The organism is Jiella marina, assembly GCF_024359545.1.
Classification (GTDB): Bacteria; Pseudomonadota; Alphaproteobacteria; order Rhizobiales; family Rhizobiaceae; genus Jiella.
This window is the reverse complement of record NZ_JAKQZG010000008.1, coordinates 1-230,686: the sequence shown is the minus strand read 5'-3', so window position 1 is coordinate 230,686 and position 230,686 is coordinate 1. Positions and strand designations below refer to the sequence as shown.

Annotated in this window: 182 protein-coding genes, 1 other RNA gene, 3 pseudogenes and 1 riboswitch (1 of these 187 cut by a window edge); of the genes and pseudogenes, 90 read left to right on the top strand and 96 right to left on the bottom strand. The window is 64.6% G+C overall.

Annotated features, from left to right (window positions below; translation table 11 throughout):
* The 8 genes and pseudogenes from prfA to MF134_RS24210 all read right to left on the bottom strand — a co-directional run.
* On the bottom strand, nucleotides 1–120 hold the beginning of the coding sequence (gene prfA, locus MF134_RS15270) for a peptide chain release factor 1 (RefSeq protein WP_255340319.1). Its footprint begins 960 nt before the window's first position; only the first 120 of its 1,080 coding nucleotides appear in the window; the start codon lies at nucleotides 118–120; the stop codon falls past the left edge of the window.
* A gap of 94 nt (nucleotides 121–214) precedes the next feature.
* Nucleotides 215–2,488 carry a phosphoenolpyruvate--protein phosphotransferase gene (ptsP, locus tag MF134_RS15265; protein WP_369695429.1) on the bottom strand — a complete coding sequence of 758 codons (2,274 nt, stop codon included), beginning with the start codon at nucleotides 2,486–2,488 and terminating at the stop codon, nucleotides 215–217.
* 282 nt (nucleotides 2,489–2,770) lie between these two features.
* The gene (locus tag MF134_RS15260; protein WP_255340318.1) at nucleotides 2,771–4,027 is read right to left on the bottom strand and encodes an aspartate kinase; all 1,257 of its coding nucleotides are present in this window, start codon (nucleotides 4,025–4,027) and stop codon (nucleotides 2,771–2,773) included.
* 207 nt (nucleotides 4,028–4,234) lie between these two features.
* A complete protein-coding gene (locus MF134_RS15255; RefSeq protein ID WP_255340317.1) occupies nucleotides 4,235–4,843 on the bottom strand; it encodes a class I SAM-dependent methyltransferase in 609 nt (202 codons plus the stop codon).
* Nucleotides 4,831–5,556, bottom strand: a complete 726-nt coding sequence (locus MF134_RS15250; RefSeq protein ID WP_255340316.1) for a PIG-L deacetylase family protein — start codon at nucleotides 5,554–5,556, stop codon at nucleotides 4,831–4,833. Before MF134_RS15250 ends, MF134_RS15255 begins: the two co-directional genes overlap by 13 nt.
* Nucleotides 5,553–6,647: an acyl-CoA dehydrogenase family protein gene (locus MF134_RS15245; RefSeq protein WP_255340315.1), complete on the bottom strand. Its 1,095-nt coding sequence runs from the start codon at nucleotides 6,645–6,647 to the stop codon at nucleotides 5,553–5,555. The genes MF134_RS15250 and MF134_RS15245 overlap by 4 nt, the downstream gene beginning before the upstream one ends.
* Nucleotides 6,637–6,828 (bottom strand): hypothetical protein, encoded by a 192-nt coding sequence (locus tag MF134_RS15240; RefSeq protein ID WP_255340314.1) that lies wholly within the window; start codon nucleotides 6,826–6,828, stop codon nucleotides 6,637–6,639. The genes MF134_RS15245 and MF134_RS15240 overlap by 11 nt, the downstream gene beginning before the upstream one ends.
* Nucleotides 6,829–7,326: 498 nt before the next feature.
* A pseudogene (locus tag MF134_RS24210) lies at nucleotides 7,327–7,683 on the bottom strand (glycosyltransferase); the annotation flags it as partial.
* A 333-nt stretch (nucleotides 7,684–8,016) separates the two neighbouring features.
* Here MF134_RS24210 and ubiG point away from each other — a divergent pair.
* Both ubiG and MF134_RS15225 read left to right on the top strand, forming a co-directional pair.
* On the top strand, nucleotides 8,017–8,787 hold the full coding sequence (gene ubiG / locus MF134_RS15230) for a bifunctional 2-polyprenyl-6-hydroxyphenol methylase/3-demethylubiquinol 3-O-methyltransferase UbiG (protein WP_457590004.1): 771 nt from the start codon (nucleotides 8,017–8,019) through the stop codon (nucleotides 8,785–8,787).
* Between the two features lie 181 nt (nucleotides 8,788–8,968).
* Complete coding sequence (locus MF134_RS15225) at nucleotides 8,969–9,271, top strand: hypothetical protein (RefSeq protein WP_255340312.1); 303 nt, start codon at nucleotides 8,969–8,971, stop codon at nucleotides 9,269–9,271.
* An 84-nt stretch (nucleotides 9,272–9,355) separates the two neighbouring features.
* Here MF134_RS15225 and MF134_RS15220 read toward each other — a convergent pair whose 3' ends face one another.
* The 6 genes from MF134_RS15220 to MF134_RS15195 all read right to left on the bottom strand — a co-directional run bounded on the left by MF134_RS15220 (nucleotide 9,356) and on the right by MF134_RS15195 (nucleotide 14,994).
* Nucleotides 9,356–11,704, bottom strand: a complete 2,349-nt coding sequence (locus MF134_RS15220) for a putative bifunctional diguanylate cyclase/phosphodiesterase (protein ID WP_255340311.1) — start codon at nucleotides 11,702–11,704, stop codon at nucleotides 9,356–9,358.
* A gap of 74 nt (nucleotides 11,705–11,778) precedes the next feature.
* Nucleotides 11,779–12,285 (bottom strand): oxidoreductase, encoded by a 507-nt coding sequence (locus tag MF134_RS15215; protein ID WP_255340310.1) that lies wholly within the window; start codon nucleotides 12,283–12,285, stop codon nucleotides 11,779–11,781.
* 274 nt (nucleotides 12,286–12,559) lie between these two features.
* A complete protein-coding gene (locus MF134_RS15210) occupies nucleotides 12,560–13,096 on the bottom strand; it encodes a DUF1178 family protein (RefSeq protein WP_255340309.1) in 537 nt (178 codons plus the stop codon).
* On the bottom strand, nucleotides 13,093–13,980 hold the full coding sequence (locus MF134_RS15205) for a carbon-nitrogen hydrolase family protein (protein WP_255340308.1): 888 nt from the start codon (nucleotides 13,978–13,980) through the stop codon (nucleotides 13,093–13,095). The genes MF134_RS15210 and MF134_RS15205 overlap by 4 nt, the downstream gene beginning before the upstream one ends.
* Before the next feature lie 12 nt (nucleotides 13,981–13,992).
* Entirely contained in the window at nucleotides 13,993–14,250 is a 258-nt protein-coding gene (grxC, locus tag MF134_RS15200; protein ID WP_255340307.1) for a glutaredoxin 3, read from the bottom strand.
* A 45-nt stretch (nucleotides 14,251–14,295) separates the two neighbouring features.
* A complete protein-coding gene (locus MF134_RS15195; protein ID WP_255340347.1) occupies nucleotides 14,296–14,994 on the bottom strand; it encodes a ComF family protein in 699 nt (232 codons plus the stop codon).
* 237 nt (nucleotides 14,995–15,231) lie between these two features.
* Between MF134_RS15195 and MF134_RS15190 the strand changes: the two genes are divergently transcribed.
* Nucleotides 15,232–16,125, top strand: a complete 894-nt coding sequence (locus MF134_RS15190; protein WP_255340306.1) for a methyltransferase domain-containing protein — start codon at nucleotides 15,232–15,234, stop codon at nucleotides 16,123–16,125.
* A gap of 32 nt (nucleotides 16,126–16,157) precedes the next feature.
* Here the strand turns inward: MF134_RS15190 and MF134_RS15185 are convergent, their stop codons facing one another.
* The 6 genes from MF134_RS15185 to MF134_RS15160 all read right to left on the bottom strand — a co-directional run bounded on the left by MF134_RS15185 (nucleotide 16,158) and on the right by MF134_RS15160 (nucleotide 20,200).
* Entirely contained in the window at nucleotides 16,158–16,364 is a 207-nt protein-coding gene (locus tag MF134_RS15185) for a Flp family type IVb pilin (RefSeq protein ID WP_255340305.1), read from the bottom strand.
* Nucleotides 16,364–16,684 carry a hypothetical protein gene (locus MF134_RS15180; RefSeq protein WP_255340304.1) on the bottom strand — a complete coding sequence of 107 codons (321 nt, stop codon included), beginning with the start codon at nucleotides 16,682–16,684 and terminating at the stop codon, nucleotides 16,364–16,366. Before MF134_RS15180 ends, MF134_RS15185 begins: the two co-directional genes overlap by 1 nt.
* A gap of 137 nt (nucleotides 16,685–16,821) precedes the next feature.
* Nucleotides 16,822–17,235, bottom strand: a complete 414-nt coding sequence (gene mutT, locus MF134_RS15175) for an 8-oxo-dGTP diphosphatase MutT (protein WP_255340303.1) — start codon at nucleotides 17,233–17,235, stop codon at nucleotides 16,822–16,824.
* Nucleotides 17,232–18,032, bottom strand: a complete 801-nt coding sequence (locus MF134_RS15170; protein ID WP_457590003.1) for a GNAT family N-acetyltransferase — start codon at nucleotides 18,030–18,032, stop codon at nucleotides 17,232–17,234. The genes mutT and MF134_RS15170 overlap by 4 nt, the downstream gene beginning before the upstream one ends.
* Nucleotides 18,001–19,242 carry a bifunctional glutamate N-acetyltransferase/amino-acid acetyltransferase ArgJ gene (gene argJ / locus MF134_RS15165; RefSeq protein ID WP_255340301.1) on the bottom strand — a complete coding sequence of 414 codons (1,242 nt, stop codon included), beginning with the start codon at nucleotides 19,240–19,242 and terminating at the stop codon, nucleotides 18,001–18,003. Before argJ ends, MF134_RS15170 begins: the two co-directional genes overlap by 32 nt.
* A 70-nt stretch (nucleotides 19,243–19,312) precedes the next feature.
* Nucleotides 19,313–20,200 carry a peptidylprolyl isomerase gene (locus tag MF134_RS15160; RefSeq protein ID WP_255340300.1) on the bottom strand — a complete coding sequence of 296 codons (888 nt, stop codon included), beginning with the start codon at nucleotides 20,198–20,200 and terminating at the stop codon, nucleotides 19,313–19,315.
* Between the two features lie 340 nt (nucleotides 20,201–20,540).
* On the opposite strand from MF134_RS15160, the gene secA reads away from it, so the two are divergent.
* Nucleotides 20,541–23,267: a preprotein translocase subunit SecA gene (gene secA, locus MF134_RS15155; RefSeq protein WP_255340299.1), complete on the top strand. Its 2,727-nt coding sequence runs from the start codon at nucleotides 20,541–20,543 to the stop codon at nucleotides 23,265–23,267.
* Nucleotides 23,268–23,553: 286 nt separating this feature from the next.
* On the opposite strand, the gene cobJ is transcribed toward secA, so the two are convergent.
* The 6 genes from cobJ to MF134_RS15125 form a co-directional block, all read right to left on the bottom strand.
* A complete protein-coding gene (gene cobJ / locus MF134_RS15150) occupies nucleotides 23,554–25,380 on the bottom strand; it encodes a precorrin-3B C(17)-methyltransferase (protein WP_255340298.1) in 1,827 nt (608 codons plus the stop codon).
* Complete coding sequence (gene cobI / locus MF134_RS15145; protein ID WP_255340297.1) at nucleotides 25,377–26,138, bottom strand: precorrin-2 C(20)-methyltransferase; 762 nt, start codon at nucleotides 26,136–26,138, stop codon at nucleotides 25,377–25,379. Before cobI ends, cobJ begins: the two co-directional genes overlap by 4 nt.
* Entirely contained in the window at nucleotides 26,135–27,436 is a 1,302-nt protein-coding gene (cbiE, locus tag MF134_RS15140; protein WP_255340296.1) for a precorrin-6y C5,15-methyltransferase (decarboxylating) subunit CbiE, read from the bottom strand. Before cbiE ends, cobI begins: the two co-directional genes overlap by 4 nt.
* The gene (locus MF134_RS15135; protein WP_255340346.1) at nucleotides 27,433–28,119 is read right to left on the bottom strand and encodes a precorrin-8X methylmutase; all 687 of its coding nucleotides are present in this window, start codon (nucleotides 28,117–28,119) and stop codon (nucleotides 27,433–27,435) included. Before MF134_RS15135 ends, cbiE begins: the two co-directional genes overlap by 4 nt.
* A 1,033-nt stretch (nucleotides 28,120–29,152) precedes the next feature.
* A complete protein-coding gene (locus tag MF134_RS15130; RefSeq protein WP_255340295.1) occupies nucleotides 29,153–30,283 on the bottom strand; it encodes a sirohydrochlorin chelatase in 1,131 nt (376 codons plus the stop codon).
* A 234-nt stretch (nucleotides 30,284–30,517) separates the two neighbouring features.
* Nucleotides 30,518–32,452: a putative bifunctional diguanylate cyclase/phosphodiesterase gene (locus MF134_RS15125; protein WP_255340294.1), complete on the bottom strand. Its 1,935-nt coding sequence runs from the start codon at nucleotides 32,450–32,452 to the stop codon at nucleotides 30,518–30,520.
* 316 nt (nucleotides 32,453–32,768) lie between these two features.
* On the opposite strand from MF134_RS15125, the gene MF134_RS15120 reads away from it, so the two are divergent.
* From MF134_RS15120 to MF134_RS15105, 4 genes are all read left to right on the top strand, one after another.
* Entirely contained in the window at nucleotides 32,769–33,905 is a 1,137-nt protein-coding gene (locus MF134_RS15120) for a metallophosphoesterase family protein (protein WP_255340293.1), read from the top strand.
* A gap of 6 nt (nucleotides 33,906–33,911) precedes the next feature.
* Entirely contained in the window at nucleotides 33,912–36,557 is a 2,646-nt protein-coding gene (locus MF134_RS15115) for an AAA family ATPase (protein WP_255340292.1), read from the top strand.
* A gap of 245 nt (nucleotides 36,558–36,802) precedes the next feature.
* On the top strand, nucleotides 36,803–39,169 hold the full coding sequence (locus MF134_RS24055; RefSeq protein WP_255340291.1) for a sensor histidine kinase: 2,367 nt from the start codon (nucleotides 36,803–36,805) through the stop codon (nucleotides 39,167–39,169).
* A 45-nt stretch (nucleotides 39,170–39,214) separates the two neighbouring features.
* Nucleotides 39,215–40,819, top strand: a complete 1,605-nt coding sequence (locus tag MF134_RS15105) for an ABC transporter substrate-binding protein (RefSeq protein ID WP_255340290.1) — start codon at nucleotides 39,215–39,217, stop codon at nucleotides 40,817–40,819.
* Here MF134_RS15105 and MF134_RS15100 read toward each other — a convergent pair.
* Together MF134_RS15100 and pcaD are read right to left on the bottom strand one after the other, a co-directional pair.
* A complete protein-coding gene (locus MF134_RS15100) occupies nucleotides 40,809–41,888 on the bottom strand; it encodes a 3-carboxy-cis,cis-muconate cycloisomerase (RefSeq protein WP_255340289.1) in 1,080 nt (359 codons plus the stop codon). The genes MF134_RS15105 and MF134_RS15100 overlap by 11 nt on opposite strands.
* Entirely contained in the window at nucleotides 41,885–42,691 is an 807-nt protein-coding gene (gene pcaD, locus MF134_RS15095; RefSeq protein ID WP_255340288.1) for a 3-oxoadipate enol-lactonase, read from the bottom strand. Before pcaD ends, MF134_RS15100 begins: the two co-directional genes overlap by 4 nt.
* A gap of 165 nt (nucleotides 42,692–42,856) precedes the next feature.
* Here pcaD and MF134_RS15090 point away from each other — a divergent pair, with 165 nt between their 5' ends.
* Nucleotides 42,857–43,807, top strand: coding sequence for a carbohydrate kinase family protein (locus MF134_RS15090; RefSeq protein ID WP_255340287.1), 951 nt, complete (start codon nucleotides 42,857–42,859; stop codon nucleotides 43,805–43,807).
* Between the two features lie 42 nt (nucleotides 43,808–43,849).
* Here MF134_RS15090 and MF134_RS15085 read toward each other — a convergent pair whose 3' ends face one another.
* From MF134_RS15085 to rbfA, 4 genes are all read right to left on the bottom strand, one after another.
* On the bottom strand, nucleotides 43,850–44,782 hold the full coding sequence (locus MF134_RS15085) for an alpha/beta hydrolase (RefSeq protein WP_255340286.1): 933 nt from the start codon (nucleotides 44,780–44,782) through the stop codon (nucleotides 43,850–43,852).
* Nucleotides 44,783–44,784: 2 nt separating this feature from the next.
* A complete protein-coding gene (corA, locus tag MF134_RS15080; RefSeq protein ID WP_255340285.1) occupies nucleotides 44,785–45,873 on the bottom strand; it encodes a magnesium/cobalt transporter CorA in 1,089 nt (362 codons plus the stop codon).
* Nucleotides 45,874–45,966: 93 nt separating this feature from the next.
* On the bottom strand, nucleotides 45,967–46,950 hold the full coding sequence (truB, locus tag MF134_RS15075) for a tRNA pseudouridine(55) synthase TruB (protein WP_255340284.1): 984 nt from the start codon (nucleotides 46,948–46,950) through the stop codon (nucleotides 45,967–45,969).
* Nucleotides 46,950–47,408: a 30S ribosome-binding factor RbfA gene (gene rbfA, locus MF134_RS15070; protein WP_255340283.1), complete on the bottom strand. Its 459-nt coding sequence runs from the start codon at nucleotides 47,406–47,408 to the stop codon at nucleotides 46,950–46,952. The genes truB and rbfA overlap by 1 nt, the downstream gene beginning before the upstream one ends.
* A gap of 669 nt (nucleotides 47,409–48,077) precedes the next feature.
* Here rbfA and MF134_RS15065 point away from each other — a divergent pair.
* A complete protein-coding gene (locus tag MF134_RS15065) occupies nucleotides 48,078–48,962 on the top strand; it encodes a DMT family transporter (protein WP_255340282.1) in 885 nt (294 codons plus the stop codon).
* A gap of 57 nt (nucleotides 48,963–49,019) precedes the next feature.
* Here the strand turns inward: MF134_RS15065 and MF134_RS15060 are convergent, their stop codons facing one another.
* Together MF134_RS15060 and MF134_RS15055 are read right to left on the bottom strand one after the other, a co-directional pair.
* Nucleotides 49,020–49,304 carry a type II toxin-antitoxin system RelE/ParE family toxin gene (locus MF134_RS15060; RefSeq protein ID WP_255340281.1) on the bottom strand — a complete coding sequence of 95 codons (285 nt, stop codon included), beginning with the start codon at nucleotides 49,302–49,304 and terminating at the stop codon, nucleotides 49,020–49,022.
* A complete protein-coding gene (locus MF134_RS15055) occupies nucleotides 49,301–49,552 on the bottom strand; it encodes a type II toxin-antitoxin system ParD family antitoxin (RefSeq protein ID WP_255340280.1) in 252 nt (83 codons plus the stop codon). Before MF134_RS15055 ends, MF134_RS15060 begins: the two co-directional genes overlap by 4 nt.
* Before the next feature lie 191 nt (nucleotides 49,553–49,743).
* Here MF134_RS15055 and pyc point away from each other — a divergent pair, with 191 nt between their 5' ends.
* Nucleotides 49,744–53,205, top strand: coding sequence for a pyruvate carboxylase (gene pyc / locus MF134_RS15050; protein ID WP_255340279.1), 3,462 nt, complete (start codon nucleotides 49,744–49,746; stop codon nucleotides 53,203–53,205).
* A 400-nt stretch (nucleotides 53,206–53,605) separates the two neighbouring features.
* Here the strand turns inward: pyc and MF134_RS15045 are convergent, their stop codons facing one another.
* From MF134_RS15045 to MF134_RS15035, 3 genes are all read right to left on the bottom strand, one after another.
* Nucleotides 53,606–54,517, bottom strand: a complete 912-nt coding sequence (locus MF134_RS15045; RefSeq protein WP_255340278.1) for an alpha/beta hydrolase — start codon at nucleotides 54,515–54,517, stop codon at nucleotides 53,606–53,608.
* Nucleotides 54,514–54,876 carry a cell division protein ZapA gene (locus MF134_RS15040; RefSeq protein ID WP_255340277.1) on the bottom strand — a complete coding sequence of 121 codons (363 nt, stop codon included), beginning with the start codon at nucleotides 54,874–54,876 and terminating at the stop codon, nucleotides 54,514–54,516. The genes MF134_RS15045 and MF134_RS15040 overlap by 4 nt, the downstream gene beginning before the upstream one ends.
* An 81-nt stretch (nucleotides 54,877–54,957) precedes the next feature.
* A complete protein-coding gene (locus tag MF134_RS15035; RefSeq protein WP_255340276.1) occupies nucleotides 54,958–55,236 on the bottom strand; it encodes a DUF4164 family protein in 279 nt (92 codons plus the stop codon).
* Nucleotides 55,237–55,523: 287 nt separating this feature from the next.
* On the opposite strand from MF134_RS15035, the gene tkt reads away from it, so the two are divergent.
* Complete coding sequence (tkt, locus tag MF134_RS15030; RefSeq protein WP_255340275.1) at nucleotides 55,524–57,533, top strand: transketolase; 2,010 nt, start codon at nucleotides 55,524–55,526, stop codon at nucleotides 57,531–57,533.
* Between the two features lie 152 nt (nucleotides 57,534–57,685).
* Nucleotides 57,686–58,699, top strand: a complete 1,014-nt coding sequence (gap, locus tag MF134_RS15025; protein ID WP_255340274.1) for a type I glyceraldehyde-3-phosphate dehydrogenase — start codon at nucleotides 57,686–57,688, stop codon at nucleotides 58,697–58,699.
* Nucleotides 58,700–58,934: 235 nt separating this feature from the next.
* Here gap and MF134_RS15020 read toward each other — a convergent pair whose 3' ends face one another.
* Nucleotides 58,935–60,446, bottom strand: coding sequence for a cobyric acid synthase (locus MF134_RS15020; RefSeq protein WP_255340273.1), 1,512 nt, complete (start codon nucleotides 60,444–60,446; stop codon nucleotides 58,935–58,937).
* An 8-nt stretch (nucleotides 60,447–60,454) separates the two neighbouring features.
* Nucleotides 60,455–61,198 (bottom strand): TSUP family transporter, encoded by a 744-nt coding sequence (locus tag MF134_RS15015; RefSeq protein ID WP_255340272.1) that lies wholly within the window; start codon nucleotides 61,196–61,198, stop codon nucleotides 60,455–60,457.
* Nucleotides 61,199–61,397: 199 nt separating this feature from the next.
* On the opposite strand from MF134_RS15015, the gene MF134_RS15010 reads away from it, so the two are divergent.
* Nucleotides 61,398–61,925: a gamma carbonic anhydrase family protein gene (locus MF134_RS15010; protein WP_255340271.1), complete on the top strand. Its 528-nt coding sequence runs from the start codon at nucleotides 61,398–61,400 to the stop codon at nucleotides 61,923–61,925.
* Between the two features lie 103 nt (nucleotides 61,926–62,028).
* Nucleotides 62,029–63,150 carry a pyridoxal phosphate-dependent aminotransferase gene (locus MF134_RS15005; RefSeq protein ID WP_304363778.1) on the top strand — a complete coding sequence of 374 codons (1,122 nt, stop codon included), beginning with the start codon at nucleotides 62,029–62,031 and terminating at the stop codon, nucleotides 63,148–63,150.
* Nucleotides 63,151–63,168: 18 nt separating this feature from the next.
* Here MF134_RS15005 and MF134_RS15000 read toward each other — a convergent pair whose 3' ends face one another.
* Nucleotides 63,169–63,441 carry a hypothetical protein gene (locus tag MF134_RS15000; protein ID WP_255340270.1) on the bottom strand — a complete coding sequence of 91 codons (273 nt, stop codon included), beginning with the start codon at nucleotides 63,439–63,441 and terminating at the stop codon, nucleotides 63,169–63,171.
* Nucleotides 63,442–63,782: 341 nt separating this feature from the next.
* On the opposite strand from MF134_RS15000, the gene MF134_RS14995 reads away from it, so the two are divergent.
* Nucleotides 63,783–64,778 (top strand): TerC family protein, encoded by a 996-nt coding sequence (locus MF134_RS14995; protein ID WP_255340269.1) that lies wholly within the window; start codon nucleotides 63,783–63,785, stop codon nucleotides 64,776–64,778.
* A 174-nt stretch (nucleotides 64,779–64,952) separates the two neighbouring features.
* On the opposite strand, the gene MF134_RS14990 is transcribed toward MF134_RS14995, so the two are convergent.
* On the bottom strand, nucleotides 64,953–66,122 hold the full coding sequence (locus tag MF134_RS14990) for a zinc-dependent alcohol dehydrogenase (RefSeq protein ID WP_255340268.1): 1,170 nt from the start codon (nucleotides 66,120–66,122) through the stop codon (nucleotides 64,953–64,955).
* A 232-nt stretch (nucleotides 66,123–66,354) separates the two neighbouring features.
* Nucleotides 66,355–67,098, bottom strand: coding sequence for a DUF3750 domain-containing protein (locus MF134_RS14985; protein WP_457590002.1), 744 nt, complete (start codon nucleotides 67,096–67,098; stop codon nucleotides 66,355–66,357).
* A gap of 140 nt (nucleotides 67,099–67,238) precedes the next feature.
* Here MF134_RS14985 and MF134_RS14980 point away from each other — a divergent pair, with 140 nt between their 5' ends.
* Together MF134_RS14980 and MF134_RS14975 are read left to right on the top strand one after the other, a co-directional pair.
* A complete protein-coding gene (locus tag MF134_RS14980) occupies nucleotides 67,239–68,246 on the top strand; it encodes an asparaginase (protein WP_255340267.1) in 1,008 nt (335 codons plus the stop codon).
* Between the two features lie 804 nt (nucleotides 68,247–69,050).
* Nucleotides 69,051–69,764, top strand: coding sequence for an OmpA family protein (locus tag MF134_RS14975; protein ID WP_255340266.1), 714 nt, complete (start codon nucleotides 69,051–69,053; stop codon nucleotides 69,762–69,764).
* Here the strand turns inward: MF134_RS14975 and MF134_RS14970 are convergent.
* Nucleotides 69,700–70,152 (bottom strand): hypothetical protein, encoded by a 453-nt coding sequence (locus MF134_RS14970; RefSeq protein WP_255340265.1) that lies wholly within the window; start codon nucleotides 70,150–70,152, stop codon nucleotides 69,700–69,702. The genes MF134_RS14975 and MF134_RS14970 overlap by 65 nt on opposite strands.
* On the opposite strand from MF134_RS14970, the pseudogene MF134_RS24050 reads away from it, so the two are divergent.
* From MF134_RS24050 to MF134_RS14950, 5 genes and pseudogenes are all read left to right on the top strand, one after another.
* A pseudogene (locus tag MF134_RS24050) lies at nucleotides 70,045–70,368 on the top strand (peptidoglycan-binding domain-containing protein); the annotation flags it as partial. The gene MF134_RS14970 and the pseudogene MF134_RS24050 sit on opposite strands and share 108 nt — an antisense overlap.
* 39 nt (nucleotides 70,369–70,407) lie before the next feature.
* Nucleotides 70,408–73,872, top strand: coding sequence for a caspase family protein (locus MF134_RS14965; RefSeq protein WP_255340264.1), 3,465 nt, complete (start codon nucleotides 70,408–70,410; stop codon nucleotides 73,870–73,872).
* Between the two features lie 198 nt (nucleotides 73,873–74,070).
* Nucleotides 74,071–75,531: a cryptochrome/photolyase family protein gene (locus MF134_RS14960; RefSeq protein WP_457590001.1), complete on the top strand. Its 1,461-nt coding sequence runs from the start codon at nucleotides 74,071–74,073 to the stop codon at nucleotides 75,529–75,531.
* 239 nt (nucleotides 75,532–75,770) lie between these two features.
* Nucleotides 75,771–77,762, top strand: coding sequence for a putative bifunctional diguanylate cyclase/phosphodiesterase (locus MF134_RS14955; protein ID WP_255340263.1), 1,992 nt, complete (start codon nucleotides 75,771–75,773; stop codon nucleotides 77,760–77,762).
* 133 nt (nucleotides 77,763–77,895) lie between these two features.
* The gene (locus MF134_RS14950) at nucleotides 77,896–78,243 is read left to right on the top strand and encodes a response regulator (RefSeq protein WP_255340262.1); all 348 of its coding nucleotides are present in this window, start codon (nucleotides 77,896–77,898) and stop codon (nucleotides 78,241–78,243) included.
* Nucleotides 78,244–78,303: 60 nt separating this feature from the next.
* On the opposite strand, the gene tesB is transcribed toward MF134_RS14950, so the two are convergent.
* The gene (gene tesB / locus MF134_RS14945) at nucleotides 78,304–79,164 is read right to left on the bottom strand and encodes an acyl-CoA thioesterase II (protein ID WP_255340261.1); all 861 of its coding nucleotides are present in this window, start codon (nucleotides 79,162–79,164) and stop codon (nucleotides 78,304–78,306) included.
* A gap of 98 nt (nucleotides 79,165–79,262) precedes the next feature.
* Here tesB and MF134_RS14940 point away from each other — a divergent pair, with 98 nt between their 5' ends.
* The 12 genes from MF134_RS14940 to MF134_RS14885 all read left to right on the top strand — a co-directional run bounded on the left by MF134_RS14940 (nucleotide 79,263) and on the right by MF134_RS14885 (nucleotide 93,802).
* On the top strand, nucleotides 79,263–80,510 hold the full coding sequence (locus tag MF134_RS14940) for a ubiquinone biosynthesis hydroxylase (RefSeq protein ID WP_255340260.1): 1,248 nt from the start codon (nucleotides 79,263–79,265) through the stop codon (nucleotides 80,508–80,510).
* Nucleotides 80,511–80,784: 274 nt separating this feature from the next.
* Nucleotides 80,785–82,794, top strand: a complete 2,010-nt coding sequence (locus MF134_RS14935) for a TonB-dependent siderophore receptor (RefSeq protein ID WP_457590000.1) — start codon at nucleotides 80,785–80,787, stop codon at nucleotides 82,792–82,794.
* Nucleotides 82,794–84,080, top strand: coding sequence for an MFS transporter (locus tag MF134_RS14930; RefSeq protein WP_255340258.1), 1,287 nt, complete (start codon nucleotides 82,794–82,796; stop codon nucleotides 84,078–84,080). The genes MF134_RS14935 and MF134_RS14930 overlap by 1 nt, the downstream gene beginning before the upstream one ends.
* A gap of 352 nt (nucleotides 84,081–84,432) precedes the next feature.
* Complete coding sequence (locus MF134_RS14925) at nucleotides 84,433–84,783, top strand: DUF2849 domain-containing protein (RefSeq protein WP_255340257.1); 351 nt, start codon at nucleotides 84,433–84,435, stop codon at nucleotides 84,781–84,783.
* 91 nt (nucleotides 84,784–84,874) lie between these two features.
* On the top strand, nucleotides 84,875–86,566 hold the full coding sequence (locus MF134_RS14920) for a nitrite/sulfite reductase (protein ID WP_255340256.1): 1,692 nt from the start codon (nucleotides 84,875–84,877) through the stop codon (nucleotides 86,564–86,566).
* Nucleotides 86,563–87,078, top strand: coding sequence for a DUF934 domain-containing protein (locus tag MF134_RS14915; protein WP_255340255.1), 516 nt, complete (start codon nucleotides 86,563–86,565; stop codon nucleotides 87,076–87,078). The genes MF134_RS14920 and MF134_RS14915 overlap by 4 nt, the downstream gene beginning before the upstream one ends.
* The gene (locus tag MF134_RS14910; protein ID WP_457589999.1) at nucleotides 87,075–87,821 is read left to right on the top strand and encodes a phosphoadenylyl-sulfate reductase; all 747 of its coding nucleotides are present in this window, start codon (nucleotides 87,075–87,077) and stop codon (nucleotides 87,819–87,821) included. Before MF134_RS14915 ends, MF134_RS14910 begins: the two co-directional genes overlap by 4 nt.
* 213 nt (nucleotides 87,822–88,034) lie before the next feature.
* Entirely contained in the window at nucleotides 88,035–89,627 is a 1,593-nt protein-coding gene (locus tag MF134_RS14905) for a peptide ABC transporter substrate-binding protein (protein WP_457590006.1), read from the top strand.
* A gap of 300 nt (nucleotides 89,628–89,927) precedes the next feature.
* Nucleotides 89,928–90,851 carry an ABC transporter permease subunit gene (locus MF134_RS14900; RefSeq protein WP_255340253.1) on the top strand — a complete coding sequence of 308 codons (924 nt, stop codon included), beginning with the start codon at nucleotides 89,928–89,930 and terminating at the stop codon, nucleotides 90,849–90,851.
* A complete protein-coding gene (locus MF134_RS14895) occupies nucleotides 90,848–91,765 on the top strand; it encodes an ABC transporter permease (RefSeq protein WP_457589998.1) in 918 nt (305 codons plus the stop codon). Before MF134_RS14900 ends, MF134_RS14895 begins: the two co-directional genes overlap by 4 nt.
* Nucleotides 91,765–92,778: an ABC transporter ATP-binding protein gene (locus MF134_RS14890; RefSeq protein ID WP_255340252.1), complete on the top strand. Its 1,014-nt coding sequence runs from the start codon at nucleotides 91,765–91,767 to the stop codon at nucleotides 92,776–92,778. The genes MF134_RS14895 and MF134_RS14890 overlap by 1 nt, the downstream gene beginning before the upstream one ends.
* Nucleotides 92,771–93,802, top strand: a complete 1,032-nt coding sequence (locus MF134_RS14885) for an ABC transporter ATP-binding protein (protein WP_255340251.1) — start codon at nucleotides 92,771–92,773, stop codon at nucleotides 93,800–93,802. Before MF134_RS14890 ends, MF134_RS14885 begins: the two co-directional genes overlap by 8 nt.
* Here MF134_RS14885 and MF134_RS14880 read toward each other — a convergent pair.
* The 6 genes from MF134_RS14880 to MF134_RS14855 all read right to left on the bottom strand — a co-directional run bounded on the left by MF134_RS14880 (nucleotide 93,787) and on the right by MF134_RS14855 (nucleotide 100,880).
* Nucleotides 93,787–94,806, bottom strand: coding sequence for a 1-aminocyclopropane-1-carboxylate deaminase (locus MF134_RS14880; RefSeq protein ID WP_255340340.1), 1,020 nt, complete (start codon nucleotides 94,804–94,806; stop codon nucleotides 93,787–93,789). The genes MF134_RS14885 and MF134_RS14880 overlap by 16 nt on opposite strands.
* Nucleotides 94,807–94,849: 43 nt before the next feature.
* The gene (locus MF134_RS14875) at nucleotides 94,850–96,079 is read right to left on the bottom strand and encodes an NAD(P)/FAD-dependent oxidoreductase (RefSeq protein ID WP_255340250.1); all 1,230 of its coding nucleotides are present in this window, start codon (nucleotides 96,077–96,079) and stop codon (nucleotides 94,850–94,852) included.
* A 235-nt stretch (nucleotides 96,080–96,314) separates the two neighbouring features.
* Entirely contained in the window at nucleotides 96,315–97,355 is a 1,041-nt protein-coding gene (locus MF134_RS14870; protein ID WP_255340249.1) for a class I SAM-dependent methyltransferase, read from the bottom strand.
* 244 nt (nucleotides 97,356–97,599) lie between these two features.
* Nucleotides 97,600–98,013, bottom strand: coding sequence for a hypothetical protein (locus MF134_RS14865; protein WP_255340248.1), 414 nt, complete (start codon nucleotides 98,011–98,013; stop codon nucleotides 97,600–97,602).
* A gap of 100 nt (nucleotides 98,014–98,113) precedes the next feature.
* Complete coding sequence (locus MF134_RS14860; protein ID WP_255340247.1) at nucleotides 98,114–99,865, bottom strand: putative bifunctional diguanylate cyclase/phosphodiesterase; 1,752 nt, start codon at nucleotides 99,863–99,865, stop codon at nucleotides 98,114–98,116.
* A 286-nt stretch (nucleotides 99,866–100,151) separates the two neighbouring features.
* Complete coding sequence (locus MF134_RS14855) at nucleotides 100,152–100,880, bottom strand: GntR family transcriptional regulator (RefSeq protein ID WP_255340246.1); 729 nt, start codon at nucleotides 100,878–100,880, stop codon at nucleotides 100,152–100,154.
* Between the two features lie 186 nt (nucleotides 100,881–101,066).
* On the opposite strand from MF134_RS14855, the gene MF134_RS14850 reads away from it, so the two are divergent.
* From MF134_RS14850 to MF134_RS14835, 4 genes are read left to right on the top strand one after another with little or no spacing between them, the layout of a single operon-like run.
* Entirely contained in the window at nucleotides 101,067–102,068 is a 1,002-nt protein-coding gene (locus tag MF134_RS14850) for a sialic acid TRAP transporter substrate-binding protein SiaP (RefSeq protein WP_255340245.1), read from the top strand.
* A 16-nt stretch (nucleotides 102,069–102,084) separates the two neighbouring features.
* Entirely contained in the window at nucleotides 102,085–102,633 is a 549-nt protein-coding gene (locus MF134_RS14845; RefSeq protein WP_255340244.1) for a TRAP transporter small permease, read from the top strand.
* On the top strand, nucleotides 102,630–103,925 hold the full coding sequence (locus MF134_RS14840; protein ID WP_255340243.1) for a TRAP transporter large permease: 1,296 nt from the start codon (nucleotides 102,630–102,632) through the stop codon (nucleotides 103,923–103,925). The genes MF134_RS14845 and MF134_RS14840 overlap by 4 nt, the downstream gene beginning before the upstream one ends.
* Nucleotides 103,926–103,955: 30 nt before the next feature.
* Nucleotides 103,956–104,837: a shikimate dehydrogenase gene (locus tag MF134_RS14835; RefSeq protein WP_255340242.1), complete on the top strand. Its 882-nt coding sequence runs from the start codon at nucleotides 103,956–103,958 to the stop codon at nucleotides 104,835–104,837.
* A gap of 2 nt (nucleotides 104,838–104,839) precedes the next feature.
* On the opposite strand, the gene MF134_RS14830 is transcribed toward MF134_RS14835, so the two are convergent.
* Entirely contained in the window at nucleotides 104,840–106,792 is a 1,953-nt protein-coding gene (locus tag MF134_RS14830; protein ID WP_255340241.1) for an acetoacetate--CoA ligase, read from the bottom strand.
* Nucleotides 106,793–106,971: 179 nt separating this feature from the next.
* On the opposite strand from MF134_RS14830, the gene MF134_RS24045 reads away from it, so the two are divergent.
* Together MF134_RS24045 and MF134_RS14820 are read left to right on the top strand one after the other, a co-directional pair.
* The gene (locus tag MF134_RS24045) at nucleotides 106,972–108,831 is read left to right on the top strand and encodes an AsmA family protein (protein ID WP_255340240.1); all 1,860 of its coding nucleotides are present in this window, start codon (nucleotides 106,972–106,974) and stop codon (nucleotides 108,829–108,831) included.
* A gap of 141 nt (nucleotides 108,832–108,972) precedes the next feature.
* A complete protein-coding gene (locus MF134_RS14820) occupies nucleotides 108,973–110,151 on the top strand; it encodes a hypothetical protein (protein WP_255340239.1) in 1,179 nt (392 codons plus the stop codon).
* A 10-nt stretch (nucleotides 110,152–110,161) separates the two neighbouring features.
* Here the strand turns inward: MF134_RS14820 and MF134_RS14815 are convergent, their stop codons facing one another.
* The 9 genes from MF134_RS14815 to MF134_RS14775 form a co-directional block, all read right to left on the bottom strand.
* Entirely contained in the window at nucleotides 110,162–110,980 is an 819-nt protein-coding gene (locus tag MF134_RS14815) for an ABC transporter permease (protein ID WP_255340238.1), read from the bottom strand.
* The gene (locus MF134_RS14810) at nucleotides 110,977–111,855 is read right to left on the bottom strand and encodes an ABC transporter permease (protein ID WP_255340339.1); all 879 of its coding nucleotides are present in this window, start codon (nucleotides 111,853–111,855) and stop codon (nucleotides 110,977–110,979) included. Before MF134_RS14810 ends, MF134_RS14815 begins: the two co-directional genes overlap by 4 nt.
* 149 nt (nucleotides 111,856–112,004) lie before the next feature.
* Nucleotides 112,005–113,141, bottom strand: coding sequence for an ABC transporter ATP-binding protein (locus MF134_RS14805; protein WP_255340338.1), 1,137 nt, complete (start codon nucleotides 113,139–113,141; stop codon nucleotides 112,005–112,007).
* An 86-nt stretch (nucleotides 113,142–113,227) separates the two neighbouring features.
* On the bottom strand, nucleotides 113,228–114,328 hold the full coding sequence (locus MF134_RS14800; RefSeq protein WP_457590005.1) for a polyamine ABC transporter substrate-binding protein: 1,101 nt from the start codon (nucleotides 114,326–114,328) through the stop codon (nucleotides 113,228–113,230).
* A gap of 131 nt (nucleotides 114,329–114,459) precedes the next feature.
* A complete protein-coding gene (locus MF134_RS14795; RefSeq protein ID WP_255340236.1) occupies nucleotides 114,460–114,984 on the bottom strand; it encodes a GNAT family N-acetyltransferase in 525 nt (174 codons plus the stop codon).
* A 72-nt stretch (nucleotides 114,985–115,056) separates the two neighbouring features.
* Entirely contained in the window at nucleotides 115,057–115,281 is a 225-nt protein-coding gene (locus MF134_RS14790; protein WP_255340235.1) for a hypothetical protein, read from the bottom strand.
* 12 nt (nucleotides 115,282–115,293) lie between these two features.
* On the bottom strand, nucleotides 115,294–116,094 hold the full coding sequence (locus MF134_RS14785) for an aspartyl/asparaginyl beta-hydroxylase domain-containing protein (RefSeq protein ID WP_255340234.1): 801 nt from the start codon (nucleotides 116,092–116,094) through the stop codon (nucleotides 115,294–115,296).
* A 139-nt stretch (nucleotides 116,095–116,233) separates the two neighbouring features.
* The gene (locus MF134_RS14780) at nucleotides 116,234–117,655 is read right to left on the bottom strand and encodes a helix-turn-helix domain-containing protein (protein ID WP_255340233.1); all 1,422 of its coding nucleotides are present in this window, start codon (nucleotides 117,653–117,655) and stop codon (nucleotides 116,234–116,236) included.
* Between the two features lie 85 nt (nucleotides 117,656–117,740).
* On the bottom strand, nucleotides 117,741–117,878 hold the full coding sequence (locus tag MF134_RS14775) for a hypothetical protein (RefSeq protein ID WP_255340232.1): 138 nt from the start codon (nucleotides 117,876–117,878) through the stop codon (nucleotides 117,741–117,743).
* A 440-nt stretch (nucleotides 117,879–118,318) separates the two neighbouring features.
* On the opposite strand from MF134_RS14775, the gene aceA reads away from it, so the two are divergent.
* The 7 genes from aceA to MF134_RS14740 all read left to right on the top strand — a co-directional run bounded on the left by aceA (nucleotide 118,319) and on the right by MF134_RS14740 (nucleotide 124,167).
* Nucleotides 118,319–119,626 carry an isocitrate lyase gene (aceA, locus tag MF134_RS14770; protein WP_255340231.1) on the top strand — a complete coding sequence of 436 codons (1,308 nt, stop codon included), beginning with the start codon at nucleotides 118,319–118,321 and terminating at the stop codon, nucleotides 119,624–119,626.
* A 175-nt stretch (nucleotides 119,627–119,801) separates the two neighbouring features.
* Entirely contained in the window at nucleotides 119,802–120,062 is a 261-nt protein-coding gene (locus MF134_RS14765; protein WP_255340230.1) for an SMc00767 family acetate metabolism repressor, read from the top strand.
* A gap of 242 nt (nucleotides 120,063–120,304) precedes the next feature.
* Entirely contained in the window at nucleotides 120,305–120,820 is a 516-nt protein-coding gene (locus MF134_RS14760) for a cupin domain-containing protein (protein ID WP_255340229.1), read from the top strand.
* Nucleotides 120,817–122,325, top strand: a complete 1,509-nt coding sequence (locus tag MF134_RS14755; protein WP_255340228.1) for an SH3 domain-containing protein — start codon at nucleotides 120,817–120,819, stop codon at nucleotides 122,323–122,325. The genes MF134_RS14760 and MF134_RS14755 overlap by 4 nt, the downstream gene beginning before the upstream one ends.
* A gap of 140 nt (nucleotides 122,326–122,465) precedes the next feature.
* Nucleotides 122,466–122,897 carry a GlcG/HbpS family heme-binding protein gene (locus tag MF134_RS14750; protein ID WP_255340337.1) on the top strand — a complete coding sequence of 144 codons (432 nt, stop codon included), beginning with the start codon at nucleotides 122,466–122,468 and terminating at the stop codon, nucleotides 122,895–122,897.
* Nucleotides 122,898–123,055: 158 nt separating this feature from the next.
* Complete coding sequence (msrA, locus tag MF134_RS14745; protein WP_255340227.1) at nucleotides 123,056–123,676, top strand: peptide-methionine (S)-S-oxide reductase MsrA; 621 nt, start codon at nucleotides 123,056–123,058, stop codon at nucleotides 123,674–123,676.
* 41 nt (nucleotides 123,677–123,717) lie between these two features.
* Entirely contained in the window at nucleotides 123,718–124,167 is a 450-nt protein-coding gene (locus tag MF134_RS14740; protein ID WP_255340226.1) for a DUF302 domain-containing protein, read from the top strand.
* 63 nt (nucleotides 124,168–124,230) lie between these two features.
* On the opposite strand, the gene MF134_RS14735 is transcribed toward MF134_RS14740, so the two are convergent.
* On the bottom strand, nucleotides 124,231–124,905 hold the full coding sequence (locus MF134_RS14735; protein WP_255340225.1) for an SDR family oxidoreductase: 675 nt from the start codon (nucleotides 124,903–124,905) through the stop codon (nucleotides 124,231–124,233).
* 320 nt (nucleotides 124,906–125,225) lie between these two features.
* On the opposite strand from MF134_RS14735, the gene dps reads away from it, so the two are divergent.
* The 3 genes from dps to MF134_RS24040 all read left to right on the top strand — a co-directional run bounded on the left by dps (nucleotide 125,226) and on the right by MF134_RS24040 (nucleotide 127,168).
* Nucleotides 125,226–125,726, top strand: a complete 501-nt coding sequence (dps, locus tag MF134_RS14730) for a DNA starvation/stationary phase protection protein Dps (RefSeq protein WP_255340224.1) — start codon at nucleotides 125,226–125,228, stop codon at nucleotides 125,724–125,726.
* A 111-nt stretch (nucleotides 125,727–125,837) separates the two neighbouring features.
* Nucleotides 125,838–126,923, top strand: coding sequence for a cation:proton antiporter (locus tag MF134_RS14725; RefSeq protein WP_369695428.1), 1,086 nt, complete (start codon nucleotides 125,838–125,840; stop codon nucleotides 126,921–126,923).
* Nucleotides 126,924–126,952: 29 nt separating this feature from the next.
* Complete coding sequence (locus MF134_RS24040; RefSeq protein ID WP_369695427.1) at nucleotides 126,953–127,168, top strand: hypothetical protein; 216 nt, start codon at nucleotides 126,953–126,955, stop codon at nucleotides 127,166–127,168.
* Between the two features lie 436 nt (nucleotides 127,169–127,604).
* On the opposite strand, the gene fsa is transcribed toward MF134_RS24040, so the two are convergent.
* From fsa to MF134_RS14710, 3 genes are all read right to left on the bottom strand, one after another.
* A complete protein-coding gene (gene fsa / locus MF134_RS14720; RefSeq protein WP_255340223.1) occupies nucleotides 127,605–128,258 on the bottom strand; it encodes a fructose-6-phosphate aldolase in 654 nt (217 codons plus the stop codon).
* Nucleotides 128,259–128,334: 76 nt separating this feature from the next.
* On the bottom strand, nucleotides 128,335–128,757 hold the full coding sequence (locus tag MF134_RS14715) for a type II toxin-antitoxin system VapC family toxin (RefSeq protein WP_255340222.1): 423 nt from the start codon (nucleotides 128,755–128,757) through the stop codon (nucleotides 128,335–128,337).
* Entirely contained in the window at nucleotides 128,754–129,017 is a 264-nt protein-coding gene (locus MF134_RS14710) for an antitoxin (RefSeq protein WP_255340221.1), read from the bottom strand. The genes MF134_RS14715 and MF134_RS14710 overlap by 4 nt, the downstream gene beginning before the upstream one ends.
* Nucleotides 129,018–129,164: 147 nt before the next feature.
* On the opposite strand from MF134_RS14710, the gene MF134_RS14705 reads away from it, so the two are divergent.
* The 6 genes from MF134_RS14705 (at nucleotide 129,165) to MF134_RS14680 (ending at nucleotide 135,622) form a co-directional block, all read left to right on the top strand.
* Entirely contained in the window at nucleotides 129,165–131,354 is a 2,190-nt protein-coding gene (locus MF134_RS14705) for a primosomal protein N' (RefSeq protein WP_255340220.1), read from the top strand.
* 39 nt (nucleotides 131,355–131,393) lie between these two features.
* On the top strand, nucleotides 131,394–132,002 hold the full coding sequence (locus tag MF134_RS14700; RefSeq protein WP_255340219.1) for a hypothetical protein: 609 nt from the start codon (nucleotides 131,394–131,396) through the stop codon (nucleotides 132,000–132,002).
* A 190-nt stretch (nucleotides 132,003–132,192) separates the two neighbouring features.
* Nucleotides 132,193–133,053, top strand: a complete 861-nt coding sequence (gene sseA, locus MF134_RS14695; protein ID WP_255340218.1) for a 3-mercaptopyruvate sulfurtransferase — start codon at nucleotides 132,193–132,195, stop codon at nucleotides 133,051–133,053.
* Nucleotides 133,050–133,610, top strand: coding sequence for a GNAT family N-acetyltransferase (locus MF134_RS14690; protein ID WP_255340217.1), 561 nt, complete (start codon nucleotides 133,050–133,052; stop codon nucleotides 133,608–133,610). The genes sseA and MF134_RS14690 overlap by 4 nt, the downstream gene beginning before the upstream one ends.
* The gene (locus MF134_RS14685) at nucleotides 133,607–134,545 is read left to right on the top strand and encodes an ornithine cyclodeaminase family protein (RefSeq protein WP_255340216.1); all 939 of its coding nucleotides are present in this window, start codon (nucleotides 133,607–133,609) and stop codon (nucleotides 134,543–134,545) included. The genes MF134_RS14690 and MF134_RS14685 overlap by 4 nt, the downstream gene beginning before the upstream one ends.
* 90 nt (nucleotides 134,546–134,635) lie before the next feature.
* Entirely contained in the window at nucleotides 134,636–135,622 is a 987-nt protein-coding gene (locus MF134_RS14680; protein WP_255340215.1) for an alpha/beta hydrolase, read from the top strand.
* A gap of 13 nt (nucleotides 135,623–135,635) precedes the next feature.
* Here MF134_RS14680 and MF134_RS14675 read toward each other — a convergent pair whose 3' ends face one another.
* From MF134_RS14675 to MF134_RS14665, 3 genes are all read right to left on the bottom strand, one after another.
* Nucleotides 135,636–136,469, bottom strand: coding sequence for a hypothetical protein (locus tag MF134_RS14675; RefSeq protein ID WP_255340214.1), 834 nt, complete (start codon nucleotides 136,467–136,469; stop codon nucleotides 135,636–135,638).
* 206 nt (nucleotides 136,470–136,675) lie between these two features.
* Nucleotides 136,676–137,938: an SEL1-like repeat protein gene (locus MF134_RS14670; RefSeq protein ID WP_255340213.1), complete on the bottom strand. Its 1,263-nt coding sequence runs from the start codon at nucleotides 137,936–137,938 to the stop codon at nucleotides 136,676–136,678.
* A 112-nt stretch (nucleotides 137,939–138,050) separates the two neighbouring features.
* A complete protein-coding gene (locus MF134_RS14665) occupies nucleotides 138,051–139,097 on the bottom strand; it encodes an MBL fold metallo-hydrolase (RefSeq protein ID WP_255340212.1) in 1,047 nt (348 codons plus the stop codon).
* Nucleotides 139,098–139,406: 309 nt separating this feature from the next.
* Here MF134_RS14665 and MF134_RS14660 point away from each other — a divergent pair, with 309 nt between their 5' ends.
* The gene (locus tag MF134_RS14660) at nucleotides 139,407–140,795 is read left to right on the top strand and encodes an MFS transporter (protein ID WP_255340211.1); all 1,389 of its coding nucleotides are present in this window, start codon (nucleotides 139,407–139,409) and stop codon (nucleotides 140,793–140,795) included.
* A 22-nt stretch (nucleotides 140,796–140,817) separates the two neighbouring features.
* On the opposite strand, the gene MF134_RS14655 is transcribed toward MF134_RS14660, so the two are convergent.
* The 4 genes from MF134_RS14655 to MF134_RS14640 form a co-directional block, all read right to left on the bottom strand.
* Nucleotides 140,818–141,546 carry an RlmE family RNA methyltransferase gene (locus MF134_RS14655; protein WP_255340210.1) on the bottom strand — a complete coding sequence of 243 codons (729 nt, stop codon included), beginning with the start codon at nucleotides 141,544–141,546 and terminating at the stop codon, nucleotides 140,818–140,820.
* On the bottom strand, nucleotides 141,546–142,877 hold the full coding sequence (locus MF134_RS14650) for a Ppx/GppA phosphatase family protein (protein WP_255340209.1): 1,332 nt from the start codon (nucleotides 142,875–142,877) through the stop codon (nucleotides 141,546–141,548). Before MF134_RS14650 ends, MF134_RS14655 begins: the two co-directional genes overlap by 1 nt.
* A 367-nt stretch (nucleotides 142,878–143,244) precedes the next feature.
* Entirely contained in the window at nucleotides 143,245–144,615 is a 1,371-nt protein-coding gene (locus MF134_RS14645; protein WP_255340208.1) for an ammonium transporter family protein, read from the bottom strand.
* An 18-nt stretch (nucleotides 144,616–144,633) separates the two neighbouring features.
* Complete coding sequence (locus MF134_RS14640; RefSeq protein ID WP_255340207.1) at nucleotides 144,634–144,972, bottom strand: P-II family nitrogen regulator; 339 nt, start codon at nucleotides 144,970–144,972, stop codon at nucleotides 144,634–144,636.
* Between the two features lie 411 nt (nucleotides 144,973–145,383).
* Here MF134_RS14640 and MF134_RS14635 point away from each other — a divergent pair, with 411 nt between their 5' ends.
* Nucleotides 145,384–146,523, top strand: a complete 1,140-nt coding sequence (locus MF134_RS14635) for a transporter substrate-binding domain-containing protein (protein ID WP_255340206.1) — start codon at nucleotides 145,384–145,386, stop codon at nucleotides 146,521–146,523.
* A gap of 50 nt (nucleotides 146,524–146,573) precedes the next feature.
* Here MF134_RS14635 and ffs read toward each other — a convergent pair.
* Nucleotides 146,574–146,671: signal recognition particle sRNA small type (gene ffs, locus MF134_RS14630), an RNA gene on the bottom strand.
* Between the two features lie 63 nt (nucleotides 146,672–146,734).
* Between ffs and MF134_RS14625 the strand changes: the two genes are divergently transcribed.
* Entirely contained in the window at nucleotides 146,735–147,148 is a 414-nt protein-coding gene (locus tag MF134_RS14625; RefSeq protein ID WP_255340205.1) for an HIT domain-containing protein, read from the top strand.
* A 69-nt stretch (nucleotides 147,149–147,217) separates the two neighbouring features.
* Entirely contained in the window at nucleotides 147,218–148,138 is a 921-nt protein-coding gene (gene nudC, locus MF134_RS14620; RefSeq protein WP_255340204.1) for an NAD(+) diphosphatase, read from the top strand.
* A gap of 9 nt (nucleotides 148,139–148,147) precedes the next feature.
* On the opposite strand, the gene MF134_RS14615 is transcribed toward nudC, so the two are convergent.
* Nucleotides 148,148–149,299, bottom strand: coding sequence for a CaiB/BaiF CoA transferase family protein (locus MF134_RS14615; RefSeq protein WP_255340203.1), 1,152 nt, complete (start codon nucleotides 149,297–149,299; stop codon nucleotides 148,148–148,150).
* A 2-nt stretch (nucleotides 149,300–149,301) separates the two neighbouring features.
* The gene (locus MF134_RS14610; RefSeq protein WP_255340202.1) at nucleotides 149,302–150,501 is read right to left on the bottom strand and encodes an acyl-CoA dehydrogenase; all 1,200 of its coding nucleotides are present in this window, start codon (nucleotides 150,499–150,501) and stop codon (nucleotides 149,302–149,304) included.
* A gap of 290 nt (nucleotides 150,502–150,791) precedes the next feature.
* On the opposite strand from MF134_RS14610, the gene MF134_RS14605 reads away from it, so the two are divergent.
* Nucleotides 150,792–151,274, top strand: coding sequence for a Dps family protein (locus tag MF134_RS14605; RefSeq protein ID WP_255340201.1), 483 nt, complete (start codon nucleotides 150,792–150,794; stop codon nucleotides 151,272–151,274).
* Between the two features lie 101 nt (nucleotides 151,275–151,375).
* On the opposite strand, the gene MF134_RS14600 is transcribed toward MF134_RS14605, so the two are convergent.
* Nucleotides 151,376–152,203, bottom strand: a complete 828-nt coding sequence (locus tag MF134_RS14600) for a universal stress protein (protein WP_255340200.1) — start codon at nucleotides 152,201–152,203, stop codon at nucleotides 151,376–151,378.
* A 184-nt stretch (nucleotides 152,204–152,387) separates the two neighbouring features.
* Nucleotides 152,388–157,007 (bottom strand): annotated as a pseudogene (gltB, locus tag MF134_RS14595) (glutamate synthase large subunit); the annotation flags it as partial.
* A 582-nt stretch (nucleotides 157,008–157,589) separates the two neighbouring features.
* Here gltB and MF134_RS14590 point away from each other — a divergent pair.
* From MF134_RS14590 to MF134_RS23860, 21 genes are all read left to right on the top strand, one after another.
* Nucleotides 157,590–158,639 (top strand): threonine aldolase family protein, encoded by a 1,050-nt coding sequence (locus MF134_RS14590; RefSeq protein ID WP_255340199.1) that lies wholly within the window; start codon nucleotides 157,590–157,592, stop codon nucleotides 158,637–158,639.
* Between the two features lie 201 nt (nucleotides 158,640–158,840).
* Nucleotides 158,841–159,065 carry a ribosome modulation factor gene (locus tag MF134_RS14585; RefSeq protein WP_255340198.1) on the top strand — a complete coding sequence of 75 codons (225 nt, stop codon included), beginning with the start codon at nucleotides 158,841–158,843 and terminating at the stop codon, nucleotides 159,063–159,065.
* 253 nt (nucleotides 159,066–159,318) lie between these two features.
* A complete protein-coding gene (locus MF134_RS14580) occupies nucleotides 159,319–160,749 on the top strand; it encodes a glutamine synthetase family protein (protein ID WP_255340335.1) in 1,431 nt (476 codons plus the stop codon).
* Nucleotides 160,750–160,751: 2 nt separating this feature from the next.
* Complete coding sequence (locus MF134_RS14575) at nucleotides 160,752–162,038, top strand: NAD(P)/FAD-dependent oxidoreductase (RefSeq protein WP_255340197.1); 1,287 nt, start codon at nucleotides 160,752–160,754, stop codon at nucleotides 162,036–162,038.
* Between the two features lie 329 nt (nucleotides 162,039–162,367).
* Nucleotides 162,368–163,024 (top strand): biliverdin-producing heme oxygenase, encoded by a 657-nt coding sequence (locus tag MF134_RS14570; RefSeq protein WP_255340196.1) that lies wholly within the window; start codon nucleotides 162,368–162,370, stop codon nucleotides 163,022–163,024.
* Entirely contained in the window at nucleotides 163,021–165,651 is a 2,631-nt protein-coding gene (locus MF134_RS14565; RefSeq protein WP_255340195.1) for an HWE histidine kinase domain-containing protein, read from the top strand. The genes MF134_RS14570 and MF134_RS14565 overlap by 4 nt, the downstream gene beginning before the upstream one ends.
* A 182-nt stretch (nucleotides 165,652–165,833) precedes the next feature.
* Entirely contained in the window at nucleotides 165,834–167,318 is a 1,485-nt protein-coding gene (gene zwf, locus MF134_RS14560) for a glucose-6-phosphate dehydrogenase (protein ID WP_255340194.1), read from the top strand.
* 49 nt (nucleotides 167,319–167,367) lie between these two features.
* Nucleotides 167,368–168,072, top strand: a complete 705-nt coding sequence (pgl, locus tag MF134_RS14555; RefSeq protein WP_255340193.1) for a 6-phosphogluconolactonase — start codon at nucleotides 167,368–167,370, stop codon at nucleotides 168,070–168,072.
* A gap of 32 nt (nucleotides 168,073–168,104) precedes the next feature.
* Nucleotides 168,105–169,922: a phosphogluconate dehydratase gene (gene edd / locus MF134_RS14550; protein WP_255340192.1), complete on the top strand. Its 1,818-nt coding sequence runs from the start codon at nucleotides 168,105–168,107 to the stop codon at nucleotides 169,920–169,922.
* Nucleotides 169,923–170,238: 316 nt separating this feature from the next.
* Nucleotides 170,239–170,340, top strand: a riboswitch (TPP riboswitch).
* 53 nt (nucleotides 170,341–170,393) lie between these two features.
* Entirely contained in the window at nucleotides 170,394–171,461 is a 1,068-nt protein-coding gene (thiB, locus tag MF134_RS14545; RefSeq protein ID WP_255340191.1) for a thiamine ABC transporter substrate binding subunit, read from the top strand.
* Nucleotides 171,462–171,804: 343 nt separating this feature from the next.
* The gene (gene thiP, locus MF134_RS14540; RefSeq protein ID WP_255340190.1) at nucleotides 171,805–173,424 is read left to right on the top strand and encodes a thiamine/thiamine pyrophosphate ABC transporter permease; all 1,620 of its coding nucleotides are present in this window, start codon (nucleotides 171,805–171,807) and stop codon (nucleotides 173,422–173,424) included.
* Entirely contained in the window at nucleotides 173,421–174,197 is a 777-nt protein-coding gene (gene thiQ, locus MF134_RS14535; protein ID WP_255340189.1) for a thiamine ABC transporter ATP-binding protein, read from the top strand. Before thiP ends, thiQ begins: the two co-directional genes overlap by 4 nt.
* A 379-nt stretch (nucleotides 174,198–174,576) precedes the next feature.
* Entirely contained in the window at nucleotides 174,577–176,115 is a 1,539-nt protein-coding gene (locus MF134_RS14530) for a M48 family metalloprotease (protein ID WP_255340188.1), read from the top strand.
* A 163-nt stretch (nucleotides 176,116–176,278) separates the two neighbouring features.
* On the top strand, nucleotides 176,279–176,560 hold the full coding sequence (locus tag MF134_RS14525; RefSeq protein WP_255340187.1) for a DUF5818 domain-containing protein: 282 nt from the start codon (nucleotides 176,279–176,281) through the stop codon (nucleotides 176,558–176,560).
* Nucleotides 176,561–176,679: 119 nt separating this feature from the next.
* Nucleotides 176,680–180,015, top strand: a complete 3,336-nt coding sequence (locus MF134_RS14520; RefSeq protein ID WP_255340186.1) for a S8 family serine peptidase — start codon at nucleotides 176,680–176,682, stop codon at nucleotides 180,013–180,015.
* Between the two features lie 194 nt (nucleotides 180,016–180,209).
* On the top strand, nucleotides 180,210–182,174 hold the full coding sequence (locus tag MF134_RS23875; RefSeq protein ID WP_304363775.1) for a CAP domain-containing protein: 1,965 nt from the start codon (nucleotides 180,210–180,212) through the stop codon (nucleotides 182,172–182,174).
* Between the two features lie 522 nt (nucleotides 182,175–182,696).
* Nucleotides 182,697–185,147, top strand: coding sequence for a beta strand repeat-containing protein (locus tag MF134_RS23870; RefSeq protein WP_304363774.1), 2,451 nt, complete (start codon nucleotides 182,697–182,699; stop codon nucleotides 185,145–185,147).
* A gap of 470 nt (nucleotides 185,148–185,617) precedes the next feature.
* On the top strand, nucleotides 185,618–187,486 hold the full coding sequence (locus tag MF134_RS14490) for a calcium-binding protein (RefSeq protein ID WP_255340185.1): 1,869 nt from the start codon (nucleotides 185,618–185,620) through the stop codon (nucleotides 187,484–187,486).
* Between the two features lie 331 nt (nucleotides 187,487–187,817).
* Nucleotides 187,818–189,578, top strand: a complete 1,761-nt coding sequence (locus MF134_RS24035; protein ID WP_255340184.1) for a calcium-binding protein — start codon at nucleotides 187,818–187,820, stop codon at nucleotides 189,576–189,578.
* A 464-nt stretch (nucleotides 189,579–190,042) separates the two neighbouring features.
* Complete coding sequence (locus MF134_RS14480) at nucleotides 190,043–191,914, top strand: calcium-binding protein (RefSeq protein WP_255340183.1); 1,872 nt, start codon at nucleotides 190,043–190,045, stop codon at nucleotides 191,912–191,914.
* 450 nt (nucleotides 191,915–192,364) lie between these two features.
* Nucleotides 192,365–194,230 carry a calcium-binding protein gene (locus tag MF134_RS23860; RefSeq protein ID WP_304363773.1) on the top strand — a complete coding sequence of 622 codons (1,866 nt, stop codon included), beginning with the start codon at nucleotides 192,365–192,367 and terminating at the stop codon, nucleotides 194,228–194,230.
* Between the two features lie 105 nt (nucleotides 194,231–194,335).
* On the opposite strand, the gene MF134_RS14465 is transcribed toward MF134_RS23860, so the two are convergent.
* Nucleotides 194,336–195,790 (bottom strand): glutamate synthase subunit beta, encoded by a 1,455-nt coding sequence (locus MF134_RS14465; protein WP_255340182.1) that lies wholly within the window; start codon nucleotides 195,788–195,790, stop codon nucleotides 194,336–194,338.
* 367 nt (nucleotides 195,791–196,157) lie between these two features.
* On the opposite strand from MF134_RS14465, the gene MF134_RS14460 reads away from it, so the two are divergent.
* On the top strand, nucleotides 196,158–196,505 hold the full coding sequence (locus tag MF134_RS14460; protein WP_255340331.1) for a DUF2794 domain-containing protein: 348 nt from the start codon (nucleotides 196,158–196,160) through the stop codon (nucleotides 196,503–196,505).
* 194 nt (nucleotides 196,506–196,699) lie between these two features.
* Here MF134_RS14460 and MF134_RS14455 read toward each other — a convergent pair whose 3' ends face one another.
* The 5 genes from MF134_RS14455 to mutS form a co-directional block, all read right to left on the bottom strand.
* Entirely contained in the window at nucleotides 196,700–197,938 is a 1,239-nt protein-coding gene (locus tag MF134_RS14455; RefSeq protein ID WP_255340181.1) for a porin, read from the bottom strand.
* A gap of 484 nt (nucleotides 197,939–198,422) precedes the next feature.
* Nucleotides 198,423–200,066 (bottom strand): murein biosynthesis integral membrane protein MurJ, encoded by a 1,644-nt coding sequence (gene murJ, locus MF134_RS14450; protein ID WP_255340180.1) that lies wholly within the window; start codon nucleotides 200,064–200,066, stop codon nucleotides 198,423–198,425.
* Entirely contained in the window at nucleotides 200,063–202,930 is a 2,868-nt protein-coding gene (locus tag MF134_RS14445) for a [protein-PII] uridylyltransferase (RefSeq protein WP_457589997.1), read from the bottom strand. The genes murJ and MF134_RS14445 overlap by 4 nt, the downstream gene beginning before the upstream one ends.
* Nucleotides 202,931–203,130: 200 nt before the next feature.
* Nucleotides 203,131–203,523: a hypothetical protein gene (locus MF134_RS14440; protein ID WP_255340178.1), complete on the bottom strand. Its 393-nt coding sequence runs from the start codon at nucleotides 203,521–203,523 to the stop codon at nucleotides 203,131–203,133.
* Between the two features lie 171 nt (nucleotides 203,524–203,694).
* Nucleotides 203,695–206,400 carry a DNA mismatch repair protein MutS gene (mutS, locus tag MF134_RS14435; RefSeq protein WP_255340177.1) on the bottom strand — a complete coding sequence of 902 codons (2,706 nt, stop codon included), beginning with the start codon at nucleotides 206,398–206,400 and terminating at the stop codon, nucleotides 203,695–203,697.
* 311 nt (nucleotides 206,401–206,711) lie between these two features.
* Between mutS and MF134_RS14430 the strand changes: the two genes are divergently transcribed.
* Nucleotides 206,712–207,002 (top strand): hypothetical protein, encoded by a 291-nt coding sequence (locus tag MF134_RS14430; protein ID WP_255340176.1) that lies wholly within the window; start codon nucleotides 206,712–206,714, stop codon nucleotides 207,000–207,002.
* Nucleotides 207,003–207,060: 58 nt separating this feature from the next.
* Here the strand turns inward: MF134_RS14430 and MF134_RS14425 are convergent, their stop codons facing one another.
* Genes MF134_RS14425 through MF134_RS14415 form a run of 3 tightly spaced genes read right to left on the bottom strand, consistent with a single transcriptional unit; the run spans nucleotide 207,061 to nucleotide 209,846 of the window.
* Nucleotides 207,061–207,393 (bottom strand): DUF1491 family protein, encoded by a 333-nt coding sequence (locus tag MF134_RS14425; protein ID WP_255340175.1) that lies wholly within the window; start codon nucleotides 207,391–207,393, stop codon nucleotides 207,061–207,063.
* Nucleotides 207,394–207,403: 10 nt separating this feature from the next.
* Nucleotides 207,404–208,024 carry a peptidoglycan-binding domain-containing protein gene (locus tag MF134_RS14420; RefSeq protein WP_255340174.1) on the bottom strand — a complete coding sequence of 207 codons (621 nt, stop codon included), beginning with the start codon at nucleotides 208,022–208,024 and terminating at the stop codon, nucleotides 207,404–207,406.
* Complete coding sequence (locus MF134_RS14415; RefSeq protein ID WP_255340173.1) at nucleotides 207,993–209,846, bottom strand: sensor histidine kinase; 1,854 nt, start codon at nucleotides 209,844–209,846, stop codon at nucleotides 207,993–207,995. Before MF134_RS14415 ends, MF134_RS14420 begins: the two co-directional genes overlap by 32 nt.
* Nucleotides 209,847–210,209: 363 nt before the next feature.
* On the opposite strand from MF134_RS14415, the gene MF134_RS14410 reads away from it, so the two are divergent.
* Together MF134_RS14410 and MF134_RS14405 are read left to right on the top strand one after the other, a co-directional pair.
* A complete protein-coding gene (locus MF134_RS14410; RefSeq protein WP_255340172.1) occupies nucleotides 210,210–210,755 on the top strand; it encodes a DUF5330 domain-containing protein in 546 nt (181 codons plus the stop codon).
* A gap of 83 nt (nucleotides 210,756–210,838) precedes the next feature.
* A complete protein-coding gene (locus MF134_RS14405; protein ID WP_255340171.1) occupies nucleotides 210,839–211,258 on the top strand; it encodes a SufE family protein in 420 nt (139 codons plus the stop codon).
* Nucleotides 211,259–211,298: 40 nt separating this feature from the next.
* Here the strand turns inward: MF134_RS14405 and MF134_RS14400 are convergent, their stop codons facing one another.
* From MF134_RS14400 to MF134_RS14360, 9 genes are all read right to left on the bottom strand, one after another.
* Nucleotides 211,299–211,808, bottom strand: a complete 510-nt coding sequence (locus MF134_RS14400; protein WP_255340170.1) for a DUF6456 domain-containing protein — start codon at nucleotides 211,806–211,808, stop codon at nucleotides 211,299–211,301.
* Entirely contained in the window at nucleotides 211,805–212,275 is a 471-nt protein-coding gene (locus MF134_RS14395) for a helix-turn-helix domain-containing protein (protein WP_255340169.1), read from the bottom strand. The genes MF134_RS14400 and MF134_RS14395 overlap by 4 nt, the downstream gene beginning before the upstream one ends.
* A gap of 195 nt (nucleotides 212,276–212,470) precedes the next feature.
* Entirely contained in the window at nucleotides 212,471–212,788 is a 318-nt protein-coding gene (locus MF134_RS14390; RefSeq protein ID WP_255340168.1) for a hypothetical protein, read from the bottom strand.
* 258 nt (nucleotides 212,789–213,046) lie between these two features.
* Entirely contained in the window at nucleotides 213,047–214,066 is a 1,020-nt protein-coding gene (locus MF134_RS14385) for a sensor histidine kinase (protein WP_255340167.1), read from the bottom strand.
* A 160-nt stretch (nucleotides 214,067–214,226) separates the two neighbouring features.
* A complete protein-coding gene (locus tag MF134_RS14380) occupies nucleotides 214,227–214,649 on the bottom strand; it encodes a response regulator (protein WP_304363779.1) in 423 nt (140 codons plus the stop codon).
* A 26-nt stretch (nucleotides 214,650–214,675) separates the two neighbouring features.
* Nucleotides 214,676–216,163: a sensor histidine kinase gene (locus tag MF134_RS14375; protein WP_255340165.1), complete on the bottom strand. Its 1,488-nt coding sequence runs from the start codon at nucleotides 216,161–216,163 to the stop codon at nucleotides 214,676–214,678.
* A 175-nt stretch (nucleotides 216,164–216,338) separates the two neighbouring features.
* A complete protein-coding gene (pbpC, locus tag MF134_RS14370; protein WP_255340164.1) occupies nucleotides 216,339–218,417 on the bottom strand; it encodes a penicillin-binding protein 1C in 2,079 nt (692 codons plus the stop codon).
* A 379-nt stretch (nucleotides 218,418–218,796) separates the two neighbouring features.
* Nucleotides 218,797–224,277, bottom strand: coding sequence for an MG2 domain-containing protein (locus MF134_RS14365; RefSeq protein ID WP_255340163.1), 5,481 nt, complete (start codon nucleotides 224,275–224,277; stop codon nucleotides 218,797–218,799).
* Between the two features lie 174 nt (nucleotides 224,278–224,451).
* Complete coding sequence (locus MF134_RS14360; RefSeq protein ID WP_255340162.1) at nucleotides 224,452–225,516, bottom strand: NAD(P)H-dependent flavin oxidoreductase; 1,065 nt, start codon at nucleotides 225,514–225,516, stop codon at nucleotides 224,452–224,454.
* Nucleotides 225,517–225,677: 161 nt separating this feature from the next.
* Here MF134_RS14360 and MF134_RS14355 point away from each other — a divergent pair, with 161 nt between their 5' ends.
* From MF134_RS14355 to MF134_RS14345, 3 genes are all read left to right on the top strand, one after another.
* Nucleotides 225,678–225,881, top strand: a complete 204-nt coding sequence (locus MF134_RS14355) for a hypothetical protein (RefSeq protein ID WP_255340161.1) — start codon at nucleotides 225,678–225,680, stop codon at nucleotides 225,879–225,881.
* A 167-nt stretch (nucleotides 225,882–226,048) separates the two neighbouring features.
* Nucleotides 226,049–227,068, top strand: coding sequence for a LacI family DNA-binding transcriptional regulator (locus MF134_RS14350; RefSeq protein ID WP_255340160.1), 1,020 nt, complete (start codon nucleotides 226,049–226,051; stop codon nucleotides 227,066–227,068).
* 168 nt (nucleotides 227,069–227,236) lie between these two features.
* Complete coding sequence (locus MF134_RS14345; RefSeq protein ID WP_255340159.1) at nucleotides 227,237–227,671, top strand: hypothetical protein; 435 nt, start codon at nucleotides 227,237–227,239, stop codon at nucleotides 227,669–227,671.
* A 94-nt stretch (nucleotides 227,672–227,765) separates the two neighbouring features.
* Here the strand turns inward: MF134_RS14345 and MF134_RS14340 are convergent, their stop codons facing one another.
* The gene (locus MF134_RS14340; RefSeq protein WP_255340158.1) at nucleotides 227,766–228,764 is read right to left on the bottom strand and encodes an adenosine kinase; all 999 of its coding nucleotides are present in this window, start codon (nucleotides 228,762–228,764) and stop codon (nucleotides 227,766–227,768) included.
* A 110-nt stretch (nucleotides 228,765–228,874) separates the two neighbouring features.
* Nucleotides 228,875–230,491, bottom strand: coding sequence for a bifunctional phosphoribosylaminoimidazolecarboxamide formyltransferase/IMP cyclohydrolase (gene purH / locus MF134_RS14335; protein WP_255340155.1), 1,617 nt, complete (start codon nucleotides 230,489–230,491; stop codon nucleotides 228,875–228,877).
* Nucleotides 230,492–230,686: the final 195 nt, after the last annotated feature.

The following is a 230,686-nucleotide window of genomic DNA, read 5'->3' as shown; positions in this document are numbered from 1 at the left end:
GGAATACTCGGCCGCGAGCTTGGCATAGACTTCATGATCCGGCCCTTTCGCCATCTCGCTTTCGAGATAGGCGTAGCGTCCGAGAATTTCGTTCAATGTCGTGTTCGGCAGAGTCGCCATGTGTTCCGGTTCGAAAAGCGATTGGGATCATTGCGGCAGGAATCGGCCATCCCGGGCGACGAGTCGCGACGGTCGGAAGGCAGCCATGCCGGCACTAATATGGGATCGCGTGGCGCGTCGCAAAATCTCTCAGGAACGGTCCCACCGATCCGGCCCCCTCGCCGGAATCGAGAAGCGCCGTCAATTCCTCAGAAAGAGCCCCGACATCAAGGGCGACCAGCATGGCCTTGATCGGTCCGATCGAAGGCGGCGCCATCGAGATCCGGCGAAACCCGAGCCCGATCAGTGCCATGGCAGCCAGTGGCCGGCCGGCCATCTCGCCGCAGAGTGCAACCGGCACGTTGTGCCGTTCCCCGGCTCGCACCACGTCGCGCAGCGCCTTCAGGAAGGGCACGGAGAGGTCGTCGTAGCGATTTGCCACATTGGCGTTCCCGCGATCGACGGCGAAGAAGAACTGAAAGAGATCGTTGGAGCCGATCGAGACGAAGTCCAGCATCTCCATCAACGGATCGAGCTGATAGAGCAGCGCCGGGACCTCGATCATCGCTCCGATCTTGAGTCGGCTCGGCGTCTCGTAGCCGAAACGCGACAGCCGTTCGAGCTCACGCTGGATCAGATCTTTCGCCTGCCGGACCTCGGAAAGATCAGTGATCATCGGAAACATGATGCGGGTTTCGCGGCCTGCCGCCGCCTTGAGAAGTGCGCGAAGCTGGGTCCGCAAGAGGCCCGGCCGGTCGAGCGCCAACCGCATGGCGCGGTAGCCGAGCGCCGGATTCTCCTCCACCGTGTGGCCCAGATAGGGAAGGATCTTGTCGCCCCCGACATCGAGCGTGCGGAAGGTGACCGGCTTCTCGCCGGCAGCATCGAGCACCGCCGTGTAGAGCCGTTCCTGATCCCGGGCGCGCGGCATGGTGGAGGCCACCATGAACTGCAGTTCGGTGCGGAACAGGCCGATCCCCTCCGCGCCGGATTCGACAAGCTGTGGCAGATCGACGAGCAGGCCCGCATTCATCTGCAGGCTGATCGCCACATTGTCCCGCGATAGGCTCGGCACGTCGCGCAGCGAGCGATAGCGCTCCTTGCGCTCGGCGCGGAAGCGGAGCTTGTCGGCAAAGAGGTCGCGCACCTCCTGCGCCGGGCGCAGATGGACGTCGCCGCTCTCGCCGTCGACGATGATCGCGTCGCCGTTCTCGGCCATGGAAACGACGCCCTTGGCCTGGCCAGCGACGGGGATGCCCAGCGCGCGGGCGACAATCACCACATGGCTGGTCGCCGCGCCTTCCTCCAGAACAAGACCGCAGATCTGGCCACGGTGATAGTCGAGGAGCTCCGCCGCGCCCATATTGCGCGCGACGACCACCGCGTCTTCCACGTCCTGACCGATGCCCTCCTGACCAATGAGCTGGCGCAGGAGCCGATTGGCGAGGTCGTCGAAATCGTGCAGCCGCTCGCGGATATAGGGATCGGACAGGTGCATCATGCGCGCGCGCATGTCCGACTGCACCTTTTCCACGGCTGCCTCGGCGGTCAGGCCGTTGCGCACCGCCTCTTCGAGCCGGCGCACCCAGCCGCGATCCTGGGCGAACTTTCGGTAGGTCTCGAGCACGGCGCGATGCTCGCCCTCGTCGGCGACTTCGCGGCGCGCGAGCATATCCTCGATCGAGGCCCGCAGGATGGTCAGGGCCTGGCCGAGACGGGAGACCTCGGTCTCGGGGTCCTCGTTGAACAGGCTGGAGACGACGACCCGCGGCTCGTGCAGGATGACCCGGCCGATGCCGATGCCGTCCGAAAGCGGCGTGCCATTGTAGCTGACGGGACGGGTCAGATCGAGAGTGACCCCCGGCCGAGACGACCCTTCGAGCCCGCCGGCGGCGATCATTTCGGCGATCACCATGGCGACGGTCTCGAGCGCCTCCGATTCCTCCTCGGGATAGATGCGACCCGCGGCCTTGTTCTGCACGACGAGGACGCCGAGTGTCCGTCCGGCCCGCAGCACCGGCACGCCAAGGAAGGTGTTGTAGACCTCCTCGCCGGTCTCCGGGAGATAGGTGAAGGCCGGATGATTGCGCGCCTCGGAAAGATTGAGGGAGCGCGCGGTCGCGGCGATCGTGCCGACCAGACCCTCGCCCAGCCGCAGTTGCGCCAGGTGCACCGAACCCGGGTTCAGACCCTCAGTGGCATAGAGCTCAAGCACCCCGTCGGCGCGCAGCACATAAAGTGAGCAGACCTCGGTCTCCATGTGCTTGGCGATCAGCTTGACGATCTGGTCGAGACGCGCCTGCGCCTCCAGGGGCTCGATCATGAGCTCCCGGATACGGCGCATCAGAACGCGCGGACCTGAGGTATCGCTCCTGTTCAACGCTGCCATCCGTCTTCCGCCGAAAGCCCCGATCGCGTCGAGCCCCATCACCATTTGATCACAAAAATCGCATGAGACCCAACCCATATCCCTGGCCGGGCATGCGATTTCGACTTGCGGTTGATCGACAGACCTCGTGTCGACTGCGCCGTTTCATGTCTTGCCGGAAGAGCCAAGCAAGTTTCCTGCCGATCGGCCGAGCGCCCGCCAGCCGGCCGGGTCTGGCTGCCAGACCCTTGATCGAACGGACGACATTTTCGCCCGGTGCATGCTGGTGTGCCGCGCCCGAAATCAGGCCTTGTCGAGACCGTAGACCGAATGGAGCGCGCGCACGGCGAGCTCGGTGTAATCGCCGTCGATCAGGATCGAGATCTTGATCTCGGAGGTGGTGATCGCGCGAATGTTGATGCCGCGGGCCGCCAGCGCCTTGAAGGCCGTCGCGGCGACACCGGTGTGGCTGCGCATGCCGATGCCGATCACCGAGACCTTGGTGAGACCCTGCGAGCTCTGGAGCGCGTCGTAGCGCATCTCGCCCTTGGCCTTTTCCAAGAGCGCCGTCGCCTTGCCGAGGTCACCGGACGGCACGGTGAAGGTCATGTCGGTGGCATCGCCCGATTCGGAAATGTTCTGCACGATCATGTCGACATTGACGCCCGCATCGGCGAGCGGCCCGAAGATCGCTCCGGCGACGCCCGGCCGATCCTCTACCCGGCGCAGGGAAATCTGCGCCTCGTCGCGGGAATAGGCGATACCTGTGACGACCTGCTGTTCCACGATTTCGTCCTCGTCGCAAATGAGCGTGCCCGGCGGATTTTCGAAATCGCCCATGCCGGGGGCATCCGGATCTTCGAAAGAGGAGCGCACGAAGGTGCGCACCTTGTGCACCATGGCGAGTTCCACCGAGCGCACCTGCAGCACCTTGGCGCCGAGCGACGCCATTTCCAGCATCTCCTCGAAGGAGATCTTGGACATGCGCCGCGCCTTGGGTTCGATGCGCGGATCGGTCGTGTAGACGCCGTCGACATCGGTATAGATGTCGCAGCGGTCAGCGCCGATCGCCGCCGCCATCGCCACGGCCGATGTGTCGGAGCCGCCGCGCCCGAGCGTCGCGATGCGGTTGTCCGGCGCTATGCCCTGGAAGCCGGCGACGACCGCGACCTGCTTCTCCTCGTCGAAGCGGCGGACGATATCGTCGGCCTCGATCGCCTGGATGCGGGCGGCGCCGTGGGAACCGTCGGTGCGGATCGGGATCTGCCAGCCCTGCCAGGAGCGGGCGTTGACGCCCATGGCCTGCAGGGTGATCGCCAGAAGGCCGGCCGTCACCTGTTCGCCGGAGGCGACGACGGCGTCGTATTCGCGAGCGTCGTGGATCGGCGAAGCGTTCCGGCACCAGCCGACCAGTTCGTTGGTCTTGCCGGCCATGGCGGAGACGACGACGGCAACGTCGTGGCCGGCATCGACCTCGCGTTTCACGTGCCGGGCGACATTGCGGATGCGGTCAATGTCGCCGACGGACGTTCCGCCGAATTTCAGGACGAGACGGGCCATGGGATACGGTCGTTCAACTCGGGCTCACGCGCCTTGCCGGCACGTCGTGACGTCGATTCGGGATGTGGTAAGGCGGAGACCGCCTGCCATTGGCGCGCGTTCCCTAGCCGATGCGGCGACAAGGCGCAATCTCCGGCCGTGGCGCCGGTGCACCAACCGCCCGTCCTTCCGGACGTATGCCGTGCCGGTTGCGGTCCGGATGGCAACTCATCGGCGCGACGCTCGTCCTTGTGCAAGGCTCGGCTTGACGTGAGCACTCATCACGTAGCGGGCCGCGCGATGACGGGCGACGCGCCGCCAGCGTCCTGCGAAATGCCGCTCGACCCGACAGGCGGCCTCTACGGGCCGGGTCGCGGCATCGTCGAAATCCACGACATGATGCAGGCAGACAAGACGGCCGCCGGGCGCAAGCGCGGCTTCGATGGCGCCAAGACACAGATCGAGGTCGCGCGGCGGGAGATAGTAGAGGATCTCCGAGGCGACGATCATGTCAAACGGCCCACGCGGCATGTCGCCCGGCAGGATGCCGTCCCGAAAACGGATTCGTGCTTGGCCGGCATTCCGTTTTCGCGCGAGCGCGAGAGCGGTGGGCGAAGCGTCCTGCGCGACGAGCCGAAGGGCCAATCGGGAAAGGGCCGCGGTCGTCTCGCCATTGGCGCAGGCGAGTTCCAGGACGCGGCCGTGAATCCTGCCGCCGCATCCGCGCAGGAGCACGCCGCGTTTATGGCGCTCGAAGGGCGAATCCCTGTATCCCCAAGGATCGGGGGCCGCGCGAAACAGGGCTTCGAACCCGTCGACACCGATCACCTGCCGCATGGGCGCAGGAACTTCTCGGTTGGCCCGGTGAGCCTTGCAATCGTCTCGTCGGTCAATCGGAAACCGGCCGGGTCGTCGTCGATCAGCCCGGTGGTCTGCGATCGATGCGCCGCGATGGCGTGCCGTTTGGCTGCAATGCCGGCGGAGATGTCGAAGGTGACCGGTGCCATCTCTCCCGGCTGCGGCTGGTCTTCCTCCGACCCGAGTTCGTCGAGCCAGATCGCATATTCGAGCGAGTCGACCCGCAAGCTTTCCGCCTCGCAGGCCGCGCTGACCAGAAGCCAGGAATCGCGATGGTCGCGATGGGGATCGCGGCGCCAGGGCAGCAGCACCAAATCCGGCTGGAAATCGGCGAGCAGGCGCCGCACACGTGCCATCGATTGCTCCCAGCCAACCGACCCAGCCGGCGGCATGCCGGCATCCGGCAACCCCAGGAAAGTGCGCGGATGGTCGGCGAGACCGAGCCGGGCAAGCGCCTCCGTCGCCTCCGCCTGCCTTTGGGCGGCCAGACGCGCACGCGGCCAGCTTGGCGACGCCCGGTGCGACGCCCCGCCATCGGTGACGAAGAGCGTGTGAAACCACCGCCCCTTCGCTGCGAGCGCCGCCATCAATCCGCCGCAGCCCAACGTTTCGTCGTCAGGATGCGGCGCCACGACGAGGATGCGGCTCGCGGCAATGCTTTCGGGATCGACAGCCTTTGGCGCATGACTCATCGGCCGACCTCGAAATCGCCTTGCAACACGGCCTGCGCAAAAGCCGATAGGGCGCCGTCGGGATTGGGCTGCCTGAGATAGGTCCTGAGATCGGGGATGAGCCGTTCCAGCCGGTGGGGTGCGTTGAAGCCGGCCGCTCCCACTGCCCGTTCGGCTTCCTCGAGAACGGCCATCGCGGATTGCTCGACGACGCTGCGAAAGCCGTTGGCGACCGCGCGCAGAGGGGCCGCTTCGGCGGGCGCACCGCCCGTCGCTTCCGCCGCATCCCAGGCCTCGGCTGCGCGGTCGAGCCAGAGCCTGCAGGACCGCACGGCAAGTCCCATGCGCCCGATCCGGTGAAGCTGATAGGGATTGTCCGCGCGGCCCGTCCGGCGCAGATGATCGACCGTCGCCTGCATCACCGCCTCCATGCCGCCGACGTGAACGGCCGCAAAGCGGATGGCACCGCCGCTGAACCAGGGTTCGCGGATATAGTCGTCGGGCTTGCCGAGGAGAGCAAGCTCGTCGGGAGCGACGTTCGAAAAGCCGACTACATGACTGCCGGATGACTTCATCCCCAAGGGCTTCCACCAGGATCGGTCGATCTCGGCCTTGTCGAGCGGCGCGAGAACCATCTGGCGGCCCGCCGCCAGCGGAACCGTCACGATCGCATAGGACAGCCCGTCGACCCCCGAAGCGAAGTTCTTCCTCCCTTTCAGCCAGCCGGCCTCCAGCAGCAAAGGATCACCCGGCTCGTCGGTATTCCAGACGCCGAAGAGAGCCCCCTCTCCCGCCTCCGTCTCCACCTTTCGCCGGACTTCGGAGGACCCGAAGCGCCTGACGAGATCGAGCGCGTTCACATGCCCTTCGAACAGGCGTCCGACCCCGAGATCACCCCGCCCCACGGCAGCGAGCAGGCGGAGAAGCGAAAGCCCCTGCCCCGTTCCGATGGGCGGTGCCGCGCAGACGCCGGTCTCGCGCAGAAAATCGAAGGCAGCCTGGGGGAAGTCCTCACGGGCTCCGAGAGCTGCCCGTGTTTCGACCTGGCTGGACAGGTTCGCCAGCCACCATGTCTCGTCCGAACGTTCCATGCGGATGCGATCATGCAGCATGGCCGAGACCTTCGTAGAGCGAGAGATGGGCCGTCATTTCACCAATCGCCTCTGCGACGGGCATGGTAGCGGGGGCATCCGGCTCCTCCGGAGCGTAGCGCTCGATCAGCCAGTGGCGGAAACTGCCATCCTGCCTGCGTCGGCACCATTCGGCCGCCGGAAGGCCGAGAAGACTTGCCAAGGCTTGCCCGTCCGCCATCCCTGCGAAATTCGCACTTCGCAGCCAGGACCGCAGCCGCGCGCGAGCGATAACGAGCTTCGGCGACTCGACGAGATGCGGCAGATCCGCATTGGCCATATCGACCCATTGTTTCAGGCAATCGGCCATACCGCCGAGGGCCCGCCCAGCCGTCCGCGCCGAAACCGTCACCTTGACGTCCGGATCATGGCGCAAGCGAAAGCCCGCCGCGCGCAGCTTCGACACGAAAGCGATATCCTCGCGCGTCGGCAAAGCCTCCATGCCGCCGACACGATCGTAGGCGACGGCGCGAAAGGCGAGACTGGCGCCCGTGTGATGACGATGATGGGGCCACGGATCATGAACGATCGGATCGATCAAGGCCGTCAGGCGATCGCAGAGGCGGGCATAGCGTTCATGGTCGCCAGCCCGTGCGACGAAGCGTGGTCCGAGCAGCGCTTCTTCCGCATCGTCCCCGAAAATCGCCCCGCCGACGACGTCCGCACCGGCCTCGATCGCCGCCAGATTGGCCCCAACCCAGTGCTCGTCCGGCCGGGCATCGGCGTCGGTGATCATCATGACGCCCTGTCCGGAAGCCGGCAGCAAGGCGCGCGCGACCTGAAGGCTGAGACGACGCGCCGAACCGACATGCGCGCGATGAGCCGGAAACTCGACCACCACCGCATGAAGCGACAATCCGGGCTGGTCCGCCGCCGCAGCCGCAGCGACCTCGGCGGAACGATCGGTGCAATTGTTGAAGACGAGTACGACGGGGAGCGCACGATCGGCCCCCGCGAGATACCTCTGGCGGCCGAGCGCGCGGAGCAATTCAGCGATGCGCTCCGCTTCGTTTCTCACCGGAATCGCAACGACGGGCAGGAGCTGGCTGCGGCCAAAGGGTGTTGACACCGCCCGTCCACTAAGCGGGAGAGAGCGGACGCTGTCGAAAACTTGAGAAGACACGAGCAGCCCGAAAAGAGTGGAGCAGGAGAGTCCTGGAACGCCGTTTACAAGCAAGCAACGTGCGCGCCCGTTCCCCCGTCTTGCGGACTTTATACTTGGCTGGCTGTCGAAGCGGCCCGATCACCCTCCCGACGCGGCGCACTCCGAGATGCGCGACGCCCGGCCGCGCTTGACTTTGCGGCCGCGCGGCAAACATCCCGCGCGAGATCGCCCAAGACTTATTCCCAGATGAAGACATGGACCGCGATGACCCATCCGCAAGGCAACACGACGATTGACGACGGCGAGATCGAGCGCTTTTCGCGCCTCGCGACGGAATGGTGGAACCCGGCCGGCAAGTTCAAGCCGCTGCACAAGTTCAACCCCGTCCGGCTCGACTATATCCGCAGCGAGATCGCGACGAATTTCGGCCGCGACACGATGCAGCCGAAGCCCTTGGCCGGTCTGTCGATCCTCGACATCGGTTGTGGCGGCGGGCTGATCGCCGAACCGCTCGCCCGCCTCGGTGCGAATGTCGTGGGGGCCGACGCGTCCGAGACCAATATCGAGGTGGCCAAGCTGCATGCCGCCGAGTCGGAGCTCGAAATCGACTATCGCGCCACCACGGCGGAGGACATCGCCGCCGGCGGCGAACGTTTCGACGTGGTTCTGGCGCTCGAGATCGTCGAGCATGTCGCCGATGTCGACCTGTTCCTCACCTCCTGCGCCGAGATGGTGAAGCCGGGCGGGCTTCTCTTCGTCGCCACGATCAACCGCACCTTCAAGGCCCTGAGCTTCGCCATTGTCGGCGCCGAATACGTGCTTGGCTGGCTGCCCAAGGGGACCCATCAGTATTCCAAGCTGGTCCGGCCGGGCGAGATCGAGGCGCCGCTCAAGCGCGCCGGCCTCGCCATGCTCGACGAGACCGGCGTCGTCTACCACCCGCTCGCCGACGAATGGCGTCTCTCGCGCGATCGGGACGTGAACTACATGATGCTCGCGCGCCGACCGGAATATTGAGCTCCGGTCGAATGCTCCCCTCTTCACTCGCCCGTGATCAAGCCCAGCGCAAGCCGGCTCGGCTAGTCTGCTCACGTCGGCGGAAATGGGTGTGAGTGTGCGATAGGGCAGGACCCGGAAAGCGAGGATTTCAATGGTTGCGGCGAACCGAGACAGCATTCCCAATGAGACGACCTGTCCGGTGCCACTTGACCTCCTGGCACGGCTTCTGCGGTCGGAAGAGACCCTGCGCGAGGCGCTGATCAAGGAGATCCCGGGCTACGATCGCGCCCGTCTCGCCTTCTTCTGCTACAATCGCGTGCACTTGCGTGCGCTGGCCTTCCGTATCACGCTTCTCTGCGAATTGAAGGATCTGCGCCTTCTCGCCGGCGTGAAGGGCGACATGCTCTATCAGCAGGCAACGGAATACGGCATCTTCGAAGACCGGGAACTCGAGACACCGCGGCGCCGGGGCGTCACGCTCGCCCGCACGGCACACGGCTGATCACTTTCCCTTGCGCCGGCAGCGGCCCGCGCACATGCGATACGGGCATCGTCGCAAAGCTTCAGACGTCGGTCATGCGCGTACTTACGCGGCGCCAACAAGACGGCGCAAGAGCAGAGCTTGCTCCTCAGGCCCTTCAAGCCCGGCGTCAGCGGATTCGATCGCTCTTTCCGTCAGTTGGGGAGCGCGGCGCCGAAGCAGGTCTCGGGCCGGCATCGGTCGGGCGAAGAGGAAGCCCTGAACCTGGGTGCAGCCCAGGGTCCGAAGGCACGCCAGCTGCTCTTCGGTTTCGACCCCTTCGGCGGTCGTCGCCATGCCGAGATCCCGACCGAGACCAACGATCAGGCGGACGACGGCGAGCGCTTCCGGCCGCACCGCCAGTTCCTGGACGAAGGACTTGTCGATCTTGATCTTGTCGAACGGAAAGCTCCGCAGGCTGGCGAGCGAGGAATAGCCCGTCCCGAAATCGTCCATCGCGATCGCCACGCCCAGCGCCTTGATCTGATGGAGAGTCGCGGTGGTTCTCTCGTCGGGATCCAGAAGAACCGACTCGGTGATCTCCAGTTCCAGGCGCTCGGCCGGCAGACCCGATGCGGCGAGCGCTCCGACGATCGTATTGATCAGGGCCGGATTGCGGAACTGAACGGGCGACAGGTTGATCGAGACCGAAAGGTGGGCCGGCCAGTTCATCGCCTCGGCGCAGGCCTGGCGCAACACCCATTCGCCCAGCGTGCCGATCAGCCCGATGTCCTCGGCGATGGGGATGAATTCGGCGGGCGAGACGGGGCCGCGATCACGATGGGTCCACCTCAGCAAGGCCTCGTAGCCGCAGATTTCGCGGCTCGCCGTGTCCAGGAGCGGCTGGAAGTGGACCTCCATCTCGCCATGCTGAAGAGCCTTGCGCAGGTCGGTTTCGAGCGCCTTTCGGGACTGCAGGCGCTCGTCCATCTCTTCCTCAAAGAAGCGGAAACGACCCTTACCCTCGCCCTTGGCCTGATAGAGCGCAAGATCCGCGTATTTCAGCAACTCGTCAGGGCTCGAAGCCAGCCCTGGATAGTCGGCGATCCCGATGCTGGCGCCGATCGTGATCTCCTGTTCACCCATGAAGTAGGGCCTGCTCAGTTCCGCCACCAATTGTCTGGCGAAGCTTCGCACCTGATCACTCGGACCGGTACACAAGACGGCAAACTCGTCGCCGCCCAACCGAGCGACATGCTCGGTGCTGCCGATGTGGGCCTTCAGCCTTTCGGCGACCATGGTCAGGAGTTCGTCGCCGACCTGGTGGCCCAGGGTATCGTTGACGTCCTTGAACCCGTCCAGATCGACACAACAGACGACCAGATTGGCCGCATGAACGCCAACGGCTTCGAACCTGCGACCGAGCTCTTCCTGGAAGAGGACCCGGTTGGCCAGACCCGTCAGGGCGTCGTGGTGCGCCATATGGGCGATCTGGGCCTCGCTTCGCCGGCGTTCGCTCACATCCTCATAGGTTGCGAGCCAACCTCCATCAGCCAGTGGTTCGTGAGCGACGGCGATCCACTTTTCCGGGCCGGCCGCCTCCACGAAGGCCGCTTTGCGCCGTTCATGCACATAGGTGGCCTGGTGACTGTAGATCTCCTGGAAGGCCGATGGCTGCTGCGCTTTGCCCGAACGGGCGAGAAGCTGTGCCAGCGGCATTCCGGGACGCAGGTCCTCCGACATCCCGGCCAGATCGGCGAAGCGGTGATTGCAGACGACCAGCCGCTCGTCCTTGTCGAAGGTGCAGAGCGCTTGAGACATATTGTCGAGGGCAGCGCCGAAGCGGTCGTTCTGGGCTTGCAGGGCATTCGAGGTCCCCTGCAGATCCGCGGCAAGGCCCCGCAATCTCTGATGAGTGCGACCCAAAAGGCGATTGTGGTGAAGGAGGAGAGCGACGAGAACAAGGCCGCAAACGATCAGACCACCGGCCATTCCGCTGAAGGTCAGATGCAAGCCCTGGAGTTCATCCTTGTACTTCGCCGCATTGCTCGCTGCGACCTGATCGGCGACGGAGGCAAGAGCAGTCAGCTTGCTCCCGAGCGGCGCAAGCGTGGCGAGGATTTTTCCCAGGCTTTGCGGACTGGCATCGCCCTGACTGAGGAAGTCCTCGACCCGGTCGAGGGAGTTTTTCAACTCGCCGAAAATTGCCCGGCGTTGCGCATTCTTGCGAATGAAGTCCCGCGTCGCGCCATTCTCCAGCGTGTCCAGCCGGCCGAACATGATGTCGAGCCGAAGCCGGGCGTCATCCCTACTGACTCCGCTTTCGGGAAGGGCGAGCGCGCTAAGCGTGCTCTCTATCCGCATGAACTCTGAGACGCCCTGACTCAGGGCCCAGGACATGTTGTACCCGGAAAGCTCGTTCAACGTGTTCTGTCGTTCCATGATGAGAAACGACATGTACACGCTGGCAAACATCAATCCGCCAACAATGGACGCAAGCAGCCATTGAACCTTGCGCAGCGATGTTAGAGGCTTCCGGTCCATCTCTACTATTCAACGACAAGCCGGGAAAGCTGCCACGCCGAGCGGGCATAGTAGGTCTGGGTCTGCAGGTCTGCATCGCTGTCGAAGGGGTAGATGATGCACAAGGGCCCTTTGTCCCGGACAGTCATGTAGCGACCATCCCGCTTCAGGGCGATAATCGGGTCGTGACCCGCGTCATCCTTGAGCGGCAGGGTCGTGACGTAGTCGTTCAGGGCCTTGGCGGTCACGTTATCGCCCTTCGCCCCGACCGCTGCCATCAGATCGCTGAACCGAACGCCCTCGAAGACGACCAGATCTTGATACCAAGGCGTATGGGTTTCGATGGTGACGAGGCCGAGCGCCTCCAGCATCGGGCGATCGAACTGGGCCGTCTCGCCGACATTGGTCGATTGAATATTCCCGGAGATCACTAGGATCGGTTCTTCCTGCGGTCCCTGGAGCGGTGCTGCAAGACTGGCGACGACACTGAAAAGCAGGGCGACGATCGCTCCGATCCAGATCCGAAGGTCCATGATACAACTCTTGCTTCGAGACGAAATTCCATGCAGGTGCAAGAGTTGCAGATTCGATCTAACGAGCCGTAAACTCGCAGCGATCAGCTGAACCGCAGTCCGATGCGGCTAATGAAACCTTTCACGTGAGGGCGCTTGGCGCTCGACTGCCGGAGCCAAGTCCGGCAGTCAGCCGTTCGCGTACGACGCCAGCAACACGACGTGGCACCGCCTTGCAGGGGCAAGAATCGGGACTTGGAAATCGACAGGCCGATCGGCGTCAGTTCACGTGCGCCTACTGCTTGTCTTCCGGCAGCGGCACCAGAGGCAGAGCCGCGATCCCCTCCTCGCGCAGGCTTTCGACATCCTTCTTCGAGGCCTCGCCATAGATTTGCCGTGCCTCGGTCTCGCCGTAGTGGATCTTGCGTGCCTCCTCGGCGAAGCTCGAGCCCACGTAATCGGCTTCGGTGCGCACCTTGCGCGACAACTCCTGCAGAACCTTGAAAGCCTGGGCGACAGCGGCGCTGGGCTCCGGCAGGTTGGTGAGAGTCGGCGGCCGCTGCGCCGCCTGAGCCGGAGGGCCGGCGGGGGATGGCACTGTCGGCGGATTATCCTGCGAAGCGGCCGGAGCCACCACCTCATCGATGGCGTCGCGGGCAGAGCCGCCCCTGGCAAGCGCCGGGCGCATCAACGCCTTTTCGATCTGGTGGGAACCGCAGGCAGGGCACTCCACGAGTCCGCGCTCCGACTGTGCCTCGAAATCCGAATTCGAGCGGAACCAGCCATCGAAGCGGTGCCCGGCCTCGCGGCAACGCAGCGCGAAGTGGATCACGAGCCGGCCCCTTCGAGCGCGCCACGAACGCGCACGATCTCCTGTCCATCGCCCACGGCGAAGGGACGCGCATTGCCGAGATTCGGGATCTTGCCTCTCGCTGCCGCCACGGCGGCCGTGTCGATCTCGGCGATGGCGATGCCCGGCTCGTCGCCCTCGACTTCGGCTACGACGCGCCCCCAGGGATCGACGATCAATGAATGCCCGTAGGTCTCGCGCCCGTCCTCGTGCTGCCCGCCCTGAGCCGCGGCAATCACATAGGCGCCGTTCTCGATGGCCCGCGCCCTGAGTAGCACATGCCAGTGCGCCTCGCCGGTCTGGCGTGTGAATGCTGCCGGCACGGTCAGCACCTCGGCCCCGGAGAGCGCCTCTTCCCGGTAGAGATGGGGAAAGCGCACGTCGTAGCAGACCGAAAAGCCGAACCGGGCCGGCCCGCCTGGAAACTGCAGATCGGCGAGACCCGCCGCCTCGCCCGGCCGGTAGGTCCTCGATTCCCGCCAGCTCTCGCCATTGTCGAGATCGACGTCGAACATGTGGATCTTGTCATAGGTCGCGACACGCCGGCCGTCAGGACCAAACAGAAATGCCCGGTTTGCAACCCGTCCGTCGTCCAGCGGCACCGCCGTCGAGCCGATATGGACATGGACATGATCGCGCGCCGCCAGCCGCGAGGCGGCCTTCAACAGCGGATCCGTGTCTTCCGGTACGAGACGCGCCATCAGTTCGGCCCGCTCGCGCTGGACCATGCCGGTCATCTCGGGCGTCTGAACATAGGACGCACCGGCGCCGACGGCCTGTTCCGCCAAGGCCTCGAACGCCGCGACATTCGCCTCCGGCTCGACACCGGAGCGCATCTGCAGGACGGCTGCGCGAAATTTCGTCACGATCGGGTCCCTTCAGGCGGCCAGAAGCGGATCGAGCTTGCCGGCCCGATCGAGAGCGAAGAGTTCGTCGCAGCCGCCGACATGCGTCTCGCCGATGAAGATCTGCGGGAATGTCGAACCACCATTCGCCCGCTCGCGCATTTCCTTGCGCAGATCCGGCGACGAGGTCGCATCCTTCTCGTCATAGGCGACGCCCTTTTGTTCGAGAAGCTGCTTGGCGCGGCTGCAGAAGCCGCAGAACTGTCGCGTATAGATGGTCACGTCGGCCATGGATGATCCCTGGATGCCGTTCTTGGTTAGCAGAGCGATATGGCCTCAAGGACCGCCACCCGCAACCCTGGCAAAGACCAGGACATCGACGTCGCTCGCCCCGGCGCGCTTCAGGGCACGGGTCGCGCTCGCCACCGTGGCGCCGGTCGTGTAGACGTCGTCGACGAGGAGAACGCGCCTGCCCTCGACTTCGCTGCGGCGCTGTTCGCTGACGCGGAAGGCGCCGCGGACGTTGTCCTGGCGCTGCCTCTGGCCGAGCCCGACCTGCGTCTGCGTCGCCTTGATCCGCTCCAGCGCGAGCGGCCGGAACATGACTCCGGACTTCCGTGCGATCGCCCGGCTCAGCTCGGCCGACTGGTTGAACTTGCGCCGCCAGAGACGGCGCGCATGGAGGGGTACGGGCACGATCACGTCCGCATCCGCCAGAAGCTCGGCCCCCGCCCGTTCCATCCAGCCGGCCATGAGCGGCACGAGATCGGTGCGGTCGCCGTATTTCAGCGCGGTCACCAGCCGGGTGGCGAGTTCCTGATAGATCACCGCCGCACGCAGCCGCGCGAAAGGCGGCGGCTCGGCGATCGCTTGCGCCGACAGAAAGCCCTTTCCGAGATCGTAGGAGAAGGGAATCCCCAACACCTCGCAATAGGGCCGTTCGATGAAACGCAGATTGGCCCAGCAATCCGGGCAGACGCTGCCGGCACGCGTCACCGCCGTCTGGCAGCCGGGACAGACGGCCGGGAAGAGCATTCGCCCCAGGGAATTGGCGATCGCCGACGTACCTCGCTTGAACAGGTGCACCCTACCAGCCCGTAACGCAACGACCGGCCGAACCGGTCGGCTCGGGCTCCGGGCCCGAGCGGCCTCTCCGCAACCGCGTGGCGGAAATTCGAAGTTCCAACCACCGGCTCCGGCTTGACAGTAGCCGAGTTCTCGACAGCTACAAGCACCAAAACATTGCGTGACGAAATACGGGAATCGATCCTATTGGCAGACCCTTCGGCCCCATTCGACCGTCGCCTTCTTGACAGGCGCAGAGCCCGCTGGCTGCTGCCCCAGCCGGAACGTGGCGCCGATTTCCTGATTGAGGCCGCGACCAGCGAATTGATCGACCGGCTGTCCATCGTCGAAAGGCATTTCGACGTGGCGGTCGATCTCGCCGGGCATGGCGGCGGGATGGCCACACGGCTCGAGGCGAGCGGTCAGTGCGGCCATGTTCTGCGACTGGAACGCCTGGCTGGCCTCCTGGGTGAGGGCGCGCTCGGCGTCGTTGGTGACGACGAGTTCCTCCCGCTGGCGCCGGGAAGCGCCGATCTCGTGGTCTCGACGATGTCGCTCCAGTTCGTCAACGACGTGCCGGGAGTGCTGGCGCAGATCCGCCGCACGCTGAAACCGGACGGCCTGTTCCTCGCCGCCTTTCTCGGTGGCGATACGTTGCACGAACTGCGCGCCGCCCTGATCCAGGCGGAAGCCGAGTCCACTGGCGGCGCCTCGCCCCGTGTTCTTCCGTTTATCGACGTGCGCGAGGCCGGAGCACTGCTGCAACGCGCCGGCTTCGCCCTGCCCGTGACTGATCTCGACCGGCTGACCGTGCGATACGACAATCTCTTCGCGCTCGCCCGCGACCTGCGTCAGATGGGCGCGGCCAACATGCTCCATCAGCGTTCACGACGTCCCGCGAGCCGGGCGATGTTCCTGCGGGCGGCGGAAGTCTACGCGGAGCGCTTCGCCGATCCCGACGGGCGTATCCGCGCGACTTTCGACATCATCTATCTGTCAGGCTGGTGTCCGCATGAGAGCCAGCAGAAGCCGCTGCGCCCCGGCAGCGCGAAACACAGCCTCGCCGAAGCGCTCAAGGATCGATCCGGCTCGCTGTCCTGAAAATGCCGGACGCAAGCAGGCCAGCACCTCGCCTATGATTTGGGCTTCAAAGAAGGCGCGAGGTCGCTGAAACTCGATGAAAGCCCCGGACCGATCAACTGTACCGACCCCACGAGAGCGATCCCGATCAGCATTGCGATGACCGCGTACTCGATCGCCGTGGCGCCGGACCGGGACTGATGGAATCGTTCAAATTCGCCCAGAGCGGCGCTACGAAGCCGTCTTGCCGCTGGCGTCATCAACATGCCCCTCGCTTGGAACCGTCGGGAAAGAGGATGCAGGGTTCGCTGCCCATGGGCTGGAGCACGCTACGCCGGATCGTGTATTGGCGCGGCGCGTCGATCGAACCCGTCGCCATCATGTCGAGTTCCGGCACCTGCGAGGCGACGAGAGCGTCGGAGCCGCGATCGGCAAGCGGCACGGCGAGAAGGGCAAGCCCGGCGACCGCGATGGTGGCGAGCAGGGCCACACGCAAAGGACCGCGCCCGAAGCCCCTCAGGCGGGGCGGCAGGTCGCCGTCATAACCGGCATCCTCGTCGGTGCTGTGTGCCTCGCCCATGGTTCTTCGCCTCGAACTTACCTCACGGCATGATCCCAGCAAAGTTTGAAGAACTCATTAAGCGCGAGACGGGGATGCCGATCATCCGCCTCCCTGAACATGCGACATCTTGTCGGAAATGGACCGCGTATCGCGGCCTACAGCAGGTCGATCAGATGCGCGATCAGGGGCGCGTCGGCGGGCGGCATGGGATAGTCGCGCAGAGCCTTGGCCCGCACCCATTTCAGCGCCTGGCCTTCCTTCGCCTGCGGCACGCCGCTGAAGCGTCGGCAGACGAAGAGCGGCATCAGAAGGTGGAAGTCGTCATAGGCATGGCTGGCGAAGGTCAGCGGCGCCAGGCAGGGCGCCTGGGTGGTGACGCCCAACTCTTCGGCGAGTTCGCGGATGAGCGCGTCCTCCGGCGTTTCGCCGGCTTCGATCTTGCCGCCGGGAAACTCCCACAGACCCGCCATGGCCTTGCCTTCAGGACGCTGGGCGATCAGAACGCGGCCGTCGGCATCGACGAGCGCACAGGCCACCACCAGTAGGAGGCGTTTTTCGGAGCCGCTCATTGCGCCTCCCCGGGCGGCGCACGGTAGACGTAGCGATAGGCTTCCCGAAATCCGATCCGCTCGTAGAGCGACAGGCCGGCTTCATTATCGGCCTCCACCTGCACCCATCCGGACTTGGCGCCCTTGTGCATGGAATAGCGCAAGGCGGTGGAGACGAGATCGCGCCCGATGCCCTGTCGCTGATGATCCGGCGCCACCGCCACGTCGAGGAGACCGGCAAGGTCATTGTCCTGAATCGCGAGGGCCACCGCGATCGGAACGCAATCATCGTTCTCGCGCACGAACATGCCGCAAGGCGGGCGGATGGACTGCATGATCTCGGCAAGGCCCGAGCGCATGCTGGCCGGCCGCTGGTGCACGGCGAGGCTTGCCGTGACATAGCGAGCGGGATCGCGGATCGGGATCCGCTCGAGCGCGCCCGAGAGATCGACCTTGCCGAGATCGCAGGTCATGACAATGGATTCGGCAAAGCGCGACCAACCCTCGCCGTCGAGATGCTCGACGAGGGCGGGCGGCGCCAGCGGCGATTGCCGCACGATGACCGACCGGCCGTTCTCGGCGAAGGTGCGCCGCGCGCGGCGCAGCCGCTCGGGAATGTCGGCCGTATCCGATGGATCGAGCGGGTTGATGGAATTCAGCCGCTTGGCCGGAAAGGACCGCGTCAGCCGCACCGCCCAGGTGCCGTCAAAGAAGGTCTGGGTCGCAGGCCAGGCGCGAAAGCCCGCCGCTTCGAGGCGGCGGACGACGGCGAACTGCTTCAGTTTCTCAGCTTCGGTAATCGCCATTGATCGCGACATACTCCTTGGTGAGATCGCAGCTGTAGACGGTCCAGCGGCCGTCGCCGAGGCCGAGATCGACCCGGATCGGGATTTCGGGCCGGCGCATCACCGTCGAAGCCGCCTCTTCGGAATAGGCCGGGTCACGCTCGCCCTCGACCGCGACCCGGACGTCACCGAAATGGATGGCGAGCCGGTCCCGGTCGGCCTCCTCGCCGGCCTTGCCGACCGCCATGACGACGCGGCCCCAATTGGCATCCTCGCCGGCGACGGCCGTCTTCACCAGCGGCGAATTGGCGATCGACAGCGCGATACGCTTGGCACTCAGATCGCTGACCGCCCCCTCCACCGTGACCTGGATCTCCTTGCGCGCGCCCTCTCCGTCGCGCGCCACCTGCCGGGCGAGATCGAGAAGAAGCGCCGACAGGGCGGCCTTGAAAGCGTCAAGCCGCGGATCCTGCGCGTCGGAAATCTCCGGACAGCCACGTTCGACCGCCGCTCCCGTCGCAAAGAAAAGCAGCGTGTCGGAGGTGGAGGTGTCGCTGTCCACCGTCACCGAATTGAAGCTCGGCTCGACAGCATCACGGAGCATCGCCTGCAGCGCGGGGGCTGCGATCGGCGCATCCGTCGCCAGGAAGGAAAGCATCGTCGCCATGTCCGGCGCGATCATGCCGGCGCCCTTGGCGATGCCGTTGATCGTGACCTCGACACCGTCGATCGAGACCGTGCGGGTCGAGAGCTTCGGATAGGTGTCGGTGGTCATGATCGCATCGGCGGCCTCGCGCCAGCGATCGGCTCCGGCTTCACCCGCCAGTGCATCGAGGAGATGGGCAAAGCGCCCCGCATCGAGGGGCTCACCGATAACGCCGGTGGAGGCGAGAAACACCTCTTCCGAGGCGCAGCCGACGGCCTTCGCCGTTGCTTGCGCGGTCATGGCCGTCGCCTCGCGGCCCCGCCGGCCGGTAAAGGCATTGGCGTTGCCGGAATTGACGACGAGCGCCCGGGCGCTCCCGCCGCCAAGATTCGCCCGGCAGAAATCCACCGGTGCCGAGGGACATTTCGACCGGGTGAAGACACCGGCGACCGCCGCCGGCCGATCGAAGACCATCATCAGGAGATCGGTGCGGTTCTTGTACTTTATCCCCGCCGCAGCCGTCGCGATGCGAAGGCCGGCAATGGCGGGGAGAGTTGCCAACTCGGCCGGCGCGAGGGGCGAGACGGCATGCGACATCGCAGTGATCTCCGAGATTGGGGCCGCAGTCAGAAGCGTGTCCGCAACATGGCGGACACCTTCGCCATGCTCAGTTGTTCGACTCGCCGCTCGCGGGGTTGCCCGCCTCCAGCGCCTTTTCGATGTCTTCCACCTGCTGCTTGATGGCGGTGTCGACATATTCGACGCCGAGTTCGCCGCGCGCCTTGCCGACCATGTCCATATAGCGTTCGCGCAGGACGAGCTGGCGCAGCTGATCCTTCACCTGATCGAAGCTCGGCGGCGTCGCGTCACGCTTTTCCTCGACCTTGATCACGTGCCAGCCGAACTGGGTCTGGACCGGCTCCTGGCTGACCTCGCCAGGTTCGAGGGCAAAGGCGGCCTTTTCGAACTCAGGCACCATCTGGCCTTGGCCGAAGAAGCCGAGATCGCCGCCCTCGGGTCCGGAGGGACCCGTCGACTTCTCCTTGGCGACCGCCTCGAAATCAGCGCCACCATTCAGCTCTTCGATGACCGCCTTGGCCTCTTCCTCGGTCTTGACCAGGATGTGGCGGGCATGGACCTCCTGCCGGGCCGGCATCGCCGCGATTTCCTTGTCGTAGCGTGCCTGCAAGTCCTCGTCCGTGACGGCGCCGGCACCATTCTCGGCGAAGTAGGCGTTGTGCAGGGCGCGATCGCGCTCGAAGTCCAGACGCGCAGCGACCTCCGGCTGTTCAGCGAGGCCCGAATTCTTGGCCTCCTGCGCAAGCGCCTTGATGTCGATCAGGGCCGAGAGAACGGCAAAGCGCCGGCGCTCTTCGGGCAGGTTCTGGAACTGGGCGCCGAGTTCGCTTTGGGCGGCATCCAGCTCGGCTTCGGTGACCTCGGCGTCGCCGATCTTGGCGATGACGTCGTCGGGGGCGGCAAAGGCGCTGCCTGCCATCAGACATGTGGCCGTAAGGACGCCCGCCGTCAGGACGGCGTGAAGCTTTCTGATCATCAAGACGCTTCCTTCCAATGAGTTCTTGCGCGGCGGCTCTGCCGCCTCCGGGGCCCCTGCCCCTTTTCGATGCGAGGTCAGGCCATTCGACGCCAAACGTGCCGAAATTAAGGGGAATGCCGCCGCCGTTGACATCGGTTTCCCCCCCTCTTATCTCTCGCGCCAACTGAAAGTCCAGCCGCCTTCCATCGAGATCGGAGGCTCCCGACATCACCCGGATCGATCATGCCTTGGGTCGGCTGGGGCAAGATCGACCGGGCCATGATCGAGGGGAACCGCGGCCGCGGTCGGCAGCCCGCCGGGTGCCGCCTCTGTTTAAGCGATTTGGAAGGACCTTTTCATGGTCAGTTTTGGCGGGCTCGCCCGGAAGTTGCTCGGTTCGTCGAACGATCGCGTCGTCAAGCGCTTTCAATCCCGCATCCAGGCGATCGCAGCGCTCGAAGACGAGATGGCGCGCCTGTCCGACGACGAGCTGCGTGGCAAGACCGAAGCCTTCAAGGCGGAGCTTCAGAACGGCAAGAAGGTCGACGATCTTCTGGTTCCGGCCTTTGCCGTCGTGCGTGAAGCCGGCAAGCGCGTGCTCGGCATGCGCCACTTCGACGTCCAGATGATCGGCGGCATGGTCCTCAACCAGGGCTCCATCGCCGAGATGAAGACGGGCGAAGGCAAGACGCTGGTCGCGACCCTCGCCGTCTATCTCAATGCGCTCGAAGGCAAGGGCGTCCATGTCGTCACCGTCAACGACTATCTGGCCTCGCGCGACGCCGAGTGGATGGGCCGGATCTACCGCTTCCTCGGCCTCACCGTCGGCATCATCGTTCACGGCATGTCCGACGAGCAGCGCCGCGCCGCCTATCACTGCGACGTCACCTACGCGACGAACAACGAGCTCGGCTTCGACTATCTGCGCGACAACATGAAGTATGAGCGCGGCCAGATGGTCCAGCGCGGGCACCATTATGCCATCGTCGACGAGGTGGACTCGATCCTGATCGATGAGGCGCGCACGCCGCTGATCATCTCCGGGCCGCTCGACGATCGCTCCGACCTCTACAAGACGATCGACGGCTTCATCCCGCAGCTCGAACCCGCCGACTACGACATCGACGAGAAGCAGCGCACGGTGACGTTCACCGAGGACGGCACGGAGAAGCTGGAGCGGCTCCTGGAAGCCGCCGGCCACCTGCAGGGTGCCTCGCTCTACGACATCGAGAACGTCGCGGTCGTCCACCACGTCAACAACGCGCTGAAGGCCCACACGCTGTTCCAGCGCGACAAGGACTACATCGTGCGCGGCGACGAGATCGTCCTGATCGACGAGTTCACCGGCCGCATGATGCCGGGCCGCCGCTTCTCGGAAGGCCTGCACCAGGCGCTCGAGGCCAAGGAAGGCGTGACGGTCCAGCCGGAAAACCAGACCTTCGCCTCGATCACCTTCCAGAACTACTTCCGCATGTACAAGAAGCTGTCCGGCATGACCGGCACGGCACAGACGGAAGCCGCCGAGTTCGGCGACATCTACGGTCTCGACGTCATCGAGATCCCGACCAACCTGCCGATCCAGCGCCTCGACGAGGACGACGAGGTCTACCGGACCTTCGAGGAGAAGTTCCGGGCGATCGCCAAGGAGATCCAGGAGGCGGCCTCGCGCGGCCAGCCGATCCTCGTGGGAACGACCTCGATCGAGAAATCCGAACTTCTGGCCGACCGGCTGCGCCGCGAGGGCATGAAGGACTTCCAGGTCCTCAACGCCCGCTATCACGAGCAGGAAGCCTATATCGTCTCCCAGGCCGGCGTTCCCGGTGCGGTGACGATCGCGACCAACATGGCCGGCCGCGGCACCGACATCCAGCTCGGCGGCAATGCCGACATGCGCATCGCCCGCGAACTCGGCGACATGCCCGAAGGGCCGGAACGCGAGGCCAAGGAAGAGGCGATCAAGGCCGACATCAAGCGGCTGAAGGCCCAGGCTCTCGAAGCCGGCGGGCTCTACGTTCTCGCCACCGAGCGCCACGAAAGCCGCCGAATCGACAATCAGCTCCGCGGCCGCTCCGGCCGCCAGGGCGACCCAGGCCGCTCGAAGTTCTATCTGTCGCTTCAGGACGACCTGATGCGCATCTTCGGGTCCGAGCGCATGGATTCCATGCTCACCAAGCTCGGCCTCAAGGAGGACGAGGCGATCGTCCATCCCTGGATCAACAAGGCGCTGGAAAAGGCCCAGAAGAAGGTCGAGGCTCGCAACTTCGACATCCGCAAGAACCTTCTGAAATACGACGACGTGATGAACGACCAGCGTCGCGTCATCTTCGACCAGCGTCTCGAAATGATGGACGCCTCGGCCACCGAACTGAGCGAGACCATCTCGGACATGCGCCACGAGACAATCGAGGCGCTGGTCTCCCGGCACATTCCGGAAAAGGCCTATCCCGAGCAGTGGTCGACGGCCGAGCTTCAGGCCGAAGTCGCCGAAACACTCAATCTCGACTTGCCGATCGCCGAATGGGCCGCCGAGGAGGGCATCGCCGAGGACGACGTCCTGCAGCGGATCGAAGCCGCCGCAGATGCGGCTGCGCAGGAAAAGACCGAGCGCTTCGGCGCCGACGTGATGACCTATGTGCAGCGTTCGGTGGTCCTGCAGACGCTGGACGGGCTGTGGCGCGAGCACCTCGTCAATCTCGACCATCTGCGCTCGGTTATCGGTTTCCGCGGCTACGCCCAGCGCGACCCGCTGAACGAGTACAAGTCGGAAGCCTTCGAGCTCTTCCAGGCGATGCTCGGCAATCTGCGCCAGCGCACGACGCGGCAGCTCGCCTTTGTCGAACTCGTCAGCGCCGAAGATCAGGCGATGCCGGAGGCGCCGGACGTCGAGGCGCATCACCTCGACCCCGACACCGGCCTCGACGAAATGGGCAGCGGCTACTTTCCGACGAGTGCCATGGGCGATCCGGCCGACCGCTCGGCCTTCGACCCCAACGCCCCGGAAACCTGGGGCCGCGTCGGCCGCAACGAGCCGTGCCCCTGCGGCTCCGGCAAGAAGTTCAAGCACTGCCACGGCGCGTTTGTTTGAGCGTCGCGAACGGCTGCTCGTCCGGCCACTGCTGTCACGCGTCCGATTATAGTTAGCCGCGTCCCGCCAAAGCTTCGTCATCCCGGCCTTGAGCCGGGATCCATGCCTCAGCATGGAAGACGCCGGGACGGTGCCGAAGGAGCATGGTCCGAGACGGCGCGGCAACTGAAGAGGCTTGGCATGGATCCCGGCTCAAGGCCGGGATGACGCGGTTCCCATGTCGCAAAGACAAAGGCATACGGCCCGTGGAAACAGCGCCGAGAGCCTCCTGCCATCAAAGACCAGGCTACTCCGCCGCCTCGCTCCCGCCCATAATTCCCGTCCCCGCCTTCCTCGCATAGCCGCGCGGCGTGTAGGCCCAGCGCTTTCCGTCCCCCGTGGCAACCACCCGAGTGTTGGTCGAGCCGACGATGACGACGGTCAGCATGTCGACATCGTCCACATCGAGTCCCGACAGGGGAACGATGCGGATGGTCTCGCCGGGACGGCCGAGATTGGTCGCGAGCACGACGGGCGTGTCTGCCGGCCGGACCTTCAGGAGCGCATCCCGGGCGAAGGCAAGCTGGGTGCGGCGCTTCTTCGAGACTGGATTGTAGAAGGCGATGACGAAGTCGCCTTCCGCCGCCACCTTCACGCGCCGTTCGATATCCTCCCAAGGCGTGAGCAGGTCCGAAAGCGAAATCGTACAGAAGTCGTGCCCCAGTGGCGCGCCGACCCGTGCCGCCGCAGCCTGAAGCGCGGAGATGCCGGGGGCGCACTGGACGGCGATGCGCCGCGCCGCGTCGGAGAGATCGCCGCGTTCCAAGAGCTCGAAGACGAGCGTCGCCATGGCGTAAATGCCGGCATCCCCGGAACAGATAAGCGCCACCGTCCTGCCCTCGCCCGCCAGTTCCATGGCGTGGCAGACCCGCGCCTCTTCCCGGCCGAGATCGAAATCGTGACGGGTCTTCTTTTCGGCCAGGTGCCCCAGCAAGTCGAGATAGAGCGAATAGCCGACGAGGTCGGTCGCGGCCTGAACCATGCGGCTCGCTTCCGGCGAGCGCCAGGCTTCGTCTCCAGGCCCGATGCCGACGACGAAGAGCGTGCCCCGGGCCCGGCCGACCGTTGACGGGTCGATCGGACTCGGCGCTTGTCCGAGGGCAGCCGTGACGCGCTGCGACTTGCGTTTGGGTAACTGCAAGGCACCGTCCGATCCGACAGCGGCGAGCGCAGACCCTTCCGCGACGCCATGACACCCGACCTCGCGAAAGACGATGTCGGAGGGGTTTTCGAGCCGCGGCGTCTCCGCTTCAAGCGTTGCGGCTGAGAAGAATCGGGCGGGCACGCCGAAATGGTCGGCCACCGCATGAACCGCCGTCTCGTCGGCTTTCACGTCGAGGCTTGCCACGGCGGCGAGCGAAAGCGGGCTGACGCCGGCTTCGGCCACAACCGCTTCGGCGAGCGCGATCGCCTCCTGCGGGGGCGCACCTCGCTCGGCGCCCAGCCCCAGAACGAGGCTCTTCGGGCGATAGAGTAGTTCTTCGGCTTCAGGAGCGCGAGCGTCGCTCGATAGGGTCAGGCGCACCTCGCCTCTGTCCGAGAAGCCTATGCGAGAGGCCTCCAGCCAGGGTGCCCTGCCCGTGAGCTGCGCTTCGGCACCGGCCAGAAGCGCCGCCATGAGACGCTTGGCATCCTGCGGGTTTTCCAGCGCATAGCCCTGTGGCGGCTGATCTAGCGCGACGCCGAGCTTCAGATCGCCGGCGGTGGTGATCGCGGCAAAGCCGTCGACGGCCTCGGCGATCTTGCGCGCAAGATCGTTGGCGCCGTGATGCCCGCCGAGCAGTGGCACGACCGCCGATCCATCCTCGGCGACGGCAATCACGGGCGGCTCGCTCCGCTTGTCGGCCAGAACCGGCGCCAGAATGCGGATCAGCGCGCCGGAGGCCATGATCCCGATGATTGGCCGCCCGTCGGCGAACAGCCGGCGCAGGAGGTCGGCCGCTGTCTCGTCGGTCTCCGACCGTATGGCGGCTTCGATCGTGCCGCCGATGGCCGCGGCGATGGTCTCGGCCAGCGGCCGGGCTGTCTCCGAGAGAATGACGACTGCCGGATTGGTCGAGGCAAGAGACTTCACGCGCGCATTCCCTGCTTTCGGTTCGCCCGCGCTTCGGCGGAAAAGCTCTCGACGATCACCCGCTCGGCTCCGCGGTAGCCGAGGATCATCGAGAAATACGGCGCTTCGCCCGAAACCTCGCGAAGCGGCATGACCCGCTCCTCGGCGAGCGTCACCCGCTCGCAGTAGAGGCAGCAATCGGTGAGGCCGAGATCTTCGAGCAGGGCCCGCACGCGGTCGAAATGCCGGCCGAGCTTCATGATGACGAAGGCTTCCGCCGCTTCGATGCGGGCGGCGAGCGCGGTGTCGTCAAGCGGCCCCGGCAGCACCGTCAGGGCATCGTTGCGCGCGGCGAGCGGCGCAAAGGCCCGGGCCGCGGCTGCCATGGGCGAGGCAACGCCCGGCACGATCTCGCCGGGGTAGCCGCCGGACAGCCGCTCGAAGAGATACATGAAGGAGCCGTAGAAGAACGGGTCGCCCTCGCAGAGCACCGCGACGTCGCGCCCGGCATCGAGATGACCGGCAATCGCCCGCGCGGCCTCGTCATAGACCTCGGCAGCGGGAAAGCGCGCGACCTGCATCGGAACCACGATCGGGATTTCCACCTGTTCGGGCCGCAGGAAGTCCGCCACGATCGAGCGGGCGAAGCTCGTGCCGTGGTCGGGCGCGGGATAGGCCACAACCGGGGCAGCCTTCAGGAGACGCAGGGCCTTCAGCGTCAGGAGCTCGGGATCGCCCGGTCCGACGCCGAGGCCGTAAAGCCGGCCGGTCTGGTTCATGCAGGCCGCTCCGCTGGGGCCGCAAAAGGCTTCTCGACATGCCAGTGAACCACCGGCATGGACGGCTTGAAGCCGCGATAGGGCCCGACCGGTTCGGCACGGTCGACGGCGACCCGCATCAGTTCGCCGCCAAAGCGGGCGTGGAGATCGATCAGCACCGCCTCGGATTCGAGCGTCACCGCATGGGCGACCAGCCGCCCGCCGGGACGCAAAGCCTCAAAGGCCGCGTCAAAGACGCCGTCGGACAGCCCGCCGCCGATGAAGATCGCATCCGGCGCGGTGAGCCCCGCAAGGGCCTGCGGCGCCTCTCCCTCGATGATCTGCAATTCCGGCACGCCGAGCGTGGCGGCATTCTCGGCAATCATCCGGCAGCGCTCGGGCTTCGGCTCGATGGCCACGGCCTGAGTGCGGGGCGCGGCGCGCAGCCATTCGATGGCGATGGAACCGGCGCCGGCGCCAATGTCCCAGAGCCTCGCCCCGGGAAGCGGGCACAGCGTCGCGACGGCGAGGGCCCGGAGCACGCGCTTGGTCATCTTGCCATCGTGGACGAAAGCGTCGTCCGGAAGGCCCGCAGTCGTCGGGCGCGGCGTCGCCGCACGCCCCGCGACGCATTCGATGCCGACGAGGTTGAGGTCGGCTTCGTCGGCAAGGTCGTAGCCGGCGGCGACCGTTTCACGAATGCGCTCGTCGGCTCCCCCGAGATGCTCCATCACGGTCAGGCGGCTTTGACCGAAGCCGCGGCTGGTGAGGAGCCGGGCGATCGAACGAGGCGAATCCTTGTCGGCGGACAGCACAAGCAGCCGCTCGCCCGGCGCCAGATGGCGCGCGAGCTGGTCGACGGGGCGTCCATGGACGGTCAGGCATCCTGTCGACTGAAGGGGCCAGCGCAGCTTCGCCGCAGCCAGGGAGAAGGCCGATTGCGCTGGCAGAATCCGCATGTCCTGCGGCTCGAGATGCCGCGCCAGCGTCGCGCCAACGCCGAACCACATGGGATCGCCCGTCGCCAGCACGACGGTCGGCTGTCCTGCATAGCCCATCAGCCTTCGAAGGGCGTCGGCGAAGGGCGTCGACCAGACGATGGTCTCGGCGCGCGTCTCGCCGAGAAGCCTCAGGTGCCGTTCACCGCCGAAGATGACGCTTGCGCGATCAAGCGCGGTCAGGGCCTCCTGCGAGAGAGAGGCAAGCCCGTCATCGCCCATGCCGACGATCGTCAGCCAGGGCGCCGTGCGGGCCTCCGGCGCAGGCTCATCGGCCGATGGAGAGCGGCCGGCGAGCCAGGGGCGAACGGGGTCGCTCATGTCTTGTCCGCCCCGATGGCAAGCGCGTTCACGGCGGCCGCGGCCAAGGCGCTGCCGCCGCGCCGGCCGGTGATTGTGACGAAGGGCACGCCATGGGAATCTTCCGCCAGTGCCGCCTTGGATTCCACCGCACCGACGAAGCCGACCGGCACGCCGATGATCAGCGCCGGCTTGGCCGCGCCGGCCTCCAGCCGCTCCAGAAGACGGAAGAGCGCCGTGGGTGCATTGCCGATCGCGACGATCGCTCCCTCCAGGAGATCGTCTGTCCACAGATCGACCTGGGCGGCCGAGCGGGTCGTGCCCTCGCGCTCGGCGATGCGCTTGGTTCGCGGATCGGTGAGCCGGCAGACGATCTTGTTCTGCTGCTTCAGATTGGCGGAGATGATGCCATGGGCCACCATTTCGGTGTCGCAGAGGATCGGGGCGCCAGCAGTCAGCGCTGCATGGCCGGCCGCGACGGCACTGTCCGAGATTTGAAGATCAGCGGTAATATCCGGCATGCCGCAGGCGTGGATCATGCGGATGACCAGGGACTCGGCCTCGGCCGGAAGCGCGGTCAGGTCAGCCTCTTCGCGGATGATGCGGAAGCTCTCCTCGTAAATCGCCGCCGGATCGCGAAGATAGCTCGCGCCGGATCCGCCGATGGCGTCGAAATTCGGCTCGCCGCCCGTGGCGGCGGCCATATTGGCTTCCTTGAGCTGGTCGAGCCCGACGATCCAGCCCTCCTCCGCCAAAGCTGACGCCTGCTCGGCCTCCGAAAGGTTCGGCGGTGTCGCCAGGAGATGCTCGAAGCGGCCGGCGACGTCGAGGCGCGCGAAGAGCTCGACCATCGTCTCGACCTGCGCCTCGTCGAGACAGGACTTTTCGCCGCGATCGATGTCGAGAAGACCCGGATAGACTTCGCCGAGAACGATCGGCGCGGACAGATCCTGCGCAAACCTCGTCTCGAAGGGCCAGACGGCGATCTTGCCGGCGAATTCGGGATCGCGGCGCAGATGTTCGAGCCGGGCCATGCCGGTGATCGCCTGGCTGCCGACCGAGCCGGTGAAGTTCAGCTTCCAGACCGGCTGCGCCTTGGCGGTGCGGGCTTCCGCCATCCGCTTTTCGGGCAACTCGGTCGGATAGGGATCGGGCTTCGTCACCGACAGGTCGGGGATCACCTGATGCATCGGGCGGCCCCAATACATCGGCGCGAAGGCGAGCCGCTCGCGGTTGAGCCGGCCCGTCACCTCGAAACGATTGGAGAAATTGTCGTCGCGGTCGGTCAGCGTCTCGGCGAAATAGGCCCAGAGCGCGCGCCAGTCCGCCTCGCGGGCGATGGCCGCCGCGGCCCCGGCCGGATAGCCGAAGGGAAAGTCGAAGCCGGCAAAGACCCTCGCATCCTCGGCGAGCGCGTCGCGGAAGAACTGCCGGAGCCGCGCCATGGCTGCCGAGCGGGTCGGCGGATTGACGGTCTCGACCAGTTCGACATCGCTGCCGGACCGGGTAGCGAAGGCGATCCAGATGGAATCCTTGCCGGTGGTCGGCGTGTTCGCAGCCGACCAGTCGATGATCGCATAGCGGTCGAAGAGAGCCATCGCGTCGGTCGTCTCGCCTTTCGAAACCAGGAAGCGCCGGGATCGCCCCGTCGCTTCGAAGTTCTGGTTGTTTGCACGACTTTCATCAAGTCATGCACCGTTTTCCCTGTGGGCTCCAGCCCTGCCGGTGCGGCTTGTCTTACCGCATCGATTGCGGGCCCAGCGGGTGGTCGGCATGGGGATAGGGATGGTGGTGATGCCCATGGTCGTGCCCGTGACCCTGTCCATGCCCGTGATGATGGGCATGATGATGGCCGTTGCCGTCGTGGGCGTGGTGATGGTCGTCGCCGCCATGGACGTGATCATGACCATGGTCGTGGCCGTGATCATGCGTGTGCTTGGCAGGCGCCGTGCGGCAGGCGCCGGTGCAGCTCTGGTCGCAGAGGTCGCAGTCTTCCGACGAGCCGATGCCCTCCACATGGTGGTGGTGGCTCTCCTGGGCGAGGCCTACCTCCGTCTCGAAGCCCAGAACCTGCTCGCGATATTTGCACATCTGGCAGTTCATGGTGTTGGTGCCTTCGAGGATCTCGTTGAGACGATCGACGAAGGTCTCGACCACGAGATCGTGGGCGCCGAGATAGGAGGCCTTGAGGAAGCGGATGTCGGGGTGGCGGGCGGCGACATTGTCGGTCTGGTCGTAGATGCGGCGCACCAGAACGCCGGTGAACAGGAAATAGGGAAACACCACGATCCGCTTGTAGCCGAGGCGTGCGGCATGTTCGAGGCCGGGCTCGACCAGCGGGAAGGTCACGCCCGAATAGGCGGTCTCGCCCCAGCCGAAGCCGAAGCCCTCCCACAACATGCGCATGACCTTGGACACGTTGGAATTGGCGTCCGGGTCCGAGGCACCGCGCCCGACGACGACCAGCATCGTGTCGTGCAGCGGCTCGCCCTCCTGCCAGCCGTCGGCCACCAGACATTCCTTGATGCGGGCCCCTGCGGCGCGCAGCATCTTCGGGTCGATGCCGAGTTCGCGGCCATAGGTGATCTTCGCACCGGTCTCGGCGGCGTAGGTATTGAGAACCGAGGGAATGTCGTTCTTGGCGTGGCCGGCGGCGAACAACATGCCGGGCAGCGCCATGATCTCGGAAGCGCCGCTCTCGCGCAGCCGGTCGAGGCCGTCGCGGATGACCGGACGGGCGAACTCTAGATAGCCGTAATCGGTGTTCCAGTCCGGCAGCCGGTGCTTCAGCTTCTCGGCAAGCCCGGCAAATTCCCGGACCGCGCCCGCGTCGCGGCTGCCATGGCCGCAAAGCATCAATGCCTTCATCGTCGATGATCCTCCTTGTTCGTCGATGACGCCGGAGGTCCGTTCAGCCACCATGGCCGAAGCAGATCGTTCCGACAGCTCCGGCCTGGTCCCCTGTTTGGGTCGACCGCCCCGGAATCGCTTTCAGCCCGTGGAGGGCCTGTCGTCATGTCGTGTTGGGGGTAGATGGCTTTTGCGGCGCGGTCAAACGCCGAATTGCTGCCGGCGGTCGGCGGTCGGCGACGAGCCGAAGCGCTAGGCGGCGCTTCCCGCCGCGACCGAGCCTTCGCCGGCCACCAGCGCCTTGAGCGCGTCGGCCGGCATCGGCCGGGCGAAGTAATAGCCCTGGAAATAGCGGTAGCCGAGTTCCTTGAGGACGGCGACCTGTTCGGCGCACTCGACGCCTTCGGCGGTACATTTGAGTTCCATGGCACTGCAAAGCACACGGATCGACTGCAGGAGGTTGCGGCCTGAAGGCGAAGCGTAGTCGCTCATGAAACTGCGATCGATCTTGACGCGATCGATCGGCAGACGGTGGAGATGGCTGAGGCTGGAATAGCCCGTGCCGAAATCGTCGAGAGCGACTTCGGCACCGAGCGAGCGCAGAAGCTGAATCGCGGCTTCCGCCGCCTTGAAGTCCCGGATCACCGCGGTCTCCGTCAGTTCGAAGATCAGCCGGGACGGGTCGATGTCGGCCTTTCGCACGAGGGTGACGAGGGCGAGGATCGTGCCCGAATTCGTCACGTCATGGGCCGAGAGATTGAACGAGAGCTTGATGTCCTGTGGCAGGGTCGTCGCGACGCTGAGAGCCTTGCGGAACAGGACGAGGGTCAGGTCGTGGATCAGCCCGGCACGCTCGGCCACCGTGACGAAGACGTCCGGCCGAACGTCTCCGAGAACTGGGCTGGCCCACCGACCGAGCGCCTCGACCGACACAATGCGATCGCTCGCACCATCCAGTATCGGCTGAAAGACGACAGACATCTCCGCGTCCAGATCGATCGTGCGCATCGTCGCTTCGACCGCGCGGTCCGACTGGATCCGGGTTTCGTGGTCGGCGGAATAGATCGTCACCCCGCCGCGATTGCTCGCCTTGGAGGTATAGAGCACATAGTCGGCGCGGTCGTAGAGTTCGTGAGCGCCCTGCCCCGCATCCGGATAGGCGGCGATACCGCACGACGCCCCGATGGTCACGGACAGGCTGCCCATCTCGAACGGCTCTTCGATCATGGCACAGATCCGCATCGCGATTGCTTTCGCTTCAAGCGCATCCACACCGGCGAGAAAGGCGAACTCGTCGCCGCCGAGCCGAGCGACCGTCATGTCGGCACCGGCGGCACTGGAAAGGCGCTCGCCGATCGCCTCGAGCAACCGGTCGCCCACCACATGGCCGTAGGTGTCGTTGATCGGCTTGAAGCGATCGAGATCGATCAGGCCCACCGACAGTACCGCGCCGGCGTCCGCAGCTTGTTCGATGCGGCGTTCGAGTTCGTTGAAGAACTGGCGTCGATTGGGAAGGTTGGTGAGCGGGTCGGTATGCGCCATGCGCAGATTTTCCCGGCTGAGCCGCTCTGTCTCGCCCTTCGAGAGGATGAGTTGCTTGAAGCCGGCGAAATTGTTGAACACGACCTGAAGCATCACGCCGGTCACCAGCAGAATGTTCAGCCCGACCGCGACGAAGACGGTCTCGCCCATGCTCAGATAGACCGCGAGATAGGGGACGGTGACGATGACCGTCACGATGACGGCCGCCTGCGGCAGATTGGCAAGGCACAGAATGCAGCCGATGACCGTGATGGCGATGAAGATCGCCACATGGGCGTGTTCATAGGGGCCACCGAACTGATTGAGGTTCAGCGCCCAGGCGACGTATCCTGCCGCGAGGACGGCGGCTAGCGTGACCGTCATGCCAAGCTGCTTGCGGGCATCCTTTGCTTCGATGGTCCTGCCGCGGCGGGCGACCCAGACGAACAGCCGGATCACCGAGGCCAGCACCAGGGCGCCCGGCACCAACACCGTCGACCAGAATGGTGCAAGACCGTGATGGGTATAGGCGACCGCAACGGCATTGACCGCCAGAAGCGCGTAAAGCAGCGGAACCTGCCGCTGCAATTCGGCGAACTGAGCCAGGACCAGGCCGCGCGATACGTTGCGCAACCCGAACCAGGCAACAAGCTCGGTGAGTCTCATGACGACGTCCCCAAGTGATCTGGGGACTATCCTCGGGGAAAGGCCTTAAATTCGTGTAGACGAGTGAGGTCCCCTGACTTCGATCGTTGTGTTTCCGACATGGGGCGTTGCGTCATGCCGGGTGGTGTCGCATCTCGGCCACGGTCCATTCAGCAGATTGCGACAGGTCTTGGACGCCGCTGCGGCAGTGGCGGGTTCCTGTCGAAAAGTCGTTGAAAAGGTTAAAGACCAAGCGCCACGGTGCTTGTCTGCAGATCGTGCGCGAGGCAGGGTCCGCCCGTTCCTTCCTCTCAGCGGCCCCGAGGCAAACGGCGCGATGATCCGGTTACTTCACACGGCGGACTGGCAGATCGGCAAACCCTTCGGCGGGTTCGAGCCGGAACTCAGCGGCGTATTGCGAGCCGAACGCGTTGCCGCGGTGGGCCGGATCGCCCTCCTTGCCGAAGAACGGCGCTGCGATGCCGTGCTCGTGGCCGGCGACGTCTTCGACGACAATTTCGTGCCCAACCGGGACGTCAACAGAACGATCGACGCCATGCGCGGCTTTTCCGGCCCGTGGGTTCTTCTGCCCGGCAATCACGACGCCGCTCTTTCAGTCAGCGTCTGGACGCAGTTTCGCCGGCTGGCGGATCAGGTGGGACTTCGCACGGCAGTCATTGCGGACAAACCAGAGATTCTGACACTTTGCGACGGTCGGCTCGCCATGCTTCCCGCCCCCCTCACCCGCCGCCACGAGGCAGCCGACGTCACCGAATGGTTTGACGATGCACGAACTCCGCCCAAGGCCATCCGGGTCGGCCTTGCCCACGGCTCTCTCGCCAACCGCCTGCCGGAAGCGGCCGAGGCGCATAATGTGATCGCCGAGGACCGGGCCTTGCTGGCCCGGCTCGACTATCTGGCACTCGGAGACTGGCACGGCTTCGTCGAAATCGCGCCGAAAACCGTATATGCTGGCACGCCGGAACCCGACCGCTATCCGGCCAACGCACCGGGTCACGTCGCGATCGTCGAGATCGATGCGCCGGGCGCTGCGCCGCGTATCGAGAAGGTGCGGGTGGCCCGCTTCGACTGGCGCCGCCTGTCCCTGCGTCTCGACGGCGACATCACGGCCCTCGAAGAGGCCCTGAGTGTTCTCCCGGCGCCGGGCGATACGCTGATCCATTTGACCCTTTCGGGAAGTCTGCCACTGCGCGACCGCGTCGCGCTGGAAGCCTCCCTGTCGGCATGGCGCGATCGGCTCTTCCATCTCGAAATCGAGGATGCGGACCTCTTCGACGAGCCGGACGAGGACGATCTCGACGCGATCGACCTCAGCGGCTTCGTGCGCACCGCCGTGGAGCGGTTGCGCGCCAAGGCGCAGGATGCGGCCGATCCGGAGCGCGCCGCTGCCGCGCGAGCGCTGCGCATGATCTATGTCGAGCACCGGCGCCTTGCCGGCGCGGCGGAGCGCTGAGCCGCCATGTATCTGAAATCACTCAAGGTCGAGGACTTCGCCTCCATCGCCCATGCCGAACTCAGCCAGTTCTCGGCCGGGCTCAACATCGTCGTCGGCGACAATGAAGCCGGCAAGTCGACGCTTCTGAAGGCATTGCGCGCGGCCTTTTTTCAGAAGCACCGCGCCGGCGGCGAGGCGGTAAAGGAGTTTCAGCCCTATCAGGGCGGCAACCGCCCGCTGGTCGCCGTCGAATTCACGCTGGACGGTGTCGACTATCATCTGGAAAAAGCCTTCCTGCAACGCCAGTCGGCCGCCTTGTCCTGGCCGGGCGGCGCGCTGTCCGGCGATGCGGTGGAAGATCGTCTGGCCGAACTCCTGCGCTTCCAGCACACGACGGCTCGCAAACAACGCGAGGACGACTTTCGTGGCGCCTTCGGTCTTCTGTGGGTTGACCAGGGCCGCTCGGTGCGGGGTCTCGACATCGGCGCCGGCAGGGACGCCCTCACCGCCTCGCTGGAGGGCGAGGTCGGGCAGATGCTGGGCGGCGAGCGCGGCCGCGGCCTGATCGCCGCCGCCAAGGAGCTGGAAGGACGCTTCTTCACGGCGACGGGCAAGGACAAGATCGACTCGCCCCTGAAGGTCGCCCGCGAGGAATATCGCCGGATCGAGGAAAGTCTCACCCTCAAGCGCGAAGCCTATCGGGAGCTCGCCCAGAAGATCGACCGCCTCGCAGATCGCCGCAAGCGGCTGAAGGATTACGAAGACGCAGGCACTCTCTCCAAGGCAGAGAGCGCGCTCGCCGAAGCCGAAGCGGCGGCGCACAAAGCGGGCGAGCGCGACCGGGAATGGCAGACGGCGGCCTCCGCGCTGAAGCACGCCGAGGCGATCCGCCAGGCGGCAGAGGCGAGACTCAGGCAGCGTGACGCGCTCGCCAGGAATGTCGATACGACGCAACACTCTCTCGACGACGCCCTCCGCCTGTTCGCCGAAGCGGACGGCCAGCTGCGCGAGGCAAACGCCGAGCTCACCGAAAGGACGAAAGAGCGTCAGGCCCTCACGGAGGCCGAACGCCAGGCCGCTCAGCGCCACGAAGCGTTCCGCCTCGCAGGAGAGATCGAGCGGGAGACCGATCGATTGGCCGAGCTGACTCGCGCCATCGCCGTCGCCGAAGCCCTTGGCCAGGAGATGGTCGAAAAGCGCCGGGCGGTCAGCGCGATCGGCCTCGACGAGGCCGCTGTCGCGGCGATCGACAAGGCCGAGCAGCGACGGCGCGACTGTGAGGTGAAACTCACTGTCGCGGCCCCGACGATCAGCTTCGCGCCAAGCGGCGACGGCAAGGTCGTCGCGCCGTCCGGGGAGAGATTGGCGGCGGAAACCGCAATCGCGGTCACCGAGCCGACTTCGTTCAAGCTGGAAGGCTTCGGTTGCGTCACCGTCGCGCCGGGCGGCAACGCTGCGAGCCTTGCCGAGGAGGAACGCGCGGCGAAGGACGCCCTGACGCGATTGCTGGCGCGCCATGGCGCCGCCTCCCCCGAAGAGGCACGGGCGAAGCTCGCCGAGGCAAAGACGCTGAATGGCGAACTCGCCGCGGCAAAGGCGCAGATCCGCGCGCTGCTTCCCGACGGACTCGACGAGGCGCGGGCCAGGCGCGAGGCGGTGGAGGCCGGGCTGACGCGCCTGAAGGCGCAGAAGGCGGAGCTTGCGATATCATCGGATCAGTCGATGCCGGGCGAGGCCGAGCTTCGCGCGACGCTCGAAACCGCCCGCAGGAATCGGGTCGAAGCCGAGAGCAGGGAACATGCGGCGCGGCGGCTCATCGAAGGCTTGGCGATCCGGCGCGGCACCGCCGAGAGCGAAGTCGCCAGACTGACTGCCGAGCGGGATCGGCTCGGCGCCGAGCTCTCTGCTGCGGAAGCCGAAACGCCGCGAGCCGGCCTGAGTGCGGCGCTCGGACGGGCCGAGGCCGATCGTGAAGCCAAACAGGCGCAGGTTGACCTGCGCGATCGCGAACGCGCCGAAAGCAATGTCGAGGCGGCCCGACGCGAGGTGGAGGATCGCCGCGAAGCCTTGCGCCGGATCACCCAGAATCTTCAGGCGCTGCGCGACGAAACCCTCTCGCTCGAAGGCGAATTGCGCGCCGAGGGTGGCAATGCGATCGGCGAGGACATCGCGCGCATGGAGGAGGAACTCGTCCCGCTCTCCAAGAAAATCGAGCGGCTCACGCTCGAAGCCGAGGCATCGAAACTCCTGAGCGCGACCCTCGCCACAGCCCAGCGCGAGGCCCGCGAACTCTGGCTGGGGCCTATCAAGGCGCGCGTCGCGCCGTATCTGCGGCTGCTGCATCCCGAAAGCGAGATCGATCTCGACGAAGAGACGCTGGAGATCAGGGCGCTGCGGCGACGCGGGGTGGAGGAGCGCTTCGAGCGGCTTTCCGCCGGGGCCCGTGAACAGGTCGCCGTCGTGGCGCGGCTGTCGCTCGCCCATGTTCTGAAGGAAGGCGGCCACCCCGCCGCGGTGATCCTCGACGATGCGCTGGTCAATACCGACGAGATGCGGCTGGAGCGCATGCACCGGGTGCTGCGCGAGGCCGCGCGTGAGCTCCAGGTGATCGTGCTGACCTGCCGGGAGCGGGATTTCCGCGATCTCGGCGCGCCGATGTTCCGGCTTTGAGACCGGAAGGGATGAAGCGGCCTCCCCGACTGTGACGCAGCCGACGCGGGACGTCTTTCGCTTGGCACGAAATGTTCGTGAAACATCGTGGAAATATGTAGCTGCTAGGCACCGGGCGTCGTGCAGGCGCCATGCCCTCGGGTTTACGGTTACGGCATATTCGCTAAGATGACGGAGATTTTGGTTCTCGCGGCACGGTCGGATGCGGCGCGTGTGGTGATGGCGCTCGCCAGGCAGCGACGGTCGTGAAGCACGACCTGACGCTCATGCGCCAATTGCCACCTGCATCGCCGGTGATTGCGACGTCTGATGAGGATGGGAGCATCTTCCGGCTGTCGATCGCGCGCAGGGTGTTTCTTGTCGGCGCGATTCCCATCGTGCTCGCGGTTCTGCTCGGAATCGCCTCGATCATCCTGCTCGACCGTGCTGACGACGCCCGGCGCGGAGCGCTCACCGTGGCCTCCGTGTTTCGCAACGTGGTCTCCGCGATCAGCGCCCGGGACGATTTCGTCGACGCCGTGCCGAGCGACCGCGCGACCCATCTCGGCGCCTTCATGGCGAGCATCGGCGCGGCAACGGCCGGCCTCAGCGAAATCGCCGAAGAGGTCACCGACCCCGACAACGCCGACGCGATTCTCGCCACGATCGGGTCGCTCGAGCGCTTCAAGGGCGCGATGGGCGAACTCGAGCTGGCTATCGACAAGAATGACGAGTTGCTGGCCTCGATGGATACCCGGTTGGGCCGGTTGATCTCGCTCACCGACGAGGCCCGGGGACGCCAGCACGAATCCAATGCCGACGTCGTTTCCACACTGCGCGATCGCGACGCCACACTTCGCAGCGCCCTGGATCTGACATCAGCGACCACCGGCATGCGAAGGGCCGTCGTCGAGGCCTGGACTGACCGTCTTGCAGACCGCTCGTCACAGACCGACGATCCCTTCTCCGACGCGAGAGTGGCCAATGCTGCCGATTCCTTCCGTGCGGCGTTCGACGCTGCCGGCGACTCCGCCGCCATCGACGAATTCGACGCGGCTCTTCGAACGTTTACCCGGGGCGGCTCGCCGGAAGCATTGCTGCGTTTTCTCGACCGGCGACTGAAGATCGACGGCACGGCGGCGAGAGCCTCGCACGAAGAGGTCTCGGAACTCCTCACCTACACGGTCAACGCCCAGGAGACCGAGCAGGCGACCCAGAACATCGCGGTCGAAACGCTCAAGCTCGGCGAACGCACCCGTGACGCGGTCCGTCGCCGCGACATCGTCGCAATCTCGTCCATCATCGGCGAAAGCCGCATGCTCGGCGAAACCATCGCCTCGCTGCCGATCTCACCGCTCATCCAGACCGAGATGCTGAACGCCCTCGACCTGTGGCGCAACGGTCTGGCCGAAGCCCGCAGCGGGCTGGCAACCCAGAACGCCATTTTACGGCGCATGGCGGTGGCGTCCTCCGGCATGGTGTTCGAGGTTTCCAATCTCAATGCGGCGCTGTCGAGCAACGCCGATGCCACAGGCACGGCGGCACGGCGCATTCTTTTGTTTAGCGCCGGTTTCGGACTTTTCGTCGCCGTCTTCTTCGGTCTCAGCGTCGCGCGATCGATCACCCGCCCGATCAAGGGGTTGGAGCAGGGCATGCTGCAACGGGCGGCGAACCCGACGCTCGGCCCCCTCGCGGAATCCAGGCGGCACGACGAAATCGGCCACATGACCCGGGCCACGAACCATTTCCTAGCCGAACTGGGCAAGCGCGAGACCGCCTTGCGGCTCGCCAAGGACGATACGGAAAAGGCGCTGGATCAGCTCAAACGGACGCAGCGGGAACTGATCCAGAGCGAGAAGCTCGCCTCTCTCGGCCAGCTCGTCGCCGGCGTCGCCCATGAGATCAACACGCCGCTCGGCGTCGCCCTGACCACCGCGACGGTCATGCGCGACGAGACCGCACGGTTCAAGACCGCCACCACCGAAGGCAAGGTGACACGCCAGGCCTTCGACGATTTCATCGGGCGCACCGGCGAAGGCGCACGGCTCCTGACAACCAATCTCGATCGCGCCGCCGAACTGGTCGCCAGTTTCAAGCAGGTGGCCGCCGATCAGGCGAGCGGCGAACGCCGCGCCTTCCAGATGGACAGTTTCGTCGCCGATCTCTTCACCAGCCTCGGCCCGATGCAGCGCCGGGCCGGACATCCGGTGAAGATCGACTGCGAAGACGACATCGAGATGCTCTCCTATCCCGGCGCCCTGTCGCAGGTTCTCACCAATCTTCTGACCAACGCCTACATCCATGCCTTCGAGCCCGGGAAGACCGGCACCGTGACCGTGACGATCCGCAAGCGCGACGCGAACAGTGTTCGGATCGAATTCGCCGATGACGGCCGCGGCATTTCGCCGGAAAATCGCGGCCGGATCTTCGACCCCTTTTTCACCACCGGCCGCTCGAGCGGGTCGACCGGGCTCGGGCTGCATATCGTCTACAATCTCGTCACCGCGACCCTGGGCGGCACGATCACCGCCGAAAGCGAAATCGGAAACGGAACGACATTCGTCATCGACATTCCCCGCGAACGACAGGAAGCGCCACCTGCCAGCGCGGGGGCGCCCGCCGAGGCCTCCTGAAGGATGCGTGCCTCGGCCTCAGCCACCAGGGAGTCTTATCGCGTCATGCTCCTGTCGCGTTTTCTCTGCCTCGCCATTCTCCTCACCTGTACGGTTTCCGCGGCGCCCTCGCCGGCCTCGGCCAAGACCCTTGTCTTCTGCTCGGAAGGCAGCCCCGAAACGATCTCGCCACCGCTGGCCATCACCGGAACGGCGATGGACGCCGCCCGGCCGATGTTCAACACCCTGGTGGCCTTCGCGCCCGGCACCACGGATCTCGTTCCCGCTCTCGCGGAAAGCTGGACCATCTCGCCGGACGGCCGCGAGTATGTCTTCAAGCTCCGCCCGAACGTGCCCTTCCACGCCAATGACGAGTTTACGCCAAGCCGGACGCTGAACGCCGAGGACGTGCTCTTCACCCTCATGCGCCAGTGGAAGGAGGATCATCCCTATCACGAGGTCGGCGGCGGCCGTTTCGACTACTTCCTCGACATGGGCATGCCGACGCTTCTCGAAGAGATCGAAGCGGTCGATCCGATGACCGTGCGGATCCGCCTGACGCGCCCGGAAGCACCCTTCCTCGCTGACCTCGCCTTGCCGTTCAATGCCATCCTCTCGGCCGAATATGCCGACCGCATGATGGAGGCGGGCACGCCGGAAAAGCTCGATACGGCTCCGATCGGCACGGGCCCCTACCAGTTCGTCGATTTTCGCAAGGATGTCGCCATCCGCTACGAGGCCTTCGATCGGTACTGGCGCGGCCGACCGAAGATCGACACGCTGGTGTTCTCGATCACCCCCACCCCGGCGGCGCGCCTGACCAAGCTCAAGGCCGGCGAATGTCACGTCATGGCGTTTCCAAGCCCCAACGATCTCGCGTCGATCGCCAACGACCCGCGGCTGGAACTTCTGGAGTTGCGCGGGTTCAATGTCGGTTATCTGGCGATCAACACCTCACGGCCGCCCTTCGACGACGTGCGCGTGCGCCGGGCGCTCAATCTGGCGATCGACAAGAAGGCGATCCTCTCGGCAATTTATCCAGGCACCGGGGCGGAGGCCAAAAACCCGCTGCCGCCGACGCTCTGGGCCTATAACGACGCCATAACCCCCTACCCCTACGATCCCGATGCGGCCCGCGAACTGCTCGTGGAGGCCGGCGTCACCGACGGGATGACCATCGATCTCTGGTACATGCCGGTCAGCCGCCCCTACAATCCGGACGCCAAGCGCATGGCCCAGATGATCGCCGCCGATCTCGAACCCCTCGGCATCCGCGTCAACATCGTGACAGCGCCCTGGGAGGAATACCGCAACAAGCTGCAGGCGGGCGAGACGACTCTGGCGCTCTACGGCTGGACCGGAGACAATGGCGATCCGGACAATTTCATGCACACGCTCTTGAGCTGCACGGCCGCCCGGCCGGGCGGCAACAACATCGCCCGCTGGTGCAACCCGCGCTTCGACGATCTCGTCGTCAGGGCCAAGGAAAACGCCGATCGCGACGTGCGCAAGACGCTCTATGACGCTGCCCAGGAAGTCTTCCACGAGGACGCGCCCTGGGTGCCCATCGCCCATTCCGTTTTCCTGGTGGCGACGCGGGCCAATGTCGTCAACTTCACCATGGACCCGCTCGGCTATCACGTCTTCGAGCGTGTCGACCTCAAGGAGTAGGCGGCACGGCCGGTTCCTCGGCGAGCGACAAGTGCGCGACAAGGTCTTGTGCAGTGCGCGTCGCGGCGCCGGCCGCGATCGCCATTTGCGGCAGGATCATCCATTCGAGCGACCAGGCAGCGCCGGATCGCTCGTTCTCGTGGACGAGCGCATGATGGAGGCCCGAAACCAGCGTGGCGTTGAAGCGGGCGAGCGTGACCAGGGTCTCGGCGCCCACGGGGTTGTTCTTGTGCGGCATGGCCGACGAGCCGCCGCCTCCTTCAAGCACCAGCTCGCCCACTTCGTTCTGCAGCGACAGCGCGGCATCCTGGCCGAACTTGCCGAGGGCTCCGGTGATCATCGAGAACCAGCCGCCGAGTTCGGCGATCCCGTCGCGCTCGGAATGGAGCGAGCCAGGAGCCGGATAAAGGCCGAGACGGGCCGCGACCTCCGATGCAAATCGCTCCGCCTCATCGCCGAAACCGCGCCGATCGCCCACCGGTCCGCCGAGCCGCAGTGCGAAGGCGCGGGGCGCGATCTCCTCGCGCCGCAACCGGCAGCGCGTCAGCGGGTCGGACCAGGCGGCGATCTTGCAGGAAAAGCGGACCGGCTTTGCCGCCTGCATGCGCGTGTGGGCCATCACTTCGCGATCGCCGGCTTCCAGCCCCCACTCGGCAAAGGCGTTGCCGAGCGCGGCCAGCCGCTGGTCGAGGACGAGCGACACGCCCTGCATGCGCATGGCGAGCGAGGCGTCGATGACGTCCTGGCTGGTCGCGCCCCTGTGCAGCGCCGCCGCAGCCTCTGCGGACAGGCCGGAACGGATCTGCCTGAGGAGGCTCGGCACGACGACGCCGTCGCGGCCGGTGCCGGCGGCGAGATCGGCAAGGTCCGGCGCGAAATCGCCGAGACGGGAGCGGATTTCCTCGGCTGCGGCCGAAGTGATCAGCCCGAAGCGCGCTTCGACCTCGGCCAGCGCCGCCTCGAAGACCAGCATGGCCTCGATGTCGGAGGCGGCGGTGAAATAGCTCTGAAGCTCCTCGTCCCCGAGGAGCGAGCCCAGAAAGGGATGATCGAAGGGCGAAGCGCTCACGCGGGGCTCGCCTTGCCGAAGATGCCCTCGGCGAAACGCGCGATATGCCCGGCGGTCACCTCGGCCTGCTCGATGCAGGGCAGATGCCCCGCACCTTCGATGATTTCGAAACGCGCACCGGGGATCGTCTCGGCGGTCTGGCGGACGAGATCCGGTGGGGTGGAACCGTCCTGATCGCCAACGAGGCAGAGGGTCGGCACCGTGACTGCCCGCGCGGCCTCCGTCAGATCGGAATCGCGCAGCGCTGCGCAACTGCCGAGATAACCGGCCACCGGCGAGTTCAGGAGCATGTTGGAATAGCCGATGAAGGCCGGATTGCCGGCGTTGCGATAGGCCGGGGTGAACCAGCGGGCGAGGATGCCGTCGGCGATGGCGGCGATCCCGTCCTCCTCGATCGCGGCGATCCTTTCGTTCCAGGCCTCGCTGGTGCCGATCTTCGGGGCCGTGTCCATCATCACCAGACCAGCCACCCGATCGGGGGCCTCGGCGACCACGCCGAGCGCGATCGGCCCGCCGATCGACAATCCCACCAGCAGCGCCTTCGACACGCCGTAGTGATCCAGAACTCCGGCGAGATCGGCCGAATGATCCTCCATGCCGTAGGGGGCCGGCGGCACCTCGGACAGGCCATGACCGCGCTTGTCGTAGCGGATGACGCGGTAGCGTTCGGCCAATCGAACGCTCACCGCTTCCCAGATCCGAAAATCCGACCCGAGCGAATTGACGAGTACGATCACCGGCGCATCCGCAGGCCCGTCGGCACGATGGTGGAGCACGATTCCATTGATCCGATCGAATGGCATGAAGGCCTCCGCATCGTCTTCGAGAACAACCGGGATCTCGGACACCCGGTCGGGCGGATCATAGGGGGCGGGACAGACGAAGGAAGGGTGCGTTCTCTTTTCTGGACGCGGCATTCCTGCTAGCGGCTGGGGCTAAGCGCCAAAAGCCATCCGAAAGGGTCGTCCATGTTTCTCAGTTGCGGAGATTGCCTGTTCGATCTCTTCGCCCAGCCCACCGACGACGTCGCGGCCGCTTCCCTGTCTGGCCGGGTCGGCGGCTCGCCGCTCAACGTCGCGCTGGGGCTTGCCCGGCTCGGGCATCACTCCGCCTTCTTCACCAAGATGTCGTGCGACCTGTTCGGCGAGAAGGTGCGCGGCTTCATGGAGCGCGAAAGGATCGACCAGCGCTTCCTGATCCCGACGGATCGGCAGACGACGCTCGCCATGGTCTCGCTGGGTCCGGACGGCTCGGCGGCTTACGCCTTCTATATCGAAGGAACCGCCGATCGCTCGATCGAGCCCGACGAAGTGCCCAACAGTTTTCCCGAGGAACTGGAGGCGGTCCACCTCGCCTCCTATTCCACGGTGACCGAGCCGACGGCCTCGGCGCTGGTGCGGCTGGTCAAGCAGGAGGCCCCGCGCCGCTTCATCTCCTACGACCCGAATGTCCGTGCCTCGATCGAGCCGGACCTCGACGTCTGGCGGGCCAAGGTCGACGAGATCGTGCCGCTCGCCAGCCTCGTGAAGGCGAGCGAGGAGGATTTGGCGCAGCTCTATCCCGGCCGGGCAGCCGAAAGCGTGATTGCCGACTGGATCGCCGCGGGCGCCCAGATGGCCGTCGTCACGCTCGGCGAACAGGGCGCCGTCGCGGGCACGGCGAACGGCGTCTCCGCCATGGCGCCGGGACAGCAGGTGAATGTCGTCGATACGGTCGGGGCGGGCGACACGTTCCAGGCCGCACTGCTCGCGGGCCTCAAGGAACGCAACGCGTTGCGCCGCGAGGCGATCGCGGGTTTTTCCACCGAGGATGTCGAGGAACTGCTGAAATTCGCCATCAGCGCCGCCGCCGTCACCTGCTCGCGCAAGGGGGCCGACCTTCCCCGCAGATCGGATCTCGGCCTGCCCGCGCTCGGCTGAGGCGGTCTCCTGGCCCTCATCGCTCGTTCGGCGACGCTTCCCTCAATGCGAGGACAGGAAGTGGGCAATGTCGGTCCGCAAATCCGCTGCAGTCTCGATCCAACCGTCCATCTGCAGGAAGCCGTGGATCATGCCCGGGTAGAGGCGCTGTTCCAGCCGGACCCCGGCCTCGGCCAGCCGACGGCCGAAGGCCTCGCCCTCGTCGCGCAGCGGGTCGTGCTCGCAGAGAACGAGCAGCGTCGACGGCAGCCGCGACAGATCGGGCGCCAGCAGCGGCGAGACGGACGGATCGGTGCGGTCCTCGACGCGCGGGACGAAGAGCGTGTTCTCATAGGCGAGGGATTCGCGTGTCATCACGTTTCCGGCCTCGCTGTCGAGCGAGGCGAAAGGGCGATCGGGCCTCAGATCGGTGTTCGGATAGAGCATGATCATGGCCGAGGGCATCGCTTCGCCGGCGTCGCGGAGCGCGATCGCCACCACGGCCGCGAACAGCCCGCCGATGGAATCGCCGCCGATCGCGACCCGATCCGGATCGCAGCCGAATTCCCTGGCACGGGCGAGTAGCGCCCGCGTCGCGGCAATGCAGTCCTGCTGCGGAGCCGGAGAAACATGCTCAGGGGCGAGACGATAATCCACCGACGCGATCACGCGCCCCGTGGCGGCAGAGAGCTGCCGAAGCGCCGTGTCGTGGCTGTCGAGGGAGCCGGCCATGGCGCCGCCACCATGATACCAGATGAGAAGACACTCGCCGCCCTCCCCCGGTCGATAGAGCCGGACGCGGATCGGGCCGGCCAGATCGTCCAGCTCGACTTCCTCCGCGGTCACCTCCGCCGGCGCCGTCCCGGAATAATCAGCCAGCGACCCGGTCAGAGCCCGCGCTTGCGCCAGCTTCTGCGCATCGTCGGCGGGGTCGATCTGGGCGCTACTCTTGCGGGCGAGATCGGCCAGCACGGCTTTGGCTTGGGTTGTCAGCATGATCAGATCCAGCGCCTTTTCTTGAAATAGACCAGCAAGCCGACCGCCAGAACGAGCATCAGGCCAAGCGCGAGCGGATAGCCGATCGGCGACTGGGTCAGCGGCATGTTCCAGTCGGAAAGCTCGGGATTGAAGTTCATGCCCCAAAGGCCGGCGAGAAAGCTCAAGGGGATGAAGATCGTCGAGACGATGGTGAGCAGATTGATCACCTCGTTGGTCTGGGCGGCCGAAAGCGTCATGTGCAGGTCGATGAGCCCGGCCGCCGTATCGCGATAGGTGTCGTTCAGATCGATCAGCTGGTCGCAGTGATCCTGGACGTCGCCGAAATAGACCTTGGTCTCGTCGTTCAGCCAAGGGCGATCCAGGCGCAGGATGACGCCCAGAGCGTCCCGCGTGGGGCGAAGGTAGCGACGCATGGTCAGCATCTCGCGGCGCATATGGTGGAGTTCGGGCACCTGCACCGCGTCGACATCCTCGAAGATCGCATCCTCGAGCCCGTCGATCCGGTCGGCCTGGGTATCGACCAGCGGGAAATAGGCGTCGACAACGGCGTCGATCAGCGCATAGGCGAGATAGTCCGCGCCGCCATTGTGAAGCCGCGGCGCGCCCTTGGCGATACGTGCGCGCACGGGATCGAAGACATCCGCTGGCCGCTCCTGAAAAGTCAGGACGAAGCCCTCGCCGAAGAACACGGAAAGCTGTTCGCTCTCCTCGCCCGACAGCATCCGCATGACCACGAAGGCATGCGCCTCATAGGCCTCGCATTTCGGCCGCTGGTCGGTGTTGACCACGTCTTCGAGGGATAGGGGATGAAGGCCGAAGGCTGCGCCGATCCGCTCGATCAGATCGATGTCGGCGAGCCCGGCGCAGTCGAGCCAGAGGAGCGGCCATTCGCTCCGAAGCGCGAGAGCTTCCTCCAGGCTGACCGCCTCGCGCTTCAGATTGCGGCCATTGCCGAGCCCGATTGCAGTGAGCCGGGATTGGGAGGCGTGCGGATCGGCGACGAGTTCGCCCGGAGGCGCCCCCACGGCCGAGCGCTTGGCCGCCTCGCGCTTCTTCTTTCGCCTCTTGTGCCCCGGCACCTTGATCATATGGCCGCGTCTCCGCCGTTTCCGGTCTTCACGAGCGGGAACAAGCGGGAAGTCGGCCATGAGGTTCCGACGGCCCCTCGCCGTCGGTGGCGATCAGCGCCCGGCAAAGACCCGTTTCGGCTTGAAGGAGCCCTGTTCGATGGCTCCCAACGCGATCAGTCGGCCGTGGCCCGTGGCGAAGGCCTCCTCGCAGAAGACCGGAGCGTCGCGGCCTCTCAGGATCACCGGATTGCCGGACAGGACGCGACTTGCCTGATCGTCCGAGAGCATCACCTCGTAAAGATCGGCGAGCGCCGCCGCCGGCTCGACCAGGTATTCGTCGAGCGGGGCGAAATCGACGACCCGCGCCTTGGCGCCGGACTCGATGGCTTCGGCATCGAGTTCCTCGCGGCCCTCTTCGGCGGCGGCCTCCAGCTCGTCCAGCGGCACCAGGTCGTCTTCGGAAAACGCACCGACGGCGACGCGGCGCAGATCCGTGACATGGCCGTAGCAGCCGAGTTCGCGGCCCATGTCGCGGGCGATTGCGCGCACATAGGTGCCCTTGCCGCATTCGGCCTCGAACACCGTCGTTTCGGCGTCGGGCATGTCGACGATCTCGAGCCGGTGGACGACGACGGTGCGGGGCTGGATCTCCACGGTCTCGCCCTCGCGGGCGAGATCATAGGCGCGCTCGCCGGCGATCTTCACCGCCGAAAAGGTTGGCGGAACCTGGGTGATTTCCCCGATATAGTGGGACATGGCCGCTTCGATCTCAGCGCGCGCGGGGCGTTCGTCGGCGGTCTTTGTCACCGGGCCTTCGGTGTCGTCGGTCGTCGTCTCCGCGCCCCAGCGCACGGTGAAGCGATAGACCTTGCGCCCGTCCATGACGAAGGGAACGGTCTTGGTCGCGTCACCCAGCGCGATCGGCAGCATGCCGGAGGCAAGCGGATCGAGCGTGCCGGCATGGCCCGCCTTCTGGGCGAAATAGAGCCATTTCAGCTTGGCCACCGCATCCGTCGAACCCATGCCCTTCGGCTTGTCGAGGATGATCCAGCCATTGATCGGCCGCCCCTTGGGCTTCTTGCCGCGCCGTGCCATCAGTTCTTCTCTCCGTGTTCGTGATCCGCCGGCGCCGCGCCGTCCTCATCGTCGCCATGGTCGAGGTCGCGTTGGACCTCGGGCGACTTCAGGAGCGCGTCGATCCTGGCAAAATTGTCGAAGGAGGTGTCGGTGCGGAACCGCACCTCCGGCATGTATTTCATTTCCTTCAACGCCGGCGTCAGACGTCCGCGAATGAACCGCGCGTTCTTGTTCAAGGCGTCGACGAAGGGCTTGGTCTCGTCCTGGCCGAGCACGGTCACGTAGGCGGTCGCGAGCTTCAGGTCGGGCGACATCCGCACTTCCGAGACCGAAACGACGGCCTTCTCGAGAAGCGGATCGCGGATCTCGCCGCGCTGGAAGATCTCGGTCAGCGCGTGGCGCACCTTCTCGCCCACGGACAGCATGCGCTGCGACGGAGCCGAGGACGATTTCCGGGTGGTGGATTTCCGGGCCAAATTCTACCTGTCGAATAAGTGCGGACGAAAGACGGGGCTCGAACCCGTGCGGTTGGACGGAATGACCGTTTCGTTCATTCGAATGATTGGCTTCGACATGATGCGGCGGGCCGGTAAGGCTACGCCGTTTCGACCCGGCCGGAACGCCGCACGAAACTGTCGAAGAACGGGCGCCCTGATACGCAAAATCACGGGCCGAGGCAAGGCGGGCGCGAAATCCCGGATCGGAACCGCACCACGGCCATTCTGGGCGAACAATAGGATCGGGTGGAACGAACCAGAGGAGACCGCGGTCGGAGCCGATCGTCAGGCCACGAAATGCATCCCGCAAGGACGTTCAAACGCCGGGAGAGCGGAGTTTCGAAAGAGGCTCGAAAAAATCTGAAAAAAATTCGTCTTCGCGGGAACCCCTATTCGGTTGGCGCATTATTCAGGCACCCCCAAGCGATCATCCCCCTCGATCGCACAATGCAAACGAAAAAGGGCAGCTCCCCCCTCGCTGCCCTTTTTCGTGTTTGCAATCTTTCATTCCCATTCTGTTGAGCGCGCCCATTCTGTTGCCCGCGAAGAACGGTCCCGCATTATATCGTGACGTCGCGAAACGTGCGCTTGCCTGGGGCGGATCATCGGCAGTATCGGGATGGAACCTCCTTCCGATCGAGCCTCTCCATGCAAATCGGCATTCTCCTCGCCTTCGCGGCGTATTTCTCGTTTGCATGCGGTGATGCCACGCTGAAAGCGATCGGTGATCGGCTGCCGGTCTTCGAGATCGGATTCTTCATCTCGCTCTTCGCGCTGATCCCGGCGCTCTTCACCAAGCGCCCCGAGGACAATTGGTCGAACGTCTTCGTGCCGAAACGACCGGGGCTTCTGGTGCTCCGCATGGCGAGCGGCACGATGGGCGGAATACTCGGCGTCGTCGCCTTCACGACGCTCCCGCTCGCCGAAGCCTACGCCCTGATCTTCCTCCTGCCGATCTTCGTCACGGTGTTTTCTTTCGTGGTGTTGAAGGAAGAGATCGGCTGGCGCCGCTGGCTCGCGGTGTTCGGGGGCCTGGCGGGCGTGCTTCTCGTCGTGCGGCCGGGCTTTCGCGAGATCCTGCCCGGCCATTTCGCCGCCATCGGCGTCGCGATCTGCGGGGCTGCCACCGTGCTGGTCCTGCGCGTGCTGGGGCCAAGCGAAAGACGCGTGACGCTGATCGGCGCGGTGCTCGTCGCCGCCATCGTCGTCAACGGCCTCCTCATGATTCCGAGTTTCGCCACGCCGAGCCTCGATCTCTGGCCGCTGCTGCTTTTCGGCGGCCTCGTCGTCGGCCTGGCGCATCTCCTCCTCGTCTTCGCCACCCGCCTCGCCCCGGCCTCCAGCGTCGCGCCCACCCAGTACAGCCAGATCATCTGGGCGGCGGTCCTCGGCGCGGCGTTCTTCGGAGAATATCCCGACGTCCTCGCGATGGTCGGGATGGCGCTGGTCGGCATCTCCGGTCTCTTCACCTTCGTGCGCGAGAAGGAAAAGACCGTCTGGCCGCAAAAGACGCCGCTGTTGCGCAATCGGTGAGGCGGAGACAGCAGAGTTACCGGCGTCCCCGGTGATTAGTTCACACGAAATCAGAGATCAGCTATCGAGCCAATCTTCGTGGCCATGGCGAACGCGAACGATCAGAACGCCTTCCTTGTCGATCTTGTAGATGATGATGTGTGTACCGCAGGGATGGATGCGAACCGAAGTGCTCAACTCGATTCGCTCGCGGGCGAGCTCTGGATGTCGCGCGAGTGTTTCGAAGCTTTGTCGGATGCGCGCATGATAGCGGACGGCTTGCTCCGCTCCGAAAAGACGTATCCCGTCCACGTAAATGCGCTCAATATCCTCCGCCGCCTTTACTGTCAGCCTGTAGATCATTCCGCTGGATCGAGACCGGCATTTCGGCGGGCTGCGAGTTCGATATCGTCCATGGAGAGGGGGCTGACGCCGCTCTCCAGACCTTCTGTCACCAAGGCTTGCATGTGAGCTATTTTTGCGGCGCGGTCCTGATCGCGGCGGATGAGGTCGCGCACATAGTCGCTGGCGTTACTGTAGCGTCCGGTCCCAGCCTGGGCTTCCACCCATTCTTTCATTGCGTCGGGCAGGGAAACATTCATCGTCGCCATGTCTCGCTCCGTTTGTACGACTCCCCAATTATGGCAATGATTGCCAATTCGATTGGCCGGCCGCAAGACGGTTCTTTGCATGACTTCCCATTCTTCGCACTTGCGAAATCGCCCGGTCCGCCGCAATCTTGTGCATCCTCGCTGAACGAATATAAGGCGAGCGCTGTCCAACACTTCGGGAGGTGTTCTCCGTGGCCATTCGCAAGATCCTCGTCGCCAACCGGTCCGAAATCGCCATTCGCGTCTTCCGGGCCGCCAACGAGTTGGGGCTGAGGACGGTCGCGATCTGGGCGGAGGAGGACAAGCTGGCGCTCCACCGCTTCAAGGCCGACGAGAGTTATCAGGTCGGCCGGGGCTCGCATCTCGACAAGGACATGGGCCCGATCGAAAGCTATCTCTCGATCGAGGAGGTGCTCCGCGTCGCCAAGCTGTCGGGCGCCGACGCGATCCATCCCGGCTACGGCCTTCTGTCGGAAAGCCCGGAATTCGTCGATGCCTGCCAGGAAGCAGGAATCACCTTCATCGGTCCCTCGGGCGATACGATGCGCCGGCTCGGCAACAAGGTGGCGGCCCGCAATCTGGCGCTGGAGGTCGGCGTTCCGGTCGTGCCCGCCACCGAGCCCCTGCCCGACGACATGGCCAAGGTGCGCGAGATGGCGGCCGAGGTCGGCTTCCCGGTCATGCTCAAGGCGTCCTGGGGCGGCGGCGGCCGCGGCATGCGTGTCATCCGCGAGGAGAAAGACCTCGAACGCGAGGTGATCGAGGCCAAGCGCGAGGCCAAGGCCGCCTTCGGCAAGGACGAGGTCTATCTCGAAAAGCTGGTCGAGCGCGCCCGCCATGTCGAGGTGCAGATCCTTGGCGACACCCATGGCAATGTGGTCGACCTCTTCGAGCGCGACTGCTCGATCCAGCGGCGCAACCAGAAAGTTGTCGAGCGCGCGCCGGCGCCGTATCTGAACCACGAGCAGCGCCGCGAACTCGCCGGCTATGCCCGCAAGCTTGCGGACGCGACGAACTATGTCGGCGCCGGCACGGTCGAGTTCCTGATGGACGCCGATACCGGCGCCTTCTACTTCATCGAGGTCAATCCGCGCATCCAGGTCGAGCACACGGTCACCGAGGAGGTAACCGGCATCGACATCGTCAAGGCGCAGATCCATATCCTCGACGGCCACGCCATCGGAACGCCGGAATCGGGCGTGCCGGTCCAGGCCGACATCAAGCTCAACGGCCACGCCCTGCAGTGCCGGATCACCACCGAGGATCCCGAGCAGAACTTCATTCCCGATTACGGCCGCATCACCGCCTATCGCGGCGCCACCGGCTTCGGCATCCGGCTCGATGGCGGCACGGCCTATTCCGGCGCGGTCATCACCCGCTTCTACGATCCGCTTCTCGAAAAGGTCACGGCCTGGGCGCCGACGCCGGACGAGGCGATCGCGCGCATGGATCGCGCATTGCGCGAGTTCCGCATCCGCGGTGTGGCGACGAACCTGACCTTCCTGGAAGCGATCATCGGCCACCCGAAATTCCAGGACAATTCCTACACCACCAAGTTCATCGACCAGACGCCGGAGCTGTTCCAGCAGGTCAAGCGTCGCGACCGCGCGACCAAGCTGCTGACCTATCTCGCCGACGTGACGGTGAACGGCCATCCCGAGACGAAGGACCGGCCGCGCCCTTCCGAGGATCACGCCGCGCCGGTGCCACCACTTTTCTCCGCGCCGATCGTCGACGGCACCCGCCAGAAGCTCGACGAGTTGGGTCCCGCGGGTTTTGCCCAGTGGCTGCGCGACAAGCCCGAGGTGATGCTCACCGACACGACGATGCGCGACGGTCACCAGTCGCTGCTCGCAACCCGCGCCCGCACCCATGACATCGTCGCCATCGCGGAGGCCTATGCCCGGGGCCTGCCGCAACTCCTCTCGCTCGAATGCTGGGGCGGAGCGACCTTCGACGTCTCGATGCGCTTCCTCACCGAAGACCCGTGGGAACGGCTGGCGCTGATCCGGGAAAAGGCGCCGAACATTCTCCTGCAGATGCTGCTGAGAGGCTCGAACGGCGTCGGATACACCAACTATCCCGACAATGTGGTGAAGTACTTCGTGGCGGAAGCCGCAAAGGGCGGCGTCGATCTCTTCCGCGTCTTCGACTGCCTGAACTGGGTCGAGAACATGCGCGTCTCGATGGACGCGGTGCAGGAGGCAGGCAAGCTCTGCGAGGGCACGCTCTGCTATACCGGCGATCTCTTCGATCCCGAGCGGTCGAAATACGATCTCAAATATTACGTCGCGCTCGCCAAGGAGCTGGAGGCCGCCGGCGCCCACATTCTCGGCGTCAAGGACATGGCGGGGCTCCTGAAGCCCGCCGCCGCACGGGTTCTGTTCAAGACGCTGAAGGAAGAAATCGGCCTGCCGATCCATTTCCACACGCACGACACCTCGGGCATCTCGGCCGCGACCGTGCTCGCTGCTGTGGATTCCGGCGTCGATGCGGTCGACGCGGCGATGGACGCCTTCTCCGGCAATACGTCCCAGCCCTGCCTCGGCTCGATCGTCGAGGCGCTCAAGGGCTCCGAGCGCGATCCCGGCCTGTCGGCGGAATCGATCCGGCGCATCTCCTTCTACTGGGAAGCGGTGCGCAACCAGTATGCCGCCTTCGAGAGCGATCTGAAGGGGCCGGCTTCGGAGGTCTATCTCCACGAAATGCCGGGCGGCCAGTTTACCAATCTGAAGGAACAGGCCCGCTCGCTCGGCCTCGAGACACGCTGGCATCAGGTGGCCCAGACCTATGCGGACGTCAACCAGATGTTCGGCGACATCGTGAAGGTCACCCCCTCCTCCAAGGTGGTGGGCGACATGGCGCTGATGATGGTCTCCCAGGACCTTTCCGTCGCAGAGGTGATGGATCCGAAGAAAGACCTCTCCTTCCCCGATTCCGTCGTGTCGATGATGCATGGCGATCTCGGCCAGCCGCCGGCCGGATGGCCGAAGGACATCCAGAAGAAGGTCTTGAAGGACAAGGAGCCGATCACTGTCCGCCCCGGTTCGCTCATTCCCGACGCCGACCTCGCCAAGGAGCGCGAGACGATCGAGGAGAAGCTCGAGCGCAAGGTGACGGATGCGGAATTCGCCTCCTATCTGATGTACCCGAAGGTCTTCACCGACTATGCGCTCGCAACGGAGAAATACGGCCCCGTCTCGATGCTGCCGACGCCGAGCTATTTCTACGGCATCGAGCAGGACGACGAGGTTCTGGTCGACATCGAGCGCGGCAAGACGCTGGTGATCCGCTGCCTGGGCTTCGGCGAGACCGACGAGAAGGGCATGCGCACGGTCTTCTTCGAGCTGAACGGCCAGCCCCGCCGCGTCAAGGTGCCGGACCGGGCCCATGGCGCCGCCGGCAACGGCGTCAAGCAGAAGGCCGACCCGTCCAACCCCAACCATGTCGGCGCGCCGATGCCGGGCGTCGTCTCGACGCTGGGCGTTGCGGCCGGTCAGGAGGTAAAGGCCGGCGACGTGCTCCTTTCGATCGAGGCGATGAAGATGGAAACCGCGATTCATGCCGAACGCGACGGCACGATCGAGGCGGTGCACGTTTCCGCCGGCGCGCAGATCGACGCGAAGGATCTGTTGGTCACGTACGCGGCGTAGGTCTTCTCTACGCCCCGCGCCTCCCTCACCCTGAGACCCTTGCCTTCGGTGCTGACGCTGGTCCGCGGGTGCGATCCACGCGCAACGCGGCGAACCGGCTGGAATAGTGGTGTCAGCGCCTCCGCTGCGTCATTCTCGGGCCTCGTCCCGGGAATCCAGAGAAGCGTTGCCGGATACACGACAGTCGATGACGGGGGACGTCAGCGACTTCAGCCCGTTTTCGATTCGGCACTGGATCCTCGCACGGTGGCCGAGGATGACGTTCGTGGGAGGGTTGGCGGCTTGTCGTGGAGGCCGCTGACGACGGCTCGGCCCTCGGATGGTCCCGAAGCCACAAGCCGGAGGAGTTGATGATGTCTCGTCGACAAGACGGATCCTCACCCTCCGGCAGTCTCTTCCGTCACCGGGAATGCCGCCGGATAAACGCCAGCGTTTCCTCCCGGATCGCCGAATTGCCGAGCGGCAGCACTGTCGAGAACGAGCTGATCGTGTCGATATGGCCGAGGCCGGGATAGACGATCGTCTTGACCGCAATGCCGGCGCCTTTCAGCTTGTCGGACAGCGAGCGCGTGTTCTGAGGGTCGACGGTCGTATCGTCCGCGCCGGTGATCAACAGACTCGGCGGCTCGTCGCCATCGACGAAGTTGACCGGCTGGCTCGCCGCGCGCAGGGCTTCAGGGAAGATGCGCTTGTAGCGCTCCTCCTTCAGCGGCAGGAAGTCGTAAGGGCCGGACAGGCCGATGAAGCCCGCCAGCCGACCGATGGAAGAGCCGGCGCGCGCGAGATAGCGCTTGTCCGTGGCGAGAAGACCAACGATCTCCGCGCCGGCCGAATGCCCCATGATGAAGAGCGGATGCGAGCCTTTCGGGATGCCGTAGCGCCCGCTGCCGAGGCTCGTCTCGACCGCCGCCACTGCCTCCGCCGCATCCTCGACAAAGCCGGGAAAGCGCGTTTCGGGATAAAGCCTGTAGTTCGGAACAGCAACGATGACGCCGGCGCTGGCCAGCGACTGGCCGACGAAGGGATAGATGTCCTTCGAGCCCGTATCCCAGCTGCCGCCATGGATGAAGACGACAGCCGGCGTCGTGGCAGTCAGGGTCTTCGGCAGATAGAGATCGAAGACACGGCGCTCGCCGGGCGCATAGGGGATGTCGGAAACGACCCGGATATCGCCAGTCGGGGTGACCGCATTGAGCGCGGACGCGCAGCCGGACAGGGCGAGACCGTAGAGACCGCAGACGAGGAGCATGACGAGCCTGCGAAGCCCGCCACTCCGGCCCGGCTTCTGGCCGGCCTCGACGTGGTCGCTCACGCCTCGCCCGTCAGCTTGGCCGTGACCCGCTCCACAGTGGCGGCGGTCTCTTCGAGGCTTTCGGCGTATTGCCGGCGCGTTTCGGCGTCGAGATCGTCGCCGTCCTCGCGCCCGGCGGTTTCGGCTTCGACCCTCGCCTCCAGATCCTTCAGCTTGCGCCGGGCCTCGTACAGCTGATCCGTCGCCATGATCGCCGCCATGACCGTCAGACGCAGATCGCCGATCTGGCCGAAGGATTCGCGCAGCTCGGCGATCTTGCCGTCGACGTCGGCGGCGAGCGATTCGAGATGCGCCTCCTCCCCCTCCGCGCAGGCCATGCGGTAGGTCTTTCCGTCGATCGTCACGACAATTTGCGGCATCGGGCCAACTCGTTTCGGTCTCGATTGCGGGGGTGTTTCAGGGGCCGGGGGACACGGCCCAGTGTGTAAAGGACCGTCAGTCTATTTGTGCTGATCGCGCACGGCGCGCACGCGCTCCATTGCATCGACAAGACGCCGGGAGACTTCGCGATTGGCCTGCTCCAGCCGTTCGCCACGGGCGAGCGCCGCGTCGAGTTCGCGAGCCAACCGGCCCCGGTCGGCGGTCTGGCGCTGGACTTCCTCGGCGACGTCGACGGGATCCTCCGGCCGCTGCAGCCGCGCATCGACGGCGGCTTCGAGCCGCTGCAGCGCCGTTCGAAGTCGCGCCCTCGCGGCGTCGAACGGGTCTTCTGACTGCATGGACGACCTCTTCATGCATGATCGCGGCTTGCGGCCGGTGCTCCCGGTGCGCGACCCGCGGTGTGATCCCGAAATTTCCCCATCCGGTCTTAACGGCTTGCAACGGTCAAGGAAAGCGCGAGCGCAACGGGCGGTTCCAAGCGCCGGCGCGAAACGGCAGTCCGAACACCACTCCTTGCCCGGCTCACCGGGGTTTTGTTGACATGGCCGAGGCCATATGATTGCTGCGGCGCGTTTTCGAACGCGCACCCCTCGCAGATTCAATCGGAGGGTTTGGGAGTCTGGCGATGACGACGGACATGCGGCAGCAGATGGCGAACGCCATCCGTTTCCTGTCGGCCGATGCGGTGGAAGCCGCCCAGTCCGGCCATCCGGGGCTTCCCATGGGCGCGGCCGACATCGCGACCGTGCTGTTCACAAGGTTTCTGACCTTCGATCCGAAGAAGCCGGACTGGCCGGACCGGGACCGTTTCGTGTTCTCCGCTGGCCATGGCTCCATGCTGCTCTACAGCCTGCTCTATCTCCTGGGCTACAGCGACATCGACATTGAGGAGATCAAGCGCTTCCGCCAGCTGGGTTCGAAGACCGCCGGTCACCCCGAATACGGCCACGCCGCCGGCATCGAGACGACCACCGGCCCGCTCGGACAAGGGACCGGCAACGCCGTTGGCATGGCGCTCGCCGAGCGTGTGCTGAACGCCCGCTTCGGCGACGACATCGTCAATCACTATACCTACGCCCTCGTCGGCGACGGCTGTCTGATGGAGGGCATCAGCCAGGAAGCGATTTCGCTCGCGGGGCATCTGAAGCTGAGCAAGCTGATCTTCCTGTGGGACGACAACGGCATCACCATCGACGGCAATGTCGCGCTCGCCGATTCCACCGATCAGCTCGCCCGTTTCGAGGCGTCCGGCTGGCAGGCGCTCTCCTGCGACGGGCACGATCAGGATGCGATCGCCGCGGCGATCGAGACCGCGCGCGGAAGCGACAAGCCGACCCTGATCGCGGCAAAGACCACGATCGGCTATGGCGCGCCGCAGAAGGCCGGAACCAACAAGGCCCACGGCTCACCGCTCGGTCCGGAGGAGATTCGGGCGGCGCGGGAAGCGCTGGGCTGGCCGTATCCCCCCTTCGAGGTGCCGTCCGAGATCCTCGACAAATGGCGGATCGCCGGGCTGCGCTCCAGCGCCAAGCGCAAGGAATGGGAGACCCGCTTCGCCGAAGTCGACGCCGAGACCCGCGGCGAGTTCGAACGGCGCATGCGTGGCGATCTGCCGAGCGGCTTCGTCCAGGCGATGCACCGGTTCAAGCGGCGGATGAACGAGGAACAGCCGAAACTCGCCTCGCGCAAATCCTCCGAGATGACGCTGGAGGAGATCAACGCCATCGTGCCGGAAACGATCGGCGGCTCGGCGGATCTCACCGGCTCCAACAACACCCGCACCAGCCAGACCGCCCCGATCACCGCCGGCGACTATTCCGGCCGCTTCGTGCATTACGGCATCCGCGAGCATGGCATGGCCGCAATCATGAACGGCATGACGCTGCATGGCGGACTGATCCCCTATTCGGGGACGTTCCTGACCTTCTCCGACTATTGCCGCGGCGCGCTGCGGCTTTCGGCCTTGATGGGGATCCGCGTCATCCATGTGATGACCCACGACTCGATCGGCCTCGGCGAGGACGGCCCCACCCACCAGCCGGTGGAGCATCTGGCCGCACTCCGCGCGATCCCGAACCTCCTCGTCTTCCGTCCGGCCGACGCGGTGGAGGTCGCCGAATGCTGGCAGCTCGCCCTGGAAAGCCGGGCGGCGCCTTCGATCTTGGCCCTGTCGCGGCAGAACCTGCCGACGCTGCGCCTCGACGAGCATGACGAGAACAAGAGCGCCCGCGGCGCTTACGAAATCGCCCCGGCCTCGGGCGAAGCGAAGGTCACGATCTACGCCACCGGCTCGGAGGTGGAGATCGGCGTTGCGGCGCGCAAGCGGCTGGAGGCCGAAGGCGTGCCCACCCGCGTCGTCTCGGTTCCCTCCTTCGAACTTTTCCGCCGCCAGACCGCCGAATATCGCCGGGCGCTGATCGACGACAGCAGCCTCAAGATCGCCATCGAGGCGGGCGTGCGCCAGGGGTGGGATGAACTCATCGGCCGCCATGGCCTGTTCGTCGGCATGAACGGGTTCGGCGCCTCCGGCCCCGGCCCGGAACTCTACCAGCATTTCGGCATCACCGCCGATGCGGTGGTGACGGCCGTCAGGGGCGGACTCGGCACGCGCGAGGAATCGGCGACCGGCGCTTGAGGCAGGACGATCCGGTCCATCCGGCCGGATGCCGCGAAAAACTCACGCCCGCCCTTTGAAAAGCTCAGCACGCCGCGCGCTTGATAAAGCCGGCGGCGGGGTCTACAGCCCAGCGCAACGCAGATTTCCGGCATCCTTCAAGGAGAGACATCATGGCAGTTCGCGTCGCTATCAACGGATTTGGCCGCATCGGGCGCAATGTCCTGCGCGCCATCATCGAGTCCGGCCGCACCGACATCGAAGTGGTCGCCGTCAACGATCTCGGCCCGGTCGAGACCAACGCCCATCTGATCCGCTACGATTCCGTCCATGGCCGCTTCCCGGGCGAAGTGAAGGTCGAGGGCGACACGATCGATGTCGGCCGCGGTCCGATCAAGGTCACCGCCGAGCGCGATCCGAAGGCGCTCCCCTGGGGCGAGATGGGCATCGACGTGGCGATGGAGTGCACCGGCATCTTCACCGACCCGGCGAAGGCCTCCGCGCATCTCGAAGCCGGCGCCAAGAAGGTCCTGATCTCCGGCCCGCTCTCGAACGCTTCGGGCGCGGAAAAGACCATCGTCTACGGCGTCAATCATCAGTCGCTCACCGCCGACGACAAGGTCGCGTCCAACGCCTCCTGCACGACCAACTGCCTCGCGCCGGTCGCCAAGGTCCTCAACGATGCCATCGGCATCGACAAGGGCTTCATGACGACGATCCACTCCTATACCGGCGACCAGCCGACGCTCGACACGATGCACAAGGATCTCTACCGCGCCCGCGCCGCAGCGCTGTCGATGATTCCGACCTCGACCGGCGCCGCCAAGGCCGTCGGCCTCGTGCTTCCCGAACTGAACGGCCGTCTCGACGGCGTGGCGATCCGCGTCCCGACCCCGAACGTCTCGGTGGTCGACTTCAAGTTCGTCGCCAAGCGCCAGACCAGCGTCGAGGAAGTTCAGGAGGCGATCCGCACCGCCGCCAACGGCCCACTCAAGGGCGTGCTCGGCTATACCGACGACAAGAATGTCTCGACCGACTTCAACCACGACTCCCATTCCTCGGTCTTCCACATGGACCAGACCAAGGTGATGGAGGGCTCGCTGGTGCGCATCCTGTCCTGGTACGACAATGAATGGGGCTTCTCGAACCGCATGTCGGACACCGCGATCGCGATGCAGAACGCCTGAGCGGAATTTTTTCCAGCAGTCTTGATGAGAAAGGGCTGCCGAAAGCGGCCCTTTTTCGCGTTTTACGGCTCGTTTCCGGCGATGCAGCGTGGATCCGCCACGCCGCTCCGCTCAACGATTGCGGAACGAGAGGGCCGATAAACCGAACGGTAACCCCGGCCCGCTAAACCTGTTGTCGACACCGGATGCGGCCGGCCTGAAGAAGGTTCCGCGTATCGGGCGAGGGCATCCGGTGTCATTCCTCCCCAATCGGATTGCGTTTCGAACGGCTCTCGGCGATCGCCAGCAGCCGGTTGACGGCGACCGTTTCCTCCAGATGCACCGCGATTTCGTCGAGGGCGCGCTCGACCGAGGCGCGGTACCCCTCCCCTCCCGCTTCGATCCCGAACCGTGTCAGAAAGCGGCGACGGTACGGGTCGGACGAGAACAGCCCGTGCAGATAGGTGCCGATGATCCGGCCGTCGGGCGAGGACGCACCATCCGGCGCACCATCGAGGACTGCAACCGGCTTTGCACAATCGGGCCCCGTCGTGCGTCCGAGATGGATTTCATAGCCTTCGAGGGGAAAGCCCTCCGGTGTTTCGGCCCGCGCCGCGCGAACCGTCTTTTCCGGCGCCAGGACGGTCTCGATATCGAGGAGGCCAAGCCCCTCTGCTTCCCGCTCAGGACCCTCGATCCCGTCCGGATCGCTGACCCGGCACCCGAGCATCTGATACCCGCCGCAAAGGCCGACCACGTGACCGCCGCGCTCCACATGGGCGGCAAGGTCGGCGTCCCAGCCATTGCGGCGCAGGGTGGCCAGATCGGCAATGGTCGATTTCGAGCCCGGCAGCACAACCAGGCCGGCGTCGCGCGGTAGGCGCTCGCCCGGCGGCACGAAGACGACCGCCACGTCCGGCTCCGCCTTGAGCGGGTCGAGATCGTCGAAATTCGCGATCCGCCCGATGATCGGAACTGCGACCTTGAGCTTCGGCGCCGGGGCGGATGTCGCCGCCAACCTTTCGAGTGCGACGGAATCCTCCGCCGGCAGGCGCGCGGCGGCGGCAAGATGGGGGATCACGCCGAAGCTTTCCCAAGAGGTGAAGCGGGTGATCGCCGCAAGTCCGTCGTCGAAGAGGGACACGTCGCCCCGGAACTTGTTGATCAGGAAGCCGGCGATCATCGCCCGGTCGGCCGGATCGAGGATCGTGTGGGTGCCGACCAGCGAAGCGATGACCCCTCCCCGGTCGATATCGCCGACGAGGCAGACGGGGACATCGGCGGCGCGCGCGAACCCCATATTGGCGATGTCGTTGGCTCTCAGATTGATCTCCGCCGGCGAGCCTGCGCCCTCGACGATGACGAGGTCGGCCTCATTCGACAGGCGCTCGAAGCCGCTCACTACCGCTTCGAGAAAGCCGGCCTTGAGGCGCTGGTAGTCCCGCCCCTTCGCAGCGCCGGCAACCCGTCCGTTGAGCACGATCTGGCTGCCGGTCTCGCTCTGCGGCTTGAGGAGCACCGGATTCATGTCCGTGGTCGGCGGGGTCCGGGCGGCGAGCGCCTGCAGCCATTGGGCACGGCCGATCTCACCGAAGTCGCCGGTGCCGGGAATCGCGGCGACGGCCGCGTTGTTCGACATGTTCTGCGGCTTGAATGGCCGCACGCGAAGGCCGCGATTGGCAAACAGCCGACAGAGCCCCGCGACGAGCACGCTCTTGCCGACGTCCGAGCCGGTACCCTGCAGCATGATCGCGGGCGTCTTCGCCATCGGGGCTCCTATTGCCACAGAAGCTTGAGCGCCAGCGCGAGACAGACGACGACCAGCAACGGACGGATGATCTTCGATCCGAAACGCATCGCCGTCATCGCGCCGAGCCGTGCGCCGATGAACTGGGCCACCCCCATCGCCAGGCCGATCTTCCAGAGTACCGCGCCAGCGAGCGCAAACACCGCGAAGCCGCCGAGATTGGAGGCAAAGTTCAACAGCTTCGTATGCGCCGTCGCCTTGAGGACACCGTAGCCCGCAAGCGTCACGAAGGCGAGCATGAAGAAGGAACCCGTGCCCGGCCCGAACAGCCCGTCATAGGCGCCGATCAACGGCACGAAGGTCAGGGTGAAGAGGAGCGGCGAGATGCGACGTTCCACGTCGACATCCGACAGGCCGGGCTTCAGGGCGAAGAAGATCGCGACGGCGATCAGCAGGAAGGGCAGCGCCGTCTCCAGGATCGCCGTCGGCACGATCTTCGCCGCGAGCGCCCCGAGCGCCGCGCCGCCGAACGACAGGAGCGCCGCGGGCAGTTGTGCCTTGAGGTCCATATGCCCCTTGGCGGCATAGGCGATCGTCGCCGAGCCCGAACCGAACAGCGACTGCACCTTGTTGGTCCCGAGCGCCGTCAGCGGCTCGACCCCCGCGATCAGGAGAGCCGGAATGGTAATGAGGCCACCGCCGCCGGCAACGGCGTCGATATAACCGGCCACGAACGCGGCGGCGACGAGAAAGAGGATGATTTCGACGGCCATGGAGCTTGGTTCTTGAGGGGTGCGGCACCGCTCTACCGCTTCGAAGCGCCGGCGGGAAGTGCGTCACCGCATGGGCGACGTCCGCGGTACGTCCACGCAACCCCGCTTGACCCGGCGGGCTCCCTTGGCTCATTCCTGAGCGCAAACAGAGCTTCGGCGGCCAAGACGTCCGAGGCCCAGGAATCACGGGAGACAGACCATGCCGATCTACGCGCTCGAAAACGATCAGCCGGAAATGGGCGACGGGGTCTTCGTCGCGCCGGGCGCCCATGTCATCGGCCGGGTGCGGCTCGGCGCCGGCGCAAGCGTCTGGTTCGGCGCGGTGATCCGCGGCGACAACGAATGGATCGAGATCGGCGAACTCACCAACATTCAGGACAATTCCGCGCTCCACAGCGACATGGGCTCGCCGCTGAAGATCGGGGCGGGCTGCACCATCGGCCACATGGCGATCGTCCATGGCTGCACCATCGAAGACAACGTCCTGATCGGCATGGGCGCGACGATCCTCAACGGCGCGAAGATCGGGAAGAACTCGATCGTCGGGGCGAACGCCCTCGTCACCGAAGGCAAGGAATTTCCGGAGAACTCGCTGATCGTCGGCGCGCCGGCCAAGGCGATCCGCACGCTCGACGCGGCAACGGCAGAGAAGCTCACCGAATCCGCCCGGCACTACAATCAGAACGGCCAGCGCTACGCCGCCGGCCTGAAGCTTCTCGCCGAATGAGCGCGGAGCCGCTTCCCTTGCGGTCAACGAGCCGGTAAGTCCATCGTCCCGACCTTGACCGGGGCCTGCAATCCACTTGGCCCCTCTCGCCTGGACGATCGCGATGCCGCCACTCTTCACCAAACTCGCCCGCTCGCTGCCCGCCACCGTCCCGTTCGTTGGCCCGGAAGCGCTCGAACGGCGCATGGGGATGCGCTTCAAGGCGCGGCTTGGCGCCAATGAGAGCGTCTTCGGCCCTTCGCCGAAGGTGATCGAGGCCATGAGCCGGGCGGCGGCGGAAAGCTGGGCCTATGGCGATCCCGAGCAGTACGAGCTGAAGCGCGCCATCGCCGAGCATCATGGGATCGGCATGGAGAACATCGCGATCGGCGAAGGGATCGATGGGCTGCTCGGCCATCTGGTTCATCTGGCGACAGATCCCGGCGATACGGTAGTGACCTCGCTCGGCGCCTATCCGACCTTCAACTATCATGTGGCGGGCCACGGCGCGCGGCTCGATTTCGTGCCCTATCGGGCGGCCGACGATCACGAGGATCCGGAGGCCCTGATCGCGCGAGCGCGTGAGACCCAGCCGAAGCTTCTGTACTTTGCCAATCCGGACAATCCGACCGGCACCTGGCACGAGGCCGCGACGATCGAGCGGCTGATCGACCAGACGCCGGAAGAGACGATCCTCATTCTGGACGAAGCCTACTGCGACTTGGCGCCGGCCACGGCGCTGCCGCCGATCACGCTGATGCGGCCGAACCTCCTGCGCTTTCGCACCTTTTCGAAGGCCTACGGGATGGCCGGGGTGCGCGTTGCCTATGTGGTCGGCGAAGCGGAATCGATCGCCCAGTTCGACAAGGTGCGCAATCATTTCGGCGTGTCGCGCATGGCCCAGGCCGGCGCGCTCGCGGCGCTTGCCGATCAAGCCTATCTCAAGGACGTCACGGCCCGGATCGTCTCGGCGCGGGACGAATTGTCGGCCATCGCGCGGAAAGCCGGCATGACGCCGCTAGCCTCAGCCACCAATTTTGTTGCCATCGATTGCGGCGGCGACGGAGACTATGCCCGAGCTCTGCTGCAGGCGGTGTTGAAACAGGGGGTGTTCATCCGAATGCCAGGCGTCGCGCCACTGGATCGCATGATCCGCGTCTCCGTCGGTCGGCCGGAGGATCTCACGCTCTTCGAGACGGCCCTGTTCACGGCGATCGAAGAGGTCGGCGAGCCTCAGCCTGCCTGAGACAGGCGACCAACCGCCTCAGTGACGCGTCAGCCATTCCCGCGCATTGCGCAGCGCTTGGCTGATCTCGGCCTTCGACATCTGCGCCGCGACATCCTGGCGGTGGAAAGCAGCCTCGGCCGCGCCCTTGCGGTCGGCGAGATTGAAGAACATGTGCGCGGCGACAAGGTCCGCCGTGCCATCGCGGCCGGCGGCGGCCCGCATACCGAGTTCCATGAGCAGCGTCCCGTCGACGAAGGCGGCGCCGTTGGCGGAAGCGGTTTCGAAAGCGGTGGTATCGATCTGTGCCATTTGTCTTCGCGTCCCTGTCGCGTTGTTGTTTCCCTATGGTCATGGAAGATGCAGACAAGTTTTGAAGACGCGATTAAAGTTTGCGCTTAATTTGAACTGAATCCCACACACCCTCCGCCTGCCCATCGGGAAGCCGCCTTGCTCAGGTGCTCGCCGCCGGGTTCACGCGCGCCTCACGCCAGTGTGTTACGCGGCACGGAGCCCTGGCTTGAACGACATGCGCACAACGCCCACTTCGTTTCCGAATTCCTGATCCGGGCCCCTCTGGCGAGAGCTGTCGGCACTCTCGCGATGTCGGATCTTCTTTCGGCATCGCAAGCCGGCAGGGAGGCTCTCGACCCATGGAATGGTCGTTTCTGTTTGCGCTTTGGCTTGGCACGCCGCTGTGGATGTGGCTCGTCTTCTTCGCCCTGGTGGTGGCGCTCCTCGCCTTCGACCTCGGCGTTCTCAACAAGGAAGATCATGAGATCGAAGTCGCCGAGAGCCTGAAGCTTTCGGGCTTCTACATCGGCCTCGGCCTTCTCTTCGGCGTCGCCGTCTGGTGGCTGAAGGGGGGCGAGCCGGCGATCAACTACTTCACCGGCTTTGTGGTCGAGAAGGCGCTGGCGATGGACAACGTCTTCGTCATCGCGATGATCTTCAGCTACTTCGCCGTCCCGCGCATGTATCAGCACCGGGTGCTGTTCTGGGGCATTCTCGGCGTGATCGTGCTACGCGCGATCATGATCGGCTTCGGCACGGCGCTGGTGACGAACTTTTCCTGGGTGCTCTACGTCTTCGCCGTCTTCCTGATCGCGACCGGCGTGAAGATGCTGGTCGTGGGCGATCAGGAAAAGCCGCTGTCAGAGAACATTCTCGTACGCTTCATGCGGCGGCACCTCAACGTCACCGACGAGCACCATGGCGAGCGCTTCTTCATCCGCCAGCCTCACCCGAAGACCGGGCGGCTCACGCTCTTCGTGACGCCCCTGTTCATGGCGCTGGTCATGATCGAGATCGCCGACGTGATCTTCGCGGTGGATTCCGTTCCGGCGATCTTCGCCATCACCACCGACCCGTTCATCGTCTACACATCGAACATCTTCGCGATCCTGGGGCTCCGGGTGCTCTATTTCGCGCTCGCGGCGATGATCCACCGCTTCGAGTATCTCAAGGTCGCGCTGTCCTTCGTGCTGATCTTCATCGGCGCCAAGATCTTCGCCGCCGATCTTTTCGGCCTCGATAAGATCCCGCCGCTCGTCTCGCTCGGCGTCACCTTCGCGATCCTCGCCGGCGGGGTGGTCTATAGCCTGTGGAAGACCAGCGGTGAGAAGCTCGAGGAGGGTCACTCCCGGTAATCGCCAAGGGTCGGCGGAGGATGGGGCGTGCGCATCGCCTGCGTCCACCGCCGGGGCCCGGAATGGCGAAACGCAATCGGCGGGACGGCATCCTCTTCGGTCGCCGCCCCGCCGATCGCTTTTTCTTCAGGTCGCTCTTTTCCATTAAGCGCCCAAACGTTCGGAACTCATGGGTTAGGGATTGAGCACCACCTTCACGCAGCCGTCTTCCTTGTCGCGGAACTTCTTGTAGAGGTCCGGACCGTCTTCCAGCGACCCGCGATGGGTGATCATGAAGCCGCTGTCGATCTCGCCTTCCTGCACCCGCCGCAGCAGATCGTCGGTCCATTTGTTCACATGGGTCTGGCCCATGCGGAAGGACAGCGACTTGTTCATCGCCGCGCCGAACGGGATCTTGTCGACGATGCCGCCATAGACGCCCGGCACCGAGATGGTGCCGCCCGGCCGGCAGACATAGATCATCTCGCGCAATACATGCGGACGATCGGTTTCCGCCATGACGGCCTGCTTGGCGCGGTCGAACATGTGCTCGGCGCCGTAGGGCGCGTGCGCCTCCATTCCGACGCAGTCGATGCACTTCTCCGGGCCTTTGCCGTCAGTGAGTTCGTTCAGCCGCTCGACGGTGCTCTCGACCTGGAAATTGATCGTGATCGCGCCCTTGTCGGCCGCAAGCTGCAGTCGTTCCGCGACCTCGTCGATGACGATGACCTGGCGCGCGCCCATGATCTTCGCCGCCTGCAGCGCGAAGAGGCCGACCGGCCCGGCGCCCCAGATCGCTACCGTATCGGTCGGCTCGATGTCGCAATTGGCCGCGCCCTGCCAGCCGGTCGGCAGGATGTCGCCGAGGAACAGAACCTCGTCGTCGGAAAGTCCGTTCGGGATCTTCACCGGCCCCACATCGGCATAGGGAACGCGCACATATTCTGCCTGGCCGCCGGAATAGCCGCCGGTGAGGTGCGTATAGCCGAAGAGGCCCGCACCGGCATGGCCGAACATCTTCCTCTGGACGTCGGCATTGCGGTTGGAGCGCTCGCAGACCGAGAAATTGCCGCGCTTGCACTGGTCGCATTCGCCGCAGACGATGGTGAAGGGCACGACGACCCGGTCGCCGACCTTGAGCTTGGAATTGTCGCGACCGACTTCCATGACCTCGCCCATGAACTCATGGCCGACAATGTCGCCGGATTCCATGCCGGGCATGAAGCCGTCATAAAAATGGAGGTCGGAACCGCATATCGCGCAGCTCGAAACCTTGATGATGGCGTCACGGCCCTGTTCGATCTGGGGATCCGGGACGCTTTCGCATCGCATGTCATGTTTGCCGTGCCAGGTGATCGCTTTCATCGGACGTCCCGTCATCTGCAGCGGGCGCGCTCCGCGCCCCGACTGCCGTTTTCTGGATATGCTGATGAAAGACCGGCTAGAGACGATCGTTCCCCGGCCGCAATCGGCAAAGTGCCTACCCGACTAAGGTCTTTCGTGAGCGCTGCATGGCCTGCCACTCCGGCGATGTGCGCCGACTGTCCGCACCAGCTTCTCGAAAACGACACCAACTGACAGCCACAAGACAGAATGATCAGAGCAGGCCGAAGGTCCCGAAAGCAGGAATCTTGACGCCCAGCCGGCGCGGATCGATGCCGGCGACGAGTCCCAGAAGATTGACCTCCAGCCCGCTCTTCCAGCCGATGGAAAGCCCCGCATAGCCGAACAGCGAGAGGTGAAGGTCCCGCCTGTCGGGATCGAGGAAGACGAGGTCACCGTCGGACGGATAGTTCCGACCCACCGAAACCGAGGGCAGCGCCACGTCGATCTCCGGCACGTGCCGCATCACATGGGCGACAAAGGTGTTGGAGTTCGGCCCCGGAAAGATGTGATAGCCGCCGCGCATGGCGAAGGGATAGGCGTCGATCGCTTCACGCACCTTAGGGATCAGACGTTCCGCCCGCTCGCCGAAGGCCGAAAACACCACCCGCGGCTCGTTGGAATACCACCGGCCATCGGCGTCGTAGCCATTGTGGCGGATGGGGCTGCCCCAGCCGACCTTGTCCCAGCGCTCGTACCGGGCGGCGCCCTTTTCCTTGGCGACGATCCAGGAGTGCTCCGCCACCGCCCCCTTCAGCCCGCCGGTGCGCGCCGACAGAATGTAGAACGCCGCGCGCTCGTCGGCGCCGGCCGCCGGCAGAAGCCCGGAGGACGACCAGTCGGCCGTGCGCCAGGAGGTGGCGTGGTCGGATGTGTACCAGAGCCCGGCCGAAAGCGCCGCCGGCACGAGGTAGACCACCAGGATGGCGACGAGGGCGAGTTTCAACATGCGCGTCATGGCCAGGATTTCGATGCTCCGTCTTCGCGACCGGCGGGATGGTGCCCAATCGCAACCAACGCCCTAGATGCCGCCCTCGGCAATAATCGGGCAAGAATGCTGCTCTCGGCAACAATTGCGCACAAGACGGGTCGGAACTCATGGAAAATCCCATCCTCGTGGAAGCCACGCGTGGTCCCCTGGTCGAAAGCGCCCATCGCGGCGCCTTCGCCCTGATCGATGGCGACGGGCGGATGGTGGCCAAGGCGGGCGACATCGACCGACCGGTTTTTCCACGATCGGCGATCAAGCTGATCCAGGCCCTGCCGCTGATCGAGACCGGCGCGGCCGCGCGCTTCGGGCTCGACGAGCATGATCTTGCGCTCGCCTGCGCCTCCCACTCCGGCGAACCCGCCCACGTGCACCGTGCCCGCGCGATGCTGGACAAGGCCGGCCTCGACGAGGGCGCGCTCGAATGTGGCTGCCACTGGCCGTTCGATCCCCAGGTCTCGCGCGACATGGTCACGAAGGGCGAGACGCCCAGCACGCTTCACAACAACTGCTCCGGCAAGCATGCGGGGTTCCTCCTGACCGCGGTTCATCGCGGCGAGGAGACCGCCGGCTATGTCGGCCCCAACCATCCGGGCCAGGTCCGCGTCAAGGCGACGATCGAAGAACTCCTCGGCCAAAGCCTCCATGTCGACGTCTGCGGCACCGACGGCTGCTCGATCCCGACCTATGCCGCCGCACTCCGGGCCTGGGCCACGGCCTTCGCCAAGCTCGCCTCAGGCAAGGGGATCGATCCGCAGCGCGCCGAAGCGGCCCAGTCGCTGATTTCTGCCTGCATGGCGGCGCCCTTCGAAATGTCCGGCACGAACCGGGCCTGCATGCGGCTGATGCAGGCCGCCCCGGGGCGCGTTCTGGTCAAGACCGGCGCGGAAGGCGTCTTCTGCGGGCTCCTGCCGGAACTCGGCATGGGCTTTGCCCTGAAGATCGACGACGGAGCGAGCCGGGCGAGCGATCTTCTCACCGCAGCCGTGCTTGCCAAGGCGCTGGAGAACGAAGACGCCGAACTGGCTTCGACCTACAAGCGCCTCGCCGAACGCCCGCTGGAGAACTGGCGCGGAACGCAGGTGGGCTCGCTGCGGGTCACGCTGCCGGAGGCCTGATGGCGAGATTCGGCTGATCTATTCCAGAGTCTGTTAGCGTTGCCCTCTATGGACGCGGTCGAGGAAGCTCGGGCCAACGGAATTTCAGATGTCACGACATCTCCGCCTGATCATACTCGGCCCGCAGGGCCGGGGATGACGAAGCGAGAGGGTGACCCCGAACACGAAATCCCGTCGATCCACCGAACCGCTCACCCGAGTCCCACGCGCCCGATCCATCAGCCAAGCAAACCGGTTCATCGCCAACTATAAAAAGACAGCACTTCTCCGAAATTGCTTGACGGATTCGCAGATCGGCGTAGTCTTTCTCCTGCAAACGGGAAGGAACTGGGAGGTCGCGATGGAACCACCCCAGCAGGTTGCCGCCTAGACAGCAGGATTTGTTGTACGGGATCTTGTTTAGCGGCGCGTCCGACTGGCAGCACTCGGGAGCGGCCTACGAGCCGCGGAAGCCGTGAAACAGGCTCGAACTTTCGCCGCTCCCCGGGTGGCACTTCAGCCATCTCATTTCTTTTTCAGATCGCCTCCCCGCTTCATGGCGGCTGGGGCGCAGATGCATATCTGCTCTGCTGAAAACGGTCCCCCTTGGAGCGCTTGATGTCGCGCCCGCAACCTGGGGCTTCAGCCGCTTTCGGTTGACACCGTATTTCCCGCCGATAATCTGACCTTACGCAACGCCGGCTTGCCGAACGTCTGGAAAGTTCTTCGCCGATCCAATCGGTCTGATCTTTCCACTCGTCAGGATGGCACGCCGGCCTTCTGCCGGTTCGGCCAAAGGCAAGGATCTTGTTGGCGGGAGACGACATGACGGGATCGAAGGCGCGAACATTCCTCGTTTCGCTGGCGGCATTGAGCCTCGCGGCACTCATGCCGGCGAGTGGTCAGGCGCAGCAATCCACCGAACGTCTGGAACCGATGGACCTCGGCGAATTCCTTGGGGAGACGCCGGAAAAGAAGCCGGCGGCGCTGGGCGACTGTCTGGCCGGTGAGGCCGAAGATTGCGGGCCCAAGGCCGCGCAGGCCTCGCGCTCGTTCAGCCGCACGGAACTCTGCGACCTCGACATCGTGGAGGGCTCGGAATGCCGGGTTGCGGCGACGAAGAAGCAGCCGCAGCTTCGGCCCGGCGAGCGCACCCGTCTCTTGATCGTCGAGGACGACGAGCCGGATACGGCCCCCCTGCCCTCGATCGATGTCGAAATCCTCTTCGCCTATGGCGCGGATGCGCCACTGCCCTCGTCGGGGCCCGAATTGCGGGCCTTGGCCGAAACCGTGTCCGACCCGCGCTTTGCCGAATCCCGCTTCGTCGTCATCGGCCATACCGACGCCGCCGGCAGCGACACCTACAACCAGGCGCTTTCTACCCGGCGCGCGGCGGCCGTCCGCGACCAGCTGATGCTCCTGACCGGGGCGGAGCACCAACGCTTTGTCGTGGCCGGGCGCGGCGAAAGTGATCTCAAGGATCCCGCCGATCCGCTGGCGGCGGAAAACCGCCGCGTGCAGATCGTTCTGTTGAGGTAATGCCGGCGCGCGGGTCCGGCGCCACCGCCGAGGCCCGCCGAAATCCGGGTTTGGACTGCTGATGATGGTGTTTCGTGTCGTCGCCCTCGCTCTCGCCGCTCTCATGGCGTTTCCGCCGGGAGCGGCCTTGGCGGACGACCGGGCGCTGCGCACGATCCTCGGCATTGGCGGACGGCTCCTTCAGAATGAGCTCCAGCGCCGGGACGGGCGGGACCGTGTGCTGCTCGGCCGGGTTCCGTCCCGCCGACAGGCGCCACGCGGCGACACCACCACGGCGGCGATCCAGCGGCAGCTCAATGCCCGCGGCTTCAAGGCCGGTGCCGTCGACGGCCTGGCCGGCGCCGGCACACGCGCCGCGATCCAGCGCTTCCAGGCCAGCCTCGGCCATCCGCGGACCGGCGTTCTGACCGACAGCGAAAGAGCGCAACTCCTGGGCTCGGGCGGTGGCAGCGACGTCGCGCGCGGCGAGGACACGCTCACCGAAGCCGAGATCCTCACCTATCAGAAGGCACTGAATTCCCTCGGCTTCGACGCCGGCGAGCCCGACGGCCAGCTCGGCCGAACCACCGGCCGCGCCATTGCCGCCTTCGTCCGAAGCCGCGGCCTCGACCCGGACGTCACCAAGGTCCGCGAAGCCTATCGGATGGCGATCGCGGCGGCGGCGGGCGGGGGGCCCTCCTCCCCTGACCCGGCTTCCGGCGACGATGCATCCGACGGTTCGCAGGTGGCGGTGGCGACGACCCGGCCGGACGCTTCGTCCGACTTGGCGGAGACCAGCGCCGGGCCGGCGACCGACGGCCGCTGGGAGCTTGCCAGCGACAAGACATGCGCCGAGCGCAGGGAGATCATCGACCGGCTCGGCCGCGAGATGCTGATGAATTTCGACCGGACGGAGCTGTCCGTCGGCGAAGAGCTGACGCTGTCTTGGGGTCGCGGCGTTTTCCCCGAGCGCGAACCGATTTTCCTCATGGCCTCCTTCTCCGAGCCCGTGCGGCTCGGCGGCAGCACCGGCTTCTACGGCCTCCTGCCGGAGGCGCGCGCGGCCTACGATATCGCCTGGGACAAGGAGCGGACACGCGCGGTCATCCCGCTCTTCGGCCGGGAAGCGCCAGCTTCGGGCACCATCACGGTCGCCCCGGTCTTCGCCCGAAACATGACGGTGAAATGGACCACCGTCGGCTATGATGGCTGCGCCGTCCATTTCGCCCCGGAGGGCGCAGGCGAATTCGCCGTGCGGGCGAAGACCGCCGGCAATCCGAAGATCGTCGTGAACGATCCGACCGATCTCGGCACGCCGACGGACATCATCACCTCACCGGACGGGACGAGGCAGATCGTCGTCTATGAAGACCGCTTCCGCCTCATCGACACGGCGACTGGCGCAGAGCTTCTGGAGCGGGCGGGGACGGATCCAGCATTCTCCCCGACGGGGCGGTTCGTGCTGTTAGACACGCAAGACAAGCGAGATCACAACGGCGACGATACAAGCATCATCAACGGTCTCTTGTTGCTGTCATCGCTGGACGGAAGCAAGGTCATATTCACCCAACATTGGTCGGCGGCGTGGCACAACGAAGAAAGCCTGCTCATCGCAAATTGGGGCGGATTCGGCCTGACAACAATCTACGACACGACGAGCGGCAGACAGATTGTATCAGACGCTTCGATGGCAGCGTGCCGGATCTGCGGATTTGAAATTGGCAAGGGCTTCAGCATAGACCTTGAGAACAACTATCTGATCCTTAGTGGTGAAAGCGGGTTTGGCAAAGATGCTACGGGAGGAACCCTATTTGCCAGCCTCTCAAACGCAGCACAGGTGCGCGGCAGTTCCTCCCGAATACGCGCTTATGCAAAAGCTCAAGCGGCTGTAACGAGCCGTGTCAATCTCGCTACAATTCGCGATCATTCGCCTGTGATCGACGCGCGTCCACGTCAAACAGAACGGACAACCAAGGGTGAAGATACACCCATTACGACTTCGATCGAAACTTCATCAGATTACCAAGTCGCCAACCTCCAAGCGCAAATTACAGACTGGCGTCCGAAAGCCAATGCTACCTCATATGCTCGCTCCGACGGCAGGGATCACAAGAAATTAACTGATCGCCTCAATAGTTTCTCGCTTTCTTTTGCGTCTTCACGATCCGTGGAATTTTTCGAAAGCAAGGATATCGACAAGGAACAAGTCACACTAAATCGACTCCCATCGGAAACGACGAAGGAGCAGACATCTATCACCACGGATGATATTATTTATCGGAATAAATCTATCAGAAGAAAGTTCACTGATAGGATAGCGAGCGAAACCGGCTTAGCGCAAGACATGTTTCGTGAGATGCGGGGTTGTGGGTCTTTCGAAGATCCACGCACAGGAAAGACAGATTATTCCAATAGCGACAACAAAACTTACATACCACTATTTTTCGATCGGTCTTGGCGATGGGTTGCAGGAGACGATATTTACTGGCTAACACATCGCGAGTGCGCCGACGGCTCCGCCGCCTTTCTTTATCCTATTACCCAGCTTCACAGTTCCCGAGGCGCTGGAGACTCTGCCGAAATATCTAGGGACTTAAAGGACGAAAGCACCAATATCGGCACCATCTGCCCGATGTCGCTCGACGCCTGCGCTTTCGACATTCGCGTCTTCGGTGACGACCTCGTCATCTGGTCGTCCGCCGCGAACGGAGTCGGCGTCTACGACATCGTCTCCAACACCATGCGCATGAAGCGCTTCGGCATTCCGCAGGGCGACATCATGGATGGCGCCTACATGCTGGAGGATCGCGAGCATCTTCTGGTGACCTTCAAGAACGGCCAGTTCCTGATCCTGCGCATGGCGGATGGCTCGATCGCGCTGAACGGCCGCTATGCCGACGATGAGATCGTTGTCTGGCTGCCGGACGGGCGCTTCGACGCCACGGCCGAGGGCGCGTCCTTTGTCGCTTTCCAGTTTCCTGGCCGGATTGGGGAATATTCCTTCCAGCAGTTCGACGCCAAGCTCAGGGTCGAAGGGCTCGTCGACAAGGTCCTGAGCGGCACGCTCGAAGAGCGGCCCATCGAGCTCTCCCCGCCGCCGGACCTGACGGCGACGATCGACTCCGAGGAACCGGACAGTGGTGACAGGATCGCGGTGACGGCCAAGGCTCGCGGGGTCGAGCCGCTCGCCCGGTTGCAGGTGTTCCAGGACGGGCTTCTGACCGACACCATTCCGCTCGAAAGGCGTGGCGAGGAGGCCGAAATCACCCGAACGGTCGATCGCCTTCCCGGCAGTCGCTGGATGTCGTTGCTCGCCACGGATCAGGCGTCGGTTGTCAGCCTGCCGATGGGCCGTGATCTCGGTCCGGACGCCGATGCCAAGCGACGCGTGCATGTCCTTTCGATCGGCATTGAGCGCTTCGCCGACGATGCGATCCCCCAACTCGACGGCCCGACGACCGACGCCGCGACCTTTGCTTCATCGCTTGAGCGATTGGCCGGTGCCACAGGAACCGATGTCGAGATCGCTTCGAAGACCCTGCTTCTCGACGAGGACGCCTCGGCGGAACGCATTCTGGCCGAGGCACAGCGCCTCGTCGACAGCGTGCCGAAGGGCGAGACCATCGCGATCTTCTATGCCGGACACGGTCTGCAGGCGCCGGATGGCGGCTATTACCTGGTGCCGAGCGCTGCAAAGCTTGACGCACTTCAGGACACCGCGCTTCCCTGGGCGAAGCTCGCGGCGATCGTCGGCGAGGCGAAGACCCGCGTCGCGGTCTTCATCGACGCTTGCCAGTCGGGCTTTGCCGGTTCGAACCTCTTCGCCACCAACGACGCGGCGGTCGGCTCGATCCTCGATGCCGCGCCGTCCGGCGTCGTCGTCTTCGCCGCCTCCAAGGGCCGGCAGGCGGCGGTCGAAAGCGACGAGGCAAAGGGCGGCTATTTCACCCGCGCCATTGAAGCGGCCCTCGTCGCCGACCGCGCGACGACCGACCGCAACGGTAATGGGGCGATCGAGATCTCCGAGCTCTACGGTGCGGTCAAGCGCGAGGTCGTCATGCGCACCCGCGGCGCCCAGACCCCCTGGATCGCGCGCAACCAGATGATCGGCGATTTCGCGCTGTTCTAGCCGCCGATCGGCTCTCGCGCCGGGTCGCACATCACACGCGACCTTATGCCGCCACCGCTCTGAAGCACCCTGCGGGGCAGGGCGTTCGGAGCACGCTTTGCCGCGCATTTGCGCCGCCACCATGTCCAACGTCCGTAGCCGCCTCTAATTGGATCGGTCCGCCGAAATGGCGGGCAAGACGAACGCGACAGAAGGCGCATGATGGCGAAAGAGGCGAAGCAGGGCTCGGGCCCGATCGTGGTGTGGCTGCGCAACGATCTGAGGCTCGACGACAATCCGGCGCTGGCGCACGCGGCCGAAACTGGCCGGCCGGTCGTCCCGCTCTTCGTCCTCGACGAGGACTCGCCGAACGTCCGGCCGCTCGGCGGTGCCCACAAATGGTGGCTGCACCATTCCCTGGAGAGTTTCGCCCGGAGCCTGCGTGGCCGCGGTTCGCAGTTGATCCTTCGGCGCGGCAAGGCAAAGGACCACGTGCTGGAGGTGATCGACAGGGTGGGCGCCACGGCCCTGTTTTTCAATCGTCGTTACGACCCGGCCTCCCGAAAGGTCGATGAGGACGTCGTCGAAGCGCTCGGCGACGAGGTTTCGGCGGAATGGTTCACCGGCAATCTCCTGCATGAGCCGGGGTCCGTCGAGACCAAGTCGGGCGGCTACTACAAGGTCTACACGCCCTTCTGGAAAAACCTATCCGAAACCGAGCCCCGCGATCCGATCGACGCCCCCAAGGGCTTCTCGCAACCAGACACCTTCCCGAAGTCCGACGAACTTGATGACTGGGAGCTCCTGCCGACCAAGCCGGACTGGGCCGGCGGCATCCGGGAGTTCTGGACGCCGGGTGAAGAGGCCGCCCACGAACGGCTCGACCATTTCTGCGACGAACTCCTCGCCGACTATCACAAGGGCCGCGAGCGCCCCTTCGCCGACGACACCTCGCGCATGTCGCCCTATCTCAGATGGGGCGAGATCTCCCCCTACCGGCTCTGGCACGAAGCCGCAGCCTACGCCGCACGGCGCAAGACGATTCCCGACGAAGCGTTGCGGACCTTTCACCAGGAACTGGTCTGGCGCGACTTCAACTATCACCTTCTTTTCAATTTCGGCCGTCTGGAGCGCGACAATTTCAATGACCGGTTCGACGGCTTTCCCTGGCGTCGCTCCTCCGAAGACCTCAAGGCATGGCAGAAGGGTCTGACCGGCTATCCGATCGTCGATGCCGGCATGCGTCAGCTCTGGCATCGCGGCTGGATGCACAACCGGGTGCGCATGATCGTCGGCTCGTTCCTCACCAAGGACCTGTTGATCCACTGGCGCGAAGGCGAGAGCTGGTTTTGGGACACGCTGGTCGATGGCGACATCGCGTCGAACACGGCGCAGTGGCAGTGGATCGGTGGGTCTGGCGCCGACGCCCAACCCTTCTTCCGCATCTTCAATCCGATCACCCAGAGCGAGAGATTCGATCCGAAGGGGGAATACATCCGCAACTTCGTTCCTGAGCTGCGCGATCTTCCGGCCAAGGCGATCCATGCTCCGTGGGAAGCCGATCAGAAGACGCTCGAAGAGGCGGGCGTCGCTCTCGGCGAGACCTATCCCAAACCGATCGTCGATCATGGCGAAGCGCGCGAACGGGCGCTCGCGGCCTATGACGAGGTCAAGGGCTGAGCGGCGCCTGCGTTGGGGCCGCAAGACCGGTCGTCGTGGCACGAGCACAAGGCCTGTGGTGCTCCACCACCGCCCCTGCGATGCCCTGAGACAGTGGCAATTTCGGCATAAGACGGACCGCCTAGTCTTGAAGATTATTGGAAGGAAACGAAGCACATCGGCTCTTCAGCTCTTCAAGACTTGTGAAAAAATTTACCTCTCCCGCCTATCCTTTCCGCTACCACCGAGCGCAAAGGGCCATGGCTTTCACCCTTCTGAAGAAGCATTGGGCAATCATCCTCGGCGTCATAGCGTTCATCGCGTTCGTGACCGTGAGCGTGCTTGCTCTGGGGAATGCCGCCGTCGGGAAGCTGGTCGATGCGGAGATGCGCAGCCGCGGCCAGAATTTTGCTGACCTGCTGATGGCCCCTGACGGCAATATCGACGCCTTCATGACCGGCATCGCCCGCGATCCGGACGCCGAGACGACCATGCGCCGGGTCGCCGATCTGGCGAATATCGACAGCTTTGCGATCTTCGACCGGGAGGGCAACGAACTCTTCCGTTCCCGGTCGGACCGCTACGAATGGCTGCTGCGGGACAGGCCCGGCGGCGTGACAACCGGCGACCGGCTGTCCCATTCGGTGATCTCGAAACCCGGCCACTGGCAGATTGTGTATGACGACGGCGAGACCAATCCCTCCGTCATCACGCCCCTGATCAGAAACGGCACGAAGATCGGCTTCGTTTCGGTGGTCGCCGACATGATCGCCGACCGCTATCACTACCAGACCACGCTCGCCCGCACGTCGGCCCTCGTCGTTCTGGTGCTTCTGTGCGCGACCGGCCTGCCCTTCCTGCTCTATCTCATGCGCAAGCGGAAGATCGCCGAAGCCGACGAACGGATCCGCTTCCTCGCCGATCACGACGCCCTGACCCACCTCCTGAACCGCCGGCGCATGCAGGAAGAGACCGACCAGATCCTGACAAAGGTCCGCGTCACGCGGGAGCGGCTTGCCTATCTCTACATCGACCTCGACGATCTGGCGGAAATCAACGACAGCTTCGGCCAGGCCTGCGGCGACGATCTGTTGCGCGTGGTTGCCGGCCGCCTGGCGGCGAGCCTTGGTCCCGGCGACCTTCTCGCCCGGATCGGGCCGGATGACTTCGCGATCCTTCATCGACGCGTCGGCCCGCTGGAAGACGTGGTCGCGCTGGCGCGCCGCCTTACCGAAGCCGTCGGCGAAACGGTCGAACTCAAGGGGCAGACCGTCACGCCGAAAATCTCCATCGGCTGCGCCATGGTCAGCGAACACGGCCGCACCCATTCCGAACTGGTGAAGCATGCGGAGATCGCGCACTTTCACCACAAGGGCGATCGGCAGGAGCCGCTGATCTTCTTCGAGCCTCGCATGGACGAGGAGATGCATCGCCGGCGCCAGATCGAGGCGCTCCTGCGCAAGGCCATCGAAAACGACGCATTCGAGCTGTTCTATCAGCCCCTCGTCAAAGGCGAAGATGGCAGCGTCGTCGGGTTCGAAGCGCTTCTGCGGCTGCGCGACCAGGACGGCGAGTATGTTTCACCGGCCGAATTCGTGCCGATCGCCGAGTCACGCGGCTATATCAAGACCATCGGCACCTGGGTGATCTACGAAGCGGCCCGGCAGATCTCCCAGTGGCCGGAACCGCTTTTCGTCTCGGTCAATCTCAGTGCGGTCCAGTTCGTCGACGGCGATCTGGTCGACATCATCCGCGACGCCCTCGCCAAGGCAGGCATCGACGGGCGGCGTCTGGAAGTCGAGGTGGTGGAGTCGCTGCTCCTCGAACGCTCCGGCACCATCTTGGACCAGCTCGTGGCGCTGAAGAAGCTCGGGATCTCCATCGACATGGACGATTTCGGCACGGGCTATTCCTCGCTCGGCTATCTGTGGCGCTTCCCCTTCGACAAACTGAAGATCGACCAGTCCTTCATGAAGGCGATGATCAACCGGGAGCGCAATGTCGACCAGATCATCGCCACCATCGTTTCCCTGGCTCACCACATGAAGATGAAGGTGACGACGGAAGGCGTCGAGACGGAGGAGCAGGTGGAGTTTCTGCGTTCGCTCGGCTGCGACCAGCTGCAGGGCTTTTATTTCGGCAAGCCGATGCCGGCGACGGAAGTTGCGGCCGAGATCCTGTCCCGATTCGATCCGCGCGCTCGAATTCCGGGGCGCAAGGTCGATCGGTCCGACATCAGGCAGAGAGCCTGATCTCCGAGCAAGTCGCCGGACCCGCTCACCGTGCGCGTATCAAGAATTCATTCACTGTGATCTTTCGTGAACACTCCTTCGACGAAACCGAATGGATTGCGAAGCATTTGGTTCGAAAAGGAAGGGATGCGTCATGAAAGTGTTAATCCTCGAAGACGAGCCGATCATCGCCTGGGACCTGGAAGACATCGTGCAGAACCATCTGTCTGCCGAGGTCATTCTTCTGTCGAGCCTAGAGGACGCTCTGGCCCACGCCAGGCAGGCTGATGGCGACGTCGACTTCGCACTTCTTGACGTGGAACTCGACAATGACGGCGAAACATCCATCCCGCTTGCCAAGCGGCTGATGGAACGTGGCGTACCGTTCTGCTTCGTTTCCGGAAGCACCGGCCGTATTCCGAGTGAGTTCCGCTCGGTGCCGCGGATCACCAAGCCGTTCCAGCCGCATCAGATCGAGAGCGTTCTGCCATTGGCGGCTTGACGGCGCGTAACGGTGCCGCGTCTTGAAGACCCGAAAACGGAGGTCTCGGCCTGGCATCGATCAGCGTCTTGGTCGGATCAGCCCTTCCTGTGCGACCGAGGCGATCAACGTTCCGTCGAGGCTGTAGAGCGAACCGCGTGTCAGCCCGCGTCCGCCCGAGGACGACGGGCTATCCTGCGTGTAAAGCATCCATTGCGACACATCGACCGGCCGGTGAAACCACATGGCGTGGTCGAGGCTCGCCGCCTGCACCCGCTCGTCGAAGACAGACAGGCCGTGCGCAAAAAGCGCGGTGTCGAGTAGCGTCATGTCCGACAGATAAGCCAGTACGGCGGTGTTGCGGGCGGGATCAGGCCCCACATCGCCGCGGCAGCGCACCCAGATATGCTGAAAGGGCTCGAGTTTCTCGTTGGAGAGATAATGGTCGAGCATGACGGGGCGGAACTCGATCGGGCGCGGCCGTTTCCAGTAGCGCTGGACCGCCGGCGGCGCATTCTTCAGGATGGTTTCTTCCAGCGCCTTGCCATGCGGCAGATCGTCCGGCTTGGGAATGTCAGGCATCTGCAGTTGGTGTTCGAAACCCGCCTCCTCCTTTTGAAACGACGCCGAAAGAGAGAAGATCGCCTGCCCATGCTGGAGGGCGACCACACGCCGGGTGGTGAACGACCCGCCATCGCGAATGCGATCGACCTCGTAGACGATCGGCACCGCCGGATCGCCGGGACGCATGAAATAGGCGTGCAGCGAGTGGCAGCCGCGCTCTTCGGGCACCGTCCGTGTCGCCGCCACCAGCGCCTGCGCGATCACCTGGCCGCCGAAGACCCGCTGCCAGCCATTGTCCGGACTGACACCGCGAAACAGATTTTCTTCCAGCTTCTCGAGGTCGAGAATCTCCAGAAGCCGTTGAACCACGTCGCTCATTCCTAAATGCTCCTTCCGGCCGTGAGACTTCGTATAGCGTGGCCGAATGGATCGCAAAGGCCTGCCGGTTTTCAGCCGGCAGCGGCGGAGATGAGACGATGAGTGATTTGAGTGGCAAGACCCCGTCGGAGACCGCCGACATCGTGATTGCGGGAGCCGGCTATGTCGGCCTGACCACGGCGGTCGCGATTGCCGATGCGGCGCCCCATCTGAAGATCGTTGTGGTCGATGCTGCTCCGGAAGGCGTCTGGGAAAAGGACGGCCGCGCCTCGGCGATCGCGGCGGCGGCCGTGCGGATGCTCGAACAGATGAAGATCTGGCATCAGATCCGCGACGAGTCCCAGCCGATCACCGAGATGATCGTCACCGATTCCAAGACCGGCGACGCGGTCCGCCCGGTCTTCCTTACCTTCGGCGGCGAAGCACGGCCCGGCGAGCCCTTCGCCCATATGATGCCGAATGTCGCGCTCAACGGCGCGCTGCGCAAACGCGCGGCCGAACTCGGCATCACCATCCGCCAGGGTGTGGCCGTCTCCGCAATCGACGGCCAGATGGCCCGCATGCATGTCTCGCTCGCCAATGGCGAGACGATTGCCGCACGCTTGCTGGTCGCCTGCGACGGGGTGAAGTCGGCGATCCGCGACATGGCGGGCATCCGTACGCTGCACTGGGATTACGGCCAGTCGGGCATCGTCACGACCGTCGGCCACGAGCGCCCCCATCATGGCCGCGCCGAGGAGCATTTCCTGCCGTCCGGCCCCTTCGCCATCCTGCCGCTCAAGGGCAACCGGTCATCGCTCGTCTGGACCGAGCCGACCCGCGAAGCCGAGCGCCTCGTCCAGTCCGACGACATGGTGTTCGAGCTGGAACTGGAACAGCGCTTCGGCCACAAGCTCGGCGCGCTCACTGTCGAGGGCCCGCGCAAGGCCTTCCCGCTCGGCCTGACGCTTGCCCGCGACTTCGTCAAGCCGCGCGTGGCGCTCGCCGGCGATGCCGCCCATGGCATCCACCCGATCGCCGGCCAGGGCCTCAATCTCGGCTTCAAGGATGCCGCGGCACTCGCCGAAACCATCGTCGACGCCGAACGCCGCGGCCTCGACATCGGCGCCCTTGACACGCTCGAAACCTATCAGCGTTGGCGCCGCTTCGACACGCTCCAGATGGGCGTAACGACGGACGTCCTGAACCGCCTGTTCTCCAACGACTCGACGGTCCTGCGCATGGCCCGCAGCTTCGGCCTCTCCATGGTCGACCGCGCCCCGGCGCTGAAGGATTTCTTCATCGGGCAGGCGGCCGGGCTGACAAAGGGGCCGAGCCCGCGATTGTTGCGGGGGGAAGCGATTTAGCTTCGAAAGCGGCCTGTCACCCGCCGATTGAGCCGGGGCCAATGAGTTCGCGGGCAAACGGACTGTGGCCGGTCGGCCACGCCTCAGGATTAGGAAGATAGTCCACAACCCCATTTGTTGACTCAAAATATCATATTTGGAAGAAGACCCTCAAACGCAGGCGACCGAGGGGCTTATGAACACTGTTAATCAACTGAAATTGCAAACGATCTTGGCAAGCGGGCTGATCGCCCTCGCCCTCCCGTCGAGCGTGCGCGCTCAAGACGCGAGTCTTATGATCAACCTGGACACGGTCGAGATCGAATCCGAGAGTAACGAGATCCTCAAGCAGGACGGATACGTCGCGGTGCAGGATCGGATCGGCACCAAGGTGGATACCCCTATCGTCGAGATCCCGCAGGCGATCACCGTGATCACCCAGGATCAGATCGAGGATCAGGAGCCGCGGAATCTCAACGAAGCTCTGACCTATACGGCCAGCGCCAATCCCTACAATTTCGGCTTCGACACCCGTTACGACGCCTTCAGGCTGCGCGGCTTCAACGCCTACTACAACGGCATCTTTCGCGACGGCCTGCGGCAGTACAACGCCCCCACCGCACTCTACAAGGCCGAGCCCTACGGGCTGGAAGGCATCACCATCCTGAAGGGTCCCGCCTCGTCACTCTATGGCGTGAGCGGCCCCGGCGGCATCGTGAATCTCGTGACCAAACGTCCGAAGGACGTGCCTTTCCACGAAATCGAACTCGTCTACGGTGAGGACGACCGATATCAGGCGAATTTCGATGCATCGGGCCCGGCAAACGACACAGGCACGATCCTCTACCGTGTTACGGGCGTCGCCCGCGATGCGGACACCTGGCTCGACGGCTATTCCGACGACAAGCTTTATCTTGCCCCGGCTCTGACGTTCCAACCGACAGGCGATACTTCGCTGACGATTCTCAGCGAGATTTCCCGCAGCGTAACGGGCGGCACGGCCGCCTTCTATAACCCGTCCTTCGGCGTCGTCTCGGATCTCTACAACGGTGACCCGGCCTACAACGACTTCACTCAGGAACAGGGCCGGATCGGATACGAGTTCGAGCACCGGTTCAACGAATTCCTGACCGTTCGCCAGAACCTGCGCTACAGCCACGTCGATGCCGATCTCGAATATAGCGGCCATTATGACGCTGGCGGCGGAAATCTCGCGCGGTACTGGGGGCATTATCAGGAGGACGTGTCGAATTTCGTCGTCGACAACATGGCACAGTTCACTTTCGACACCGGCCCTGTCGCCCACACCGCTGTCGCCGGTCTCGACTATACCTGGGCCGACTACGACGCCTACCGGGCCCTCGGCTATGTCTCCGTCGACGCGATCCGCAACGCCGACCTCGCCTATGACGGGGGCCAGGTGACCAGCCAGACCGGCGTCTACCTTCACGATCAGATGGAGTGGAACGACTTCACGCTGTTTCTCAGCGGCCGCTACGATTGGGTCGACACCACCTCGACCGCAACAGACTACAGTGAGACCGAGCAGCAGGACGAGGCGTTTTCAGGCCGCGTCGGGCTTTCCTACCGGACGCAATGGGGCATCATTCCTTACGCCAACTATTCCAGCTCATTCTCGCCGAACATCGGCCTCGTGTACGACGATGTCACCACAACCGCGACGCGCACGGCGAATCCGACGATCGCCGAGCAGATCGAGGTCGGCGTGAAGTACGAGATTCCGGACACGAACGCCGTCCTGTCAGCCGCCTATTTCAATATCGATCAACAGGACGGTGCGGTCTTCGACACCTCCACGGGAATCAACAAGCAGGTGCAGCTCGACCTCAATTCCGAAGGTGTCGAGTTCGAGGCTCAGGCGTCCTTCGAGAACGGATTCAGCCTGATCGCCTCCTATACGCACATGAAGATGACCATCGAGAAGGGAGCGGCAGGCACCACCGGCAACGAGCTTTCCGGCGTGCCGAACGACATCGTCTCGCTCTGGGGACATTACGAGTTTCAGCCGGATAGCACGCTCGCCGGTCTCGGTCTCGGCGCCGGGGTGCGCTATGCCGGCACGAGCTTCGGCGACGACTTCAACACGATCGAGAACGAGGACCGCTACTTCGTCGACGCTTCGCTCTCCTATGATTTCGGCAAGGTCAATCCCGACTGGCAGAACGTGAAGCTGCAGGTCAACGCCAAGAACCTCTTGGATGTCCAGAAGGCTGTCTGCACCTCCGGCTACTGCTATCGCGACGAAGGTCGCAAGGTGATCGGCAGCTTGCGCTACCGCTTCTGATGACCTCCGACCGTGATGTCGACCTGAACCGGCGTCAAACCTGGCAGCATTCGCCGATCGCCATCGTTGCGGCGATCGGCGGACTTTATGTGGCACAGAGCGTCGTCGGAGGCCTGACCTGGGTGGGCTTGCCGGCTGTATTGCGCCGCGAGGGCATGGCGCTTTCGCAGATCGGACTTGTCTCCCTGATCGCCCTGCCCTGGGCGCTGAAATTTCTCTGGGCGCCGGCCGTCGAGCGTTATCGCCTGCCGGCCAGGGGCCGCAATCGTTCGGCAGTCATCACGCTGGTGGGCGCGAGCATCATCATCGTATGCCTCCTCCTGATCGGCCTCCTGCCCGCCACGAGTCTCGCGGCGATCTTTGTCACCCTTACCGTCGCCGCACTGGCAACGGCGACGGTCGACATCGCCTGCGACGGCTATGCGGTCGAAAACCTCTCCCATCGCCAGCAAGGATGGGGCAACGCCGCCCAGGTCGGTGGTGCCTATCTCGGCTCGGCGATAGGCGGCGGCGTCTTTCTGGTTCTGGTCGATCTGGCGGGCTGGCAGATCGGCGCCTGGACGGTGGCGGCACTCGTCGCCGTCCTCGTCCTGCCATTCGTCTTGCAGGCGCGGGCCGCGAACGCCGTGATCGAGAGGCCGCATCAACCCTCGTTGAAGGCTGCCTTCCTCAGATCCGAAGTCCGGCGCGGGCTGCTTCTGGCTGCTGTCTACGTTCTCGCACAGAAGACCGCATTCAACATGCTCGGCCCCTACCTCACAGATCGGGGCTTCACCTTGACGACACTCGGCATCCTCTCCGGCGCCGGCTCGATCCTTCTCGGTCTTGCCGGAGCGCTGGCCGGCGGGGCGATGGTTCGTCGCTTCGGCGTGCGTCCCGTGCTGGCTGCGGCGCTCGGTCTGCAGGGAACGATGCTTTTGCTTATCGCGCTCTCTGCGCTGGGTGCGGGGCCGCCCGACTGGCTGCTTCTCGGCGTTTCGGTCTTCGCCACCTCCGGTGTCATGGCCTTCGGCTTCGTCGCACTCTACACGGAGTTCATGCGCCTGGCCGACCCCCGGCAGGCGGGCATCGACTTCACGCTGTTTCAATGCGTCGATGCAGCTCTATCGCTCACTGGCGGAGTTTTGGCTGGCTTTACTGCGGAATGGCTGGGATACGCGGCGTTCTTTTCCTGTGCCGGGATCTTTGCGTTTCTGGCAATAGCGATTTCGTGGCGGATCGCCGGAGAAGCCCCGAAAATTGACGCCCTACGCTTCAAGAATCCTCAAGATCGCGAACTTGCGTGATCGAACGGCTGCAGGAGCAACGAACGCACTCGCCCGGGCAGCGGTCGCCGTATGGAGTCGCTTCGCCGGGAGAGCCACCCGTTTCGTCCATGAGCGGTAGCGCCGGAAGCTGGGCCGGGCGCGTTCTTCACATTTCCATGGGGTGAGGCAGGAGCTCGAGGGAAGCTCGTGGCACGAATTTCCCCTTCCTTGGCAATCCGCCGCAAATTCATTTCACTTCCGTCCCCGACTAGGCAATCCGCCTCGGCGCATCGCCCGCCGTTCCCGCTTATTTTGAATGTCTGTAAATTGGCGGGTCGTGCCTCATATGCCGGCGCTGGCCCGAACAATGATCGGCAGACGGAGTGAGACGATGGCGAAGGAGCACCGGGCGGGATCGAAGGTGCGTGGCGACAAGCTGCCGGCGATCCTGATGGCCAATCACCTGCTCGAAGGCGACGTGGTGTTCCTGGCGGACGGCGGCTGGACGCTCGATCCGTCGGGCGCGAAGATTGCCCATGACGCCGAGACGGCGGCGGCCATGGAGGCCGAGGGCAAGGCGGCGGCTGCGGCCAATGCCGTGGTCGATCCCTATCTCGTGCCGGTGGACCTGACGACCACCGGCCTGCCGGTGGCCCGGCATTTCCGCGACGCGATGCGCCAGAAAGGCCCATCGGTCCATCCCGATATGGGCAAGCAGGCTGAATACGCGCCGATCCGCTGAACAGCGCGAGCCGAACGAACACCAAGCCTCATGATGGCGGCAGGGTCCGTTCGCGGATCGGCCGACATGAAGACACCAAGAAGGACGCCCCATGTATCGCTACGACGAATTCGACGAACGCTTCGTGCGCGAACGCGTCGCCCAGTTCCGGGGCCAGGTCGAGCGCCGTCTGGAGGGCTCGCTCACCGAGGACGAATTCAAGCCCCTGCGCCTGAAGAACGGGCTCTATCTGCAGCTCCACGCCTACATGCTGCGGATCGCCGTGCCCTATGGCACGCTGAATTCCCGCCAGCTGCGCCAACTCGCCCATATCGCCGAGACCTATGACAAGGGCTACGGCCACTTCACCACGCGCCAAAACCTTCAGTTCAACTGGCCGAAGCTGAAGGACGTGCCGGACATTCTGGACCTTTTGGCCGATGTCGAGATGCACTGCATCCAGACCTCCGGCAACTGCATCCGGAACGTGACGGCAGACCAGTTCGCCGGCGTCGCCAAGGACGAGGTCGAAGACCCGCGGCCGACAGCGGAGCTGCTTCGCCAGTGGTCGAGCCTGCATCCGGAATTCGTCTGGCTGCCGCGCAAGTTCAAGATCGCCGTCACCGGCGCCGAGCACGACCGCGCGGCGATCAAGGTCCACGATATCGGCCTGAAGCTGAAGCGGAACGCGGCAGGGGAAGTCGGCTACGAGGTCATCGTGGGTGGCGGGCTCGGCCGCACGCCGATGATCGGCAAGGTGGTGCGAGACTTCCTGCCCAAGGAGGAACTGCTCGCCTATCTCGAGGCGATCATGCGCGTCTACAATTCGGAAGGCCGCCGCGACAACAAGTACAAGGCGCGGGTGAAGATCCTCGTCCACGAGACCGGCGAGGAGGAGTTCCGCGCCCGGGTCGAGGAAGAATATGCCAAGCTCGACGGACCGACGATCAACGCGCCGGAAGAAGAAGTCGAGCGGATCGCCGCCTATTTCGCGCCGCCGGCCTATGAGGATCTGGCGGAGGATTCGGCCACGCTCGACGGCGCCCGCGCGAGCGATCCGGCCCTCGACCGTTTCGTCGAGCAGAACGGCTTTGCCCACAAGCAGCCGGGCTATATCGCGCTGACGATCGCGCTGAAGGAAATCGGTGCCGTGCCCGGCGACATGAGCGCGGACCAGATGCGCGCCTTCGCGGACATTGCCGAGAAATACTCCTTCGACGAGTTCCGCGTCACGCATTCGCAGAACCTCGTCCTGCCACATGTGAAGAAGGACGATCTGCCGGCGGTCTATGCGGCGCTGAAGGAAGCGGGGCTCGCCTCCGCCAATGCCGGACTGATCACCGACATCATCGCCTGCCCGGGCCTCGACTATTGCGCGCTGGCGACGGCGAAATCGATCCCGATCGCGCAGGACATCGCCAAGACCTTCGCCGATCCCGATCGCCAGAAGGCGATCGGCGATCTGCCGATCAAGATCTCCGGCTGCATCAATGCCTGCGGGCACCACCATGTGGGCGCGATCGGCATTCTCGGCCTCGAAAAGGGCGGGCGCGAGAACTACCAGATCACCATCGGCGGCGACGCGACCGAGCATGCGGCCCTCGGCGAGCGCCTCGGACCCGGCATCGATGCCGGGGATGTGCCGGGCGCGATCGAGGCGGTCGTCGAGACCTATCTCGCCGAGAAACAGGGGTCGGAGAGCTTCATCGAAACCGTGCGGCGCACCGGCGCCGAGCCGTTCAAGGCCGGCTTCACCGCCTTTATCGAAGCCCGTGCGGCTGCCCAGAGCGAGGCTGCGGAATGACCGTCATCACCAAAAAGGGGGAGATCGCCGACGCTTACGTCCGCGCCGACACGCTGGAAACTGCGTTTGAAGCGGACGGAATTCCGCTGATCCCGGCAAGCCTCGTGGACGAATATGTGGTCGCGAAACCGGGCACGGATTTCGGCCTCTCGGTCCCCGGCTCCATGCCGATCGAGGACCTCGTGCCCTATCTCGCTCAAGCCTCGCTGATTGCCATCGAGTTTCCCGGATTTTCCGACGGACGCGGCTTTTCGCTCGCCCGGCGGGTCAAGCGGGAGGGCTTTGCCGGCCGGTTGCGTGCCTCCGGTCCACTGATCGCCGACCAGTTCACCGATGCGCTCCAATGCGGCTTCGACGAGGTCGAACTGCCCGAGACCATGACGAACCGCCAACCCGTCCAGCAATGGATGGAAGCCAAGGACACGATCACCGATTTCTATCAATCGGGGTACGGCGAGGGATTGAGCATCCTCGAGAAGCGCCGCGCCGCACGCAAAGGGGCACGCCCGTGATTCAGGATCCGAAACTGCTTGCCGAGACCCTCGACGCCGAGTTCGCGCAACTGACGCCGCTCGAACGGCTGGAAAGCCTGCGCGACAAAGTGAAGGGGCGCATCGTCTTCACCACCAGCCTCGGCCTCGAGGACCAGATGCTGACCCATCTGATCTTCGCCAACAATCTGAAGATCGACGTCGTCACGCTCGACACTGGCCGGCTGTTTCCCGAGACCTACACGCTCTGGCGAGAGACGGAGGAGAAATACGGCAAGCGCATCCACGCGAAGTACCCCCAGGCCGAAGCACTCGAAACCCTGATCGACGAGCAGGGCATTGATGGCTTCTATTACGCCAAGGAGTTCCGGCTGGCCTGCTGCGGCGTGCGCAAGATCGAGCCGCTCGGTCGTGCGCTGGAAGGGGCGGCCGCCTGGGTCACCGGGCTTCGCGGCGATCAGTCCCAGAACCGGCTGTCGATGCCGTTCGCCAGCTACGAGACGCAGAAGAAGCTGATCAAGGCGAACCCCCTGCTCGACCATTCGCGCGAGCGGATCGCCCATTTCAACGACGATCACGGCGTGCCGGTGAACGCGCTTCACGCCAAGGGCTTCCTGTCGATCGGCTGCGCGCCCTGCACGCGCGCCCTGCAACCCGGCGAGCCGGAGCGTGCCGGCCGCTGGTGGTGGGAGGACGATACCAAGCGCGAATGCGGCCTTCACGTGCCGGACCGCACGACGGTCAGCGACGGCGCCGGCATCTGAGCGATATCAGCCCTTTACGCGATTGGAGCGTCCGGCCCTTGGGTCGGACGTTTGCTTTTTAGGCTTTTCATCAAACCTGCTTGAAACATGGGCATGGCGACTTGTTGTCGGCTACCGGATCGTCTCTAGCTTCATCTTAAAGGACCGAAACGGCATAGACCGTTCGGAAGCATTCCTGGCAACGATGAAGCGGATACGCGCATGACTATCGCTCTGAGAAGCTTCGCAGGCGCCCTGGCGCTTTCCGCCATTTTCCTGACGGGCACGGCCCTCGACTCCGGACGCGCGGAGGCGGCCGACATGGTCGTCTACAATGGCGGTGACGTCACCTCGCTCGATCCGCACAAGCTCTCCGGCGACTGGGAGGACCGCGTCGCCGGCGACATCTATGAAGGCCTGATGACCGAGGATCCGAAGGCCAAGCCCGTGGCCGGCCAGGCCGAAAGCCACGAGATCTCCGACGACGGGCTAACCTACACCTTCCATCTGCGGGAAGACGCCCGATGGTCGGACGGAGAGCCGGTGACGGCGGAGGATTTCGTCTATGCCTTCCGCCGGCTGCAGGCCCCGAAAACCGCCGCGCAATACGCCTATCTGCAATATCCGATCAAGAATGCGGAGGCGATCAACACCGGCAAGATCGAGGATCTCTCCCAGCTCGGCGTCAGGGCGATCGACGACAAGACGCTGGAGATCACCCTGGAGCGGCCGACCCCCTATTTCCTCGGCGCGCTGACCCATTACACCGCGTATCCCGTGCCGAAGCATCTCATCGAGACGAACCCGGACGACTGGGTGCAGATCGGCACGATCGTCACCAACGGCCCCTACAAGCCGGTGGAGTGGGTGCCGGGCAGCCACGTGCTGACGGCGAAGAACGAGGAATGGTACGGCGTCGACGATCTTCAGATCGACGGCGTGCGCTTTCTCTCGATGGAAGACAATTCCGCCGGCTTCAAGCGCTACCGCGCCGGCGAGATCGACTGGATGACCGACTTCCCGAAGGACCAGTTCGCCTTCATCGAGGAGAACCTGCCGGGCCAGGCCCATGTCGTCCCCTTCGCCGGCCTCTACTACTACGTCTTCAACACCTCCAAGCCGCCCTTCGACAATGCCGATGTCCGCAAGGCGCTCTCGATGGCCGTCAACCGCCAGGTGATCGGGCCGCAGGTGCTCGGCACCGGCGAGCCACCGGCCTATGGCTGGGTGCCGCCGGGCATGGCCAACTATCCGGAGGACGGCGCCAGGGTGGAATGGGCCGACATGCCCTATGGCGAGCGGGTGGAGGAGGCGAAGACGCTTCTCTCTGAGGCCGGCTACGGGCCGGACAATCCGCTGAACGTCGTGCTCCGTTACAACACCAACGAGAACCACAAGCGCGCCGCGGTCGCCGTCGCCGCAATGTGGAAGCCGCTCGGCGTCAATGTCGAACTGAACAATGCCGAGGTGAAAGTCCACTACGCCGATCTGCGCGCCGGCGATTTCGAGACGGCGCGGGCGGGCTGGCTCGCCGACTATAACGACCCGATCAATTTCCTCGACCTCCTGAAATCCGGTGTCGAGATGAATTACGGGCGCTGGTCGAACGAGACATACAACAAGCTTCTCGACCAGGCTTCCAGCATGCAGGACCTGGAAGAGCGCGGAAAGGTGCTGAAGGAAGCCGAACAGATCGCGCTCGACGATTCCGCAGCGCTGCCGATCTACTATTACCTCTCGGAGAACATCGTCTCGCCGAAGGTGAAGGGCTTCGAAGACAACGTCTTCGACAAGCACCGCACGCGGTACATGTCGCTGGAGGAGTAAGCGGCGTGTGGGGTTTGGCCGCTCTGCCACTTCACTCGGTTCGTGATCCTGCCGGACGTGGCCTCGACGGAGATACGTCATCTTCGAACGAGTCTCTGGTAGTCTCGCCGAATACCCGCCTCTGTCACTTTGTGAAATCTCCCCCGCAAGGGGGGAGATTGGTGGGAGCCAGCGTCGATGACGATCGATCTCCCCCCTTGCGGGGGAGATGCCGGCAGGCAGAGGGGGGTACTCGCGGGCGCCAACGTCAGTTCATGCGGCACTTTGCGGCGATATCCGCGTCGACATCGTAAACACCCGATGCTCCGCTACGCGACCTTCCGCCTGCTTTCTACGATCCCGGTCCTTCTGATCGCGATCACCGCCTGTTTCTTCATCCTGCGGCTGGCGCCGGGTGGGCCGTTCGATCAGGAGCGGGCGCTGCCGCCGGCGGTGCTCGCCAATCTCAGGGCCTACTACCATTTGGACGATACGCTGATCGTCCAGTATCTGCGCTATCTCGGCCGTCTTGCTCAGTTCGATCTCGGGCCATCCTTCACCACCAAGGACTTCACCGTCGCCCAGCAGATCGCGATCGGCCTGCCCTATACGCTGATTGTCGGGGGCTCCGCCTTCCTGCTGGCCATGGTCGCGGGCGTGATCTCCGGCGTCTGCGGAGCGCTCTATCAGAACCGGTGGGCGGACTATGGGATCGCGGCGGTCGTCATCACCGGCCTCGTCGTGCCGAATTTCCTCGTCGCGCCGATCCTGCAGCTGATCTTCGGCGTCAAGCTCGACTGGCTTCCGGTCGGCGGCTGGGGCGACGGATCGCTGCCCTATCTGATCATGCCGGTGATCGTTCTCGCCCTGCCGCATATCGCCCGCATATCGCGGCTGATGCGCGGCTCGATGATCGAGACGCTGAACGCCAACTTCATCAAGACCGCGACCGCCAAGGGGATCGGCAGGCGCCGCACCGTCATCGGCCATGCGCTCAGGCCGGCGCTTACCCCCGTGGTCTCCTATCTCGGCCCCGCCGCCGGCTATCTCCTCACCGGCTCGATCGTGGTCGAACAGATCTTCGGGATTCCCGGCATCGGGCGATACTTCATTAACGCCGCGCTCAACCGCGACTACGGCATGGTGCTCGGCACGGTCATCTTCTACATGGTGCTGATCGTGGTCCTGAACCTTCTCGTCGACCTCGCCTATGCCTGGCTCGATCCGAAGGTCCGCACGAGATGACGCTCTATGCCGGCAAGCGCGAAGCGCTGGAAGACGCCTTCCTCGATCGCGAGATGCCGAGGGGCAAGCCGCGTTCGCTGACCCGCGACGCCATGCGACGGCTCAGGGCGAACAAGGCGGCGGTGGTCTCGCTCTTCGTGCTCGCCTTCATCGTGCTGGCGGCGATCTTTGGTCCCTTTTTCATCCCCTATGACTACGAAACGCCGGACTGGTCGGCCTTTCGCGCGCCGCCCTCGATCGAGAGCGGCCACTATTTCGGCACCGACCAGAACGGCCGCGATCTGCTCGCCCGCACCCTCTACGGCACGCGCATCTCGCTCACCGTCGCGCTCATCGCCACCACCGTCTCGGTCATCGTCGGCGTCCTCTACGGCGCGACCTCGGGCTTCCTCGGCGGGCGCATCGACCAGGCGATGATGCGCTTCGTCGATGTCATGTACGCGCTTCCCTACATTCTCTTCGTCATTCTCCTGATGGTGATGTTCGGGCGGAACGTCTTCCTGCTCTTCGCCGCGATCGGCCTTCTGGAATGGCTCACCATGGCGCGGATCGTGCGCGGCCAGACGCTTTCTTTGAAGGAACGCGAATTCATCGAGGCCGCCCGCGCCTCCGGCGTTTCCACCTTCCCGATCATCCTGCGCCACATCGTGCCCAATCTCGTCGGCCCGGTCGTCATCTACGCGACGCTGACGGTGCCGGAGATCGTCATCACAGAAAGCTTCCTCTCCTATCTCGGCTTCGGCGTGCAGGAGCCCCTGACCTCCCTCGGCACGCTGATCGCCGAAGGCACCGACGTTCTGGAAGTCATGCCCTGGCTCCTCCTGTTTCCTGGCGCCGTCCTCGTCAGCCTCCTCCTGTCGCTCGCCTTCATCGGCGACGGCCTCCGCGACGCCTTCGACCCGAAGGACCGGTGATGCGCGACGCGCCCCTCCTCGCCCTCAGGGATTACGCGATCTCCTTCGCGACGCCGGACGGCACGGTCCGGGCCGTCAACGGTCTCGATCTCGGCGTCCAGCCCGGCGAGGTGCTTGCGGTGGTGGGCGAGTCGGGCTCCGGCAAGAGCCAGACCTTCAATGGTGTCTTCGGCCTGCTGGCGAGAAACGCGACGACCAGCGGCGAAGCCAAGCTCGAAGGTCGCGACCTGCTCGGTCTCAGCCCGCGCATGCTCGACCAGATCCGCGGGCGCGACATGGCGATGGTGTTTCAGGACCCGATGACAGCGCTCAACCCCGCGATGAAGATCAGGAAGCAGCTCGCCGAGACGCTCACCGTTCATCGCGGGCTTTCCCGGCGCGAGGCCAATGCCGAGGCGCTCGCCATCATGAAGCGGGTGGGCATTCCCGAGGCCGAGCGGCGGATCGAACAATATCCCCATCAGTTGTCCGGTGGCATGCGCCAGCGCGTGGTCATCGCCATGGCACTTCTGTGCCGGCCGAAACTGATCGTCGCCGACGAGCCGACCACCGCACTCGACGTCACGATCCAGGCGCAGATCCTCGATCTGTTTCGCGATCTCATCGCCGAATCCGGCACGGCACTGGTCCTCATCACCCATGATCTCGGCGTCGTCGCCGGCATCGCGGATCGGGTGGCAGTGATGTATGCGGGCCGGATCGTCGAGGAGGCGGAGGCCAGCGAACTGTTCGCCCGTCCCGCCATGCCCTATACCGCGGCGCTGATGCGCTCGATCCCCCGGCCGGATCAGGATGTGGAAGCGGTCGAGCCGATCCCCGGGCGGCCGCCGGATCTCATTCGCCCGCCGACTGGCTGTCCTTTCCATCCCCGCTGCCGCTTCGTCGAGGACCGTTGCCGGCGCGAGCGCCCGCCGCTGGCCGAGGTTGCGCCAGGCCGGCAGGCGGCCTGCTGGTTCCCCTTCATCGACGAGACGGCCGGCACCGAGGCCGCTCAAGAGGCTGCCCATGGCTGAGACGCTCCTCTCGGTCGAGCATCTTTCGACGATCTTCGAACTTCCGGGTCGAACACCCTTTTCCGCGTCGCATGAGCTGAAGGCCGTCAACGATGTTTCTTTCGACCTCGCCAAGGGCGAGACGCTCGGCATCGTCGGGGAATCGGGCTGCGGTAAATCCACCCTCGGCCGCTCGATCCTGCGACTGATCGAGCCCACGGAAGGCCGCATCGTCTGGCAGGGCCACAATCTGCGCGATCTGTCGCCGCGCGACATGCGCAAGGCCCGGCGCGACCTGTCGATCATCTTCCAGGACCCGATCGCCTCCCTCGATCCGCGCATGACCGTCGCCGACATCATCGCCGAGCCTTTGCGGGTCTCGAATCCGGAACTGTCCCGGAAAGAACGGCGCGAGCGCGTCCAGACGGTGATGGAGGAGGTCGGCCTCGCGCCGCAGATGGCGAACCGCTATCCGCACGAATTTTCCGGCGGTCAGGCCCAGCGGATCGGCATCGCCCGGGCGATCGTCACCGAGCCCAAGCTCATCGTCTGCGACGAGCCGGTCTCCGCCCTCGACGTCTCGATCCAGGCGCAGATCGTGAGCTTGCTCAAACGACTGAAGAAACGGCTCGGCCTGACGCTGATCTTCATCAGCCACGACCTGTCGGTCGTACGCCTGGTCTCGGACCGGATCCTGGTTCTTTATCTCGGGCGGATCGTCGAACTCGGGCCGCGGCGCGAGGTCTTTGCCAACCCCGTTCATCCCTACACCCAGGCGCTGCTTTCGGCGGCCCCGATCCCGGATCCAAAGATCGCGCGCCAGCGCGGACGGATCGTGATCAAGGGCGATCCCCCCTCGCCCGTCAATCCGCCCTCGGGGTGCGTCTTCCACACCCGCTGTCCGATCGCCCGTGAGGCCTGCGCAGAGACGGTACCGCCGCTCGACCCGGTCGCACCGGATCACCGCGCCGCCTGCCTCTTTGCCGAGGAGGCGATGCGGATGGCGCAATCGGGATCGGAGCCCGAGGCTCAGCCCTCGCGGTAGTAGTAGCTGTAGCCGTTGATCGCCGGCGCGCCGCCGAGATGGGCATAGAGCACCTTCGAGCCTTCGGGGAAAAAACCCTTCTTTGCTAGGTCGATCATCCCCTGCATGGATTTCCCTTCATAGACCGGATCGGTGATCATCGCCTCGGTGCGTGCCGCGAGCCGGATCGCGGCATTGGTCTCCTCGCTCGGCACGCCATAGGCGGGATAGGCGTAATCGGGATTGATGACGATCTCCTCGTCCGCAATCGTCCGCCCGAGTTCGACGAGTTCGGCCGTGTTGTCGACGATTTCACGCACCTGGGCGCGGGTCTGGTCGAGCGTTCCCGAACCGTCGATGCCGATGACCTTATCGGCCCGGCCGTCGGCGGCAAAGCCCACCACCATTCCGGCGAAGGTCGAGCCGGTGACGACGCAGACCACCACATAGTCGAATTGGAAGCCGAGTTCGGCTTCCTGTTGCCGCACCTCTTCGGCGAAGCCCACATAGCCGAGGCCGCCATATTTGTGGACCGAGGCGCCCGCTGGAATGCCGTAGGGCTTGCCGCCGGCATCGCGCACCGACTGCATGGCGTCTTCCCAGCTCTGGCGGATGCCGATGTCGAACTCGTCCTCCACCAGACGGGAATCCGCGCCCATCAGGCGGGTGAGCAGGATGTTGCCGACCCGATCATAGACCGCGTCGTAGTGCGGCACCCATTTCTCCTGGACGACGACGCATTTCAGTCCGAGCTTTGCGGCAGTCGCCGCCACCATGCGGGTGTGGTTCGACTGCACCCCGCCGATGGAGACCAGCGTGTCGGCACCCGACGCCAGAATGTCCGGCACGATATATTCGAGCTTCCTCAGCTTGTTGCCGCCGAAGGCCAGGCCGGAATTGCAGTCGTCGCGCTTGGCGTAGATGTCGACCTTGCCGCCGACAGCCTCGCTCAGGCGCGGCAGACGCTCGATCGGCGTCGGGCCGAAGGTCAGGGGATAGCGTTCGAATTTTTCCAGCATGGGCAGACTCCGATTCGATCTGCCCGGCACCATTGAACGGTCGCCGCGATCACACAAGCCGCCTTGGAGACACCGCTTCCATGACCTGATCGGACTGGCCGTCCATCGCATCGGCCAGCAGGTTCCCGGTCGTTGGACCGAGGGTGAAGCCCTGGTGCCCATGACCGAAATTCAACCAGATCCCTTTGTGATTGGGCGCTTCGCCGACCACAGGCAGCATGTCCGGCATGCAGGGCCGAGCGCCGTGCCAGGGTTTCGGCTCGACCGGATCGCCGAGATCGAGGACTTCGCGCGCGCCGCGCTCGGCCCGGCGGATCTGGTTGAGCTTCTGGCCGGCATCGACGCCGGTCAGCTCCGCGCCGGTGGTGATGCGCAGGCCATCCTTCATCGGGGCGAGTACGGCGCCATTGGCCTTGTCCATGATCGGCAGCTTGAGACCGCCGCCGGTGAAATGCTGGTGGTAGCCGCGCTTCTTGATCATCGGCACCCTGTAGCCGAAACGGGCGAGGAATTCGGGCGACCAGGGACCCAGGCAGATGACCACGCGAGGCGCCGAGACCAGACCGTCCTTCGTATCCACCTGCCAGCCGGAGCCGTCCGGGCAGAGGGTGTGTGCATTGCCGGTCAGGATCGAGCCACCGCGCTCCTGAAACAGGCGGGCATAGGCCTCGGTCAGCATGCCGGGACTCGCGCAGGTCCAGCTTTCGGTCCAGTGGACGGCGCCGAGAAAGCCCGGCTTCAACGCCGGCTCGGCGGCCATCAGCGCGGCAGCGTCAAGAACCGTCGACTTGACGCCGTAGTCGCGGTGGAGGCGTTCGGCCTCGGCGACGCCCTTTTTCATGGAGTCCTGCTTGCGATAGGCGAGGTAGAAGCCTTCGCGGCGGATCAGCGCCTCGGATTGCGATGCTGCGATGTAGCCCTCATGGTCGGCGGTGGAGCGCCGGATCAACTGGCTCCAGGTCCTGGCGATCTGCCGGTGGCTCTTGGGATGGGACAGGCGATAATAGTCCCAAAGCGCCCTGGTCTGAGACATGACGGAGCCGAACCGCCATTCCACGTCGTTGGTGATCTTGAGGGCGATCTCGGCGATGCTGCCCAGATCGGTCGGCATCGCATAGGGCTCGACGGCTTCCATCTGGATGATTCCGGCATTGCCGTAGCTCGTCTCGCCCGCGGGCTTGCCCCGGTCGACGATGACCACGTCCTTTCCCCGCCCCTGCAGGGCCAGCGCCGCGCCGACACCGACCATGCCGGCACCCAGAATGATGACATCCGCCAAATTCGCCGATCCTGCTCTGCGGTCCGCTCGCGGCCTCGACCATCGGTGGTCGCGCATGGACGGTCCCGGTTTCCAACCATCCTATGGGAGCGGCGCCGGTCGGCCGGGTCAATAGCCGCGACGGCTTTTGGATCGCATTTCTCTCGCAGCGCAAAACAAATGCGGCCCGCCTTTCGGGCGAGCCGCAACCTAGCGCCGGTCAGACCATGGCTGCCGGCAATTCTCGTCCGCCCCCTCAGCCGCGCTTGCGGACCTTGCCGTAAACGATGTTGCGGTTCTCGCCGTAGAACACCTCGGCATCGACCTCGTTGCGATCCACCGCCCCGTTGATGATGTCCCACATGTCGTCGGCCGAGCGCAGGAGCAGCGGCCAGTCCATGAAGGCTTCCATGTAGCCGTCGGTGGTGATCTCGTCGCTGAAATTGGCGAAGAGGAACTCGCCGCCGGGCTTCACCAGTTCCATCGCCCGCTGCATCAGCCTGACGCCGATCGCCCGCGGCAGGTAGTCGTAGAGGCCGGAGGCATAGACGAGATCGAAGGTTCCGATCTTGTAGGAACGGCGCAGAAGGCCCTTCACATTGCCTTCCATCGCCTCGATCGCCGTCCCGGCATGGTCGCGGGTCACGAAGCCCACGCTGACCGGATCCTGGTCGAGGCCGATCCAGCGTTTCAGCCGGTTCTCCTTGAGCGCTTTGGAAAGTTCGCCTTCCCGCATGTGGCCGCAGGCGATCGCCAGGATTTCGGCGTTCTCCGCCCGGTCGGCCGCCTCGTCGACGGTACGGGCCAGGATCTCGCAGCGCTCACGCCCGGCGACCGAACTCGCCGCCTCGCTGGTGTAAGCGTAGATCTCCTGACCGAGCGGAGTCGAGGCCTCGATGTATTCCCGGGCCGCGGGGTGTTTGTAATAGATGTCGAGCAGGCTGGCATCGCCCGAATAGCCGCGGGGCTTTTCCACCGACCAGCGGGTGAAGGGGTCCTGCATCAGGTACTCTTTGACCGGATGCTGCTGGGCGAAGGCGATCAGTTGTTGCCAGATATCCGGGCCGGCGTTGCGCCGAATATCGTGGAGTCGACCGGCCAGACGATCGACGATCGTCCCAGCGGGCTCGCCGTTGATGAAACCTTGACGTGCGACATCCAGGACGAAGCTCATCTGGATGATCCACTCCTCCAGATTGCTCTCGGCGGTCTGGTGACTCGCCCCACCATTGTACCGCCGGATCAGCTTCGCGGTGATCAGGCTCTGCTCGTCCAACTCCAATGCACCACGCGACATCTGAATTCCCCTCTCTTGCCGACTGAGAGGAGGTTATTACTAAGTTAGCCAAACACAAAGCCCTTCATTAAAACTTAGTTAATCAAATCGCTCACATTTTTGCCAAGCCGCGAAATCCCGGCGGCAACCGTACCGTGAAGCTACCACCTGGCGGAGCGGGAGTCTTGCTCCGCAACCGGTCGGCGGGAGCGGATCTCGCAATAAGCGGAACGAGACACGGGAAGCGAAGGACCTGACACCCCCGTCAAGGGCAATTGCCCTTGGTCATGGCCTTGTCGCCACGTGCACAAAGCTGGGCGCTGCCGAGGCGCGTGAGCTTCCATCCGTCGTCCTCGCGCTCGAGGAGTCCGCGATAGGCCTTGCCGGCGACCGAGTCGTCCGCCCATCCGGTGTCGCGGATGTCGAAGACGATCGTTTCGCCGCTCTGCTCCATGGTGATCGACAGTCGCGGTCGCCCCTCTTCGGCGGGATCGGCCGGAAAGGAGAGTGGAACCGCCTGCAAGAGCGAAAGCGCGTCACCGGACACCATCCCATCAGCGGGAATTGCGACCTCGTTGAATTCGCTGAGATCGACCGCTTCCTGAGCGGAAAGCGGCCTGGGAGCAGCCAGAACCGGAATCGCGGCACAAAGGGCCGCAAGTCGCATTCGACAAGTCATGAGAAACCTCCCGTCTCATCCGCTGACAAGCTTTGCCGGAGAAGCAGGAAGATTCAATCTCATCGTAACGACCAGATCCTGAAGCGGACTGCCAGCCGTTTCACAACACCTGGTGCAAAGCCTGGTCCGTCACCTGGTCGGCCCCCGCCTCAAGGGGCCGCTGGGCATGCTGTACGAGCAAACGGGTCGCGGCTTCGCGGTCCACCGCCGGAGAGAACAGGAAGCCCTGGCCCAGCCGCCCGCCGATCGATGAAAGCTCCACAGCCTGAGATTCGGTTTCCACGCCTTCTGCCACCACGCGGATCGAGAGTTCCTTGGCGATATGCATCAGTCCGCCGATGATGGCGGCTCCCGGTTCGCCGGGCGCCATGCGGTCGACAAAGGACTTGTCGAGCTTGATGATGTCGACGGGAATCGTGAGAAGATGCGTCAGGGACGCAAATCCCGTTCCGAAATCGTCGAGGGCGACCAGGAAGCCCTGCCGGCGCAGGTCCGCAATCTCGCGCGCAACCGCGTCGTCGCCCCGGCCCAGATAGACGTGCTCGGTCACTTCCACGATGACGTGCTTGAGCGGGACATCGTACCGGCCGAAAGCCTCCGTCACCCGCCTGGCGACCCCGCCACCGCGAAAATCCGCCGAGGCCAGATTGATCCCGACATGCTGGACAGGAATGCCCAGATCGAGCCAGGTGCGGATGTCGCTCGCGACGGTATCGAGCATCACTCGGGAAACCTGGGAGGCAATGCTCGCATCGCACAAGGCCTCGTGGAAGGCGCCTGCCGAGACGACCCGGCCATCGGGCATCTTCATCCGGCACAGGGCTTCCAGCCCCACAATCTCGCGCGTGTCCAGGAGGAAGATTGGCTGGTAATAGGCGTCGATGCGCCCTTCTGCCAGCGCCGCCTCCACCAGTTGGAGAGAGCCGAGGCGATTGGTGATCGCCAATCCGAGGCCCGGCGAATAGGCGACGCTTCCGCCCCGCTGCGTCTCCTTGGCATGGTAGAGAGCGAGATCGGCCTTCCTGCGCACCGCAGCACCGTCGCAGTCACCCGCTTCGAGCAATGCGTATCCGATCGTCGTCTGCGGGACGATGGCATGGCCGTCGCACACGGCGGCCCGGCCAACCCGCTGATGGATTCTCTCGGCCATGTCGGCGAGTGTGGTCTCGTAGCCCGGCTCTTCGACGATCACGATGAATTCGTCGCCGCCGATCCGGAACACTCGGTTTGCCGCCCCGGCATCGACGACGCGCTCGGCGACACATTCGAGCAGGCAGTCGCCGGCGCGATGACCGAAGGTATCGTTGAAATACTTCAGGTGATCGAGATCGATAGCAATGAGTCCCCAGCCACCCGGCCGATGGCACTCCAGCCGGCTGATGGCCTCATCGAACTTGGTGCGATTGCCGAGGCCCGTCAGCACATCGCTGCTGGCCTGGTGTCTCCACGCTTCATCCCGCCGGTCCCGCTCGAACGCGATCGAACACAGACGAGAGCAGGCATCGGCGATACGGCGCTCCTCTGCGCTCGGCTCGCGAAGTTCCCGAAAGGAGAGCGCAAGTGCGCCCAGCATGCTGCCATCCGTGTCGAGTATCGGAATGGACCAGCAGGATTTCATGCCCTCTGGCAGCGGGAAAGCACGCATGCCGTGTGCGGAGTCGATGTCGGCAGCCATGGCTCCGTTACCCAGCTCGACTGCGGCCACCTCAGTGGCGTCCACGACCATGTCAGGCCGGCTGGGGCCGGCAAGCCATTGCAGGCGACCTTCGACATCGACCCTGAGGACGGAACACGCCACACCTGGCAGCCGTCGCTCGGCTTCGATGCAGAGCCGTTCGATCGATGTCGCCAAGGCTTCCCCTCTCGCGACCATCTCGAGGATCGAATTCTGAAAGGCGGGCATCCGTCTGCAAATCCATCAAGGTTCAACGTGTCGATTCCGGCCGCAACCGAGCCCGTCGGAATCAGCCGAAACCGAAGCCAAGCTAAACTTCCCTTCCTAATCAGAAGTTTAGACGCGCACCGAAAGCCACCAGCCCGCTCAGCGGCGACCTCGTGCCCATGAAGCAACCTCCCAGGTCATCGCCGCCGACGGGCGCGAATTCCGACAGGAATCCGTCCGCACGCGTGCCCGGCCGCTATTTGGCGAGCCCTGTCGGGCCTCCCAGAGCGAGACGAAGAGAGTTGTCGAGGTGACGAGAAAGCGCCGCCTGGGCGGCCTCCGGATTGCGGTCCCGCATCGGATAGAGGATGTCGAGATGCTCCCCCACCACGCGGCCGGCATTGTCGATCGTGACCTGGATCCTGGACTGGACCACCATCCGGATCTTGATGGCGGTGACCCGGTAGACATTGGCGACCAGCCTGTTGCCCATCGCCGAGACGAACCAGGCATGCATCTCCCAGTCCCGGCGCTGGAGATCGTCGAGCAGGTCGCGATCGGAGCCTCTTTCGCGCAACCGCTCGCGCATCGCCTCGTGCCATGCGATCCATTCCGCGAGCTTATGCCGATCATGACGTTCGACCATGTCCTGCACGGCCCCAAGTTCGATCAACCGGCGCATCTGATAGGCATCGCGGACGAAGTCGATATCGAGGCGGGGAACCATCAGGCCGCGCTGTGGAACCGTGACGATCAGGCCTTCGGCCTCGAGGCGCGGAACCGCTTCCCGCACCGCGCCGAGGGTGGCGCCGGTCTTGCGGACCAGTTCGCGTTGGGTGATCATCTCACCCGGCCTGAGTGCGCCGGTGTTCAGAAGATCCTCGACATGCTCGTAGGCCGCCTGCCTGAGAGGCACGGCCGGGCGGGCTTCCGGCCATCGATCGGCGCGACCGTTTTCGGCAGTTGCCGCATCCTCTGCGGACATCGCACAGCCCCTTTTTCATTGCGGTCAACAAGCTAACATGTTAGCGCGGAGTTGGTAAGCAAGTCCGTTGCAGCGAGCGGGATCAGATTCGCGCGAACGGGCGAACAAAACAGACCCGTCGCGGCGGCTGGGAGGCCGAGGCTTCGCGGCGGGCATCGCCATGGTTTGGCAATTGGGAGGAAAATCATGAGACAACACGTTCACCGTCGCCTTTTCATGGGTGCGATCGCATCCGTGGCTATGGCTGCGGCCATGTTCAGCACTGGCTCCGCCGTGGCCCAGGACAAGACCACCCTGCGCCTATCCACCCCGGCTTCGGAAACCGACCAGCGCTCCGTCGCGCTGGAGGAAGTGTTCGCACCAGCCGTTTCCGACTTCGCCACCTACGAACCGCACTACAACGCCACCCTGTTCAAGCAGGGCACCGAACTCGAGGCGATCGCCCGCGGCAATCTGGACATGTCGATCACGTCCGCCCAGGAGCTGGCGACGATCTTTCCGGAATTCTCGATCTTCACCGCCGGCTATCTCCACCGCGATGCCGAGCATCAGAAGAAGGTCTTTGCCGCCGACTTCATGGAGCCCCTGAAGCAGAAGGTGGAAGACGAACTCGGCGTGAAGCTCCTGTCCGTCATGTATCTCGGCCGGCGCCAGCTCAACCTGCGTGGTGACATGGAAGTCATGACCCCGGAGGATCTGTCCGGCGTGAAGCTGCGCATGCCGGGCACGGATGCCTGGCAGTTCCTGGGCAAGGCGCTCGGCGCGAGCCCGGTGCCGATGGCCTTCACGGAAGTCTATACGGCGCTTCAGACCGGTGCCATCGATGGCCAGGACAACCCGCTGCCCACCGACAAGGACGCCAAGTTCTACGAGGTGACCGACCAGATTGTGCTCACCTCGCATCTTGTCGACCTGAACTATCTGGCGATCTCCAAGGAAGTCTGGGACGGCCTCACGCCAGAGCAGCAGGAGACGCTGCAACAGGCCGCCGACGACGCGGCCGAGAGCGGACGCCAGAAGCAACTCGCCCTCGAGGAGGAGCTCGTGCAGTTCTTCAAGGATGAGGGCCTGAAGGTCTACGAGCCCAATCTCGAGGCGTTTCGCAGCCATGTTCAGGAAATGTACCTGAACTCGGAGTTCTCCGAGTCCTGGCCGGAAGGCATGATCGACAAGATCAACGCTCTCTAAGGGCCGCATCCGACCCATGGGCCGGATCGGCCACTGGCTGAAGGCCAGGGCGGACGACGTGGCGGCGGCACTGCTCGCCGCCCTCTTCGCCACCTTCATCATCCAGATCGTCGCGCGCTACGTCGTCCTGCGCGTCTTCCCGTCGGTGGAGATCGGCTGGACGGTGGAACTCTGCTTGACCCTGTGGGTCTGGGCGGTGTTCTGGGGCGCGGCCTTCTGCTTGAGCGAGAACGAACACGTCAAGTTCGACCTCGTCTATCTGAGCATGGGACGCAGCGGCCGGCGAGTCATGACGCTGGTCGCAGCTCTCGTGATTGCCGGTGCGATGCTCGCGGCCCTGCCCGCCACCTGGGACTACATCACCTTCTACAAGATCAAGAAGAGCGCCGTTCTGAAATGGCGGCTCGACTATGTCTTTTCGATCTACGCGGTCTTCGCCGTGGCGATCATCGCCCGCTATGTCTGGCGCGCGATCGCGATCATTCGCGGCGAATCCGGCGATGAGTTGAACGGCGAGCCGATTCCTTTCGAGGAAACCGAGTCGCGGGAGCCTTCCCAACCGTGAGTCTCGCCTTCCTGGTCTGCCTTGCTGTCGTTCTCGGTCTCGCCGCACTGGGCGCGCCGATCGCCTATGCGATGATCGTTGGTGCCATTTCATTCATGGCCGTCCAGGGACAGGACCTGGCGCTCCCCGCCGAACAGATGATCCAGGGGCTCTACGACAGCTTCGTGCTCCTGGCGGTGCCCCTGTTCATCGTCGCTGCCAACATCATGAATGCCGGGACGATCTCCGAGCGCCTGTTGGGTTTCGTCGTCGCCCTCGTCGGTCGGTTCCGTGGCGGCCTCGGTCATGTCAACGTGGTCGCGAGCCTGATCTTCGCCGGCATGTCCGGCTCGGCGGTCGCCGATGCTGCCGGCATCGGCAAGCTGATCATCGAAATGATGCGCAAGGAGGGCCGCTATCCGGCGGGCTATGCCGCTGCCATCACCGCCGCCTCCTCGACGATCGGGCCGATCATTCCGCCATCCATCCCGATGGTGCTCTATGCGCTCGTCTCCGGCCAGTCGATCGGCTATCTGTTTCTCGGCGGCATTCTTCCCGGCCTGTTCATGGGCGCCGTCCTGATGGCGATGAACGCCTGGATCGCGACGAAGCGCGGCTTTGCGACCGAGGAGCCGGTGCCGGCGCGAAAATTGCCAAAGCTCGCGATCAACGCATTCCCGGCCCTCCTGATGCCCGTCATCCTGCTCTACGGCATCTATGGCGGCGTCACCACGCCGACCGAAGCGGCCGCCGTCGCCGCCTTCTACGCGCTGATACTGGCGGCGATCTTCTACCGCGCGCTCTCCTTCAGGGCGCTGTGGCGGATCATGGCCGTCAGCGCCCGGCAATCGGCCGCGGTCGGCATCGTCATCGGCGGCGCTCTCATCTTCAACTACATCGTCGCCTCGGAGAACATTCCCGCCCGGATGCAGGTCTTCGTCGACGCGCTCGACCTGTCGCCCACGGCCTTCCTCATCCTGGTGAACGTCGTCTTCCTGCTCCTCGGCTGCCTGCTCGACGCTGCGACGCTTATTCTGGTGATCATTCCGCTGTTCATTCCCGCCTGTCGGGCGCTCGGGATCGATCTCGTCCATTTCGGAGTGGTCGCCGTGGTCAATTGCATGATCGGCCTGATAACGCCGCCCTACGGCATCGTCCTCTTCGTCATCAACGCCGTCACCGGCATCCCTCTGAGAGCGATCATCCGCGAGATCTGGCTGTTCATGGCCGTCCTTGTCGCGGCTTTGCTGATACTGATCCTCTTCCCCGACATCGTGCTGTGGCTACCGCGCCTCTTCGGCTATGCCGGGTAGACCGGAATTCCAGCAGGCAAAGACTCCGCAATGACTCCACCAAGCCTCCAGCCCATCGGCACGCCCGAGACCGTGCTCGCCGGCCTGATCGGCGCGGGTATCGGTCTTTCCCGAACCCCCGCCATGCAGGAGGCGGAGGGCGCAGCCCAAGGTCTGAGGCTCGTCTACCGCCTGTTCGACACCGACCGGATGGACCCGCCGCCGCTCGAAGAGCTGCTCCGGGCCGCAGAACTTTGCGGATTTGCGGGCCTCAACGTCACCTACCCCTACAAGGTCGCGATTCTTGACCACCTCGACACGTTGAGCGACGAGGCTCGAGCGCTTGGCGCAGTAAACACGGTGATCTTCCGCGAGGGACGCCGCCTCGGCTTCAACACCGACCTTGCCGGCTTCTCCAAAAGCTTTGGCAGCGAAATGCCGGATGTCGCGCGCAGCCGTGTGCTGCAACTCGGCGCAGGCGGTGCAGGTTTTGCCGTCGCCTTCGGCCTCATGGCGAACAAGGTGGGCCATCTGGTGATCCACGACCCGGACGAAGCGCGCGCGACAGCGCTGGCGACGGCGATCAACGCTCGCCACGGATCCGACCGGGCCAGTGTCGCGGCAACGCTCGACGAGGTCGATGATCACAGAACGCCTTTCGACGGGATCGTCAACGCGTCCCCGATCGGCATGGCGAAGTTGCCGGGAACGCCCTACCCGCTCGAACGGCTGACGCCGCGCATGTGGGTCGCCGACGTGATCTACTTTCCGCTGGAGACCGAGCTCCTGCGCGGCGCGCGGGCCCTCGGCTGCCGGACCATGGGCGGCGCCGGCATGGCCGTCGGACAGGCGGCGGCGGCCTTCGAACACTTCACCGGCAAGACGGCCGATCCAGAACGCATGAAAGCGCGTTTTCTCGCCTTGGGTAACTGACCCTAGGACCGAAGCTCCTTGCGGCCGTCGAAATATTGCAGCGCCTCGGGATTGGCGAGCGCCTCCTTGTTCTTCACGGGGCGTCCCTCGACCACTTCGCGCACGGCGAGTTCCGTGATCTTGCCCGACTTGGTGCGCGGAATGTCGGCGACCGTGAGGATCTTCGCCGGAACATGGCGCGGCGAGGCGCCGGTGCGGATGGCGGTCTTCAGGCGCTTGACGAGATCGTCATCGAGTTCGGCTCCCCCGGCCATCTTGAGGAACAGGACCACGCGGACGTCGTCCTCCCAGCTCTGGCCGATGCAGATCGCCTCGGCGACCTCCTCGAACTGCTCGACAATATTGTAGATTTCCGCCGTTCCGATCCGCACCCCTTGCGGGTTGAGAGTCGCGTCGGAGCGGCCGTGGATGATGATGCCGCCATGCTCGGTCCATTCGGCAAAGTCGCCATGGGCCCAGATGCCGGGGAATTCCGCGAAATAGGCGCTGGTGTAACGTTCGCCGGTCTCGTCGCCAAAGAAATAGATCGGCATCGACGGGAACGCCTTGGTGCAGACGAGATCGCCCTTCTCGCCGCGCACCGGCTCGCCCTTCTCGTTCCACACATCGACCGCCATGCCGAGCCCCGGCCCCTGGATCTCGCCCTCATAGACGGGCAGCGTCGGGATGCCGAGGACAAAGCATGAGACGATGTCCGTGCCGCCGGAGATCGAGGCGAGATGAACGTCGGATTTCACGTCCTGATAGACATAGTCGAAGCCCTCCGGCGAAAGCGGCGAGCCTGTCGAGGCGATCGTTAGGACGGAAGACAGATCATGGCTTTCGGCCGGTTTCAGGCCGAATTTGCGGGCTGAATCGATGAATTTCGCGCTGGTCCCGAAGAAGGTCGCCCGCTCGGCCGCCATATAGTCGAAGATCACGCTCTTTGCGGGATGGAAGGGCGAACCGTCGTAGAGAAGCAGCGTGGAGCCGCCGGCGAGCGCGGACACCAGCCAGTTCCACATCATCCAGCCGCAGGTGGTGAAGTAGAAGACGCGGGAGCCCTCGACGTTTCCGGAATGCAGCGCGTGTTCCTTGCGATGCTGGATCAGCGTGCCGCCCGCCGAATGGACGATGCATTTGGGCACGCCCGTCGTGCCGGAGGAGAACATGATGTAGAGCGGATGGGAAAACGGCATCCGCTTGTACTCGACGGCTCGCGGCTCGTAGGGCGCGAGGAAATCCTCCAGCGTCACGCCTTTCCTGGCCGTCGCCGCGGCCTTGGTCCCGTCGCCGAGATAGGGAACGATGACGGTCTGTTCGGCCGAAAGCGCCTCAGTGATCGGCCCGAGCTTGCCGGCAATATCGACCTCCTTGCCGGCGTAGAAATAACCGTCGCAGGCGATCAGCAGCTTTGGCTCTATCTGGCCGAAGCGATCGAGTACGCCGCGCTCCCCGAAATCCGGAGAACATGACGACCAGACGGCGCCGAGCGAGGTCGCGGCCAGCATCGCCGCGACGGTCTCGGGAAGGTTCGGCATCATCGCCGCCACGCGGTCGCCCTCGCCGACCCCGGCCGCGGCGAAGGCTTGCTGCAGGCGGGAAACCAGCGCCGTGAGATCATCCCAGGACAGACGCTTCTGGCGCTTGTCCTCGCCGCGAAACACAATCGCATCGCCGGTGCCGGCGCGCGCCAGGAGGTTTTCGGCAAAGTTCAGTTGGGCCGAAGGGAAGAACCGATCCTCGCGCATCGACGCGCCCTCGACCAGCGTCTCGTCGCCCTTGTCGCCGACGATGCCGCAGAAGTCCCAGACCGCCGACCAGAAGGTCGCGCGATCCGCCACCGACCATTCATGCAAGGCAGAATAGTCGGCAAAATCCTTTCCTGCCCGCTCGCCGGCAAATGCCATGAAGCGCGACATCGGATGATTTTCCAGCCGCTCTGCCGCCGGTGTCCACAGCAGTTTTCCGCCCATTGAAAAATTCTTCCCCAAACCGCCTTGCTGGTGCCATACCCATGTAACAGACCAGCCGAAGCAGTCGAGCCCGCCGCCGATCGTCTCGATCGATGATTCCATCCGAAACCTTGTCACGCGTTCGGGTCGTGGGGATTGGTTTTCGGCGCGGCGCGGTGAGCGATGGAGAGGGAAACCGGGTGAAAGACGAGGCAGCGGACGAGCCAAAGCGGCCGGTCGACGGCACGCGGCGTATTGCGTCGCGCCTGCTCGCCCGCTGGCGCTGGTTTCTCGGCGCCGGCGTTGCGGCTTTCGTCATGGTCTTGCTGGCCGGCCTGCCGGGACTGCTGCTGGGCTCCGCCACCGCGCGGGACGCGGTTCTTGAACGGCTCGAAGCGCTGACGGGTCAACCAGTCTCGATCGATGGAAGCGTTGACTTCGCGCTGCTCCCGCAAACCCATCTGACGCTCGAGAGGATCAAGATCGGCGACCGCGAGGGGATCGACATCGACCGTGTCGTCGCCGATCTCGATGCGATCGACGCCCTGATGGGCCGGGCGGAGATTTCGCGGCTGCTTCTGATCCGCCCCGAGTGGCGGCCCCCGCCTCTCACCGGCGCCCCGGAAGCGGCCGTCTCGGACGCGTCCCCGGAAGGATCCTCGCGAACGGCTCTCACCGCTCTGAACAGCCTGCTCGACCGCCTCGATGGCATCAACACGGTGGAGGTCCGTGACGGCCTGTTCCGGCCGAGCGACTCCGCCAATTCCGGCCAGCGCGGGCTCAGCAATGCCAATCTCGTCATCGAACGGAACGATGGCGGCGCCATGCGGATCGAGGGCGGCTTCATCTGGAACGGTCAGCCGACCGATCTCACACTCGCGGTCGACGCACCGGCCGCGACGCAGGGAGACGACCGGAGCACGGTCTCACTCGATATCGTCTCGCCCGCCCTTAGCCTGAATTTTGCCGGTCAGGCCCGTCTCGGCCACTTCCGCAGGCTGGATGGCCGATTTCGCATGCAAAGCCAGTCTTTCGCCCGCAGCGTCGAATGGGTGGCGGAACCAGCCGTCCATGTGCCCGATCTCGGCCCCATGGCCCTGACCGGTGATCTGACGGTGCGAGGTCGCAAACTCGATCTCAGGCAGGCGGAACTCCTGCTTTCGGGCGCGCGCGGGCGGGGAGCGATCGACGCGAGTTTCGAGACGGACCGTCCGGTCTTCGGCGGCACCCTGGCTTTCGATCAGTTCGACATCACGCCGATCGCCCGCTCGATCGCGCCCTTTCCGAGCGATCTTCTCGACTACGAGCGCCGGCTCGACATGGACTTCGCGAAGATGGTCGATCTGGAATTCCGTGTCTCGGCGAGCGAAGCCCGTCTTGGCGATGTCGGGTTTCGCGATGTAGCCGCCGTCATCAATGTGAGCGACGGCGTGGCGCAGCTCGATCTTGGCGACGTCAACGCCTTCGGTGGTCGCGGACGCGCCCGTCTCGCCATCGATGCGGGCACCTCGCCAGCCCATGTGGACGGTGAATTCGATCTCTCCGGAATCGAGACCGCGCTGCTGTTCGAGGCGCTTTCGATCGAAGCTGTCGGCCTCTCCGGGCGTTCGGCCCTGCGGGCCGAGTGGAAGGCGCCCGCCGCCAACTGGCGCTCGCTTCTCGACGGTCTCGACCTCACCGCGCACATCGAGACCCGCAATGGCACGGTCAGCGGATTCGACCCGCGCGTCTTTGCGCGCCCCGGTGCACGCCCCCTGATCGAGGGCACCAGCGCCGGTGAGATCCCATTCGATTCCCTCGAAGCCATGCTGGCCCTGTCCGGCACCAGGCTGAAGATGCGACAGATCATGATTCGCAACCAAGCCGGCCTTCTCGAAGCAGCCGGAACCTACGATGCTGCTGATAACCGGATCGATCTCACCGGAGCCTTCAGCGCCACGCAGACCGACGTCGCATCGCAGACAGCAGAGTCGTTCACCTCACCGAAACGGATCGGATTTACGATGCAGGGTGAGTGGCCGGACCCCGCGGTGACCACGGCCGAGCCGGATCCCATGTGAGGCGCGGCGGCAACCGACCGCAATCCGCCATCGATGACGATCACGGAGCGATTGAGGCCCATGCCGCGTCCAGACGCTGTGCCGACTCTAGACCCAAACGACAGGGCCGTCGCGCCCATGCCCGCCCGCCGCCGGCACATCATGAGCATCGCGGCGTGCGCCGCCCTCATGATCTTCGCCGGATCGCCGCGTCCGGCGGAGGCGCAATCGATCCTCAAGCTGGGCCAGGCGAACGAGACGCCGAAGACCGGCTGCGCCGGGCGCTATCACCAGGCCCTCGCCGAGGTCAAAGGACGGGAGTACGCCGCCGTGGAAACGGCGAAGAGCGAGGCCGCGTCCGGCGATGCCAGCCTTCCCGGCCGCATGATCTTCAATCCGATCGCACCGCCTCGCGAACGGCTGGCCCGCCGTGCCCTTCAGACCGCAAATCAGCTCGCCCGCACGCGCAACCAGCCGGCCTGGCAGTCGAGCAGCGACGCCAAATGGATCATCAAGGAGGTGTCGAACGAGCTCGGCCGCTATCTCGGCCAGGAGGAGACGCCCTTCCTCTGCGGCGGGGTGCCAGCCTATCTCGAGACCATGCGCAGCTATCTCGCCCGTGCCGGCGCCAATGCCGACAGTGCCGAGGAGCTGTTCCAGGCCCAAGCGGCCGTGGCGCAAGAGAGCATCCGGGACACGCTCGAATTGATGAAACCTGTTCCGATCCCGCAATCCGCCCCCGCCGATCGCGGCCGGATGTCGTTGACGGACCTGCGACCTGCCGCCGGGATCGGCGACCGAAGCGAGGTCATAGAGTCCGCAACGAACGCAAACGGGAGCGATCTTGCGGCCGACACCGATCCCAATCCGACGAACGCCACGGCCCAGGCGCCGGAAACAGCCCCGAGCGAGCCCGCCTTCGACCCGGACCTTCCGCCGCTCAAGGCGCCGGATCCGATCCCTCTTCGCAGCGACGCCGATCGCCTGCAGGTACTCGCGAGCCTGATGGAAGCCACCGAACGCGGCAACTTTCTCAGCGATCCCACCACGACCGCCTCTTTCGAAATGTCCGCTGAGCCAAGGGCTGAGGCCTCGCAGCTCGCGACGATCCGGCCGGTTCTGGCGCGTCTCCAGGAGCTGCGGCCGCTGGTCTACGGCGCCCGGCCGGCGATCCGCGATCTGACCCTTCGCCGGGCCCTGATCCAGAGCTTCTGGGCCATCGAAGTCCTCGACTATCTGGACCATCGCCCGGCCGAGGCGGCCGACTCGGTGCCCTCGGCCATCGGCCGCACCCTCTCTGCAATCGAGACCGCCCACCGCGCCAATTGCGGCTGCGACTGAGCAGCGCGCGTCAGCGCCCGGCCGCCATCTGTTCGTCGCGGATCCGTCGCACGTCGCGTCGTTTGTTGATCAGCGTCGCGACGATGACACCGGTCGCGACGATCGCGATCAGGATCGTGCAGACGGCGTTGATCTCCGGCGTCACCCCCAGCCGCACCTGGCTGTAGATCTTCATTGGCAGGGTCGTCGCGCCGGGCCCTGTCGTGAAGGAGGCGATGACGAGATCGTCAAGCGACAGCGTGAAGGCCAGCATCCAGCCCGCCGCGACCGCTGGCCAGATTAGCGGCAGCGTGACCCGGAAGAAGGTGACGAAAGGCGTCGCGCCCAGATCCATAGCCGCCTCTTCCAGAGAGCGGTCGAAGGAGAGGAGCCGGGACTGCACCACCACCGTGACGAAGCACATGGTGAAGGTGATGTGGGCGAGCGTGATCGTCAGAAAGCCGCGGTCGAGATCGATCGCCACGAAGAGCAGAAGCAGCGACAGGCCGGTGATCACTTCGGGCATGACAAGAGGGGCAAAGACCATGCCGGTCATCAGCGTGCGGCCCCGGAACCGGCCATAGCGCGACAGGGCCAGCGCCGCCATGGTGCCGAGAATGGTCGCGACGGCGGCTGAAATCACGCCCACCCTCAGCGTCACCCAGGCGGCGTCGAGCAGCCCGGCATTGTTCCACAGTTCGCGGTACCAGACCGTCGAGAATCCAGCCCAGACCGTCACCAGCCGCGAAGCGTTGAAGGAATAGATGACGAGGAGCAGGATCGGCAAATAGAGGAAGGAAAAGCCGAAGACCAGCGCGACGACGTTGAACCGGGAAAGCCGCCAATTCATCCGCCCGCCCTCGCCTGATAGCGCTGGAAGATGACGATCGGTAGCACGAGGATCGCCACGAGGACAACCGCGACCGCCGAGGCCACGGGCCAGTCGCGATTGGTAAAGAACTCCAGCCACACCGTCTTGCCGATCATCAGCGTGCGCGAGCCGCCGAGGAGATCGGGAATGACGAATTCGCCCACAGCCGGAATGAACACCAGGAAACAGCCGGCGACGACGCCGGGCAGCGACAGCGGCAGGGTGATCGTCCAGAACGCCTTCAGCGGCGGGCAGCCGAGATCGGCGGCCGCTTCGATCAGGCTGTGATCCATGCGGTCGAGGCTGGCATAGATCGGCAGCGTCATGAAAGGGAGGTAGGAATAGGTGATGCCGATGAAGATCGCCCAATGGGTGTTGATGATGAGCAGCGGCTCGTCGATCAGACCGATGGCGATCAGGAGCTGGTTCAGCAGTCCTTCCGGCTTGAGGATGCCGATCCAGGCATAGACGCGGATCAGGAAGCTCGTCCAGAACGGCAGGATGACGAGCATCAACAGCGTCGGCCTGAGACCGGCGGGCGCCCGCGCCATGCCATAGGCCAGCGGATAGGCGATCAGGAGCGTGATAACGGTCGAGATGCCTGCGATCCAGAGGCTTTCGACATAGGAGTTGATGTAGAGTTCGTCGCTGGCGATCCAGAGATAATTGTCGATCGTCAGTTGCCTGAGCGCACCCCACCATTCCGACGGATCGCCGAAGGTCGGCCGGTAAGGCGGCATCGCCACGACGACCTCGGAAAGCGAGATCTTGAAGACGATCAGAAACGGCAGCAGGAAGAAGGCGAGGAGCCAGACGTAAGGGGGGATGATCACGGCGCGGCCGCGGAACTTCATGCGGGTCCGGCGCGACGAAAGCACCTCCGGATCGCCTGAGCCGGCCGCGGCATTCCTGGTCCCGACGTCCTCGGCCATATCCTCGGTCCGGCTCTTTCGATCCACGTTCTTCCCTTACGGAATGAAAGGCGAGATTGGCTTCAGCCGTCTCATCGCGTCAAGACCAGCCCGGCATCGTCGTCGAACTGCAGCCAAGCCCGGTCGTGCCAGGTGAGCTGCAGGGGGCTGACCCGCGTGGCGTTGATCATCGCGACCTTCATGATCTCGCCGCTGTCGAGCTTGATGCGAAACGAGGTGACATGGCCGAAATAGGCAATGTCCCAGACTTCGCCCGCCACGACGTTGGAACCCGTGAGCGGCTCGCCCGAAATCCGCAGCTTCTCCGGCCTGAGCGCGTAAAACACTGTCTGCCCCGGACTGGCATCGACAGCGTTCACGGTCTCGATGGTGAAACCGGCCGCAGCCTCCAGCGACATGCGGCCGCCCTCGGCTCGCAGGACCTTTGCTTCGAGGACATTCACATTGCCGACGAAATCGGCCACGAAGCGCGAATTCGGCGCCTCGTAGATCTCCTCGGGAGTGGCCACCTGCACGATCTTGCCCTGGTCCATGACCGCGATGCGGTCGGCCATGGTCATGGCCTCTTCCTGGTCGTGAGTGACCATGATGAAGGTCGTGCCGAGCTGGTGCTGGAGATCGGCGAGTTCGAACTGGGTCTCCTCGCGCAGCTTCTTGTCGAGTGCGCCGAGGGGCTCGTCGAGAAGCAAGACCTTCGGCCGTTTCGCCAGCGAACGGGCCAGCGCCACGCGCTGGCGCTGGCCGCCGGAAAGCTGATCGGGCCGGCGGCTCGCATAGTTCTCGAGCTTCACGAGCCTGAGCACCTGATCGACGCGCTCGGCGATCTGATCGCGGGGCATCCGTTCCTGTCTGAGGCCGAAGGCAACGTTCTTCTCGACGCTCATATGGGGAAACAGCGCGTAGCTCTGGAACATCATGTTGACCGGCCGCCGATAGGGCGGCGTGCCGGCCAGATCCTCACCGTCGATGACGATGTTGCCGCGCGAGGGGGCCTCAAAGCCGGCCAGCATGCGCAGGAGCGTGGATTTCCCACAGCCCGACGCGCCGAGCAGTGCGAAGAATTCGCCCTCGTAGATCGTCAGAGTGAGGTCGTCGACGGCCTTGAACTCACCGAACTGCTTGGTCACGCCATCGAAGAGGATGTAGGGTTTGGCATCCCTGTCGGACCATGGCGCGAAGTCGCGGCGGATACTGCCGAGCGACTTCATCGGAGCCATGGAAGTCGCGGCCGGGAATGGCCGGCCGCGGCAATCGTATCGAACTGCATGCTCCCCCTTCTTGGCTCTGGCGGTGGCTACTGCCCCGTCACGATGCTCGTCCACACGCGGGTCTGCAGCCGTTGCTCCCGGGGTCCTTTCGGCAGGATTGCCGTCAGCCGCTTCTGCGTCTGTTCCGGCGGGTAGACACCCGGGTCATTCAGGATCTCGTCGTCGACGAATTCCTTCGCGGCCGCATTCCCGCTGGCATAATTGACGAAATTCGTCGCTTTGGCGACGACCTCCGGACGCATCAAATAGTTCATAAATTCGTGCGCGGCATCCGGATGCTGGGCATCGGCCGGAATCGCCATGTTGTCGACCCAGATCACGGCGCCTTCCTTCGGAATGACGTAGCGAATTTCAACGCCCTGCCCCGCCTCCTCAGCGCGGTCGCGCGCCTGGAGGATGTCGCCAGACCAACCGTGCGCCATGCAGATGTCACCATTCGCGAGCGCTTCGATATACTCCGACGAGTGGAACTTGCGGATATAGGGCCGGACCTTCATCAGAAGCTCCTTGACCTTTTCGAGGTCGTCCGGATCGTCGGAATTCGGGTCGAGACCGAGATAGATGAGGGCTGCCGGCACCACCTCGTCCGCCGTATCGAGGACATAGATTCCGCAGTCGGACAGCTTTTGTGCGAGTTCGGGATCGAACAGCAGATCCCACGTGTCCAGGGGCTGGCTGTCACCCAGCCTTTCCTTGACTTCCTTGACATTAAGGCCGAGCCCGGTCGTGCCCCACATGTAGTTGATGGCGTATTCATTGCCCGGATCGTAGGTCGCGAGGCGATCCATGATTTCCGGATCCATGTTGTCCAGGTTCGGCAGCTTCGACTTGTCGAGTTTCTGGAAGACGCCGGCATTGATCTGACGGGCAAGGAAGCTGCCTGTCGGGACGACGATGTCATAGCCCGTGCCGCCGGTCAGAAGCTTGGTCTCCAGGAGTTCGTTGGAATCGAACACGTCGTAGACGACCTCGATACCGGTTTCCTTGGTAAAATCGGCGAGAATCGACTCGTCGATATAGTCCGACCAGTTGTAGACGTTGACGACCCTGTCCTGAGCCGACGCCCCGCCGGCCGCAAGAAGCGCGGCGAAAACGCCGATCCGCGCAAGTAAATTCTTCATTGCCAGAACCACCCCTGTTTCCGGTCTATCATCATCGCGATCTCGGCCGTGCCGCTGGCCGGATTCGGACCATAAGTGGTTTGGCCACCCGATTCCTAGCCGCAACTGCCTCGATAAACGACAAAATCTGCGAATGCTCAATTGGTCGACACCCGAAGCATCCAGCGGGCGTCAGCGCCATAGCCGTCGAGTGTGCCAGCCGGCAAAGCCTCGCCACACTCGGCAAAACCATAGCGGCGCCAGAACGGCATGGTGCCGTAGACGGAGACGAGACAGGTCTTCGGATAGTCCATGGCCAGCGTGAGAAGGCGGCGGATTGCCGCATCAGCACGACCACCTCCTCGCCACTCGGGCGCGACCACGACGTCATGGATGTAGAAAGCGTCGCTGTCGGGCACGATCGCACCGATCAGCGTGTCGAGCTTGGGCGGGTGCGGATACCGGATCGGGTGGGCGAGCGTGTAGCCGGCGATCTGGCCTGAGGCTTCGAGAACGAGGCAGCCAGCGGGGTAGAGCGCCAGCCGCTCTTCGAAGACGGAGCGGCTTTCGGGAAGGTCGGGATGGACGCGATCGGCAAGCCGGATGATATCGGGAATGTCGGCGGGACCCATGCCCCGCCAGGATGGAGGCGAGTTCGACAGATCAGGGATGGTGCCAAGCATACCAGGCAACGGCCAGAGCGCTCAAGAACATGCCGGTCGGCGCAATGATGAATGCGAAGATCTCATAGCCCGTCATTGGTCGAGCCTCCTCAGAAAGAATCGACCAGCGAAATGTAGGCAAATCCCGCCGCCAAGACAAATCGCCCACGAGACGAGCGCCACCCCGAGGCCAACGGACGATGTGCCGAAAACAGCCCCGACCAGCGGTGCAACGCCACCGGTGACTACGGTACCCGCCGCGATGATGTTGAGAAAACTCGCGGTGAGCTTGATCCGCTCCTTCTCAGCCTCGGTCATGAGCCTTCGCGGTCACCGGTGCTTGGTGCCCTCGCCGTAGAAGAGCTTTTCCCAAGCCTTGTGGGCCTTGTAACCCTCGCGGATGAACGGCGTGAACACCGCCATGTTCAAGACCGCCTTGTTGGTCAGGTTCGCCGGGAATTTCGTCGGCTTCTCGAAATCGACGAAGAGCACGACCCGCACCTTGTCGGAATGGTTCCAGGCTTCGTGCTCATAGGCGTCGTCGAAGATCAGCGCCTTGCCCTCTTCCCAATGGCAGAGCTGGTCGTCGACGCGGATGCCGATCTTGTCGGGCTCGTCGGGCACGATCAGGCCGAGGTGGAAGCGCAGGACGCCGTTATAGGGCCCGCGATGGGGCGGCAGATGCTTGCCCGGCTCGAAGATCGAGAACATTGCCGATTTCAGACCCGGGATCTTCTGCAGGATCCGCCAGGTCTCGGGACACTGGGCGATCGCATGGTCCGACTTGATACCGTAGCCGCAGAGGAAAAAGGTCTTCCAGTCCTTGTCGGAAGAGATCGAACGCACTTCGGCGGAGATCTCGTGAAAGGCCGGCAGGTCGCCCTTGCGCACCAGAACCTTGTCGAGTTCTTCGCGGATCAGATGCCATTCCGCCTCGATCTCGCGGGCCCAGGGAAAGTCATCGGTGGGAAAGACCGGCGGGTTGCCGACGGCCGAATGCTTGAGGTTCAGGGCCTCGGCTCCGTCCACCAGCTTCTGCACGGTGCGCGCCATGAAGCCCTCTCGCGTCAGCGTGTCTTCAAGGCCTTCGGTTTTCAGTTTCTGTTCGCTGACGGGCTTATCCATTGTCATCACTTCGTCGTTTTATGCCATCGCCTGATCGAAGAGGCTCATGTGCCGACCTCCTGGTTGCCACCGGACCATTCATGAAGGTTTGGTGACAGGGAAACGGCCCTTCTGATCGGCTGTCGGGGCGGATGTGGACCCGACCTCACTGGAAGTCAAACGCCGACAGGCCGGTGACCATCTCGTCGAGGCCGAGAGGGCGGGTCAGTGGCGGCTCGGCCCGGGCGAGGCAGCCCTGGCGTTCGCAAAGCCGGCACGCCGGACCGATCTTGCCGATCACCGGCTTTTCGCCGAGATGGCGGCCATAGACGGTCTCGTCCTTGAAGCCGATATCGCAGCCGACGAGGATGGCGGTGCGCCGCGGCCGCTCCTCGAAACCGCCCTGCAGCCCTTCGAGCGTGCGGGCCACCAGGAGGAACTCGGCCCCGTCCGGCATCTGCGCGGCCTCGACCAGAATCTGACCGGGCTGGGCGAAGGCGGCATGGATCGGCAGCTTCGGACAACCGCCGCCGAAGCGCTGGACCGGGAAGCCCCGTGCGCCGGCCCGGCGAAAGCGGTTTCCGGCATTGTCCACCTCCAGCATGAAGAAGGGCACCCCCGGCGCCCCTTGGCGCTGCAGCATCGTCAGTCGGTTCGCCGCCTGCTCGAAGGAGACCTGGAAGCGCCCTTTGAGGACGTCGATGTCATAGGCGCAGCGTTCGGCGGCCGACTGAAAGGCGCCGTACGGCATCATCAGCGCATGGGCGCTGTAGCGCAGGAGTTCGAATCGGGCGAGCCGCCGCGCCTCGTCGCTGGAAAAGGAGAAGCTCGCATTCTCCGTCTCGATGACATCGCCGAAGGCGAGCTGGCAGATTTCCATCGCCGTCTCGCGGACGCGGTCGGCCACGGTCAGCCGTTCGGAGAGAAACAGCCGGCGCGAATGCCGGTCGAAGCGGCGGCGCCAGAGCGGCATGGTCTGGAGCGGCAGAACCCGGACCGAGACGTCATGCTTGCGGCGCAGCCAGGCACGCAGCGACCCGAAGAGGTCGTCGCCCGCCTGCAGTTCGGCGTGAAGCGCCTCCGCCTCCGTCTCGAGGGCGGCGAAGAAGTTCGGGCGGGTCTCGAACACTTCATGCACTTCGTCGATCGGCAGGCGGGTGTCCGTCGGCCCGGCCGTGCGGCCTTCGCGCGCCAGGAGTTGGGACAGATCGGAGAGACGCGTCTGCTGTTCGCGATAGGCCCGGTAGAGCTTGGCGATCCCGGCCGCGGCATTCGGGGCTGCGTCGGCGATCTCCACCAACTCCTGGTCACCCGGCAGTTCGCCGGCCAAAAGCGGGTCGGAGAAGATCCCCTTCAATTCGGTAAAGGCGCCCTCCTGGCGCCCGGCCTGCAGGTCGGCAAGATCGACCTGATAGGTCTCGGACAGCTTGAGAAGAAGCTGCACCGTCAGGGGGCGCTGGTTGCGCTCGATGAGGTTGAGATAGGAGGGCGAGATGCCGAGTTCCTCGGCCATCGCCGTCTGTGTCAGGCCAAGTCCGTTGCGGATGCGGCGGATGCGGGGGCCGGCGAAGATCTTGTTGTCGGCCATCAGCGGGCGCCCCTCGGCCAAGCGCTACCGACAGCGTTCTCGACCTCCGTGCAGGCAGGGCTTCGCAGGTTTTCGAATGCGCCCCTCAGGCCGCGGCGATCCTGCCCGCCTTGCGTGCGCAGGCTGGTCCCGGGCCGCGCATGTAGTGCTGCTCTGGCCGATAGCTGGGCCAGAAGAATTCGATGATCGCCTTGGCGACTGCCCTGATCTTTTGTTCCGACATGACACCCTCGATGAAAAGACCGATTGCCTTTCCAGTGGAAGTGCCAGACTGCCATCGAGCGATTGCGATTTCGCAAACAGCCAGAGGGATTTAGGTCACAGGGCGAGGGGTTTTTCGTCGACATCCTGAATGATTCGCAAAACACCCGCGAAATCCGTTTCGATTGTCTTGCGCCGGCGCCCGGCAAACTGGCCCGCAGAACCGACGATTACGCGTTCGAAATGCCTCTTGGCAGCCCAAGCGCATTTACATTTGTGACAAACTTACAAGCCGCAACTGTCAAAGGCAACACAAGCCGACCCGAATTCCCACTCGCATTCCTTCCCTCTCCCTTCGCCTTTTCGACGATGAATGGCAGTTGTTTGGACAGCAGCACGGGCAGATCGTCGAAGATCGACGGTGTCCGCGCTTCCTGGGGGTCACAGACCGGAGACAGTGCCATGACCGATTTTTACAATCTCGTTCCCTCCGCGCCGGAAGGTCGTTACGACAATATCGAGCGTTCCTATTCCGTCGAAGATGTGCAGCGCCTTCGCGGTTCGGTGCAGATCAAGTACACGCTCGCCGAAAACGGCGCGAACCGCCTGTGGCAGCTCATCCACTCCGAAGACTTCGTCAATTCGCTGGGCGCCATGACCGGCAACCAGGCCATGCAGCAGGTGCGCGCCGGGCTGAAGGCGATCTATCTTTCGGGCTGGCAGGTCGCGGCGGATTCCAACACCGCCTCGGCGATGTATCCGGACCAGTCGCTCTACCCGGCCAATGCGGGTCCGGAGCTTTGCCGGCGCATCAACCGCACGCTCCAGCGCGCCGACCAGATCGAGACGGCGGAAGGCAAGGGCCTGTCGGTCGACACCTGGTTCGCCCCCATCGTGGCGGATGCCGAGGCCGGCTTCGGCGGCCCGCTCAACGCCTTCGAACTGATGAAAGCCTATATCGAGGCGGGTGCCGCAGGCGTTCACTTCGAGGACCAGCTCGCTTCTGAAAAGAAGTGCGGCCATCTCGGCGGCAAGGTGCTGATCCCGACCCAGGCGCATATCCGCAACCTTTCGGCGGCCCGCCTCGCCGCCGACGTGATGGGCACGCCCTCGCTGGTGATCTGCCGGACGGACGCGGAAGCGGCGAAGCTTCTCACATCCGACATCGACGAGCGCGACCAGCCCTTCGTCGACTATGACGCCGGCCGCACGCCGGAAGGCTTCTACCGGGTGAAGAACGGTCTTGAGCCCTGCATCGCCCGCGCGATCGCCTATGCGCCCTATTCGGACCTGATCTGGTGCGAGACCTCCAAGCCCGACCTCGAACAGGCCAAGCGCTTCGCCGAGGCTGTGCGCAAGGAGCACCCGAACCAGCTTCTCGCCTACAATTGCTCGCCGTCCTTCAACTGGAAGAAGAACCTCGACGACGCGACGATCGCCAAGTTCCAGCGCGAACTCGGTGCGATGGGCTACAAGTTCCAGTTCATCACGCTCGCCGGCTTCCACCAGCTGAACTACGGCATGTTCACCCTCGCCAAGGGCTATAACGAGCGGCAGATGGCGGCTTACTCGGAGTTGCAGCAGGCCGAGTTCGCGGCGGAGGATCAGGGCTTCACCGCAACGCGCCACCAGCGCGAGGTCGGCACCGGCTATTTCGATGCGGTCTCCATGGCGATTACCGGCGGTCTGTCGTCGACCACCGCCATGGGCGAGTCGACCGAGAGCGACCAGTTCAAGAAGGACGCCCCCCTGCACGTCGCCGCCGAGTAAGGCGATCGACAAGTCGCGCGAGGGGCCTGCCTGCCGGGGCCTTCGCCAGGGACCGGGCGATGCTTGGGAGACTGGGCCCGGTCCCCGCCACCACGTCCCGAGGCACTAACAGCCCCGAGGATCGGCAAAGTCTCACCCCAGCCGCCGAATGGCCGGCAATCAAGGGAGAAACATCATGAGTGCAGTCGCCAACGAGCACGATCGTCCCCGCACCCGCGTCAAGGAACGCGCCGAGGAGCAGTCCTCCGCCATGGACGACGCCCAGCAGACCGCGATCCGCATGCTCGCCAACGATCTCCATCGCCTCAACCAATCCGTCATGAAGGCTGTGGAGGCCGGCGTTTCGGTCGAACTCGTCCGTTCGGCCCGCCACCATGGCGGCAACGGCAATTGGGGCGACCTTCTGATCCCGGTGGTTCTGAAGGGCGAGGCCTGAGCTTCAGTCTGATTTTCGACAAGGACGGGCGGGGCCGCGCGGCTCCGCCCGTCCTTTCGCCTTCAGCACATTGTGGCCGTCCATGGAAACCGCCGCTTCCGGGCCACGCCGCGGCGCAGCGATTGACTTTACGTCATGAAAATCGTCGACTGTCGCACACGGCGTGAGCGGCTGAGGCGTCAAGCGCTCCTGTCGGCAATCGGCCGGCTGCTCCGCGGTTGCGTGCGACGGAGGGAGCGTAAATGGACCGGCCGGAAACGCCACAGGCGGAGTCAGCGCAGAGCGAACGCCCCATGGCGATCCTCGCTTCGGAAGCCGCTCCCAGACTGAAGCCCTCCAACTACCCGGAACCCTTCTTCAGCCGCATGGCGAACCGGGTCAAACGTCCCTTGGGCGATCTCTTCGGGCTCAGGAATTTCGGGGTCAATCTGACGACGCTCAAGCCCGGGGGCCAATCCGCGCTTCTCCATCGCCATTCGAAGCAGGACGAGTTCGTCTACATCATCGCCGGTCGGCCGACGCTCGTGACCGACGAGGGCGAAATCGAGCTTGCGCCCGGAATGTGTGCCGGGTTTCCCGCTGCGGGCCTTGCCCACCAACTCGTCAACCGCACCGACGAAGACGCCACCTATCTGGAAATGGGGGACCGGACGCCCGGTGATGAGGGCTCCTATCCGGCCGACGATCTCACCGCAGCCTATGATGCGGAAGCCGGCGGATGGCGCTTCTCCCACAAGGACGGGCGGCCCTATCGATGATCGCTCTGACGACACCAAAGTCCGCGCGTTCGGGCCTTGCAGCAGCGATCCTCGTCCTGGCGCTCGCCCTCCTCGTCGCCTTGGCGGGCGCTTCGATGGCGGCGGAGATCACGATCCGACCGGATCTGTCCGACCGCGTGACGGGGCTGAAGCGGCTCTTCCCGCCGCGCTCGCCGGTCGGCGCGGATCTGCTGCGACAGCGCAATCCGGAGAACTTCAGCGAATTGGCGCTGAAGCTCGAAAGCCCGTATTCGCCGGGGCCGACGGTGATCCGGCTCGAAGGCCCGATCGAGCCCGGCGACGCCGATAAGCTGGCCGCGATCCTCCAGGCGCCGCCGGATCAGTATCCCGACCTGACCTACTATGTGGTTCTTTCCCTTAACAGTCCCGGCGGCAATTTCGGCGAAGCCTTCCGCCTGTCTAAAGTCCTGTTGAACGACATCGAGGGGAATGATCCCCGCATCGCCGGTCTGATCATCCTTTCCGAAGACCGCTGCCTTTCGGCCTGCGCCGTTCTCTTTGCCGACTCGCGCGATCGCGCTCACCCGACCACCGATATCCGCTTCGTCGAGAAGGGGGCGGAGCTCGGCTTTCACATGCCGTATTTCGCTTCCGGTACGGATACCGAGGCGGTGAGCGGCCTGGAAATGCTCGATCTCGGTTACGATGTGGCGGCGGCGATGGTCGGGCTTCTGGCCAACGAGGCCAATCCACCGGAACTCCTCCAGCGCACGCTGCGCTACCGCACGCCGTCCGATTTCTACATGCTGCGCGGCGACCTCGAGACCTGGCGGATGGGCTTTACCCCTGTCGCCAAAGGATCGGACGTCACTGAAATCGGAGCCGCCGGCCTCGATACTTCGACGGTCGGGCATCTCTGCAATCTGACGCTGACGGCCGGCCCTTCAAAACTCGCCACGTGGGAAGACGATTTCTGCGATTTCCGCCTCGAACCCGTGGGATCGCAGAATGGTACCGGCTCACCGCTCCTTTCCGAGCTGATGAATGGCGGCAGCCGCGCCTTCACTGCCACCTGCGAAGGCTTCTCCTGTCAGGTCCGCGTTGGTGAGAGCGCTGAGATCGGCATCTCCGTCTGGCGGGACAATGATGGCTGCCAAGAGTTCAAGGACGCTTTTCCGAGCCAGATGTGCCCCGCACAAGCCAGGGGCGTCGACACGGTGAGCAATCATTTCCTGGCCGAGGCCTATTCCTGCCGCGACGGCGAGCTTCTGCCGGGGACGTTTTCCGCGGACAACCGCCCGACGATCAAGCGCAACGTCAATCTGCGCGACGCCCCTGGTCGCGAGGGCCGGATCGTGACGAGCCTTACGGCGGGAAGCCAAGTCGAGGTGACCGGCTGCAAGGTCACCGCGGACGACCAGGGCGTCTGGTATCGGATCAAGCGTCCCGGGTCGGACGGCTGGGTCTCGGCGCGATTTATCGGCGGCCACAAGGAGCGTTTCGCCAATCGCTGGACCCGGTTCGGCCTTGATCAGGGGGAGTAGCCGGGACTGGTGGCGGATCACTTTAGCCGACCGGCCCGTTGGAGCCGCGCAATTGACCTCGCATAAACGCCAGCGCCGATCGCGGTCCGCGATGACAGCGCGCCTCAGCCCCCTATCTCCCGCGGCGAAACAAGAGGGAGATCGCCATGCTGACACTTGAAAAAGCCCGCATCATCGTCGCCGAGACGCTGAAGGCCGGCGTGACCAAAGGGTTCAAGCCGCTGACCGTCGCCGTGCTCGACTCTGGCGGCGCGCTGATCGCGCTGGAGCGTTCCGACGGCTCCTCGCGCATGCGTCCCGATATCGCCATCGGCAAGGCCAACGGCGCCATCGGTCTCGGCATGGGCTCGCGCGCGCTCCACAAGCGGGCGGAAGAGCAGGCCTATTTCATCCAGGCGATGAACGCGCTGGCCAAGGGCGTGCTCGTCCCGGTTCCCGGCGGTGTCCTCGTGCGCGGCGAAGGCGGGGCAATTCTCGGAGCGGTCGGCGTCACCGGCGACACCTCCGACAATGACGAGGCCGCGGCCATCGCCGGCATCAAGGCGGCAGGCTTTGCGGCCGACGGCGGATGATCTCGGCCGCGTTGCCGATCACGCGCGATTTGATCGCGGCCCGGTGAAACATTCGCGGCCTTGTGAGCGAAATCTCTCTTGAGAACCGTCGGACCCTGCCTCTCTATCGGGGCGGGGGTCGTCGGCCAAGATGATCCAGTAAGATCGAGGAGACGGGAATGAACCGCAGATCGGCCATCGCGCTTGCCAGCGCCACACTCATGGGACTGGGCTTTGCCGGCACCGCCGGCTCGACCATGGCGCAGGAGACCGAGACGGCGATCTTCGCCGGCGGCTGTTTCTGGTGCGTGGAAAGCGATTTCGACCATGTGAACGGCGTCATGGAGACCGTCTCGGGCTATATCAGCGGCGAGAACGAGAACCCGACCTACCGCAACCATCCCGGCCATGTGGAGGCCGTGCGGATCACCTACGATCCGTCCAAGGTCACCTATGACAAGCTTCTGGAGGTGTTCTGGCATTCGATCGACCCGACCGATGCCGGCGGCCAGTTCTGCGATCGCGGCCACTCTTACACAACCGCGATCTTCGCGACGGATGACGAGCAACTGCAGAAGGCCGAGGCCACCAAGGCCGAGGTCAAGCAGGATCTCGGCGAGGTTGCGACCCCCGTTTCGATGGCACCGACCTTCTGGGAAGCCGAGGGCTACCACCAGGATTACTACCAGAAGAACCCGCTGAAATATAAGTACTATCGCACCGGCTGCCGCCGCGACGCCACGATCCGCGAGGTCTGGGGCGACAAGGCCTTCATGGGCATCAAGGAGCACATGGGCTGAGGCTGGACGTTAGGCGGTTTGCCGGGCAGGGAGGAAGCAGCATGAGACGGATGATGCTCGCAGCGACGGCGGTCATTGCGATGATTGCCGGCCCGGCCCTGGCGGCCGAGTGGCAGACCAAGGAGAGCCCCCATTCCGTCGCCGAGACCGTCGACGCGCTGACCGGCGCGATCAAGAAGGCCGGCGCCAGGGTGATGGCAGTGGTCGATCATCAGGCCAATGCGGCTTCGGCCGATCTCGACCTGCCGCCGACCACGCTCGTGATCTTCGGCAATCCGAAGATCGGCACGCCCCTGATGCAGGAGAACCGCCGCATCGCCCTCGACCTGCCCCAGAAGGTTCTGATCTGGGAAGAGAACGGCGTGACCCAAATCGGCTATCTCCAGCCGCAGGAACTGGCGGATCGCTACGGCCTCGACGCTAAATCCCAGTCGATCAGCACCATGGTCAATGCGCTCGGCAAGCTGACCGACGCGGCGGTCGCCGAATAACCGCCGGCCCCGTCTTGGACCATCTATGGGACCGGCAAGCAGACCGGCCCCATTTCGGATGGCCTACCGATTGAGCGGCTCGACCCAGATCTCCCCGGCCAGCACGTTTTCGGGCTGCGAGATGGCATAGATGACCGCCCGGGCGACGTCGTCGGCAGCCATGGCGTCTGGCTTCGGATCGTCGAAGAAGGGCGTATTCACCATGCCGGGCTCGATCAGCGTGACCTTCACGCCCTTGTCCCGCATCTCCTCGCGCAGATTGGCGCCATAGCCCGACATCGCCCATTTGGTCGCGCCATAGACGGAGCCGGGAATGATCTTCCGCCCGGCTCCCGAACTGGTGATGAGGAAATGGCCCCTGGCGGCGATGACCGCCTCGTGGGTCGCCTTCACCGTATAGATGACGCCGAGGACATTGGTGCGGACCATCTTGTCCCATTCCTCCGGCTTGCCGCCGGCGGTTCCCGAGCCGGACGCACCGACACCGGCATTGGCGAAGGCCACGTCGATCGAGCCGAAGCGCTCCATTGCCGCCTTGGCGGCCTGCTGCTGCGAGGCGAAGTCCGTCACGTCGCATGAAACTGCTAGGGCCTGCTCGGTGCCGAGTTCCTCGACGAGACCGTCGAGCTTGTCCTTGGAGCGTGCGGCCAGCGCAACATTGTAGCCGGCCTCCACCGCCCGCTTTGCGGTCGCCGCGCCGATGCCGCTCGACGCACCGGTGATGAACATCGTCTTCATGATCGTTTCCCGTTCAAGCAAATTTCTCTCTGAAAGGCCTGCAGCCCCGCTTGGCGCCGGTCTTGTCGATGCCGGGTCCGAGGCCGGACGCGGTCAACCCGTTGACGTGCAAACCTTATCGATCTTGCGGCTGTAACTGGAACAACGCCGCGGCACCGCAACCGCCGGGAGACCGACCCTTCAGACGTCCGGGACCAGTTGACGCGGATGACAGTGCGTTTCGGAACTCCGACGCCTCTCGACGATTTCCGTCCCCGATAGATCGCGGCGCCCGACGCGATTTCCGGGCACCCGACTTCCAGACATCGAAGGAGACGATCATGGCCAAGTCCACAAAGACCAAGCTTCACCCGACCAAGAACCCGATTTCGGAGAACATTCGCGGCTCGATGGTCGAGCTTCTGCAGACCCATCTCGCCACCGCGGTCGACATCACCTACCAGACCAAGCAGGCGCACTGGAACGTGAAGGGCATGAACTTCATCGCGGTTCACAAGCTCTTCGACGAGTTGCACGAAGTCACCGAAGCCTATGTCGACGACATCGCCGAGCGGCTGACCGCTCTCGGCGGCCAGGCCCATGGCACCGTGCAGGCCGCCACGGAGAACACCGTTCTCGACCCCTATCCGCTCGACCTCGTCAAGTCCGAGGACCACCTCAAGCGGCTGACGGACTCCTATGCCAAGTGGAGCGCGGCGGTCGAAAAGGGCATCGACGAGGCCTCCGAGGCCGGCGACGACCTGACCGAGGACCTTCTGACCGAGGTCGGCCGTGGTCTCGACAAGTCGATCTACTTCCTGGAGAGCCATTTCCAGGCCTGACCTTCGCCCGCGAGGCGGATAGGTCTGGCCTTCAACGGCATTCCATGATGTTGACGAGGGCGGCGCCAGCGCCGCCCTTTTTCTTGTCCGTTCCCGGGATCAGAGCCGCTCATGCTGACACTCTTCGATCTGGCCGCGCTGCTCCTCGTCCTCGCCGCGCTCTTCGGCTATTTCAACAAGCGCTATCTCGACCTTCCCAGCAATGCCGGCCTGCTCATCCTCGCGCTCGTGACGTCGCTCTGCCTGATGGCGCTGTCCTGGGCGTTTCCGCGGCTCGATTTTCCAGCAACGGTTCGCGAGACGGTCGTCGGCATCGACTTCAACGAAACGCTGATGGAAGGGATGCTGGGCTTCCTGCTCTTTGCGGGTGCCCTTCACGTCGACTGGGATGCCTTGAAATCACGCGCCCTTTCGGTGGGGCTGATGGCGACATTGGGCGTCCTGATCTCGACGGGGATCTGCGCGACAGGCTTTTACTATCTCGCCCAATGGGTCGGGGTGCCGATCAGCTTCACCTGGGCCCTCGTCTTCGGTGCCTTGATCTCGCCGACGGACCCCGTCGCCGTGCTCGCGACGCTAAAGAACATGACCGGCGTGCCGAAGCGGCTCGAGATCGACATGGCCGGGGAATCGCTCTTCAACGATGGCGTCGGCGTCGTGGTCTTCACCATTCTGGTCGGCCTCGCCACGGGCTCCGCCGGCGAGCATCTGACTTTCTCGCTGGCGATGGAGCACTTCGCTGTCGAGGCCTTCGGCGGCGCGATCTTCGGCGCCATTACGGGCTATGTCGCCTATTGGATGATGCTGAAGATCGACGATTACCCGGTCGAGGTGATGATCTCGATCGCCCTCGTCATGGGCACCTATGCCGCAGCGCATCAGATGGGCCTCTCGGGGCCGATTGCAGTGGTCGTCGCCGGTCTCCTGATCGGCGATCGCGGCGTCGCCTATGCGATGAGCGATCTCACCCAGCGCTATCTGCACGGCTTCTGGACGCTGATCGACGACATCCTCAACGCCATCTTGTTCATGCTGATCGGGCTTGAACTCCTGGTGGTCGACTTCAACTGGCAGACGGGGGCGCTGGCCGCGCTGGCGATTCCGCTGGTGCTCACCGGCCGGTTCTTCGCGGTCTATCTCCCCTTCCAGATCGTGCGGCTGCGCGAGCGCTTTTCCCGGGCATCGTCGCCGTCCTGACCTGGGGCGGGGTGCGCGGCGGCATTTCCGTGGCGCTTGCGCTGTCCCTGCCCGAAGGCCCCGAGCGCGACATCATCGTGACCGCGACCTATGCCGTCGTGATCTTCTCCGTCCTCGTCCAGGGCCTGACGCTCGGAGGCCTTGTCAGCCGCGTGGTGAAACCGGACGCCGCCGACCCGTCGCGCGAGGAGGTCGCGCAGCAGCAGGAGCGGGCGGGCAAGGGCGCTGCGGAGGCGAAGGGGTAGGTCTTCGGGGGTGTCACTCGTGCGCCCTCAGCCGCTGGGCGCACGACGACATTCACGGCACTCCTGGAGGCGCCTAACCGGCACACGACCAGGCCGGGGCTTTGGACCCGATACTGACCGATTTTCAGCCATCTACTCCGTAGCGCCGTCATCCTCGGGCTTGTCCCGAGGATCTACCGAACGACTTTCGTAGGGCTGTCCCTGTGCGGAAAGGTATTCGGCAAGGCTTTGACGCGTCACCGGCAGTAGATCCTCGGGACAGACCCGAGGATGACGACGCTTCAAAGCGTTACGACAATCCCCATCGTAGCGCAGTGGCGGCCGGACGCCGCCGCTGCATTCTCTCGATGCCGTGCAAGATCGCGTTTCGCCGAGCAGAGCGCCACGGGTGTGAGTGACATCCCGGCATGGCGCCCGCAAGCGGCTTCCGACTACCTCAGCCGATCGACTGGCCCGTCTTCTTCCAGTCGGCGAGGAACTGTTCCAGACCCTTGTCGGTCAGGGGATGCTTGACGAGACCCTTCAGCGTTGCCGGCGGCACGGTCGCGACGTCGGCGCCGATGAGGGCGGCCTCGCGCACATGGTTCATGGTGCGGATCGAGGCGGCGAGGATTTCCGTGTCGAAGCCGTAATTGTCGTAGATCCGGCGAATGTCGGCGATCAGCGCCATACCGTCGATATTGATGTCGTCGAGACGGCCGATGAAGGGCGAGATGAAGGTCGCACCGGCTTTCGCCGCCAGAAGCGCCTGGACCGCCGAGAAGCAGAGCGTGACATTGATCAGATAGCCTTCCCCCGAAAGCTCCTTGCAGGCCTTGAGGCCGTCGAGCGTCAGCGGCAGCTTGATGCAGACATTGTCGGCGATCTCGGCGAGGACCTTGCCCTCGCGGATCATCTCGGCAGCCTCGGTCGCCGTCACCTCGGCGGAGACGGGGCCTTCCACCACGTCGCAGATCTCGGCGATCACCTCCTTCATCGGACGGTTCGCCTTCATGATCAGCGAGGGGTTGGTGGTGACGCCATCGAGAAGCCCGGCATCTTCCAGCTCGCGGATCTCATTGACGTCTGCGGTGTCGACGAAGAATTTCATGTCGGTGCCTCTCGAAGTGCGTTTCCTCTTCTGTCGCTGCTCTAGCAGGTCCGCGGCCCGAAAGGCCACATCGAACTCAGACGAGAGAGCCGGGTTCCGTCGCCCAATCCTCCACGACAAGCCCTGCAACCCGCGCGAACTCCCTGACATTGTGGGTCACGAGCGTCAGCCCCCGCGCCAGGGCCTGGCCCGCAATCAACAGGTCATAGGGCCCAATCGGGCAGCCGGCCCGTTCGAGATCGGCCCGGATTGCGCCTGCCACCCGCGCGTCCTCGGCTTCGAATGGAAGGATGGCTACGTCGCCGAAGAACAGGTCGAGACGCTGGGAATTCAAGGCGACGCGCGTGCTCTTCATGGCGCCGAGCCAGAGTTCGTAGGCGACGATGGCGGAAACCGCCACGGAACCCTCGGGCGACATGGCGAGACGCTTCATCAAGGGAGCCGACCGCCCTCCCAGGAGCGCGATCGCCGCATTGGTGTCGAGAAGCGTCGCGATCACCGGGACAGGTCGTTCCAGTCGCGGACGTCCGGCTCGCTCGGCTGCTCACGCCCTTGGGGAAAGAAATCCTCGTCGTCCGTGCCCAGCGCGATCGCCGCCTTGACGCCCGCCCACGGGTCGCGTTTGCGATCCGCCGGCCGGAGAACTACGGCGTCCCCGTCCCGCGTGATCTCGACTTGGCTCGTCTCGAACCGGAAGTCCTTGGGAAGCCGGACCGCCTGAGAATTGCCGGAGCGAAAGACCTTGGCGTATCGCGTCATCGGAGCAGCCTCTTGTATATACGCGCTGTATATACAATTGAATCGCGGGACTTGCAACGCGATTGTCGGCTACGGAACCATGCGTGCGATCCCAAATGATTCGATCACGCCGATACAGCGCGTCATGGTCTGGTACCCGGAGACCCCTTGAACTTCACGGACCAGCTTTTTCCCGAAACCGTCGTGCCCGTCCTCGTGCCCCTGCCGAGCGAGCGGCCCTATTCCTATGCGGTCCCGGAGGGGATGGAGGTCGTGCCGGGCTCCATTGTCCAGGTGCCGCTCGGGCCGCGGCAGGTGGCGGGCGTCGTCTGGGACGCACCGACGGATCCGGTGGATGCGAAGAAGCTCAAGCCGATCACCCATGTGTTCGACTGCCCGCCCTTGGACGAGCGGATGCGGCGTTTCATAGACTGGGTTGCCGACTACACCCTCTCGCCGCCGGGGCTGGTGGTGCGCATGGCCCTGCGCGCGCCGGCGGCTTTTGATCCAGAGCCATGGATCGAGGGGATCGAAGCGACCGGCGCCGAGCCGGATCGGATCACCTCCGCGCGGCGCCGGGTGATTGCGGCCGCCGAGGACGCCCCCGTCTGGTCGAAGAGCGGGCTGGCGCACGCCGCCGGCGTCAGCGCGTCGGTTGTCGACGGGCTGATGCGTCAGGGCGTGTTCCGCACGGTGCGCCTGCCCCCACCGCCGGTAGTCGCCGAGCCCGATACGGCCTATGGCCGCGCAACCCTCAGCAGCGACCAGACCGCAGCGGCCCAACAGCTTGTCGCCACGGTCGAACGCTCCGGCTTTTCCGCGACGCTTTTGGAAGGCGCGACCGGCTCGGGCAAGACGGAAGTCTATTTCGAGGCGATCGCGGCCGCACTCGACAGGGGCCAGCAGGTGCTGATCCTCCTGCCCGAAATCGCGCTCACCCAGAGCTTCATTGACCGGTTCCACGCGCGTTTCGGCGCCCCGCCGGCCGAATGGCACTCGGACGTTCCGCCGCGAAGGCGCGAATCCGTCTGGCGTCAGGTCGCCGAGGGGCGCGTGAAGATCGTCGCCGGGGCGCGTTCTTCCCTGTTCCTGCCCTTCAAGGATCTCGGCCTCGTCGTCATCGACGAGGAGCACGACCCCGCCTACAAGCAGGAAGACCGCACCTTCTATCACGCCCGCGACATGGCTGTCGTGCGAGCCTCGATCGGCGAGTTTCCGATCGTGCTCGCCTCGGCCACGCCCTCGATCGAGACCCGCGTCAACGCCCTTTCAGGCCGATATGGCCATGTGCGGCTGACGACACGGCACGGCGATGCGGCGCTGCCAGACCTGTCGCTGGTCGACATGCGCCGTCACCCGCCGGGGCGCGGGCGTTTCGTCTCGCCGGTTCTTACCACCGCGATCACCGAAACCGTCGCGCGCGGCGAACAGGCGCTTCTGTTTCTCAACCGGCGTGGCTACGCGCCGCTTACGCTCTGCCGGGTCTGCGGTCACCGCTTCCAGTGCCATAATTGCTCCACCTGGCTGGTCGATCACCGGCTGCGCGGGGTTCTGCAATGCCACCATTGCGGCTTCTCGACGCCGCGCCCGGAAGCCTGCCCGGAATGCGGGACGCTCGATCACCTTGTCGCCTGCGGCCCGGGCGTGGAACGGATCGCGGAAGAAATCGTCGAGGGCTTTCCCGACGCCCGCACGATCGTCTTGTCCTCCGACATTGCCGGCGGTCCGCGGCGCCTGCGCCGGGAACTCGAAGCCGTCGCCGACGGCGAGGCGGATATCGTCATCGGGACCCAGCTCGTCGCCAAAGGCCACCACTTTCCGAAAATGACCCTGGTCGGCGCCATCGACGCCGATCTCGGCCTCACCAATGGCGACCCCCGCGCGGCCGAGCGGACCTTCCAGCTCCTTCACCAGGTCACCGGACGGGCCGGACGGACGGGGCTGAGGAGCCACGGCCTCATCCAGACCTTCCAGCCGGAACACCCTGTCATGCAGGCGTTGGTGGCGGCCGATCCAGAGAGCTTCTACGACAGCGAGATCGACGAGCGTAGGCGCGCCGCCTTGCCGCCATTCGGGCGGCTCGCCGCGATCATCGTCTCCGCCAACACCCGCAGCGAGGCGGAGGCCCATGCCCGCGATATCCGGCGCGCGGCGCCGGAGACGGACGAGATCGAGATGCTCGGTCCCGCCGAGGCGCCGCTGGCCGTCGTGCGCGGCCGCCACCGCTTTCGGCTTCTGGTCGAAGCGACCCGGCGCGCCCCGATCCAAACCTATTTGCGTGACACGCTCCTCCATGCGGCGCGGCCGCGCGGTTCGGTCCAGGTGCAGATCGACATGGACCCGCAGAGCTTTCTGTGACACATCCGGCCCGTGTGATTTTACGAAGGCGTTTTCGCCATGATTCATTTGCGAACGTTCGCACTGAGTTGTCTCTCGCTCGTCGCCGTCGCGGCACAGTCTGCCTCCGCACCGGCGCAGGAAATCACCGGCTCGGGCCTGAGGCTCGACGCCTCGCCCTTCGTCGCGCCGAAGCCGGGCCAGAACCAGGACGCGCCGGCAACGCTGACGCCCCGCGGCCTCAAGCTCGGCGAGCTCGACTGGGCCCCGATCGACAGCCGCTGCCGCTTCGTGCGGGCTGAGGCGCCCGGCGACGTACCCGACGATGCCGCCAATGCCGACCGATCCGAGACCGCCATGGACGCGATCGGCGCCTATGTCTTCGTCACCATGGTGACCGGTCCCGGCGAGAGCGACGGCCAGTCCCTCGAACGCGGCTATGTGATGGCGAACAGCCTCGTGCGGGAACTGGAGAAGGGCAAGACGGCCGCGGGAAAGGAAGACGCCGTCGTCACCATGTGGCGTGCGGCGGGCGAGCCGCGGATCAATGTCAGCCTTGCCCTCACTGGGGCCCGCGAGGCGGTCGATCACATCGAATATACCGGCAACATGACGGTGTTCTGGGGGGACAAGAAGGAGAACGTGCCGATCCGCGGCCGCTGCGACTGAGCGCCCTGCAACCCCGCCGGCGTCTCGTGGATGCAGGTCCCTCCGCCACCGGCTTCAGGGCTGCGTCTTGCCGCCGCCGCCGCGGGCGATAGCTCTCCACCAGGGACGCAAGCCGCATGTTGGATCGGCGCCAAGGCATTGCGCGACGCTGCAGCATTCTCGCCCGGGCAATCATTTTATTTCAGGACAGATGACCCAGAATCCGTTTCTCATCACCCCGGAAGATCTTGCCGAGACGCTCGGACAGCCCGGCCTCTCGATCGTCGACGCTTCCTGGTACTTGCCGGCGCAGAAGCGCTTTGCGCGCGCCGAATATGAAGAGGGCCATGTGCCCGGTGCGGTCTTCTTCGATCAGGACGAGATCGTCGAGCCCGGTTCGGAACTGCCGCACACCCTGCCCTCACCGGAAATCTTTTCGGAAAAGGTCGGCAAGCTCGGCATTTCGGAGCGTGACACCATCGTCGTCTATGACGGGATGGGCCTGTTTTCCGCTCCTCGGGTCTGGTGGATGTTCCGCACCTTCGGCGCCGGTGACGTCCGCCTTCTGGATGGCGGTTTTCCAGCCTGGAAGTCGGCGGCACTGCCGGCGGAAACCGGCGCCGCCGCGCCGTCGCCGGCCAGCTTCACGGCACATTTTGACCGCTCGGCGGTCGCGAGCTTCGCCGAGATGCGTCAGATCGTCGACGGCGGCGCGATGCAGATCGCCGATGCGCGGCCTGCCGACCGCTTTGCCGGCGAAGCGGCCGAGCCGCGAGCGGGCGTGAGAGCCGGCCATATGCCCGGCGCCCGCAATCTGCCTTTTCTCGACCTCGCCGAGGACGGCCGGCTGAAATCGTCCGAGGAACTCCGCGCAGTCTTCGCCCGCTCCGGCATCGATCCCGAAAAGCCCGTCGTCACGAGTTGCGGCTCCGGTGTGACGGCGGCCGTGATCAATCTCGCGCTCGCCAGCCTCGGCAACCGCTCCAACCGGCTCTATGACGGGTCCTGGACCGAATGGGGGTCTGCGGCGGATACGCCGGTCGAGACCGGCAGCGCGAGCCAAAAGGCATGACTCCGCTTCGCCTCATCCGGACCAGGGTGACGAGCCTCGAAATGGCCGAGCGCCCGCGCGTGCTCCATCCCGTCCCGGAAAACTGCGGCACGGTGGCGATCGTGCCCGTGCGCAAGATGCCGCTCGCCGACTATCGCTCGCTCTACAACCGCGTCGGCGCCGAGCACCACTGGACCTCGCGGCTTCTTCCTGACGACAGGCTGCGCCGGGAGATCCACGACTGGCGGACCCGCATCTTCACCATGATCGTCGACGGTGCGCGGGCCGGCTGGTACGAGCTCGAAATCCGCCGCGAGCCGAACGAGGTGCGGATCGTGCATTTCGGCATTCTTCCCGAATTCCGGGGCCGCCGACTTGCCCACGTCATGCTCTCGCGGGCGATCTGGAGCGCCTTCTCTCTCAACCCCGACCGCGTGACCATCGAGACCAACACGCTCGATCATCCGGCCGCGCTTGCGCTCTATCAGAAGCATGGCTTCCGACCCTATGCCATCAGAGACGTGCAGACCCCGACGGTCGAGCCGGCCGAGCGGCCTCGCGTCTACGGTCTGCCATGAAGATCATCGGCTTCGAAGAAGGCGACCGACTCCTGACCTGGCCGGACGTCGCCGAGGCGATCCGGGCGGGTCATCAGGGCGAGAAAGCCGAAATCGGCGACCTGCTGATCGGCGTCGGCGAGAAGCGCATGCTCAACCGTGCGGCCTGGATTCCGGGGCTCGGCATCGCGATGAAGTCGGTCACCGTCTTTCCCGACAATCCGAAGCAGAATCCGCCCCGTCCCTCGGTCCAGGGCGGCGTCCTCGTCTTCGACGCCGAGACCGGCGTGCCGACGGCGCTGATCGACGGCGGCCTCGTCACCAAATGGAAGACCGCAGGCGACTCCATTCTCGGCGCGACGCTCCTCGCCAACCCGGAGCCGAAGACGCTGTTGATCTGCGGCGCCGGCACCGTGGCGGACAATCTCGCAGACGCCTACCCCGCGATCTTTCCGAGCATCGACACGATCCTCGTCTGGAACCGCACACAGGAGAAGGCCGAGGATTTCGTGGCCCGGCATGGCGGCGGAAGGCGTGAGATCCGATCGGTCGCTGATCTCAAATCCGCCGTCGGCGAGGCCGACATCGTGACCACCGCCACCATGGCGGTCGAGCCCATCATCAAAGGGGACTGGCTGCAAGCCGGCACTCATCTGGACCTGATCGGCGCCTACCGTCCCGACATGCGCGAGGCCGACGATGCAGTGTTGAGGCGCGGCGAACTCTTCGTCGATTCCCGCGAAACCACGATCGGCCATATCGGCGAAATCCAGATCCCGCTCGATCAGGGCACGATCAACGTCGCAGACATCCGTGGCGATTTCGCCGATCTCGTCGCCGGTCGGGCGGGACGCAGCGGCCCGGACGCCATTACCGTGTTCAAGAATGGCGGTGGCGCCCATCTCGATCTGATGGTGGCGGATCTGGTTCTCGGAAAGGCAGCGACGGAGAGTTAGGGCCGAGACAGGCGCCCTCTTCGGCAGGTTTCGCCCCACACCATTTAGCGATATGGCTTGCCGTCACAGCATGCATCCGGATTGTCGATTGTGATCCTTCGTATTCTCCTCGTCGTCTCCCTGCTCATCGTGCTCGCTTTGGGAGGGCTCTGGCTCTTCGGACCACGCGAGCCCATCGATCTGACCGTCCGGTTCGATCCGGGCGAAATCGGCAGTGATCCGGACCAGTATCTGGCGAGGACCGAGGCGGACATTCCCAATCTGCGGCCGCAATCGGCCAAGGAAATCGTCTGGGCCTACCCGACGTCGCGTGCCAAGACGCCGATTTCGATCGTCTACATTCACGGCTTTTCGGCGGACAAGGCCGAACTGAGGCCGCTGCCCGACAAGGTCGCCACCGAACTCGGCGCCAATCTGTTCTACACCCGGCTCAGCGGCCATGGCCGCGATGGCGCGGCGATGGAGCAGACCAGCGTCAATGACTGGGTCAACGATCTCGCCGAAGCGATCGCGATCGGCCGGGCGATCGGCACGCGCGTCGTCGTCATCGCCGCCTCGACGGGCGGGACCCTTGCCACGCTGGGCACAACGAGCCCGGACATGATGGAGGATGTCGAGGGCCTGGTGCTCGTCTCGCCGAACTTCGCGCTTCAGGACCGCTGGGCCTTCGTGCTTGATCTGCCCTTCGCGCGCGATCTGCTGCCGATCGTCGGCGGCGAGACCTACAGCTTCGAGCCGCGCAGCGAGCGCCAGGCCGAACATTGGACCACGCAATATCCGATCACGGCGCTCGCCCCGATGGCCGCGCTCGTGCGCGCCGTGCGCCGAGCCGATATCTCCGCGGCCAGACCGATCCCGCTTCTGGTTCTCTATTCCCAGGAGGACACGGTGGTCGATCCGGCGGCGACGGAGCGTTTCGTGGCCAACTGGCCGGGCCCACATGAAGCGGTGACCGTTCCCCTCACCGGCGACCCTTCCAACCACACCATCGCCGGCGACATCCTGTCGCCGGCCACGACGGACGAACTGGCGGAGCGGATCACGAACTGGATCAAGGGGCTTCAGCCGGCGTCGTGACCACGCGGCCCGGCTATTGCGTGTCGATCACGAAACGGCCTGGCCTGTATTCCACCGGCGAACCGGCAATACCGGCTGTGGCAAGGAGGTTCTGCAACCCGGCGGCCAGCGGATCGGGATCGATCTCGGCCGTATAGACATAAACGGTTTCGGACAGGTTGGAGGAACGGACGTCCAGCCGTTTCGCGCAGCGGCTTGCCGCAAGCCCGTCTTCGATCATCGACAGCCGATCCTGCGGGACGAGCCGGAACACGAGTTCATAGGTCACGGGGATCAGGCTGCACTCGGATTCGATCCGCATCGTTGCATTGCCTCCTGCCGCCCCGTCGGGCGACGCCGCATTCTCGGTGGCGGGTGTGCCTGGCGCCGGGGCGGCGCTTCCGTCTCGCGCCAAGAGTGCCGCCAGGTGTTGGGCGAGCTTCACGCCCGCATCGCGACCCAGCCTTTCGGCCATGTCGGACAAGGACCGCAGCACGCAATCGCGATCCACAGGCTCACCGCATCCCTCGAACGGCACGCGAAGATCCGGGGTCTGCCCACCCAAGGGGCGGCCGCTGGCCACGTCGCGATAGGAGAGGTTTGCGGCAAGCGCCAAGTCCATGGAATGGGATTGGCCGGGTTCGGCAGCGATCGCCCGCGCATAGAGGGTCATCCGCACCAGCACGTCGGCTGACGTCTCACCGGCTTTCATGCGGGCCTGCAACTTGTCCAGGATGGCACGATCACTAGCCGCGGCATCACCGACCTCGTCGGGGACGGAGATGCCGCTGAGGCTGTTCTGGTCGAGAACGTCGAAGGCCTCATAGCCCGTCGGCTGGAGGAAGCCCGTCGCAAGCGATGAGATCATCGCAAACTTCGCTCCCGAGATCATGGCCCGCACGACCGGAGAGGAAGGCTCCAGCGCCTCCGCATCGGCGCGCTCCGGCAACAGAAGAACGCCGAGGGCCTCCGCTCGCGACGGAGATGTCGTCAGGGAGCCCAGGCCCATGGCGAGAGCGCAGGTCACGATGGATAAGCGACGGCCCCATCGGCCAGAAGCGATGCCAAGCTTCGTCATTGTGCCTGTCCTTCCTGGCCGGGGGCCGCACCGCCCGCCTCGTTCGGGTCGAGTTCGCGAAGCGCCGTGATCGCGTCCCGCTGGCCGGACGCGGCCGCCCTGCGATACCACTCCGCGGCTCGGGCCGGGTCGCGGTCGAGCCCGCCGAGCCCGTCGTGATGGAAGAGCCCCATCATGTACTGGGCGTCGGGATGCCCGTTTTCGGCGGCCCGTTCCATCCAGGTCCGGCTTTCGGCGAAGTCGCGATCGCGCGCGAGCGAGAGGCCGAACAGGAACTGGCCTGGCGGAAAGCCCTGGCGCGCGGCCGCGCGATACCAGTTCGTCGCTTCCACGGGATCCGACGCGACGCCCCGGCCCGCGCGATAATGGTCGCCGAGCGTCACCTGGGCCTCGGCATGGCCGCCCTCGGCCGCCTTGCGCAGCCATGACAGGGAGCTGGGGATATCTGCGTCGACACCCCGCCCCTCGCTGTAGATCCGCCAGAGCCGGAACCCGGCTCGCGTTTCGCCATTGGCAGCCGCCTTTTCGTACCAGCTGCGCGCCTGATCCCAGTCCTGATCGACGCCTTCGCCCGTGGCATAGGCTTCGCCCAGATTGTACTGGGCCTGGCGATCACCACGCTCGGCGGCCTGGCTCATCCAGAAGACCGCTTTCTCGATGTCGGCGGGGACACCGATCCCCGCCGCATAGAGCGAGCCGAGATTGTTCTGGGCTTCGGCCAGACCGTTTTCCGCCGCTTCCCGTGTCCAGCGAACGCCTTCTTCGAGATCCTGCGGAACACCGCGACCGTTGATGAGGGCGATGCCCAGCGCGTTCTGCGCTCCGGCATGACCCTGTTCGGCCGCCTTGCGAAACTGGATTGCCGCCAACTCGTCGAAGACCAGCGCGTCCGAGAGAAGCTGCCCGTATTCAAAGGTGAGATCGATGTCGTCGGGCGCGGCCTTCACGGCATCCTGGCATTGGAGCACCGCGTCGCCGATCGTCCGGCGATCCTGACGCGCCGTGGCGATCAGGCTCCGGCAGGTCCGGGCCAGATCGGCTTTCTCCGGGGCGATGGTGCCGGCTTGGCCGGTCTCCTTATCGGGCGCCCCCGGCGTTTGGGTAACCGGCTGCGCCCACGCCTGATGCCACGACCCGAAGGTGAGCGCCGCAAACAGGAAAGCCGCGAGCCGACCCCGGGAGATCCCGTCACCCGGACCGCTCCTGACAGCCCGAGCGCGTCGCACAAAGCATCGGTCTTCGACATCCGATTCCGCCATGCAGAACCTCCCGTTGCGGAAGATTCAGCATGGCCGATTCCGGATCAATGTCGAGAGCGAAAATTCGGCCTTCCGATCAATCCTTTGACAGCAGCCTGCGCCTCGCAGCGTTTCACTCTTCCTCTGCCACCGCCAATTGATAGGTTTCCGGGATGAAGCGGTAGCCGCCGTCGGGGAGCTTTTCGGCATAGCCCACCGCCGGGAACGGCATGTGGTAGCCGATGAAGGGAATGCGCTCCTCGGCGATCTGGTCGAAGACCCGCTTGCGGGTCGCGGTCGCCATCGCCGAATTCTGGTCGAAGCGCACCTTCCATTCCGGCTTCTGCAGCGAGGCGACGAAGTGGTTCGCCGTGTCCGCCGTCAGCCAGAGACGCTGGCCGCCGGAAGCGACTTCGAAGATCATGTGACCCGGCGAGTGGCCGAAGGCCTCCATCGCGGTGACACCTTCGACCACCGCGTCGCCATCCCCGACGAAGGTGATCTGGTCGCGCAGCGGCACGACCTTCCGCTCCACGAGCTTGGCACCGTCCGCGCGGTCGCCGGACTTCGCCTCGTCGGAGGTCCACCACTCATACTCCCGTTCGCCGACCACATATCGCGCGTTCGGGAAGGTCGGCTTGCCGCCGGACATCAGACCCTGAATGTGATCGCCGTGGAAATGCGTGATCACCACGATGGTGACGGCGTCGGTTCCGTAGCCGGCCGCCGCCATCCGCTCGACGAGCTTGCCGTAGCCATTGGCATGACCGTCTTCCCCGAAGCCCGTGTCGAACAGGATGAGGTTGTCGTCCAGTTCGACCAGCGTGGGCGTGAAGCCGTTCACATAGCGGGTCTCGGGCAGGTAGTTGGCCCGCATCAATGCCGCCATCTCGTCCTGGCTCTGATCATTGCCGAAGGTCGGATAGGGCCCGTCGCCATGGCGCGCGCCGTCGAGAACGGTGGTGATGCGCGCATCGCCAAGCGCGAAACGGTGCCAGCCAGGAGTCATTGCATTCGCCTTTTCGATCATGTCCTCGACGGCTTCGTTGGATGCCACCGTCTGTGCGCGGCCCGGCCCTGCGAAAGCGCCCGTGATGGCCATGCCTCCTGCCGCGGCCGCGCCAAGCTTCAGCGCAGCGCGACGATTGAGCCGCGGCAGACTGCTTTCGAACTTGCTCATATCCATCCCCTCCAGAAAGCCGATGGCCTCAACCCTCGCCCGACAGATGAGGCCGCCACGCATCGCGGCGGCCCAACGGAACGGGCTCCCTCACCGATTTGGCCAAACGGGGCGAAGGAGCAACGTCCGACACGCCGATTTGATACCGGAACCCTCTTCGGCCCACCGGCCCGCGCCCCTTGCCCGCCCCTTCACCCCTCCCCATTGACGCGGCCAGGCCTAGTTTGAAATGCGCTGCGGCGCAGAGCCGCCCTGCCCGGCCGTCCGGCCACGCCTTTTCTAGCCCCCAAACTCAGGCAGAGTTGTCGCGTGAAACGCATTGTCCCGATCGTTCTGGCCGTGGCCCTGTTCATGGAGAACATGGATTCCACCGTGATCGCGACATCACTCCCCGTGATCGCGGCGGAAATCGGCACGAGCCCGATCGCCCTGAAGCTGGCGCTCACCAGCTATTATGTGGCGCTGGCGATCTTCATCCCGATTTCCGGGCGCATGGCCGATCGTTTCGGTGCCAAATTCGTCTTCCGCATCGCGATCGCCGTCTTCGTCGCGGGCTCGCTTGCCTGCGCGGCGGCGGATTCGCTCGGCGGATTCGTCGCAGCACGCTTCCTGCAAGGCATGGGCGGGGCGATGATGACGCCCGTCGGCCGGCTTCTCCTGGTGCGTGCGGTGCCGAAATCCGAACTCGTCGCGGCAATGGCCTGGTTCACCATTCCCGCCCTCGTCGGCCCTTTGATCGGCCCGCCAGTCGGCGGTGCGATCGCGACCTACGCCGATTGGCGCTGGATCTTCCTGATCAATCTGCCGATCGGCATCGCCGGCATTCTGCTCGCCACGCGGTACCTGCCGGTGGTGGAGAAGGTGCCCGACGTGCGCTTCGACATTCCGGGCTTTCTCCTGTCGGGCATGGCCTGCGCCGGGATCGTCTTCGGCTTTTCCATCGTCTCGTTGCCGGCCCTGCCCCCCGAGCTCGGCATCGCCATGGCGCTCACGGGCTTCGTCACGGCCGGCTTCTTCATCCGCCATGCGAGGCGGGCGGACCATCCGGTGCTGCGTCTGTCGCTTCTGCGCGTGCCGACGCTGCGCGCGGCGATCTGGGGCGGCTCGCTGTTTCGGATCGGTTCCGGCGCCGTACCCTTCCTCCTGCCGTTGATGCTGCAACTGGGATTCGGCTACACGCCGCTCGAATCCGGCCTTCTGACCTGCGTGTCCATCGGCGGGGCGATGCTGATGAAGTTCTTGGCCAAGCCGATCCTGTGGCGCCTCGGCTTCCGCACGACACTGGTGGCGACGGCGGTGGTCGGCGGCTCGCTGACGGGTCTGATCGGCGTCTTCCGCCCGGAGACCGCGATCCCGCTGGTACTGGCTCTTCTCCTCATCGGCGGCTTTTTCCGCTCGCTGTTCTTCACCTCGCTCAACGCGCTCGCCTTCGCCGATCTCGCCAATCGGGATGCCGGCGACGCGACGGCGATGATGGGCGCGATCCAGCAGGTCTCGATCGCCACCGGCGTGGCGCTGGCGGGCGCAATCCTGGAACTCGGCGTGGTGGCTTCGGGCAGCGACACGGCGAGCCTTGCCGACTTCTCGCTGGCCTTCTTCGTCGTCGGCGGGGTGACGATCTCGGCCGCGATCGCCTTCATGCCGCTCTCGCCGGATGCCGGCGACGAGGTGGCCGGGCGTCGCGTCCCGGCGGAGTAATCCGCCCGGTCGCGGCAGCTTCTCAGCCGAGCGGGCCGGCGTCGTCGTCTTCCTCGGACACGTCCGGCTGGGGACTGCCCCGGAAGCCTTTGGCGAGGATGTAGAGTTCGACCGAACCGTCGCGCGAAGCCGGCGGCTTGACGTGGTGGACCGAGGTGAAGTTGCGCTTGAGCAGGGTCAGAAGCTCGTTCTCGGTGCCGCCCTGGAAGGTCTTGGCGAGGAAGTGACCGCCGGGTCTCAGGGTGCGGATCGCGAAATCGGCTGCGACTTCGCACAGATGCATGGTCCTCAGATGATCCGTCCGGCGATGGCCGGTCGTCGGCGCCGCCATGTCGGACAGAACGATGTCGGGCTTGCGGCCCAGCGTCTCGATGAGCTTGTCGGGCGCGTCGTCGTCGAGGAAGTCCATTTCCAGGATGGTGGCGCCGGAGACCGGCTCGACGGCGAGATAGTCGATCCCGACCACGCCGACGGCATCCTTGTTCGAGCCCGTGCGCTCCACGGCCACCTGCGACCAGCCGCCAGGCGCGGCCCCGAGATCGACCACGCCCTGGCCCGATTTCAGAAGCTTGTAGCGGTCGTCGATCTCGATCAGCTTGTAGGCCGCCCGCGAGCGATAACCGTCGGCCTTTGCCCGCCGCACGTAAGGATCGTTCAGCTGCCGCTCCAGCCAGCGGCGGGACGACGCCTTGACGCCGCGCTTCTTCTTGACTCGGACATTCATGCCGCGATCGCCGCTGCCTGCAGCCATTATCGCCCCCTCTGCGCGCTGTTGCGCCGGCGCCAGACACCGTCGGCGACCATCATTTCGGTCAGCAGCCCTTCGCGCAACCCGCGATCGGCCACCCTGAGGGTCTTCGACGGCCAGACCCGCCGGATCGCCTCCAGGATCGCACAGCCGGCCAGCACGAGATCGGCCCGGTCGGATCCGATACAGGGATTGGCCACCCGCTCTTCGAAGCTCCAGCCGGCGATCTTGGCCACCAGCTGATCCGCCTCTTCCGAGGTGAGCCACAGCCCGTCGACCTGGCGCCGGTCGTAGCGTTCCAGATCGAGATGGACACCGGCGAGGGTCGTCACCGTGCCGGACGTGCCCAGAAGGTGGAAGTGATCGCCGCCGATGAGATCGTTGAGACGATCCCGGCCAGGAAACTGGTCGAGGAGTTCGACCGTCTCGGCGATCATCGTCTCGAAGAGTTCGGGCGTCACGTTGCGGCCGCCATGGCGCTCGGCAAGAGTGACGACGCCGACGGGGAGCGATGTCCAGGCGACGATGCGGCTGGCGAAGCGGCGGGTGCGGGGACCGCGCAGGTCGAGAAGCGCGATCTCGGACGAGCCGCCGCCGATGTCGAACAGAACCGCCCCTCGCGCACGGCTGTCGATCAGCGAGCCACAGCCGGAAACCGCAAGACGGGCCTCGGTCTCGCGATCGACGATCTCCAGTTTCAGGCCGGTCTTGTGCTCGACTTCCTCGATGAATTCCGGCCCGTTGGCGGCGGCGCGGCAGGCCTCCGTCGCGATCAGCCGGGCCCGGGTGACATCGCGCGCCGAGAGCTTCTGGGCGCAGACGCCGAGAGCCGCCGTCGCCCGCTCCATGGCGCCGCGCGACAGACTGCCGGTCCGCCCCAGGCCCTCGCCGAGACGAACGATGCGAGAAAAGGCGTCGATCACGCGGAACTGGCCCGGCCGCGTGGGAATGGCGATCAGAAGCCGGCAGTTGTTGGTGCCGAGATCGAGCGCGGCATAGACGGGGGCCGGCGGCCGCGTATCCGCGCTGGCGGCAACGGCCCTGCTCCCGCCCGTTGGAGACGGGGATGGGGACGGCCCCTTGCGCCAGGGCTTGGCCGCATTGGCGAGACGGGCGTCACCGGGTGGAGCTTCCTGCTTTCGGACAGACTCCTCCCGTTTGCCGCCAGCGCCCTTGCGCGCGCCACGCGGCATACCGCCCGGTCCCGGCTTCCTGCTTGCGGTCTTCCGCTTCGGCGGAAGCTCGGCAGGCTCCTGGCCGGTCTTTGCCTTGCTCTTGCGACGCCGCCGGCGCTGGCGCTTGGTCAGCCGCCGGTCGTCGTTCGCGGGAGTCATCGCGCGCCCGTCGTCGCGCGAATCATGTGCGCCATCGTCGCCCGCCTCGGCGTCGCGACGATCGGCTGATCGACTGTTTTCCCTCCGCGGCCAGTCTTCGGCCTTGGAGGCGAAATCTTCACGATTCACATGCGCCGGCGGCCGATTTCTCCCCACACTGTCATGGTCACTCACACGTTCTCTCCGGCGTGGAACTGCCGTCAAAGCGTTCCTTCGCCTTTCGTTACTGCTTCGCGTCAAGTCTAACAGTCCATGGACGAAGCACAAGGCCGGGCACCGACCGGAGCGGGCCGCAACACGGTTTTGAACGCAACGAAGGGGCCCGAGGGCCCCTTCGTATCATGTCTGAAATGGGAGTTCGAAACGGTCAGGCGCGGCCCACCGCAAACTCCGGATAGGCTTCCACGCCGACTTCCGTGCGGTCGAGGCCGAGCGCCTCTTCCTCTTCGGAGACCCGAATGCCCATGACCGCCTTGAGGATGCCCCAGACGATCAGGCTGGCGACGAAGGCGAAGATGCCATAGGCCACGATGCCGATCAGCTGGACGCCGAAGGTCGCATCGCTGTTGGAAGCCGGGACGATGATCGTGCCCCAGATACCGGCCAGAAGGTGGACCGGGATGGCGCCGACCACGTCGTCGATCTTCAGCTTGTCGAGAAGCGGCACGGTGAAGACCACGATGACGCCACCGACGGCACCCACGATGATCGCCCAGAGCGGCGACGGGGCCAGCGGCTCGGCCGTAATCGATACGAGACCCGCCAGAGCGCCGTTGAGCACCATGGTCACGTCGACCCGGCGATAGATCACCTGCAGGAGGATCAGCGTCGCAACCACGCCACCGGCGGCGGCGAGATTGGTGTTGGCGAAGATCCGCGACACGTCGGACACGTCGTTGATCGTGCCCATGGCGAGCTGCGAAGCGCCGTTGAAGCCGAACCAGCCGAGCCACAGGATGAAGGTGCCGAGCGTGGCGAGCGGGATCGACGAGCCCGGCATGGCGACGCCATGACCATCCTTGGAGAAGCGGCCCTTGCGCGCGCCGAGCAGAAGCGCACCGGCAAGTGCGGCCCAGCCGCCGACCGAGTGCACCAGCGTCGAACCGGCGAAGTCCTGGAAGCCCATTTCCTGCAGCCAGCCGGCACCCCACTTCCACGAACCGGCGATCGGGTAGATGAAGCCGGTGAGGACGACGGTGAAGATCAGGAACGGCCAGAGCTTGATGCGCTCGGCGAGCGTGCCGGAGACGATCGAGGCGGCGGTCGCCACGAAGACCATCTGGAAGAACCAGTCGGACGCCGTCGAATAGCCGGTATCGAGGGCGTTACCGCCGACCGGATCCCACGCGTAAGGCGCGAAAGAGCCGATATAGCCGCCGTTCACGTCGGTGTACATCAGGCTGTAGCCGACGATCCAGTACATGATGCCGGCGATCGAATAGAGCGCGATGTTCTTCAGACACTGCATCGAGACGTTCTTGGAACGCACGAGACCGGCTTCGAGCATGGCGAAGCCTGCGGCCATCCACATGACCAGGAAACCGCCGATCAGGAAGAGCAGCGTGTTGAAGATGTACGCGACTTCCGCAGAAGGCGCTGTGGACGCCGCGGCGGCATCGGCCGCAGGCGCGGCAGCCGCTGCGTCGGCGGCAGCCGGAGCCGCATCCTGGGCGAAGGCCGCTGTGGCGAACAGGCCGCCCAGAAGACCGGCGGCGTAAATGGCGTGTTTTACTCGCATCAGTTGGTCAGATCCCTATCAAAGTGCGTTCGCGTCGGTTTCGCCGGTACGGATCCGGACGGCCTGATCGATTCCGAAGACAAAGATCTTGCCGTCGCCGATCTGGCCGGTCTTGGCCGCCTGCTGGATCGCGTCGACCGCGCGATCGACCATGTCCATCGGCACGGCGACCTCGATCTTGAGCTTCGGCAGAAAGCTCACGGCATATTCGGTGCCGCGGTAGATCTCCGTGTGGCCCTTCTGCCGGCCGTAGCCTTTGACCTCGGTGACGGTCAGACCCTGGATTCCAATGCCGGTCAGCGCTTCACGCACCTCGTCCAGCTTGAATGGCTTGATGATCGCCATCACGATTTTCATGTTCACCTCGAACCTTGGGCGGCATCGTCTTCGACGCCGTGTTGAGCCACTCCCCGCCCTGGACAAATGCCCTCACGGTACGACCCCCTAGATTCAAGGCGCGTGCCAAACTGGTCATCGCCCCCGAGAGATGCGGTAAAAGCACGGTGAATCGTCCGTGCGGCAAACGATGATCGGGTTGAAGGGCTGAAAATTGCGCAGGCAATTTGCACAAGATGTGTTCAAATGCCTGTTTCGAGGTCAGATTACGAGCGCTATGCAACCACCGCTTCGCACTGCGAGAGCAAGCCTTGCCGTCCCACATCCATGAAATCGGGAGCCCGACTGCGGGATAGCGGCAAGGGGGGTGCGCGCATCCGGCGCGGGCCGGGGCAAATTGAAAGTCCGTCTCTTGCGCCTACCGTCCAGGCGATGCACCAGCCTTCGCGCCGCCGGTCGGGCCTGATCGACCGGATCCTCGCCTTCTCGATTTTCGCCCTCGCAATCGGCCTGTTCGCGCCGCCGGAGAGCACGGCACAGACGAGCGGAGATGCCACCGGCACTGCCGCTGCACCTCAACCCTTCATCGTCGCGACACGGGTCGCGCCACCCTTCGCCATGCAGGAGCAAGACGGCGAATGGTCAGGCATCTCGATCTGGCTCTGGAATGCGATCGCCGCCGATCTCGGAATCGAGACACGCTTTGAGGAGGCGAGCCTTGCCGACATGGTGGCGGGTGTCGCCGACGGCCGCTTCGATGCCAGCATCGCCGCTCTCACCATCACGCCCGAGCGCGAGGCCGTGGTCGACTTCAGTCATCCCTTCTACACGACCGGCTTCGGCATCGCGGTTCAGCGCGAGGCTGCCGGCTGGCTTGGGCTTCTCGGCCGCATCTTCACCTGGAGCTTCTTCCAGGCGGTAGCGGCGCTGGCCGCGCTTCTCGGCGTGATCGGCTTCTTCTTCTGCCTGGCCGAGCGCCATCGCAACCGCGAGGAGTTCGGCGGCTCGTTCCTGAAGGGGCTCGGCTCCGGGTTCTGGTTCGCGGCCGTGACGATGACGACGGTCGGCTATGGCGACAAGGCGCCGCGAACGGTGGCCGGCCGGCTAATCGCGCTCGTCTGGATGTTCGGCGCGATCCTGATCATCTCGACCTTTACGGGCATGATCGCCTCCGCGCTCACCAGCGAGCGGCTGTCGGAGCGGGTCGAAAATCCGGAGGATCTTTCGAGCGTCGTGGTCGGCTCCGTCCCCGGCACTTCCAGCGAGAACTGGCTCATCTCGCGGCGTGTCGGCTTCGAGGGCTTCGATTCGGTGGCCGATGGTCTGGACGCGCTGGAACGGGGCGCGATCGGCGCCTTCGTCTACGACAAGCCGCTTCTGCAATATCTGGTGAATGAAGAACATGGCACGACGCTCGACGTCCTCCCCGGCACCTATGGCCGGCAGGACTACGGCATCGCGCTCCCGCCCGGCAGCCCGTATCGCGAAGGAATCAACCGCGCGCTTCTCGAGATCATCGAGAGCGAAGCTTATGGCGACGTGGTCTTCGGGGAGCTTGGCGCGGAAGAATGACGCCGGCCCGCGGCCCGGACGAGAGGTCCGTCGATGCCGGCGGGCGAAGGGTGGGAGGCTGGCACGGCGACCCGTGCCATAGCTCGTTAGGGCTGCTTCCTTCCGGACCTGACCCGGTTGGCGAGTGGCTCGTCCACCACCAACCTCCCGGCCCTCCATATCGTCGATCATGCTTCTAAATGCAACCCGTGCAAAAGGGAGACTTGACGCCATGCGCCGTTTCGAACTCGACCCGCGGCTTGCCGCCGATACCGGCGCGATCGGAACGCTCGGCCTGTGCACCCTGCGGCTGATGAACGACCGGCGCTGGCCCTGGCTGATCCTCGTGCCGCAACGAAACGATTTGAGCGAGATCTTCGAACTCACCCCTCTCGACCAGACCATGCTGACTTTCGAGACCAATCTGGTCGCCGAGGCGCTGAAGGCGGAAACCGGAGCGGTCAAGATCAATGTCGCAGCGCTCGGCAATGTCGTCTCGATGCTGCATGTCCATGTGGTGGCCCGGAACCCGGGCGATGCCAACTGGCCGGGCCCGATCTGGGGGCACGGGACCGCCGAACCCTACGGGACGGACGAACTCACCGAGACCTGCGAGCGCTTCGCTCGCACGATCCTCAAGGCATGAGATGACGACATCGAAGGCTGCACCTCTTCAGGTGGGCGAATTCGATGACTTTCGAAAAAAGGACGGACCATGCTTGAGGAAATGAGCCGCCACACCGGTTTTTCCGGAAACCGGCTGCGACGCGACGGCGAGCTGAGAACCTCGGAGAGCTTGGGCCTCGCGATCGCCGACCCGCAGGCACGGTTCTATCTCGCCGCCGGCGGCCGCTTCCTGGTGGCGACCGACGGCGACCAGTTGGAGGCGCGGTTCGCGGCGGATCGGGCCGAAGCGCTGGGGGCCGATCTCTCCGAAAGCATCCTCCTCGGCTATGAGGCGACGAACGCGCCGGTGCTGGCCGCAGCGATCGCCCCGCGCGACGACTACGGCGCCGGCCTGGCCGCCATGGATCTACGCGCGATCGGCATGGAAGGCCGCTTCGATCCCGACACCGAAGGCCAACTCGCCCAAGCCGCCCATCTCGTCACCTGGCATGCCAAGCATCAGTTCTGCGGCGTCTGCGGCGCGAAAACCCGCTCGGAAGCCGCCGGCTACCGGCGCGAATGCACGGCTTGCGACAATGTCGTCTTTCCGCGGATCGATCCGGTGACGATCATGCTCGTCCATGACGGCAAGGGACGCTGCGTGCTTGGGCGGCAGCCGCGCTTTCCGGAGAAATTCTGGTCGTGTCTGGCTGGTTTCGTCGAGCCGGGCGAAACGCTGGAAGACGCCGTGAGGCGCGAAACCCTCGAGGAAGCGGGGCTCGAAGTCGGGCCCGTCCGATTTCTGGCCTCGCAGCCCTGGCCGTTTCCCGGCAATCTGATGATCGGCTGCATGGCTCTGGCCAAATCCGCCGAGATCGTCTTCGACGACCGCGAATTGGAGGCCTGCCGCTGGTTCGACCGCGACGAGGTGGCCGCGATGTTCGCGGCTCAGCATCCCGATGGGCTGTCGGTTCCCAAACCCTTCGCCATCGCCCATCATCTGATCAAGGCGTTCGTCGACGGGGTCTGATCCTGCGGGTCAGTTCCGCGGTTTGAAGCTCCAGTCCCCGGTTCCAAGCGCCGGGCCGGCGCGCTCAGTCGTCAGAGGACTCCGCGAAAACCGGATCGGCGTGCGCAGGCCGGCGATGCCCTCGGGCGCGATCTTGAGGCCGCGTGCCTCGATCTGCGGCTCGGCCAACGCTTCCGCCACGGTGTTGATCGATCCCGCCGGCACGCCCGCCGCCTCCATCGCGCCGATCAGATCCGCGCGGCTCCGCCGCTCCGTCGCGGCCGCGATCATCGGGCAGAGGGTGTCACGGTTGGCGACCCGTGCCGGATTGGTGCCGTAGTCGGGATTTTCGGCGAGACCATCCAGCGCCAGAACCCGGCAGAGCGCGGCGAACTGCCGGTCATTGCCGCAGGCGATGATGAGATGGCCGTCCGAGGCCGGGAAGACCTGATAGGGCACGATGTTCGGATGGGCGTTGCCGAGGCGATGGGGCACCATACCACCGAGCAGATGGTTGGTGGCCTGATTGGCAAGCACCGCGACGCCGCAGTCGAGAAGCGAGAGATCGATCCGCTGCCCCTTCCCTGAGCGCTCGCGCTCGGCCAGCGCTGCCTGCACGGCGATGACGCCGTAGAGCCCGGTGAAGATGTCGATCCAGGCGACGCCCACCTTCTGCGGTTCGCCCTCGGGATCGCCGGTGAGATCCATGATCCCGCACATCCCCTGGATCAGGAAATCGTAGCCCGGCTGGGCCGCCCGCGGCCCGTCCTGGCCGAAACCCGTGACCGAGACATAGATCAGGCGCGGATTGCGCGCGGCCAGGGTCTCGTAGTCGAGGCCGAACTTGGCGAGGCCACCGACCTTGAAGTTCTCGATGACGATATCGGCTTCGGCGATGAGATCCTGCAGCCGGGCGCGGTCCTTTGGATCAGAGAAATCGCAGGCGACCGACGTCTTGCCGCGGTTGGCGGCGTGGAAATAGGCCGAGACGGTTTCCGAACCGCCGTCACCCCGCGGCCGCTCGATGAAGGGTGGGCCCCAGCGGCGGGTGTCATCACCCTCCGGGGCCTCGACCTTGATCACCTCGGCGCCGAGATCGGCGAGCGTCTGGCCGATCCATGGGCCGGCGAGGATGCGGGCGAGTTCGACGACCCGAAGACCCCGATGCGGCGCACCGCTCATTCTCAGAAGAAGGCCTGCAGGCCGGTCTGCGCCTTGCCGAGGATCAGCGCGTGGACGTCGTGGGTACCCTCATAGGTGTTGACGGTCTCGAGGTTCTGGGCGTGGCGCATGACGTGATACTCGGCCATGATGCCGTTGCCGCCGTGCATGTCGCGGGCCTGGCGCGCGATATCGAGCGCCTTGCCGCAATTGTTGCGCTTGACCAGCGAGATCATCTCCGGCGCGAAGCGGCCCTCGTCCATCAGCCGCCCCACCCGGAGCGAGCCCTGGAGCCCAAGCGCGATCTCGGTCTGCATGTCGGCGAGCTTCTTCTGGAAGAGCTGGGTCGCGGCGAGCGGGCGATCGAACTGCTTGCGCTCCAGGCCATAGGCGCGGGCGCGGAACCAGCAGTCCTCGGCCGCGCCCATCGTGCCCCAGGAAATGCCGTAGCGTGCCCGGTTGAGACAGCCGAACGGCCCGCTCATGCCCGAGACGTTCGGCAGAAGTGCCGATTCCGGCACCTCGACGCCATCCATGACGATCTCGCCGGTGACGGAGGCGCGCAGGCTCAGCTTGCCCTCGATCTTCGGCGCCGACAGGCCCTTCATGCCCTTCTCCAGGATGAAGCCGCGCACCTTGCCGTCATGGGCCGCCGATTTCGCCCAGACGACGAAGACGTCGGCAATCGGCGAATTGGAAATCCACATCTTGGCGCCCGACAGGCGATAACCGCCGTCGATCTTCTCGGCCCGCGTCTTCATCCCGGCGGGATCGGAGCCCGCATCCGGCTCGGTAAGCCCGAAACAGCCGATGAACTCGCCGCTTGCCAGCTTCGGCAGATAGGTCGCCTTCTGCTCCTCGCTGCCATAGGCGTAGATCGGGAACATCACCAGCGAGGACTGCACCGACATCATCGAGCGATAGCCGGAATCGACGCGCTCCACCTCGCGGGCGACGAGGCCATAGGCGACATAGGAGGCGGCGGCCCCGCCATACTCTTCCGGCAGGGTCACGCCGAGCAGACCGGCCTCGCCCATCTCCTTGAAGATCTCCGGCTCGACGCGCTCTTCCAGATAGGCCTTCTCCACCCGCGGCAGCAGCCGGTCGGCGGCAAAGGCCGCCGCGGCATCGCGGATCATCCGCTCGTCTTCGGTGAGCTGTTCGTCCAGGAGAAACGGGTCGGACCACGAAAACGCCTGACCCTTGTGTGCGCTCGCCGACATCCGGCTGGCTCCTTCGATTCGACAATGATGCTTCGATCCTGTCTTCGGGCAGATCGGGCAAGGATGCAAATCAACCGGAGCATGCGGGCTCCTGGTTGCCGGGAGACGGGCCCTTTGCGGCCGATCGCGACGGTTGATCCGGTCCGTCCCTCGGGCCTCGCAACCGGTGTCATTCCAAAATTTTCCCGCGCCTGCCAAAGCCGCTTGAACTCAATTTAGAATGACTCTAAATAAGGCTCCGAGACAGTTTGGAACCGCTCCAAACAGAAAATTCAAGAAGGAGAAACGCCATGGCCCTCGTCGCCGCCAAGATGGAGCCCACCGCCAAGCAGGAGATCGTCGAGGGGCTGACCCAGGCTCTGGCCGAGACGGCAGTCGAGACCCTGAAGGCGCAGAACTTCCACTGGAACGTCACCGGCATGGCCTTCGGCCCGCTGCACGACCTGTTCCAGAAGATCTACGAGGATCATTTCGAGGGTCAGGACTTCCTCGCCGAGCGCATCAAGGCGATGGACGAGCATGCCGAAGGCCGGATGAGCGTCTTCCTGGAGCGCTCGGCCATCACCGAGCACGACGGCAAGACCGACGCCAAGACGATGATCGAGGTCCTGATGAAGGATCAGGAGACGCTGTCCTCGACGCTCTCGGCGCTGGCCGAAGTCGCCGACCAGCATGGCGACTACGCCACCAACGACATGGCCACCGCCCGAATCGAGGCCCACGACAAGTTCGCCTGGATGCTGCGCGCCCATCTCAAGAACTCGGCCGGCTGAGCCGGTTTTCGCCAGCCAGTCGGTTCCATGCTGGCATGAATCATTCGGCCGCCGCGATGCCCAAGGCCTCGCGGCGGCCGAACTGTTTTCTGCGCGGTGTTTCAGCGCGACATGAACACCGGCACGGTCATGTGCTGGAGGATGTGACGGGTCACGCCGCCGAACAGCATTTCGCGAATACGCGAATGGCCGTAGCAGCCCATCACCAGAAGGTCCGATCCGGCATCGGAAAGGCTCGACAGGAGGTCGTCGCCCACCGAGATCTCGCCGCTATAGGAGACCGCCGCCTCGATCTTCGCGCCATGGCGGGCGAGCACCAGCGCCAGATCGTCGGCCGGGGCGAGCCCCGCCTTGGCCGGCAGCCGGTGCGGGTCGACCGCCAGAATGCGCACCTCCTCGGCCTGAGCAATCAGCGGGATCGCGTCGAACGCCGCCCGTGCGGCTTCGCGTGTGCCGTTCCAGGCGATCATCACCCGCCGCGCGACGTCGGTGAACCGGCCGGCATAGGGCACGAACAGAAGCGGCCGCCCGGTCTCGATCAGAACGTCGGTCACCAGCGCCCCACCGTTCCACTCCGACGTATGCGGCTGGCCGGCGACGATCAGATCGGCGCAGAGAGCATGGCGGGTAACGGCACGGGCGTAATTGGCGTCGACCGGCTCCTCCACCCGCCATTCCGCCGAGAGGCCGGCCGCGTCCACACGCTGCTTGAAGCGATCGCGCACCGCATCGGCCGTCTTGCGCAAGGCGCGCTTGGTTTCCTCCAGATAGGTGACGGAGACCTCGGTCGCGAGATTGACGAAGACGCTCGGCGTGACGTGAAGCCCGACCAGATGCGCCTCGTGCCGCTCGGCGAGCGGCAAAGCGAGATCGAGAATGCCGTCGATCCGCTCGAGATTGTCGAGACAGACCAGAATCGTCTTGTACATGGCTGAGCTCCCGTCCATGGCGGCCGATCACGAGATGGATCGACTTCTCGAAGAGCTTCCTAACCGGAAGGTGCACTCGGCTCCTTGACTTGCGTCAAACGGCAAGCGCCAGGAAGCGCAAAGGCGGCGGCCCTGAGGACCGCCGCCGATGAATTCGATCGCTGCTGCAAAAAGGCCGCCTGCCCTACTCCGCCGCGACGCCCATGCGCATCTTCTCCATCTCGCGGAGCGCGCGCCGGTACTCGACCGGCATGACCTTCACGAAGCGCGGTCGGTAGCTCTCCCAATTGTCGAGCATCTCCCTGGCGCGGGTGGAGCCCGTGTAGTGGAAATGGTTCGAGATCAGCTGGAACAGCCGCTCGTCGTCATGGCGCGTCATGTCGGAGGAGACGTCGACCCGGCCCTTGTGCTGGAGGTCGCCGCCATGGTGGTGGAGCTTTTCCAGAAGGTCGTCCTCCTCCGGCACCGGCTCCAGATCGACCATCGCCATGTTGCAGCGCTCGGCGAAGTCGCCGAGTTCGTCATAGACATAGGCGACGCCGCCGGACATGCCGGCCGCGAAGTTGCGACCCGTCTGGCCGAGGATGACGACGACACCGCCGGTCATGTATTCGCAGCCATGGTCACCGACGCCTTCGACGACCGCGATCGCACCGGAATTGCGCACGGCGAAGCGCTCGCCGGCGACGCCCCGGAAATAGCACTCACCCGAAATCGCCCCGTAGAGCACGGTGTTGCCGACGATGATCGACTCCTCCGGCACGATTTTCGCCTGCGGCTTCGGCTTGACGATCAGCTTGCCGCCGGAAAGCCCCTTGCCGACATAGTCATTGCCTTCGCCGGTCAGTTCGAAGGTGATGCCGCGCGCAAGGAAGGCGCCGAAGCTCTGGCCGGCCGTGCCGTCGAGCTTCACCGTGATCGTGTCGTCGCGCAGGCCCTTGAGGCCGAAGCGCTTGGCAAGTTCGCCGGACAGCATCGCCCCCGTCGACCGATCGACATTGATGATCTTGGTCTCGATCGTCACGGCCTGGCGCGCCGTCAGGGCCGGCTCGGCTTCGGCGATCAGCTTGCGGTCGAGAATGTCGTCGATCGGATGCTTCTGGCGCTCGGTCCAGCGAAGCTGCTCCGGCTCGCCCTGCGGCTTGAAGAAGACGCCGGTGAAGTCGAGGCCCTTGGCCTTCCAGTGGTCGATCATCTCCTTCTTGTCGAGAAGCTGGGACTGGCCGATCAGTTCGGCCAGATGCTTCACGCCGAGGGACGCCATGATCTGGCGCACCTCTTCCGCGACATAGAAGAAGTAGTTGATCACATGCTCCGGCGCGCCCTTGAAGCGCTTGCGCAGCACCGGATCCTGTGTGGCGACGCCCACCGGACAGGTGTTGAGGTGACACTTCCTCATCATGATGCAGCCGGCGGCGATCAGCGGCGCGGTCGAGAAGCCGAACTCGTCGGCCCCCAGAAGCGCCCCGATGATCACGTCCCGACCGGTTCTGAGGCCGCCGTCGACCTGCAGGCAGACCCGCGAGCGCAGGCCGTTGAGCACCAGCGTCTGCTGGGTCTCGGCGAGGCCCATTTCCCACGGCGAACCGGCATGCTTTATCGAGGTCAGCGGCGAGGCGCCGGTGCCGCCGTCATAGCCGGCGATGATGATGTGATCGGCACGCGCCTTGGCGACGCCGGCGGCGACCGTGCCACAGCCGACTTCCGAGACGAGCTTGACCGAGATGTCGGCCGCCGAGTTGACGTTTTTCAGATCGTAGATCAGCTGCGCCAGATCCTCGATCGAATAGATGTCGTGGTGCGGCGGCGGCGAGATCAGGCCGACACCCGGCGTCGAATGCCGGGTCTTGGCGATGGTCGCGTCCACCTTGTGACCGGGCAACTGCCCGCCCTCGCCGGGCTTGGCGCCCTGCGCGACCTTGATCTGCAGCATGTCGGCATTAACGAGATATTCCGTCGTCACGCCGAAACGGCCGGAGGCGATCTGCTTGATCGCCGAGCGCTCGGGGTTCGGCGAGCCGTCGCGCAGTGGCAGGAAGCGGTCGGATTCCTCGCCGCCCTCGCCCGTGTTCGACTTGCCGCCGATCTGGTTCATGGCGCGGGCGAGCGTGGTGTGAGCTTCACGCGAGATCGAGCCGAAGGACATGGCGCCGGTGCAGAAGCGCTTGACGATCTCCTTGGCCGGCTCGACCTCATCGATCGAAATCGGAGCGCGGCCGGCCTCCTCGGCCGACTTGATGCGGAAGAGGCCACGAATGGTGGAGGTCTCCACCGAGGCCTCGTTGACCATCTTCGCGTAGTCTTCGTACTTCTCGTACGATCCCGTGCGCACGGCGTGCTGCAGCGTCGCGACAGCATCGGGCGACCACATGTGGCTCTCGCCGCGCATGCGGTAGACATATTCGCCGCCGACTTCGAGCGACCGCTTCAGCACCGGATCGTCGGAGAAGGCCCGCAGGTGCCGCTCGACGCTTTCGCGCGCGACCTCTTCCAGGCCGACGCCCTCGATCGTGGTCGCCGTGCCGGTGAAATAGTGCTGCACGAAGTCAGACTTCAAACCGACGATGTCGAAGATCTGGGCGCCGCAATAGGACTGGTAGGTCGAGATGCCCATCTTGGACATGACCTTGAGGATGCCCTTGCCGATCGACTTGATGTAGCGGGTCACCACCTCGTTGGGATCGACCTCGGGCGGGAACTCGCCCTTCTTGTGCATTTCGAGCAGCGTGTCGAAGGCAAGATAGGGGTTGATCGCCTCGGCGCCGTAGCCGGCGAGGCAGGCGAAATGATGCACCTCGCGCGGCTCGCCCGACTCGACGACGAGGCCGGCAGCGGTCCTCAGACCCTTGCGGATCAGGTGATGATGGACGGCCGCGCAGGCCAGCAGTGCCGGAATCGGCACCCGGTCCGGTCCGACCTGGCGGTCCGACAGGATGATGATGTTGTAGCCGCCGACGACCGCCGCCTCGGCCCGCTCGCAAAGCCGTTCGAGCGCGCCCACCATGCCGGCGGAGCCCTGCTCGGCCGGATAGGTCATGTCGATGGTCTTGGTGTCGAAGCGGTCCTCGGTGTGGCCGATATTGCGGATCTTTTCGAGATCGCCATTGGTCAGGATCGGCTGGCGCACCTCGAGCCGCTTCTTGCGCGAGGAGCCCTCCAGATCGAAGATGTTCGGCCGCGGCCCGATGAAGGAGACGAGGCTCATCACCAGCTCTTCGCGGATCGGATCGATGGGCGGGTTCGTGACCTGGGCGAAGTTCTGCTTGAAATAGGTGTAGAGCAGCTTCGACTTCTTCGACATCGCCGAGATCGGCGTGTCGGTGCCCATGGAGCCGATCGCCTCCTGGCCGGTGGTCGCCATCGGCGCCATCAGCGTGCGGGTGTCCTCGATCGAATAGCCAAAGGCCTGCTGGCGATCCAGAAGCGAGACGTCGGAGCGCGAGGCGCGGGGCGCCACGGGCTTCAGCTCCTCCAGAATGATCTGGGTGTTCTTCAGCCAGTCGCGATAGGGGTTGGCGCCGGCGATCTCGTGCTTGATCTCGCCATCATCGATGATCCGGCCCTTTTCGAGGTCGATCAGCAGCATGCGGCCCGGCTGCAGCCGCCACTTCTTGACGATGCGCTCCTCCTCGACGGCAAGCGTACCGGCCTCGGAGGCCATGATCACCAGATCGTCGTCGGTGACGATGTAGCGCGCCGGGCGAAGGCCGTTGCGGTCCAGCGTCGCACCGATCTGCCGGCCGTCGGTGAAGGCGACGGCCGCCGGCCCGTCCCAGGGCTCCATCAGCGCGGCGTGATACTCGTAGAAGGCCTGGGTGTCCTTGGCCATCTGCTTGTTGCCGGCCCAGGCTTCGGGGATCAGCATCATCATCGCATGGGTCAGCGAATAACCGCCCTGGACGAGGAATTCGAGCGCGTTGTCGAAGCAGGCGGTGTCCGACTGACCTTCGTAGGAGATTGGCCAGAGCTTGGAGATGTCGTTGCCGAAGAGTTCGGAATCGACCGAAGCCTGGCGGGCGGCCATCCAGTTGACGTTGCCGCGCAGCGTGTTGATCTCGCCGTTATGGGCGACCATCCGGTAGGGATGGGCGAGCTTCCAGGACGGGAAGGTATTGGTCGAAAAGCGCTGATGGACGAGGGCGAGAGCGGTCTCGAAGCGCTCGTCCTTCAGGTCCTTGTAGTAGGCGCCGAGCTGGTAGGACAGGAACATGCCCTTGTAGACGATCGTCCGCGAGGACAGCGAGACCACGTAGAACTCGGTGTCTTCCTTCTTGGACTCCTGATAGATCCGGCCCGAGACCACCTTGCGCAGGATATAGAGGCGGCGCTCGAACTCGTCGTCGCTGGTGATCGAAGGCGAGCGGCCGATGAAGATCTGGCGGTGGACCGGCTCGGTCGCGACGATCTCGGGCGCCTTGGAAAGCGATTCATTGGTCACCGGCACGTCGCGCCAACCGAGAACGGACTGGCCTTCTTCCCGCACGACCTCCTCGAAGACGGCCTCGACCTGGCGGCGACGCTCGGCATCCTGCGGCAGGAACACGTGGCCGACGCCGTAGTGCCCTGGCTCGGGAAGCGTCACGCCCTGCGCAGCCATTTCCTCGACGAAGAGCCGATGCGGGATCTGCAGCAGCATGCCGGCGCCGTCGCCCATCAGGGGATCGGCGCCCACCGCACCGCGATGGGTGAGGTTCTCGACGATCTCGATGCCCTTCTGGACGATCGAGTGAGACTTCACGTTCTTCATGTGGGCGATGAAGCCGACACCGCAGGCGTCGCGCTCGTTGCGGGGATCGTAGAGACCGACCCGTTCACCGCGCAGCGCCGCCGCGCGCGGGTCGCCGCCCAGCTCGGTGATCTTGGTGTCGATGGCCTCGCCGCTCATTGGCGTCTTCTTGGGCGTCATCATGGTCATCGCCTCATCTCCCGTCGTCGCGCCGCCCCAACGGACGCGAAGTCCAGCCCGGCCCACCGCCTGCGGCCCGGATATCGTCTCGGGCGCGCATTCGATGTCCAGGCATCGGTTTCGTCAAGCCGGCCTTATGACACGGCCGTCCCTGTCAGGATAGAACGTGGCCCGCAGGCTTTTTGGCGCCGTTAGGCGCTCTGGGGTCCACCAGCCTATTTTATGGCAGCATTACTGTCCTATCCGAGGCAATATGGCAGAACTCGGCTTTCGCTGCAAGCCGCCGCCTCAAACGGCTCGCGACCAGCGTATTTCGACGGTTCTCCCGCGATAATGCACCGCCCGAACTGACTCGAGACCACGACAGCACGGCAAAACACCGACGTCCGGAGAAGACCGCGCAGGTTGCGATTTCCCGATGCCACCGATCGCCAGGCCGCCCATCTTGCTCCAGATTGCAGCGCAGTATAGGCGTCGGCGATGATCTTTGCTTCCGACAACTGGTCCGGCGCTCACCCGGCAATCAACGCGGCCATCGCGAAACATGGCGACGGCATGGCCCGCGCCTATGGAACCAGCGACCTCGACAAGGCGGTGGAAAAGCGCTTCGACGAGATCTTCGAGCGAGAGGTGGCCGTCTTCTTCGTCGGCACCGGCACCGCAGCGAACTCCCTTTCCTTCGCCGCGGTCAACCGGCCCGGCGGCGTCGTCATGTGCCACCGCGAGGCGCATGTCATCGAGGACGAATGCGGTGCGCCGGAATTCTTCACCCATGGCGCGCGCATGGCCCCGGTCGACGGACCGAACGGGCTGATCGACCCGCGGAACCTCAAGCGTGAGATCGCCCGCTTCAAGCCGGATTTCGTCCATGCCGGACAGCCCATGGCAGTCTCGATCAGCCAGCCCGGCGAGGCCGGCACGCTCTACAGCGCCGAGGAGATCGAGACGATCGCGACCATCGCCCATGACCGCGACCTGACGCTTCACATGGACGGCGCGCGCTTTGCCAACGGCCTCGTCGCCACGGGCCTCAGCCCGGCCGAGATGACCTGGAAGCGCGGCGTCGATATCCTCTCCTTCGGCGGCACCAAGAATGGCTGCTGGTGCGCCGAGGCCATCGTGGTGTTCGATCCGGCCAAGGCGACTCAGTTTCCCTATATCCGCAAGCGCGGCGCCCAGCTCTTCTCCAAGACGCGCTTCGTTGCCGCCCAGTTCATGGCCTATTTCGAGGGCGGACTGTGGCTCGACATGGCCGGCCACGCCAACCGGATGGCCGATCACCTCCGCGCCGCCCTCGACGCCGGTGCCGGCTCGCGCCAGGCCTGGGAGACCCATTCCAACGAGGTCTTCGCGGTCCTGTCGACCGATACTGCCGCACGGCTGCGGGCCGAAGGCGCCGAGTTCTACGAATGGAACGCACCCCATTCGATGCCGGATCTCGTCGGCGAAGGCGAGATGCTCGCGCGTCTGGTCACGAGTTGGTCGACCAGCGAGGCGGAGGTGGAGCGGTTTTCGGAGCTGCTGCGCTGATCTGCGGACGGTCCGGTTGAAGCGACGATCGTCATGGAACAGACGTCCGGGCTCGTCGGTTTCTCTTGTCCAGGGTTCGACCGAGGCGACCGGCCTGTCACTGACCGACATTCGTCGTATGCACGCCGGAATGAACGAGCCCCGAACCCCTGGTCAAGTCAACGATAAGCCGAAAACGGCGCCAGATAAGGGGAGAAAACCATGGTTACGGACGCCACCAGACAAGGCCGCGATGCCTTTCATCACAACCATCCCATGTCGTCCTGCAAATATCCGGTCGGCTCGCCATTGCGCGAACAGTGGATGGCCGGATGGCATGAGGCGCAGAACGCCGCGCCCGGCGGCCCGGGCACGTCCCATCCCGGTATGATGGGCGATGCCCGCCGCGCCGCCCATCTCGACAAGCCGGCAGCTCACGAATCCTGACGGATCGCCCATGTGGCACGACGGACGGCGCGACCCGAAAGGGCCGCGCCGGATTCGTTTCAAGTCGACCCCGCCTTCCATCGGCCCTGTCGAACGTCTATTCTGAGCCCGTCTCCCCGAACCCGGGCTTCTCAGACAGGCGTTCATGTCCAGCACCGACAAACCGAAATCCTCGCGGCCCCGCACGCCCGAACGGATCGATTCGCGTCGCCGCGCTTCCGGCAACGAGGCGAGCGCCATCAAGGGCGCGCCGATGCCGGTCAAGCGCGATCTGGCGCATCTCAAGCTCTCCGCCGAAGAGACCCGTGCCTTTCTCGAATCGAAGCGCGGCGTGCGCTCCATGGAGGAGGCCCGCGAATGGCTGGCGCTGCGGGGAATCGACGATCTGGAGTGCATTACGCCAGACCTGGCGGGCGTGGCGCGCGGCAAGATGATGCCGGCGAAGAAATTCGTTGCCAACACCTCGCTCGCTTTGCCCTCGGCGCTCTTCATGCACACGATCTCCGGCGAATACCCGGAGGAGAGCGGCGATTTCCGCTATTCGCCCAATGACGGTGATCTCAAGCTCGTGCCGGACCTTTCGACCCTGTCGCTGGTTCCGTGGGAGAACGATCCGACCGCCCAGGTGATCTGCGATCTGGTGGATCAGGCGGGCGCGGCCGTCGGCTACACGCCGCGCAACGTCCTGAGACGGGTGATGGCGCTCTACGAGAACCGCGGCTGGAAGCCCGTGGTGGCGCCCGAGATCGAGTTCTATCTCGTCTCCCGCAATGTCGATCCGGACTATCCGCTGGTTCCGCCGATCGGTCGGTCCGGCCGACAGATCCAGTCCGGCCAGTCCTATTCCATCGGTGGCGTCAACGAATTCGACGAGCTGATCGACGACATCTACGACTTCTCCGATGCGCAAGGGCTCGAGATCGACACGCTGATCCACGAGGAGGGTGCTGCCCAGCTCGAGATCAATCTGCGCCATGGCGACCCCTTGGAACTCGCCGACCAGGTCTTCATGTTCAAGCGCACCATCCGCGAGGCGGCGCTCGGCCAGGACATCTACGCCACCTTCATGGCCAAGCCGATTCAGGGCCAGCCGGGTTCGGCCATGCACATCCACCAGTCGGTGGTCGATGCGCGCACGGGCCAGAACATCTTCTCCAACGAGGACGGGACGGCCTCGGAGCTGTTCTACCACTTCCTCGGCGGCATGCAGCGTTACGTGCCGTCCGCGCTGATCATGATGGCGCCCTATGTCAATTCTTACCGCCGGCTCACCTATGGGATGGGCGCGCCCACCAACCGCGCATGGGGGTTTGACAACCGGACGACGGCCTTCCGGGTCCCCACCTCCGACCCGGCTGGGCGCCGGGTGGAAAACCGCCTGCCCTCGTCCGACGCCAACCCCTATCTCGCCATCGCCGCTTCGCTCGCCTGCGGCTATCTCGGCATGGTCGAGGCGATTCAGCCGGATGACCCCACCGACCAGACGGTCAACGAGGACGGCGAGATCGAACTGCCGCGCGGGCTCTTGGAAGCGGTGGCCGCCTTCGAAGGCGAGGATCACTTCCGGGAGGTGTTCTCGCGCGAGTTCGTCGCCACCTATGCCGGCGTGAAACGCGGCGAGCACGAAACCTTCATGCAGGTGATCAGCCCCTGGGAACGGGAATTCCTGCTGTTGCAGGTCTGACCATGGCGGCGCCCTATCAGAACCCAATCGCGCCCGGTCGCTCCTGGTACGAGGAGACGGTAGAGCGGCCGCGCTATCCGCGTCTCGACGGTGATCTTACGGTCGACGTCCTGATCGTCGGCGGTGGTTTCACCGGCCTGTCGGCGGCGCTGCACCTTGCCCGGGCCGGCGTCGACGTCGCGGTGGTCGAGGCGCATCGCTTCGGCGACGGGGCGTCCGGCCGCAATGGTGGCCAGATGGGCACCGGCCAGCGCCTCTGGCCCGGCGAAATCGAGGAAGCCTATGGCTTCGAGCGCTCCAAGGCTCTGTTCGATCTCGCAGAAGAAGCCAAGGCGCATCTGTTCGACTTCATCGCTGCCAACGATCTCGACGTCGATCTTCGGCACGGCCAACTCTCGATTGCCCATAAACAGAGCTATCTCGACGAATACCGAGAGCAGGTGGAGACGCTCCACACCCGTTATGGCTACACGCATGTCAGCTACATGGAGGCGGACGAGACCGCCGAACGGCTCGGCTCGACCCGTTTCTTCGGCGGCATCCGCGATACCGGGACCGGCCACGTCAATCCGCTGAAGCTCGTGGTCGGCACGGCACGGCTCGCCGCAGCCAGCGGGGCGAAACTCTTCGAGGAAACCCGCATCGGGGCGCCGAAGCGGACGAAGGGCCGTATCGTCGCCGAGACCGGGCATGGCCGGATTTCCGCCGAGCGGGTCCTTTACGCGGTCAACGCCTATGGCCCGGGGCTCGACCGGGCGATCGACGCCCATGTCATGCCGATCAACTCCTTCATCGGCGCGACGGAACCGCTTGGAGACTCAACCAGCGTTCTGCCCGGTGGCGAGGCCTGCGACGACTCGCGCTTCGTCGTCCGCTACTTCCGCAAGAGCGTCGACGGACGTCTCCTGTTCGGCGGACGCGAGGCCTACACATCGGCCGCCGGCGACATCAGCCGCCATATTTCCAAGCAGATCACGGAAATTTATCCGCATCTCAGGGACATCCGCATCACCCATGCCTGGGGCGGCTCCGTCGGCATCACCATGGAACGCCTGCCCTTCGTGCGGACGCTGGAGCCCGGCATCACCACGATCGGCGGCTTTTCCGGCCATGGCGTGATGCTCGCCAATTTCGCCGGACGGCTCTATGCAGAACGCGTCGCCGGCAACCGCGACCGTCTGGCCGAATTCGAGGCGTTGAAGATCCCCGCCTTTCCGGGCGGCCGACGCATGCGCGCACCGCTTCTTTTCCTCGCAATGACGTGGTTCTCCCTGCGCGATCGGTTCTGAATTGCAGGCAAGTTCGGGCAGTGCCTTGAGCAAGGCCACGCCATTAGTTAGCCAGCCATATATCAATCTGCCTTAAGCGCAGGATTTTTTGGGATCGCTTCTTACCGGGGGCCGTTTCTTTCGCATCTCTGGCTTTTCATCGGGAGAAATCGCGTGCGTCACGCCTCGTTGAGGCTGCCAGATTTTTTTCCCCTGCATACAGATCCAGAGAGCGGCCGGATTAGGCAGAAAAATCAGATAGCAACCCACATTCCCGACACTTCGCCGGGCAATGCCGAGACCGTCCCGCCTCTTGCAAGCCCATCAAATCAAATGCATTTCACACGCCAATGAATGATCTTGCCCCTTTCGACAGCGTGACCGGACCGAGCTTGCGCACCATCCCGCGCGACGTCTCGCTCAGGAGTCTGCTGCGCGCGCACACGGCGGAGCAGCATGCCGTCCTCGACGCGCATTTTTCCGGCTTTGCCGAAAGGCCGACGCACGACCTTTATCATCGGTTCGTCCGCATGAACCACGCGGCCTATCGGGCCCTGAGGAATGCGATGGCACAGGCTGGCCTTGGCGATTCAGGGGAGCTCGATCGCGACGTCTCGGCTGGCCTGGGGCGTCTGGAGGCCGACATGACGGCCATGGAGCTGGAGCCGGCTCGGCCGCCCCGTTTCGCGCTGGAGCGTTACGAAGCACCGGAATTGGCCGGGATCGCCTATGTGCTCGACGGATCGAAGGCTGGCGCACGTTTCATTCATCGCAAGCTCTCCAGGGCCGGGATTCTCGGTTCCGGCGCCGATCGATCGGCGCTGTTTCTCGAGGCTGCCTTTGCAGGCGAGACGAAAGACGACCGCGAGGCAATGCTGTCCGCTCTGGATGCCGGCGAAGCCACGTCCACCAGAGCGGCGCATGCAGCCGAAGCGACCTTCGCCGTGTTCGAAGATGCGCTCTGCGCAGTCGATGGCCGGAAGGACCGGGTGCGAGGCCGGCGATGAGCGAGACCGTCAACACCCCGGCCAAGGGCCGTCCCGGATTTCAGGTCGATCTTTCCAATTGCGATCGCGAACCGATCCACAAGCTCGGACGCATCCAGCGCTTCGGCTTTCTCATCGCGGTCTCGATGGATTGGATCGTCCAGCATGTCTCGACGAATATCGGCGACACGTTGGGGCGCAGTCCCGACGAAATCCTCGGCTGCCCCCTCGCCGAACTCTTGCCGCGCCAGACGCTCCACGCCCTGCGCGGCCGGCTCCAGCTCCTGTCCTCCAATGAGGGTTCGGAGCGGGTCTTCGGCATCGATTTCCTCGGCGATGGTCGCCTGTTCGACATGGCGGTCCACATCTCGAACGAATCGATCGTCATCGAATGCGAGCCGTCGGCCGACGATATCGATGATGCAGGCAATCCGGGGGCCCTGGTCAAGGCCATGGTCGCACGCATCCAGCGCTGCGACTCCATGCCGGCGATCTACAATGAATGCGTGAGGCAGTTGCGGGCCATCACCGGCTTCGACCGGGTGATGCTCTACAAATTCGCCGACAGCGGTGCCGGTCAGGTCGCGGCGGAAGCGCTCAATCGCGGTCTCGAACCGTTTCTCGGCCTGAACTATCCGGCGACCGACATTCCGCGTCAGGCGCGCGAACTCTATCGTCGCAACCGGATCCGCATCATCGCCAATGTCGACGCCGAGGATGTCGACGTCGTTCCGGACACCGACCCCCATGGCGAGACGCTGGATCTCTCGCTTTCGGTCCTCAGGGCCGTCTCGCCGATCCATATCGAATATCTGAAGAACATGGGGGTCTCCGCCTCCTTCTCGATCTCGATCATCGTCGACGACAAGCTGTGGGGCCTCTTCGCGCTCCATCACTATCAGCCGCGCCATCTGTCGATGAACATGCGCAACACGATGGAACTCTTCGGCCAGATGATCTCGCTGGTCTTCGAGGGGCGGCTGTCGAAGGAGATGCGAGAGGCCGAAGAGGCCGCACGCAATCTCCACGACGAAGTGGTGGGCCGGCTGATGTCCACCTCCCCCAGCATGGAAGAGCTGATCGACTTCGCCGACGATTTTCGCAAGCTGATCCCCTGCGACGGTTTTGCGATCTGGGCAAAGGATGTGGTGCGGACCGTCGGCCAGTGTCCCTTCCCCGACGATCTGCCAGGCCTGACCCGTTTCCTGAACCGCGCCGCGGCAAGCCGGGTCTACGCATCTGACGAACTGTCGACGATCTATCCGGCGGCCGAAGCCTTCGTCGATCGTGCCGCCGGCGTTCTGGCGATCCCGATCTCGCGCTCGCCGCGGGACTATCTCCTGTTCTTCCGCCGGGAGATCATCCAGGATGTGACGTGGGCCGGCCGGCCGGACAACAAGCCCGTGGAATACGGACCAAACGGCCCGCGCCTGACGCCGCGCAAAAGCTTCGAGGCGTGGCAGGAGACGGTGCGGGGCAAGAGCCAGCCCTGGACCGCCACGGAGAAGAAAGCGGCCGAGGCGCTGCGCGTGGCGATCCTCGAAGTGCTCCTGCGCTTCAACGAGGAGGCCGAGCGCCAGCAGCAACTCGCGGCCCAGCGCCAGGAACTGCTGATCGCCGAGCTCAACCACCGGGTTCGCAACGTGCTCAGCCTGATGCGGGCGCTGGTGGTGCAGAGCCGTGCCGGGGCGAGAACCGTCGACGATTTCTCCAAGATCATCGGCGGACGCATCCAGGCGCTTGCGCGCGCTCACGATCAGATCACCAACGATCACTACCAGCCGCAGAGCCTGCATTCGATCATCCAGACCGAAGTCGAGGCCTATATCGGCAACAAGATCAGCCGTGTGCACCTGCGAGGGCCGCATGTCCTGATCGAGGCGAACGCATTCTCGACGCTGGCGCTCGTCTTCCACGAAATGGTGACCAATTCGGCGAAATACGGCGCCCTCTCCGACTCGCGCGGAAGCGTACGGGTCGAATGGTCGCTCGACGTCGACGACAGCTGCGAAATCCGCTGGGTCGAGAGCGACGGGCCACCCGTCCAGTCTCCCACGCGGCGCGGCTTCGGCTCGACGATCATCGAGCGCTCCATCCCGCACGATCTGGGGGGCGAGTCCCAGGTCGATTACCATCTCTCCGGGCTTCGCGCCCGCTTTCTGCTGCCACCCTCGGTCTTCAAGATGGAGGAAGGCAGCAGCGAATCGTCAGACGAGGCCGCACCCGTGAACAATGTCGATGCCACCTACGCAACGAATGGTGTGACACCGGGCCTGGCCGGCAAATCCGGCCTGATCGTCGAGGACAACATGATCATCTCGCTCGATGCCGAGCAGATGCTGGTCGACAACGGCGCCAGCCAGGTCTTCACGGCGATGAACGTCTCGGAAGCTCTGAAGATTGTCGAATCCGAAACGATCGACGTTGCGCTTCTGGACGTCAATCTCGGCAGCGAAACGAGCTTTGCCCTGATCGAACCGCTCAAGGCGAAGAACATTCCCTTCGTCTTCGTCACCGGTTACGGCGAGAAGCTCGACCTGCCCCCCGAGGCGGGTGCCAAGGCCGAGGCGATCAAGAAGCCCTTCGCGCCGGATCAGCTTCTCGCGGCTCTCCTGCGGGCACTTGCCGGGGCCCACAATCCGGCCTGACAGGCGGCACGCCGCATTGGGTGCATTGCACAAAATTGCCCGGGACTGGAAAGTTTCAATCGATTATACTAGGGCCTGTCGTGACAGTGCACGTGAGACTGCTTGGGCGCGCTCGAAGGGAAGCATTGACGCTCCAGAGCCGCGGGTCGAAGCGCGCAAATCGGGCTCCAGGGAAATGAGCGATGTCCAGCCAGATCATTCCAGTCGAACCGTTCGACTACGTCGTCTTCGGCGGCAGTGGCGACCTCGCCGAGCGCAAGCTCCTGCCGGCGCTCTATCACCGCGACCATGACGGCCAGATTCCCGAAGAGGCCCGGATCATCGGCGCCTCGCGAAGCGAGCTGACCGACGACGAATATCGCAATTTCGCGCGCGAGGCCCTGACCAAGCATGTCCGCCAGGAGGACATTCACGAGGTCTCCCTGGAACGCTTCCTGGGCCGGCTCCACTATCGCTCGATCGACGCCCAGGCCGATCGCGGCTGGGACGAACTGCTCACCCTTCTCGACGAAGCCGGACAGGAGCGCATTCGCGCCTTCTACCTCGCCGTCGGCCCATCGCTGTTCGCACCGATCGCCTACAATATCAGCCAGAAGGGTCTTGCCAACGAGCACAGCCGGCTCGTGGTCGAAAAGCCGGTGGGCCGCGATCTGGAATCGGCCAAGGCGCTGAATCTGACCATCGGCCGGCATTTCCGCGAGCATCAGATCTTCCGCATCGACCATTATCTCGGCAAGGAGACGGTGCAGAACCTGATGGCGCTGCGCTTTGCCAATGCGCTCTACGAGCCCGTGTGGAATTCGACCCATGTCGACCATGTGCAGATCACGGTCGCCGAATCCGTCGGCCTGGAGGGCCGCGCCGGCTATTACGACAAGGCTGGCGCGCTACGCGACATGGTGCAGAACCACATCGTTCAGCTCCTGTGTCTCGTCGCGCTGGAGCCGCCTTCGGCAATGAACGCCGACGCGCTGCGTGACGAGAAGCTGAAGGTCCTGCGTGCGCTCAAGACCATCGACGCGTCGAATGTCGAAAGCCGCACCGTGCGTGGCCAGTACAAGGCCGGTGCCTCCAATGGCAGTGCGGTGAAAAGCTATCTCGACGATCTCGGCGACGGCGAAAGCGACACGGAGACCTTCGTCGCGATCAAGGCGGAGATCGCCAACTGGCGCTGGGCCGGCGTGCCCTTCTATCTGCGCACGGGCAAGCGTCTTTCCCAGCGCATGTCGGAGATCGTCGTCACCTTTCGGCCGATCCCCCACAACATCTTCGAGGACGTGGCCGGCGCGGGCAAGGTAACACAGAACCAGCTCGTCCTGCGCCTCCAGCCCGACGAGGGCATGAAGCAGTGGCTGATGATCAAGGATCCCGGCCCCGGCGGAATGCGACTGAAGCACGTGCCCCTCGACATGACCTTTGCCGAGTCCTTCATGGTCCGCAATCCGGACGCCTATGAGCGGCTGCTGATGGACGTGATCCGCGGTAACCAGACCCTGTTCATGCGTCGCGACGAGGTGGAGGCCGCCTGGGACTGGATCGACCCGATCCTCAAGGCCTGGGACGAGAAGGCCGTGAAGTCACAAGGCTATACCGCAGGCACCTGGGGACCGTCGTCCTCGATTGCCCTGATCGAACGCGACGGCCGCACCTGGCACGAGCCGGACTGATCGTTGCGAAGGGCCGCCCGGCGAGCGGCAAGAGACGAAGCGAGGCCCCATGGCGGAACCTGTTCTTCATCGCTACGAGAGCCGCGAGGCGCTCGCCGAAGCTCTGGCCGCAGGCGTCGCGGCCGTGCTGGCGGGGGCGATCGCCACACGCGGCGTCGCGACCCTGGCGGTTTCCGGCGGCTCGACGCCGAAGCGCTTCTTCGAACGGCTGTCGAAGGCCGAGATCGACTGGGCGGACGTGACTGTCGTTCTCGTGGATGAGCGCTGGGTGCCGGAAGAGCACGAGCGCTCCAATGCCGGTCTCCTGCGCCGCCACTTGCTGCAAGGCCCCGCAGCAGCGGCGCATTTCGAACCCTTTTACATGGGAAGCGACGAGCCGGAGGAGGTCTTCGACGAGTTGACCGATCGCTTCCAGCGTCTCGGTCGCCGTTTCGATGCCGTCATTCTTGGCATGGGGACCGATGGCCACACGGCTTCCTGGTTTCCGAACGCGCCGGGCCTTGGGGACTGTCTGACCCGCGATCCGCACGCCCCCGTCGGCATCGTGCGCCCGGAGACGTCACCCGAGCCCCGCGTGACGCTCACCCTGCCGATGATCGTGGACGCGCGGCTGCTGGCACTCCATATCGAAGGCGAGGACAAGCTCAGTACCTATGAGGCGGCGAGCGCCGAGGGTCCGGTCGAGGACATGCCGGTCCGCGCCGTCCTGCGTGCAACCCGCCAAGAGCCGCTGAACATCTTCTGGGCGCCCTAGGCCCCCGCTACTTCCCATGAAGGGATCGAAGCATGACCGCTGATCGCCGCATCGAAGAGATCACCGACCGCATCCGTGAGCGCTCTGCGCCGACGCGCGAGCCTTATCTCGCCCGCATCCGCGCCAAGGGCGCGGAGGGGCCGAAGCGCTCGACGCTGACATGCGGCAACCTCGCCCACGGCTTCGCCGCCTGCGGCCCGGTCGACAAGGATCGGCTGATGGGCGACCAGACGCCCAATCTCGGCATCATCACAGCCTATAACGACATGCTCTCGGCGCATCAGCCTTTCGAGCGCTTTCCCGAACTGATCCGGGACGCAGCCCGCGAAGTCGGCGGCACGGCGCAGGTGGCCTCGGGCGTTCCGGCCATGTGCGACGGCGTCACCCAGGGCCAGACCGGCATGGAGATGTCGCTATTCTCCCGCGACGTCATCGCCATGGCGACGGCGGTCGGCCTCTCCCACGACATGTTCGACGCCGCCGTCTATCTCGGCGTCTGCGACAAGATCGTGCCGGGCCTCACCATCGCGGCGCTCACCTTCGGCCATCTGCCGGCGATCTTCGTGCCGGCCGGGCCGATGACCTCCGGACTGCCCAACGACGAGAAAAGCCGCATCCGCCAGCTCTATGCCGAGGGCAAGATCGGCCGCGACGAGCTTCTGAAGGCCGAATCCGCCTCCTATCACGGCCCGGGCACCTGCACCTTCTACGGCACGGCCAATTCCAACCAGATGCTGATGGAGATCATGGGCCTCCACACGCCGGGCTCCTCCTTCATCAACCCCAACACGCCCTTGCGCGATGCGCTGACCAAGGAAGCCGCCAAGCGCGCGCTCTCGATCACCGCGCTGGGCAACGAATACACCCCTGCCGGCCTGGTCGTGGACGAGCGCGCGGTGGTCAACGGCGTCGTCGGCCTGCACGCCACCGGCGGCTCGACCAACCACACCATGCATCTGGTCGCGATGGCAGCTGCCGCAGGCATCCAGCTCACCTGGCAGGATATCTCGGATCTCTCCGACATCACGCCGCTGCTCGCCCGCGTCTATCCGAACGGGCTGGCCGACGTGAACCATTTCCAGGCCGCGGGCGGCATGGGCTTTTTGATCCGCGAGCTTCTCGACCGCGGTCTGTTGCATGAAGACGTGCGCACCGCCTGGGGCCGCGGCCTCAGGGCCTATGCCGTCGAGGCGAAGCTGTCGGCCGATGGCGAGCAGGTGGTCCGTCACGACGCGCCGCGCGAGAGCGGCGATCCGAAGGTGCTCACCACCGGCGACAAGCCCTTCTCCTCGAATGGCGGCCTCAGAATGCTGAAGGGCAATCTCGGCAAGGCGGTGATCAAGGTCTCGGCCGTGAAGCCCGAGCGCCGGGTGGTGGAGGCGCCTGCCAAGATCTTCCACGATCAGAACGAACTCAAGGTCGCCTTCGACGCCGGCGAACTCGACCAGGATTTCATCGCCGTCGTGCGCTTCCAGGGCCCGAAATCCAACGGCATGCCGGAACTTCACAAGCTGACGCCGCTTCTCGGCGTGTTGCAGGATCGCGGCCACAAGGTCGCGCTCGTGACCGACGGGCGAATGTCGGGGGCCTCCGGCAAGGTGCCTGCGGCGATCCATGTGACGCCTGAGGCGAAGAATGGCGGCACCATTGCGCTGATCGAGGAAGGCGACATGATCCGTCTCGACGGCGAGACAGGAACCCTGGAAGTGCTCGTCGATGACGCGACGCTCAAGGCGCGCACGCCAGCCTCGCCCGACCTGTCGCACAACGAGTTCGGCTTGGGGCGCGAACTCTTCGCCCCCTTCCGCCTGGCGGTGGGCGATGCGGAGCATGGCGCGAGCGTGTTCTAGGAGGGAGACCGCGTCATCCAGCCGTCTTTCGAGAAGACAGCCGCGATCTGCTCGTCCGTCGCGAGCTCGCCTCTTCCTCGGGCGAGAGCTGGTAGACAGCCTCGCCCTTGCCTGCGAGCTGCAAAAGGACGCGGGCAAAGTCGTCCTAAATCTCAGGCGGCAATGCGCGTATGCGCTCGATGGCGTGTTCCAAGAGCTCCGTCATAGCGTGAATATTCCTGTTGTTCGCGCCAGAAGGAAGCCCTGTCGGTTTCGCCTTCCGGTCAAAGCTTTGATCGCCCCTTGCAATCGCAATCCCGGCAGTTACCTTTCCCGCAAAGCTCACACGGGGTGCCTGAAACTGGCTGAGAGGCGAAGAGCCAACCCGTCGAACCTGATCCGGATCATGCCGGCGGAGGGATTGCGGGCGCGTTCATGACAGGGCTCGTGACGCTTGCATCTTCGCCGTCGGCGCGAAGAAAGCCGAACGCCATGCTGCATGCCACGCCTTCATCCGACAATCGCCTCTGGACTAGGCGCCCCCTTCGCCTGGCTTCGACGCTGAGCGCCTTCGCCCTTCTGGCAGCCTTACCGCAGGCGGCACAGGCGCAGGAGGAGGCAAACGACCCGGTCCTCACGGTCTACACCTATGACAGCTTTTCCGCCGACTGGGGCCCCGGCCCGAAGCTCGAGGAAGCGTTCGAAGCCCAGTGCGGCTGCGATCTCGAATTCGTCGGGCTGGAAGACGGCGTCTCGATCCTCAACCGGCTGAAGCTGGAGGGCCCCTCGACCGAGGCCGACATCGCGCTCGGCCTCACCAGCGATCTCATCCCCGAAGCCAAGGCGACGGGCATGTTCGCGGAGTCGAAGGCCGATCTTTCCGGGATCGAGATCCCAACTGGCTTTTCCGACCCGGTTTTCGTGCCCTATGACTACGCCTATCTCGCCTTCGTCTACGACACCGAGGTGATCGACAATCCGCCCAAAAGCCTTGCCGACCTGATCGCCGGCGACCCGGAACAAAAGATCGTCATCGAAGACCCGCGCACCTCGACGCCGGGGCTCGGCTTTCTGCTCTGGATGAAGGAGATCTATGGCGATGAGGCCGCCGCGAAGTGGCAGGAGCTGCAGCCGCGCATCCTGACGGTCACGCCAGGCTGGAGCGAGGCCTATGGCCTGTTCACCAAGGGCGAGGTGCCGATCGTCCTCTCCTACACGACCTCGCCCGCCTATCACGCGATCGAGGAAGGCAGCGAGCGCTACAAGGCCGCCGCCTTCGAGGAGGGCCATTACCTGCAGATCGAGGTGGCCGGCCTGCTCACCACCGCCGACGAGCCGGAACTCGCCCGTGCCTTCCTGGAGTTCCTGGTGAGCGAGGAGGCGCAGGCGATCCTGCCGACCACCAACTGGACGCTGCCGGTCCTGCCCGAGGTGAAGCTGCCGGACGCATTTTCGAACCTTGTCACGGTGGACAAGCCGCTCCTGATCGATCCCGAGACGGTCGCCGAAAACCGCCGTGCCTGGACGCAGGAATGGCTGGAGGCCGTCGGCGCGCGGTGACGGTGAGAGCGGAGGCCGCTGCAGTCGGGCTTGAAGCCGGACGGGCAAAGGCCGGGAGGCATATGCCGAGACAGATTCTTCTGCGGCTGTGTCCGTATACCCCTCTCTGCCTGCCGGCATCTCCCCCGCAAGGCGGGAGAACGGCTGACATCGACCTTGGCTCCCACCACTCTCCCCCCTTGAGGAGGAGATGTCGGCGTAGCCGACGGAGGGGGGTGATCGCAGGCAGGTACCTTCAGGGGACGGAAGCTGACGCACGCGCAGTCGAACGAATTCGACTTGCCTATAGAGTCTCACACGTCCCACTCGGACTGACACGCGGCATCAAAGCCCGCAACACCGCATGACCCCGAGAACGGACCGCCGCATCCGGATCGCCGGGGGCTTTACGGCCGCGGCTCTCGTCATCGCCTATCTTGCCGGCGGATTCGTCGTCCTGCTCGCGACGACCAATGCAGCACCGGACTTCGCAGCCCTTTTCGCCGATCCCTATCTCCAGTCGGTGTTCGGTTTCACGCTACTCCAGGCGGGCCTTTCCACCCTCCTCTCGATCCTCCTCGCCATCCCCTTCGCGTTGGCGCTTCATCGGTCCCGTTTTCCTGGCAAACGCTTGATCCTGCGGCTGTTTCTCTTGCCACAGGCGCTGCCGGTGCTGGTCGGCGCCCTGGCGGTGATCACGATCTGGGGGCGGAACGGCGTCCTGTCGCAGGGGCTTGCGGCACTCGGGCTGCCGCGGCTCGAAGTCTACGGTCTCAACGGCATCCTGATCGCCCATGTCTTCTTCAACATGCCGCTGGCGGCACGGCTGATCCTAGCCGCCCTCGACAGGGTACCGGCCGAAAGCTGGAAGCTCGCCGGGCAGCTCGGTCTTTTCCCCCTCGCCGTCTTCCGCCTCGTCGAATGGCCGGCGGTGCGCACGGCGCTGCCCGGCGCCGCGGCGCTGATCTTCATGTTGTGCATCACGAGTTTCACCATCGTCCTCGTGCTCGGTGGAGGCCCGGGTGCGACGACGCTCGAAGTCGCGGTCTATCAGGCGCTGCGCTACGATTTCGATCCTGGCCGGGCGGTCGGCCTGTCGCTGATCCAGATCGCGCTGACCACCCTCGTGCTGCTCGCGGCGCTCAGGCTCGGGCGCGACCCGACCGGTGGCTTCGGCCTCGGGGCGGAGGCAAAGCGTTTCGACCGGGCAAACCCCGTGCGCCGGTGGACCGACATTGCTCTGGTCGTCATTGGCGTCGGCTTCGTCCTCGCGCCCTTTATCGCGATCCTCGTCTCCGGTCTCGCCGCAGACCTGCCAAAGCTCGCCACCGAGGGTGTCGTCCTGCAGGCCGCCCTGACGAGCCTCGTCGTGGCACTGGGCGCCGCCTGCCTCTCTCTGGTCCTGTCAACGGCCGTGCTTCTGGCCATCGAGGCGCTGCGGCACGCCTCCAACCGGCCGCGCCGCGTCTTGCGGTCGAGCTTCGAGACGACAGCGAGCCTCGTCCTCGTCGTCTCGCCGGTGATCGTCGGTGCCGGCTGGTTCCTGGTCCTGCGACAGGTCACCAATGTGCTCGCCGTCGCGCCCTATGTGGTGGTGGGCACCAATGCGGTGATGGCGATGCCTTTCGTGGTCAGGATCGTCGGGCCGGCGCTCGCGGAAACAAGCGCCCGCACGGGTCGGCTTTCCGAAAGCCTCGGCCTCGCCGGCCCGGCGCGCTTCGCCCTGATCGACTGGCCGGCCATGCGCACGCCCCTCGCGCTGGCCTTTGCCTTCGCCCTCGCCCTTTCCTTTGGCGATCTCGGCGCGATCGCCCTGTTCGGTTCGAGCGACTTCATGACCCTGCCCTATCTCCTCCTCCAGCGCATGGGCAGCTACCGCACCGAGGACGCGGCCGGTCTCGCTCTTTTTCTCGGCCTGATCGCCCTCGTCCTGATGACGGTGGTGGAACGCGGCCTGTCGACGCGCCCCGGGGAGCACGCATGACGTCTGCCAGCGGCACAGAGGAGACCACGGGACCCGCGCTGGAATGCGTCGACCTCACCTATTCCTATGGCGAAGCGGAAATGCGCTTCGACCTCAGCGTCACCGCTGGGGAATGGCTCGCGGTGATCGGGCCGAGCGGGGCGGGAAAGTCCACCCTCCTCGATCTGGCCGCCGGCTTCCTGGAGCCGACGTCCGGCGAAATCCGCATGTTCGGGCGCGATGTTGCCTCGCTCGCACCGGCCGAGCGGCCGCTTTCCATGGTGTTTCAGGAAAACAACCTCTTCTCCCATCTCACCGCCTTCCGCAACGTCGCGCTCGGCATCGCGCCGCGTCTCCGGGTGAGCCCAGCCCAGCGGGAAGCCGTGGAACAAGCGCTTTCCGACGTCGGCCTTGCGGGTTACGGCAACCGCCTGCCCTCGCAAATGTCCGGCGGCGAGCGCCAGCGTGTCGCCCTCGCGCGGGCCTTCGTGCGGGATCGCCCGCTGATCCTCCTCGACGAACCCTTCGCCGCCCTCGGCCCGGCCCTGCGCCAGGACATGCTGGCCCTTCTGGCCACGCTGAGGCGCCGGCAGGGGCGGACTGCGACGGTGGTGATGGTCACCCACCATCCGGAAGACGCGGCCGCCCATGCCGATCGCGTCGCCTATCTGGAAAACGGCGCGGTGGCGGCGATCGGCGAGGCCCGGGAGATCCTCTCCGCACGGACCGACGAACGCGTCGCCCGCTATCTCGGCATCGGGCGTTCGGACGATCGCTTAGCCGATCGAGTGTGACTGCGACGCAAGCCGTGACAGCCCATGATGGGTCCGCTCATTGCGGGCGAGTTCGGCTTGGTCGATAGGGTCGAATGAACAATTCGTGTGGCGGATGTGACGCATTTCCGGCGGATTTCTCTGCTAACCGTCATGATGAGGGATAGAGGGGATTTCTTATCCATCGCGCTTCGGCGAACAGCGGCGGCAGCCGGGTCTTGGCATCTCCTGTACGGGCGGCCATCCGGATATTCGGCTCGATACCGTTGCGGCAGGCAAAAACTTTGCCGGCCGTGTTGCCGTTCGATGCTTTCGCGGACGAAGCCGATTCGATAGTTGCATTCGCGGCGACGCATCGAGCGATTCGCCGCGAGGACGGACGGGGGCGTCGATCGCGTCGATGACAGCAACATCGTTTGACCGGAAACGGATCGGGATCTGGCGGACCGCACTCGCCGCACTGACGGGCGGCGCGATGCTAGTGGCCAGCGGCTGCACGACCATCGAAGCCGGTCTCGACGGGCTCACCGCCGACGCCGGCGCCGACAGCAGCGTCCAGACCGGCTATGCCGCGTCACGCCGGCCGGTCACCTTCGAGACCGCCCAGGCGGGCGACCCGCAATCGGTGATCGGCCGCACCCAGCATCCGAAGATTCTGGCCGCCTATGGCGGTGCCTATTCCGATCCCAAGCTCGAACGAACACTGGCGACCATCGTCGGCAAGCTGGCTGCGGCGACCGACGATCCGACCCGCGCCTATCGCATCACCGTTCTCAATTCGCCGAACATCAACGCCTTCGCCCTGCCCGGCGGCTATGTCTACATCACCCGCGGCCTCTTGGCGCTCGCCAATGATTCGGCGGAAGTCGCAGCGGTGATCGGCCATGAAATGGGCCATGTGACCGCCAATCACGGCATAGAACGCCAGCGGCGCGAACAGGCGGCGGAACTCGCCAGCCGGGTGGTCTCGGAAGTTCTGGAAAGCGAGCCGGCCGGCCAGATCGCGCTCGCCAAGGGCAAGCTGTCGCTTGCCCAGTTCTCGCGTCAGCAGGAACTGCAGGCCGACGTCCTCGGCATCAAGCATATCGGCCGGGCGGGCTACGATCCGTTTGCGGCTTCCCGGTTCCTGAAGGCGATGGACGCCTACGCGAATCTGCGCGCCGCCTTCCAGGCCGACAATCCCAATCTCGACTTCCTGGCCTCGCACCCTTCCGCGCCCCAGCGCATCAATCTAGCCGAGCGACATGCAAGGGAATTCGGCCCGCGCGGGACGGGCGCGACCGACCGCGACCGCTATCTCGACGGCATCGACGGCATGCTGTTCGGCGACTCGGCTTCGGAAGGCTATGTGCGCGAGCGCACCTTCCTGCATCCGGGCCTCGGCATCACCTTCACGGTGCCCGACCGCTTCACCCTCGACAACACCGCCGAAGCGGTCCTGGCCACGGGCCCGGGCGATACGGCGATCCGCTTCGATGGGGTCGCGCTGCCCCAGAACCGCCGGCTCGTCGACTACGTCAACAGCGGCTGGATCGGCGGCCTGATCCCCTCGACCATCCGCGAGCGCCGCATCGCCGGCCTCGAGGCGGTGTCGGCCCGGGCGCAAGGCGGCGAATACGTCTTCGACGTCACGGTGATCCGTCTCGGTGGGCAGGTCTACCGCTTCCTGACCGCGGTCCCGGCCAAGGCGGCGAAGGATGTGAGCACGGTTGCCGAAGAGGTGGCCAACTCCTTCCACCAGCTGTCGCCGGCCGACAAGGCGGCCCTGAAGCCCCTGCGCATCCGGATCGTCACCGCACGCCCCGGCGACACGGCCGACACGCTGTCCCGTCGCATGGTCGGCATCGAGCGCAAGGAGCCGATGTTCCGTCTCCTCAACGAACTCGGCCCCGACGACGCGGTGAAGAGCGGCGAGCGCTACAAGATCGTTGCCGAATAGGTGATCGGCGTGAGGGCGAGGGCGTGACATGCTCGCCGGCCAACGATACTACCAGATGCCGCCGCGGCTTCCTTGTGACAATTTTTCGCAAATTCTATTTGAATTTGAATGCAATAGCTCGGTTCGATTTTGCATTGACTTTAGGTAAGATCAAAGGAATATCATGACCGCGATCGCAACCGTCATGGCAGCAATGATGACCATCCTCGTCAACAATGGTGAAGTGTCCGGGGAAGGCGTTCTGATTGAGGGCGTGGAGTGCCCGCGGGTGCGGATGACCGACGGGCGGGAATTCTCCCTGATGGGCGGGGATCTCCAAAAACTGCGTTCGGCAACGGGCCATCGAGTGCGCGTCAGCGGCGAGATCGCTGCCGTCTCGACATGCATGCAGGGGCTAACCCTGCGGGTGGAAACGGTCAAACTGATCGAAGCGGAAAAGAACTGAGACTTCAAGCTTCGCAAGCGGCGGCAAGCGGTGTCGAGGCGCCTGCCTTGACGTGGTTCAAGAAAAAAGCGGCCCAGGTCACGGACTGATCCGTGGCGGTGGGGCCAGGAGAGACGACAATGGTTGATATTGCAGGCGATAGCTCGACGTCAGCGTCGATGGTGGTGGGGGGAAGTTTCACCGACCAGCTCGAAACGACAGGTGACCGCGACTGGGTCGCGATCACTCTCACGGCCGGCCAGACTTATGACATCTCCCTGGACGGCACCGGCGCGACTGCGCTGTCGGATCCCTATCTTCGGCTCTACAATTCATCCTCTCAACTGGTCGCTTCCGATGACGACGACGGTCCCGGCCTCAATTCGGCGCTCAGCTTCACGGCCACGACGACCGGCACCTATTACATCGAAGCCGCCGCTTTCTCTGATAATTACTCGGGCCAGTATACGATCACAGTCGAGCTGGATGAAGGCATAACCCAGGCCGACCAGTGGCATCTGGGCGCGCTCGGCGACCTGGCGGCCATCTGGGCCGACTACACGGGGGCCGGAGTCAATGTCGGCGTCTTCGACGATGGCGTGGAATACACCCACCACGATCTGGACGGCAATTACGATCCGAGCCTGCACGTCTCGGTTGGCGGTTCCGTTCTCGACCCGATGCCGGCCACCGGAAGTGATGCCCATGGTACGGCCGTCGCCGGCCTGATCGCCGCGGAAAACGATGGCGTGGGCACGGTCGGTGTGGCCTACGGCGCGACATTGACGGGCGTCAACATCTTCGCCGGTCCTGCGGACATCAACAGCAATTCCGCCGGCTTCCTGGAAGCGGTCGATCAGTCCGAGAACTTCGACATCATCAACCATAGCTGGGGGTCGAGTTCGTCGTTCGTCACCAACAGCACCCGCGTGACCACCATCGCGGAATGGTTCGAGGCTCTCGCGAACGGCCGTGACGGGCTCGGGACGATCCAGCTCAAGGCCGCCGGGAACGATAACGCAAACACCAACCAGGAAGACAGGGACGCCAGCCGTGCGACGATCACCGTCGGCGCCTATGACGACAGCGGCGATGCCTCCTATTTCTCGAATTACGGCGCGAATCTCCTGGTCTCCGCGCCTTCCAATGGCGGGATCCAGGGACTGGCGACGACCGATCGTATCGGTGCCAACGGCTACGATGACTCCGACTACACTGACACCTTCGGCGGCACGTCCGGCGCGACGCCGATCGTGAGCGGCGTGGTCGCTCTGATGCTGGACGCCAATGAGGGTCTCGGCTGGCGCGACGTCCAGACGATCCTCGCCTATTCCTCGCGCACCGTCGGCTCGGGCGTGGGCGGGACTCAGACGACGGACGAGAACCATCAATGGTTCTACAATGCTGCCCAGAACTGGAATGGCGGCGGGCTGCACTTTTCGGAAGATTACGGCTTCGGCGCCGTCGACGCCTACAACGCCGTGCGCATGGCCGAGGTCTGGAGCCTGTTTGCCGACGCGCAGGTCAGCAGCAACGAAGGCTCGCGCACCGCGACCAACGCCGGCGGCGCGATCGGCGATCAGACGGTGACGAATTATACCGTCAGCTTCACTCCGCCGTCCTTCACCGTCGAATATATCGACGTCACCATCGACCTGCAGCATGCGAATCTGACAGACCTGCTCATCGAAATCGTCTCGGCCGACGGCACATCGGTCGAACTGTTCAATGGCGCCTATGGCGACGGCTCGGCCCTGTCGAGCGGTCAGTTGTCCTGGACCTTCGGCGCCAACGCCTTCCGCGGCGAGGACCTCGCCGGCACCTGGACCGTCAGGATCACCGATACGGCCGCCGGCAATACCGGCACGGTCAACGCCCTTTCGGTCACCGCCCATGGCATCGACGATGCCGACGCGGCCGGGATCAACGCCGACGACGTCTACCACTACACCAACGAATATTCCGACGTCGCCGGCCAGGGGGGGCACGGCACGACGGTGACCGACACCGACGGCGGCATCGACTGGGTCAATGCAGCGGCGGTCTCGACCAACACCACGATCCAGCTGCGCAGCAGCTTCACATCCACGATCGCCGGCGTCGCCACCGTCTTTTCCGACATCGAGAACGCCGTCACCGGCGACGGCAACGACGCGCTCTACGGCACGGGCGGCAACAACATTCTCTGGGGCATGCGTGGTCAGGACGCGCTGTATGGCCTCGCCGGCAACGACATCCTCAACGGTGGCGCCGGGGGAGACACTCTGAACGGCGGCAATGGCAGCGACACGGCGAGTTATGCCGGGTCGAACTCCGGCGTGGCGGTCGACCTGCGCAATGGCAACGCCTTTGGCGGCCATGCTGCCGGCGACACGCTGATCAGCATCGAAAACCTGACTGGCTCTTCCTACTACGACACGCTGATCGGCAATGGCGCCGCCAATATTCTGCGTGGCGAGAACGGCTGGGACAATCTTCGCGGCATGGGCGGCAACGATCAGCTCTTCGGCGGCAACGGCAACGATACGCTGATGGGCGACACCGGCAACGACATCCTCAACGGTGGGGCCGGAGCCGACGTGATCAATGGCGGCGACGGCTACGACCAGGCCAATTACGAAGGCTCAAATGCGGGCGTCGCGGTCGACCTGCGCAATGGCAACGCTTCAGGCGGTCATGCCGCGGGCGACACGGTCAGCAACATCGAGGCACTCGTCGGCTCGTCCTATTTCGACACGCTGATCGGCAACAGCTCCGCCAATATTCTGCGCGGCGAGAATGGCTGGGACTACTTGCGCGGACTCGGCGGCAACGACCAACTCTTCGGCGGCAACGGCAACGACAATCTCATCGGCGATACCGGCAACGACATTCTTAATGGTGGCGCCGGCGCCGACCAGATCAATGGCGGCGCAGACATCGATACGGCGAGCTATGTGGACTCCGATGCCGGCGTTGCTGTCGATCTGCGCAATGGCAACGCTTCCGGCGGTCATGCCGAGGGCGATACGATCACCGACATCGAGAATTTGACCGGCTCGTCCTACTTCGACGCGCTTCTCGGCAACAACGGCATCAACGTCCTCAGTGGCGGCAACGGCTTCGACTATCTGCGTGGCTTTGCCGGCAACGACACGCTTCTCGGCGGCAACGGCAACGACACGCTGATCGGCGACGCGGGCTTCGATACGCTGAACGGTGGCGCGGGGAACGACACGCTGACTGGCGGCGTGAATGGCGATATCTTCGTCTTCGGAAATGGCTTCGGCAGTGACACGATCACCGATTTCGAGGCGTTGAACAACAACGAGAAAATCGACCTGTCGGCGGTGACCGCCATCACGAGCTTTGCCGATCTCGCGGCCAACCATCTCTCCCAAGTCGGCGCCAACGCCCTGATCACCGACGGCGCCAACACCATCACACTCAACAACGTCAACATCGCCGATCTCGACGCGGGCGACTTCATCTTCTGACATCGTCCCCAAGCCGAACAGCACCCTCGAGGGCAACGTGCTCCTCGAGGGGCGTTGTTTCAGTCATGAGAAAGGCCCCGAGATTGGGTCCGGTGCTGCATGACGGCCCCGATTTTCGGCCAAGCGTCTTAAATGAATTTCTTCTGAAATAATTGGCGTATAGTCATCCCATGTTTTCAAAGGGATGAGATCACATGACCACGGCCGCCGAGCAATATCTGATCGAACTCGTCAATCGAGCCCGCCTCGATCCTCAGGCGGAAGCCGATCGCTATCTTGGCGGCAATCTCAACGCAGACAATGACGGCCAGGCCTTCACCGCTGAATCGCGGCAGCCGCTCGCCGGCAACGCCGCCCTGAACAGCGCGGCGGCGGCTCACTCGGCGCACATGCTGGCAGTCGACGAATTCGCCCATGACGGGATCGGGGACGGGACCCCGACTTCACGGATGAGCGATGCGGGCTACCCGCTGACCGGATCATGGGGCACGGGCGAGAACATCGCCTATTATGGGACGACGGGCACGGTCGACCTCAACGCAGCGATCGAAATTCATCACGAAGGTCTGTTCGAAAGCATCGGCCACCGTCGCAACATCCTCAATGATGATTTCCGCGAACTGGGTGTTGGTCAGGCCCGGGGCGATTTTACCGACAGCGATACCGGCACAACCTACGATGCCTCCATGCTGACGAAGAATTTCGCCTACTCCGGATCACGCTATTTCCTGACCGGCGTCGTCTATAACGATACGGATGGCGACGATTTCTATTCGATTGGCGAAGCTGTGAGCGGCCAATCCGTCTCCGTTGCGGGGGGCAGTTCGGCTGCGAGCGCCGCCGCCGGCGGGTACGACATCCAGATCACCCCTTCTTCCGGCCTGACGACCGTTACCAGCGGATCGGTCGAGTTGATGATCGATATCGGCTCACGGAACGTCAAACTGGATTTCATCGGCTCGTCCGTGATCGCGGCCTCTTCAAGCGCCGTGCTCGTTTCCGGGATCACCGAGGCACGGCTTCTGGGGACCGACGACCTCGACCTGACCGGCAGCGCCGGCAGTGAGTGGCTGATCGGCAACGCTGGCGACAATCATCTCCAGGGCAACGCGGGCAACGACATTCTCAGGGGCGGCGAAGGCGCGGACCAACTCGACGGCGGCCTTGGCTTCGATCAGGCGAACTATGCGAACGCCACTTCGGGTGTCGCGGTGGATCTGCGCAGCGGAACGGGCACACTAGGTGAAGCGAACGGCGATACGCTGACGAGCATCGAAGCGCTCAACGGCTCTTCCTACAACGATCAACTTCGCGGGAATGATGAGCTGAACATCCTGCATGGCGGAAATGGTGTCGATTTTCTGCGGGGCTATGACGGCAATGACAGGCTCTATGGTGGCAATGGCAACGATCTGATCTACGGGGATTTCGGAAGCGACCAACTCGTTGGTGGAGACGGCAACGACACGCTCTATGGCGGGCACTACAACGACCAACTCCTCGGAGGCGCCGGCAATGACGTATTGATCGGCGGTCCAGGCGCTGATCAGCTCCATGGCGGCGAAGGTTTCGACATCGTGAGTTACGAAGGGGCTCGTTCACAGGAGGGCGTTGCCGTCGATCTGCGCAATGGCAGCGTTCACGGATATGATGCCGCTGGTGATGTTCTGACCAACATCGAAGGCCTGATCGGTTCATCCTACGATGACAATCTGATTGGAAACGGCGCTGCCAATATTCTGAGTGGCGCGGATGGTGCCGACAGCCTTCGCGGCCTCGGCGGCCATGATCGCCTTTATGGCGGCAATGGCGATGATACGCTCTATGGCGACGGCGGGAACGACATTCTTGTGGGCAATGCCGGTTTCGATACCCTCACTGGCGGCGTCGGCAACGACACGCTGACCGGCGGCGTCAATGGCGACACCTTCGTCTACGCCGACTTCTTCGGCCAGGACACGATCACCGACTTCGAAGAGTTCAACAATCTTGAGAAGATCGACCTCTCTGCGGTGACCGCCATCACCGACTTCGCCGACCTTGCGGCCAACCACCTGACCCAGCTCGGCGCCAATGCCGTCATCACCGACGGTGCGAACACCATCACCCTCAACAATGTCGACATCGCTAATCTCGACGCAAACGACTTCATCTTCTGAGGCGCAATTCTCCGTATCATTCCGGGTGCCGAGAGGTGGGGGCAAGCCGGCTTGTCCCCCCTTATTTGTTACCTACCGTGCAATCCCACCCATGCCGATCGATATCGAGATCCGCACGAGTGTTCTCCGAGCGGCGATGGCGCCTGGCTTCGCTTGGCGCCAGCATCATGCTGCAAGATCAGGACATGGCCTCGGGGTCAGATCGAAAGCCCACTCGATGCCGCTTGGCACCACGTCAAGACGTCCGAGCGGCAAAGAAGCCTGTGCCCTCCATCCGAACGGCACACGAGCCCCCGGTCAGCCAGGCTGTACCCGATTGCTCGCTCATGCACCGCATTTTACGACCTTAGGTCACTTATGAAAGCTATAGGCAATCAATACGATCAATACTAAAATTTCTGTGTGAACATAGTTCCGTCTCATTATAGAATCTAAACTTTCCATTACGTCATCTCGTAGCCGTATGCGGCTTGCCTACAAGCAATAACCGTAGGCGCCCGACCTTTCAGGAGATTCCCCGACATGGCCACCACGATCGTAAACTTCACGGATATCGACGCTGCCGCCGGAGCACCGATGTACTCGCTGCCCGCCAATGGCGACACGCTTCTCGTCGGAGCGAACGGATATATCGCCGCCACCGGAACGAAGATCGCGGTGTCCGGCACCGGCCAGCTGCAAATGGTCGATGTGCAGGGGACCATCTTCACCGCGAACAGCAACGCCGTTCAGCTTCTCGGCGCCAGCAATGGCGCCGGCAACAATGTCGTCAATGTCGGCCGCGACGGCGAGATCATTGCACGCGGCGCCGACGCGATCCGGCTGAGCGGTGATAACGAAACCATCAACATCGAAGGCCGCGTCTACGGGTCGAGCAACGCCATCAGCGCGAGCGACGCCACCAATAACGGATCGGACAATTATCAGATCTCGATCGGAGCCTCCGCCTCGGTCACGGCTCGCGACGGCGCGGCGATCAGCATTTCCGGCGACAACACCGAGATCAACAATGCCGGCATCATCGCTTCGAGCGACTTTACTGCCATCTTTATCAATGACGATACCGGCGGGAATGTCATCACCAATTCCGGCACGATCCAGGGCGACGACAGCGGCATCGACGTCTATGACAGTGACAACATCGTCACCAACTCCGGCACCATCACGGCCAGGACGGTCGACGGCATCCGCGCTCAGGACGGAATCGGCCATACGATCAGCAATTCCGGCTCCATTGCCGCTGGCCAGAACGGCATCCATGTCGGCGGCACTTCGGAAGTCTCGAACTCCGGCGATATCGTCGCCCAGACCTACGGCATCTATGCGCTCGGTGGTTCGTCCAGCATCATCAATTCAGGCGAGATCAACGCCGATGATACCGGAATTTTCGCGAGCGGCACCTCCGATTTCACCGTGTTGAACACGGGCGTCGTCTCCTCGAAAATCTCGTCGGGCATTCAAATATCGGCCAACGCATCGACCATCCAGAACGATGGTTCCGTCATTGGTGGATCGACATCCTCCGCCTACGGTGCCCTGATGGCGATCGGCAACAACAATGCGATCGTCAACAACGGTTCGGCCAGCGCCTATGGCACCGGCATCTACGCGTCCGGCACCAGCAACCACATCACCAATACGGGCGAGGTCCAGTCCACCAACGAGTATGGCGTCCGAGCCGCCGGGGACGGCGCGGACCTTGTCAACAGCGGGACGATCACCGCGCTCGATGACGACGCCGTCTGGATGAACGGCTCCAGCGCGAACGTGACCAATAGCGGCACGATCACCGGGGATGATACCGCCATCTATTTCAACGGCGGCTCCAGCCGGCTGGTGAATACGGGGACTCTTGTCGGGACCGGCTTCGAGGGCGTCTACTTCGGGTCTTCGTCTCCGGCCAACTCGGACGTGCTGATCAATCACGGCACGATCACCTCCATGGCGAACGAAGGCGTTTATTTTGCCTCGAGCGAGGCCGATCGCCTGGTCAATCACGGCACCATCCAGGGCGGCGGCAACTACGAAGGCGTGCAGATGGCCAGCTCGTCCGGCGGCGGGGCAAGACTGGACAATTTCGGCACAATCAATCCTGGCCTCGATGGCAGCGTGGCCGTGGCCATGGGATCGGGCGACGACACCGTCCGCAATCTCGGGACGCTCGGCGGCGACGTCGAACTCGGCAGCGGCGCCGATTTCTTCAACGGCTTCGGAGACAGCCTCGTCACCGGCACGGTTTTCGGTGAAGCGGGCAATGACGTTCTTGTCGGCAGTCACAATGCGGACGTTCTCGACGGCGGCAGCGAGAACGACCAGCTCTTCGGCGGTCTCGGCGACGACGAGCTTTATGGCGGGACGGGAAGCGATATCCTGAGAGGCGGCGCCGGAGGCGACATCGTCAATGGCGGCGACGGCTTCGACCAGGCCAATTACGAAAACTCCACCGGCGGCGTCGCCATCGACCTGCGCAATGGCAGCGCCTTCGGCGGCCATGCCGCGGGCGACGTCCTGTCGAACATCGAGAGCCTCGTCGGTTCGGCCTTCGACGACACGCTCAACGGCAACAGTGGCGTCAACATCCTGCGCGGCGAAGGCGGCAACGACTTCCTGCGTGGTTTCGCCGGAAACGACGATCTGAGGGGTGGCGACGGCAATGACGAGATCATCGGCGATCTCGGCTTCGACACCATCACCGGCGGCGCCGGCAACGACACGCTGACCGGCGGCATCAACGGCGACACCTTCGTCTACGCCAATGGCTTCGGCCAGGACACGATCACCGACTTCGAGGAACTCAATGATTTCGAGAAGATCGACCTCTCCGCGGTGACCGCCATCACCGACTTCGCCGATCTGGCCGCAAACCACCTCACCCAGTCCGGGGCCAATGCCGTCATCACCGACGGCGCCAACACCATCACGCTGAACAACGTCAATATCGCCGATCTCGACGCAAACGACTTCATCTTCTGAAAACTCAGGGGATTGCGCGAAGCGTGCCACTGCTTCGCCTGGAAGCGTGATCTTGCGGCATGTTCCGCAGTTGCCCTCGATCCGAGTCGGCTCCGCCGGCTCGGATTTTTTCATGGCGATCGTCTAGACGTCCTCCCGAACGGAATACTTACTTTACGTTCAAACGTCTGAAACAACACGCGTCTTACGCGGTTTGCGCTCAGGATTTCGGCGGGCGCGCGGTTGACCCGTCACCGTCCCTTTCGTAAGCAAACCAGCGTTTTCCCTGAAACCGGCATGCCGTGACATCCATGGACGGCATCGTCTGCTGTGGACGGGCCCTGCGCTCCTCTTCCCGAACTGAGCCCATCCCTGGATGGGCTTGTCCCTACCAAATGACAGACAGATCCGCTGCACCCGCACCTCCCTCCGGATAGCGCCGCGGATCTCGATCGCCCCTTTGGGGCCTTGGCCAGAAAGGCATTGGAACATTGGCAGACGAAATCATCAGCAGCGATTCGTCGATCGCCCGCACGCTCTCGGCAGGTGACGATCTCATCGTGACGCAGGACTCGACGCTGACGACGTTCGACCCCTCGGCGCCTATCACCACAACCGGCGGCGCCAATCAGATCGTCATTCTGGGCGGTCTGGTGGGGCTCGGCAGCCGGAACGCGCTGACGGCATCGGACAACAGTTTCCTGCAGCTCACCGTCGGCAGTCAGGGCAACGTCATCAGCGCCAACAATACGGCCATCAATGTCAACGACCTGACCTCGCTGTTCGAATTCAGCAATGCCGGGACCGTCCAGGGTGACACGGACGCCGTCCGGGTAAGGGGTGGCAGCGGCGTCAACCCCGACGTGGAGTTCGTCAACACCGGCACGGTGGCGGCGTCCGGCGACGCGGTCGACGTCAATTCCGCCGGGACCGTCTACGCCTCGAACGGTTACGGTGCCTCCATCGTGAGTGCGATCGAATCGGCCTTCGAGCTCTCTGTGACTCGGTTCGAACTGACAAATGCCGGCTCGATCCAGGCCCGCGCCTTGGCCATTGTGGTCTATCCCAACACGTCCACTGGTACGCCCGTCTATATCTTTAACGACGGCTCGATCCAGTCGACGAACTCGGACGCGATTTATGTTGCCGCCGGCAATGGCACGACGATCGAGAACAACGGCCTGATCGCCGGCGAGAACGAAGGCATCCATCTCTCGAATGGTGTCGGCGTCGCGACGCTGACCAACACCGGAACCATCTCCGGCAGCACCACCAATGGTGTCTATGCGTACAACACGGCGATCGAGATCAACAATGCGGGCGAGATCATCTCGACCGGCAGCGTCGGCATCCTGATCCAGGATGCCCAGTTCGACAACACCTTCGATCGCAGCTATCTGACCAACAGCGGGACCATCTCGAGCCGCTACGGCGTCTTTTCGGTCGAGGTGACGGGCGAGAGTCCGATCAGCGTCGTCAACACCGGACTGATCACCGGCGCCGTCGATCTGAGCGACGGCAACGACTTCCTGAAGAACACCGGCGACATCGGCGCGAGCGTCTATCTGGACGCCGGTAACGACATGTACAACGGCTTCGGCGACAGCCACGTCCATGGCGCCATCTACGGTGACGAAGGCGATGACGTCATCGTCGGCGGCCACAACTCCGACGTTCTCTATGGCGGCAGCGACAACGACCAGCTCTTCGGCGGTCTCGGCGAGGACGAGCTTTATGGCGGGACGGGAAGCGACATTCTGAGAGGCGGCGCCGGAGGCGACATCGTCAATGGCGGCGACGGCTTCGACCAGGCCAATTACGAAAACTCCACCGGCGGCGTCGCCGTCGACCTTCGCAATGGCGGCGCCTGCGGCGGCCATGCTGCCGGCGACGTCCTGTCGAACATCGAGAGTCTCGTCGGCTCGGCCTTCGATGACACGCTCAACGGCAACAGTGGCGTCAACATCCTGCGCGGCGAAGGCGGCAACGACTTCCTTCGTGGTTTCGCCGGAAACGACGATCTGAGAGGTGGCGACGGCAATGACGAGATCATCGGCGATCTCGGCTTCGACACCATCACCGGCGGCGCCGGCAACGACACGCTGACCGGCGGCATCAACGGCGACACCTTCGTCTACGCCAATGGCTTCGGGGTGGACGTCATCACCGACTTCGAGGAACTCAACAATTTCGAGAAGATCGATCTGTCGGCCGTCACCGCCATCACCGACTTCGCCGATCTCGCGGCCAATCATTTGACCCAGTCCGGTGCCAATGCCGTGATCACCGATGGTGCGAACACCATCACGCTGAACAACGTCAACATCGCCGATCTCGACGCAAACGACTTCATCTTCTGAGGCCGGAGCGAGCGGCGAACCATGCTCGATTGAATTTCGACAGCAGAACAATACAAACGTGAGCACAAGAGGCCGGACCGGCATGTGATACCGGGCCGGCCTTTTTATTGATAAAGCCATTGTAAATAAAAAAGATATTCGGTGCCGGCGAGGCTGCATCGGCAATATAAAATAAACAATCAGCTTTATTTATCAAAAATTCCCTTGAGTAAGAATAAGAAAACGTCCCTAATGGCCCGACGCTGGCGCAATTCCTCAAGGGGTGTCGTTCGCGCCGAGAGCCCAGCGAGTTCGCGACGCCTCGCCATTTCGAGCGACAGGGAGTCTCGCTGTGAGCACCATCATCTCCACGAACCAGGCCAATGGGCTGGAAATCACCGATGCCAATATCGGCGACGGATTGTTCTTCGTCATGCCGAACATCTACATCCAGTCGGGCGGTGTCGTCGACGCCATCCACGTCACGGCAACGAGCGCCAATGTGGAACTGAATATCGCGGGCACGCTCCTCGCCAATGATGACGGCGTCGAACTGAACGGCGGCGATCGGGTCGTCCTCAGCTCGACGGGCACGATCCTGTCTCAATTTGGCATATTCAGCACGACCGGCACCGCGGACGACGACATCGTCGTCGCCGGCCTTATCCAGGTTCAATCTAGGGGTATCCTTGTAAACGGCGGAGACCGTGCCGTCCTGACCTCGACCGGCACGATCGTCGCCGGGAGCGACGGTCTCGCCAATGGACCCGGCTCATCAAACGACGAGTTCGTCGTCGCGGGCACGGTCGACGCCGGGAGAAATGGTATCGAACTCAGCGGCGATGACAGCGTCGTGAGCATCAGCGGCCATGTCACCGGCGGGCGGAACGGCCTGAAAGTTAACAGCTCGGCTGACAACAGTCTGATCACGATCACCAGCAGCGGCGTGCTTCAGGGCGGTGGGGAGAACACGAACAGCGCGGCGTTCAACGCAACCAGCCTGACCGGCAGCACCACGACCCTGGTCAATGACGGCACGATCCTCGCCGATCCCAGCGGCACGACCTTCGCCATCCTGGATGATGCAGGGGAGCTGCATTTCACCAATACCGGCCTGACCAATGGCAGCATCGACACCGGCGATGGCGACGACATCATTACCAATGGCGGCACGATCATTGGCGACGTCGATCTGGGTGACGGCAACGATCTCTTCATCTCCGTCGGCGCCGGCGTCGTCACAGGGGCGGGCGTCTTCGCAGGCATGGTCGAGGGAGGCGCCGGCGACGACCTGTTCGTGGGCGGCGATCTTTCGGACACCTTTCGGGGCGGCGACGACAACGACACCCTCTATGGCGGCGGCGGCAACAACGAGCTTTATGGCGAGGCCGGAAACGATGCCATCGCCGGCGGCGACGACAGCGACTTCCTCGATGGCGGCAGCGGCAACGATCGGCTCTTCGGCGGCGTCGGCGACGACGAGCTTTACGGCGGCACCGGCTTGGACATTCTTAGAGGCGGCGCCGGCGGCGACATCGTCAATGGCGGCGACGGCTTCGACCAGGCCAATTACGAGAATTCCGGCGGCGGCATCGCCGTCGACCTGCGCAATGGCAGCGCCTTCGGCGGCCACGCCGCCGGCGACGTCCTGTCGAACATCGAAAGCCTCGTCGGTTCTGCTTTCGACGACACCCTTCTCGGCAATAGCGGCGTCAACATCCTGCGCGGCGAAGGCGGCAACGACTATCTGCGCGGCTTTGCCGGAAACGACGACCTGAGAGGCGGTAGCGGAAACGACGAGATCATCGGCGATCTCGGCTTCGACACCATCACCGGCGGGGCCGGCAACGACACGCTCACCGGCGGCGTCAATGGCGACACCTTCGTCTTCGCCGATGGCTTTGGTCAGGACACCATCACCGACTTCGAGGAATTCAACAATTTCGAGAAGATCGACCTCTCCGCGGTGACCGCCATCACCGACTTCGCCGATCTGGCCGCTAACCACCTCACCCAGGTTGGCGCCAATGCCGTCATCACCGATGGGGCCAACACCATCACGCTGAACAACGTCAACATCGCCGATCTCGACGCAAACGACTTCATCTTCTGATGAAGCCCGTCAGAGCCCACGACGCGCCGCCCGACCAGGGCACGCAATGGCCCTGAATTGACTCCGGGCCAGCTTCCGCTGGTTCGGAGTCCTCGGTCTCGACAGGGGTCTCCCTCGGTGCGCTCGCCATCTTCGCTCAAGTCGATAGCCAGCCAAAACATTACACATCATGACTTCGTGATCGCGAGATTTTCCAGTTACTTGGTTGACCTCATCGCTTCCCTTTCGTAATTATTGCTCGGGGCTTTCAGGTCTTCGCGGGTAGCGGCGTGCGGAGGCTAGGAGAGGTGGCATTGTCTCAAGCGAACGACGCTTGCGTTCGCACGATCGTGCTCGGCGCGGCGCCGTAGACGGTCTCGTTCTTCACACATCACGGACAGATCACCGGCGCCCCGTGCACCATTTCGAAAGTCGCGGTGGAGGCCGGTTCCGCATTGGGGCCTTGGCCAGGAAAGGCAAGAAACATGGCAGACGAAATCATCAGCAGCGATTCCTCGATCGCCCGCACGCTCTCGGCAGGCGACGACCTCATCGTGACGCAGGACTCGACGCTGACGACGTTCGATTTCTCGGCGCCGATCACCACCACCGGCGGCGCCAATCAGATCGCCATTCTGGGTGGTCTGGTCGGGCTTGGCGGCCAGGATGCGCTGTCGGCATCCGGCAACAGTTTCCTGCAGTTCACCGTGGGCAGTCTGGGCAACGTCGTCAGCACGAACAATACCGCTCTCGATATCGACGGATTGACCTCGCTGTTCGAATTCAGCAACGCCGGTTCGGTTCAGGGCGACACAGACGCCGTCAGCGTGACGAGCGCGAACGGCTCGGCCGCCGGCGTGGAATTCGTCAATACCGGGACGGTATCGGCGTCCGGCGACGGGCTCGACGTCAATTCCGGCGGGACCGTCTACGCCACGAACGGTTACGGTGCCTCGATCGTGAGTGCGCTCGAATCGGGCTTCGAGATCCAGGCCACGCGTTTCGAACTCACCAATTCCGGCTCGATCCAGGGGCGCTTGACGGCGATTTCGGTGAGTCCCAATATCGCCTCCAGCAGCGCGATTCCCGTCTATATCTTCAATGACGGCTCGATCCAGTCGTCGAATTCGGACGGCATCTTCATCTCCACCGGCAACGGCACGACGATCGAGAACAACGGCCTGATCGCCGGCGAGAACGAGGGCATTCAGCTCCTGGATGGTGTCGGCGTCGCGACGCTGACCAACACCGGAACGATCTCCGGCAGCACCGGCTATGGCGTTTACGTGAACGACCAGGCGGTCGAGATCAACAATACGGGCGAGATCATTTCGACCGACAGCGCCGGCATCCTGATCCAGGATACCCTGGGCGAGACCCTGGATCGCAGCTACCTGACCAACAGCGGGACCATTTCGGGTCGCTACGGCCTGTTCTCGGTATCCGTGACCGGCGAGAGTCCGATCAGCGTGGTCAACACCGGGCTGATCACCGGCGCCGTCGATCTGAGCGATGGAAACGACTTCCTGAACAACACCGGCGACATCGGCTCGAACGTCTATCTGGACGCCGGCAACGACATGTACAACGGTTTCGGCGACAGCCATGTGCAGGGCGGCATCTACGGTGAGGAAGGCGATGACGTCATCGTCGGCGGCCACAACTCCGACGTTCTCTATGGCGGCAGCGACAACGACCAGCTCTTCGGCGGTCTCGGCGAGGACGAGCTTTATGGCGGGACGGGAAGCGACATTCTGAGAGGCGGCGCCGGCGGCGACATCGTCAATGGCGGCGACGGCTTCGACCAGGCCAATTATGAAAACTCCACCGGCGGCGTCGCCGTCGACCTTCGCAATGGCAGCGCCTTCGGCGGTCATGCCGCCGGCGACGTCCTGTCGAACATCGAAAGCCTCGTCGGTTCGGCCTTCGACGACACGCTCAACGGCAACAGTGGCGTCAACATCCTGCGCGGTGAAGGCGGCAACGACTTCCTGCGTGGTTTCGCCGGAAACGACGATCTGAGGGGTGGCGACGGCAATGACGAGATCATTGGCGATCTCGGTTTCGACACCATCACCGGCGGCGCCGGCAACGACACGCTGACCGGCGGCATCAACGGCGACACCTTCGTCTACGCCAATGGCTTCGGCCAGGACACGATCACCGACTTCGAGGAACTCAACGATTTCGAGAAGATCGACCTGTCGGCGGTCACCAACATCACCGACTTCGCCGATCTGGCCGCCAACCACCTCACCCAGTCCGGTGCCAATGCCGTCATCACCGATGGGGCCAACACCATCACGCTGAACAACGTCAACATCGCCGATCTCGACGCAAACGACTTCATCTTCTGAAGAGACATGGAATTGCGCGAAGCGTGCTGATGCTTCGTGCGGAAGCATCATATTCCATGGATGCCATGCGATCCGAGCCGGTTATACCGGCTCGGATTCCTCGCCTGGCGATCCTCTCACGATCTTCCCAAACGGGATATTTACTGGTCCTTTTATGCTGGCGAGAGCTAAAATGTAACTTTCGCGATTTTCGATCGGAAGATACGCAGATAATCTCTTTTAGAGCTATATTCCTTTGCGTAAAAAATTTTCACTAAACCGGCATGCGGAGACATCAATGGACCGCATCGTCTCATGCAAGCGGCGTCGCGCTCCCCTTCTCAAACTCGGCACGGCAATGGATGGGCTCGCCCCGAGATCACAGACATATCTGCGGCACCCTCGCTTCCTTCCGGATAGCGCAACACATGCCGATCGCGTTTGGGGCCTTGGCCAGGAAAGGCATCACAAATGGCAAACGAAATCATCAGCAGCGATTCATCGATCGCACGCACGCTCTCGGCAGGCGACGAACTCATCGTCACGCAGGATTCGACGCTGACGACGTTCGATCCTTCGGCGCCCATCACCACCACCGGCGGCGCCAATCAGATCGCCATTCTGGGCGGTCTGGTTGGACTCGGCGGCCGGAATGCGCTGACGGCAAACGGCAATAGTTTCCTGCAATTTACCGTTGGCAGTCAGGGCAACGTCATCAGCACCAACAATACGGCCATAGACGTCGACAACCTGACCTCGGCACTTGAGTTCAGCAATGCCGGAACCGTCCAGGGTGACACGGATGCCGTACGGGTAACCGGAGGCACCGGCGTCAACCCCAGCGTGGAGTTCGTCAATACCGGCACGGTGGCGGCGTCCGGCGACGCGCTCGACGTCAATTCCGCCGGAACCGTCTACGCCTCGAACGGAGACGGCGCCTCGATCGTGAGTTCGAACCAATCGGCCCTCGAAATATCCGCAACGCGTTTCGAACTCACCAATGCCGGCTCGATCCAGGCCAGTTCCGCGGCCATTGCCGTCTATCCCAATTCAGGCAGCGGTGTTCCCGTCTACATTTTCAATGACGGCTCGATCCAGTCGTCGAATGCGGACGGCATTTTCGTCTCGACCGGCAACAACACGACGATCGAGAACAATGGCCTGATTGCCGGCGAGAATGAAGGCATTCAGCTTGCGAATGGCATCGGCGTCGCGACGCTGACCAACACCGGAACGATCTCCGGCAGCACCGGCTATGGCGTTTATGTGAACGACCAGGCGGTCGAGATCAACAATACCGGCGAGATCGTCTCGACCGACAGTGTCGGCATCCTCATTCAGGACACACAGGTAGATCCCTTCGACCGCAGCTACCTGACCAACAGCGGAACCATCTCGAGCCGCTATGGGATCTTCTCGGTCCAGGTGACCGGCGACAGTCCGATCAGCGTGGTCAACACCGGGCTGATCACCGGCGCCGTCGACCTGAGCGACGGAAACGACTTCCTGAACAACACCGGCGACATCGGCTCGAACGTCTATCTGGACGCCGGCAACGACATGTACAACGGTTTCGGCGACAGCCATGTGCAAGGCGGCATCTACGGCGACGAGGGCGATGACGTCATCGTCGGAGGCCACAACTCCGACGTCCTCTATGGCGGCAGCGAGAACGACCAGCTTTTCGGCGGTCTCGGCGACGACGAGCTTTATGGCGGGTCGGGCAGCGACATCCTGAGAGGCGGCGCCGGCGGCGACATCGTCAATGGCGGCGACGGCTTCGACCAGGCCAATTATGAAAACTCCACCGGCGGCGTCGCCGTCGACCTGCGCAATGGTGGCGCCTTCGGCGGCCATGCCGCCGGCGACGTCCTGTCGAACATCGAGAGCCTCGTCGGTTCGGCCTTCGACGACACGCTCAACGGCAACAGTGGCGTCAACATCCTGCGCGGTGAAGGCGGCAACGACTTCCTGCGTGGCTTCGCCGGAAACGACGATCTGAGAGGTGGCGACGGCAATGACGAGATCATCGGCGATCTCGGCTTCGACACCATCACCGGCGGCGCCGGCAACGACACGCTGACCGGCGGCATCAACGGAGACACCTTCGTCTACGCCAATGGCTTCGGCCAGGACACCATCACCGACTTCGAGGAACTCAATGATTTCGAGAAGATCGACCTGTCGGCGGTGACCGCCATCACCGACTTCGCCGATCTGGCCGCAAACCACCTCACCCAGTCCGGTGCCAATGCCGTCATCACCGACGGCGCCAACACCATCACGCTGAACAACGTCAACGTCGCCGATCTCGACGCCAACGACTTTATCTTTTGAGGTCGCAACACCAAAAAAGGAGCGGGCCTGCATGCGCCAGGCCCGCTCCCAGTTTTCATGTCCGCTGCGTGGCCGTGGCCCCTCGCCTTCCCGTGGCCGGCAGGATCAGCGTGGCAGGGTGGTCGTGCCCATCAGATCGAGATCGATGGACCGCGCGGCCTGACGACCCTCGCGGATCGCCCAGACCACCAGCGACTGGCCGCGCCGGGCATCGCCTGCCGCATAGACCTTGTCCATCGAGGTGATGTAGCTCTCGTCGTCAGCCGCGATCGAGACATTGCCGCGGCGATCCGCGCGGGTCTTCAGCTGTTCGCCGACATCCTTGAGGAAGCCGATTTCGAACGGACCGGCGAAGCCGATCGCGATGAAGGCGAGATCGGCCTTGATAACGAACTCCGTCCCCTCGAGCGGCCTGCGCTGTTCGTCCACCTGGGCACAGCGCACCCCGGTCAGCACCCCGTCCTCGCCGACGAATTCGAGCGTCGCGATCTGGAACTCGCGCACCGCGCCTTCGGCCTGGCTCGACGAGGTGCGCATCTTCGTCGCCCAGTAAGGCCAGACGGTGAGCTTGTCCTCGGTCTGCGGGGGCTGCGGCCGGATGTCGAGCTGGGTGACCTTCACGGCGCCCTGCCGGAAGGCGGTGCCGACGCAGTCCGAGGCCGTGTCGCCGCCGCCGACGACCACCACATGCTTGCCGCCGGCCCAGACCTCTTCCGAGGGCCAGCCAGTGCTTTCGATGTTCTCGCCACCCACCCGGCGGTTCTGCTGCACCAGATAGGGCATCGCGTCGTAGACGCCGACAAGTCCCTCATGCGGGATGCCGGAATCGCGCGGCTTTTCCGATCCGCCGCAGAACAAGACGGCGTCATACGCCGCGACCAGTTCGGAGACCGGCTTGTCGACGCCGACATTGACGCCGCAATGGAAGGTGACGCCCTCTTCGCGCATCTGGTCGACGCGCCTGTCGATCCAGTGCTTTTCCATCTTGAAGTCGGGAATGCCGTAGCGCATCAGGCCACCCGGGCGCGACTCGCGCTCATAGACGTCGACATCGTGCCCGGCGCGGCCGAGCTGCTGCGCCGCGGCCATGCCGGCCGGGCCGGAACCGATGACCGCGACCTTCTTGCCGGTCTTTTCCGCCGGCGGCTGCGGCACGATCAGGCCGAGCTTGTAGGCCTTGTCGGCGATCGCCTGTTCGACCGTCTTGATCGCGACCGGCGTGTCCTCGAGGTTCAGCGTGCAGGCTTCCTCGCAAGGGGCCGGACAGATGCGGCCTGTGAACTCGGGGAAGTTGTTGGTAGAATGGAGATTGCGGACCGCGGTCTCCCAGTCCCCCTGATAGACGAGATCGTTCCAGTCCGGGATCTGGTTGTGGATCGGGCAACCCGTCGGCCCGTGGCAATAAGGAATGCCGCAATCCATGCAGCGCGCTGCCTGCTTGCCGACCTCCTCGTCGGACATGGGCAGGGTGAATTCGCGGAAATGGCGAATGCGGTCGGACGCCGGCTGATATTTGTGGGTTTGCCGATCGATCTCGAGAAATCCGGTAACCTTTCCCATACACACCCCATCTTTCCAGACGCGCAAGCGCCGCGACGCGCCACCGGCGCGGGCGGCGTCAGCATCCACGCCATTGTCGCAGCACCGGACATTCTAACCATTCCGGCTTCGTTAGGACAGTTCTACTGCCGCAATGCGGGTTTCGCCACAAGCCCCGGCCGATAGGAATTCGCCGCTCAAGGACGATCCGCGTCGGGTTTCGGATCGATGCAGGGCGACCGGCGAACTTTTTCGGGCCGCAGGATCCGCTTTTGCTCGCAATGGCGATTCGTGTCACCATATCGTCATCAAAGGCCGGGCCAACGCATGCCCGACCGCTTTGGAGGGACAAGGGGCTGTCTTGACGGACTATGGCTCGAACGGCGGCATGTCCGCCGATCTCGTTGCGTTTCCCGCAGCACATGCACAGACATCGTTCGTCGCCTTCGACAGGCGCGAATTGTCGCTCATCCTCAAGATCTACGGCCGGATGGTCGCCGCCGGCGAGTGGCGCGACTATGCGATCGACATGCTGAAGGATCGCGCCGTGTTCTCGGTGTTTCGGCGAACCAGCGAGATGCCGCTCTTCAAGATCGTCAAGGACCCGAAACTCGCCCGGCGCCAGGGCGCCTATCAGGTGGTGGCGACAGGCGGCGTGATCCTCAAGCGCGGCCACGAACTGGCGACCGTGCTGCGGGTGTTCGACAGCAATCTGCGGCTGGCGGAAAAGGGCTGAGACAATTGGGCCGTGGCGGGGCGACCGGTAAGCGCGGCTATAGCGTCGGTTCGCCCGCCGGGCGAGCGACATAGCCGACTCAACAGCCTTGATCCGTGCACGAGGATGCCTCTCCGCGAGTTGCGAAAGAGGCAATAAGACGAAAAGGCCCGGCGCGAGCGCCGGGCCTTTCCGATTAGATCGTTGCTCTTCGATTAGAAGGAGCGGACGAACTGGACGAAACCAGCAACCTGATCGAGCGAGTTTCCGGTCGCCGCGATGTTCGGGTCGACGTCGAAGTTCGCGTAGCTGATTTCCGCCAGCATGTCGAAGTTGTTGGTGATCTCGTAACCAACGTTGCCGACGACCTTGTAGTAGTCCGCATCCGCGACGTTCACGCCGTTGACGAAGAAGTCGAACGTGCGGCCGTAGGCACCCGAGACACCGACAGCGAGGCTGCCGAAGGACTGGGCGTAACCGGCACCCACCTGCCACTCGACCGGAGCCGCAGCAACCAGCGAACCGCCGTTGAACGCAGCGCCCGTGATCGTGGTGTTGAAGGGCAGCGTGAAGAGGTTGCCCGCGCCGCCGCCGCCGACGAAGCCATTGAAGAGGCCGATCGTGGAGTAGGACGAAGGATCGAACGCGTAGCTACCTTCGAGCTTCAGCTCGGAGTCCGTGGCGATCAGGTCCTTCAGCGACAGACCGGCCTTCAGAGCGAAAGCGTCGTTGGAGCCCGGCTCGACACCGACAACTGCGCCGCTACCGATCACGAAGGTGTCGCCGGTCTCGTCGTAGGAACCCGACAGGTAGACGAAGCCCCAGCCGCCTTCGTACTTCAGCTTACCGACAACGTTCGGAACCCAGTCGCCCGTGGCATCGTCTTCGAGCGACAGAGCGGCCGAGAAGCCGTTCGAGGCGTAGGTGTAGGAGACGCGGTTGGCCTCGAGATCGCCGACCGAGAGATCGGTGTCCGTGAGAAGGCCATCGTCCTCGGCCCAGAGCGAGTCGAGCCAACCCATGGTCAGGCCGCCGAGCTGGATGTAGGCGGTGTCGACGTCGACATTGCCGTCGCCAGCGAAGACGTTGTCGCCCTGGAAGCGAACGTAAGCGCGGAGCGTGCCGTACTCGGTCTCTTCACGAGCGTCGAAGTTGACGCGAGCACGAACCTGCGAACCGATCTGGTAGGTGTCGCCTTCGCCGTTGCGGATGAAGTTGTTGCCGAAGTCGTCTTCGAGCTGGCCGAAGGCGCTGATCTTGTAACGGACGTAGCCGCTGATCTGCAAGCAGGTCTCGGTGCCCGGGATGTAGTAGAAACCGGTGCCGTAAACGTCGCAAACCTTGACGTATTCCATGGGCTCCGGCTCAACCGGAACGATGACGTCCGCAGCGCGGGCGCCGGAAACTGCGACGAGGGCCGCAGCGGAGCCGAGAAGAAGGCTCTTGATGTTCATGTCCTGACCTCCAGTCAATTTTTAGGTTAGGGTTGGGCCTTTTATGAAAGGACAGCCTTCCCTGCCCCATCCCCTCTGCGAAAGTCCGAAGCCGTTTGTTGCCCCCGCGATCTTTCTGAAGCCGACAATATCCACCGCGGGATTTGATGCAATTACATAACTGCAACACTGACGCTTCGGACACACCCCTGTTGCACGGAGGCCACTTTTTTGGTCACCCCCCGTTAACCAGGGGGCTCAAACCCGCAGAATGAAGCTCTTCAGCCGCGCTTGTTGAGGTTTCCCATCGGATTTTCGCGCGCTCGACTCCTGTTGCCCAGGACAAAGGCCAGCTCCGCCGCCTCGGCGTCGAGAGCGAGGCTTTCGCCAGACTTGCCATCGGCACGATGCCCTCGCCGAAAACCCTTGCCTCGATCGCCTGAACCCGTGGGCAAGCCGGTGAAAAGGCGCGATGGCCGGGCCGAATCGCCTGCGAATCGATGCGTCAAGCGCGATCTGAATCGCCTGCTTCGGGCGCAACGGGAGCACGGCGTCCCCGGCGGAAGAGATTGACGACAAGGCTGCGATCGGCCGCCCCGGTCGCGAAGGCCAGCGCAAAATAGATCGCCATCGCCGCGAACACGAGAAGTGCGAGGGCTGCGGCCTGGAGGTGCACCCCTGCAGCCGGCAGCAGCCAGTCAGAGAAGACTTGCAGACCGAAAACCAGAGCGAACCCCATCATCGCCGCGCAAAGGCAAACGAGGATCGATCGCTTGACGAGCGCGCGGTCGACTTGCCACAGGCCGCGGCGGTAAAGGCCGGCGAAGAGTAGTCCGGCATTCAGCCAGCCGGCCAGCGTCGTGGCCAATGCAATGCCCTGTTCCGCAATCAAGGCGAACAGACCGAGCGACAGCACGATATTCGAGCCAGCCGCGATCAGCGTCGCGAGCATCGGGGTACGGGTATCCTCGCGCGCGAAGAAGCCAGGTGAGAACACCTTGATCATCACGAAGGCAGGCAGCCCGAGCGCATAGAGGCCCAGAACGGCGGCCACCGCCGGAGTGGAGGACGGTTCGAACTCGCCGCGCTCGTAGATGACCCGGATGATCGGCTCGGGAATGAGGAACAGAGCGACGGCCGCGGGTACGGTCAGGAAAAGGGCGAATTCCAGGCTGCGATTCTGGGTGTGCTGCGCTTCGAGAAAGCGCTTCGCCTTCAGGGCACGCGAGAGTTCGGGCAGGAGCACCACACCGATCGCGACCCCCACCATGCCCAGCGGCAATTGATAGGGTCGGTCGGCATATTGCAGGATCGACACCGCACCCGGCTTGAACGAGGCGATCGCCTGGCCGACGAAGAGATTGATCTGAGTGATCCCGCCGATGAGCGCCGCTGGCCCCGCCAGGATGAGGAGACGCTTCAGCCCCTTGGTCCAGCGCGGCCGCTTCAGGGCCATGCTGAAACCGGCGAGCCGCATGGCGATCACCACCATGGCAAGCTGCGCCAGCCCAGCCGCAAGCACGCCCCAGCTCATCATCAGCCCGATCGTCTGCTTGTCGACGTCGATCCAGATCGCATAGGCGATCACACCGATCAGGATGAAATTGAGCAGCGTCGGCGCGGCGGCGGCCGCAAAGAAGCGTCGAAACGCATTGAGGATCCCGCAGACCATCGCCATCAGCGACATGCAGGCGAGATAGGGGAACATGATGCGCGAGAACGCGACCGTCACCTCGTAGCGCGCAGCACAGGACAGGACGTCGCCGCCCGCTCCGGGGTCGTCGATGCAGACCGCCAGACCCGGCGCGATGATCGTCCTGACCAGGATCGGCATGAAGAGCAGCGCCAGAACGGTGAGAAACGTCAGGATCACGAAGAGCGTCGAGAAGATCTCCGAGGCGAAACGTCGGGCACCTTCGTCGCCTTCTTCCTCCAGGGACTTGGCGAAGAGCGGAATGAAGGCGGCATTGAAGGCCCCTTCGGCGAACAGCCGGCGAAAGAGGTTCGGAAAGCGGAAGGCGAGATTGAACGCGTCGGCAACCGGGCCAACGCCGAGTGCCGATGCCATGAGCATCTCGCGGCCGAAGCCGAAGATGCGGCTGACCATCGTAGCCCCGCCCACGGTTGCGAATTTCGAGATCAGGCTCATTGGCGGTGGCGCCCGTAGGCCTTCTCCGCCGCGATGATGCCGGCGGCCGAGGGTTCGCTGCCGGGATTCTCGAAGACATGCGCGAGCCAGGTCTCGATGCGCTCGGTCCGGCTCTTGCTGGTGATCTTGGTACCGAAAAGATCGGTCACATAGAAGACGTCGACGACCTTCTCGCCATAGGTCGAGATATGGGCCGAGCGGATGTCGAGATTGAGCTCGGCGATCGCCCGGGCGAGATCCGACAGGAGCCCGGGGCGGTCGAGCCCCTCGACCTCGACCACGGTGAACAGGTTCGACAGATCGTTGTCGACCTTGACGCTCGGCTTGATCGAAAAGGCCGACAACGGACGCCTGGACTTCTGATTGGAAATCAGATTGGCCCGGACTTCGCGACCCTGGAGCAGCTTGCGGATATGGCCGCAGATCCGGTCGCCGCGACGCAGCTCGTCGGTATCCTGGGCGAACTCGCGATTGAGCACCAGGACATCCAGGGCCCGACCATCGGCCATGGTGAAGACCTGGGCATCCGCAATGTTGGCGCCGACGCCCGCACAGGCCCCGGCGAGCACCGACAGAAGGCGGGGGTGATCCGGCGACAGGACCATGATCTCGGTGATGCCCTGGAACGCATCGGTCCGGACCCCCATGGTCAGAGGCTCGCCGTCGCCCTGAGCGGCGTTGCGCACGAATTCGGCATGGCGCACCTGATCGTCGATCGGGGTCATCAGGAAGTAGTTCGGATAGTGGAGATCCAGATAGGCGTCGCGTTCGGCCGGATCCCAGCCTTCGAGACGCGCCGCGAGCTTCTGCCGGGACGCTTCGAGCCGCTCGGCGCGGGTCGAGCGGGTGAAGCCACCCGTCAATGTGGGCTCGGTCTCGAGATAGAGCGAACGCAGGAGTTGGCCCTTCCAGCCGTTCCACACGCCGGGCCCAACCGCTCGAATGTCGCATACCGTCAGGATCGTCAGAAGCTTGAGCCGGTCCAGCGTGCGGACACGCTCGGCGAAATCGAGGATCGTCTTGCGATCGTTGATGTCACGCTGCTGGGCGGTCATCGACATGAGGAGATGGTCGTGGACAAGCCAGGCGACGAGATCGGTCTCGCGTTCGTCGAGACCGAGTCTCGGGCAGAGCTGCCGGGCGATGCGGGCGCCGGCGATCGAGTGATCCTCCGGGCGCCCCTTGGCGATATCGTGCAGGAGCGAAGCCACGTAGAGGGCCTTGCGATCCTTGATCGTGCTGATGAACTCGGTCGACATCGGCAGTTCTTCGCCGAGCAGACCGCGTTCGAGCCGCGACAGGTTGGCGATCGTGCGTAAGAGATGCTCATCCACCGTGAAGTGGTGGTACATGTTGAACTGCATCATCGCGACGATCTTGCCGAATTCGGGAATGAACCGGCCGAGCACCCCCGCCTCGTTCATCCGCCGGAGATGGAATTCCGGGTCGGAACGATCGGTGAGGACGTCGAGGAAGAGGCTGTTGGCTTCCGCATTGTTCCGCAGGTCGGAGTTGACCAGACGGATCGAGCGGCGGATCAGCTTGAGCGTGTCGGGGTGGTATTCCAGCCCGTGCATGGCCGCCAGCCGGAAGACGCGAATGAGATTGACCGGATCGTTCTTGAAGACATTCGGCGCCGACACGTTGATCCGGTTGTTGTCGATGTGAAAATCGATGGTGCCGGGGATCTTTCGGGCCCGGTCGCGCAGGCTCTTGACGAAGCCCTTGAGACCGGGCGCTGCCTTGGCGTGCTGCTCCTCGAGCGCGGCGCAGAGGATCCGGGTCAGGTCGCCGACATCCTTGGCGATCAGGAAGTAGTGCTTCATGAAGCGCTCGACATCCTTCAGGCCCGGATGGGTGTTGTAGCCGAGGCGCTTGGCGATTTCCGGCTGGAGATCGAAGGACAGCCGCTCCTCCGCCTTGCCGGTGGCGAAATGCAGATGGCAGCGAACCGCCCAGAGAAAGTCCTCCGCCTTGTGGAACAGGCGGGCTTCCCGCCGGGAGATGACGCCGAGATCGACCAACGCCTCGGTCGTCGTCACCCGGTAGTGATATTTCGCGATCCAGAACAGCGTGTTGAGATCACGCAGACCGCCCTTGCCCTCCTTGACGTTCGGCTCGACCAGATAGCGGGTGTCGCCGAGCTTCGCGTGGCGTGCGGAACGCTCGGCGAGCTTTGCCGCGATGAATTCCTCGCTCGTGCCGGCGATCACCTCGCGTTCGAAGCGCTGGCCGAGTTCCACGAACAGGTCTCGGTCGCCGACGACCAGCCAGCGTTCCAGGATCGAGGTCCGGATCGTCATGTCGGCCCGGGCCTGCTTGATGCACTCCTCGACGGTGCGCGAGGCGTGACCGACCTTGAAGCCGAGATCCCACAAAAGATAGAGAAGATACTCGACGATCTGTTCGCCAAGCGCCGTCTGCTTGTAGGGAAGCAGGAAAAGAAGATCGATATCCGAGCCGGGGGCTAATGTTCCGCGGCCATAGCCGCCGACGGCGAGGATCGCCATGCGTTCGCCGGAGGAGAGATTGGCCGACTGGAAAACATGCATCTGTGCGTAGTCGTGGACGCAGCGGATGACGATGTCCTGCAGGGTGGCCAGCCGGCGGGCGCAGTCGAGCCCCCCGCCGTCCTCGCCAAATCGCTCCTCGATGCGGCCACGCGCGGCGACAATGGTCTCCCGCAGGAGCGACAACACCGCGGCCCGGGCTGCGTCGGAAGAACCATGCGAGGAATCCTCCTCTGCGATCTGGTCCAGGGCCCGTCGCAATTCGGCCACGTCGACAAATTCCGAAACGTCGATTTGGGTCAAGGGCTCTTCCACTAGGTGGGAGGGACGTGACTCGACCGCGTCCTGAGGCATGCGAATTCCTGCGGCTCCGTTACGAAGGAGCCAGCCTATAGCCGATCTGGGCAAGCAGCGCGAGACGCCACTCCGCGGCTGGGACCGACCATAGAAAATGGCCGCCCCGGTAAAACCGGAGCGGCCATTCTTATATTCCCCTGTCTAGGCCTTGCTCGCTTAGCGAACGGAAAGCCTGTAAGGGCGAGAGTCCCGCGAACTTAGTTGTTCTCGAGCTCTTCCGTGTTCTGCTGCTCGCGGAACTCGTCGCTGCCCGGGATCAGGGTGTCGGCGTTGTCCACGCCCGGATTCTCGACCGAACCGGTGGCCACAGCGTCATCGTCCGCAACGTCCTGGCGCTCGTTGGTCTCAGCCTGCTGAATACCTTCTTCGTTGCCCGGGATCAGCGTGTCGCTGTTGTCGACCTTCGGCGCGTCCATGGTGGTCATCGCGCCATCATCGGCAACGTTCTCACGCTCCTGAATGTTCTGCTGCTCGCGGAACTCGTCGCTGCCCGGGATCAGCGTGTCGCTGTTATCGACCTGAGCAGTAGCGCCGAACGCCATCATCGAGGCACCAAGCATAGCGGCAGAAAAAATAGCTGTCTTTTTCATTTTCTTTCCTTTCGGATTCTTGTGACTGAGCCTGTGACATCGTCAACATTGCTGTCGACAACCGGCTCGTTGAGCGTCGTATGCCTACACAACGGCCGCTAATCGCTGTTGTTCCTTGACAGGATGTCGCAGCAGTGGATCGTTTGTTGTCGCGGCTAACGATCTGGCGCATCAGGAGCGGCCATCGCCCACCTGGCCTGAGGTGGCAACTTGCTTCAGCCGGTAGATCTCGTCGAGCGCTGCACGGGGGCTCATCGTGTCGGGATCGAGCGCATTGAGAGCGGCCGCCAGCGCGGCGTGTCTTTCGTCTCCGGCACCCGTCGCAGCGTCGGGCTTTCGCAAGGCGGCGGAAAAGAGCGGCAGATCATCGATGAAGGCGGTGCGCCGGGCCTGGGAGCCACCGCGCTCCAGTTCCGAGAGCACGTGCCGCGCCCGCTCCACCACCGCAGCTGGAAGGCCGGCAAGCTTGGCGACCTGGATCCCGTAGGAGCGATCGGCGACACCGGACGTCACCTCATGGAGCAGGATGACGTCGCCCTTGTACTCCTTCACCCGCATGGTGGTGTTCTTCATACGCGTGAGGCGCTTGCCGAGAGCCGTCATTTCGTGGAAATGCGTCGCGAACAGCGCACGGCAGCCATTGACCTCGTGGAGATGCTCGACAGTCGCGAAGGCGATCGAGAGGCCGTCATAGGTCGCGGTCCCTCGTCCGATCTCGTCGAGGATGACGAGCGCCCGTGGGCCCGCCTGATTGAGGATCGCGGCGGTTTCGACCATCTCCACCATGAAGGTCGAGCGCCCTTCGGCCAGATCGTCTGACGCGCCGACCCGGGAAAACAGGCGGTCGACCACGCCGAGATGAACGCGGGTCGCAGGCACGAAGGCCCCGATCTGGGCGAGCACCGCGATCAGAGCGTTCTGCCGGAGAAAGGTCGACTTGCCGCCCATGTTCGGACCGGTGAGAAGCCAGAGTGCGCCTTTGTCACCCCCGGCCGGCGGAGACAGATCGCAATCATTGGCGACGAAGGGGCTGCCGGAACCCGCCTTCAGCGCCGCTTCGACGACGGGATGGCGCCCGCCCTCGATCTGGAAGGCAAGGCTCGAATCGACGACGGGGCGGGTCCAGTCCCCTTCGACCGCAAGTTCCGCGAATGCGGCGGCGACGTCGAGGACGGCGAGCGCTTCCGCCCCGCGCTGCAACGCCTCGGCCTCTGCGAGGACGGCGCCCGCCAGTTCGTCGAAGCATTTGAGTTCGAGCGACAGCGCCTCGCTCGCCGCCCCGGTGATCCGGCTCTCCAGCCCGGCCAGTTCCTGCGTCGAAAAGCGCATGGCCGAGGCCATGGTCTGGCGATGGCGGAAGGTCTCGGCCCATTCGCTCGACATCAGAGTCTTCGCCTGGGATTCCCCGGTTTCGACGAAATAGCCGAGGACGTTGTTGTACTTGATCCGCAGATTCCGGATGCCGGTCTCGGCCGCATAGCGCGCTTCGAGTTCGGCGATCACCTTGCGCGAATTCTCGCCCAGCGCCCGCGCCTCGTCGAGCGCAGGAATGGCGCCCGAGCGGACGAAGCCGCCATCGCGCTTGAAGGGCGGCGGGGCGTCGGTGAGGGCTTCGCGCAGTGCTGCCGCAACGTCTCGCGGCAAGGCGGCGATATCTCCGCGCGCAGCTTCGAGTTCTGCCGGCATTTCGGCCGGCAGCATCTCCCCGATGGCAATCGCCGCTTCGAGGCAGTCGCGTATGCCGGCCAGATCGCGCGGGCCACCCCGCTGCAACGCCAGTCGCGACAGCGCCCGCTCCCCGTCTGGCAATCCGGCCAGCGCCTTGCGCAGATTGCGCCGCAGGTCCGGCTCATCGAGAAAGAACGCCAACGAATCCTGTCGCGATCCGATCGTTTCGGGATCGGTCAGGGGGGCGGACAAGCGGCCGGCGAGAAGGCGCGCACCGGCGCCGGTCACGGTTCGGTCGATCGTCGCCAGAAGCGAGCCCTGGCGCCTGCCGGCCAGCGTACGGGTGATCTCCAGGGAGGCGCGCGTGGCCGGATCGATCTCCATGATCGAGCCCTGGGAGACCCGCGCCGGCCGCTGCAGCATCGGTCGGGCCGAAAGCTGGGTCTTGCCGAGATAGGCGATCAGCGCGGCAGCGGCCGAAAGCTCGACCCGCGAAAAGCGGCCGAGGCCTTCGAGTGTCGTCACCTGGAAGAAGCGGCAGATCTTCTCCTCCGCCGTCGCACCATCGAAGAAGGTCTGGGGTTCCGGCCGTGCCGTGCGGCCGAAGCGGCGCAACACAGGCTGCATGTCCGGCGCGTGGAACACCGGCTCGGCGACGACGATTTCGCTCGGCTCGACGGCGGCGATCTCCGCCTCCAGCCGGTCGCGGGAGACCTCGGCCGTGCGGAACAGGCCCGTCGAAAGATCTGCCCAGGCCAGGGCATAGCTCGGGTTCTCCCCGCCCCCGAGCCGTGCCAGCGTCATCAGATAATTGGCCCGACCGGGCTCCAGAAGCGCTTCCTCGGTGATCGTGCCGGGGGTCACCAACCGAACGACGTCGCGCTTCACCACCGATTTCGATCCGCGCTTCTTGGCTTCGGCAGGGTCTTCCACCTGTTCGCAGACGGCGACGCGGTGGCCGAGCGCGATCAGCTTCTGCAGATAATCGTCGGCCGAGACCACCGGCACCCCGGCCATGGGAATGTCTTCGCCCAGATGCTTGCCGCGCTTCGTCAGGGTGATGCCGAGCGCGCGGGACGCCTCGACCGCGTCGTCGAAGAACAGCTCGTAGAAATCGCCCATCCGGTAGAACAGCAGGCAGTCGGGATTGGCCGCCTTGATCTCGATATATTGGGCCATCATCGGCGTCGGGGCGGCGTCGCTACTCATTCGGCCGGTCTGACCTCCGTCGATCGGGTGTTGGGCCAAGGCCGTTTCCGGAATCGGGACACAAGCCTTGCAAGCCGCAAAAACATGGCGAAAGCGCTATCGGCCGCTTTGCACTTCTGCAAGTCGCGTCCTAAGACATCCCCGATCTTTCGCATTTGCGAAACGATTCCGGTTCACGGGCCGGTCACGACAGACGGAACCTTGCCAAACAAGACTTGCAAAGAGCGAACCGCTCAGCTTCCGTTCATCCGGTCCGTGCGACATGGGGCGAAATCGCTTCGGGCAGTGCCCAAAGAGAAAGAGGATCGATGATGCCTTCCAGTTCCCTGCGCCTTGTCTCCGCCTTGGCCGTCGCTCTTGCAGTGCTTTCGCCGGTGACCAGCTCGGCAGCGGACGATGCTGTCAACGTGATGCAGTACGCACTCTCCCACCCGACCGACAATGCGCAACTGCCCAGCCCTCCGGCGCTGGGCGATTCAGTGCCGCGTTCGGTGCAACTTGCCACGGCCGAAGGGAATGGCCGGTTCGCCTACTTCTATTACGCCGGCGCGCCGGTCATCGTCGATCTGAAGACGCGGAGCATCGTGAGGATCGGCGGCTGAGGCAGCAGGCCTTGCCTGACGAATCTGTGGCAGAAGCGGGGGAGACGGTTCCGAGCGCTCACTCCGCCACGATCTCGAGAAAGAGTTCGGGCGTCTCGGTCTCGATCTCCACCACCCAGAAATCCGGGTCGAAACGCGCCTCGCGCTGAAAGCGCGTTTCGAGCGCAGCGTCATCGCTCGCCGGCTCCTCCATGAACTGGCGTGCGCCGGTGTCCCCCTGAAGGCTCTGGACTGCTGGCGAGAACAGGCGGATCTCGCCGGCCCTCGATCTCGCGATGACGAAGATCGCGCCCGCTGCCTCGGCGCCGCGGCGCATGACGGCCGCGAATTCGCCGGCCGCAAAGAGCCGCCGGACGAGCTGGGCGACGAAGAGTTCGCTGGTGATCCGCACGCGCCGTGCGTTACTCGACCAATCCGATCTCGGCAAGGCGTTCGAGCAGGCGCAGATCCGGCTCGCCTGTCACCTCCATGCCTTCGAGCGCCTCGAACGTCCGGATCGCCGCGCGCGTCCGTTCGCCGGGAATGCCGTCCGCCTTCAGTTCAGCAACCTGGGCCGTCGTCAGCGCCGACTGGATGCGGCGAACCACCTCGTCGCGGCTCAGACTGGCGAATTTCTGCACGGTCTCGGATTCGGGAATGTCGGTGCTCTCGTCGGGAACCGAGACCGCCGCGGCGGGTGCGGCCGCTGGCGCCGGCGGATCGGTTTCCGCGATCGAGGCCGTCTGCTGGAGATCCGGCCTGTCGCCCGGCAGTGGAACCGGCGAAGGCGCGGCCGCCACGTCCTGCCGGCTTTCGGCGGAGGCATCCAAGCGGGTCGCCAGCATCGGATTGGGATGACGGCCGGGCTGGGCGAACAGGGCATTCGCCGTCACGCTGCCAAAGACGGCCACGAAGGCTGCGATACCCGCCGATCGACCCGGTCGCCGGGCGAGCACGCGACCGAAACCGCCGACGGTCCGGCCGGCCAGAGCCGCGAGGCCCCCGGCGAGGCTAGGCCGAGAGCCGTCCCTGGCGGATTTCACCCTTGGAGTTCGTTTTGCTGCGGGCATTACTCAACGCTACAATGTTTTCTTGAGGAGGAGTGGTGGCGGCGGGGCCGGCGACTGGCAGACGGATCATCACCATGGTTCCGACGCCGGGCTGACTCTTGACGGTCATGCTGCCTGTGTGGAGTTCGGCGAGCCCCTTGACGAGGGACAGGCCGAGACCGGTGCCGTGATAGCGGCGGGAAAGGCCGCTCGACACCTGCACGAAGGGGCGCCCCAGCCGTGCGAGGTCGGCCTCGGCGATTCCGATGCCGGTATCGCTCACGAGGAGTTCGCAGGCCCCCTCCACACTACGGCTTTCCACCGTGACGACGCCAGTCTCGGTGAATTTCAGGGCGTTCGAGACAAGATTGAGCAGGATCTGGTGGCAGGCACGCCGGTCGGCGACGAGTTCCGTCTCCGCTGCCGGCAGGCGGATGTCAAGGCGCAGGCCCTTTGCGCGGGCCTCCTCGCGCATCAACTCGCCGATCTCCTGCATCAAGGGGGTCACGTCGAAGCGTTCGAGATGCAGTTCGTAGCGCCCGGCCTCGATCTTGGAGACGTCGAGGAGCGTGTTGACCAGCGACAGGAGGTGCTGACCCGAGCGGCGGATGAGGCCGACATATTCCTTCTGCTTCGGCGATTCGAAGCTGCCGAAATATTCGTGGTCGAGCACGTCGGAAAAGCCGATGATCGCGTTGAGCGGCGTGCGAAGCTCATGGCTGACGGTGGCCAGAAAACGGGTCTTGGCGGCCGAGGCCTGCTGCGCCTCTTCGAGGTCGGCAAGAATCCGCCGCGCCGCTTCGAGTTCGGCCGGCATCGGTCGTGCGGCGACAAGAATGTAGAGGCTCTCTCCGTCGGTACCCTGCTTCCCCGTGACTTCGGTCGAGCCAAGTGCGCGGATCGTCAGTTCCGCCTCCCGATAGCTGCCGTCGGTGGCGCGCAGCCGAGCAGCGACCGTCGCCGGCTCGGCGCCCGATCGTGCGGCATCCACGAGCCGCATCACCTCCAGGCGGTCGGTGACGTGGCACAACTCTCCGAAGAGCCGCCCCTCGAGACTGCCCTCTTCCACGGCCGCCAGTTCGGCAGCCGCACAAGACGCGTAGCCGATCCGGCCGAGCGGCGTGACTTCGAAGATCGCGATGCCCAATTCATCGGCGACGCTTCGCCGCGCAAGCCGGGAATCGCGCGCGACGGGGGCCGGTTTGCGCCTCATCCGACCGACCGCGCGGCCATGAGGCCAGGCAAGGCGCGCGGCGTAGCCCAGCGTGAGCAAAGCGAGAAGGAGATGGCCCCAGTCCGGCGTCGCCGTGCCGAGCAGCGCCGGCTGCTCGAACACCAGAATCGCACCCAGAGCTGTCGAGGACAGGGCAAGCCCGCCCGCCAACCGATAGCGGCGGGCGATCAGCCCTTCAACGGGAAGGATGACCAGAATCGCGATGACGGCGACGAGAGGCCAGCCAACTGCAGTCGCCAGCGCCGCGGAAATCCCGGCACCGAGACTTCCGGCAACCCAGAGAACACCGTCGCAGCGGCCGGAAAGCGACAGCCACGCCGCCGCCGCAAGGGCGAGGCTCGCCACCAGGAGGGGCATGGCGGCAATCGTCACGGATGCCCCGAGACCGGCAAGGACGGGCGAGGTCAGCGCCGCAACCAGTCCGATCGCGACGAGGGCTGCGAGAATGCGCGCCTGGAACCGTCTCTCGCTTGCCTCCGTCACGGTCGGAGAGACGAAGTCGTCGAGTCGGATCTGCAGGGTGCGAATCGCGGACGCGGCGCCTGATCCGGCGCTCTCTCGTCGCTTCGACGCGTGCCTCATTCGCGATCTCGCCCTGCAGTTCAGCGTTGCTTGGAGAGTGTCAGGGTGAATCGTCGTTCACCCGAACCTCGACAATCCGAATGATGCCGGGACGAACTTAAGGAAGCCATAAGCGAGGCTTGTCTCTGGCTTGCTTTCACCAGTGATCCCCAGCAAATCGCCGGGTTGCGGGCTCTCGGAGCTGCCAACATGGTTAACAAAGAGTTAGCGTCCGGAACCTCAGCGGCCGGCCCCGCGATTCGCGCGATTTCATTCAAATTTTCATCGTTTTTTCAACGCGACCTTGCGAGCCCTGTGCCATCTTGATGCCAACAAGAGGTGACCGGCGACAGCCGAAACATCACGACAGGGCAGGACGGAACGATGATCCGCTTCATCATCAAATCGGCTTTCTTTCTTGGGGTCTTGGCGATGATCATGCCGGGTGAATCCCGCAAGGACGGCGAGACCGAGATCAATTCCTTCGCGCTTCTCTATGGCGCCCAGGCGGCGATTGCCGATCTGGCCGGCTTCTGCGACCGTGCGCCATCGGCCTGCGCGGCCGGCGGCGACATCGCCCGCTTTGCCGGCGAACGTGTCGGTGAGGGCTTCGCGATCGCCTACAGCTTCGTCGGTGGTCACGGCGGCGGCGTGGAACCCGGAGCGCAGCCGAGCCCCGCCACTCCCGCCATCGCGACGCCTGCTCCCGCTGCGCCAGACGCTCCGGTCGTCGCCGAACGGCCCAAGGCGGTCACAGAAGCGCCTCGCGACCGGACGATCACCGGCAGCGTCAGCGGCGGCGTGCCAAGCGAAGCGACCGCGCGAAAGAGTGCCGCGTTCCTTGAGGATCGACCGGTTTCTCCCGAGACCAGCCAGAGCGCGCAGCTCGAGATGACGGCGCCCATCCCGATCCCCGCCCCGCGCTACTGACGGGTGGGCCTCGGCTTCCTACATAGCGGCGGAACGCCGGCTGCGGCCCAATGGAACCGACACCGCCAGGAAGCGAAGCATCCATGCAGACCATCGACGAGATCATCTCGGATTTCGAACTCCTCGACGATTGGGAGGACCGATACCGCTATCTCATCGAACTCGGTCGGGCGCTGCCGGACCTGCCGCCCGAAGACATGACCGAAGAGACCAAGGTCCGCGGTTGCGTCAGCCAGGTCTGGCTGGTGAGCGAGACGGACGACGCAAAGCCGCCGCATCTCAGTTTCCGCGGCGATTCCGACGCCCATATCGTCAAGGGGCTGGTCGCGGTGGCGCTCGCCCTGTTTTCCGGCCGCACGCCTTCAGAGATCCGGGAGATCGACGCCGAGGGCCTGTTCCGGCGGCTCGGCCTGCAGGAGCATCTGACCCCGCAACGGTCCAACGGCCTGCGATCCATGGTCGCACGGATCAAGAGCGATGCGGAGGCCGCGGCGGCGGCCTGAACCGAAGGCCGGAGCATGGACGGCCTGCCGCCTCTTCCGATCACGGCGAGGAACGATCCGCCTCCTCCGGTTTCGGCGCGCGCCAGCGACGGATGCGACCGACTTCGGCATCGCGTGCGCCTTCGAATCCATAATGCCGCGCCAGCATGGCAAGCCCTGTCTTGAGCAATAGTTTGGCCGAACGCGCCGGCCATTGCCGTTCCCGCTCGACCGTCTCCAGGCCCTTGAGAAAGCAGCACACGTCGAGAAGCAGACCGGAGAGTTCCGGCCCGACCGCGTCGCAGGCTTTCGCGACACGCCTGCGGGCGTCGATGGCATTGTCGGAGAGGTCGCCGACACCGCCCGCCCCGCTGCGGCCCGGCTGACGCGGCATCCCGTCCCAGCGCTGGCCGAGCGCCGGCGTCATCTGCGCACGGGTAAAATCGACGCGAAGCCGCTCGCCGGCCATCGCCTCGCCACGGCTCAGGAACGGCTCGCCGCCCTTGCTCCGTCGCGTGGCCAGGCGCGTCAGCGGGGTTTCCTCCTCGTTGAATCCGGTCCGGGCGCTCATTGTCCTTCCTCCCCCACGACGCCGGCTTTCGCGCTCGCCGACATGCCGAGGCGAACCGCCCGGGCGAGCACTTCCAGCCGGCACAGCAGCGCGTCGAATTCGGCATCGTCGCGCCGGTCCTCGACCCGCCTCACGGCATGGGCGATCGAGGTCCGGTCGCGACCGAAACTCGCCGCCATACGCGACAGCGAAATCTGGAAGACGACATTGGCGAGATACATCGCCACGTGCCGCGCATCGCAGACCGGGCTGATTGCGCGGTTCGGGCGCCGGATCTCGGCGATCGGCACTTCGAAGAAGGCGCAGACGATCTCCTGAGCCATCCGGCACGCGGTCGCCGCGTGAACCTCGGCAGCCGGGCGCTGGCCCCGGCTTCGCCCGGACGGGTGCGAACGGAAATCAGGCGACGACGCGCGGCTGGGCCGGGCCGACCGGCTCTCGTGAACCTCCTCGATCAGCGTCTGCATTGGGGCTTACTCCTTGCTTGCACTCCGCCCCTTCTATCTGAATCCGCTCGTTATGTGAATATTTTCCTATTTCAGTTTCTTTGAAACCCTCTCTGATTTCAACGGATAGTCGCATTCCGGACCGCAGGGTTCAATTGTCTTCCAAGAAGATATCCCCACCCTCGGCCCGCAGCAGCAATCTCCCGGAACTCGATTCTAAGGATTGCCGGAACCCTCATGACCGCCGACGATACCCTCGCCCCGCTCATCGCGACCCTCGCGGCACAGGCCAGAAAGCACATGGAGGCGCGGCGCGAAGCCGATCGCGTTCTCGGCGAACGTCTGGAGTTGCGCGCCGCGCTGGCCCGTTTCGGCGTTTCCGGCGCTGGCGTCGCCGTTTCGGTCGAGCAGGACGATCCCTCGGCCCTCGATCTCACCGATCGGGCGCATCTTCAGGAACGCGTCGAGCGAGAACTCGGCCGCCTCGCGCGCTTCGCACGCAGCCGGGACCCCCGCTACGACCTCAACCGCCACATCCTTCTCGCGCGACTCCTCCGCTGGCTCCGGGGAGCCCAGCCGTGGATCCGGCCCGCCGAGTCGGTGCCGGGGGACAACGCCGCGCCACGCTCCACCCTCTCCAGCAGGCCAAGCTCGCGGTCGCGCAAGCGGACCCGAAGAAACGGCCAGGAGCCCAGGCGGACACTTCGAACCGATGGCCGAAAACGGACCGTCGCCGGTCCATACGGGAAAAAGGGTCGAACTCGTCCGGAATGCGGAGGATGAAACGTCCGACTACAGCGGGGCGGTGACGCGAACGCTCGTTCCCGGGCCGTTCGAATGGTCGATCTCGGCCTTGAGGCTCATGGCCATGGCGCGGATCAACCGGGTCCCGACGCCGGTGCCGGAGGGCTTGCCGTTCGTATCCATGCCGGGACCGTCGTCCTCGACGCTCAGACAGAAGTTTTCGTCCTCTCGGGCGATCCGGATGCGCACTTCGCCGGCTTCTTCGCTCCGATAGGCATATTTGCAGGCATTGCTGACAAGTTCCGTGACGATGATACCGAGCGAAACCGCCTTGTCGGTCTTCAGCCGAAGCGGCTCGGCGATCAGCCTCACGCTGCGTGGCGAGGTCGGCGTCGACCAGGTCGCTTCGAGTTCCGCGGCAAGTGGCTGCAGATACTCCGCCATGTCGATGGTCTCGATATCGTCCGAACTGTAGAGCCTTCGGTGCACCTGGCTGATCGCGGCGATGCGCTGCTGGGTGTCCTTGAGTGCCGAGCGGGCCTCTTCGCTGGAGACGCTGCTTGCCTGGAGATTCACGAAGGCGCTCAGGATCTGAAGGCTGTTGGCGACGCGGTGGTTCGCCTCCTTCAGAAGAGCCGCAAGGCGCTCGTTGCTTGCGCGCAAGGCCCGCTCGGCGTCGTCCTTCGCCGCGACCAGGGCCCGGCGATCAAGCGCCTGGCGAAAGCTCGAAGCCAGAAGATCGAAGAACTCGTCGCCGATCGTCTTGACCACATAGTCCGAGGCCCCCGCCTTGAGCGCGGCTACCGCCACGCTCGTCTCGTCGGAACCGGTCACGTAGACGACCGGTGGCGGCACCGGCAGCGCCTTGATCATTTCCAGGGCGTCGAGGCCGGTCTTTTCGGGCATGTAGTGGTCGATCGCGACCAGATCGAATTCGTCCTGCTTGAGCAGTGCGATGCCGGAATCGGCGCTGTCGGCCGTTTCGACCTTGAACCCCCGTCTTCGAAGGGCCTTGCGGGCGAGGTGTCTCAGTCCCTCGTCATCATCGATGTAAAGCACACGCGGCATCGGCGCCCGGATTCAAATGGCTGCGTGATTGAGCGATATGAGGCAAAAGCTGGTCGCGCAACCGAAAAAGTACAAGTCCGGCCACGAATCGACCGCAAGGCCTTGTTCTTTATCAAAGACTTGCCGCAGAAATGCAGGCCGCGACGTCACCCGATGGCGATCAATTTGCGCCATCCTCGGGCTCGGGAACCTGGATGACGGAAAGGAACAGGCCGAGCTGGCGGATCGCCTGGGCAAAGGTCTCGTAGTTCACCGGCTTGGTGATGTAGACATTCGCGCCGAGGTCGTAGCAGCGCTCGATTTCCACCTTGTCGTCGGTGGTCGTCAGCACCACGACCGGAGTCCGCCGAAGCGGGCTGTCCGACTCCTTCATTCTCTGAAGGATGTCGATGCCGCTCATGTCGGGCAGGTTCAGGTCGAGAAGCACAAGGGCCGGACCGTTTTTCGCCGGCCCGTCCGCCGCGTTGAACAGATAGTCGACCGCCGCCGTCCCCTCGACGAAGTGCTTGATGGCGTTGTTTACGCCGGCGCGGCGGATGTTCTTCTCGATGAGCCGGGCATGGCCTTCATCGTCCTCGATCATCACGATATTGACGGTCTGATGGGAGGTCACGTCTTCACGTCCTGTTGTGGGGCGAGTGCCATCGGCAGCGACAGCCGGAAGGTCGCGCCTTCATTCAGCGCGGACTCGCATGTAATCGTTCCGCCCAATCGGTAGGCCAAGGCGCGGACATGGGCAAGTCCGATCCCCTCGCCGGGCTGATCCTGGCTCCCCGAGCGGCGGAAAAGATCGAAGATCCGCTCGTGATCCCTCGGATCGATGCCGCGACCATTGTCCTCGACCTCGATCACCACCCGGCCATGCTGCTTGTGCCCACGAACGGTGATGCGTCCCGGACGGTCGGGCTTGAGATATTTCGTGGCGTTTTCCACCAGATTGGAAATGATCTGCTCGACCGCCAGCTTGTCGCTCACCAGGGTCGGCACGGGCTCGGCGGTGAAGGTGATACCCAGTTCGTCGGCCCGGTGACGCAGGCTGTCGATGATTCCCTCGACGAGAGCGTTCATGTCGATCGCCTCCGGCGCCAGCACCCGCCGGCCTTCCCGCGACAGCCGCAGGATCGCATTGATCAGCCGGTCCATCTTCTCGGTGGACGAGCGGATGAAACCGATCGCCTCCGGCAGATCCTCGCGCACCGCGAACCGGATCTCGTCGTCGATGATCTCCGGATCCTTCTCTTCGACTGCGTCGATCAGATCATTCAACGGCTTGATCGAGGCATTCAGTTCGGCGGTGAAGCCCATCACATTGACCAGCGGCGAACGCAGATCGTGGGAGACGATATAGGCGAAGCGCTGGATCTCGGCATTGGCGCGCTGCAGTTCGGCTGTGCGCTCCTCGACCGCCGATTCGAGATCCTCGTTCAGGCGATGAAGCTCGCGATGGGTCTCGGCCAGGGCGCGCAGGGTACGCTGCGTCGCCCAGATGGTTCCCGCGGCAACGAGCAGGAAGACGATGCCCGCCAGGGTCGCCACCACGGTCGAGACGAGGATTCCCTGTCGCTCGTCCGCTTCTCGCAGCACCAGAAGACGCCGTTCTTCTGCAGTCATTTCCTGCGAGAGCGCACGAATCCGCTCGACGATCGCGATATCCTCCTCGTCGAGGATGGTCGCAGCCGAAATAGAGGTGCCGCCGGCGGTCTTCTCGGTAATCGAATCCCGCAAGAGCGCCTGATGCCGATCGATCAGATCCCGCAACTCGGACAGGCGTTCGAGTTGGCCTGGATTGTCGGAAATCAGATCGTGAATCCGGTCAAGCTGCACCGGCATCGCCGCGATCGCGGAGTCGAACGTCTCGGTGAAGCGTGGATCGACCTCGACCAGATAGCCGCGCCGGGCCGCCTCCAGCCGCTCGTGCAGGGCTTCGAGTTCGGCCAGAGCCGCTTCGACCTCGAGGGTATGGGAAACCCGCTCGCTGTAATCCTGGGTCCTCTGAAAGGCCCAGACCACGGCGGTCGCCGCCAATGCGAGCATCAGGAAACCGACGGCGACGCCAAAGAAGATCGCGCGGTTGACGCGCCGCTGGGTTCTCTGCATCCGGAAGGTTTCATGCCCTGCTGCGGCCTCTCCCTGTCACGCATGCGCAGGATCGGTGAGAAGCCGGGAAAACTTTTGGCGAAAGAACCGCCGCTATCGATCAATATGGTGGTCTCTAGCGCGCCGCCGGCAAGCCCTCAAGTGGCAGGCACGGCGCAAGAGCGAAGCGTCCGCCCTACTTGACGAATATGTTGGCGCTTGCCGCCGCCCCCGTGGCGTCTACAACCGAGATCGCCACGAAGCCCGGTTCCCTGGGCCGCCAGGTGGATTGCCGGAGAAGCTGGTCCCGATCGACCGGCCGGCCATCCACATACCAGGTGAAGGGCGGGCGGCCGTTGCGCACCTTCATGTAGAGCGGATCGGGCGTGCCCTCGCTGCGCGTCAGTTCGATGCGGCTCTTGTCCGGCGGATAGACGATCTCCGGCTTTGGCCCGTCCTTTCGTTCCGCAGCCCGGCCGACGCGGCGCAGCGGCGGCGGGAGACCACTGCCCGCCGAGGCGAGGATGCCCGGCGGCGGCCCCGACAACCGCGTCACCGGACCGATCCGGGCGAAGACATCGTGCATCACCGGAACGGCAGCGGATTGGCCGAACAGCCCTGGCACCGGCGCCCCATCCGGCCGGCCGATCCAGACACCAACCACATGGCGACCGTCATAACCGATGGTCCAGGCGTCGCGATAACCGTAGGACGTCCCGGTCTTGTGAGCGATCTCGCCGGGCGAGCCCTTTGTCGTGGAGGAGGCGCCGGCGAGGATCGAGGTGACGTACCAGGCGGCCTGCTCCGACAATATCCGTCGACCGGACACGCCCGTGCCGAGTGGTTCGTCTGCCGCCTCCACATGCAGCGGTACCGAGACGCCGCCATTGGCGATGCCGGCATAGAGGCGCACCAGATCTTCCAGCGTCAGCCCGATGCCCCCGAGGCCGATGGCGAGCCCCGGCAACGAGCGGTCGCCGAGTTCCGGCGCCGCACCGGCCCGGCGCATGCGGTGAACGAGCCGGCTCGGACCGACGGCGCTCAGGAGTTCGACGGCCGGCAGATTGCGCGAGAGCTGCAGCGCGCGCCGGGCGGTGATCACGCCCTCGAACTCGTGGTCGAAATTCTGCGGCGTATAGCCGGCAAAGCCGCCGGGCGAGTCGTCGACGAGGCTTTCGGGATGGGCGACGCCCCGCTCGAAGGCGAGGCCGTAGATCAATGGCTTCAGGGTCGAGCCCGGCGAACGCGTGGCCTGAGTCAGATCGACGAAGCCCTGTCGGGAGCGGTCGAAATAATCCGGCGAGCCGATCTCGGCGAGGATCTCCCCCGTCTTGTGATCGGCGACGACGATCGCGAGGCTCTGAGGGGATTTCAGCCGCTTCGCCTTCTGTCTCGCATAGGCTTCAAGCCGTTCCTGCAGCGCCGCGTCCAGCGTCACGTCGATGCGTGGGCTATCGGGGCGAGCGGCCGTCAGACGATCCGCGAGATGTGCCGCCATCAGCGGCATGGACCGACGACCGCCGGGCATCGCCTCGGCCAAGGCCCGGCGGGTCTCGCCGCTGTCGAGGATGCCGAGTTCTCCCATGCGTTCAATGACCCGGTTCCGCGCGGCCTTGGCGCGAGCGGGGAACCGATCCGGCCGAAAGCGTTCCGGCGATTGCGGCAGGGCGACGAGAAGCGCGGCTTCCGCCGCCGTCAGCCGGCGCGGTTCCTTGCCGAACAGGGCGAGGGATGCCGCGCGAATGCCCTCGACATTGCCGCCATAGGGGGCAAGGCGAAAATAGAGCGACAGGATTTCGGCCTTGTCGTAGCGCCGCTCCAGCGCGATCGCCGTCAGCATCTGCTCGAACTTCGCCGCGACGCTGCCCGTCGGCAGGCCGCCCAGCATGCGCGCAACCTGCATGGTGAGCGTCGAGCCGCCCGAGACGATGCGGCGATGCTCCAACGACTGCCACGCCGCGCGCATCAGCGCCCAGCCGTCGATGCCGCCATGGTCGAGAAAGCGCTTGTCCTCCCAAGCGATGAGCATCTCCAGAAAACGCGGATCGACGTCTCCGCCATCGGCGGCCAGCCGCCAGCGCCCGTCATCGAGCGAAAAGGCGCGGAGGAGATGGCCATTGCGGTCGACGACCTCGACACCGACCGCCGGCTCATGGAGCGCAGCGATGCGCGTCACGATCGCCTGTTCGAGGGCCGAATAGGACCAGAGGCCGGTGATCAGGAGGAGGAGCAGGCTGAAAAGCCCCACTTGAGCAAGGCGACGGCGGGGAGACATCAGCCGCTCTGCCTCTGTGTCGACAGAAGTCGTCTTGACCCGTCTCGCGCTGAGCCAGGACTGCAATCAATGCTGCTCAGGCGTCGAACGAACTGAGCGCCGAACGCTTGAGCTTCGTCATCCTCGGGCCTGTCCCGAGGATCTCCTGCCATTTCCGCCACCAAAGCCGTGGAGACAGGCCAGTCTCCCAAGAACTGACCCGTCGACAAGCGACGGTAGATCCTCGGGACAGGCCCGAGGATGACGATGCTGCGTTGAGGGGGCTCGGCTATCCTCCGGGGCCGTGTTCCCACACCGGACGGCGACTCTTTGCGGCCGACACCCGTACCTTGACGATCGCGAATCAGACGGTCCGCCAGAACCGAGCAGACACTGGACTTCACCGCAGCGGCCCGATCACCGTCACCCGGCCGGCCTCGGTGCGGCCGCGGCGGCTCGGATCGTACATGTTTTCCACGATCGCCGCCGGGTGCTCGAACTCGCCCGGCGAGACCGCGCGCACGATATAGGCGAAGCGGCGGGTGGCGGTGTCGTTGAGGCCCTGGTCGATCGCGGCAAGGAAGCGGTCGGTGCGGAACTCGGTGTGCGTCGCCTCGCCGGTCAGTTCCAGCCAGTCGAGGGCCGCGACGTCGCCACCGCGCAGGATCGCCGGGTTGTCGATCGAAAAGCCCGCCGGGAGCGGATCGTCCAGCATCAGCTTGGCCGGCCCGGCGTCGATCGGTGTCACCTCGTCGACCACCACCAGCCGGTCGCCCTGCCCGATCTCGGACGGGTTCGCGGGCTTGCCGTCCAGCGTGTAATAACTGCGCGCGATCGCGTAGCCGTCGCTCGAGGCAGGCGGGGCCGTCTCCGGCACGCCGCGGATCGTCACTTCGGCGGCGACCGGGGTTTCGGCGCGATTGGCGATGTCGAGGCCGGCCGAAAGGTCGTCCGCGTCGACCGCTGCCGAATAGGGCCCCTCGAAATCCTGGCCGGCGACCGTCAGCTGCGGCGGGTTGCGCTCGAGAAGCGCGTGGGCCGCGAGCAGCGACCAGGCGTCTTCCTGTGTGGAGGTGTAGCGCTGGTTCATGCGCTGGGCATTCACCCGGCTCACCAGCCCGTCGAAGGACACGCCGTCGATCGCCGTTTCGAGGCCCAGCGTCAGCACCGCGGCATCGTCCCGCAGCGCCGTGCCATAGTCGGAACGGCCGATATTGCCGGCGAGCGTCGCCGTGCCGTTCACCGCCGCGCGGAACACCGTCTCGGCTCGCGACCGGTCGCCGTAGAAGGCCAGCGCCGCGGCGATCTGCGCCTTGGCGAGCGGCGTCGGGAAGCTCGAAAGCTCGTTGTCGGCATAATAGCGCAGGTCGCCGATCGCAGCCCGGCCGTTGCGGGCGAGCACGTAATAGGCATAGGCGACCGGGCCCCAGTCCGGCTTGTCCGGCAGATAGGCGAGACTGTTCCTCAGATTGTCGATGGCGAGGGTGAAGCCCTCTTCCGGTACCGTGTAGCCGGATTCCTTCGCTCGGGTCAGGAAGTCGGTGACATAGGCGTCGAGCCAGAGGTCGCCGTAGTCCGGCCGCCACAGGCCGAAGGAGCCGTTCGACGCCTGATTGGCCAGCACGCCGTCAATCGCATCGTCGACCCGCTTGGTCACGTCCTCACTGCCGCCGAGGCCGGCCGACAGGATCGTGCGGTCGAGATAGACCAGCGGCATCGCCCGGCTGGTCAGCTGTTCGGTGCAGCCATAAGGGTAGCGGTCGAGCGCGCGGACGACGCCCGCCACGTCGAAATCGGCAGCACCCGTGACGGAGATCGTCGCCGAGGCCGTGCCCGGCACGTATTCGGCGAAGAGTTGCGGATCGAGGCTGAGCTTGCCGCCATTGGCCGCGATCGAAAGTCGGGTCTTGTCGACGTCTTTCGGGGCATTGGAGCGGACTGGCAGGACCACGGTCTTCACGAGGCGCTTGTCGGCCGGTGTCGTCAGCGCCACCTCGATCACCGCCTCGCCGATCGCATCGGCCGTCACCGGCAGGAGCACCTGCTCCCGCTGATTGGCGTCGAGCGTCAGATCGGCTTCGATGTTTTCGCCGAGTGTCACGACACCCGCACCGCCGGAGACCGTCAACTTCGCTCCCCCGGTCGGTCCTTCCACATGGGTCAGGTCGATCGCAATCCGCGACGTGTCGCCCGGCGCCAGGAAGGCCGGCCGGCTGACGGCGATCACCACCGGATCGCGCACGATCATCTCACGGTCCGCATTGCCGATCGCCGATTTCGACCAGGCGATCGCCATCAGCTTGAGCGTGCCGTTGAAGTCCGGGATATCCAGCGCGATCGTCACTTTGCCGTCCGGGCCCACTTCCACGGGGCCGGAATAGAGCGAGACGAGCTCGTCCATGGGCGGCGGGCTGTCATAACTGCCGCCGGAATCGCCGCCCGAACGCACCGTGCCCGGCGCACCCTGGGTGCGATCGATCAGCTTGGAGTAAAGATCGCGGATTTCGACGCCGAGGCGCCGCTGGCCAAAATAATAGTCCTTCGGCGCGGGCGGTTCGAAGCCGGTGACGTTGAGGATGCCCACATCGACCGCCGCCAGCGTGACATAGGCGGTCTCGCCCTCGGCGATGCCGCCGATCGCGATGCCGACCTCCTGGGTCTGGCGTGGCGCGATCTTGTCCGGCGCGTCGATCGCGACGTCGAGGGCGCGTTCGCCGGGCTCGACCTTCACATGAGCCAGACCGATCGCGCGGCCCGGCATGCGCTTTTCGTCGAGATTCATCGGACGATAGACGACTGCGGCGACATAGGCGCCCGTGCCCCAATCCCGTGTGACGTCGAGGGTCACCTCGCCGCCATCGGCGCCTATATCGGCGGTCTTGCGGGCGATCACCCGCTCGTCCATCACGAAGATCTCCGCCCGGCCGGCGAAGCGCGGCTCGATCTTCACCGTCGCCGTGTCGCCGACCGTGTAGCTCTCCTTGTCGAGGGAGACATTGGCCGCGTCGGGCGTATCGAGAGAGGTCGCGGCCGAATACCAGCCGGCATTGAACTCGACGCTCGCGGGGATCGTCGCGCCGTCAGCATCCGTCACGGTCAGGCGATATTCGCCCCATTCGACCGGCACCGAAAGGGAGGCCGGCGTTTCGGCGGTGACGTCCAGCGTGCCGCTCGCCACCCGCGTCGAGGTGCGCACCGGCTCGTAATTCCACGAGCCCGAGGTGGAATACCACTGGAAATCGACGCGGATCCGGTCGAGCTGCCAGGTAAGGTTCGCCATCGCCTTGCGCGTCGCATCGGCGTCGATCGCGATCACGTCGAAGGCCGCCTCGCTGCCCTCCGCGACGGCACCGTCGAAGCGGGGCTTGATGCCGATCCGGTCCGCAGACGCGGCAAGGGGAAGTTCGCTCGTTCGCTCGACCGGCTTGCCGCCCGCGTCGATGACGCGGACCTGCAGCTCGGCGGTGAGCGGCCGGGTCGTCACCGGAGGATCGAAAGGCGAAAGCGCGAGCGTGGCCTTGCCCTCCGCGTCGGTGCGGGCCGCATCGAAGGGCTGGCGCGTCGCCGTCACCTCGTCGCTCGCCAGACCGAAGGCATAGCCGGGATAGCCGGCGATGTCGGAGGAGGCGTTGAGCACGGCTTCGCCGCTTACCTCCAGATCGCCAGCCGGCGCGCCGAAGAGATAACGCGCGTCGACGTCGACGGTCGGCGGAGATTGCGGATCGAGCACGGTTTCGGCGACCGCCAGATCGAAATCGATCTTCTCCGGCTCGAAATCCTCGACGAGGAAGCTCGTTTCGGCGAGCGCCGGCTGCTTGGGATCGGTGTGGAGCGCGAGCTTCCAGACCCCGCGCATGGCGTTGTCCGGCACGGCGAGCGCAAAGGCGTAGCCGCCGGCGGCGAAATCCGAGACGGTTGCGCGGGCATGCTCGACGCCGTCCGGGCGCTTGACGATCTGGGTCAGTGTCAGGCCGGAGATCGCAGTCCCCTCGGGATCGCGGGTCAGCGCATTGAAACGCACTTCGTCACCCGCCCGGTAGATGCCGCGGTCAGCGGTCAGGAACACGTCGATCGGGCCAGCCGGGGCACGGCCGTCGACACCGCGATCGGTCAGGTCGAAGGGGGAATCGCCGACATTCAGGAAGACGAAATCGCCTGTCAGCCGAGCCGTGACCAGCGACGGCCGGTCGCCGCCGGTGCCGCGCATCAGGCCGGCCGGCAAGCGCGCATGGCCCTGGCCGTCGGTCGTTGCGGTTCCGAGGATCTGGTTGTTGGCGGCGACGAGGTCCAGCGACACGCCGGCGAGCGGACGGGCGCTGCCGAGCGAGCGGGCGACGACGTGGAAGCCGTCTGTGGCCGAGAAGGTCGAGAGACCGATATCGGACACGACGAACCATTGCGTCGCGTACTGGTCCTGATAGCGCGGCCCGTTCTTCGCCTTGGCCGTCAGCACATAGACGCCGGGCTTCAGGTCCGGGACCATTTCCGCAACGGGGATCGCGGTCGTCACCTCCTCATTGGTTTCGCGCACCACCTCGACCGTTCCGGACCAGACGTCTTCGCCGGACTGAGCGGCGATGTCGTCGATCTGCCATTCGGAAAGCGCGCGCAGGAAGCGATCATTGCCCAGCATGTCGGAGAGCCCGCGCTCGCCGATCCGCTGGACCTTGGCTTCGATCATGTCGGCATTGACGGTGACGACCGGGATCGTCGCCTTGCCGCCAGCGGGCAACACATAGGCGTTGGTCGAGAAGCGCACCGAAGGGTCGCGATCGCGCACATAGATCGAGAGTTCGGCCTGCTTGGCGAGCCTCTCGCCATCAATTGCAGTGATACCGGGGCGGGCGACGATGCGGTAGCGCTCGCCATGGGTTACGCCCTCGACGCAGATCTGCTTGCCTTCGGCCGTCACCGGCAGGGTGTCACCGCCTTCGACGCTGATGTAGTCGCCCGGGTTTTCAGACGTCGTCAGCTTGCGGGACAACTGGTCGGAAAAGATCAGGCAGATGCGCGGGCTGGCAGCATTGTTGTCGACCGTATGCTCGACGATACGAAAACCGTGGGCGGCGATAACGGAATCGAGCCTTGAGGCAACCGCCGGATCGCGCGCCGCTGCAAGGCTCGCCCGATAGGCGCGAATCGCCTGTTTCCAGGCCGATTCCGACTCGTAGGTCTCCGCGATGGCGGCAAGGCCCGCGGCCTTTTCCGCATCGTTCGAGGCGGTCAGATAGGCGTTGACGGCGGCGTCCTTGCGCAGCTTCCTGTTCTCGGTGCGCTCGCGATAATCGTTGGGCGCATAGGCAAGCGCCGCCGTGGAAAGGCCCTGCCAGGCGGCATGGTCGAGCGGCTCGCGCTTCAGCACTTCCCGCCAGAGTCTGATCGCATCCTGAAAGGTCAGCGCCGCGCCGGCTCGTTCACGGAGTTCGCGTAGCGGCACCGCGGCGAATTCGACATCGCGCTCGGCGCCGGTAAGCTCCAGACGGGTGCGCTTGGCGGCATCGCGCGTCGTCTGCGGCACGAAGTCGAGTTCGCGCTCGCGGGCGGCGAGGCTCGCCTCGTCCACCGGCGGCGGCGCGACGATCTTGCCGGAGGTGGCGCCGGCGACGGTCCTCAGCTCGCCGACGGCTTCCTTCAGGAAGCACCAGCGATTGCGTTCGTTCAGGGTGAAGGCCTGGCAGCGGTCGTCCGCCTTGCAGGCGGCGGAACATTCGTCGAGATCGACACCGCGCAGGACATTGTAGTCCCGCCCGAAATAATCCGCGTCTCGCGTGATGACGACGTTCCGCTCACCGGCCGCCTGGGCCAGGGCCGGAACGGGCGAGAGCCCTATTGCCGCAATGAGAGCCAGAGAGAAGAGACGGAATCCGCCGGATCCGAACATGGATCGACCCCTGCATTCATTCGCCCCTTCAAAAACCATACGCTGAAGCCGGTCGCTTCGCAAAGGGTCGCCGGCAAAACAAATTGGTGATCGTCGGGGCATCCGCCTTCCCTTGCGCAAGCCGAACCTGAAACCGCAGGGCGGAGATTCGCCACGCCCGTTCAGGGATGCGTGTCAGCCCTTGTCCGCTGCGTCGCCAGCCGCGCGCAACTCCGCCTCCAGTTGCGCGACGAGCGCGGCTGCCGGCATGGCCCGTGCCAGTGGCGCGCCCTGGCCGGCCCATTGCGGGCCGAAACCATGTTCGTTCTTCGCCTTCGCCGCAGCATTCAGGGCCTTTGCCGCGTCATAGGCGATCGGATAATCTGGGAGCGGTCGATCGCCTGTCGTTTCGGCAAGCGCCGCAAAACGGTTGGCGAGAACACGGGCCGGACGGCCGGACAGCACATTCGTCAGTCTTGTCCGATAGGCGCCCGGCCCCGAGAGCGCAGCTCGGTAGGCCTCGTCCGCAGCCGATTCCGGACAGGCCACGAAGGCCGTGCCGAGTTGGGCGGCGACGGCACCGAGTTTCAGAACGCCGGCGATTCCCGCCCCGTCCATGATGCCGCCCGCGGCAATGACGGGAAGATTGCCTTTGGCTGCCAGAAGCCGGGTCAGCGCGACGGTTCCGAGACCCGCGTCGGACGCCGCCGGATCGAAGACGCCGCGATGACCGCCCGCCTCGATGCCCTGAGCAACCACAGCGTCCAAGCCGGCCGCTTCGATCCTCCGAGCCTCGTCCAGGCTCGTGGCCGTCGCGAGCAGGGTCGTGCCCACCGCCTTCAGCCTTGCAATGACCTCCTTGGACGGCAGGCCGAAATGGAAGCTGACGACAGGCGGCTTCGTCTCGAGAAGCATGGCGAGCATATCGGCATCCTCGGCAAAGCTCTTGTAGATCGTCCGCAAGACTTTGGGAGGTTCGGCGTCAAATTCGGCAAAGAGTGGTGCCAGCCATTCGAGCCAGGCCGCCTCGCGTGCCGGATCGGGCGTGGCCGGCTGATGGACGAAAAGATTGACGTTGAACGCCCTGTCCGTGCGCGCCCGCAATTCGTCGATCATCGCTTTCGCGCCGGCTGCGTCCGTCGATCCGATCCCGACAGAGCCGAGGCCGCCGGCATTCGAGACCTCGGCTGCAAGCCTCGGCGTCGCGACGCCGGCCATCGGGGCCTGGACGATCGGCAGCGTCATGGGGAGCGGGTTCATCGTCGATCCAGTGCGTCGGAATGGCCGTTACGAGAGATTTTGCGAGGACGATGGGCGAAAATTTCCTGTCGGTCGAGACGAGAAAAGCGCGAAGCGACACGATTTCGGCTCTGGGGCTTTCACTGGCCGGGCATCACACCACCGACGAAGGAAGCCCGACAATGATCCGCAACACCCTCCTCGCTCTCGCCACCCTGGTCGCCGCCGCGACCGTCTTCTCCGCCCCGGCCCAGGCCGGCGGCTGGCACAAGAAGCACCACGGCTACCACAAGGTCTGCCACATCAAGAAGAAGAAGGTCTTCGGCGGCTACGACGAGTGCGGCAACAAGATCTGGGTCTGGAAGCGCGTCAAGTCCTGCCACTGAGACCCGTCCAGCATCGCTTCGAACAGGCCATCCCGTCCTCCCCGGGATGGCCTTTTCTCACATTCGAACCGCGAAATTCGCCTCACCCGATCGCAGGGCTTTCCGCCGCGTCCTGCTTTTGTCATAGATCGAGACCGAATCTCTCGCGGGGAGGCAATCAGGTATTCGTGGCGCAGAAGGTGAAATTGTCGACGATTGCGGAGGCGCTCGGCCTTTCGACCGCGACCGTTTCGCTCGCGCTGCGCGACAGCCCGCTGGTGGCCGACATCACGCGCGAGCGGATCAAGGAGGCGGCCCGCGAACTCGGCTATATCTACAATCGCCGCGCCGCCTCGCTCCGGACTTCCAAATCCGGCATTCTCGGCGTCTGCGTCCACGACGTGATGAACCCGTTCTATGGCGAGATACTCAAGTCGATCGAATCCGAACTGGACCGGCATCGCCAGACCTTCATCCTGTGCAATCACCATGACGATCTGTCGAAGCAGCGCTCCTTCGTCGATACGCTGCTGCAGCTTGGCGCCGACGGGCTGATCATGTCGCCGGCGCTGGGCACGCCCGCCGCCGACATTCAGCTGGCCGAGGACAACGACCTGCCGGTGATCCTGATCGCCCGCACGATCGACGGCGCCGGCGTGCGCGGCTTTCGCGGCGACGACGCCTATGGCATGGGGCTCGCCGTCGACCATCTGGTCTCGCTCGGCCATCGCGCCATCGGCATGGTCGGCGGCACGAACGCCACCTCGACCGGACGCGACCGCGAGGCGGGCTATCTTCAGGGGCTGGAACGGGCCGGGATCGCGCCCCGGCGCGAGTGGCGGCTCGAAGGCCCGCGCGACCGCCATTCCGGCTTCGATGCGACCCGCCGCTTCCTGGACCTCGCCGAGCGGCCGACGGCGATCGTCTGCTTTTCCGATCTCGTTGCCCTCGGCTTCATGTATGGCCTTGCCCGCGCCGGTGTCCGGCCGGGCGTCGACGTGGCGGTGATCGGCTATGACGATATCGACGAGGCGGCGATCGCCATGCCGCCGCTCACCACCGTTTCCAACGGTCAGAGCGAAGTGGGCTGGCGCGCGGCCGCGGCACTCGTCGATCGGCTGGAGGGCAAGCCCGCCGTCGATGAGACGACGCTGATCACGCCTGAGCTCCACATCCGCAACTCTTGCGGTACGAACTGGCCGGACTGACCAGCGAAGGGCGCCGGCCTGACCAGCGGCGGGCATCAGTCCCGATCGAAACCGTTGAAATCTGGTATCTTTTCGCGGTCGGAGGCTATCATTTCTGCCTGCTGTCAACCTTCGGTAAAGGTTTAGGCATCGATAATGGAGCCGAAACGATCCAAGGGATTCGGGCTCATGAACTTCACGGCCGCCGTTCTCGGCACCGCTTTCGCCGCCCTGATGCTCACCGCCAAGCTGCAGGCCGCGCCGGAGATCGGCAGCGAACTGCCCGTCACACCGCTGCCCGCCGAGGCCAAGGTGGAGGCGGCTGCAAGCGCTTCGACGCCTGCTGCCATGCGCGTGATCGACCTGCGCTCCGGCGCAAGCTGCAAGATCGCCAGTGCGGAGCCGACCAAAGGCGCCCTCGCCCCGCTGCCGACGACCCCGGAATGCGCTCAGTCTGCGGAACTTCGCCGCATCAGCCAGTGGCGCACGACGCAGGACGGCATGCTCGTCCTCGCCGACGACACGGGCCGCACGGTTCTGCGCTTCATTCCGGGCGACGGCGTGCTGTATGAATCGGTGTACCCGACCAATTCCGTGGTGACGATCGTTCCCGCCCGGGGGTAACCGGTGCGCTGAGAATGACTGTGGGGTCGTGCCCCAACAGCATGCAGGCCCCGCCTTGTGGGGCGAGGCCTGACATTGAAAACTGTATAGCTTCTTAGCCCAGGACAGCCTTCACCGCCGGAAGCTCGGTCAGCGGCGTCTGCGGACGTGGGCCGATCTGCTGGATGATGTGGCCGGCCGCCGCGACGCCGAGACGGGCCGACTTCTCGTGATCGAGGCCCATGGTGAAGCCGCGCAGGAACCCGGCGGCGAAGAGATCGCCGGCACCCGTCGCATCCAAGACCTTGTCGACCGGATCGGCCGGAACCGCGATGCGCTGATCGCCTGCGATCACCACGCAGCCCTTTTCGGACCGGGTGACGACGGCGAATTCCTGGGCGTCCTTCGCCAGCTGATCGCAGGCGTGGTCGAAATCCTCCGTCTCGTAGAGCGACAGGGCTTCGGCCTCATTGGCGAAGACGATGCCGACCGTGCCGGAGCGCATGAGATCGAGGAATTCGCCGCGATAGCGGTCGACGCAGAAGGAATCCGACAGGGTCATCGCCATCGAGCGGCCATTCGCCTTGGCGATCTTGGCGGCGTTGACGATCGCTTCCTTCGCCCGGGGCGGATCCCAGAGATAGCCTTCGAAATAGGTGACCTTGGCAGCCGCGATCTTCGCTTCGTCGATGTCTTCCGGCCCGAGTTCGACACAGGCGCCGAGATAGGTGCTCATGGAGCGCTCGCCATCCGGGGTGACGACGATCATGCAGCGGGCGGTCGGCGGAAAGCCTTCCAGCGGCCTGGTCTCGAAATCGACGCCCAGCGAGCGGATGTCATGACCGAAGATCGAACCCAGCTGGTCGTTCGAGACCTTGCCCACATAGGCGCCCTTGCCGCCCAAGCTGACGAAGCCGGCAATCGTGTTGCCGGCGCTGCCGCCGGAGGTTTCCACGCCCGGGCCCATCGACGCATAGAGATGCTCCGCCCGGTCGGCGTCGATCAGCGTCATGCCACCCTTCTGGATCTTCTCCTGTTCGAGAAAGGCGTCGTCGCCGCGCGCGATGATGTCGACGATGGCGTTGCCGATGGTGAGAAGGTCGTATTCAGCCATGTTCCATTCCGTTCTGATTGGAGATGGCGCATGGGTTAACGGCTCGCCGCCGCTCTGGCTAGGGTGGCGGCCGAGAAACCGGTTACCGGCACCGCCCGATCCCGTCAGGCCTAATGCCGGAAATGGCGCATGCCGGTCATCACCATGGCGAGGTCGTGCTCGTCGGCTGCCGCGATGACCTCGTCGTCGCGAACCGAGCCGCCGGGCTGGATGACGGCCGTGGCACCGGCTTCGACCGCCGACAGAAGGCCATCGGCGAAGGGGAAGAAGGCGTCCGAAGCGACGACCGAGCCGATGGTGGCGGGCTTGTCAGCCCCGGCGGCCCTCGCCGCGTCGTCGGCCTTGCGGGCGGCGATCCGCGCGGAATCCACCCGGCTCATCTGGCCCGCGCCGATGCCGACCGTCGCGCCTTCCTTGGCGTAGACGATGGTGTTCGACTTCACGTGCTTGGCGACGCGGAAGGCAAATTTCAGATCGGCGAGTTCCCGCGCGGTGGGCTCGCGCTTGGTGACGACCTTCAGGTCCAGATCGTCGACGACGCCGTTGTCCCGGCTCTGGACCAGAAGCCCGCCGGCGACCGATTTGACGAAGCGGCCGGCCGCGCGCGGATCGGGCAGGCCGCCGGTCAGGAGGAGGCGCAAATTCTTCTTCGCCGCGACGATGGCGATCGCGTCTTCTTCGGCGTCGGGCGCGATGATCACTTCGGTGAACACCTTGACGATCTCTTCGGCGCTTTGCGCATCGAGCTTGCGGTTGAGCGCCACGATGCCGCCGAAGGCCGAGACCGGGTCGCAGGCGAGCGCCCGGTGATAGGCGGTGACGAGATCGTTCGCCTCCGCGACGCCGCAGGGGTTGGCGTGCTTGATGATCGCGACCGCCGCGCTGCGATCCGGCGTGAACTCCGCCACCAGTTCGAAGGCGGCGTCGGTGTCGTTGATGTTGTTGTAGGAGAGCGCCTTGCCCTGCACCTGCCGGGCCGTGGCCACGCCGGGCCGCGCCTCGTCGGTGCGATAAAAACCTGCCGCCTGATGCGGATTCTCGCCATATCGCAGCGACTCCGCCAGCGTGCCGGCGATCGACAGGCGTTTGGGCGTCGTCTCTACTTCAGTCTCGGCGAACCAGCCGGAGACGGCGGCGTCATAGGCGGCGGTGCGGGCATAGGCCCGGCCCGCGAGTTGCCGGCGCAGCGCGATCTCGGTCTCGCCGTCATGCGCCTTGAGGGCCGAGAGCACGGTCGCATAGTCGGACGGGTCGACCACCACGGTCACATAGCCATGGTTCTTGGCACCCGCCCGGATCATCGCCGGGCCGCCAATGTCGATATTCTCGACGATCGTCTCGGGCGCAGCGCCGGAAGCGCGCGTCTCCTCGAAGGGGTAGAGATTGACGACGAGAAGGTCGATCCCGGCGATGCCGTGCTCGTCCATCGCCGCCTTGTGCGCCGGATCGTCCCGCACACCGAGAAGGCCGCCATGGACGCCCGGATGCAGGGTCTTCACCCGCCCGTCCATGATCTCCGGAAAGCCGGTGAGGTCGGAAACGTCCTTCACCGCCAGCCCGGCATCGGCCAGCGCCTTCTTGGTGCCACCGGTCGAGACCAGCTCGACCCCGAGCGCGGCGAGACCCTCGGCGAATTCGACGAGGCCGCTCTTGTCGGAAACCGAGAGAAGCGCCTGGCGGACTTTCACCCGGTCAGGCAAGGGGGTGGCGTTGGCTTTGACGGACATGGGGACTTCCCTTCGACGCCTCACTCTCTCTCCGCGGTCGAGGGACGATCCGAGGATGAGATAGCAGCAGGGGCTCAGACGGCTTCGTTCGGCCCCTGATAGTCAGCTTGTCCGATCCAGACAATGGGGCGACTGCTCAGTGCCGGTCATGGATCGCAATCTTATGCGATGTGGCGAAACCTCTGCCGCATCGTC

Coding starts and splice junctions, on each gene's coding strand:
- MF134_RS14760 (WP_255340229.1), top strand. CDS start 120,305: ATGGACCGGCCGGAAACGCCACAGGCGGAGTCAGCGCAGAGCGAACGC.
- MF134_RS14385 (WP_255340167.1), bottom strand. CDS start 214,066: ATGCCGCGTGTGCTTTACATCGATGATGACGAGGGACTGAGACACCTC.
- MF134_RS14940 (WP_255340260.1), top strand. CDS start 79,263: ATGAGTGATTTGAGTGGCAAGACCCCGTCGGAGACCGCCGACATCGTG.
- MF134_RS14870 (WP_255340249.1), bottom strand. CDS start 97,355: ATGTCGCGTGGTGCATTGGAGTTGGACGAGCAGAGCCTGATCACCGCG.
- MF134_RS14415 (WP_255340173.1), bottom strand. CDS start 209,846: ATGAGGCACGCGTCGAAGCGACGAGAGAGCGCCGGATCAGGCGCCGCG.
- MF134_RS15105 (WP_255340290.1), top strand. CDS start 39,215: ATGCTCCTGTCGCGTTTTCTCTGCCTCGCCATTCTCCTCACCTGTACG.
- MF134_RS14710 (WP_255340221.1), bottom strand. CDS start 129,017: ATGACGCGATACGCCAAGGTCTTTCGCTCCGGCAATTCTCAGGCGGTC.
- MF134_RS14925 (WP_255340257.1), top strand. CDS start 84,433: ATGGCGAAGGAGCACCGGGCGGGATCGAAGGTGCGTGGCGACAAGCTG.
- MF134_RS14845 (WP_255340244.1), top strand. CDS start 102,085: ATGGGCCGGATCGGCCACTGGCTGAAGGCCAGGGCGGACGACGTGGCG.
- MF134_RS14900 (WP_255340253.1), top strand. CDS start 89,928: ATGCTCCGCTACGCGACCTTCCGCCTGCTTTCTACGATCCCGGTCCTT.
- MF134_RS15220 (WP_255340311.1), bottom strand. CDS start 11,704: ATGTTTGCCAGCGTGTACATGTCGTTTCTCATCATGGAACGACAGAAC.
- MF134_RS14375 (WP_255340165.1), bottom strand. CDS start 216,163: ATGCAGAGAACCCAGCGGCGCGTCAACCGCGCGATCTTCTTTGGCGTC.
- MF134_RS14780 (WP_255340233.1), bottom strand. CDS start 117,655: ATGGCCGACAACAAGATCTTCGCCGGCCCCCGCATCCGCCGCATCCGC.
- MF134_RS14480 (WP_255340183.1), top strand. CDS start 190,043: ATGGCAGACGAAATCATCAGCAGCGATTCCTCGATCGCCCGCACGCTC.
- MF134_RS14915 (WP_255340255.1), top strand. CDS start 86,563: ATGACCGTCATCACCAAAAAGGGGGAGATCGCCGACGCTTACGTCCGC.
- MF134_RS14850 (WP_255340245.1), top strand. CDS start 101,067: ATGAGACAACACGTTCACCGTCGCCTTTTCATGGGTGCGATCGCATCC.
- MF134_RS14775 (WP_255340232.1), bottom strand. CDS start 117,878: ATGTCGGAACAAAAGATCAGGGCAGTCGCCAAGGCGATCATCGAATTC.
- gap (WP_255340274.1), top strand. CDS start 57,686: ATGGCAGTTCGCGTCGCTATCAACGGATTTGGCCGCATCGGGCGCAAT.
- MF134_RS14995 (WP_255340269.1), top strand. CDS start 63,783: ATGGAATGGTCGTTTCTGTTTGCGCTTTGGCTTGGCACGCCGCTGTGG.
- MF134_RS14970 (WP_255340265.1), bottom strand. CDS start 70,152: ATGGCCGAGGCTGGCCTGGAAGCGCTGGATCGCGGCGCGTGTGCCGGC.
- MF134_RS14790 (WP_255340235.1), bottom strand. CDS start 115,281: ATGACCGAGGCTGAGAAGGAGCGGATCAAGCTCACCGCGAGTTTTCTC.
- MF134_RS14585 (WP_255340198.1), top strand. CDS start 158,841: ATGGTTACGGACGCCACCAGACAAGGCCGCGATGCCTTTCATCACAAC.
- MF134_RS15125 (WP_255340294.1), bottom strand. CDS start 32,452: ATGAGACTCACCGAGCTTGTTGCCTGGTTCGGGTTGCGCAACGTATCG.
- MF134_RS15020 (WP_255340273.1), bottom strand. CDS start 60,446: ATGGCGAAGACGCCCGCGATCATGCTGCAGGGTACCGGCTCGGACGTC.
- MF134_RS15005 (WP_304363778.1), top strand. CDS start 62,029: ATGCCGCCACTCTTCACCAAACTCGCCCGCTCGCTGCCCGCCACCGTC.
- MF134_RS14565 (WP_255340195.1), top strand. CDS start 163,021: ATGAGCGAGACCGTCAACACCCCGGCCAAGGGCCGTCCCGGATTTCAG.
- argJ (WP_255340301.1), bottom strand. CDS start 19,242: ATGTCGCATGCCGTCTCGCCCCTCGCGCCGGCCGAGTTGGCAACTCTC.
- sseA (WP_255340218.1), top strand. CDS start 132,193: ATGACCCAGAATCCGTTTCTCATCACCCCGGAAGATCTTGCCGAGACG.
- MF134_RS14810 (WP_255340339.1), bottom strand. CDS start 111,855: ATGAAGTTCCGCGGCCGCGCCGTGATCATCCCCCCTTACGTCTGGCTC.
- MF134_RS15250 (WP_255340316.1), bottom strand. CDS start 5,556: ATGAGTCATGCGCCAAAGGCTGTCGATCCCGAAAGCATTGCCGCGAGC.
- ubiG (WP_457590004.1), top strand. CDS start 8,017: ATGAAGACATGGACCGCGATGACCCATCCGCAAGGCAACACGACGATT.
- MF134_RS15060 (WP_255340281.1), bottom strand. CDS start 49,304: ATGATCTACAGGCTGACAGTAAAGGCGGCGGAGGATATTGAGCGCATT.
- cbiE (WP_255340296.1), bottom strand. CDS start 27,436: ATGAGCGACCCCGTTCGCCCCTGGCTCGCCGGCCGCTCTCCATCGGCC.
- MF134_RS14725 (WP_369695428.1), top strand. CDS start 125,838: ATGCTGACACTCTTCGATCTGGCCGCGCTGCTCCTCGTCCTCGCCGCG.
- MF134_RS14785 (WP_255340234.1), bottom strand. CDS start 116,094: ATGACAATGGATAAGCCCGTCAGCGAACAGAAACTGAAAACCGAAGGC.
- aceA (WP_255340231.1), top strand. CDS start 118,319: ATGACCGATTTTTACAATCTCGTTCCCTCCGCGCCGGAAGGTCGTTAC.
- MF134_RS14740 (WP_255340226.1), top strand. CDS start 123,718: ATGAGACGGATGATGCTCGCAGCGACGGCGGTCATTGCGATGATTGCC.
- MF134_RS14520 (WP_255340186.1), top strand. CDS start 176,680: ATGGTTGATATTGCAGGCGATAGCTCGACGTCAGCGTCGATGGTGGTG.
- MF134_RS14530 (WP_255340188.1), top strand. CDS start 174,577: ATGACAGCAACATCGTTTGACCGGAAACGGATCGGGATCTGGCGGACC.
- MF134_RS15035 (WP_255340276.1), bottom strand. CDS start 55,236: ATGCAGTCAGAAGACCCGTTCGACGCCGCGAGGGCGCGACTTCGAACG.
- mutS (WP_255340177.1), bottom strand. CDS start 206,400: ATGAGTAGCGACGCCGCCCCGACGCCGATGATGGCCCAATATATCGAG.
- MF134_RS14430 (WP_255340176.1), top strand. CDS start 206,712: ATGCCTTCCAGTTCCCTGCGCCTTGTCTCCGCCTTGGCCGTCGCTCTT.
- MF134_RS14570 (WP_255340196.1), top strand. CDS start 162,368: ATGAATGATCTTGCCCCTTTCGACAGCGTGACCGGACCGAGCTTGCGC.
- MF134_RS14525 (WP_255340187.1), top strand. CDS start 176,279: ATGACCGCGATCGCAACCGTCATGGCAGCAATGATGACCATCCTCGTC.
- MF134_RS14645 (WP_255340208.1), bottom strand. CDS start 144,615: ATGCGAGTAAAACACGCCATTTACGCCGCCGGTCTTCTGGGCGGCCTG.
- MF134_RS15245 (WP_255340315.1), bottom strand. CDS start 6,647: ATGCTGCATGATCGCATCCGCATGGAACGTTCGGACGAGACATGGTGG.
- MF134_RS15260 (WP_255340318.1), bottom strand. CDS start 4,027: ATGGCCCGTCTCGTCCTGAAATTCGGCGGAACGTCCGTCGGCGACATT.
- MF134_RS14700 (WP_255340219.1), top strand. CDS start 131,394: ATGATTCATTTGCGAACGTTCGCACTGAGTTGTCTCTCGCTCGTCGCC.
- pbpC (WP_255340164.1), bottom strand. CDS start 218,417: ATGTCTCCCCGCCGTCGCCTTGCTCAAGTGGGGCTTTTCAGCCTGCTC.
- MF134_RS14405 (WP_255340171.1), top strand. CDS start 210,839: ATGCAGACCATCGACGAGATCATCTCGGATTTCGAACTCCTCGACGAT.
- thiB (WP_255340191.1), top strand. CDS start 170,394: ATGCTGCATGCCACGCCTTCATCCGACAATCGCCTCTGGACTAGGCGC.
- MF134_RS14465 (WP_255340182.1), bottom strand. CDS start 195,790: ATGGGAAAGGTTACCGGATTTCTCGAGATCGATCGGCAAACCCACAAA.
- MF134_RS14340 (WP_255340158.1), bottom strand. CDS start 228,764: ATGGCTGAATACGACCTTCTCACCATCGGCAACGCCATCGTCGACATC.
- MF134_RS14805 (WP_255340338.1), bottom strand. CDS start 113,141: ATGAAGTCGCTCGGCAGTATCCGCCGCGACTTCGCGCCATGGTCCGAC.
- tkt (WP_255340275.1), top strand. CDS start 55,524: ATGACGACGGACATGCGGCAGCAGATGGCGAACGCCATCCGTTTCCTG.
- MF134_RS14590 (WP_255340199.1), top strand. CDS start 157,590: ATGATCTTTGCTTCCGACAACTGGTCCGGCGCTCACCCGGCAATCAAC.
- MF134_RS14985 (WP_457590002.1), bottom strand. CDS start 67,098: ATGACGCGCATGTTGAAACTCGCCCTCGTCGCCATCCTGGTGGTCTAC.
- MF134_RS15090 (WP_255340287.1), top strand. CDS start 42,857: ATGTTTCTCAGTTGCGGAGATTGCCTGTTCGATCTCTTCGCCCAGCCC.
- dps (WP_255340224.1), top strand. CDS start 125,226: ATGGCCAAGTCCACAAAGACCAAGCTTCACCCGACCAAGAACCCGATT.
- nudC (WP_255340204.1), top strand. CDS start 147,218: ATGCTTGAGGAAATGAGCCGCCACACCGGTTTTTCCGGAAACCGGCTG.
- fsa (WP_255340223.1), bottom strand. CDS start 128,258: ATGAAATTCTTCGTCGACACCGCAGACGTCAATGAGATCCGCGAGCTG.
- MF134_RS14930 (WP_255340258.1), top strand. CDS start 82,794: ATGACCTCCGACCGTGATGTCGACCTGAACCGGCGTCAAACCTGGCAG.
- MF134_RS14885 (WP_255340251.1), top strand. CDS start 92,771: ATGGCTGAGACGCTCCTCTCGGTCGAGCATCTTTCGACGATCTTCGAA.
- MF134_RS14975 (WP_255340266.1), top strand. CDS start 69,051: ATGACGGGATCGAAGGCGCGAACATTCCTCGTTTCGCTGGCGGCATTG.
- MF134_RS14580 (WP_255340335.1), top strand. CDS start 159,319: ATGCCGGTCAAGCGCGATCTGGCGCATCTCAAGCTCTCCGCCGAAGAG.
- mutT (WP_255340303.1), bottom strand. CDS start 17,235: ATGAGCGGCTCCGAAAAACGCCTCCTACTGGTGGTGGCCTGTGCGCTC.
- MF134_RS14640 (WP_255340207.1), bottom strand. CDS start 144,972: ATGAAAATCGTGATGGCGATCATCAAGCCATTCAAGCTGGACGAGGTG.
- MF134_RS14440 (WP_255340178.1), bottom strand. CDS start 203,523: ATGAAAAAGACAGCTATTTTTTCTGCCGCTATGCTTGGTGCCTCGATG.
- MF134_RS14460 (WP_255340331.1), top strand. CDS start 196,158: ATGTCCGCCGATCTCGTTGCGTTTCCCGCAGCACATGCACAGACATCG.
- MF134_RS14955 (WP_255340263.1), top strand. CDS start 75,771: ATGGCTTTCACCCTTCTGAAGAAGCATTGGGCAATCATCCTCGGCGTC.
- MF134_RS15120 (WP_255340293.1), top strand. CDS start 32,769: ATGATCCGGTTACTTCACACGGCGGACTGGCAGATCGGCAAACCCTTC.
- MF134_RS14635 (WP_255340206.1), top strand. CDS start 145,384: ATGCACCAGCCTTCGCGCCGCCGGTCGGGCCTGATCGACCGGATCCTC.
- MF134_RS15180 (WP_255340304.1), bottom strand. CDS start 16,684: ATGGGCGAGGCACACAGCACCGACGAGGATGCCGGTTATGACGGCGAC.
- MF134_RS14735 (WP_255340225.1), bottom strand. CDS start 124,905: ATGAAGACGATGTTCATCACCGGTGCGTCGAGCGGCATCGGCGCGGCG.
- edd (WP_255340192.1), top strand. CDS start 168,105: ATGACCGCTGATCGCCGCATCGAAGAGATCACCGACCGCATCCGTGAG.
- MF134_RS14820 (WP_255340239.1), top strand. CDS start 108,973: ATGAGCATCGCGGCGTGCGCCGCCCTCATGATCTTCGCCGGATCGCCG.
- MF134_RS14935 (WP_457590000.1), top strand. CDS start 80,785: ATGATCAACCTGGACACGGTCGAGATCGAATCCGAGAGTAACGAGATC.
- purH (WP_255340155.1), bottom strand. CDS start 230,491: ATGTCCGTCAAAGCCAACGCCACCCCCTTGCCTGACCGGGTGAAAGTC.
- thiP (WP_255340190.1), top strand. CDS start 171,805: ATGACCCCGAGAACGGACCGCCGCATCCGGATCGCCGGGGGCTTTACG.
- MF134_RS14990 (WP_255340268.1), bottom strand. CDS start 66,122: ATGAAAGCGATCACCTGGCACGGCAAACATGACATGCGATGCGAAAGC.
- MF134_RS14980 (WP_255340267.1), top strand. CDS start 67,239: ATGGAAAATCCCATCCTCGTGGAAGCCACGCGTGGTCCCCTGGTCGAA.
- MF134_RS15215 (WP_255340310.1), bottom strand. CDS start 12,285: ATGGACCTTCGGATCTGGATCGGAGCGATCGTCGCCCTGCTTTTCAGT.
- MF134_RS14455 (WP_255340181.1), bottom strand. CDS start 197,938: ATGAACATCAAGAGCCTTCTTCTCGGCTCCGCTGCGGCCCTCGTCGCA.
- MF134_RS15170 (WP_457590003.1), bottom strand. CDS start 18,032: ATGTCGCGATCAATGGCGATTACCGAAGCTGAGAAACTGAAGCAGTTC.
- MF134_RS14615 (WP_255340203.1), bottom strand. CDS start 149,299: ATGAGCGGTGCGCCGCATCGGGGTCTTCGGGTCGTCGAACTCGCCCGC.
- MF134_RS15000 (WP_255340270.1), bottom strand. CDS start 63,441: ATGGCACAGATCGATACCACCGCTTTCGAAACCGCTTCCGCCAACGGC.
- MF134_RS14605 (WP_255340201.1), top strand. CDS start 150,792: ATGGCCCTCGTCGCCGCCAAGATGGAGCCCACCGCCAAGCAGGAGATC.
- MF134_RS14795 (WP_255340236.1), bottom strand. CDS start 114,984: ATGCTTGGCACCATCCCTGATCTGTCGAACTCGCCTCCATCCTGGCGG.
- MF134_RS14675 (WP_255340214.1), bottom strand. CDS start 136,469: ATGATCTCATCGCTTGCGACGGGCTTCCTCCAGCCGACGGGCTATGAG.
- MF134_RS14650 (WP_255340209.1), bottom strand. CDS start 142,877: ATGACTCCCGCGAACGACGACCGGCGGCTGACCAAGCGCCAGCGCCGG.
- MF134_RS14410 (WP_255340172.1), top strand. CDS start 210,210: ATGATCCGCTTCATCATCAAATCGGCTTTCTTTCTTGGGGTCTTGGCG.
- MF134_RS15010 (WP_255340271.1), top strand. CDS start 61,398: ATGCCGATCTACGCGCTCGAAAACGATCAGCCGGAAATGGGCGACGGG.
- MF134_RS15135 (WP_255340346.1), bottom strand. CDS start 28,119: ATGGCCGCCGCCACGGGCGGCGAGCCGAATTTCGACGCCATCGGCGGA.
- MF134_RS15065 (WP_255340282.1), top strand. CDS start 48,078: ATGCAAATCGGCATTCTCCTCGCCTTCGCGGCGTATTTCTCGTTTGCA.
- MF134_RS14400 (WP_255340170.1), bottom strand. CDS start 211,808: ATGAGCGCCCGGACCGGATTCAACGAGGAGGAAACCCCGCTGACGCGC.
- MF134_RS15255 (WP_255340317.1), bottom strand. CDS start 4,843: ATGCGGCAGGTGATCGGTGTCGACGGGTTCGAAGCCCTGTTTCGCGCG.
- MF134_RS14360 (WP_255340162.1), bottom strand. CDS start 225,516: ATGAACCCGCTCCCCATGACGCTGCCGATCGTCCAGGCCCCGATGGCC.
- MF134_RS15055 (WP_255340280.1), bottom strand. CDS start 49,552: ATGGCGACGATGAATGTTTCCCTGCCCGACGCAATGAAAGAATGGGTG.
- MF134_RS14965 (WP_255340264.1), top strand. CDS start 70,408: ATGGCGATCGCGGCGGCGGCGGGCGGGGGGCCCTCCTCCCCTGACCCG.
- MF134_RS14835 (WP_255340242.1), top strand. CDS start 103,956: ATGACTCCACCAAGCCTCCAGCCCATCGGCACGCCCGAGACCGTGCTC.
- MF134_RS23860 (WP_304363773.1), top strand. CDS start 192,365: ATGGCAAACGAAATCATCAGCAGCGATTCATCGATCGCACGCACGCTC.
- pgl (WP_255340193.1), top strand. CDS start 167,368: ATGGCGGAACCTGTTCTTCATCGCTACGAGAGCCGCGAGGCGCTCGCC.
- murJ (WP_255340180.1), bottom strand. CDS start 200,066: ATGAGCCTGATCTCGAAATTCGCAACCGTGGGCGGGGCTACGATGGTC.
- MF134_RS14865 (WP_255340248.1), bottom strand. CDS start 98,013: ATGACTTGTCGAATGCGACTTGCGGCCCTTTGTGCCGCGATTCCGGTT.
- MF134_RS14355 (WP_255340161.1), top strand. CDS start 225,678: ATGATCCGCAACACCCTCCTCGCTCTCGCCACCCTGGTCGCCGCCGCG.
- MF134_RS14920 (WP_255340256.1), top strand. CDS start 84,875: ATGTATCGCTACGACGAATTCGACGAACGCTTCGTGCGCGAACGCGTC.
- MF134_RS23875 (WP_304363775.1), top strand. CDS start 180,210: ATGACCACGGCCGCCGAGCAATATCTGATCGAACTCGTCAATCGAGCC.
- MF134_RS15130 (WP_255340295.1), bottom strand. CDS start 30,283: ATGAAGGCATTGATGCTTTGCGGCCATGGCAGCCGCGACGCGGGCGCG.
- MF134_RS14365 (WP_255340163.1), bottom strand. CDS start 224,277: ATGTTCGGATCCGGCGGATTCCGTCTCTTCTCTCTGGCTCTCATTGCG.
- MF134_RS14765 (WP_255340230.1), top strand. CDS start 119,802: ATGAGTGCAGTCGCCAACGAGCACGATCGTCCCCGCACCCGCGTCAAG.
- thiQ (WP_255340189.1), top strand. CDS start 173,421: ATGACGTCTGCCAGCGGCACAGAGGAGACCACGGGACCCGCGCTGGAA.
- MF134_RS14610 (WP_255340202.1), bottom strand. CDS start 150,501: ATGTCGGCGAGCGCACACAAGGGTCAGGCGTTTTCGTGGTCCGACCCG.
- MF134_RS14755 (WP_255340228.1), top strand. CDS start 120,817: ATGATCGCTCTGACGACACCAAAGTCCGCGCGTTCGGGCCTTGCAGCA.
- MF134_RS14855 (WP_255340246.1), bottom strand. CDS start 100,880: ATGTCCGCAGAGGATGCGGCAACTGCCGAAAACGGTCGCGCCGATCGA.
- MF134_RS14395 (WP_255340169.1), bottom strand. CDS start 212,275: ATGCAGACGCTGATCGAGGAGGTTCACGAGAGCCGGTCGGCCCGGCCC.
- truB (WP_255340284.1), bottom strand. CDS start 46,950: ATGGCACGGCGCGGCAAGAAGCCCAAGGGGCGGCCGATCAATGGCTGG.
- MF134_RS14670 (WP_255340213.1), bottom strand. CDS start 137,938: ATGGCGGAATCGGATGTCGAAGACCGATGCTTTGTGCGACGCGCTCGG.
- MF134_RS14665 (WP_255340212.1), bottom strand. CDS start 139,097: ATGAGCAAGTTCGAAAGCAGTCTGCCGCGGCTCAATCGTCGCGCTGCG.
- MF134_RS14345 (WP_255340159.1), top strand. CDS start 227,237: ATGAACTTCACGGCCGCCGTTCTCGGCACCGCTTTCGCCGCCCTGATG.
- MF134_RS15115 (WP_255340292.1), top strand. CDS start 33,912: ATGTATCTGAAATCACTCAAGGTCGAGGACTTCGCCTCCATCGCCCAT.
- MF134_RS14960 (WP_457590001.1), top strand. CDS start 74,071: ATGATGGCGAAAGAGGCGAAGCAGGGCTCGGGCCCGATCGTGGTGTGG.
- corA (WP_255340285.1), bottom strand. CDS start 45,873: ATGATCAAGGTGCCGGGGCACAAGAGGCGAAAGAAGAAGCGCGAGGCG.
- MF134_RS14690 (WP_255340217.1), top strand. CDS start 133,050: ATGACTCCGCTTCGCCTCATCCGGACCAGGGTGACGAGCCTCGAAATG.
- MF134_RS15160 (WP_255340300.1), bottom strand. CDS start 20,200: ATGATCAGAAAGCTTCACGCCGTCCTGACGGCGGGCGTCCTTACGGCC.
- MF134_RS15040 (WP_255340277.1), bottom strand. CDS start 54,876: ATGCCGCAAATTGTCGTGACGATCGACGGAAAGACCTACCGCATGGCC.
- tesB (WP_255340261.1), bottom strand. CDS start 79,164: ATGAGCGACGTGGTTCAACGGCTTCTGGAGATTCTCGACCTCGAGAAG.
- MF134_RS14575 (WP_255340197.1), top strand. CDS start 160,752: ATGGCGGCGCCCTATCAGAACCCAATCGCGCCCGGTCGCTCCTGGTAC.
- MF134_RS14380 (WP_304363779.1), bottom strand. CDS start 214,649: ATGATCGAGGACGATGAAGGCCATGCCCGGCTCATCGAGAAGAACATC.
- MF134_RS23870 (WP_304363774.1), top strand. CDS start 182,697: ATGGCCACCACGATCGTAAACTTCACGGATATCGACGCTGCCGCCGGA.
- MF134_RS14950 (WP_255340262.1), top strand. CDS start 77,896: ATGAAAGTGTTAATCCTCGAAGACGAGCCGATCATCGCCTGGGACCTG.
- MF134_RS14655 (WP_255340210.1), bottom strand. CDS start 141,546: ATGGCTGCAGGCAGCGGCGATCGCGGCATGAATGTCCGAGTCAAGAAG.
- MF134_RS14895 (WP_457589998.1), top strand. CDS start 90,848: ATGACGCTCTATGCCGGCAAGCGCGAAGCGCTGGAAGACGCCTTCCTC.
- MF134_RS14685 (WP_255340216.1), top strand. CDS start 133,607: ATGAAGATCATCGGCTTCGAAGAAGGCGACCGACTCCTGACCTGGCCG.
- zwf (WP_255340194.1), top strand. CDS start 165,834: ATGTCCAGCCAGATCATTCCAGTCGAACCGTTCGACTACGTCGTCTTC.
- cobI (WP_255340297.1), bottom strand. CDS start 26,138: ATGAACCAGACCGGCCGGCTTTACGGCCTCGGCGTCGGACCGGGCGAT.
- secA (WP_255340299.1), top strand. CDS start 20,541: ATGGTCAGTTTTGGCGGGCTCGCCCGGAAGTTGCTCGGTTCGTCGAAC.
- MF134_RS15015 (WP_255340272.1), bottom strand. CDS start 61,198: ATGGCCGTCGAAATCATCCTCTTTCTCGTCGCCGCCGCGTTCGTGGCC.
- MF134_RS15195 (WP_255340347.1), bottom strand. CDS start 14,994: ATGCTCTTCCCGGCCGTCTGTCCCGGCTGCCAGACGGCGGTGACGCGT.
- pcaD (WP_255340288.1), bottom strand. CDS start 42,691: ATGCCATTCGATCGGATCAATGGAATCGTGCTCCACCATCGTGCCGAC.
- ptsP (WP_369695429.1), bottom strand. CDS start 2,488: ATGGCAGCGTTGAACAGGAGCGATACCTCAGGTCCGCGCGTTCTGATG.
- MF134_RS14600 (WP_255340200.1), bottom strand. CDS start 152,203: ATGTACAAGACGATTCTGGTCTGTCTCGACAATCTCGAGCGGATCGAC.
- MF134_RS14625 (WP_255340205.1), top strand. CDS start 146,735: ATGCGCCGTTTCGAACTCGACCCGCGGCTTGCCGCCGATACCGGCGCG.
- msrA (WP_255340227.1), top strand. CDS start 123,056: ATGAACCGCAGATCGGCCATCGCGCTTGCCAGCGCCACACTCATGGGA.
- MF134_RS14445 (WP_457589997.1), bottom strand. CDS start 202,930: ATGCCTCAGGACGCGGTCGAGTCACGTCCCTCCCACCTAGTGGAAGAG.
- grxC (WP_255340307.1), bottom strand. CDS start 14,250: ATGGCCGACGTGACCATCTATACGCGACAGTTCTGCGGCTTCTGCAGC.
- MF134_RS14815 (WP_255340238.1), bottom strand. CDS start 110,980: ATGAATTGGCGGCTTTCCCGGTTCAACGTCGTCGCGCTGGTCTTCGGC.
- MF134_RS15185 (WP_255340305.1), bottom strand. CDS start 16,364: ATGACGCCAGCGGCAAGACGGCTTCGTAGCGCCGCTCTGGGCGAATTT.
- MF134_RS14830 (WP_255340241.1), bottom strand. CDS start 106,792: ATGGGCGGAAAACTGCTGTGGACACCGGCGGCAGAGCGGCTGGAAAAT.
- MF134_RS15085 (WP_255340286.1), bottom strand. CDS start 44,782: ATGCTGACAACCCAAGCCAAAGCCGTGCTGGCCGATCTCGCCCGCAAG.
- MF134_RS14890 (WP_255340252.1), top strand. CDS start 91,765: ATGCGCGACGCGCCCCTCCTCGCCCTCAGGGATTACGCGATCTCCTTC.